This is a genomic window from Vibrio pacinii DSM 19139 (assembly GCF_000711795.1).
Taxonomy (GTDB): Bacteria; Pseudomonadota; Gammaproteobacteria; order Enterobacterales; family Vibrionaceae; genus Vibrio; species Vibrio pacinii.
Genome location: NZ_JONH01000010.1, coordinates 1 through 230686, shown reverse-complemented (window position 1 = coordinate 230686; position 230686 = coordinate 1). Strand labels below are relative to the sequence as shown.

The 230686-nt window shown below is 46.5% G+C and carries 201 protein-coding genes, 2 tRNA genes, 1 other RNA gene and 1 other annotated feature (1 of these 205 cut by a window edge); of the genes, 146 read left to right on the top strand and 58 right to left on the bottom strand.

The genetic code is table 11. The features are described from left to right. Positions 1 to 110, top strand: the 3' end of a protein-coding gene (acpS, locus tag BS19_RS06915) for a holo-ACP synthase (RefSeq protein ID WP_038174243.1). The gene continues 271 nt to the left of window position 1, outside the view; only the last 110 of its 381 coding nucleotides appear in the window; the start codon falls outside the window, past its left edge; it ends in the stop codon at positions 108 to 110. 70 nt (positions 111 to 180) lie between these two features. On the opposite strand, the gene barA is transcribed toward acpS, so the two are convergent. Continuing rightward, positions 181 to 2973 carry a two-component sensor histidine kinase BarA gene (gene barA / locus BS19_RS06910; protein WP_038174241.1) on the bottom strand — a complete coding sequence of 931 codons (2793 nt, stop codon included), beginning with the start codon at positions 2971 to 2973 and terminating at the stop codon, positions 181 to 183. A gap of 177 nt (positions 2974 to 3150) precedes the next feature. On the opposite strand from barA, the gene rlmD reads away from it, so the two are divergent. From rlmD to eno, 5 genes are all read left to right on the top strand, one after another. Further along, positions 3151 to 4470 (top strand): 23S rRNA (uracil(1939)-C(5))-methyltransferase RlmD, encoded by a 1320-nt coding sequence (rlmD, locus tag BS19_RS06905; protein WP_038174239.1) that lies wholly within the window; start codon positions 3151 to 3153, stop codon positions 4468 to 4470. Between the two features lie 73 nt (positions 4471 to 4543). Beyond that, a complete protein-coding gene (gene relA / locus BS19_RS06900; RefSeq protein WP_038174238.1) occupies positions 4544 to 6763 on the top strand; it encodes a GTP diphosphokinase in 2220 nt (739 codons plus the stop codon). 203 nt (positions 6764 to 6966) lie between these two features. Then, entirely contained in the window at positions 6967 to 7764 is a 798-nt protein-coding gene (gene mazG, locus BS19_RS06895; RefSeq protein ID WP_038174237.1) for a nucleoside triphosphate pyrophosphohydrolase, read from the top strand. A gap of 213 nt (positions 7765 to 7977) precedes the next feature. Then, the gene (locus BS19_RS06890; protein ID WP_038174235.1) at positions 7978 to 9618 is read left to right on the top strand and encodes a CTP synthase; all 1641 of its coding nucleotides are present in this window, start codon (positions 7978 to 7980) and stop codon (positions 9616 to 9618) included. Positions 9619 to 9695: 77 nt separating this feature from the next. After that, a complete protein-coding gene (eno, locus tag BS19_RS06885; protein WP_038174234.1) occupies positions 9696 to 10997 on the top strand; it encodes a phosphopyruvate hydratase in 1302 nt (433 codons plus the stop codon). Between the two features lie 392 nt (positions 10998 to 11389). On the opposite strand, the gene BS19_RS06880 is transcribed toward eno, so the two are convergent. Then, a complete protein-coding gene (locus BS19_RS06880) occupies positions 11390 to 12118 on the bottom strand; it encodes a hypothetical protein (protein WP_038174232.1) in 729 nt (242 codons plus the stop codon). Positions 12119 to 12307: 189 nt separating this feature from the next. Continuing rightward, the gene (locus tag BS19_RS06875) at positions 12308 to 13522 is read right to left on the bottom strand and encodes a multifunctional CCA addition/repair protein (RefSeq protein WP_038174231.1); all 1215 of its coding nucleotides are present in this window, start codon (positions 13520 to 13522) and stop codon (positions 12308 to 12310) included. An 88-nt stretch (positions 13523 to 13610) separates the two neighbouring features. Here BS19_RS06875 and BS19_RS06870 point away from each other — a divergent pair, with 88 nt between their 5' ends. Together BS19_RS06870 and BS19_RS06865 are read left to right on the top strand one after the other, a co-directional pair. Next, positions 13611 to 15221 (top strand): ExeA family protein, encoded by a 1611-nt coding sequence (locus tag BS19_RS06870; RefSeq protein ID WP_038174230.1) that lies wholly within the window; start codon positions 13611 to 13613, stop codon positions 15219 to 15221. After that, positions 15214 to 15975 (top strand): general secretion pathway protein GspB, encoded by a 762-nt coding sequence (locus tag BS19_RS06865; protein WP_038174228.1) that lies wholly within the window; start codon positions 15214 to 15216, stop codon positions 15973 to 15975. The genes BS19_RS06870 and BS19_RS06865 overlap by 8 nt, the downstream gene beginning before the upstream one ends. A 57-nt stretch (positions 15976 to 16032) precedes the next feature. On the opposite strand, the gene BS19_RS06860 is transcribed toward BS19_RS06865, so the two are convergent. From BS19_RS06860 to BS19_RS06850, 3 genes are all read right to left on the bottom strand, one after another. Then, positions 16033 to 16644 (bottom strand): TIGR04211 family SH3 domain-containing protein, encoded by a 612-nt coding sequence (locus BS19_RS06860; RefSeq protein WP_038174227.1) that lies wholly within the window; start codon positions 16642 to 16644, stop codon positions 16033 to 16035. Between the two features lie 173 nt (positions 16645 to 16817). Continuing rightward, the gene (locus BS19_RS06855; protein WP_038174226.1) at positions 16818 to 18077 is read right to left on the bottom strand and encodes an inorganic phosphate transporter; all 1260 of its coding nucleotides are present in this window, start codon (positions 18075 to 18077) and stop codon (positions 16818 to 16820) included. 136 nt (positions 18078 to 18213) lie between these two features. After that, positions 18214 to 18894: a TIGR00153 family protein gene (locus BS19_RS06850; RefSeq protein ID WP_038174293.1), complete on the bottom strand. Its 681-nt coding sequence runs from the start codon at positions 18892 to 18894 to the stop codon at positions 18214 to 18216. 206 nt (positions 18895 to 19100) lie between these two features. Between BS19_RS06850 and BS19_RS06845 the strand changes: the two genes are divergently transcribed. Beyond that, complete coding sequence (locus tag BS19_RS06845) at positions 19101 to 20618, top strand: CYTH and CHAD domain-containing protein (protein ID WP_038174225.1); 1518 nt, start codon at positions 19101 to 19103, stop codon at positions 20616 to 20618. A 31-nt stretch (positions 20619 to 20649) separates the two neighbouring features. Here BS19_RS06845 and BS19_RS06840 read toward each other — a convergent pair whose 3' ends face one another. Next, positions 20650 to 21426, bottom strand: a complete 777-nt coding sequence (locus BS19_RS06840) for a potassium channel family protein (protein WP_038174223.1) — start codon at positions 21424 to 21426, stop codon at positions 20650 to 20652. Between the two features lie 110 nt (positions 21427 to 21536). On the opposite strand from BS19_RS06840, the gene BS19_RS06835 reads away from it, so the two are divergent. From BS19_RS06835 to hldE, 3 genes are all read left to right on the top strand, one after another. Continuing rightward, complete coding sequence (locus tag BS19_RS06835) at positions 21537 to 22793, top strand: methyl-accepting chemotaxis protein (protein WP_038174222.1); 1257 nt, start codon at positions 21537 to 21539, stop codon at positions 22791 to 22793. Positions 22794 to 22906: 113 nt separating this feature from the next. Then, entirely contained in the window at positions 22907 to 25747 is a 2841-nt protein-coding gene (gene glnE / locus BS19_RS06830) for a bifunctional [glutamate--ammonia ligase]-adenylyl-L-tyrosine phosphorylase/[glutamate--ammonia-ligase] adenylyltransferase (RefSeq protein WP_038174220.1), read from the top strand. A 52-nt stretch (positions 25748 to 25799) separates the two neighbouring features. Further along, the gene (hldE, locus tag BS19_RS06825; protein ID WP_038174219.1) at positions 25800 to 27230 is read left to right on the top strand and encodes a bifunctional D-glycero-beta-D-manno-heptose-7-phosphate kinase/D-glycero-beta-D-manno-heptose 1-phosphate adenylyltransferase HldE; all 1431 of its coding nucleotides are present in this window, start codon (positions 25800 to 25802) and stop codon (positions 27228 to 27230) included. Between the two features lie 108 nt (positions 27231 to 27338). Here hldE and arcA read toward each other — a convergent pair whose 3' ends face one another. Then, positions 27339 to 28055 carry a two-component system response regulator ArcA gene (gene arcA / locus BS19_RS06820; protein WP_038174218.1) on the bottom strand — a complete coding sequence of 239 codons (717 nt, stop codon included), beginning with the start codon at positions 28053 to 28055 and terminating at the stop codon, positions 27339 to 27341. Between the two features lie 324 nt (positions 28056 to 28379). Here arcA and BS19_RS06815 point away from each other — a divergent pair, with 324 nt between their 5' ends. Next, positions 28380 to 28769 carry a DUF3293 domain-containing protein gene (locus tag BS19_RS06815; RefSeq protein WP_038174216.1) on the top strand — a complete coding sequence of 130 codons (390 nt, stop codon included), beginning with the start codon at positions 28380 to 28382 and terminating at the stop codon, positions 28767 to 28769. A 33-nt stretch (positions 28770 to 28802) separates the two neighbouring features. Further along, positions 28803 to 29288, top strand: coding sequence for a putative 4-hydroxy-4-methyl-2-oxoglutarate aldolase (locus tag BS19_RS06810; protein ID WP_038174215.1), 486 nt, complete (start codon positions 28803 to 28805; stop codon positions 29286 to 29288). Here the strand turns inward: BS19_RS06810 and BS19_RS06805 are convergent. Beyond that, entirely contained in the window at positions 29285 to 29746 is a 462-nt protein-coding gene (locus BS19_RS06805; protein WP_038174214.1) for a hypothetical protein, read from the bottom strand. The genes BS19_RS06810 and BS19_RS06805 overlap by 4 nt on opposite strands. A 282-nt stretch (positions 29747 to 30028) precedes the next feature. Further along, positions 30029 to 30147, top strand: a sequence feature (Thr leader region). A gap of 29 nt (positions 30148 to 30176) precedes the next feature. On the opposite strand from BS19_RS06805, the gene thrA reads away from it, so the two are divergent. Genes thrA through thrC form a run of 3 tightly spaced genes read left to right on the top strand, consistent with a single transcriptional unit; the run spans position 30177 to position 34887 of the window. Then, positions 30177 to 32636 (top strand): bifunctional aspartate kinase/homoserine dehydrogenase I, encoded by a 2460-nt coding sequence (gene thrA, locus BS19_RS06800; protein ID WP_038174212.1) that lies wholly within the window; start codon positions 30177 to 30179, stop codon positions 32634 to 32636. A gap of 14 nt (positions 32637 to 32650) precedes the next feature. Beyond that, positions 32651 to 33607 carry a homoserine kinase gene (thrB, locus tag BS19_RS06795; RefSeq protein WP_038174292.1) on the top strand — a complete coding sequence of 319 codons (957 nt, stop codon included), beginning with the start codon at positions 32651 to 32653 and terminating at the stop codon, positions 33605 to 33607. Beyond that, complete coding sequence (thrC, locus tag BS19_RS06790; RefSeq protein ID WP_038174211.1) at positions 33604 to 34887, top strand: threonine synthase; 1284 nt, start codon at positions 33604 to 33606, stop codon at positions 34885 to 34887. Before thrB ends, thrC begins: the two co-directional genes overlap by 4 nt. Before the next feature lie 53 nt (positions 34888 to 34940). Here thrC and BS19_RS06785 read toward each other — a convergent pair whose 3' ends face one another. From BS19_RS06785 to mtnN, 4 genes are all read right to left on the bottom strand, one after another. Further along, on the bottom strand, positions 34941 to 35561 hold the full coding sequence (locus tag BS19_RS06785; RefSeq protein ID WP_038174210.1) for a TRIC cation channel family protein: 621 nt from the start codon (positions 35559 to 35561) through the stop codon (positions 34941 to 34943). A gap of 73 nt (positions 35562 to 35634) precedes the next feature. After that, positions 35635 to 36456: a vitamin B12 ABC transporter substrate-binding protein BtuF gene (gene btuF / locus BS19_RS06780; RefSeq protein ID WP_051686506.1), complete on the bottom strand. Its 822-nt coding sequence runs from the start codon at positions 36454 to 36456 to the stop codon at positions 35635 to 35637. After that, complete coding sequence (locus tag BS19_RS06775; RefSeq protein WP_038174209.1) at positions 36457 to 37410, bottom strand: cobalamin biosynthesis family protein; 954 nt, start codon at positions 37408 to 37410, stop codon at positions 36457 to 36459. 13 nt (positions 37411 to 37423) lie between these two features. After that, positions 37424 to 38119: a 5'-methylthioadenosine/S-adenosylhomocysteine nucleosidase gene (mtnN, locus tag BS19_RS06770; RefSeq protein ID WP_038174207.1), complete on the bottom strand. Its 696-nt coding sequence runs from the start codon at positions 38117 to 38119 to the stop codon at positions 37424 to 37426. A gap of 278 nt (positions 38120 to 38397) precedes the next feature. On the opposite strand from mtnN, the gene rpsO reads away from it, so the two are divergent. The 5 genes from rpsO to BS19_RS06745 all read left to right on the top strand — a co-directional run bounded on the left by rpsO (position 38398) and on the right by BS19_RS06745 (position 43134). Then, positions 38398 to 38667 (top strand): 30S ribosomal protein S15, encoded by a 270-nt coding sequence (rpsO, locus tag BS19_RS06765; RefSeq protein WP_038174204.1) that lies wholly within the window; start codon positions 38398 to 38400, stop codon positions 38665 to 38667. A gap of 322 nt (positions 38668 to 38989) precedes the next feature. Next, positions 38990 to 41122 carry a polyribonucleotide nucleotidyltransferase gene (pnp, locus tag BS19_RS06760; protein WP_038174203.1) on the top strand — a complete coding sequence of 711 codons (2133 nt, stop codon included), beginning with the start codon at positions 38990 to 38992 and terminating at the stop codon, positions 41120 to 41122. Between the two features lie 129 nt (positions 41123 to 41251). Continuing rightward, positions 41252 to 42169, top strand: a complete 918-nt coding sequence (gene nlpI, locus BS19_RS06755) for a lipoprotein NlpI (RefSeq protein WP_038174201.1) — start codon at positions 41252 to 41254, stop codon at positions 42167 to 42169. Between the two features lie 106 nt (positions 42170 to 42275). Then, positions 42276 to 42689 carry a MarR family winged helix-turn-helix transcriptional regulator gene (locus BS19_RS06750; RefSeq protein ID WP_038174200.1) on the top strand — a complete coding sequence of 138 codons (414 nt, stop codon included), beginning with the start codon at positions 42276 to 42278 and terminating at the stop codon, positions 42687 to 42689. 115 nt (positions 42690 to 42804) lie between these two features. After that, positions 42805 to 43134 carry a DMT family transporter gene (locus BS19_RS06745; RefSeq protein WP_038174198.1) on the top strand — a complete coding sequence of 110 codons (330 nt, stop codon included), beginning with the start codon at positions 42805 to 42807 and terminating at the stop codon, positions 43132 to 43134. A 116-nt stretch (positions 43135 to 43250) separates the two neighbouring features. On the opposite strand, the gene BS19_RS06740 is transcribed toward BS19_RS06745, so the two are convergent. From BS19_RS06740 to BS19_RS06730, 3 genes are all read right to left on the bottom strand, one after another. Then, positions 43251 to 44129 carry a U32 family peptidase gene (locus tag BS19_RS06740; RefSeq protein WP_038174289.1) on the bottom strand — a complete coding sequence of 293 codons (879 nt, stop codon included), beginning with the start codon at positions 44127 to 44129 and terminating at the stop codon, positions 43251 to 43253. A 34-nt stretch (positions 44130 to 44163) separates the two neighbouring features. After that, positions 44164 to 45177: a ubiquinone anaerobic biosynthesis protein UbiU gene (ubiU, locus tag BS19_RS06735; RefSeq protein WP_038174197.1), complete on the bottom strand. Its 1014-nt coding sequence runs from the start codon at positions 45175 to 45177 to the stop codon at positions 44164 to 44166. A gap of 114 nt (positions 45178 to 45291) precedes the next feature. After that, complete coding sequence (locus tag BS19_RS06730; RefSeq protein WP_038174195.1) at positions 45292 to 47331, bottom strand: sensor domain-containing protein; 2040 nt, start codon at positions 47329 to 47331, stop codon at positions 45292 to 45294. A 195-nt stretch (positions 47332 to 47526) separates the two neighbouring features. Between BS19_RS06730 and ubiT the strand changes: the two genes are divergently transcribed. The 10 genes from ubiT to truB all read left to right on the top strand — a co-directional run bounded on the left by ubiT (position 47527) and on the right by truB (position 55695). After that, the gene (gene ubiT, locus BS19_RS06725) at positions 47527 to 48054 is read left to right on the top strand and encodes a ubiquinone anaerobic biosynthesis accessory factor UbiT (protein WP_038174193.1); all 528 of its coding nucleotides are present in this window, start codon (positions 47527 to 47529) and stop codon (positions 48052 to 48054) included. Continuing rightward, complete coding sequence (locus BS19_RS06720; protein WP_038174190.1) at positions 48038 to 48541, top strand: GNAT family N-acetyltransferase; 504 nt, start codon at positions 48038 to 48040, stop codon at positions 48539 to 48541. Before ubiT ends, BS19_RS06720 begins: the two co-directional genes overlap by 17 nt. A 225-nt stretch (positions 48542 to 48766) precedes the next feature. Next, positions 48767 to 49102 carry a preprotein translocase subunit SecG gene (gene secG / locus BS19_RS06715; RefSeq protein ID WP_038174188.1) on the top strand — a complete coding sequence of 112 codons (336 nt, stop codon included), beginning with the start codon at positions 48767 to 48769 and terminating at the stop codon, positions 49100 to 49102. Positions 49103 to 49131: 29 nt separating this feature from the next. Then, a tRNA-Leu gene (locus BS19_RS06710) sits at positions 49132 to 49215 on the top strand. A 56-nt stretch (positions 49216 to 49271) separates the two neighbouring features. Beyond that, a tRNA-Met gene (locus tag BS19_RS06705) sits at positions 49272 to 49348 on the top strand. 207 nt (positions 49349 to 49555) lie between these two features. Beyond that, entirely contained in the window at positions 49556 to 50011 is a 456-nt protein-coding gene (rimP, locus tag BS19_RS06700) for a ribosome maturation factor RimP (RefSeq protein WP_038174187.1), read from the top strand. A 24-nt stretch (positions 50012 to 50035) separates the two neighbouring features. Beyond that, positions 50036 to 51523 (top strand): transcription termination factor NusA, encoded by a 1488-nt coding sequence (gene nusA / locus BS19_RS06695; protein WP_038174186.1) that lies wholly within the window; start codon positions 50036 to 50038, stop codon positions 51521 to 51523. A 21-nt stretch (positions 51524 to 51544) separates the two neighbouring features. Beyond that, positions 51545 to 54229: a translation initiation factor IF-2 gene (infB, locus tag BS19_RS06690; RefSeq protein ID WP_038174185.1), complete on the top strand. Its 2685-nt coding sequence runs from the start codon at positions 51545 to 51547 to the stop codon at positions 54227 to 54229. A gap of 111 nt (positions 54230 to 54340) precedes the next feature. After that, on the top strand, positions 54341 to 54751 hold the full coding sequence (rbfA, locus tag BS19_RS06685; protein ID WP_038174183.1) for a 30S ribosome-binding factor RbfA: 411 nt from the start codon (positions 54341 to 54343) through the stop codon (positions 54749 to 54751). After that, entirely contained in the window at positions 54751 to 55695 is a 945-nt protein-coding gene (gene truB / locus BS19_RS06680) for a tRNA pseudouridine(55) synthase TruB (protein WP_038174182.1), read from the top strand. Before rbfA ends, truB begins: the two co-directional genes overlap by 1 nt. A 49-nt stretch (positions 55696 to 55744) precedes the next feature. On the opposite strand, the gene BS19_RS06675 is transcribed toward truB, so the two are convergent. The 5 genes from BS19_RS06675 to gltB (BS19_RS06655) all read right to left on the bottom strand — a co-directional run bounded on the left by BS19_RS06675 (position 55745) and on the right by gltB (BS19_RS06655) (position 68612). Beyond that, on the bottom strand, positions 55745 to 56173 hold the full coding sequence (locus tag BS19_RS06675) for a DUF1499 domain-containing protein (protein WP_038174181.1): 429 nt from the start codon (positions 56171 to 56173) through the stop codon (positions 55745 to 55747). Positions 56174 to 56269: 96 nt separating this feature from the next. After that, positions 56270 to 57682 carry an FAD-dependent oxidoreductase gene (locus BS19_RS06670; RefSeq protein WP_038174179.1) on the bottom strand — a complete coding sequence of 471 codons (1413 nt, stop codon included), beginning with the start codon at positions 57680 to 57682 and terminating at the stop codon, positions 56270 to 56272. Between the two features lie 21 nt (positions 57683 to 57703). After that, the gene (gltB, locus tag BS19_RS06665; RefSeq protein ID WP_038174178.1) at positions 57704 to 62167 is read right to left on the bottom strand and encodes a glutamate synthase large subunit; all 4464 of its coding nucleotides are present in this window, start codon (positions 62165 to 62167) and stop codon (positions 57704 to 57706) included. 428 nt (positions 62168 to 62595) lie between these two features. Then, positions 62596 to 64065 (bottom strand): glutamate synthase subunit beta, encoded by a 1470-nt coding sequence (locus tag BS19_RS06660; RefSeq protein ID WP_038174177.1) that lies wholly within the window; start codon positions 64063 to 64065, stop codon positions 62596 to 62598. Continuing rightward, on the bottom strand, positions 64065 to 68612 hold the full coding sequence (gene gltB, locus BS19_RS06655) for a glutamate synthase large subunit (protein ID WP_038174176.1): 4548 nt from the start codon (positions 68610 to 68612) through the stop codon (positions 64065 to 64067). Before gltB (BS19_RS06655) ends, BS19_RS06660 begins: the two co-directional genes overlap by 1 nt. A 530-nt stretch (positions 68613 to 69142) precedes the next feature. Here gltB (BS19_RS06655) and mnmL point away from each other — a divergent pair. From mnmL to BS19_RS06630, 4 genes are all read left to right on the top strand, one after another. Next, complete coding sequence (gene mnmL / locus BS19_RS06645) at positions 69143 to 70102, top strand: tRNA modification radical SAM protein MnmL/YtqA (RefSeq protein WP_038174174.1); 960 nt, start codon at positions 69143 to 69145, stop codon at positions 70100 to 70102. Between the two features lie 48 nt (positions 70103 to 70150). After that, entirely contained in the window at positions 70151 to 71899 is a 1749-nt protein-coding gene (locus tag BS19_RS06640) for a GGDEF domain-containing protein (RefSeq protein ID WP_038174173.1), read from the top strand. An 81-nt stretch (positions 71900 to 71980) separates the two neighbouring features. Beyond that, entirely contained in the window at positions 71981 to 74338 is a 2358-nt protein-coding gene (gene arcB, locus BS19_RS06635) for an aerobic respiration two-component sensor histidine kinase ArcB (protein ID WP_038174172.1), read from the top strand. Between the two features lie 9 nt (positions 74339 to 74347). Next, on the top strand, positions 74348 to 74794 hold the full coding sequence (locus tag BS19_RS06630; protein ID WP_038174171.1) for a hypothetical protein: 447 nt from the start codon (positions 74348 to 74350) through the stop codon (positions 74792 to 74794). 76 nt (positions 74795 to 74870) lie between these two features. Here the strand turns inward: BS19_RS06630 and tolC are convergent, their stop codons facing one another. Further along, a complete protein-coding gene (gene tolC / locus BS19_RS06625) occupies positions 74871 to 76211 on the bottom strand; it encodes an outer membrane channel protein TolC (protein WP_038174169.1) in 1341 nt (446 codons plus the stop codon). Between the two features lie 233 nt (positions 76212 to 76444). On the opposite strand from tolC, the gene nudF reads away from it, so the two are divergent. From nudF to parC, 6 genes are all read left to right on the top strand, one after another. Beyond that, complete coding sequence (nudF, locus tag BS19_RS06620; RefSeq protein ID WP_038174168.1) at positions 76445 to 77074, top strand: ADP-ribose diphosphatase; 630 nt, start codon at positions 76445 to 76447, stop codon at positions 77072 to 77074. After that, on the top strand, positions 77062 to 77502 hold the full coding sequence (locus BS19_RS06615) for a DUF1249 family protein (RefSeq protein ID WP_038174167.1): 441 nt from the start codon (positions 77062 to 77064) through the stop codon (positions 77500 to 77502). The genes nudF and BS19_RS06615 overlap by 13 nt, the downstream gene beginning before the upstream one ends. Positions 77503 to 77511: 9 nt before the next feature. After that, complete coding sequence (gene cpdA, locus BS19_RS06610; protein WP_038174166.1) at positions 77512 to 78333, top strand: 3',5'-cyclic-AMP phosphodiesterase; 822 nt, start codon at positions 77512 to 77514, stop codon at positions 78331 to 78333. Between the two features lie 26 nt (positions 78334 to 78359). After that, positions 78360 to 78941, top strand: coding sequence for an esterase YqiA (gene yqiA, locus BS19_RS06605; protein ID WP_038174164.1), 582 nt, complete (start codon positions 78360 to 78362; stop codon positions 78939 to 78941). Between the two features lie 226 nt (positions 78942 to 79167). Further along, on the top strand, positions 79168 to 81048 hold the full coding sequence (parE, locus tag BS19_RS06600) for a DNA topoisomerase IV subunit B (protein ID WP_038174161.1): 1881 nt from the start codon (positions 79168 to 79170) through the stop codon (positions 81046 to 81048). 3 nt (positions 81049 to 81051) lie between these two features. Continuing rightward, positions 81052 to 83325, top strand: a complete 2274-nt coding sequence (parC, locus tag BS19_RS06595) for a DNA topoisomerase IV subunit A (protein ID WP_038174160.1) — start codon at positions 81052 to 81054, stop codon at positions 83323 to 83325. A gap of 52 nt (positions 83326 to 83377) precedes the next feature. Here parC and degS read toward each other — a convergent pair whose 3' ends face one another. From degS to zapG, 3 genes are all read right to left on the bottom strand, one after another. Next, positions 83378 to 84442: an outer membrane-stress sensor serine endopeptidase DegS gene (gene degS / locus BS19_RS06590; RefSeq protein ID WP_038174159.1), complete on the bottom strand. Its 1065-nt coding sequence runs from the start codon at positions 84440 to 84442 to the stop codon at positions 83378 to 83380. 128 nt (positions 84443 to 84570) lie between these two features. Next, positions 84571 to 85938 carry a DegQ family serine endoprotease gene (locus BS19_RS06585; RefSeq protein ID WP_038174157.1) on the bottom strand — a complete coding sequence of 456 codons (1368 nt, stop codon included), beginning with the start codon at positions 85936 to 85938 and terminating at the stop codon, positions 84571 to 84573. A 126-nt stretch (positions 85939 to 86064) separates the two neighbouring features. Beyond that, positions 86065 to 86526 carry a Z-ring associated protein ZapG gene (zapG, locus tag BS19_RS06580; RefSeq protein ID WP_038174155.1) on the bottom strand — a complete coding sequence of 154 codons (462 nt, stop codon included), beginning with the start codon at positions 86524 to 86526 and terminating at the stop codon, positions 86065 to 86067. Between the two features lie 152 nt (positions 86527 to 86678). Between zapG and zapE the strand changes: the two genes are divergently transcribed. From zapE to sspB, 8 genes are all read left to right on the top strand, one after another. Continuing rightward, positions 86679 to 87785, top strand: a complete 1107-nt coding sequence (zapE, locus tag BS19_RS06575) for a cell division protein ZapE (RefSeq protein ID WP_038174154.1) — start codon at positions 86679 to 86681, stop codon at positions 87783 to 87785. A 243-nt stretch (positions 87786 to 88028) separates the two neighbouring features. Next, the gene (gene rplM / locus BS19_RS06570; protein ID WP_038174153.1) at positions 88029 to 88457 is read left to right on the top strand and encodes a 50S ribosomal protein L13; all 429 of its coding nucleotides are present in this window, start codon (positions 88029 to 88031) and stop codon (positions 88455 to 88457) included. 15 nt (positions 88458 to 88472) lie between these two features. Beyond that, complete coding sequence (gene rpsI / locus BS19_RS06565) at positions 88473 to 88865, top strand: 30S ribosomal protein S9 (RefSeq protein ID WP_038174151.1); 393 nt, start codon at positions 88473 to 88475, stop codon at positions 88863 to 88865. A gap of 329 nt (positions 88866 to 89194) precedes the next feature. Next, positions 89195 to 89788, top strand: coding sequence for a ubiquinol-cytochrome c reductase iron-sulfur subunit (petA, locus tag BS19_RS06560; protein WP_038174149.1), 594 nt, complete (start codon positions 89195 to 89197; stop codon positions 89786 to 89788). After that, positions 89788 to 91053 (top strand): cytochrome b, encoded by a 1266-nt coding sequence (locus BS19_RS06555; protein WP_038174148.1) that lies wholly within the window; start codon positions 89788 to 89790, stop codon positions 91051 to 91053. Before petA ends, BS19_RS06555 begins: the two co-directional genes overlap by 1 nt. Beyond that, positions 91050 to 91787, top strand: a complete 738-nt coding sequence (locus BS19_RS06550; RefSeq protein ID WP_038174147.1) for a cytochrome c1 — start codon at positions 91050 to 91052, stop codon at positions 91785 to 91787. The genes BS19_RS06555 and BS19_RS06550 overlap by 4 nt, the downstream gene beginning before the upstream one ends. Before the next feature lie 97 nt (positions 91788 to 91884). Continuing rightward, positions 91885 to 92520 carry a stringent starvation protein SspA gene (gene sspA, locus BS19_RS06545; RefSeq protein ID WP_038174145.1) on the top strand — a complete coding sequence of 212 codons (636 nt, stop codon included), beginning with the start codon at positions 91885 to 91887 and terminating at the stop codon, positions 92518 to 92520. Between the two features lie 11 nt (positions 92521 to 92531). Further along, complete coding sequence (gene sspB, locus BS19_RS06540) at positions 92532 to 93011, top strand: ClpXP protease specificity-enhancing factor (protein WP_038174143.1); 480 nt, start codon at positions 92532 to 92534, stop codon at positions 93009 to 93011. A 46-nt stretch (positions 93012 to 93057) separates the two neighbouring features. Here the strand turns inward: sspB and BS19_RS06535 are convergent, their stop codons facing one another. The 4 genes from BS19_RS06535 to BS19_RS06520 are packed head-to-tail and all read right to left on the bottom strand — an operon-like array spanning position 93058 to position 96394. Beyond that, entirely contained in the window at positions 93058 to 93624 is a 567-nt protein-coding gene (locus tag BS19_RS06535) for a BON domain-containing protein (protein WP_038174142.1), read from the bottom strand. Positions 93625 to 93633: 9 nt separating this feature from the next. Continuing rightward, positions 93634 to 94224 carry a phosphoheptose isomerase gene (locus BS19_RS06530; RefSeq protein WP_038174140.1) on the bottom strand — a complete coding sequence of 197 codons (591 nt, stop codon included), beginning with the start codon at positions 94222 to 94224 and terminating at the stop codon, positions 93634 to 93636. 3 nt (positions 94225 to 94227) lie between these two features. Beyond that, a complete protein-coding gene (locus BS19_RS06525) occupies positions 94228 to 94593 on the bottom strand; it encodes a YraN family protein (RefSeq protein WP_038174138.1) in 366 nt (121 codons plus the stop codon). Further along, positions 94580 to 96394, bottom strand: coding sequence for a penicillin-binding protein activator (locus BS19_RS06520; RefSeq protein ID WP_038174137.1), 1815 nt, complete (start codon positions 96392 to 96394; stop codon positions 94580 to 94582). The genes BS19_RS06525 and BS19_RS06520 overlap by 14 nt, the downstream gene beginning before the upstream one ends. A gap of 63 nt (positions 96395 to 96457) precedes the next feature. Between BS19_RS06520 and rsmI the strand changes: the two genes are divergently transcribed. From rsmI to lpxC, 16 genes are all read left to right on the top strand, one after another. After that, positions 96458 to 97321: a 16S rRNA (cytidine(1402)-2'-O)-methyltransferase gene (gene rsmI, locus BS19_RS06515; protein ID WP_038174136.1), complete on the top strand. Its 864-nt coding sequence runs from the start codon at positions 96458 to 96460 to the stop codon at positions 97319 to 97321. A gap of 105 nt (positions 97322 to 97426) precedes the next feature. Further along, positions 97427 to 97868: RNase P RNA component class A (rnpB, locus tag BS19_RS19615), an RNA gene on the top strand. 187 nt (positions 97869 to 98055) lie between these two features. Next, complete coding sequence (gene rsmH, locus BS19_RS06510; protein ID WP_038174135.1) at positions 98056 to 99006, top strand: 16S rRNA (cytosine(1402)-N(4))-methyltransferase RsmH; 951 nt, start codon at positions 98056 to 98058, stop codon at positions 99004 to 99006. A gap of 5 nt (positions 99007 to 99011) precedes the next feature. After that, positions 99012 to 99329: a cell division protein FtsL gene (gene ftsL, locus BS19_RS06505; RefSeq protein WP_038174130.1), complete on the top strand. Its 318-nt coding sequence runs from the start codon at positions 99012 to 99014 to the stop codon at positions 99327 to 99329. Continuing rightward, positions 99326 to 101050 (top strand): penicillin-binding transpeptidase domain-containing protein, encoded by a 1725-nt coding sequence (locus tag BS19_RS06500; protein WP_038174129.1) that lies wholly within the window; start codon positions 99326 to 99328, stop codon positions 101048 to 101050. The genes ftsL and BS19_RS06500 overlap by 4 nt, the downstream gene beginning before the upstream one ends. A gap of 11 nt (positions 101051 to 101061) precedes the next feature. Then, the gene (gene murE, locus BS19_RS06495) at positions 101062 to 102543 is read left to right on the top strand and encodes a UDP-N-acetylmuramoyl-L-alanyl-D-glutamate--2,6-diaminopimelate ligase (protein ID WP_038174128.1); all 1482 of its coding nucleotides are present in this window, start codon (positions 101062 to 101064) and stop codon (positions 102541 to 102543) included. Further along, positions 102543 to 103904: a UDP-N-acetylmuramoyl-tripeptide--D-alanyl-D-alanine ligase gene (locus BS19_RS06490; RefSeq protein WP_038174127.1), complete on the top strand. Its 1362-nt coding sequence runs from the start codon at positions 102543 to 102545 to the stop codon at positions 103902 to 103904. Before murE ends, BS19_RS06490 begins: the two co-directional genes overlap by 1 nt. Then, positions 103901 to 104983 (top strand): phospho-N-acetylmuramoyl-pentapeptide-transferase, encoded by a 1083-nt coding sequence (gene mraY / locus BS19_RS06485; RefSeq protein ID WP_038174124.1) that lies wholly within the window; start codon positions 103901 to 103903, stop codon positions 104981 to 104983. Before BS19_RS06490 ends, mraY begins: the two co-directional genes overlap by 4 nt. 13 nt (positions 104984 to 104996) lie before the next feature. After that, positions 104997 to 106319, top strand: coding sequence for a UDP-N-acetylmuramoyl-L-alanine--D-glutamate ligase (gene murD / locus BS19_RS06480; protein ID WP_038174123.1), 1323 nt, complete (start codon positions 104997 to 104999; stop codon positions 106317 to 106319). Between the two features lie 15 nt (positions 106320 to 106334). Beyond that, on the top strand, positions 106335 to 107531 hold the full coding sequence (gene ftsW / locus BS19_RS06475) for a cell division protein FtsW (RefSeq protein WP_038174122.1): 1197 nt from the start codon (positions 106335 to 106337) through the stop codon (positions 107529 to 107531). Next, on the top strand, positions 107518 to 108579 hold the full coding sequence (gene murG / locus BS19_RS06470) for an undecaprenyldiphospho-muramoylpentapeptide beta-N-acetylglucosaminyltransferase (RefSeq protein WP_038174120.1): 1062 nt from the start codon (positions 107518 to 107520) through the stop codon (positions 108577 to 108579). Before ftsW ends, murG begins: the two co-directional genes overlap by 14 nt. Before the next feature lie 11 nt (positions 108580 to 108590). Further along, complete coding sequence (gene murC, locus BS19_RS06465; RefSeq protein ID WP_038174119.1) at positions 108591 to 110051, top strand: UDP-N-acetylmuramate--L-alanine ligase; 1461 nt, start codon at positions 108591 to 108593, stop codon at positions 110049 to 110051. Positions 110052 to 110238: 187 nt separating this feature from the next. After that, positions 110239 to 111021 carry a cell division protein FtsQ/DivIB gene (locus tag BS19_RS06460; RefSeq protein WP_038174118.1) on the top strand — a complete coding sequence of 261 codons (783 nt, stop codon included), beginning with the start codon at positions 110239 to 110241 and terminating at the stop codon, positions 111019 to 111021. Then, on the top strand, positions 111014 to 112276 hold the full coding sequence (ftsA, locus tag BS19_RS06455) for a cell division protein FtsA (protein ID WP_038174117.1): 1263 nt from the start codon (positions 111014 to 111016) through the stop codon (positions 112274 to 112276). Before BS19_RS06460 ends, ftsA begins: the two co-directional genes overlap by 8 nt. 30 nt (positions 112277 to 112306) lie before the next feature. Next, positions 112307 to 113536 (top strand): cell division protein FtsZ, encoded by a 1230-nt coding sequence (gene ftsZ, locus BS19_RS06450; RefSeq protein WP_038174116.1) that lies wholly within the window; start codon positions 112307 to 112309, stop codon positions 113534 to 113536. Between the two features lie 97 nt (positions 113537 to 113633). Then, entirely contained in the window at positions 113634 to 114551 is a 918-nt protein-coding gene (lpxC, locus tag BS19_RS06445) for a UDP-3-O-acyl-N-acetylglucosamine deacetylase (RefSeq protein WP_038174115.1), read from the top strand. A gap of 52 nt (positions 114552 to 114603) precedes the next feature. Here lpxC and BS19_RS06440 read toward each other — a convergent pair whose 3' ends face one another. Further along, a complete protein-coding gene (locus tag BS19_RS06440; protein WP_038174114.1) occupies positions 114604 to 115056 on the bottom strand; it encodes a DUF721 domain-containing protein in 453 nt (150 codons plus the stop codon). Between the two features lie 319 nt (positions 115057 to 115375). Between BS19_RS06440 and secA the strand changes: the two genes are divergently transcribed. From secA to BS19_RS06410, 6 genes are all read left to right on the top strand, one after another. Then, a complete protein-coding gene (gene secA / locus BS19_RS06435) occupies positions 115376 to 118099 on the top strand; it encodes a preprotein translocase subunit SecA (protein WP_038174113.1) in 2724 nt (907 codons plus the stop codon). Between the two features lie 62 nt (positions 118100 to 118161). After that, complete coding sequence (gene mutT, locus BS19_RS06430) at positions 118162 to 118560, top strand: 8-oxo-dGTP diphosphatase MutT (RefSeq protein ID WP_038174112.1); 399 nt, start codon at positions 118162 to 118164, stop codon at positions 118558 to 118560. Between the two features lie 93 nt (positions 118561 to 118653). Then, positions 118654 to 119463, top strand: a complete 810-nt coding sequence (gene dapB, locus BS19_RS06425) for a 4-hydroxy-tetrahydrodipicolinate reductase (RefSeq protein WP_038174111.1) — start codon at positions 118654 to 118656, stop codon at positions 119461 to 119463. A 528-nt stretch (positions 119464 to 119991) separates the two neighbouring features. After that, positions 119992 to 121131, top strand: a complete 1140-nt coding sequence (carA, locus tag BS19_RS06420; protein WP_038174110.1) for a glutamine-hydrolyzing carbamoyl-phosphate synthase small subunit — start codon at positions 119992 to 119994, stop codon at positions 121129 to 121131. Positions 121132 to 121147: 16 nt separating this feature from the next. Continuing rightward, entirely contained in the window at positions 121148 to 124378 is a 3231-nt protein-coding gene (gene carB, locus BS19_RS06415; RefSeq protein WP_038174109.1) for a carbamoyl-phosphate synthase large subunit, read from the top strand. A gap of 191 nt (positions 124379 to 124569) precedes the next feature. Next, the gene (locus BS19_RS06410; RefSeq protein WP_038174108.1) at positions 124570 to 125349 is read left to right on the top strand and encodes a TSUP family transporter; all 780 of its coding nucleotides are present in this window, start codon (positions 124570 to 124572) and stop codon (positions 125347 to 125349) included. Here the strand turns inward: BS19_RS06410 and BS19_RS06405 are convergent. After that, entirely contained in the window at positions 125276 to 126145 is an 870-nt protein-coding gene (locus BS19_RS06405) for a LysR family transcriptional regulator (RefSeq protein WP_038174106.1), read from the bottom strand. The two genes, BS19_RS06410 and BS19_RS06405, sit on opposite strands and share 74 nt — an antisense overlap. Before the next feature lie 91 nt (positions 126146 to 126236). Beyond that, positions 126237 to 126614, bottom strand: a complete 378-nt coding sequence (gene grcA, locus BS19_RS06400) for an autonomous glycyl radical cofactor GrcA (RefSeq protein ID WP_038174105.1) — start codon at positions 126612 to 126614, stop codon at positions 126237 to 126239. A gap of 328 nt (positions 126615 to 126942) precedes the next feature. Between grcA and nfo the strand changes: the two genes are divergently transcribed. The 3 genes from nfo to BS19_RS06385 all read left to right on the top strand — a co-directional run bounded on the left by nfo (position 126943) and on the right by BS19_RS06385 (position 129394). Next, positions 126943 to 127818: a deoxyribonuclease IV gene (nfo, locus tag BS19_RS06395; protein WP_038174104.1), complete on the top strand. Its 876-nt coding sequence runs from the start codon at positions 126943 to 126945 to the stop codon at positions 127816 to 127818. A 242-nt stretch (positions 127819 to 128060) separates the two neighbouring features. Further along, on the top strand, positions 128061 to 128741 hold the full coding sequence (gene ung, locus BS19_RS06390; RefSeq protein ID WP_038174103.1) for a uracil-DNA glycosylase: 681 nt from the start codon (positions 128061 to 128063) through the stop codon (positions 128739 to 128741). A 101-nt stretch (positions 128742 to 128842) separates the two neighbouring features. Beyond that, complete coding sequence (locus BS19_RS06385; RefSeq protein ID WP_038174101.1) at positions 128843 to 129394, top strand: hemerythrin domain-containing protein; 552 nt, start codon at positions 128843 to 128845, stop codon at positions 129392 to 129394. A gap of 47 nt (positions 129395 to 129441) precedes the next feature. Here the strand turns inward: BS19_RS06385 and BS19_RS06380 are convergent, their stop codons facing one another. Then, on the bottom strand, positions 129442 to 129624 hold the full coding sequence (locus BS19_RS06380) for a DUF3545 family protein (RefSeq protein WP_038174100.1): 183 nt from the start codon (positions 129622 to 129624) through the stop codon (positions 129442 to 129444). A 705-nt stretch (positions 129625 to 130329) separates the two neighbouring features. Here BS19_RS06380 and BS19_RS06375 point away from each other — a divergent pair. From BS19_RS06375 to deoD, 10 genes are all read left to right on the top strand, one after another. Further along, on the top strand, positions 130330 to 131760 hold the full coding sequence (locus tag BS19_RS06375; protein ID WP_038174098.1) for an alanine/glycine:cation symporter family protein: 1431 nt from the start codon (positions 130330 to 130332) through the stop codon (positions 131758 to 131760). A gap of 223 nt (positions 131761 to 131983) precedes the next feature. Further along, positions 131984 to 132760, top strand: coding sequence for a peroxide stress protein YaaA (gene yaaA / locus BS19_RS06370; protein ID WP_038174097.1), 777 nt, complete (start codon positions 131984 to 131986; stop codon positions 132758 to 132760). A gap of 13 nt (positions 132761 to 132773) precedes the next feature. Continuing rightward, positions 132774 to 132914, top strand: coding sequence for a DUF5363 family protein (locus BS19_RS20375; RefSeq protein WP_169739006.1), 141 nt, complete (start codon positions 132774 to 132776; stop codon positions 132912 to 132914). 5 nt (positions 132915 to 132919) lie between these two features. Continuing rightward, positions 132920 to 133687, top strand: a complete 768-nt coding sequence (locus BS19_RS06365) for a TatD family hydrolase (protein ID WP_038174096.1) — start codon at positions 132920 to 132922, stop codon at positions 133685 to 133687. Positions 133688 to 133891: 204 nt separating this feature from the next. Further along, positions 133892 to 135154, top strand: coding sequence for a NupC/NupG family nucleoside CNT transporter (locus tag BS19_RS06360; protein ID WP_038174095.1), 1263 nt, complete (start codon positions 133892 to 133894; stop codon positions 135152 to 135154). Positions 135155 to 135564: 410 nt separating this feature from the next. Then, entirely contained in the window at positions 135565 to 135735 is a 171-nt protein-coding gene (locus tag BS19_RS06355) for a XapX domain-containing protein (RefSeq protein WP_038174093.1), read from the top strand. A gap of 258 nt (positions 135736 to 135993) precedes the next feature. Continuing rightward, on the top strand, positions 135994 to 136770 hold the full coding sequence (gene deoC / locus BS19_RS06350) for a deoxyribose-phosphate aldolase (RefSeq protein WP_038174091.1): 777 nt from the start codon (positions 135994 to 135996) through the stop codon (positions 136768 to 136770). A gap of 222 nt (positions 136771 to 136992) precedes the next feature. After that, entirely contained in the window at positions 136993 to 138321 is a 1329-nt protein-coding gene (gene deoA / locus BS19_RS06345) for a thymidine phosphorylase (protein ID WP_038174090.1), read from the top strand. Positions 138322 to 138509: 188 nt separating this feature from the next. Continuing rightward, complete coding sequence (locus BS19_RS06340) at positions 138510 to 139730, top strand: phosphopentomutase (RefSeq protein ID WP_038174089.1); 1221 nt, start codon at positions 138510 to 138512, stop codon at positions 139728 to 139730. 69 nt (positions 139731 to 139799) lie between these two features. Further along, positions 139800 to 140519 (top strand): purine-nucleoside phosphorylase, encoded by a 720-nt coding sequence (gene deoD / locus BS19_RS06335; protein WP_038174087.1) that lies wholly within the window; start codon positions 139800 to 139802, stop codon positions 140517 to 140519. Between the two features lie 142 nt (positions 140520 to 140661). Here the strand turns inward: deoD and BS19_RS06330 are convergent, their stop codons facing one another. Next, positions 140662 to 141267, bottom strand: a complete 606-nt coding sequence (locus BS19_RS06330) for a YtjB family periplasmic protein (RefSeq protein ID WP_038174086.1) — start codon at positions 141265 to 141267, stop codon at positions 140662 to 140664. A gap of 105 nt (positions 141268 to 141372) precedes the next feature. Here BS19_RS06330 and serB point away from each other — a divergent pair, with 105 nt between their 5' ends. After that, on the top strand, positions 141373 to 142353 hold the full coding sequence (gene serB, locus BS19_RS06325) for a phosphoserine phosphatase (protein ID WP_038174085.1): 981 nt from the start codon (positions 141373 to 141375) through the stop codon (positions 142351 to 142353). Between the two features lie 37 nt (positions 142354 to 142390). On the opposite strand, the gene BS19_RS06320 is transcribed toward serB, so the two are convergent. Further along, entirely contained in the window at positions 142391 to 144739 is a 2349-nt protein-coding gene (locus tag BS19_RS06320; protein ID WP_038174084.1) for a PilZ domain-containing protein, read from the bottom strand. A 152-nt stretch (positions 144740 to 144891) separates the two neighbouring features. On the opposite strand from BS19_RS06320, the gene radA reads away from it, so the two are divergent. Then, on the top strand, positions 144892 to 146271 hold the full coding sequence (radA, locus tag BS19_RS06315) for a DNA repair protein RadA (RefSeq protein WP_038174082.1): 1380 nt from the start codon (positions 144892 to 144894) through the stop codon (positions 146269 to 146271). Positions 146272 to 146414: 143 nt separating this feature from the next. Here the strand turns inward: radA and csdA are convergent, their stop codons facing one another. The 4 genes from csdA to BS19_RS06295 all read right to left on the bottom strand — a co-directional run bounded on the left by csdA (position 146415) and on the right by BS19_RS06295 (position 149965). Continuing rightward, positions 146415 to 147626: a cysteine desulfurase CsdA gene (gene csdA, locus BS19_RS06310; RefSeq protein ID WP_038174081.1), complete on the bottom strand. Its 1212-nt coding sequence runs from the start codon at positions 147624 to 147626 to the stop codon at positions 146415 to 146417. Beyond that, a complete protein-coding gene (locus BS19_RS06305) occupies positions 147626 to 148225 on the bottom strand; it encodes a DJ-1 family glyoxalase III (RefSeq protein WP_038174079.1) in 600 nt (199 codons plus the stop codon). Before BS19_RS06305 ends, csdA begins: the two co-directional genes overlap by 1 nt. Further along, a complete protein-coding gene (gene panE / locus BS19_RS06300) occupies positions 148222 to 149112 on the bottom strand; it encodes a 2-dehydropantoate 2-reductase (protein ID WP_038174077.1) in 891 nt (296 codons plus the stop codon). The genes BS19_RS06305 and panE overlap by 4 nt, the downstream gene beginning before the upstream one ends. 109 nt (positions 149113 to 149221) lie before the next feature. Next, on the bottom strand, positions 149222 to 149965 hold the full coding sequence (locus BS19_RS06295; RefSeq protein ID WP_038174076.1) for an outer membrane protein OmpK: 744 nt from the start codon (positions 149963 to 149965) through the stop codon (positions 149222 to 149224). 346 nt (positions 149966 to 150311) lie between these two features. On the opposite strand from BS19_RS06295, the gene BS19_RS06290 reads away from it, so the two are divergent. Genes BS19_RS06290 through BS19_RS06280 form a run of 3 tightly spaced genes read left to right on the top strand, consistent with a single transcriptional unit; the run spans position 150312 to position 152195 of the window. Then, positions 150312 to 150893: an LON peptidase substrate-binding domain-containing protein gene (locus tag BS19_RS06290; RefSeq protein ID WP_038174075.1), complete on the top strand. Its 582-nt coding sequence runs from the start codon at positions 150312 to 150314 to the stop codon at positions 150891 to 150893. A 58-nt stretch (positions 150894 to 150951) separates the two neighbouring features. Continuing rightward, the gene (locus BS19_RS06285; protein WP_038174073.1) at positions 150952 to 151536 is read left to right on the top strand and encodes a sigma-70 family RNA polymerase sigma factor; all 585 of its coding nucleotides are present in this window, start codon (positions 150952 to 150954) and stop codon (positions 151534 to 151536) included. Then, positions 151533 to 152195: a ChrR family anti-sigma-E factor gene (locus BS19_RS06280; RefSeq protein WP_038174071.1), complete on the top strand. Its 663-nt coding sequence runs from the start codon at positions 151533 to 151535 to the stop codon at positions 152193 to 152195. The genes BS19_RS06285 and BS19_RS06280 overlap by 4 nt, the downstream gene beginning before the upstream one ends. Positions 152196 to 152265: 70 nt before the next feature. Here the strand turns inward: BS19_RS06280 and BS19_RS06275 are convergent, their stop codons facing one another. From BS19_RS06275 to BS19_RS06260, 4 genes are all read right to left on the bottom strand, one after another. Then, on the bottom strand, positions 152266 to 153645 hold the full coding sequence (locus BS19_RS06275) for an AmpG family muropeptide MFS transporter (protein WP_038174069.1): 1380 nt from the start codon (positions 153643 to 153645) through the stop codon (positions 152266 to 152268). A gap of 73 nt (positions 153646 to 153718) precedes the next feature. Further along, complete coding sequence (locus tag BS19_RS06270) at positions 153719 to 154264, bottom strand: peptidylprolyl isomerase (RefSeq protein ID WP_038174068.1); 546 nt, start codon at positions 154262 to 154264, stop codon at positions 153719 to 153721. Beyond that, complete coding sequence (locus BS19_RS06265; RefSeq protein ID WP_038174067.1) at positions 154264 to 154833, bottom strand: YajG family lipoprotein; 570 nt, start codon at positions 154831 to 154833, stop codon at positions 154264 to 154266. The genes BS19_RS06270 and BS19_RS06265 overlap by 1 nt, the downstream gene beginning before the upstream one ends. A 61-nt stretch (positions 154834 to 154894) precedes the next feature. Beyond that, a complete protein-coding gene (locus tag BS19_RS06260) occupies positions 154895 to 156025 on the bottom strand; it encodes a methyltransferase (RefSeq protein WP_038174066.1) in 1131 nt (376 codons plus the stop codon). Positions 156026 to 156186: 161 nt separating this feature from the next. Here BS19_RS06260 and bolA point away from each other — a divergent pair, with 161 nt between their 5' ends. From bolA to dinB, 11 genes are all read left to right on the top strand, one after another. Next, positions 156187 to 156495, top strand: coding sequence for a transcriptional regulator BolA (gene bolA / locus BS19_RS06255; RefSeq protein ID WP_038174064.1), 309 nt, complete (start codon positions 156187 to 156189; stop codon positions 156493 to 156495). A 430-nt stretch (positions 156496 to 156925) separates the two neighbouring features. After that, positions 156926 to 158266, top strand: a complete 1341-nt coding sequence (locus BS19_RS06250; protein WP_038174062.1) for a Na(+)-translocating NADH-quinone reductase subunit A — start codon at positions 156926 to 156928, stop codon at positions 158264 to 158266. 5 nt (positions 158267 to 158271) lie between these two features. Continuing rightward, positions 158272 to 159516: an NADH:ubiquinone reductase (Na(+)-transporting) subunit B gene (locus BS19_RS06245; protein WP_038174061.1), complete on the top strand. Its 1245-nt coding sequence runs from the start codon at positions 158272 to 158274 to the stop codon at positions 159514 to 159516. After that, entirely contained in the window at positions 159506 to 160291 is a 786-nt protein-coding gene (locus BS19_RS06240; protein ID WP_038174060.1) for a Na(+)-translocating NADH-quinone reductase subunit C, read from the top strand. The genes BS19_RS06245 and BS19_RS06240 overlap by 11 nt, the downstream gene beginning before the upstream one ends. After that, positions 160291 to 160923, top strand: a complete 633-nt coding sequence (locus BS19_RS06235; RefSeq protein ID WP_005380269.1) for an NADH:ubiquinone reductase (Na(+)-transporting) subunit D — start codon at positions 160291 to 160293, stop codon at positions 160921 to 160923. The genes BS19_RS06240 and BS19_RS06235 overlap by 1 nt, the downstream gene beginning before the upstream one ends. 7 nt (positions 160924 to 160930) lie before the next feature. After that, a complete protein-coding gene (nqrE, locus tag BS19_RS06230) occupies positions 160931 to 161527 on the top strand; it encodes an NADH:ubiquinone reductase (Na(+)-transporting) subunit E (RefSeq protein ID WP_014232790.1) in 597 nt (198 codons plus the stop codon). Positions 161528 to 161560: 33 nt separating this feature from the next. Beyond that, positions 161561 to 162784 (top strand): NADH:ubiquinone reductase (Na(+)-transporting) subunit F, encoded by a 1224-nt coding sequence (nqrF, locus tag BS19_RS06225; protein ID WP_038174058.1) that lies wholly within the window; start codon positions 161561 to 161563, stop codon positions 162782 to 162784. A gap of 248 nt (positions 162785 to 163032) precedes the next feature. Further along, the gene (locus tag BS19_RS06220) at positions 163033 to 164034 is read left to right on the top strand and encodes an FAD:protein FMN transferase (protein WP_038174055.1); all 1002 of its coding nucleotides are present in this window, start codon (positions 163033 to 163035) and stop codon (positions 164032 to 164034) included. A gap of 21 nt (positions 164035 to 164055) precedes the next feature. Beyond that, the gene (gene nqrM / locus BS19_RS06215; RefSeq protein WP_038174054.1) at positions 164056 to 164289 is read left to right on the top strand and encodes a (Na+)-NQR maturation NqrM; all 234 of its coding nucleotides are present in this window, start codon (positions 164056 to 164058) and stop codon (positions 164287 to 164289) included. A 159-nt stretch (positions 164290 to 164448) separates the two neighbouring features. Further along, positions 164449 to 164682 (top strand): DUF2789 domain-containing protein, encoded by a 234-nt coding sequence (locus tag BS19_RS06210; RefSeq protein ID WP_038174053.1) that lies wholly within the window; start codon positions 164449 to 164451, stop codon positions 164680 to 164682. Positions 164683 to 164795: 113 nt separating this feature from the next. Beyond that, positions 164796 to 165860, top strand: a complete 1065-nt coding sequence (gene dinB, locus BS19_RS06205; protein ID WP_038174052.1) for a DNA polymerase IV — start codon at positions 164796 to 164798, stop codon at positions 165858 to 165860. Here dinB and BS19_RS06200 read toward each other — a convergent pair. After that, on the bottom strand, positions 165857 to 167797 hold the full coding sequence (locus tag BS19_RS06200; protein WP_038174051.1) for a RecQ family ATP-dependent DNA helicase: 1941 nt from the start codon (positions 167795 to 167797) through the stop codon (positions 165857 to 165859). The genes dinB and BS19_RS06200 overlap by 4 nt on opposite strands. 79 nt (positions 167798 to 167876) lie before the next feature. Here BS19_RS06200 and BS19_RS06195 point away from each other — a divergent pair, with 79 nt between their 5' ends. From BS19_RS06195 to BS19_RS06180, 4 genes are all read left to right on the top strand, one after another. Continuing rightward, entirely contained in the window at positions 167877 to 168353 is a 477-nt protein-coding gene (locus tag BS19_RS06195; protein ID WP_038174050.1) for a GreA/GreB family elongation factor, read from the top strand. 53 nt (positions 168354 to 168406) lie between these two features. Next, complete coding sequence (locus BS19_RS06190) at positions 168407 to 169153, top strand: YggN family protein (RefSeq protein ID WP_038174287.1); 747 nt, start codon at positions 168407 to 168409, stop codon at positions 169151 to 169153. Positions 169154 to 169337: 184 nt separating this feature from the next. Then, complete coding sequence (locus BS19_RS06185; protein ID WP_245609258.1) at positions 169338 to 170804, top strand: sensor domain-containing diguanylate cyclase; 1467 nt, start codon at positions 169338 to 169340, stop codon at positions 170802 to 170804. A gap of 135 nt (positions 170805 to 170939) precedes the next feature. Next, positions 170940 to 172304 (top strand): sodium-dependent transporter, encoded by a 1365-nt coding sequence (locus tag BS19_RS06180; protein ID WP_038174047.1) that lies wholly within the window; start codon positions 170940 to 170942, stop codon positions 172302 to 172304. Between the two features lie 50 nt (positions 172305 to 172354). Here the strand turns inward: BS19_RS06180 and BS19_RS06175 are convergent, their stop codons facing one another. The 4 genes from BS19_RS06175 to BS19_RS06160 all read right to left on the bottom strand — a co-directional run bounded on the left by BS19_RS06175 (position 172355) and on the right by BS19_RS06160 (position 176513). Further along, positions 172355 to 173446, bottom strand: coding sequence for a succinylglutamate desuccinylase/aspartoacylase family protein (locus BS19_RS06175; protein ID WP_038174046.1), 1092 nt, complete (start codon positions 173444 to 173446; stop codon positions 172355 to 172357). Further along, the gene (rimK, locus tag BS19_RS06170) at positions 173406 to 174311 is read right to left on the bottom strand and encodes a 30S ribosomal protein S6--L-glutamate ligase (protein ID WP_038174045.1); all 906 of its coding nucleotides are present in this window, start codon (positions 174309 to 174311) and stop codon (positions 173406 to 173408) included. Before rimK ends, BS19_RS06175 begins: the two co-directional genes overlap by 41 nt. Continuing rightward, the gene (locus tag BS19_RS06165; RefSeq protein ID WP_038174044.1) at positions 174308 to 174751 is read right to left on the bottom strand and encodes an ATP-dependent zinc protease family protein; all 444 of its coding nucleotides are present in this window, start codon (positions 174749 to 174751) and stop codon (positions 174308 to 174310) included. The genes rimK and BS19_RS06165 overlap by 4 nt, the downstream gene beginning before the upstream one ends. Before the next feature lie 289 nt (positions 174752 to 175040). Next, entirely contained in the window at positions 175041 to 176513 is a 1473-nt protein-coding gene (locus tag BS19_RS06160) for an aminoacyl-histidine dipeptidase (protein ID WP_038174043.1), read from the bottom strand. A 464-nt stretch (positions 176514 to 176977) separates the two neighbouring features. Between BS19_RS06160 and vcdP the strand changes: the two genes are divergently transcribed. The 15 genes from vcdP (at position 176978) to pgpA (ending at position 190105) form a co-directional block, all read left to right on the top strand. Then, complete coding sequence (gene vcdP, locus BS19_RS20780) at positions 176978 to 177064, top strand: small protein VcdP (protein ID WP_483855390.1); 87 nt, start codon at positions 176978 to 176980, stop codon at positions 177062 to 177064. 467 nt (positions 177065 to 177531) lie between these two features. Continuing rightward, on the top strand, positions 177532 to 178821 hold the full coding sequence (locus BS19_RS06155) for an NCS2 family permease (protein WP_038174042.1): 1290 nt from the start codon (positions 177532 to 177534) through the stop codon (positions 178819 to 178821). A gap of 228 nt (positions 178822 to 179049) precedes the next feature. Then, complete coding sequence (gpt, locus tag BS19_RS06150) at positions 179050 to 179514, top strand: xanthine phosphoribosyltransferase (RefSeq protein WP_038174041.1); 465 nt, start codon at positions 179050 to 179052, stop codon at positions 179512 to 179514. Positions 179515 to 179613: 99 nt separating this feature from the next. Beyond that, complete coding sequence (gene frsA / locus BS19_RS06145; RefSeq protein ID WP_038174040.1) at positions 179614 to 180861, top strand: esterase FrsA; 1248 nt, start codon at positions 179614 to 179616, stop codon at positions 180859 to 180861. Positions 180862 to 180961: 100 nt separating this feature from the next. Next, on the top strand, positions 180962 to 181351 hold the full coding sequence (gene crl / locus BS19_RS06140) for a sigma factor-binding protein Crl (RefSeq protein ID WP_038174039.1): 390 nt from the start codon (positions 180962 to 180964) through the stop codon (positions 181349 to 181351). 166 nt (positions 181352 to 181517) lie between these two features. After that, complete coding sequence (proB, locus tag BS19_RS06135) at positions 181518 to 182651, top strand: glutamate 5-kinase (protein WP_038174038.1); 1134 nt, start codon at positions 181518 to 181520, stop codon at positions 182649 to 182651. Between the two features lie 12 nt (positions 182652 to 182663). Then, positions 182664 to 183914: a glutamate-5-semialdehyde dehydrogenase gene (locus tag BS19_RS06130; RefSeq protein WP_038174037.1), complete on the top strand. Its 1251-nt coding sequence runs from the start codon at positions 182664 to 182666 to the stop codon at positions 183912 to 183914. Between the two features lie 104 nt (positions 183915 to 184018). Then, complete coding sequence (nrdR, locus tag BS19_RS06125) at positions 184019 to 184468, top strand: transcriptional regulator NrdR (RefSeq protein WP_038174036.1); 450 nt, start codon at positions 184019 to 184021, stop codon at positions 184466 to 184468. A 12-nt stretch (positions 184469 to 184480) separates the two neighbouring features. Beyond that, positions 184481 to 185587: a bifunctional diaminohydroxyphosphoribosylaminopyrimidine deaminase/5-amino-6-(5-phosphoribosylamino)uracil reductase RibD gene (gene ribD, locus BS19_RS06120; RefSeq protein ID WP_038174034.1), complete on the top strand. Its 1107-nt coding sequence runs from the start codon at positions 184481 to 184483 to the stop codon at positions 185585 to 185587. A gap of 2 nt (positions 185588 to 185589) precedes the next feature. Continuing rightward, complete coding sequence (locus BS19_RS06115; protein ID WP_038174033.1) at positions 185590 to 186240, top strand: riboflavin synthase; 651 nt, start codon at positions 185590 to 185592, stop codon at positions 186238 to 186240. A gap of 58 nt (positions 186241 to 186298) precedes the next feature. Then, positions 186299 to 187408: a bifunctional 3,4-dihydroxy-2-butanone-4-phosphate synthase/GTP cyclohydrolase II gene (gene ribBA, locus BS19_RS06110; protein WP_038174032.1), complete on the top strand. Its 1110-nt coding sequence runs from the start codon at positions 186299 to 186301 to the stop codon at positions 187406 to 187408. Between the two features lie 170 nt (positions 187409 to 187578). After that, positions 187579 to 188049 (top strand): 6,7-dimethyl-8-ribityllumazine synthase, encoded by a 471-nt coding sequence (gene ribH, locus BS19_RS06105; protein ID WP_038174031.1) that lies wholly within the window; start codon positions 187579 to 187581, stop codon positions 188047 to 188049. Then, entirely contained in the window at positions 188049 to 188516 is a 468-nt protein-coding gene (nusB, locus tag BS19_RS06100; protein ID WP_038174030.1) for a transcription antitermination factor NusB, read from the top strand. Before ribH ends, nusB begins: the two co-directional genes overlap by 1 nt. Before the next feature lie 107 nt (positions 188517 to 188623). Continuing rightward, positions 188624 to 189595 carry a thiamine-phosphate kinase gene (gene thiL, locus BS19_RS06095; protein WP_038174029.1) on the top strand — a complete coding sequence of 324 codons (972 nt, stop codon included), beginning with the start codon at positions 188624 to 188626 and terminating at the stop codon, positions 189593 to 189595. 6 nt (positions 189596 to 189601) lie between these two features. Continuing rightward, a complete protein-coding gene (pgpA, locus tag BS19_RS06090; protein WP_038174028.1) occupies positions 189602 to 190105 on the top strand; it encodes a phosphatidylglycerophosphatase A in 504 nt (167 codons plus the stop codon). Between the two features lie 77 nt (positions 190106 to 190182). Here the strand turns inward: pgpA and BS19_RS06085 are convergent, their stop codons facing one another. From BS19_RS06085 to map, 3 genes are all read right to left on the bottom strand, one after another. Further along, the gene (locus tag BS19_RS06085; RefSeq protein WP_038174026.1) at positions 190183 to 190566 is read right to left on the bottom strand and encodes a DUF3461 family protein; all 384 of its coding nucleotides are present in this window, start codon (positions 190564 to 190566) and stop codon (positions 190183 to 190185) included. Positions 190567 to 190705: 139 nt separating this feature from the next. Continuing rightward, positions 190706 to 193327 carry a bifunctional uridylyltransferase/uridylyl-removing protein GlnD gene (gene glnD, locus BS19_RS06080; protein ID WP_038174025.1) on the bottom strand — a complete coding sequence of 874 codons (2622 nt, stop codon included), beginning with the start codon at positions 193325 to 193327 and terminating at the stop codon, positions 190706 to 190708. 161 nt (positions 193328 to 193488) lie between these two features. Then, positions 193489 to 194367 carry a type I methionyl aminopeptidase gene (gene map, locus BS19_RS06075; protein WP_038174024.1) on the bottom strand — a complete coding sequence of 293 codons (879 nt, stop codon included), beginning with the start codon at positions 194365 to 194367 and terminating at the stop codon, positions 193489 to 193491. A 351-nt stretch (positions 194368 to 194718) separates the two neighbouring features. On the opposite strand from map, the gene rpsB reads away from it, so the two are divergent. From rpsB to BS19_RS05970, 21 genes are all read left to right on the top strand, one after another. Beyond that, entirely contained in the window at positions 194719 to 195447 is a 729-nt protein-coding gene (gene rpsB / locus BS19_RS06070) for a 30S ribosomal protein S2 (RefSeq protein ID WP_038174022.1), read from the top strand. A gap of 132 nt (positions 195448 to 195579) precedes the next feature. After that, positions 195580 to 196422 (top strand): translation elongation factor Ts, encoded by an 843-nt coding sequence (gene tsf / locus BS19_RS06065; protein ID WP_038174021.1) that lies wholly within the window; start codon positions 195580 to 195582, stop codon positions 196420 to 196422. Between the two features lie 149 nt (positions 196423 to 196571). Continuing rightward, on the top strand, positions 196572 to 197303 hold the full coding sequence (pyrH, locus tag BS19_RS06060; RefSeq protein ID WP_038174020.1) for a UMP kinase: 732 nt from the start codon (positions 196572 to 196574) through the stop codon (positions 197301 to 197303). A gap of 103 nt (positions 197304 to 197406) precedes the next feature. Beyond that, on the top strand, positions 197407 to 197964 hold the full coding sequence (frr, locus tag BS19_RS06055) for a ribosome recycling factor (protein ID WP_038174019.1): 558 nt from the start codon (positions 197407 to 197409) through the stop codon (positions 197962 to 197964). A gap of 97 nt (positions 197965 to 198061) precedes the next feature. Then, positions 198062 to 198817, top strand: a complete 756-nt coding sequence (locus BS19_RS06050) for an undecaprenyl pyrophosphate synthase (protein WP_038174018.1) — start codon at positions 198062 to 198064, stop codon at positions 198815 to 198817. Between the two features lie 11 nt (positions 198818 to 198828). Then, positions 198829 to 199671, top strand: coding sequence for a phosphatidate cytidylyltransferase (locus BS19_RS06045; RefSeq protein ID WP_038174017.1), 843 nt, complete (start codon positions 198829 to 198831; stop codon positions 199669 to 199671). Positions 199672 to 199712: 41 nt separating this feature from the next. Next, complete coding sequence (gene ispC, locus BS19_RS06040; RefSeq protein WP_038174016.1) at positions 199713 to 200921, top strand: 1-deoxy-D-xylulose-5-phosphate reductoisomerase; 1209 nt, start codon at positions 199713 to 199715, stop codon at positions 200919 to 200921. Then, on the top strand, positions 200918 to 202276 hold the full coding sequence (gene rseP, locus BS19_RS06035; RefSeq protein WP_038174015.1) for a sigma E protease regulator RseP: 1359 nt from the start codon (positions 200918 to 200920) through the stop codon (positions 202274 to 202276). Before ispC ends, rseP begins: the two co-directional genes overlap by 4 nt. A 39-nt stretch (positions 202277 to 202315) precedes the next feature. Then, entirely contained in the window at positions 202316 to 204727 is a 2412-nt protein-coding gene (gene bamA / locus BS19_RS06030; protein WP_038174014.1) for an outer membrane protein assembly factor BamA, read from the top strand. Between the two features lie 16 nt (positions 204728 to 204743). After that, the gene (locus BS19_RS06025) at positions 204744 to 205253 is read left to right on the top strand and encodes an OmpH family outer membrane protein (RefSeq protein WP_038174013.1); all 510 of its coding nucleotides are present in this window, start codon (positions 204744 to 204746) and stop codon (positions 205251 to 205253) included. 6 nt (positions 205254 to 205259) lie between these two features. After that, a complete protein-coding gene (lpxD, locus tag BS19_RS06020; RefSeq protein WP_038174012.1) occupies positions 205260 to 206291 on the top strand; it encodes a UDP-3-O-(3-hydroxymyristoyl)glucosamine N-acyltransferase in 1032 nt (343 codons plus the stop codon). Positions 206292 to 206387: 96 nt separating this feature from the next. Next, positions 206388 to 206840: a 3-hydroxyacyl-ACP dehydratase FabZ gene (gene fabZ / locus BS19_RS06015; RefSeq protein WP_100752225.1), complete on the top strand. Its 453-nt coding sequence runs from the start codon at positions 206388 to 206390 to the stop codon at positions 206838 to 206840. A gap of 1 nt (position 206841) precedes the next feature. Beyond that, on the top strand, positions 206842 to 207630 hold the full coding sequence (gene lpxA, locus BS19_RS06010; RefSeq protein ID WP_038174010.1) for an acyl-ACP--UDP-N-acetylglucosamine O-acyltransferase: 789 nt from the start codon (positions 206842 to 206844) through the stop codon (positions 207628 to 207630). A gap of 92 nt (positions 207631 to 207722) precedes the next feature. Continuing rightward, complete coding sequence (lpxB, locus tag BS19_RS06005) at positions 207723 to 208877, top strand: lipid-A-disaccharide synthase (protein WP_038174009.1); 1155 nt, start codon at positions 207723 to 207725, stop codon at positions 208875 to 208877. Beyond that, positions 208870 to 209487 carry a ribonuclease HII gene (rnhB, locus tag BS19_RS06000; RefSeq protein WP_038174008.1) on the top strand — a complete coding sequence of 206 codons (618 nt, stop codon included), beginning with the start codon at positions 208870 to 208872 and terminating at the stop codon, positions 209485 to 209487. The genes lpxB and rnhB overlap by 8 nt, the downstream gene beginning before the upstream one ends. A gap of 104 nt (positions 209488 to 209591) precedes the next feature. Beyond that, positions 209592 to 213071 (top strand): DNA polymerase III subunit alpha, encoded by a 3480-nt coding sequence (gene dnaE / locus BS19_RS05995; protein ID WP_038174007.1) that lies wholly within the window; start codon positions 209592 to 209594, stop codon positions 213069 to 213071. 38 nt (positions 213072 to 213109) lie between these two features. Then, positions 213110 to 214069, top strand: a complete 960-nt coding sequence (gene accA, locus BS19_RS05990; RefSeq protein WP_038174006.1) for an acetyl-CoA carboxylase carboxyl transferase subunit alpha — start codon at positions 213110 to 213112, stop codon at positions 214067 to 214069. Between the two features lie 96 nt (positions 214070 to 214165). Further along, the gene (gene tilS, locus BS19_RS05985; protein ID WP_038174285.1) at positions 214166 to 215485 is read left to right on the top strand and encodes a tRNA lysidine(34) synthetase TilS; all 1320 of its coding nucleotides are present in this window, start codon (positions 214166 to 214168) and stop codon (positions 215483 to 215485) included. A gap of 50 nt (positions 215486 to 215535) precedes the next feature. Then, complete coding sequence (locus BS19_RS05980) at positions 215536 to 215850, top strand: c-type cytochrome (protein ID WP_038174005.1); 315 nt, start codon at positions 215536 to 215538, stop codon at positions 215848 to 215850. Between the two features lie 100 nt (positions 215851 to 215950). Further along, entirely contained in the window at positions 215951 to 216289 is a 339-nt protein-coding gene (gene glnB, locus BS19_RS05975; RefSeq protein WP_038174004.1) for a nitrogen regulatory protein P-II, read from the top strand. A gap of 53 nt (positions 216290 to 216342) precedes the next feature. Then, the gene (locus BS19_RS05970) at positions 216343 to 217203 is read left to right on the top strand and encodes an endonuclease/exonuclease/phosphatase family protein (protein ID WP_038174003.1); all 861 of its coding nucleotides are present in this window, start codon (positions 216343 to 216345) and stop codon (positions 217201 to 217203) included. Here the strand turns inward: BS19_RS05970 and BS19_RS05965 are convergent. The 3 genes from BS19_RS05965 to gloB all read right to left on the bottom strand — a co-directional run bounded on the left by BS19_RS05965 (position 217193) and on the right by gloB (position 220270). Further along, positions 217193 to 217879, bottom strand: coding sequence for a YIP1 family protein (locus tag BS19_RS05965; protein ID WP_038174001.1), 687 nt, complete (start codon positions 217877 to 217879; stop codon positions 217193 to 217195). The genes BS19_RS05970 and BS19_RS05965 overlap by 11 nt on opposite strands. After that, positions 217876 to 219441: a LysM peptidoglycan-binding domain-containing protein gene (locus BS19_RS05960; RefSeq protein ID WP_038174000.1), complete on the bottom strand. Its 1566-nt coding sequence runs from the start codon at positions 219439 to 219441 to the stop codon at positions 217876 to 217878. The genes BS19_RS05965 and BS19_RS05960 overlap by 4 nt, the downstream gene beginning before the upstream one ends. 70 nt (positions 219442 to 219511) lie before the next feature. Beyond that, positions 219512 to 220270: a hydroxyacylglutathione hydrolase gene (gene gloB / locus BS19_RS05955; protein ID WP_038173999.1), complete on the bottom strand. Its 759-nt coding sequence runs from the start codon at positions 220268 to 220270 to the stop codon at positions 219512 to 219514. Positions 220271 to 220308: 38 nt separating this feature from the next. Here gloB and BS19_RS05950 point away from each other — a divergent pair, with 38 nt between their 5' ends. After that, complete coding sequence (locus BS19_RS05950; RefSeq protein WP_038173998.1) at positions 220309 to 221052, top strand: class I SAM-dependent methyltransferase; 744 nt, start codon at positions 220309 to 220311, stop codon at positions 221050 to 221052. On the opposite strand, the gene rnhA is transcribed toward BS19_RS05950, so the two are convergent. Continuing rightward, positions 221049 to 221513 carry a ribonuclease HI gene (gene rnhA, locus BS19_RS05945; RefSeq protein ID WP_038173997.1) on the bottom strand — a complete coding sequence of 155 codons (465 nt, stop codon included), beginning with the start codon at positions 221511 to 221513 and terminating at the stop codon, positions 221049 to 221051. The genes BS19_RS05950 and rnhA overlap by 4 nt on opposite strands. Positions 221514 to 221569: 56 nt before the next feature. Here rnhA and dnaQ point away from each other — a divergent pair, with 56 nt between their 5' ends. Beyond that, entirely contained in the window at positions 221570 to 222307 is a 738-nt protein-coding gene (gene dnaQ / locus BS19_RS05940) for a DNA polymerase III subunit epsilon (RefSeq protein ID WP_038173996.1), read from the top strand. A gap of 8 nt (positions 222308 to 222315) precedes the next feature. Continuing rightward, the gene (locus tag BS19_RS05935; protein ID WP_038173995.1) at positions 222316 to 223566 is read left to right on the top strand and encodes a TIGR03503 family protein; all 1251 of its coding nucleotides are present in this window, start codon (positions 222316 to 222318) and stop codon (positions 223564 to 223566) included. Between the two features lie 63 nt (positions 223567 to 223629). Here BS19_RS05935 and fadE read toward each other — a convergent pair whose 3' ends face one another. Beyond that, positions 223630 to 226083: an acyl-CoA dehydrogenase FadE gene (fadE, locus tag BS19_RS05930; RefSeq protein WP_038173994.1), complete on the bottom strand. Its 2454-nt coding sequence runs from the start codon at positions 226081 to 226083 to the stop codon at positions 223630 to 223632. A gap of 306 nt (positions 226084 to 226389) precedes the next feature. Here fadE and lpcA point away from each other — a divergent pair, with 306 nt between their 5' ends. Continuing rightward, the gene (gene lpcA, locus BS19_RS05925) at positions 226390 to 226968 is read left to right on the top strand and encodes a D-sedoheptulose 7-phosphate isomerase (RefSeq protein ID WP_038173992.1); all 579 of its coding nucleotides are present in this window, start codon (positions 226390 to 226392) and stop codon (positions 226966 to 226968) included. 73 nt (positions 226969 to 227041) lie between these two features. Beyond that, positions 227042 to 227887, top strand: a complete 846-nt coding sequence (locus tag BS19_RS05920) for a class II glutamine amidotransferase (protein ID WP_038173991.1) — start codon at positions 227042 to 227044, stop codon at positions 227885 to 227887. Positions 227888 to 227986: 99 nt separating this feature from the next. Here BS19_RS05920 and BS19_RS05915 read toward each other — a convergent pair whose 3' ends face one another. After that, the gene (locus BS19_RS05915; protein WP_038173990.1) at positions 227987 to 229702 is read right to left on the bottom strand and encodes a proline--tRNA ligase; all 1716 of its coding nucleotides are present in this window, start codon (positions 229700 to 229702) and stop codon (positions 227987 to 227989) included. Positions 229703 to 229795: 93 nt separating this feature from the next. Next, complete coding sequence (tsaA, locus tag BS19_RS05910; RefSeq protein ID WP_038173989.1) at positions 229796 to 230491, bottom strand: tRNA (N6-threonylcarbamoyladenosine(37)-N6)-methyltransferase TrmO; 696 nt, start codon at positions 230489 to 230491, stop codon at positions 229796 to 229798. Positions 230492 to 230686: the final 195 nt, after the last annotated feature.

Genomic DNA, 230686 nt, shown 5'->3' with positions numbered 1-230686 from the left:
TAAGCGGAAAAGCATTAGACATCGCTGAAAAAAAACAGGTGGCGCACATCCACCTGTCTATCTCTGACGAACGACACTACGCGGTCGCGACGGTGATTTTAGAGAGCTAAATATTTTAAATAACGAGTATTTTAGACAACCAGTGTTTTAAACAACCAGTATTTTAAATAAATAAGTCATTTAGCTTTCTAAGTACGGCTTGGCACTGGCAACCACCTTTTCCATCTCATCTTGTAATTCAAATAACTCGGGTTCGACCTCTTCTATTGTTGAGCCCGAGCGCAAAGCTTTTTCAATCGTGGCGCAGATGTTTTTCAAGCGTGGTACACCGCAATAGGAACTGCTGCCATGCAGTTTATGCACGTGGTGGATGAGCTGTTCGACATCAACATGATCATCTTTTAATGCACTCTCGACGATCGTATCAACTTCTGGGATCGAGTCGATCAACATTTGCAGCATATCACGCGCTAGATCTTGTTTGTTTGCCGACTGCTTTAATGCAGCTTGCCAGTCAATAATCATGGTGTTATGCGTGCGTTGTGCATGGTCATTGAGGTCTGATGCCGTTTGATCAAGCGTATGGCTCGATATATCAAGTTTTTCCAGTTCTTCTTGTTTGGTATGCGGGCTCCAATGCATCAGAACCTGCTGCAGCACATGCTCTTCAATCGGTTTCGTTAGGTAATCATCCATGCCTGCCCCTAATAGGCGATCACGCTCGCCACTCATCGCATGAGCGGTCACGGCAATCACAGGGGTAGTGGCGTTGAGCTCGGTTTGCTTGATGGCGTGACAAGCCGTCACCCCATCCATGTGCGGCATTTGGATATCCATTAAAATAATATCAAAGTGTTGTGTTTCAGCTTGGTTGACCGCATCCATGCCGTTGGTACAAGTGATAACCCGTTCCACGCGCTCTTGCAAAAGCGCGCAGATGAGCTTGAGGTTGGCTGGGTTATCATCGACCGCCATCACGGTCAGCGGTAGCGTCTCACTGTATTCCGGAGTTGATTCAAGCAGCGGCATGCTCTCTTGATTGGCGGCCAGAGTTTGCAACAACTTAATGCGCGAGAGAGGTTTAGTAATACAGTGGATCGGGTATTTCTGAATCAGATGATCCGATAGGGCAAGCGCGGTACTTGGCGTGCCGACAACCACATGCGGTGCGCAGCGAAGCGCCTGTTCGACCCAGGCTTCTACACTCGTCAGGTCATTCTCGCGATTGGGGGCTAAGTTCAGCAACACATAGTCATAGTGCTCGGTCTCTTCAGGAAGCGATGAGCGGTAGGTGACAATTAATCCTTCTTGAACCAACGTCTGCTGGATCACCGAGGCGGCTTGCATGTTCGGCTCGACCAACAACAGAGTACGTCGGCGAAGTACTTCCGTCTCAAGCAGTTCGCTCACCGGCATGTCGGTGGTAATTAAGCGTAAGGTGAACCAGAAGGTTGACCCTTGATGCAGGCGACTGGTGAGGCTGATTTCACCGCCCATTTGACTGACCAGTTTCTGAGTAATAACCAAGCCTAATCCGGTTCCGCCATAGCGACGAGAAATGCTCGCATCGGCTTGACTAAAGGCTTGGAAAAGTTGTGATTGTTGGCGCTCAGAGATACCAATGCCGGTGTCTCGCACCATGAACTGCAGTTCAACCGAATCGTCTCGTTGTGAGCGCAGTTCAACGCTAATATCGATGTTACCGCGCTCGGTAAATTTAATTGAGTTGCCGACCAGGTTGGTTAGAACTTGCTGGATTCGGAGTGGATCCCCGACCAAGCCAGGTGGAATTTTAGGGTCGATCTTTAGCGTCAGCTCAAGGCCTTTTTCATGGGCGCTGGTGGCCTGTAGATTGACCACTTCTTCCAATGACGTTTGGAAGTCAAAAGGAATGTTTTCTAGCGCCAGTTTCCCTGCTTCAAGCTTAGAAAAATCCAGAATGTCATTAATGATGTTGAGTAAGTTATTGGCGGATTTCTCTATCGTCTGCAGATAATCAGTTTGGCTATTGGTCAGCGTGGTTTTAAGCAACTGACGAGTAAAACCAATCACGCCATTGAGTGGGGTGCGCAACTCGTGTGACATATTGGCAAGGAACTCAGATTTTACCCGTGCCGCCTCTTGAGCGCGTTTCTTGGCGATATCGAGCTCAACGTTTTGAATCTCTAACTGCTCTAAGGTTTCACGCAAATCTGAAGTGGCCTGATCGATACTGTGCTGCATCTCGACATGGTATTCCGACAAAGATACCGCCATCGAGTTGATGCCATTTTTGAGGGAATCGAGCTCACCATGCATTTTGCCTTCGATACGGACATCAAGGTGACCACGACGAATTCGATCGACCATGTTTTTCATATGTGAAATCGGCCGTGTGACATCATGCATCAGGCGATAGGCAAACACGGCAGATAAGCCAAGGCCGATCAAAAGCACTAAACAAGCGGAAAAAATTTCTTGGTATTGCTGTAAGCGCAGTGAGGATAAATCGAGTTCAATTGCGACATAACCGACAGCAGGGTTGGCGATTTGGCCTTTTATTGTCGCAACCAAACCCGACTCGGCAATCACAGGAGCGCGAAGAATTAGGGTGTTACCTTCCAGTTCTGAGCTCACCAACATAGGAATCGGTTCGTTACGCGGGAAAGTCAGTAGCTCAAAGTTAGGGTGAAAGTTTGAGGTCACGAACAGTTCGTGGTTGTAATCAAACACGGCAATACTGCGAACAAACTTAGAGTTCTTACGATGTGCATAGCTAATGATGCGGCGGACAGATTCGCGACTGTTGTTTTTTAAGCCCTCTTCACTGGCGATGGCTAAAGGTTCAATGATATTCAGCCCTGAATTGACCACCTGAGTCTCAAGGTCGTGGTAGCGATTGAACGAGAAAAAGGCACTCAAAAGTAAACCAATAATCAGGGTTGGAGCTAAAGTGAGAGTAATAACGCGAGCGCGCAAGCCATATCTGGTCATTATTGTCTAAACATCGTGGTGTGGATATGGGAAAATAGTCGCAATAAAAGCTGAGACTGCCGAATGGTTAAGCATAATCAACTCGGTCGGCTCAGACAATGATTCAAATACAAAAGCTAGCACGCAAGCATCTTTTCGAGCAACTGGCTACTAGACCATCAAATACAGGCAATCACCATGGCGCGTTTTTTCCAACCAAAGAAAAAAAATCAACTCAACACTAAGCATCAATCATTTATGGTTGAAAAGCTTGACCATCATGGTGCAGGAATCGCCTACCAAAATAAAAAACCGATCTTTATTGAAGGGGCGCTGCCGGGCGAGCAAGTGTTGGGCCAGTTGAGTGAAAGTAAAAGTAAGTTTGCTCGCGCCAATCTGATCAAAGTACAAAAAGCCAGTGAACAGCGCGTCTCACCAGTCTGTGCTTGTTATCAAGAGTGTGGCGGTTGTAATATGCAACACCTTAGCATTGAGTCGCAACAACAATACAAACAACAAACCTTGAACCAGCTGATGAGCAAGTTTGCAGGGCAAAGTGTTGACCTAGAACCCGCTATATTGGGCCCAGAGCAAGGTTACCGTCGCCGGACTCGAATAAGTCTCAAGTTGAATAAAAAAACGCGCGCTCTTGAGTTTGGTTTTCGTAAAAAGCACAGTAATGAGATTGTCAACGTCACCCATTGTCCGGTACTTGATAGCGAACTCGATAGTTTGGTTGAACCTTTGTATCAACTGCTGCAGACCTTCTCTAATCAAGAAAATTTGGGTCACCTTGAGCTAGTCAAAGGCGATAACACACGTGTGATCGTCTTGCGTCATCTGAAACCATTAGCCAAGCAAGATCTGCAATCGTTGCAGCAGTTTGCCAACCAGCATCAGGCGACGCTCTATTTAATGCCCGGCAGTGAAGAGCTTGAGCATATTACCGGAGCGCGCGCGCATTACTTAGAGGCGGGAGTGACGATACCGTTTGAGCCGAATAATTTCATTCAAGTTAACCAAAGTGTTAACCAAGCGATGGTCAAACAAGCATTGAGTTGGCTCGCGCTAACCGCTCAAGACCGAGTTCTGGATCTGTTCTGTGGCTTGGGTAACTTCAGTTTACCGATCGCCCAGAAAGCGGCCCATGTTGTTGGGGTTGAAGGGGTAGATACGATGGTCGCCAAAGCAAAAGAGAATGCGGCGATGAACGCGATTGATAATACGCAGTTCTATCAGGCGAATTTAGAACAAGGGATCGCTGGTCAGCCCTGGGCGGCAGAAAAATTTGATAAAATACTACTCGATCCAGCTCGAGCAGGAGCCAGTGGGGTCATTGAGCAAATTTCGACACTCGGTGCGAGCAGAATTGTGTATGTTTCTTGCAATCCTGCTACCCTAGCAAGGGATTCACTCAGCTTACTCAGTCAGGGCTACAAGTTACAGAAATTAGGTATGCTCGATATGTTTCCGCATACCAGTCATCTCGAGTCGATGGCACTCTTTGTAAAGGATTAAAACGAACTTTAGCGGCGGTTGAGAGTCTCATCACGCGGCAGTTCGAACACAAAAATATAATGGGACGAAAAGAATGGTTGCGGTAAGAAGCGCACATTTAAACCAAGACGAACAGTTTGAGCTAGACAAGTGGATTGCGAGCCTAGGACAAGAGCCAGGCGTAGCAAAACGTTTGAAAGAAGTCTATTTACGCGGTGAAGCGATTTTAGAGGGTAACGAACAAGGTCCACTGCTGCTTTGGCGTGGCCGAGAAATGATCGAAATTCTTATCACCCTGTCAATGGACAAAGCAACGTTAGTGGCAGCGATGCTATTTCCGCTGGTGGCAAGCGGTGCGTATGAGCGCGAACAGTTTGAAGAGGACTTCGGTAAAGAGACCATTAAGCTGATTGATGGTGTCGAAGAGATGGCTGCGCTTGGTCAGTTGAATATCACTCTCGAAGGGAGCGCGGCTTCCTCCCAGGTCGACAATGTGCGCCGCATGTTGCTGGCGATGGTCGATGATTTTCGTTGCGTGGTGATCAAGCTCGCCGAGCGTATTTGTAATCTGATTGAAGTTAAAAAAGCGCCTGACGAAGTACGCCGAGCCGCGGCAAAAGAGTGTGCCAATATTTATGCGCCGCTTGCTAACCGTTTGGGCATTGGTCAGCTTAAGTGGGAAATTGAAGATTACGCATTTCGTTACCAACAGCCTGAGACCTACAAACAAATCGCTAAGCAGCTTTCAGAGCGCCGTATTGTTCGTGAGCAATACATTAAAAACTTCGTTGATGATTTAACCGCCGAGATGAAAGCTGCAGGTATCAAAGCCGAGGTCAGCGGTCGTCCTAAACACATCTACAGTATTTGGCGCAAAATGCAGAAGAAGGGCTTAGATTTTGATGAGCTATTCGACGTGCGCGCGGTGCGTATCATTGCCGATCAACTGCAAGACTGCTACGCCGCACTGGGCATGGTGCATACCAAATATAGACACTTGCCGAGTGAGTTTGATGATTACGTTGCCAACCCTAAACCCAACGGTTATCAATCGATTCACACTGTGATCTTAGGGCCAGAAGGCAAAACCATCGAGATTCAGATCCGTACTAAAGACATGCACGAAGATTCTGAACTGGGTGTTGCTGCGCACTGGAAATACAAAGAAGGTGGCGCGAGTCGCAGTGGCTACGACGAAAAAATCACCTGGTTGCGTAAACTGCTTGATTGGCAAGAAGAGATGTCCGATTCGGGTGAGATGCTTGATGAGCTTCGCAGCCAAGTGTTTGATGATCGTGTTTATGCCTTTACGCCGCGCGGCGATGTGGTCGATTTACCGATGGGCGCAACGCCACTCGACTTTGCATACCATATCCACTCCGAAGTGGGTCATCGCTGTATTGGAGCTAAGGTAGCAGGGCGCATCGTCCCGTTTACCCACAAGCTGCAGATGGGCGATCAAGTTGAGATCATTACCTCCAAAGAGCCGAACCCTTCGCGAGACTGGTTGAACCCGTCAATGGGCTTTGTCACCTCCGGTCGCGCACGCGCCAAGATCAATGCATGGTTCCGTAAGCAATCGCGCGAGAAAAACCTCGAAGCAGGGCGCGAGATCTTAGAAGCGGAATTGAGCAAAATTGGCGCAACCTTTAAAGATGCTCAGCAATATGCATTGAAGCGCTTTAACGTCAATAGTGCCGACGAGTTGTATGTTGGCATCGGCAGTGGTGATTTGCGTATTAACCAGATCATTAACCACATTAATGCTTTAGTGAATAAGCCAACAGCGGAAGAAGAAGATAAGCAAGCGCTTCAAAAACTGCAAGAAGCTGGCAATAAAGCGCCTACGCACAGTCGCCCGAAGAAAGATGCGGTCGTGGTTGAAGGGGTCGATAACTTAATGACCCACCTTGCTCGTTGCTGTCAGCCGATTCCTGGCGACGAGATTTCAGGTTACATCACTCAAGGTCGAGGTATCTCTGTTCACCGTAGTGATTGTGAACAGCTAGAGGAACTGCGCCATCATGCGCCAGAGCGTATCATTGATACAGTATGGGGCAGTGGTTTTGTCGGATCATACATCTTAACGGTGCGGATTGAAGCGATGGAGCGCAGTGGTCTACTTAAAGACATCACCACGCTGTTTGCCAATGAAAAGATCAAAGTGACCAGCATGAAGAACCGAGTTGATTATCGTCGACAGCTGGCCATCATGGACTTTGGATTGGAAGTCACTAACTTGGAAGTGTTCTCACGAGTGTCTAAGCGTGTCGAGCAGATTAAGGATGTCATGACGGTTAAACGCCTCGGCTAAAATTCTCGTCATACTTGAAGCTGATAGCGTTGTTGCCTGCGCTCACTCGCTCCATCACATAGACGAGCTATGCTCAGGAGTCTCGCTCGCTTGCCGCCTAGCTACAGCTTCAATTATTTAGAGAATTGATCAACGTATAAAAAGGTGAGTGGTTTTGGCCGCTCACCTTTTTCTTTAGATAGAAAGGTTTAAAGGAACAAAAAATGAGTCATCCAATTGAACAGTTAGAACAAATCATGGCGAAGTTGCGTGACCCAGAAAGCGGTTGTCCGTGGGATTTAAAGCAGAGCTTCGATACTATCGTCCCTCACACCATCGAAGAGACCTACGAGGTGGTGGATGCCATTCAAAATCGAGATTGGCCCAACTTAAAAGAAGAACTCGGAGATTTGTTGTTTCAAGTGATCTTCTACAGCCAGTTAGCTAAAGAGCAAGACTTGTTTGATTTTTCGCAGGTTGTTGAGACGGTGAATGAAAAGCTTACTCGTCGTCATCCGCATGTTTTTTCTGATGTTGAGTTTGAAAACGACGAGCAAATCAATGCTAACTGGGAAGCGGAAAAAGCCAAAGAGAAAGCACAAGCAGGCAAAACGCAGCAAAGTATTCTAGACTCTATACCAGTCTCTTTACCGGCACTTTCACGTGCTACAAAGATACAAAAGAAAGTCGCCAAATATGGTTTTGATTGGCCGACGATTGGTCCTGTTGCGGCTAAGGTTCAAGAAGAGATTGAAGAGGTGTTGGACGAAGCATTGCAAGTGACGCCTGATGAAGAAAAAGTCGAACTTGAGGTCGGGGACTTGCTCTTTGCTACGGTCAATTTAGCCCGTCATTTGGGGAAAAACCCAGAAGTTGCGTTGGCTAAGGCTAATCTTAAATTTACCCGACGGTTTGGTGAAATTGAGCATAAAGTCGATCAATCCGGACGACAATTAAACGATTGTACATTGGAGCAATTGGAAGAGTATTGGCAGCAAGTGAAGCAGGATGAGCTAAAGTGAATAGCGTAATTAGCTAAAGCGGCATCTGAGTCAAATGTGACTCAGAACAATATCTCGATGTCCGTTTTCTCTACGCGCAGTTTGATTTGAAGCAAAAAATAAAAAATTGCAGTGTGATAGATTTCACGTTGTGGCGGATAGGGGCTTCTGGTATATTTATATCCCGTCCAGAAGAAATCCATTTTCCCTCATTCAACCAATTTCAGGTTAAACATGACGACAAATTACATTTTTGTTACTGGCGGGGTTGTATCCTCTCTAGGTAAAGGTATTGCAGCAGCATCTCTTGCGGCTATTTTAGAAGCTCGTGGTCTTAAAGTGACTATGATGAAGCTTGACCCTTACATCAACGTTGATCCAGGCACAATGAGCCCAACTCAACATGGTGAAGTGTTCGTTACGGAAGATGGCGCTGAAACTGATCTTGACCTAGGTCACTATGAGCGTTTCATCCGCACCAAGATGACTAAGCGCAACAACTTCACAGCTGGTCGTGTTTACGCTGACGTTCTTCGTAAAGAGCGTCGTGGTGATTATCTAGGCGCTACCATTCAGGTAATTCCTCATATCACTAACGCAATCAAAGATCGTGTTATCGCAGGTTCAGAAGGCCATGACGTTGCTATCGTCGAAGTGGGCGGCACCGTTGGTGATATTGAATCACTGCCATTCATGGAAGCGATTCGCCAACTAGCGGTAGAGCTTGGCCGTGAGCGTGCGATGTTTATGCACCTGACTCTTGTCCCTTACCTGGCCGCAGCAGGCGAAGTAAAAACTAAGCCTACTCAGCACTCAGTAAAAGAACTGCTTTCTATCGGTATTCAGCCTGACATCCTAGTGTGTCGTAGCGACCGTGTGATCCCGGCTAACGAACGTAAGAAAATCGCTCTATTCTGTAATGTTCCAGAAAAAGCGGTTATCTCAATGAAGGACGTAGATTCAATCTACAAGATCCCACAGTTGATTAAGTCTCAAGGGCTTGATGATCTCGTTTGTACCCGTTTTGGTATTACGGCTCCAGAAGCGAACCTGTCTGAATGGGAACAGGTTATCTATGAAGAAGCCAATCCAACGGCTGAAGTGACGATTGGTATGGTTGGTAAGTATATTGAGCTGCCAGATGCCTACAAATCGGTTAACGAAGCACTGAAACACGCAGGTCTGAAAAACCGTTTAAGTGTGAAGATTAAGTATGTGGACTCGCAAGATCTAGAAAGCAAAGGCGTAGAACTGCTTGACGGTTTAGATGCGATTCTTGTTCCTGGTGGTTTTGGTGACCGTGGGGTAGAAGGCAAGATCCTAGCGGCACAATATGCACGTGAAAACAAAGTCCCTTACTTAGGTATCTGTCTAGGTATGCAAGTGGCACTGATCGAATACGCACGTAATGTTGCGGGTATGGAAGGTGCACACTCAACAGAATTTAATAAAGAAACTAAGTACCCAGTGGTTGGTCTAATCACTGAATGGGTTGACGAGACAGGTAACGTTGAAGAACGTACTGAGAAGTCAGACTTGGGTGGTACTATGCGTCTTGGTTCACAGCTATGTCACCTTGAAAAAGGCACCAAAGCACGTGAGCTTTACGGTAGCGCGACAATCCATGAGCGTCATCGCCACCGTTATGAAGTGAACAATAATCTTCGTCCACAGATTGAAAAAGCAGGCTTAAAAGTATCAGGCCTTTCTGCAGACAAGAAATTGGTAGAAGTGATTGAGAATCCAGCTCACCCTTGGTTTGTAGCAGCTCAATTCCACCCAGAGTTCACCTCAACACCTCGCGATGGCCACCCGCTATTTGCAGGTTTCGTTAAAGCGGCTGGTGATTACCAACGCGGCGAATTAGAGAAGTAAGGAATACAGACAGTAGCGTTAGTTGTGCTGCTGCCTTTAATTTTGACATTATATATTCAACGAGAAGGAAACATTCAATGTCTAAGATCGTTAAAGTTCTAGGTCGTGAAATTATTGATTCACGTGGTAACCCAACAGTAGAAGCTGAAGTACACCTAGAAGGCGGTTTCGTAGGTATGGCTGCTGCTCCATCTGGCGCATCAACTGGTTCACGTGAAGCTCTTGAGCTACGTGACGGCGACAAAGCTCGTTTCCTAGGTAAAGGTGTTCTTAAAGCTGTTGAAGCAGTAAACGGCGCTATCGCAGAAGCTCTAGTGGGTAAAGACGCGAAAGATCAAGCTGCAATCGACGCAGTAATGATTGACCTAGACGGTACTGAAAACAAATCTAAGTTCGGCGCTAACGCAATCCTAGCGGTTTCTCTAGCAAACGCTAAAGCAGCAGCTGCTGCTAAAGGCATGCCTTTATACGAGCACATCGCTGAGCTAAACGGTACTGCTGGTCAGTTCTCTATGCCTCTACCAATGATGAACATCATCAACGGTGGTGAGCACGCTGATAACAACGTTGATATCCAAGAGTTCATGATCCAACCAGTTGGTGCTAAGACTCTTAAAGAAGCGCTACGTATCGGTGCTGAAGTATTCCACAACCTAGCTAAAGTTCTTAAAGCTAAAGGCCTAAGCACAGCTGTTGGTGATGAAGGTGGTTTCGCTCCTAACCTAGAATCTAACGCGGCTGCTCTAGCAGCAATCAAAGAAGCGGTAGAAGCAGCTGGTTACGTACTAGGTAAAGACGTTACTCTAGCGATGGACTGTGCAGCATCTGAGTTCTACGACAAAGAAGCTGGCAACTACAACATGAAAGGCGAAGGCAAAATCTTCACTTCTGAAGAGTTTAACTTCTACCTACAAGACCTTGCGAACCAATACCCAATCGTATCTATCGAAGACGGTCTTGACGAGTCAGATTGGGATGGCTTCAAGCACCAAACTGAACTTATGGGCGACAAGCTTCAACTAGTGGGTGACGATCTATTCGTTACTAACACTAAGATCCTTGCTCAAGGCATCGAGAAAGGCGTAGCTAACTCTATCCTTATCAAGTTCAACCAAATCGGTTCACTAACTGAGACTCTAGCTGCAATCAAGATGGCTAAAGACGCTGGCTACACTGCAGTTATCTCTCACCGTTCTGGCGAAACTGAAGATGCAACTATCGCTGATCTAGCGGTAGGTACTGCTGCAGGCCAAATCAAAACGGGTTCTATGAGCCGTTCTGACCGTGTTGCTAAGTACAACCAACTTATCCGTATCGAGGAAGCTCTAGGTGAGCGTGCTCCTTTCCACGGTCTTAAAGAAGTTAAAGGCCAAGCTTAATTCTTAATTGAATAAGTTTAGCTAAATAGCTTATTGAAACCCTCGCTTCGGCGGGGGTTTTTATTTGTAGGGTTTTACTTTAGAACGATGAGCCGTTCTGACCGTGTTGCTGCTATACCTAAAAGAAAGCAACCAACTTATCCGTATCGAGGAAGCTCTAGGTGAGCGCGCTCCTTTCCACGGTCTTAAAGAAGTTAAAGGTCAATAATTCACTTTGAATTATTAGCTTAATGCTTTTAAAAACACCTCGCATCGGCGGGGTGTTTTTGTTTTTGGGATAGAAAAATTTCTAGCTGAGCGCGCCGCTGATATGTGACAAACCAGCGGCCTTTGGAGCGGAAATTGTTTAATATTATGAGCTATTTGGCCATATACAGAGCCGAAATCAACTCTTACGGGGTGGAGATACAACTCGCATAAAGAGGTGTTGATTGTGATAATTCGGACTGAGAGCCATCATTTAAGTGGTAGGTGACGTAGTCTCCCACAACAAGACCTGCATCACTTGTCCAATAAGAGTATGTGATTGGCCAACCCAGTGCGCTATAAAAGTTTCCCACAGCGGCGTAAAGTAAATCGTAAATATCTTCTTCGTAAAGTAGCCAGTTGTTTCGCCCTTCCAACTCGATACTGCTTAAGTAGTCGCACCAGTTATTGGCTTGAGCCCAAGTCATCGCAATAAATTGACCATAACTACTGCCACCGGAAAAATCACTCACCGAAGAATCATAGCTTGGTGGATTATCGATCCCGTTGACGTAATCTAGACTAGGAGAGCTAGTAACATAGACTCCGGATGAGTCGACAATTTTTTGCATTAAGCAATCTTGGTTTAGCTGACACACTTCAACATCGACAGGAGCGCTCTCTACCCCCTCATAAGTGACAATTATCTGAGTAACATCAGAGCTACCAGTATAATAGCCAGACAAAACACCAGCTCCTAAGCTGGTGTCAAAATCAACCAGTCCTGTATTTAAAGAGCGCCACTTCGCTGCTTGGGTGATATCAATAGTAATCTCCTTTCCTTCGGCAGTAATTACTGTTGCTGAAGCACTAAGCTGTAGATCCCCACCATCGGCAACTTTTATGGGGTTAGGCGATACGGCAATGGAAGTCACTCCCGTGGGATTGATAGTGAGCGAATTATGGCCCTCAAAATAGCAGCCAAGAAAAAATAAAGCGGGTAGCAAAACTATAAGACATTTCAAACGTCGATACATGAGGCCACTACAAGTTCCAATGATATTATTATTAATATAAGTGTAGCCTGACTTTACTTACTGATGTATCGCTTTTCGATCATGTGTTTAATTTGTTATTGCGATGGCGCTGATCCGTTGTCGCTCTAATTGTGTTTTTATCTCTGCGCCTTTAAACCCCTCTTTAACGATGTCTTGGACATTAACCGACAGTGCGGCCTGATAGGCACTTTCGAATATCTCTTTCTGCGGGTAGTCGATATCTTCAAAACCCGTACGCCCACGACTATCAGCCATGCAACAAAGTAAAATATTGTCCAAGCGCTCTGGCTTACGCCACACATCAAACTTATTAAGTACTTTGAGTTTGGTTTCAGGGCGCAGCTCTGCCGCGCGATGAATATTTGAGTGTTGCTCACAGACCATCAGGGCTAAATCTCGATATTCGTTAGGCACCCGGACTCGTTCACATAGCGTTTTGATAAGTTTTAAGCCGGTATGACAATGCATTTTGTGACTCGGCCATTCGCTTTTGGGCGTAATTCCTTTACCTAAGTCGTGCACTTGAGCGGCAAAGCGTACCGGAAGAGATTCACTCAATAATGCCGCCTGTTTTGCGACCAACAGAGTATGGATCCCGGTGTCTATTTCTGGGTGCCATTGCTCTGGTTGCGGAACACCAAACAGAGCATTAAGTTCGGGCAGCACCACCTGCAACGCATCACAATCTCGCAATACTGACAAGAAGACCTGCGGATCAGCGGTTGATAATGATTTGTGCCACTCTTGCCAGACTCGCTCAGGTGTGAGGTGTTTCAGCTCACCGGATTGGCTAATTTGACGCATCAAGACCAAGGTTTCTGGCGCAATGGTAAAACCTAAGTGGTGCAGTTTGGCAGCAAAGCGCGCGACACGCAGGACTCGCAAAGGATCTTCGGTAAAGGCATCAGAAACATGGCGCAGAACGCGATCTTTAAGATCTTGTTGGCCATTGAAGGGATCGACAATTTCTCCGTTGGGAGCTTGAGCCATAGCATTAATGGTCAGATCACGCCTGAGCAGATCTTCTTCTAAGGTTACATCGGCAGCAAAGTAGCACTCAAAGCCGGTATAACCACTGCCTGTTTTACGTTCAGTGCGAGCTAAGGCGTGCTCTTGCTTGGTTTGCGGGTGTAGAAATACCGGAAAGTCTTTACCCACCGCAGTATAACCTTGATCGAGCAGCTCTTGTGGGGTCGAACCGACCACCACCCAATCTTTATCATAGACGGCTATATTTAGCAGTTGATCGCGAACTGCGCCGCCAACAAGGTATCTTTGCACCTAGCTCTCCCTTTTACTTATCTGGCCATTGGCTATTTGTGTCAGCAATGGTACTTTCCTTAGCAGTAAATTCCCAGAGACGAGAAGTATGTATCTACAACATTTTGCGCTCACTGAACTGCCTTTTTCGATTGTGCCAAACTCTCGTTTCCTTTATCAAAGTCGGCGTCATCAAGAAGCGATAGTGCAAATTCAAGCCGGTTTGGGTGAAGGCGGCGGTTTTGCCATGCTTACTGGTGAGGTCGGGACAGGGAAAACGACGATTGCTAAGTCAATACTCAATACTCTAGCAGACAACACTCAGGCAGGCTTGATTCTCAACCCGACTTTTTCCAGTATCGAACTGCTTGAAGCCATCTGTGATGAGTTTGGTCTTGATTACCCTCAAGGCGCGTCACTCAAACAACTTAATCAGACGCTGCATCACTTTTTACTGAGTAATCATAGCCAAGGCATTCAAACGTTGTTGGTGATTGACGAGGCGCAACACTTATCTGCCGATGTGTTGGAACAATTGCGTCTATTGACTAACCTTGAAACGGATAGGCAAAAGCTCCTCAAAGTTCTGTTGATTGGCCAGCCGGAGCTGCAGCAAAAACTGCAAATGCCGCAGTTAAGGCAGTTGGCCCAGCGGATAACCGGACGCTATCATTTATTACCGCTCAATCGAGACGAAACACGTGATTATATTAAGTTTCGTTTAACCCTTGCTGGTGGTTCGGCCGAGCTATTTTCATCAGCCGCAATTAAGTATATTGCGCGTCAAACGCAAGGTATACCACGACTGATTAACCTAGTGTGTGACGCTTGCTTGAAGCAGGCATACAGCCTTGGTGAACCAAAACCATCACTGGCTACGGTTCAGCGCGCCACGGACGAGGTGATGGGCTTTCAAACTGGCTCGGTTGCTCCGTTTAACCAACCAGCAAAATCTGGTCTGAGTAGCGCTGTCGCCACGTTAACAGTGGCGGTGACGCTTTCTGTAGCAGCATACGCCTTTGTGCCATCACTTAGCCATGCGTGGATACAAGCCTATCTTAAACAGCACCACCCACAAGTTGAGTCGACAACACAACAGCGTACCGTCTTTGCTGAGCCTGTGAAAACGTTGCTCATGCAAGGGGTGAATCAAGAGCAAGGTCTTGCAGCGTTGTATAAGGTATGGGGCTATCGGGCTTCAGTGCTTGATCAACTGTGTCTCGACAACACAGAGAGCCTGTTTCGTTGTCAGCGAGGGCAGGCATCGCTGGCACAATTAATCGAGCGCAATGTGCCCGTGCTACTCAATCTGACTATCGATGAGCAAAACTATTATGCGGTGCTTTATCAGGTTGAAAATAACTTAGTGACCCTGATGGTCAATGACCAACTGATAACCTTTGAACAACAGTGGTTAGACACTATATGGCAAGGCAATTATCATCAAATCTGGCACAGTTACTGGTTTCAGACGCTTAAACTTGGTATGTCTGGCGAACCGATAATGCGTTTAGATAAGCATCTATCACAAGTGTTAGGAGAGCCCGAATCGGCCAATGATCAATTTGATATTAATTTGAAGCACAAAGTAGAGTTATTCCAGCGCTGGCAAAATTTAAGTGTCGATGGTATTGCGGGTAAAGAGACGTTGCAATTACTTGAGCGCCTTTCTCAGCAGCAAGCACCTAAGCTCGTGGTGCAGGAGGAAAGTAATGTCTAAAGTCATGCAAGCGCTCAAAGAGTCGGAGCGCCTTCATCAAGCGACCCAATCTAATCAATGGCATTATCTGCAAACCAGTGTTAAACCAGGTTCGCACTCAATTGCAAAATACTTTGCCTTGGCACTATTGCCGCCAATCATGATCAGCGCGGTTGTGGTGTGGCAAGACTATCAACTGACTAAGCAACAGTGGCTTGAAAGTAATGTGGCTAAAACCTTAGTGCTTGATGTACCGTTTGACTATCATAGCCAGGTGGCACCGAGCTTTGAACCGCTTAAGGCGACGTATCGCGAGCCTCAAACGGGCACTGTTTCTGTTGTCGACACTAGCATCCGCAACAAGAGTGATGTGTCGAGCCAGAAAGAGAGCATCATTGGTGAAGCCTCGTCAAATCAAGATCCACTGCTTAACGGACTCGACCTATCTGAGCTGTCACCTGAGCTAGCACGGCGTTTTGAGTCGGTGCTCAACCCGTCTGTACGTTCACCAAGTCGGTCAAATTTGCCAGCTGCCTCTAATCTTGCCCAGCAAGCCGAGCGTTGGTACGGAAAACTGCCCGCGATGAACTTCCAAACACATGTCTATTCAAATAATGTCAGCAAGCGTTGGGTCAAAGTCAATGGCATTGAATATAACCAAGGTGATTGGATAAGCGATAGGGTTCAACTCGTGGCGATAGAGCAGCAAGCGACGTTGATTCGTTTCAACAATGAAATGATAGAGGTTCCGGCACTCTATGATTGGCCAGGTTAAGCGTTAGATAAATAAAAAGGTCACTGGAGAGTGACCTTTTTATCAATGCTTATGTGCTTACGACCAACCTGATGGAGAGCGTTTTCTGCGAGGCGTGATATGCGGAAGAATCAAACCCAGTAATAGGCCTATTCCAGCAACGCCACCACCGTACATGAAGTACTTCAGCAGTAAGTCATCTTTTTGCGTATCAAGTTTTGCACGCAGTTTACGCACCTCTTCTTGTGACGCCGAAAGCTGTTGGCTCATTTCACTGTAGCCCTGTTCAAGATCGTTAATTTGACGGGTACGAGTTTCTAAAGAGTCGACCAGTCCAGCTTTTTCTTGATCGGCATTTGAACGTGCATTCGCCAGTTTTCCTTTGACTTCCGCGAGTTCTTTTTCAAGACGTGGTAGGCGCAACGCCATACTTTCTTGATTAGTGACAAAACGACTTTCTACCCAGCCAGTGCGACCTTTTTCATCTTGAACTTGGGTATAGCCAGTGTCTTTATCGATCGACAACAGCTTCACTTTATCGCCAGCATCTACGCTGCCAATAATACGGAATTGGTTGCTCGGGCCAGAGTGCATATAAGTGAAGAGTTTATCAGAGATGTAACGGTTTTGAGCAAATGCAGCAGGAACTGCAAGCATTGATACTAAAACCAAGCAAACCAGTTTTTTCACGGTAAATCCTTTAACAGTCTTTTTGCAGGCTTAATCGCCATTGTCTATGTGTTGCTAACGCCAAATAGTAAGTAGTTTCTGAACTGACTGCAACAAAGAAGGGAGGCTGAGCCTCCCTTTCTGCGGGTTTGAGTCAATAATGACAGTGAGTTAACACATCACTGACGGATTAATTAAGTGAACGCCGCTTGAATCGCATAGAAAAAGACCACGGCAAGTAGTGCACCCGCTGGCAGCGTCACAATCCAAGACGCCACGATGTTACGAACAACACCTAGGTTTAATGCCGCAATACCACGGGCAAAACCAACACCTAAAACAGCGCCCACAAGCGTTTGAGTGGTTGAGATTGGCAGTCCAGTACCGGATGCAAGTACCACAGTACATGCTGTCGCAAGCTGCGCGGCAAAACCACGGCTTGGCGTCAATTCAGTGATACCAGTACCAACGGTTGCCATAACCTTATGGCCTAGCGTTGCCAAACCAACCACAATACCAAAACCACCTAATGGCAGAATCCACCAAGCTATCGTGCTCTTACCGGTAATTTCGCCCATGTGCTCAACAGTTGATACGACGGCAGACAGTGGACCAATCGCGTTCGCTACGTCATTAGAGCCGTGAGCGAAGGCCATTGCACAAGCAGTGATCACCATTAGCACGCTGAAGATACCTTCAACGCCAGCAAAACCGTGGTCATCTTCACGACTGGCAAACTTCTTCTGAATGTAGAAGTAACCGCCAGTCATTACGATGCCAGAAACAATCGCAGCCCACATCCACGCTTCACCATTACTAAGGTGTAGCCCAACGTGCTTAAGCCCTTTTTTAATCGTAACCAGTGCGATCACCATGGTCGTGATGAACATGTACACAGGTACAAAACGTTTGGCATTAAACAGAGGATTCTCTGTGTCAAAGATCAGTCGCTGCGCACTGACAAAGATAACGTAAGCAAAGAAGCCGGAGATAACTGGTGTAATAATCCAGCTACCAACAATACCTTGAACACTATCCCAATCAACCGCTTCAGTACCGACTGACACACAGGCAAAACCGATGATGGCACCGATAATAGAGTGTGTTGTTGATACTGGCCAACCCATGTAAGACGCAAGCAGTAGCCAAGTACCCGCAGCAAGCAGCGCGGACATCATACCGTAGACTAATACGTCTGGTTGGTGAGCAAATAGGGACGTTTCAATAACGCCTTTACGAATAGTGTCGGTGACTTCACCGCCTGCAAGGTATGCCCCCGCAAATTCAAAGATCATTGCAATAATGATCGCTTGTTTTACGGTTAGCGCTTTAGAGCCTACCGATGTCCCCATCGCATTGGCGACATCATTCGCACCAATACCAATAGCCATCAGAAAACCGAAAGCGGCTGCAATTAAAATCAGGACAGTGCCGTAGTTCGCAAGGATATCCATCGTATTACCTAGTTGTTGATAACAAGCGGAGCAAAAATTTAGCACGACAAAACCCCTTCAGCGCGTCAGTATTTAGCGCTTATGAGGGGTGTGTGCCTTTATTTTAGATGCTCTTCGTTATTTGGTTAACTTATCGTTATGAGCGTGACAACATTACTTCAAGGCGCGCACCAACACGTTGCGCCTGATCAGCAATACCGCCCACCCACTCTAGAATTTTGTAAAGGAACATCACATCAATCGGGTTCAGATCGGCTTCAATCGACATTAGCTGTTGACGAAGTTCAATCTGCATGACATCCGTGTCGTCCTCAATCGCATCCAGTTGGTGGATCATTTCAGCCACGAGTGTGACTTCGCGACCTTTAAATCCAGTTTCCAATAACTCATCAAGCTCATTGATAACTTTTTGCGCTTGGTTTGCTGCATCAAGGCAGCGCTTCACATACGCAATGAAGTTTTCTTGAAGAGGTGCAGGGATCATCAATTGACGGCCATAAACACGGCCAGCAATATCTTTTGCTAGGTTGGCGAGTTTGTCTTGCTGCGTTAGTAGTTCTAGCATATCGCTACGATCTACTGGCATAAACAAACCACGAGGAAGTTTGAGACGAATTTCGCGCTTAAGTACGTCGGCTTCTCTCTCTAGATGAGAAATTTGAGCGCGAATTTCAGAGGCTTTCTCCCAGTCACCTTTTGAACTAACTTCAAAAAAGTTGATGAGATGTGAGCAACATTCATTTACGCACACAACGTGGCGCTGCAAAGGTTTAATAGGGGACTTTGCAAATAACCCCATAATTGTATTTACTGGCATGGTCATTCAACCCAATTAATATAACCTAAAAACTAACATACACCATTTCATGGCGAAATGTTGAACGATGGCTATAAAGGCGCGCATGTTAACCCATTAAATCACTCATTAAAACTGTTTTAGATCATCATTAGGGTGATATTTCTTTCTTGCCGAGTAAGAAAATTGGCAATATCCTGTCTCTATCTGCTTTGAAAGGTATAGCTATGGAAACCGAGATAGAACTGAAGTTTTTTGTTTCTCCTGAATTTTCAGAGACTTTGCGCAATAAGATCTCTGAAACCAAAGTACTTCAGCACAGCTGTCGAGCGCTGGGTAACATCTATTTTGATACCCCAGATAACTGGTTACGTCAACACGATATTGGCTTGCGTATTCGTCGTTTTGATGATGTGTACGTCCAGACAGTCAAAACCGCCGGGCGTGTGGTGGCAGGGTTGCACCAACGACCGGAATACAACGCTGAGCACGATCGGAACCAACCGGATTTGACCTTACACCCTAGTGACATCTGGCCAGAGGGTAAGGATGTCGCCACTCTTCAATCGCAACTTACCGCGCTTTTTTCTACCAACTTTACTCGTGAGCAATGGCTGATTGGTATGACTGATGGCAGCCAAGTCGAAGTTGCCTTTGATCAAGGCCAAGTCGAGGCGGGTGGCAGAGAAACCCCTATTTGTGAAGTGGAGCTGGAGCTGAAATCAGGTCAAACCGATGCACTGTTTACTTTAGCTCGTCACTTCTGTGAGCATGGTGGTATGCGCCTAGGCAACCTCAGCAAAGCTGCGAAAGGGTATCGTTTAGCGGTGGAATACCCAGGCGATGAGGTTAAACCTTTGGCGTTGGTGCCAACGAATAAGCACGACACGGTAGAATCTTGCTTTATTAACTCACTTGAGCATGCGCTCTCACATTGGCACTACCACGAACAGATTTATGCAGAGCGTGATTCGATAGAAGCGTTACATGAAATAAAAAATGCCATCAGTTTTATCCGCCAGATTTTAACCGTCTATGGTGGTGTGGTTCCGCGCCGCGCAAGTGCGATTTTACGCCAAGAGCTGAAATGGTTAGAGCAAGAGCTGGAATGGTTGCGAGATTACGACTACCTAGAAGATTTACTTGACGATAAAGGCCACGCATTGCGCAAATTGGATGCGCGCAAGTTTTTGATCGCAGAGCTTAAGTTAGTTCAAGAGCAGCTGCCAGCCCGTGAGCAAATGTTAGAGTTAATTACTGGTGCACGCTACACGGGCTTGTTGCTTGATTTAAGTCGCTGGATTCTGACTCGTGGATGGCAGCCGTTTCTCGACGACAAAGCTCGTGAAAAGATGGCACTTAACATTGAGCACTTTTCGGTGGAGCAACTTGAGCGTACTTGGACTGAATTAATGCAAGCTTTTCCACCGGAGAAGAACTTAACCGGTGACGACTATATCGAGCAGCAGTATCGTTTGATGCGTAACCTTTATACCGGAGTGAGTTTTGCCCGCTTATATAATAGTGAGGATCGCAATAGCTTCCGTTTACCTTGGAGCGACTTACTGCACGGCACTGACGATTTGCTTAAGTTAAAGACCCTAGAACAACTGGTCGATAAACTAGAAGATGAAGATCGTGAGCAACTGCAGCGTTGGTTGATACGTCAGCAAGGCTCTATTTTACATGCAATGGAACAAACGCGTGTTATCTGTATCGAGGCTGAGCCGTATTGGCGCGATTAATTGCCGTTATTACAGTGAATGAAACGAGAGCTTAAGGCTCTCGTTTTTGTTTCTGCGCGGTGTGAGATTCGCGTTCGATTTTATCGAGCCGCTTGAGAATTTCGTTCTGTTTTTCTACCAACTCGATCAATAGTCGTTCTTTATTCTTTGAACGGTCGTCTTGACCTTTAGACGGTGAGGTAATCATCGACGTGATTAAGCCAGAAATCATACCAAACAAGCCGACGCCACAAATGATCAACGCTGATGCCAAGATGCGTCCAGCATCAGTGACCGGATAATGATCGCCATATCCAACGGTTGATATCGTCACCAAAGCCCACCACATGGCATCGCCGCCATTATGAATATTGGCATCGGGAGAACTTCCCTCTAAAAACAACATGGTACTTGAACCAACAGTCATCAAGATAACCAACAATAACAAGATAGAAGCAAGCGTGGTTTCGCGTTTGTTTTCCAATGATTTTTTGAGCGCGTGGCGACTTGAACGGATCACTAAGATCACTCGCAAAATTGAAAATAAGCGTGCATAGCGAAGCGGTTCGATCATCGGCACACTGGCCACAAAGTCTATCCAGTGTCGTTGCATATATTTCACACGATCTGTAGAGCGGATCAAATCTATACAGAGTTGCAAAAGGAATATGCTACAGATAACGAAGTCTAAGCCGATAAATACCTGTCGAGTTTCTGGGCGTAATGGAAAAAACAACAAGCCCGAGATCACAAATAGCGCCATAAATGACAAGATCAGTGACAACAAGCTCATCGGTTTTGTGTCGTCTTTGGTAATATCTCTATTCATACGAGGCTCGAAATAAATTAAGTTCAGTATTATCAATGCAGTCGCACCTTCTGTGCCACTCTAATATAAAGCATTGAAAACTCAAAATATGACAAAGTGGAGAACGGACAATGACCAAGATGGTGTTTAAGCCGTGGGAACGAGTGATTACGGATATTCGACTGGTTCCTAAGATGGTAATGCTGATGGTATTCAGTACCTTACTCATCATCAGCAAACAGTTGTGGGACGCAAGTACCTTTTATGATTCTCTACTTGCCGCCACGCAAAACATTCAGGTAGCTCAGGAGCATTACGACGCTTATCTTGTTCAAGTTGCCTGGCAGACGGGTTTGCTGATCCTCGTTTTTATCACTTTGTTAATGTTTGCCGCGCGTGTGATGCTGCGTCAAACTCAATATCTAAATGAGTCGATTAAATTAATGGCGCAGAAAGACCTTTCGGTGCCAATCGAAATGGCCTGTAAAGATGAGTATGGCGATGTAGCGCGTGAGTTAGAGAAAACTCGTGTGCAACTGCAAGAGATGATTCGACTACAGATAGATGCGTCGCAAGAGCTGTCTGGTTTGACTGAAGTGATGACATTAAGCATGTCAGAAACCAAAGAGTCGGCGAAAGAAGAGTTTGACGAAATTGATCAACTCGCAACAGCAATGAGCGAGATGACCTCTACAGTTCAAACGGTAGCAGACCATGCGCAGAGCGCCTCATCATTGACCGAAAATGCGTCTGGTTCGGCGGTTACAGGTCAACGATTTGTTCAAGACACAGTGAAAAAAATCAGCGAGCTATCGAAAGATATCGCCGCTTCTGCTCATGCGGTGAATCAAGTCGAGGAAAGTGTCGACTCGATAGGTAGTGTCGTCGGTACTATTCAAGGCATCTCCGAGCAAACCAATTTATTAGCGCTTAATGCTGCGATAGAAGCGGCGCGCGCTGGAGAGGCAGGTCGAGGTTTTGCTGTGGTGGCAGATGAGGTGCGTAACCTTGCTCAGCGTACTCAACAAGCAACGGTCGAAATCCAAGAGATGATCTCTAAGTTACAAGCCAGTGCTAGCTCCGCCGTCGACTTGATGGAGAAGAGCGTGGTTGAAGCCGCTGAAGGGGTTGAACTGGTCACTAATGCTGGTGATGAGTTAGATGGCATTGTCGATCAAGTAAACCAAATTAATGATATGAATTTCCAAATTGCGACAGCTGCGGGTCAGCAGAGCAATGTCGCGGAAGAGATGAATCAGAACTTAACTAACGTGCGTGAACTGGTAGAAGCATCGGTGACCGTGGTCTCTGAACTGCTTGAAACCTCTGAAATCATGCAGCAGAATGCGGAAGAGCTCGACAAGAAGATCACATCATTTAAAGTCTAACTTCTCAAGTTATTGTTAAGAAACGCCCACTGGCTACTAGTGGGCGTTTTTTATTGGTATAAATAAGCATATTACCATCCTCTCAGCTGGTATTTCTCGAACAAGGAAGAATCATGCAACTGCCAGAAAGCCTCCTCTCTTATTCTCAATCAGCGCTTGAGTCGTTACATCTATCTGATGCACTTTCACACTGGCCTGAACCACTTCGCCAACAGCTTTGCTATGTTGCAGGGCTCAGCCAGTTTGTGGTTGACGTTTTAACTACCGATGAGCACTTGCAACAGGCATTGCCTGAGATGCTCGCTCAGTCATCACGTTGTCAGGATTATCGTCAGCGCTTAGCCGCTATGCTTAGTGAGTGCAGTGATGAGATGCAAGGCTATCGCGTGTTGCGCCAGTTTCGTAACCGAGAAATGGTTTACATCGCTTGGCGTGACTTTACGGCCTCATGGCGATTAGAGCAGAGCTTAGCGCACCTCTCTGAGCTTGCCGAAGCGATGATTTTCGAAACCTACCAATGGCAATACAAAGCGTGTTGCGAGTTGTGGGGGACGCCAACCAATGAGCACGGTGAAGCGCAGCCAATGCTCGTCATCGGCATGGGCAAACTTGGTGGCGGGGAACTCAATTTCTCGTCCGATATCGACCTGATTTTTACCTACCCAGAAAACGGTGAAACTCAAGGTGCTCGTAAGAGTTTCGCCAATGCACAATTTTTTACTCGCTTAGGTCAACGCATCATTAAAGCGCTCGATCAGCAAACGTTTGATGGCTTTTGTTACCGTGTCGATATGCGTCTGCGCCCGTTTGGCGATAGTGGTCCGCTGGTCATGAGCTTTGCGGCACTGGAAGACTACTACCAAGAGCAAGGGCGTGATTGGGAGCGCTATGCAATGATTAAAGCGCGAGTGATGGGCAGTGAAATGTATCCTCAGTATCAAGAGCTGCGCCAAATGTTGCGTCCCTTTGTCTTTCGTCGTTACATCGATTTTAGCGCGATTCAATCACTGCGTCGGATGAAGTCGATGATCAGCAGTGAAGTGCGCCGACGCGGCCTGAGCAACAACATCAAGCTCGGGGCGGGCGGAATTCGTGAAATCGAGTTTATTGCTCAGGTATTTCAACTTATTCGCGGTGGACGTGAGCCAAACTTACGTCATCGAGGTCTTCTGATTACTCTAACTGCCATCGAAGAGCTGGAACAGTTAACGGCAGAAGAAACCGCCTGTTTACGCCACGCATATAAATACCTTCGTCGTTTAGAGAACCTGCTTCAGGCAATGGCAGACAAACAGACTCAGACCTTACCTGAATGTGAACTGGAACAGCTACAACTGGCTGTCGCGATGGGATACACACAATGGTCACAGTTGATAAGCGATGTGCAGATGCATATGGACAATGTGCATGTGGTGTTTCTCAATTTGATTGGTGATGATGAGGATGAGCAACAAGAGATCGCAGTGCATTTTGTCGAGTTGTGGGACATGGCCGCCAAGCAAGATGTGATTGAGCATATCCTTGAGCAAGATGTTGAGGTTGAAGACCCGCAGCAGATGGCGGCCACCATCATCCAGTTTAAACAGGATCTGGCGAAAAAAACCTTAGGCCCGCGTGGGCGAGAAGTACTCAACCGACTGATGCCGAAGATCTTTGCAGCCTTATATGCTCACCCAGATGCTAAATTCGGCCTGCCGCGCGTGCTGCATTTGTTACATAAAATTGTCACGCGTACCACTTACCTAGAGCTGCTTGATGAGCATCCGGCAGCCTTAGTGCAGTTAGTTCGACTGTGTACTGCCAGTCCGATGATTTCAGAGCAGCTGGGTCGCTATCCTATCTTGCTTGATGAGCTTATCGACCCCCAGCAACTGTACAATCCGATTCCACTCGACAGCTATCGAACCGAACTGCGCGATTTCCTTGCACGCATACCTGAAGATGATATGGAGCAGCAGATGGAAGCGCTGCGCCAATTTAAGCAGATTTGTATTTTACGCATCGCGGCGGCCGATATTGCTGGCGTGATACCGGTAATGAAAGTGAGCGATCACTTAACCTATCTCGCTGAGGCGATTGTGGAGTCGGTTGTTGCACAAGCGTGGCTGCAACTGACCGAGAAATATGGTCAACCGACACATCTTAGCGAGCGTGATGGCAAAGGTTTTGCCGTTATTGGTTATGGCAAAGTCGGCGGTTGGGAGCTAGGGTACAACTCTGATTTGGATATTGTGTTTATGCATGATTGCCCTGTGCATGTGAATACGGACGGCAAGAAAGAGATTGATGGCCGCCAGTTTTACCTGCGGCTTGCTCAGCGTATCATCCATATTTTCTCGACACGTACCGCCTCTGGCATTTTGTATGATGTGGATACTCGTCTGCGGCCTTCTGGTGTGTCAGGGTTATTGGTTAGTCCGAGCGATGCTTTTGATGAGTATCAACGCAATGATGCTTGGACATGGGAGCATCAAGCCTTAGTTCGAGCGCGAATGATCTATGGCGATGCGCCATTACAGCAAGCCTTCGCAAAAACGCGTCACGAAATTTTGACCTTAGAGCGAGATGAGGCCACCTTGATCAAGCAAGTGTCAGACATGAGAGTGAAAATGCGTGACCATCTGGGGGGCAAGAAAGCAGGGCGCTTTATGCTTAAGCAAGACCCCGGTGGTATTACAGATGTTGAGTTCTTGGTGCAGTTTTTAGTACTGCGCTATAGTCACCAAAAGCCCAAGCTAACCCGTTGGAGCGATAATGTGCGTATTATTGAAACCATGATAGCGCAAGGCATTCTTGAACAAGCCAACGCAATGGCATTGACCCACGCTTATACCGAGATGCGCGATCAGATCCATCACCGTAACTTACTTAACTTAGATGCGGACGTGGCCGAGGATAAATTCCTTGCTGAGCGTGAGTTTGTTATCCAACAGTGGCATGAGTGGTTAGAATAACCGCTCAGCTTTATGCTAAACTTCTGCCCGAATTAGAATTTGGAGATCCACAATGAAGCCAATCCTGCCTAACTACAGCGACTCTGGCGTGCTGATTATCGGCGATGTGATGTTAGATCGCTATTGGTATGGCCTGACTGGTCGTATTTCACCAGAAGCCCCAGTACCTGTAGTCAAAGTAGAAAATAATGAAGAGCGTCCTGGTGGTGCGGCGAACGTAGCAATGAATATTGCTTCTCTTGGCGGTAACGCTCATATTGTTGGTTTAACGGGGATTGATGAACCTGCTAAGGTCCTCAACGAGACGCTGTCTGCGCTCAAAGTTGAATGTGACTTTGTGAGTCTGCCTAATTACCCAACCATTACTAAACTGCGTGTTCTTAGCCGTGGTCAACAATTGATCCGGCTTGATTTCGAAGATCAGTTTGAAAATGTTGACGCTGAGCTGATTCTTGAGCGTATGGAGCGTGCCCTGCCGAAGGTGAAATCCGTGGTGTTATCGGATTATGCTAAAGGCGCACTTGAGCACGTGCAACTGTTCATTCAAAAAGCCCGCGCGGCGAATGTGCCAGTATTTGTCGATCCTAAAGGGGCCGATTTCGAACGCTATCGCGGTGCCACTCTTTTAACGCCAAATATGGCTGAATTTGAGCATGTGGTCGGTAAAGTGAAGTCAGACCAAGAGCTAGAAGAAAAAGGCCTTGCTCTGATTGAAGAGTTTGACTTTGAAGCGCTATTGGTTACGCGCAGTGAACACGGCATGACGTTATTGCGCCGTGGTCAAGCACCATTCCACTTGCCAACTCAGGCGCAAGAAGTCTATGACGTGACAGGGGCGGGCGATACGGTTATTTCGGTATTGGCGGCTTCGGTTGCTGCCGGTAAACCACTTGATGAAGCCTGTGCGTTGGCCAATGCTGCTGCGGGCGTTGTGGTTGGTAAGCTAGGCACGTCAACCGTGTCGACCATTGAATTGGCAGAAGCTGTACATGGCAGTCAAGACACAGACTTTGGTGTGATTAGTGAAAGTGCGCTGATGCAAGCGGTGAAAAATGCTCAAGCGAAAGGCGAGAAAGTCGTCATGACCAATGGCTGTTTCGATATTTTGCATGCTGGTCATGTCTCTTACTTGAATCACGCCGCTGAGCTTGGCGATCGCTTAATTGTTGCCGTCAACACCGATGAATCCGTTAAGCGCTTAAAAGGTCCTGGCCGTCCAGTCAATCCAACCGATCGACGCATGGCGGTATTGGCGGGTTTAGGCGCGGTTGATTGGGTCGTACCGTTTAGCGAAGATACGCCGCAACGTTTGATTGGCGAAGTATTACCAGACCTATTGGTTAAAGGTGGTGATTACCAACCGGAAGAGATTGCTGGTGGTAAAGAAGTGATAGCCAATGGTGGCCAAGTCAAAGTACTTAACTTTGAGGATGGCTGCTCAACCACTGAGATCATTGATGCGATTAAAGGCGGTAAAGGTTAACCCTTTATTGTGTTGTAAGTAAAACGCCTGCTTGATAGCAGGCGTTTTTATTTGAGAGCAATAAAAAATGGAGCCATCAGGCTCCATTTTGTCATCGTTCAAGATCAATTAGTCTTCTAGATCGCCACAGAAACGGTAACCTTCACCGTGAATTGTCGCGATAATTTCTGGTGTGCCAGATACCGACTCAAAGTGCTTGCGGATGCGACGAATCGTCACGTCGACAGTACGATCGTGTGGTTTTAGCTCACGTCCGGTCATCTTTTTCAGCAAGTCTGCACGAGTTTGGATCTTGCCTGGGTTTTCACAGAAGTGAAGCAGGGCACGAAACTCTGAACGTGGCAGTTTGTAACCATCGCCGCTTGGACTGACCAATGAACGACTGTTGATATCCAACACCCAGCCATTGAACACGTATTTATCAACGCTACGCTTTTCTTCGCTGACTGCGCTCGCGTTCATTGAACGGTTGAGCAAGTTGCGTGCACGGATAGTCAGTTCACGTGGGTTAAATGGTTTGGTGATGTAGTCATCAGCACCGATTTCTAGACCAAGGATTTTGTCGACTTCGTTGTCGCGACCCGTTAAGAACATAAGCGCCACATTGGCTTGCTCACGCAGCTCACGAGCGAGTAGTAGACCGTTTTTGCCTGGAAGGTTAATGTCCATGATAACTAAGTTCACTTGGTTATCAGACAGCACCTGGTGCATTTCTTCACCGTCACTGGCCTCAAAAACAGCGTATCCCTCTGCTTCAAAAATACTCTTAAGAGTGTTACGAGTTACTTGCTCATCTTCAACAATAAGAATGTGCGGGGTTTGCATTGGCGGTACCTAAATTTGTGAAAAATTTGTGCTAATAGATTAAATTCTAGGCAAAAATATAACATACAGGTAATGTGATGTTGATAATAAACCAAAGATTATAAAATTACACTCTCTTTGATTGCCCGCCATCCTTGGTGCATTTCTCTACCCTTAGAGGTCCATCTTCCTCTGTGCTCTATCAGTCTTTGAGGCGGATTTTATAATTTTAACAGCATGCTAACAACGTAGAAATGTTAATTCCAATCACTTTGTTGATTTATATCAATAGTTAGAATGTAACAAATATTAATAGTATTCAATCGATGTATAACGGGAGACATTATGGCAATAGATGCACATTTTTGGCGTGCCTATCAACAGCCCTACTTCCGCTTTGAGGCTCTGCCAGTTGCAAAACAGTTCGCTATTATCACCGCTTGGAATCCGGGCAGTGAGTGGCAAACACAAGCAGAGAATGATAGCAACAATCACCACTTAGCTGTAGATTTGGTCCATACTGGTTATAGTCGCGTACTAGTGGGAAACCAAAACTTCTCTTGGGCTGAAGAGAGTTTCGCCGCTCCAATTACGCAAGAAAAGGCGATGGAACTAGGGCGAAAGTTTGCTCAAAATGCCATTTATTTTATCGAAGAGGAGCAACTATTCTTGCTCTCATGCATCGATGACATGACGCGGCTGCCATTAGGACATTGGCGTGATCGATGCCGATAGAAGATTTATTATTTGGAAGTTCAAGGAGGAAAAATGAAAGACATAACCCCTGATATTTGTGATAAACACGCAGACAAGGTAACACTGCTCGATCTACCACTACACAGCTTTGGTCGTAAGTTTGCCTTTTATGGTGAAATTGTCACGGTACGTTGTTACCACGATAATTCAAAAGTTCGAGAAATGTTAAGTCAAGATGGTCGCGGTAAAGTCCTAGTCGTCGATGGCCATGGTTCATGCCAAAAAGCATTGCTCGGTGATCAATTAGCGATTCTAGCCATTGATAATCACTGGGAAGGTGTGATTGTAAACGGTGCGGTGCGTGATATCGCTGCTATGTCTGAGATGGAATTAGGCATTAAGGCGCTTGGTGCGTCCCCGTTTAAAACTGAAAAGCGCGATGTGGGCGAAACCAATGTGACGTTAACCATCCATAATCAAATGATCCAACCGGGAGATTACATCTACGCGGATTGGAATGGGGTATTGATGTCGACAGAGTTGCTTGATTGGAATTAAAAACGGAAGCCTAAGCCGACCTCAACACCTTTCTGCCATTCTTGGTAATCAAGGGTGGCATGAAAGTCGAGATTATCGGTCAGTTTCATCCGACTCGATACTTCGGCAGCAAGCGACGACTCTTTACCTGCAACAGTGTTGTCGTCGCTATAAGAGTGTAAGGTACTCTTGACCGATAGTCGTGGAGTAAACTGGTAGCTCACACCACTCAAAAACCCCGTTTCATTGATGTTATTATTACTGTTAAGGCGAGCCCCAACGTAAAGATCGACCTTGTCGAACAGGTTGTACGAATACCCGCCATCTATTTTCCAAGAATCGAAGTCATGTTGATCGCTTTCACTTAACACAAAGAGCTTGTGCGGAGAGCTACTTTGCTGAGCAGGAAGTGGCGGAAGTTTGGCGGCAAATAGCGGGCAGGCGACGAACGCCGCCAATAGGCATAGTGTTGTTCTCATTGACCACTCCTTTGCTCTGTCTGCTCTCCACTGCAAACCTAATTAAAGCATAATTCGCTTGGCTGTGAAGTAACTTTTATATAGCAATTAGTTATTACGATGTATGCTATTGATTTCATTGATCGCACTTATGACGTGGTTAAATCGGTGTTGCGCTTTAGCCATTCGTTGCTCTACCGTGAACAAAAATAGCAACTTTTCGTTGACGCCGAGATAAGAAATAGGGTAAACGTATGGTTAAGCAAACACACGACGTATAGAAAATTATTCTTATGCAGCACCAAAGCCTAGTAATGACCACAACCATTATTATTACCGACATCACAATTGTTGGGGCAGGCTGCTAAACGAAAGAAATTCAAAAAAAGGCCTGTATCCAACGAGATACAGGCCTTTTTTTATGCCGTTTTAAAACATTTTGGAGAAAGGGATGCGAGTTTTAAAGTTTGGAGGTTCATCATTAGCAGATGCTGATCGTTTTTTACGTGCAGCGGATATTATTGCTAATAATGCCCAGCAAGAAGAAGTGGCGGTGGTTTTATCTGCCCCAGGTAAAACCACTAATAAGCTAGTTTCAGTCATAGAAGGTGCGTTGAAAAACGGCCAAGCTGAGCTACAAATCGCCGAGTTAGAAGACGCATTTCGCGATCTTTTCCAAGACATCAAACAAGTCTTACCCAATATTGATGGCGGCGGTTACGATACCCAAGTTAAAACCTCTCTTTCTCAACTAAAACAGTTTGTACATGGGATTAACTTACTCGGAATGTGCCCGGATAACGTTAATGCCCGTATCATCAGTAAAGGTGAGCGTGTTTCGATTCAATTGATGAAAGCGGTACTTGAAGCCAAGGGTCAGCCAGCCAGTCTTATCGACCCTGTTGAGTATCTGTTTGCGCGTGGAGAACCATTAGAAGCAATGGTCGATGTCGATATCTCTACGCAAAATTTCCGTCAAAAGCCTTTACCGCAAGGTCACGTTAATATCATGCCTGGCTTTACTGCCGGTAATGAACAAGGTCAACTGGTTACTCTTGGCCGCAATGGTTCTGACTACTCTGCTGCTGTACTCGCTGCCTGTTTACGTGCCGATTGTTGTGAAATCTGGACTGACGTTGATGGGGTGTATAACTGTGACCCTCGTTTAGTCGCTGATGCGCGTTTACTCAAATCGCTGAGTTATCAAGAAGCGATGGAGCTCTCTTACTTTGGTGCGTCGGTTCTGCACCCTAAAACTATCGCACCGATTGCTCAATTCCATATTCCTTGCCTGATAAAAAACAGTTTTAATCCGCAAGGTGCCGGTACGCTTATTGGTCAGGATACTGGTGAAGATAATCTCGCAATCAAAGGCATTACCACGTTAAGCGATCTGACGATGGTCAACGTGTCTGGCCCAGGCATGAAAGGCATGGTCGGTATGGCGAGTCGAGTGTTTGGCGCGATGTCATCTGCAGATGTTTCGATTGTCTTGATCACTCAATCGTCTTCAGAGTACAGCATCAGTTTCTGTATTGAAGCGCAAGACAGAATAGTGGCAGAACAAGCATTGAGGGATGCCTTTGAACTTGAACTGAAGGATGGCTTGTTAGAGCCTGTTGAATTTATTAATGACGTGGCGATCGTGACACTGGTGGGTGATGGTATGCGCACCTCACGCGGTGTGGCGTCTCAGTTCTTCTCTTCTCTGGCTGAAGTTAACGTAAACATTGTTGCGATTGCACAGGGCTCTTCAGAGCGTGCAATTTCTGCTGTGATTCCAGAAGATAAAATTTCTGAAGCGATCAAAGCGTGTCACGAAAACCTATTTAATTCAAAACACTTCCTTGATGTGTTTGTCGTTGGTGTCGGTGGCGTCGGCGGTGAGCTGGTGGATCAGATTGAGCGCCAGCAAGCAAAATTGGCAGAGAAAGGCATTGTATTGCGTGTCTGTGGCCTCGCCAATAGCAAAGGGTTACTGCTTGATAGTGAAGGGTTGCCGCTTGAGCATTGGCGCGATCGCATGAAAGGTGCGTCTGAAGAGTTCAGCTTAGCGCGTCTTATTTCATTGGTGCAGCGTAATCACATCATCAACCCAGTGTTGGTTGATTGTACGTCGAGTGAAGTGATTGCCAACCAATATACCGATTTTCTTGCGGCGGGTTTCCATGTTGTGACCCCGAACAAAAAAGCCAACACATCGAGCATGGCTTACTACCATCAATTGCGTGATGTTGCGCGTAGCTCACGCCGTAAGTTGATGTACGAAACAACGGTTGGTGCAGGTTTGCCCGTGATTGAAAACCTGCAGAATCTTATCTCTGCTGGTGATGAACTGGAGCGTTTCAGCGGTATTTTATCTGGCTCGCTCTCTTATATCTTCGGTAAGTTAGATGAAGGTATGACACTGAGCCAAGCAACAAACATCGCCAAAGAGAACGGCTTTACTGAACCGGACCCACGTGATGATCTCTCGGGAATGGATGTAGCGCGTAAGCTATTGATTCTCGCCCGTGAAGCGGGGATGAACCTTGAACTGGAAGATGTCATTATCGATCAGGCATTGCCACCAGGTTTTGATGACTCAGGAAGCGTCGAAGAGTTTATGCAGCGTTTACCAGAGGCGGATGCCTACTTCCAACAGCTATCAGCGCAAGCCGCTCAAGAGGGCAAGGTGCTGCGTTATATGGGTGAGATCATTGATGGTCAATGTCGCGTGAGCATGTCGGCAGTCGATGAAAACGATCCTATGTTCAAAATCAAAGATGGTGAAAATGCCTTGGCTTTTTACAGTCGCTACTATCAGCCTATTCCGTTGGTACTGCGCGGTTACGGTGCAGGTACAGAGGTGACAGCGGCAGGGGTGTTCTCTGACGTGATGCGTACACTTGGTTGGAAATTGGGAGTATAACGATGAGTCGTGGTATGGATGTAGTAGTGTACGCACCAGCATCAATTGGTAATGTCAGTGTCGGTTTTGACGTATTAGGCGCTGCGGTTTCGCCACTAGATGGCAGTTTGCTTGGCGATCGAGTCATGATCAAAGCCAGCAGTGAGCCGTTTAGCCTCAAGACAGCCGGACGTTTTGTCTCTAAGCTGCCTGAGAATCCTAAAGAGAATATCGTTTACGACTGCTGGCGTGTTTTTGCTCGTGAATTAGACAAAAAATCTGAGTCGCTGTTGCCGCTGGAAATGACACTTGAAAAGAACATGCCGATTGGTTCGGGGCTAGGGTCAAGCGCTTGTTCGATTGTTGCGGCGCTTGATGCGTTGAACCGTTTTCATGGTCAGCCTTTGAATGACACCGAACTACTGGCGTTAATGGGAGAAATGGAAGGGCAGATCTCTGGCGGCATTCATTATGACAACGTCGCGCCGTGCTATCTCGGTGGCGTACAGTTGATGCTCGAAGAATTGGGTATTATCAGCCAAGAAGTCCCCTGTTTTGATGAGTGGTACTGGGTGATGGCGTATCCTGGCATTAAAGTGTCTACGGCAGAAGCTCGCGAGATCTTACCTTCTCAATACCGTCGCCAAGATATCATTGCCCATGGTCGTCATCTGGCTGGCTTTATTCACGCTTGCCATTCGAATCAACCCGAGTTGGCGGCGAAGATGATCAAAGACGTGATCGCAGAACCGTATCGTGAGAAACTGCTACCGGGGTTTGCTGATGCCCGCAAATACGCTTTGTCAGCCGGCGCTTTAGCAACTGGAATTTCTGGCAGTGGCCCAACGTTATTTAGCATTTGTAAAGATAAAGAGGTCGCTGAGCGTGTTGCTCGCTGGCTCGAACAGAATTACGTACAAAATGAACAAGGATTCGTCCATGTTTGTCGCCTCAACAAACACGGTTCGAACGTAACAGGAAGTGAGCTATGAAGCTGTACAACATAAAAGAAAATGACGAACAAGTTTCCTTTGGCCAAGCCGTGCGCCAAGGACTCGGCCGTAACCAAGGCCTGTTTTTCCCGCAACAATTACCAACGTTTGATGATATTGACGCGCTGCTTGCAGAAGACTTTGTTACGCGCAGTACTAAGATTTTATCGGCGTTGATTGGTGATGAATTACCACCAGAACAAGTCAACGCGATGGTTGATGCGGCGTTTCAGTTCCCGGCACCAATTAAGTCAATCAAAGAGGGGGTTTATGCGCTAGAGCTATTCCATGGCCCAACATTAGCGTTTAAAGACTTCGGTGGCCGCTTTATGGCTCAGTCGCTCGCGGCAGTGTCTGATGGTGGAAAAATCACTATATTGACCGCGACTTCGGGTGATACGGGCGCAGCGGTTGCGCATGCTTTCTACGGTATGCAAGACATCAATGTCGTGATCTTGTATCCGCAAGGTAAAATTAGTCCACTGCAAGAGAAGCTATTTTGTACGCTGGGCAACAATATTCACACTGTGGCGATTGATGGTGATTTTGATGCTTGTCAGGCGCTAGTAAAACAAGCATTTGACGATGCAGAGCTGCGTAAAGAGATCGGTTTAAACTCGGCTAACTCAATTAACATCAGTCGTCTTATGGCGCAGATTTGTTACTACTTCGAGGCGGCTGCTCAATTGAGTAAATCGCAGCGTGAAAACTTAGTCATTTCAGTACCAAGTGGTAACTTCGGTAACTTAACTGCGGGTTTATTGGCTAAAGCGCTCGGGTTACCAATCAAACGCTTTATTGCGGCCACGAACGCCAACGATACCGTGCCTCGTTATCTCGAAACGGGTCAGTGGGATCCTAAACCAACGGTGGCGACCACCTCTAATGCGATGGATGTGAGCCAGCCAAATAACTGGCCACGTATCGAAGAGCTGTGCCGTGTTAAAAAGTGGGGTTTAGAGACCTTAGGTAAAGGCGCGGTAACGGATGCGCAAAGTGCTGAGTCAGTGAAAGATCTGCATCAACAAGGTTACCTATGTGAGCCGCATGGTGCGATTGCGTATCGTGTGCTTGATGAGCAGTTGCAAGCGGGTGAAACTGGCTTGTTCTTATGTACCGCCCACCCGGCGAAATTCAAAGAAGTGGTCGATGAGATTTTAGAGTTAGATATCGAACTTCCGGCGCCATTAGCCAAGCACGCGGTTATGGATCTGCTATCGGAACCGCTAGCCAATGATTTCGACGCCTTAAAACAAGTGCTACTCCGAGTGCAGAAATAGACACTCATGAAGCAAAAAAGGTCGCCTCGGCGACCTTTTTTAATCTTGGTAAATTATCGATTAAGGGCGAAAGTGGGCAGCGATAAATGCCAGCGAATCGCACCTAAGCGAATCAAGAGTGTTGAGCACATCCCAGCTAAGAATGCACTGCCGTTATCGGCGCCCATGGCTAATGCGGTAGTGTGGAACACTCCGCCAATAATACACGCCGTGGCATAAACTTCGCTGCGTAAAATCATCGGCACTTCACGGGCGAGTACATCGCGAATGATGCCGCCGCCGCAGCCGGTGATCACACCCATAATGATGGCGACTAACGCAGACTCTTGGTAAATCATCGACTTTTCGACACCAATACCAACAAAGACCGCCAAGCCAATCGCATCACACACGGGCAAGATCCACCAAGAGAGACGCTTGGGGCGACGAACAATGATCATGGTGAGTAAGCAGGTGATGAGGATGGTCCAGAGGTAGTTGGTATCGGTGATCCAAAACACAGGCGTTGCGCCTAATGCCATATCACGGATGGTACCACCACCAATTGCCGTTACACTGCCTAGTACAACGACACCAAAGGGGTCCATTTTAAGTCGGCCTGCTAACAGCACACCTGAAATGGCGAAGATCGCCGTACCGAATAGATCGATAAAGTAAAGCAGCATGGAGTCCATGTTACTAACATCTCTTACAAAATTGAGGGAACAGAAAATGAAGTCGGATTGTACGAGATCTCAGCGTTTAACGTTAGCCTTTTTGTCTTACTGTTTCGAAGTGCTCACACACTTGTTTGATCGCGTTTAACGTTCTTGGCGTCGGTCGATTAATCCAGTCGGAATTGAGCGACCAGACAAATTGATGTTGTACTGCAGAAAGCTGTTCGCGCCATTTATCCCACATATTTGTGTCTGCAATAACATGTTGAGAAGTAAAGATAACGTCTGGGTTTTGCACGATCACTTGCTCTAACCCCACTTGTGGGTAGGGGGCCTCACTATTGGCGAAGACATTGACACCACCACAAAAGCGAAACACTTCACTTGGCCACTTGTTTTGCGCCACAGTGATAATAGGCTGCTGACTTAATTGATAAAAGTAACGCACTTTAGACTGGGTATCATAACTGGTTTTCAAGATAGCTAATTGCTGCCTGAAGTCAGCTGCGGCGCGTTGGCCTATGCTCGGATCATCGGCGTACTGACTCAATTGCTCAATGCTTGTCGCGATATCTTCGAGAGAATTTGCCTGCGAGTAGTAAATAGTAAGGCCAAATTGCTCCAGTTTTTTTAGTTCACCAATGGGGTTGCCTGTCGGCCAAGCGATGATCAGATCAGGTTGCAGAGCAATAATTCGTTCAATCTTGATGCCCTGATAGTTGGAGACTTTTTCCAGCGTTTGCGCCTCAGGCGGGTAATCACTGTGTGCACTAACGGCAACTAACTTATCGCCAAGGCCAGCTGCGAAGGCAATTTCAGTGGCGTGAGGGGCCAAACTGATCACTCGAGTAACGGGCGCCGCGTTGATAGTGGCAGTAAAAAGGATGCAAAAAACAGCAGTGACGAAACGCATTTATATACCTTGATAAATAATGGCCATGAATAAGCTTTGAATTAAAAGCCAGGTCAACATACGCCAAGCGAGAAGTTTTTGCAGTTGAGCGATATGTAAAGCAGAGGGGGCGATTCTTCCTCCCAGTTTCGCTCGCACCGCTTTTTTACCATCGTAAATAGCCGGGCCACCGAGCGACAGTTCTAATTTAGCGCCGACAGCGACAATGAGCCAAGAGGGGCCAGGTAACGGCCAAGAGCTAGCTTGTTGTTTTAGTAGGCCAAACACATACTGAGCTCGTTGCCCTGTGGCGATCATCAATGCAAACAGACGTAATGGGATAAAGTCCATCACGGCCACGGCTCTGACGGCAGGAAGACCAAACGGATTGAAGCGCTGACGAGAAGGGGACCAGGCCCGAGCCAGTTCGACCATCATTCGATAAATAAACGCGCCAATCGCGCCTGCGATAGCATACCAAAACAGCACTCCAACCACGTTGCGACCATATGACATGATCAGGGTTTCTGCGCCTGCTTTGCCCAAGCCGAGCAGCGACAGTGGTTGAGTATTGCGGTTGATAATCGGGTTGAGAAGTGTTCTGGCTTGCGGTTTATCTTCGCGTGCAAGCGCGGTGATAAATTGCGCGCAAAATTTGTCGGTATTGCGCCAATCAATCGCCAGTAACACAAACGCCAGTTCAAATAACAGTGGTTGCCAAACCAGCGGTTTAAGGGCGATAAGCACCGCTAACATCGGCACGATCATCAGTAACCAAGCAAGCGTGCCTGAAATCAGACTTTGGTTATAGTTGGCGTTGGTATTAACTTTGTCTGCAAGTTGCTCAGCGAATTTGTGCCACAGGATTGCTGGGTGTGCTTCTCGTGGGAAGGGCAAAACTAAATGGCACAACAAAGCGCCCCATAGGACTAGGAGCGCGCCGTTAGAGTAAATTTGAGCAAACAAATCTTCCATGATGTGTCTTCGCTTATTTCAGCAGTTCAACCATTTTAATGACCATTTCCGATGAGCTTTGTGCCGCAAGAGGCAAGAACTCTTCGAAGCTCATTGGTGACTCTTTATCGGCCACATCCGAGATGGCGCGAACCACAACAAAAGGAACCTTGAACTGGTGGCACGTCTGTGCAATAGCGGACGCCTCCATTTCTACGGCGATCACGCTTGGGAAGTGCTGACGAATAAACGCTTGGCGCTCGGCGGTGCAAACGAACGCATCACCAGTACAAATCAGGCCGCGTACCGCGTGTTTGCCTTCCATTTGTGCCAGCGCTTTTTCTGCTACGTCGATCAGTTTTTCATCGGCAAGAAAAGCTGCAGGTTGCTGTGCCATTTGGCCCATTTCGTAGCCAAATGCGGTTACGTCTGCATCGTGGTGACGAACTTCAGTTGAAATAACCACATCGCCCAAGTTTAGCGTCGAATCAAACCCACCGGCTGAACCTGTGTTGATCACGATGTCTGGTTGATATTCATTTAACAACACTGTCGTCCCTACGGCGGCGGCCACTTTACCGATACCGGATTGCAGGAGTACAACGTCGACACCGTTGAGCTTGCCAGAGAAGAAAGTACAGCCAGCCTTATTGACGGTTTCACCGTTCTCGATAGCCTGTTTAAGAATAGAAACTTCTTGTTCCATTGCACCGATGATGCCGATTTTCATAATCAATCCTGTTGTTTCAAATAGCTAGGTTTCAATCGCTTAAGTGTAACAGAAAAGGTCACGATGGGAACGCTGAGCAACGAGAACGCAGAGGTTCGAGACGCTATAAGGGCACGAGCGTCTTACTGTTTTTGTTTCGCTATCTTTTAAACCAGTCAGACCGCTCAAATTATCTATTGCTTAACCTCTTTCCATCTCATATAATCCGCGCTTCGCGTAGTGGCTGAATCAGAGATTGGCTGCTACAAATTTAAACTTACTCTTATTAGGAGAGAATAATGTCTCTGAATGCAGAAACTAAAGCAGCAATCGTTGCAGAATACGCTCAAGGCGAAGGCGACACTGGTTCACCAGAAGTTCAAGTAGCTCTACTTACAGCTTCTATCAACCACTTACAAGGTCACTTCAAAGCGCACAAAGCTGATCACCACAGCCGTCGTGGTCTTCTACGCATGGTTTCTCGCCGTCGTAAGCTTCTTGACTACTTGAAAGGCAAAAACCTTTCTCGTTACCAAGATCTAATCAAGCGTCTAGGCCTACGTCGCTAATTAGCGATTGCATAGCAGTTTGTCGAAAAAGGGGCTTTAGGCCCCTTTTTTGTTGCCCCAAACTTATTTTAGGTGCTAGAGCTTAGCCAAATCGAATTAATCCCGCTATACTACGCCCCGCATGCTGTTGATACCGTATAGAGTAACAAAGCATGAGCAACAAGCTCATCACATTACAGTCAACCACGTCGACCAAAAGGTCGCGACTATTCAAAGGAAATTGTTTTAGTTTCTTTTCACTAGTCGCGATTTGTAATGTATTGAGTATCAACCAATACACTCTGATCTCTGCCAAGCAGGGATTGAGAAACAAGGAATAACAATGTTCGAAAAACCAGTTGTTAAAACGTTCCAGTACGGTAACCACACAGTTACTCTAGAAACTGGCGTTATCGCACGTCAAGCTACAGCCGCCGTTATGGTTACTATGGACGATACAGCAGTATTCGTTTCTGTAGTTGGTAAAAAAGAAGCAGTAGAAGGTCAAGATTTCTTCCCTCTAACTGTTAACTACCAAGAGCGTACTTACGCGGCAGGTAAAATCCCAGGTGGTTTCTTCAAGCGTGAAGGCCGTCCATCTGAAGGTGAAACACTGACTGCTCGTCTTATCGACCGTCCAATTCGCCCACTGTTCCCAGACTCGTTTAAAAACGAAGTTCAGGTTATTGCCACGGTAATGTCTGTAAACCCAGACGTTCAACCTGATATGGTTACAATGATCGGTACTTCAGCAGCGCTTGCTATCTCTGGTATCCCGTTCAACGGTCCTATCGGCGCGGCACGTGTTGGTCACATTGATGGTCAACTTGTACTGAACCCAAGCAACACTGAACTAGCAACGTCTAAGCTTGACTTAGTTGTTTCTGGTACTGAAGGCGCAGTGCTTATGGTTGAATCTGAAGCAGACAACCTAACTGAAGAAGAGATGCTGTCTGCTGTGGTATTTGGTCACGAGCAACAACAAGTTGTGATTAAAGCGATCAACGAATTCGCAGCTGAAGTCGCGACTCCAGCTTGGGAATGGCAAGCACCTGTTGTCAACACTGAGCTAAAAGCTCGCGTTGCTGAACTTGCAGAAGCTCGTCTATCTGAAGCGTACCAAATCACTGAGAAAATGGCTCGTTACGAGCAAGTTGGCGCAATCAAGAACGATGTTGTTGCCGCCCTTCTTGCGCAAGACGAAGAACTAAACGAGCGCGAAATCCGCGGCATGCTTGGTTCTCTAGAGAAAAACGTTGTACGTAGCCGTATCATTGCTGGCAACCCACGTATCGACGGTCGTGAAAAAGACATGGTTCGTGCGCTAGACGTACGTACTGGCGTGCTTCCACGTACTCACGGTTCTTCTCTATTCACTCGTGGTGAAACTCAAGCTATCGTGACGGCGACTCTAGGTACGCAGCGTGATGCGCAAATCATCGATGAGCTAACCGGTGAGCGTAAAGATAACTTCCTACTACACTACAACTTCCCTCCATACTGTGTAGGTGAAACTGGTTTTGTAGGTTCGCCTAAGCGTCGTGAAATCGGCCACGGTAAACTGGCTAAACGTGGTATTGCTGCGGTTATGCCTTCTGCGGAAGAATTCCCATACACAGTGCGTGTTGTATCAGAAATCACAGAATCTAACGGTTCTTCATCAATGGCTTCTGTATGTGGTACTTCGCTAGCGCTTATGGATGCGGGTGTACCAATCAAGTCATCTGTTGCGGGTATCGCAATGGGTCTTGTTAAAGAAGGCGATGACTTTGTTGTTCTTTCTGACATCCTTGGTGACGAAGACCACCTAGGTGACATGGACTTTAAAGTAGCGGGTACTAACGACGGTATCACTGCACTTCAGATGGATATCAAGATCGAAGGTATCACTAAAGAGATCATGCAAATTGCGCTTAACCAAGCTCAAGGCGCACGTAAGCACATCCTATCAGTAATGGATCAAGCTATCTCTGGTGCTCGTGACGATATCTCTGAATTTGCTCCACGTATTCATACGATGAAGATCAGTTCTGAGAAGATCAAAGACGTTATCGGTAAAGGTGGTGCAGTTATCCGAGCTCTAACTGAAGAGACGGGTACAACTATCGAAATCGAAGATGACGGTACGATCAAGATTGCTGCAACCGAAGGTGCTGCGGCGCAAGAAGCGATCCGTCGTATTGAAGAGATCACGGCAGAAGTTGAAGTTGGCCGTATCTACTCTGGTAAAGTTGCCCGTCTTGCTGACTTTGGTGCATTCGTTACTATCCTGCCAGGCAAAGATGGCCTAGTACACATCTCTCAAATCGCTGACAAGCGTGTAGAGAAAGTGTCTGACTACCTAGCTGAAGGTCAAGAAGTTCAAGTGAAAGTACTTGAGATTGACCGTCAGGGTCGCGTTCGTCTAAGCATGAAAGAAGCGGTAGAGAGCACAGAAGCACCAGCGGCAGAAGAAAAGCCAGCTGCAGACGCTTAATCAATGCACATTTAGGTCAGTCAGGCGATTAGCCTAACCTGCCAAAAGCATGTTATAAAGGGAGCATTACGCTCCCTTTTTTTATGCGGATGACACTGAGTGTAAACTCAGTAACAGGAGTATTTATCTGTGAAATGGTTTCAAACCGCAACACTTAGCTTAGCCATGCTCATTACGGCAGGCTGTGCTTCAACGTCAAATAATAGTGCGCAGTGGATGTATCCACCGATGGCGGTTCCTCTTCAAGCAAGTGTGCAACAAGAAGTTCAAATCGCGCGCCTATCACAATTATTGCAACGCCCTGATCTTTCCGAGCCAGTTCGGGCAAAAATGCTCTATGAGCGCGGCAACAATTATGACAATGTTGGTTTACGTGACTTAGCTCGACTGGACTATAACCAGTCGCTGGCGCTAAATCCGGCACAACCCGATTTGTTTAACCTGCTTGGTGTCTACTTTACCCAAGTCGGTGAATTTGATGCGGCGTATGATGCGTTTGACTCTACCTTGGAGTTAGATCCTGAAAACTCTTACGCTGAGCGAAATCGAGCCATTGCTCTTTATTATGGTGATCGTATTGATCTGGCGCTTGAAGGTATTCAAACCCATTATGATCAAGATCCAAGTGATCCCTTCCGTGCCTTATGGCGCTATATCATTCAATCGGAGAAGCAACCCGATATCGCTCGTCAAGAGTTGTTGCAAGACTACCAACAGCGCGATGAGCAGTGGGGATGGGTTTTGGTGGCGATCAGTTTAGGTGAAGTGAGCGAAGAGCAAGCCTTTAAGGCCATATTCAGTGGTACGCGTGATAACACTTTACTTGCCCAACGATTAACCGAAACTTATTTTTATCTTGGTAAGCGCTATCAAACGCAAGGGGATTTTGCCAACGCGATTTCTCTCTATAAGCTGGCAATCTCATTCAATGTCTATGAGTATGTTGAGCACCGCTACGCCTTCCTCGAACTAAGTCGTATTTATAATCAGGTCAAAGCTGAACATATGGCTAAAGCGAAACAGCAAACCGAGTTCAGCGAACAATAGCTTTATATCGGCAATCAAAAAAAACCGCTAGCACAGCGGTTTTTTTGATTGCGGCTACGATAAATTGCGCTAGAATAGTTAGCCTTGCTAACTAAATGGTTTGATAATGAGTCTAGAAAGGAACTTGATTGAGCTTGAGCGTTTTTGTGCTAAAGCGTGGCGGGTTTATGCCCAAGAAGATCCATTGGCACGTTTGAGCTTTAATGAGTATGACTACCTGCGCGTGATAGAGGGTTACCCTCAAGGGATGCGTATTACCGATCTGGCGTTGGAAATGAGGGTGACCAAACCTTCTGCTTCGACTATGGTCGCACGGTTAGAAAAGAAAGGCTTAGTAAAGCGAATTGATTGTGCAGAAGATGCACGTGCCAAGCGAGTAATGCTCACCGAACAAGTGATAAAAGATCTTTCGAAAGAGCAGGGGGTGTACAAGGCTATTTCTGAGCAGCTAAAGCGTAAACTGGATCAACAAGAAGTTCAGCAACTGAAAGCGTTGCTAGATAAAGCGCTCGCAACCTAAATCATCCGATGATTTTTTTGTTTATTTAATTAGCCTTGCTAACTACTAGCGCGGGTATGTCGGTCACCAGAGCTTAAAAAGCAGTCAATAGTAATGAGATAGTTGAGGAAGAGATATGACTTATTTGTACCTAGTAATAGCCATTATTGCTGAAGTCATTGCCACTAGTGCTTTAAAAGCGTCGGAAGGCTTTACCAAGCTGGCTCCGAGCGTTTTGGTTGTCATTGGGTATGGGGTTGCATTCTATTTCTTATCCTTGGTTTTGAAAGTGATCCCAGTAGGAATCGCTTATGCTGTATGGTCGGGGCTCGGCGTTGTTTTGGTTGCGAGTATTGGTGTAATCATGTTTGCTCAAAAATTAGATTTCGCCGCTATCGCTGGTATGGTGCTGATTGTGACAGGCGTTATCGTCATGAATGTTTTCTCGAATAGTGTGAGTCATTAGCGCCACACGGATAAGATGAGATCATCGGAGCGATGGTCAACCTTTCCACAAAGATTGGACACGACTGACAAAAAGGGATGAGGCGGTGTACCTCATCCACTTCATGATCACTAACTTTAGATGTTTTTCATTTCTAAACCAGCAAGTTGATGCCAATAGCCGTTGCACTGACGACTGGCGATCTTTTGTGGCGCTAAGCCTTGTTCATTGGCACGGAACTGATCAACTTGAGCCAGAGTTTCGATGCCTAATGGACTTAAGCGCACCACATCAACCAGTTGATCCATACTCGCTAAGTCATTGACTAGGTTATAGCAGTAACCCGATTGAGTTTGAATGCCGTTGAGATTAAACACCTCTTGCCCTTCTTGACTGCTAACGGAAATCCCAGTTGGATACTTAATACAGCAGGTTTCGCAGTCATCTTTGGCTTTGTTTTCGGCCCGAGCAGTAAAGCAGCGTGCCGAATACGCCAGCGGCAAATAGCCATGGCTAAACACTTCAACTTCAAACTGGTTTTTGATGCCGATGTCATCACATTGGATCAATACGTTACTGAGCCATTCGCGCGACAGTTCAACGGGCATACACCAACGAGTCATGCCCTGTTTGAGAAACAGCTTGAGGGTATGGGCATTGTAAGCATTTACTGCCGGGCCGACCACGAAAGGCACTTTTCGTTCGCTGGCCAACTGAATCGCAGCGACATCGTTCGCTTCAATCGCAAAATCACCATTATCAATGTACTTCTTCATCACATTGACTTCACTTGGCGCTTCGAGCAGTGCCATGGTAGAAAGTACCACTTGTTTGCCAGTGGCACTGAGTTGTTTGGCCATCTCAAACCAATCAGCGGGCTTGATTGCACGGCGTTTCGAGCAGACACTTTCGCCAAGGTAGATAATGTCAGCGCTACTCGACTGCGCTTGATGGTAGAAAGCCTCAACTTGTTGTTTTGGCCAAAAGTAGAGCAGTGGCCCCAATGCATATTTCATACGATTTTCCATACTATTCTCCACAACTGAAGCTCTACTGCCATTTACGATGATAAGCGCCGAGAGTTGTTTGAGTTCCCTCAGAGACATTAGCGAGTGCGGCATCCCATTTCGCTTCAACTTGATAAGCTTCAGGGTTGGCTTGGTAACGATCTATCGCTTCACGCCAAGTGCGTGTGACCTGCTCAACATAGGCAGGGCTGCGTTGGCGGCCTTCGATTTTTACCGACGCAACGTTAGCGGCAAATAGCTCAGGTAACATAGAGAGCGTGTTAAGACTCGTTGGCTCTTCAAGGGCATGATAAGCGTGATTTGGTCCACTAATATCGCTCGTAAAGCGGCCTTTACACAGCGTTGGGTAGCCAGCGTTCTCACCATCACGGTAACGATCAATAAGAATATTGTTCAAACGCGACTCTAAACCTTGTTCGGTTTCTTGCCAGCGAACATATTTGGCCGGAGAGCAAGCGCCGACGGTGTTGGGTGATTCACCCGTCATGTAAGAAGAAAGGTAGCAGCGCCCCTCCGACATAATACATAAACTGCCAAAGGCAAAGACTTCAAGTTCGACATCACTGGTGATATTACGTGACAGTTGTTTGACTTGATGGATAGACAACACACGTGGCAAGACAACGCGTTTAACGTTGAAGTTTTGCTGATAGAAATCGATAGCGGCAACATTGGTTGCAGAAGCTTGCACAGAGAGATGCAGTTCCAACTGTGGGTATTTACGCGCCGCATAATCGAGCATCGCAATATCTGCGACAATTAACGCATCGACGCCACTGCTGGCTGCGCGATCAACCGCATCTGTCCAACGTTCAAAGCCATGCGGATGGGCAAAGGTATTGAGTGCCACGTGAATTTTTTTTTGGTGGTCATGAACATACTGCACTGCTTTCTCAAGCTTTTTACCGGTAAAGTTTAAGCCGGCAAAGTGACGCGCATTGGTATCGTCTTTGAAGCCGATATATACCGCATCTGCGCCACAATCAATGGCAGTTTTCAACGCAGGTAAGTTGCCTGCTGGGCATAGGAGTTCCATTGCTGTTACCAATACAGTCTCTTATAAAGTGCAGAGCATTTTATGAAGATATATGAATGGCAGATTTGATGTGAGGCAGGTTTGAGTGAGTTTGTTGAGCAATTTCTAAAAAGGTTAGCTCTTGTGGCGACGATTTTGCGCAAATAGCTCTTCTACTTCCTGACGTGGTTGAGGGCGATGGAAGTGGAAACCCTGAATGGAGTTACAGTTCAGATTTGAAAGCAGGGTCGCTTGCTGTTGTGTTTCTACCCCTTCTGCGACAACGGTCAAATTAAGCGATTTACCTAAATTGATGATGTTTTCGATGACGGTGATCTGCTTGGGCAGTGTGTCGATGTCTGAGATAAAAGCGCGGTCGATTTTTAGCTCATCAAGTGGGAAGCGAGCTAAATAAGAGAGAGAAGAGTAACCAGTGCCGAAGTCGTCGATAGACAGAGCAAAACCGAGTTTTTTAATCGCATTGAGCATCTGCAGCGTGTGATCGCTATCACTCATAACCGCACTTTCGGTGAGTTCGAAAGTGATGCAGCTAGGGTCAAGCTCGGTGGTGCGTAACAGCTTTTCCATGTAATCGATAAGCTTGGGATTGCCAAATTGCTCAGGAGACAAGTTAATCGCAACGCGGCCGGGCAGAATACCTTGCAGCTTCCAACGCTTAACGGTGGTAAATACATCACGCATTACCACACGGCCAAGGTGTTCAATCAAGCCTGCACGCTCGGCAACAGGAATAAAAGCGCCTGGGCTGATATAGCCTTCAATCGGATGCTTCCAGCGAATCAAGGCTTCAGCACCATTAATGCTGAAATCGCGAGCATTAACCTTAGGTTGATACCACACTTCAAGCCCATTTTGCTGTAGCGCTTTTTGTAGTTCGATTTCTAACCAAAGCCGCATGCGCGCTTCTTTATTCATTTGATCGTTAAATTTAATCAAACGATTTCGGCCGCGATCTTTGGCTTCGTACATGGCGGTATCGGCGTTTTGCAGCAAGATGCGCGCATCATTGCCATCACCAGGATACGCCACGCTACCAATCGAGCAGGCAAGACGTTTACTAAAATGGTGAAGGTCAAAAGGCTGATTAATCAGTGAGATGATCCGCTCAGACAGTATCTCTGCCATGCGGTTATTCTCGGGTTCAGGTAGAATAATACCAAACTCATCGCCTCCTAAATGCCCTAATACCGCTTGTTGCGGTAGAAGACGTTTAAGACGAGAAGAGACCTCTTTAATGACCTTATCACCAATATGGTGGCCCAAGGAGTCATTGATGTTTTTGAAGTTATCAATGTCCAAGTAGAGCATGATGAGCGGGGTTTCATTGTGGATCATCTGCTCAAGACGTTTAGTGAAACCAAAGCGATTATAGAGCCCGGTAAGGGAATCTACATGGGCATCTTCTTGATTGTTGACGCGCAAGGTTTTGGGCGTCGTTTCGGCGTCTTGAATCAGCACCAATTGCGAGTCACTACCGAGGAGCATGGTAGCGTCAGCCATTAACTGAACTTTACGTTCAAAGCCACAACGAGGACTGGTTAAACACACCAATGGCGCTTCGCATAAACTGTTGGTCAGAGACTCAGAAAAAACGGTTTTGGTTTTCTCATCGATAAACAGACGTGACAGGCTTTCACCTAAAACATCTTGTGCAGATTCAAGACCTAACAGTCGCAGGGCCGATGGGTTGACTGAGATGACGCAATCGTCCTCGACCAATAAAATCCCTTCCGGAAGTAACGACGTTAAGGTTGAGAACTTGCCCTCAGCCTCGTCTAACGAGCGGATCAGGATCTGCTTTTCAGAGGTATCGATGGCGTGAAAGATGATGTGCTCGATTTTGCCGTCGATGTCGACAGGCGAAACGTTGAAGTGAAGGCTGGTTTCTAAATTTAAATCACCGAGAGTCATCTCGGCCTCAATAGACTCACCTTTGAACGCTCTTTGATAGTAGGGCTTGAGATTATCGTAAAATTGCTGACCCATAATTTGGGCGTCATTCATACCGACGAGCTCTGTCGCAGTCAGTCCAGCGATATCGCAATAGCGTCCGTTAACCACGGCATAGTTATGCTGGTTGTCCAAAACGGCGAAAAAGAACGGGCTATTGGCCGTTATTTTTGTAAACCAGTGCTGTAATTGTTGCGATAGCATCAAGGGGGTCCGACTCTCCAAAGAGCAAAGCATTTATACAAAAAAATTTGTAGGTGTTGTCAACACTATAACTGTCCTTGCCCCGAGTTTAAAGCGCTAAGGGCGCGTGTCTCTTTTTTGATAAATGACAGGAATCGGCGAGCAAACATGCTTTATGATAAGACATTACAGACATCAAAATAACGGATAACTCGCGTGATTAACAAGATTCGCACTCAACTAGTTCAAAATGCCGCATCAATTTTGCGATCCCCAGTCCACTTATTGCCGCAATTTGTACAAAAAAAAGCCTTGCTTGAAGGGTTGAAGATGGTATTCAAAGAGGCGTTAGAAGAGGGGGACTTTGAATTTTTAGCTGGAAAGTGGTTAAAAGTTGAGATTAGAGATCTGCAATTGAGTTGGTTGATCAGTTATCAAGATGAAAAACTGCTTGTTGCAGACACTCCGGTTGCTGAAGATGTGCTGTTCAGCGCTAATCTTAACGACTTAGTGTTGATTGCTGGGCGCAAAGAAGACCCGGATACACTGTTTTTTCAACGTCGTCTTACTATCGAGGGAGATACAGAGTTGGGGCTAGAGGTGAAGAACCTCATGGACAGTGTCGATTTGGAGTCGCTACCGACAGCGTTACAAAGTGTATTAAATCAACTAGCCGACTTTGTGCAAAAAGGCTTACAATCGCCAGTAACACAAAAAGAGGTTATTAATGCTTATTCGAACTGAAGCCCCCGCAGACATTCTTGGCGTCGATCGTTTATTAAAACATGCTTTTGAAACCAAAGCGGAAGCAAACTTAGTGATGAAGCTAAGGGAGAATGGTCGCCGTACGCTATCATTTGTCGCTTGTAGTGATGAAGGTGATGTGGTCGGCTATGTCATGTTTAGTCCTGTGACATTGAATGGTGAAGACCTCAATTGGCAGGGATTAGCGCCGCTTGCGGTTCATCCAGACTATCGCAATCAAGGCATTGCAGAGCAAATCGTCAAAGAGGGGCTGACCTCTTTACTTGAGTTTGGCTATCCTGCCTGCGTGGTTCTCGGATCCCCTGATTATTATGCGCGTTTTGGCTTTGTTGCCAGTGAAGCGCATCAAATGCACTGTCAATGGGAAGTGCCGCCGGGCGTATTTCAGGTTCTGCCATTAGTGGACGGTGAGTTTACTGGTCGTTCAGGTTGTATTGAGTACAGCCCAGAATTCACCGAGCTGTAAGTAATAGACGCCGAATCCAACGCCAAGCGTGGCTTTTTGTCCTTTTTTTGACCGTTCGGTGCCTAAGAGGTATTTTTTTGCAAAAATCCGCTTGTCACTGCAACTGTGTTTGGTTAGTATTGCTCGGCCTTCGGAAAGGAGGTCGCTAGCCTTGTTCTGAAAGCTTGATGAAAAGTGAGTTTTCGAGCGGCGCTGGCTCAACAATTTGGAACATAGGTGGAAATTATGTTTACAGTTCTACTTGTGATTTACCTGTTGGCAGCGGTTGGTGTAATCGGCCTAGTGCTGATTCAACAAGGTAAAGGCGCAGATATGGGAGCCTCATTCGGTGCAGGCGCATCAAACACAGTGTTTGGCGCAGGCGGCTCAGGTAATTTTCTAACCCGAATGACTGCAGTTTTTGCAACAGCATTTTTCATTATCAGCTTAGTGCTAGGCAATATGTCTACACACAAAACTGAATCTCAGTGGATTGACCCAACGCAAGGTCAAATTATCCAACAAGCTGATGATGTTGCGAGTGAAGTTCCAGCCCCTAAGGGTGACGAAATTCCTCAATAAGCTATTTTCTAGCTGAAATAGAATTAGCTGCCGAGATGGTGAAATTGGTAGACACGCTAGCATGAGGTGCTAGTGCCTTTGGTGTGAGGGTTCGAGTCCCTCTCTCGGCACCATTGATTTACAAACTTGTAAAACATCTTCGAGAGCGTATAATGCTCGACAAGTCGGACGCGGGGTGGAGCAGTTTGGTAGCTCGTCGGGCTCATAACCCGAAGGTCGTCGGTTCAAATCCGGCCCCCGCAACCAATCCTTTTCAGGATTAGGCAAGTTTGCGCAGTATTGCTACTGCGAGTTAAGTGGAAATTTATCACTTAACACATCAGGGTCCAGCAACAAAAAACCCCGACTTTTCGGGGTTTTTTGTTATCTAAATTTCCATATTTGGTGATTTAGAGTTTTGCTTGGAATTTAAATTGGGCTCTGAGCCCTTTTTTTGTTTCTGGAGTGGTTTAAATGACTGGTTTAGAAAGACAACTTACTGAAATGCTTGAAGCTCCTGTAGCGGCATCAGGTTATGAGTTAGTTGGGTTAGAATTTATTCGCGCAGGCGAGCATTCAACGTTACGTATCTTTATCGATCACGAAAACGGTATTAACGTTGATGATTGTGCAGAAGTTAGCCGCCAAGTGAGTGCGGTTATGGATGTCGAAGATCCAATCACGGTGGCTTACAACCTTGAAGTTTCTTCACCAGGTCTAGAAAGACCACTTTTTAAAACAGCACACTATGAGCAATTTATTGGTCACGAGGTAAGTATCGTTTTGAAAATGGCTGTGGCCAATCGTCGTAAGTGGAAAGGTACTATCCACTCAGTCGATGGCGAAACTATTTCTGTTATCGTTGAAGGTAACCAAGAAGAGTTCGCGCTCAGTAATATTTCAAAAGCTAACCTGATCCCTAAATTTTAATTAAAGTCTTAGAGGCTATTTAAAATGAGTAAAGAAATTTTAGCGGTAGTAGAGGCGGTATCGAACGAGAAAGCGGTGCCTCGTGAGCGTATATTTGAAGCCCTTGAAATTGCACTTGCAACTTCTACTAAGAAAAAACACGAGATGGAAATCGATGTCCGTGTTGAAATTGACCGCAAAACCGGTGAGTTTGAAACTTTCCGTCGTTGGTTAGTGGTTGAAGAAGTTGAACATCCAACTAAAGAAATTTCAATCGAAGCTGCGCAGTATGAAGATCCAGAAATGCAGCTTGGTGATTACGTTGAAGATGATATCGAGTCAGTAACGTTTGACCGTATTACCACTCAAACCGCGAAACAAGTGATCGTACAGAAAGTACGTGAAGCAGAGCGCGCGCAAATCGTTGAGCAGTTTATTGACAACGAAGGCGAGCTTGTTACTGGTGTGGTTAAGAAAGTAAATCGTGAAACTGTGGTTCTGGATCTTGGCAACAATGCCGAGGCCGTTATCCTACGTGATGACCAACTTCCACGTGAAAACTTCCGTCCAGGCGACCGTGTTCGTGGTCTACTTTATAAAGTAGCGCCAGATGCGCGTGGCTTCCAGCTGTTTATCACTCGCTCTAAGCCAGAGATGCTAGCTGAACTATTCCGTGTTGAAGTACCAGAAATCGCTGAAGAAATCATCGAAATGAAAGGTGCGGCACGTGATCCAGGTTCTCGCGCGAAAATCGCCGTGAAAACAAACGATAAGCGTATCGACCCTGTCGGCGCATGTGTAGGTATGCGTGGTGCACGTGTACAAGCCGTGTCTGGTGAGCTTGGTGGTGAGCGTATCGATATCGTTCTTTGGAATGATAATCCAGCACAATTTGTTATCAATGCAATGGCGCCTGCCGATGTGGCTTCTATCATCGTTGATGAAGATGCTCACTCAATGGATATCGCGGTTGAAGCAGATAACTTAGCGCAAGCGATTGGTCGTAATGGCCAGAACGTTCGTCTTGCGTCTCAACTTACCGGTTGGGAACTTAACGTAATGACAGTTGAAGACCTGCACAAGAAACACGCAGAAGAGTCTCAAGCTGCAATTGAAAACTTCATGAAGCACCTAGATATTGAAGAAGACTTTGCTCAGCTATTAGTTGAAGAAGGTTTCTCTACTCTAGAAGAAGTGGCTTACGTACCAGTAAGCGAGTTACTTGAAGTTGACGGTCTAGATGAAGATCTCATCGAAGAACTACGTAATCGTGCTAAGAATGCACTAACCACTCTAGCGCTAGCGCAAGAAGAATCTTTCGAAGGCGTAGAGCCTGCTGAAGACCTACTTGGCCTCGAAGGCCTTGAGCGTGAGATGGCATTCAAACTGGCAGCTAAAGGTGTGAGAACACTAGAAGACCTAGCTGATCAGGGTATTGATGATTTAGAAGGTATTGAAGGTCTGACCGAAGAACGTGCGGGTGAGCTAATTATGGCAGCTCGTAACATTTGTTGGTTCGGCGAAGACGCATAATTCAGCAGGGGAGGAAGCGGCATGACACAAATTACTGTTAAGGCACTGAGTGAAGAAATTGGAACGCCAGTGGACCGCTTAATTGAACAACTTGCTGACGCTGGTATGAACAAAGCGAGTGGTGACCAAGTTTCTGATGATGAAAAACAGAAGCTTTTGACTCACCTTAAAAAAGAGCACGGTGACACGTCAGGTGAAACTGAGCCATCTCGTTTGACACTACAGCGTAAGACTCGCAGCACACTAAGCGTAAATGCTGGTGGCGGCAAGAGTAAGGATGTTCAAGTAGAAGTACGCAAAAAGCGCACTTATGTGAAGCGCAGCATCATCGAAGACGACGCGAAACGTGAGGCTGAGGAAGCAGCAAATCGTGAAGCGGAGGAGCTTGCGAAGCGTGAAGCTGAAGAGCAAGCAAAACGCGAAGCTGCAGAGAAAGCACAACGCGAGGCCGAAGAAAAAGTGAAGCGAGAAGCGGATGCAAAACGTGAAGCTGAAGAGAAGGCCAAACGCGTACAAGCTGATAAGGCTAAGAAAGAAATGAATGCAAAAAACGCAGACGTGAATACGCAAGCGAAGAAAGAAGCTGACGAATTGAAGCGTCGTCAGGAAGAAGAAGCGCAACGCAAAGCGGAAGAAGAAGCCGCTAAGCTTGTTGAAGAAGCTCGTAAGCTTGCTGAAGAAAACGAAGCTCGCTGGACAGAAGAAGAGAAGAAGAAGAAAGAGTTAGAAAACTCTGACTATCACATCACGACTTCTACTTATGCCCGTGAAGCAGAAGATGCTGCAGACCGTAAAGAAGAAAGCGGTCGTCGCAAGAAGAAGAAAAAGCCTGCTGATGATCAAAACCGCAGTGGTCGTAACCAACGTGGTGGTCGTGGCCGTAATAATAAAGGCAAATTGGCTAAGCCAACATCGATGCAGCACGGTTTTGATAAGACAGCAACGGTAGCTAAGTCTGACGTTGTCATTGGTGAAACGATCGTTGTTTCTGAACTGGCGAGCAAAATGTCAGTCAAAGGCACTGAAGTCATCAAAGTAATGATGAAGATGGGCGCAATGGCGACCATCAACCAAGTTATTGACCAAGAAACAGCAGCGCTTGTTGCTGAAGAAATGGGTCACAAGGTTGTTCTACGTAAAGAGAACGAACTTGAAGAAGCGGTACTTGCTGATCGTGATAACGATGCTTTGGCTGAAAGTCGCGCACCGGTTGTTACTATCATGGGTCACGTTGACCACGGTAAAACGTCGACGCTTGACTACATCCGTAAAGCACACGTTGCTTCAGGTGAAGCGGGCGGCATTACCCAGCACATTGGTGCATACCACGTTGAAACTGACAACGGCATGATCACTTTCCTTGATACTCCGGGACACGCCGCGTTTACCGCAATGCGTGCACGTGGTGCTCAAGCGACAGATATCGTTGTTCTTGTTGTTGCAGCAGACGATGGCGTAATGCCTCAAACAGTCGAAGCAATCCAGCACGCGAAAGCGGCAGGTGTGCCTCTGATTGTTGCTGTGAACAAGATTGATAAAGAAGGCGCGAACCCAGATAACGTTAAGAATGAGCTAGCTCAATACGACGTTATTCCTGAAGAGTGGGGCGGTGAGAACATGTTTGTTCACATCTCTGCGAAACAGGGTACTAACATTGAAGGCCTTCTAGAAACTATCCTTCTTCAGTCAGAAGTTCTTGAACTTAAGGCTGTAAAAGAAGGCATGGCTTCAGGTGTGGTTGTTGAATCTCGCCTAGATAAAGGTCGTGGTCCAGTGGCAACTGTGCTGGTTCAATCTGGTACGCTGAACAAAGGTGATATCTTACTGTGTGGCCAAGAATATGGTCGTGTTCGTGCAATGCGCGATGAGAACGGTAACGAAATTACGTCAGCGGGTCCTTCGATCCCTGTCGAAATCATCGGTCTGTCTGGTGTGCCATCTTCTGGTGATGAAGCTACCGTTGTCCGTGATGAGCGTAAAGCCCGTGAAGTTGCTAACTACCGTCAAGGTAAGTTCCGCGATGTGAAACTGGCTCGTCAGCAGAAATCTAAGCTAGAGAACATGTTCTCTAACATGACTGCAGGTGAAGTTGCTGAACTGAATGTGGTACTTAAAGCCGACGTTCAAGGTTCTGTTGAAGCAATCGCAGACTCGCTACGTAAACTTTCAACTGACGAAGTGAAAGTGAACATCGTGGGCTCTGGTGTTGGTGGTATTACTGAAACTGATGCGGTACTTGCTGAAGCTTCAAACGCTATCATTCTTGGCTTTAACGTTCGTGCCGATGCATCAGCGCGTCGCGCGATTGAATCTGCTAACGTTGACCTACGTTACTACTCAATCATTTACCAATTGATTGACGAAGTGAAACAAGCAATGGGCGGCATGCTAGCACCAGAATTTAAGCAAGAGATCATTGGTCTTGCTCAAGTTCGTGATGTGTTCAAGTCTCCTAAGCTTGGTGCAATCGCTGGTTGTATGGTTACTGAAGGCGTAATTAAGCGTAGCAACCCTATCCGTGTTCTACGTGATAACGTTGTTATCTACGAAGGTGAACTTGAGTCACTTCGTCGCTTTAAAGATGATGTTCAAGAAGTTAAGAACGGCTACGAATGTGGTATCGGCGTTAAGAACTACAACGATGTTCGCGTAGGCGACCAAATCGAAGTATTTGAAATCGTTGAGATAAAACGTACTCTTGACTAATAGACTAAAATTACTTGCGTTATCTTTTAGATAGGCAGTAATTGGTTGTTGAATACACCATGGGGGGCTGGCTTTGACCATCCCCCCATTCTTTCTAATAAGAGAAAAGATATGTCAAAAGAATTTAGCCGCACGCAGCGTGTGTCGCAGCAGTTGCAAAAAGAACTAGCAATGATCCTTCAGCGTGAAGTCCGTGACTCTCGCCTAGGTATGGTGACAATTTCTGATGTGGAAGTGTCACGCGATCTTGCTTACGCCAAAGTGTTTGTCACTTTCCTTTGTGTCGGTGAGCAGACCCCTGAATCTTGTCTAGAAGCGCTACGTGAACACGAAGTTCACATCCGTATGATGCTAGGTAAGCGTATTCGTTTACGTCTAACGCCGGAAGTTCGCTTCTACTACGACAACACACTGGTTGAAGGTATGCGTATGTCTAACCTTGTTTCAGAAGTGGTCAGTGAAGATAAGCGTAAACAACATGACTCTGGTCGTGAAGACGAATCGACTGGGGAAGACAACTAATGGCTCGTCGTCGTAAAGGTCGTCCAATTAACGGCGTTATCCTTTTGGATAAGCCAACAGGCATTTCATCGAATGATGCTCTGCAAAAAGTAAAACGTATTTACTTTGCAGAGAAAGCGGGTCATACCGGTGCTCTGGATCCTCTCGCGACAGGCATGCTACCAATTTGTCTTGGTGAAGCAACAAAGTTCTCTCAGTTTCTACTCGATTCAGATAAGCGTTATCGTGTGATCGCCAAGCTTGGTGAGCGCACCAATACGTCTGATTCAGATGGTGAAGTGGTTGAGACACGTGCCATCGATGTCGATCAAAATAAGCTCGAAACGTGTATTGAAACATTCCGTGGTGAATCTGATCAGATACCTTCAATGTTTTCGGCATTAAAGTACCAAGGTAAGCCTTTGTACGAGTATGCACGTCAAGGCATTGAAGTACCACGCGAGTCGCGTAAGATCACCGTGTATGAAATCGTTCTGCACCGCTTTGAAGGCGATGAAGTTGAGATGGAAGTACACTGCTCGAAAGGGACATACATTCGCACTATCGTTGATGATTTGGGCGAAATGCTAGGCTGTGGTGCTCACGTGACTATGCTGCGTCGTACTAAGGTGGCTGACTACCCTTACGAGAGAATGGTGACCTTAGAGCAATTAAATGAGCGTCTAGAACAAGCCGAACGTGATGGCATTGCGCCGCGTGAGCTACTCGCCCCATTATTATTGCCGATGGATACTGCGGTTGAGGCTTTACCTGAGGTAAATCTCAATGCAGAGCTGACGGATTTAGTGCAACACGGTCAACCAGTGCAAGTGTTTGGTGCCCCTGAAGGGACGCTACGTATGACATCAGGTGACGAGCGATTATTTATCGGCATTGCTGAGCTAAACGATGATGGCAAAGTTGCCCCGAAGCGTTTAGTGGTATTCCGAGAAGAAACGGAATAATCGACGTGTGATACAAAAAACCGAAGCCATCGCTTCGGTTTTTTTATATCTATTGAATCAGGCCGTTTGTGCTGAGTTTTTCACGTAACTGTTCGGCACGTTTGCGGTTAACACCAAAATCTGAGTAACCGACACGTGACTCTGAGCGAACCACTAGCTTGTCATCGTCGATGCGCAGCTCTAGGTCATCGACAAAACGCATGATTTTAGACGTGCACTCAACTCTTATGTAGTTGTCTTGTTTAGCCGCTGTTTTCGCGCCTGGCAGTTGTAAGGCGATGCGTTCAATCGCGTCGATGTCTGCGTTAGGTGTGAGGACGAAAGCATCGAGAGAAAACGCTTCACGCTCATCTTCAGTCGAGACACAGTTAGGTTTGTTACCACACGGAGTTGAAGTGCGGTCAGTCATGGTAGGAACTCCTTGGCTACAAGCGGTCAAAGTAACGAGAGAGATAACAAGCAAAGCGATGTTTTTCATATCAATACCCTTTAAGAGTGTTGACCTAATTATATGGTTTAAAAACAGAAAAGGATCCAATTAATGGATCCTTTTCTGTTTGTTTTAACGCTGTGATCAAACTTCGAGGTAGTCGAGGATACCTTCTGCAGCTTTACGTCCTTCGTCGATCGCGGTGACCACTAAGTCTGAACCGCGTACGGCATCACCACCAGCAAAAATTTTCGCGTTAGTGGTTTGGTACATGAAGGTTTGATTAACTGGCGCTTGAATACGTCCCCATTGATCAAATTCTACACCGTACGGCTCTAGCCATGGCATCTGGTGGGGCTGAAAGCCAAATGCCATGATGACTGCATCTGCGGCGAGGACGTGCTCACTGCCTTGAACAGGTTCAGGACGGCGGCGTCCTGCTTCATCAGGCTCACCCAATGCGGTCTTGACGACTTTAACGCCCGTAACCTGACCACGAGTGTCAACTTCGATACCTAAGGGCTGTAAGTTAAACATGAACTTAACGCCCTCTTCTTTGGCATTTTTTACTTCGCGACGTGAACCGGGCATATTGGCCTCATCACGACGATAAGCACAAACAACGTTAGCGGCGCCTTGACGGATAGAGGTTCGAACACAGTCCATCGCGGTATCACCACCACCGAGTACCACCACTTTCTTGCCCGTCATGTCGATGAAAGGCTGGTCAGTTTCAAGTTCCATCACTTTATAGGTATTGGAGATCAGAAACGGTAGGGCATCGTAAACGCCGAGCGCTTGTTCGTTGTCGAGTCCAGCCCGCATATTCTTATACGTGCCGACGCCTAAAAATACCGCATCGTAATCGTCGATCAGCTGTTGCATCTCAATATCTTTGCCGACTTCGACGCCGAGGCGAAATTCGACGCCCATCTCAGTAAAGACCTGGCGACGATTCGTCATCACCCCTTTTTCGAGTTTAAACGAAGGGATACCAAACGTGAGCAGACCGCCAATTTCTGGGTAACGATCAAATACCACTGGCTTAACACCATTACGGACCAGAATGTCAGCCGCCGCAAGACCGGCGGGGCCCGCGCCTATGATCGCGACTTTTTTGTCGGTCCATTCGACGTTGGACATATCTGGTTTCCAGCCCATCTCAAATGCTTTATCGGTGATATATTTTTCAATATTACCAATAGTGACAGCGCCAAAATCGTCATTGAGGGTGCAAGAGCCCTCACAGAGGCGATCTTGTGGACAGACTCGGCCACATACCTCAGGCAAGCTGTTGGTTTGGTGCGCAAGGTCGGCAGCTTCGAGGATGCGGCCTTCATTGGCCAATTTCAGCCACTGAGGTATGTAGTTGTGTACCGGACACTTCCACTCACAGTAAGGGTTACCGCAGTCTAGGCAGCGATCCGCTTGTGCGGTGGCTTGCTGATTGGTGAAAGGTTCGTAGATTTCAACAAACTCTATTTTGCGCGTTTTGATCGGCTTTTTCGCAGGGTCAACACGCTGAACATCGATAAATTGGTATACGTTCTGGCTCATGATTTATACATCCTCCATGACTTACTGGGCTTGAACGCGCAGTTCAGCAGCACTACGACTTTGGTGACCGAGTAAGGTATTTAGATCCGCGGCCTGTGGTTTAACCAAATAGAACTTTGGAATCCATTCATCAAAGTTGGCTAAAATCTTTTCAGCGTGTACCGATCCTGTCTCTTCAAGATGCTCTGCGATTAAGCCGCGCAGGTGCTCTTGATGAATATAGAGATCAGACAGTGCTACCGCCTCAACCGACTCTTGGTTGACTCGACCTTGGAAGTCGTCATTTTTATCCAGTACGTAAGCAAAACCACCGGTCATACCTGCGCCAAAATTCACCCCAGTAGCACCCAGTATCGCCACGATACCGCCCGTCATATATTCACAGGCGTTGTCGCCAGCGCCTTCAATGACCGCAATCGTGCCTGAGTTACGTACCGCAAAACGTTCTCCTGCGGTGCCAGCGGCAAACAGTTTTCCGCCTGTTGCCCCATACAGGCAGGTGTTACCAATAATGGTCGCTTCATTACAAATGAAAGCAGTGCCTTGATGAGGTTTAATGGTAATTTTACCACCGGCCATGCCTTTACCAACATAGTCGTTGGCATCACCGGTAAGGTACAGTTCCACACCACCAGCGTTCCATACTCCAAATGACTGACCAGCAGTACCATCAAGGTGAATTCTGATGGGGTCACCGGCCATGCCTTGGTTGCCGTAACGTTTGGCGATTTCACCTGACAGACGAGCGCCTACTGAGCGATCGGTATTGATGATGTTGTAGAATAAATCGATCGATTGCTTGGCTTCGATGGCCGACATCGCTTCATCAACAATTTTTAGATTGAGTTCCGCTTTATCGAAAGGCGCATTGGGCTCTGTCCAGAACATCGGGTGACCTTGCGCTGAGATTGGCGCTTCTAAGATGCCAGATAGATCAAGTTTACTCTGTTTGGCAGTGAGTCCTTCGACCGCTTCTAGCAGGTCAGTACGGCCAATCAGATCGGTGAGCTTTTCGACTCCAAGCTCAGCAAGCAGTTCGCGTACTTCATCGGCAAGGCCAGTGAAGTAGTTCATAACCATTTCAGGCAGACCTTTGAAGTACTCTCTGCGTAGTGTTTCGTCCTGAGTAGCCACGCCAGTCGCGCAGTTATTCAAATGACAGATGCGTAAAAACTTACAGCCCATTGCAACCATAGGCGCAGTGCCAAAACCGAAGCTCTCGGCCCCTAGAATCGCGGCTTTAATGACGTCTAAGCCAGTCTTAAGGCCGCCATCCACTTGCAGACGGATTTTATGGCGTAGTCCATTGGCGACTAACGCTTGTTGTGTCTCGGCTAAACCAAGCTCCCATGGGCTACCGGCGTATTTGACCGAAGTCAACGGGCTCGCTGCGGTACCGCCGTCATAACCAGAAATGGTAATTAAATCGGCATACGCTTTTGCCACGCCTGTTGCGATGGTGCCAACGCCGGGCTCAGAGACTAATTTAACTGAAACAAGCGCATTGGGATTGACCTGTTTCAGATCGAAAATAAGCTGAGCTAAATCTTCAATCGAGTAAATGTCGTGATGAGGTGGCGGCGAAATCAGCGTGACGCCTTGGACGGAGTAACGTAGCTTGGCTATTTCTGCGGTAACTTTATGCCCGGGTAGCTGACCACCTTCACCTGGTTTTGCCCCTTGCGCAACTTTAATTTGCAGTACATCGGCATTGGTTAAATAGTGGGGCGTGACACCAAACCGACCGGATGCAATCTGTTTAATGCGTGAGTTACGTTCAGTGCCAAAGCGCTTAGGATCTTCACCACCTTCACCCGAATTGGAGTAACCACCAAGGCGATTCATCGCCATGGCCAGTGCTTCGTGTGCTTCTGGGCTCAAGGCACCAATAGACATCGCCGCCGAGTCGAAGCGTTTAAACAGGTCAGTGCTTGGTTCGATTTTCTCAAGTGGCAGTGGCTTGTCGGCTTTTTTCAGCGTCATCAAATCCCGTAGCATAGCCACTGGGCGTTGGTTTACTTGTTTGGCAAAGCTCTTATAGTCGGAACTTTGGCCTGATTTTACTGCTTGCTGCAAGGTGCCGACAACATCTGGGTTATAAGCGTGATATTCGCCACCATGAACGTATTTAAGCAGTCCGCCATGCTCGATCGGCTTGCGTTTCGCCCAAGCTTTGCGTGCTAGATTAAACAAGTCTTGCTGGAAGTCTTCAAAGCAAGCGCCTTGAATGCGTGTTGTCACACCTCTAAAGCACAGCTCAACGATATCTCGGCTTAGACCTACAGCTTCAAAAAGTTGTGAACAGCGGTACGAGGCGATGGTCGAAATACCCATCTTCGACATGATCTTATACAGACCTTTATTGATGCCGGTTTGATAATTTTGCATCACTTCGCGATAGCTCTTATCTAAACCACCATCATCAATAACTTTACTGAGTGTTTCATAGGCAAGGTACGGATACACTGCCGTGGCACCAAAACCAAGTAAAACGGCAAATTGGTGCGGGTCACGTACTGAACCGGTTTCAGCAATGATGTTGGCATCACAGCGCAAATTCGCTTCGACCAGTCGTGTTTGTACCGCACCCACCGCCATTGCGGCCGGAATAGGTAACAAGCCCTTGTGTAGATCGCGGTCTGAAAGGACGACTAAGACGGTCCCGTTACGTACCACTTCTTCGGCGCGTTGACACAGTTCGTTGATGGCTTGCTTAAGATCTTTTTGATTAGGATCGTAGTTTATATCCAGCACGGTACTACGATAGTGTTCATCACTAAGTTCCAGCAGCTGCTTCATGTCTGAATAGAGCAAAACCGGAGAGTCAAACGTCACACGGTGCGCGTGACCATCCGTTTCGCAGAAGACATTCATCTCTTGGCCAATACTGCTCGCCAATGACATGACATGTTTTTCACGCAGTGGGTCGATTGGTGGGTTAGTTACCTGAGCAAATTTTTGACGGAAGTAATCGGTGATCAAGCGTTCTTTGGATGAAAGCACAGCCATTGGTGTATCATCACCCATCGAGCCGACGGCTTCTTGCCCCATATCACCGAGCACACGTAAGACTTGATCAACCTCTTCATTGCTCATGGCAAACTGTTTTTGATAAGTCTTGAGCTTGTCATCATCAAAGCTACGTTCACCGACTTGCTCGTCAGACAATTGAGCAAAAGGAGTCAGCTTATGAACGTTATTTTCCATCCACTCCCGATAGGGGTGACGACCCTTAAGATCGTTATCGATCTCACTTGATTGCCACAACTTTCCTCGGCGAGTATCAATGACCAGTAACTCACCTGGACCGACTCGACCTTTCTCGGCGACTTCATCGGGGGCGTAATCCCAGATCCCCACTTCAGAAGCAAGCGTGATGAGCTTATCTTTAGTGATCACGTAGCGAGCCGGACGAAGGCCATTTCGGTCTAGATTACATGCGGCGTAACGACCATCAGAGAGAACGATACCTGCTGGTCCATCCCATGGTTCCATATGCTTAGAGTTGAAGTCATAGAAAGCACGCAGATCGGCATCCATGTCTGGGTGATTTTGCCAAGCGGGCGGAACCAACATGCGCATCGCACGGAAGATATCCATGCCTCCCGCTAAAAACAGATCGAGCATATTGTCTAAGCTTGAAGAGTCTGACCCTGTCTCATTGACGAAGGGCGCCGCACTGTGCAGATCTGGTAATAACGGTGATGAGAATTTATAAGCACGCGCTCGTGCCCACTGACGGTTACCTTGAATGGTATTGATTTCACCGTTGTGAGCTAAGTAGCGAAACGGCTGAGCCAATGGCCAACGAGGCTGGGTGTTGGTCGAGAAGCGCTGGTGGAACAAGCAGATAGCTGACTCCATGCGCAGATCGGCCAAATCGAGATAAAACCTTGGCAAGTCGGCAGGCATACATAACCCTTTGTAGACCATGACCTGAGTCGATAGGCTACAAATATAGAATTCTTCGTCATCAAGGATCTGTTTTTCCATTCGTCGACGCGCAATATAAAGGCGTCGCTCGATATCACGCTCGCGCCAGCCGGCCGGTGCAGAGATAAAGACTTGCTGAATATTCGGCAATGAGTCTGCTGCGATGGGGCCAAGTACTGTGCTATTGATCGGTACTTCTCGCCAACCAGCAATCGTCAAAGTTTCCTTGGCAAGCTCTTGATTAATAATGTCTTTCGCTTGCTGAGCTTTAACAGGGTCTTGGTTGAAGAAAATCATCCCGACAGCGTATTGCTTGCCAAGATTAAAACCATTTTCTTCCGCGATAAGGCGTAAGTAGGTATCGGGCTTTTGTAGTAGTAGACCACAGCCATCACCGGTTTTGCCATCTGCGGCAATGCCGCCACGGTGGGTCATGCGATCGAGTGCTGAAATTGCGGTGCGGACTAGCTTGTGGCTAGGCTCACCTTCCATATGTGCAATCAAGCCAAATCCACAGTTATCTTTTTCAAGACGAGGATCATATAGAGCCATTGCAATTCTCCCTTTGCTTCTCTGTCATCCCGACAGAACTACCAACATTAAAAGGGTTGGTATGTATGACTAACTATTCGTTTTAATTGTTATATATCGAATATATATGCGCTAAATGTCCTTAAAACATTTAACAAAAATGGACTAATTCATTTTCATCGACTTCACAACGTATAGGTTATTATAAAAAAGGTCAAGTTGTTGGTGGAATATCACGCCAATATGCGATTTACCACTAAATACGCTGTAATAGTCTATATTATTCAGTAGGTTAGTTTTTTTGTTGTTACAATTTTGCAACAAAAGAGGTGTTGTAAAAACAAAAAAGACCAGCACAATGTGCTGGTCAAATGGAAAAGTTTGGAAGGAAAAATTGCTAATTTGTTGCGACCTAGTATCGACTAAAATCGATACTAGGCCGTAATCACTTACGCAGAGAGCATCAGTGAGTTTGCTTTTGCTTCTAGGTTTGAACCACCCATCAAGTACTCATCAATGGCAATGGCGCATTCACGCCCTTCATTGATACAACGAACCACCAAAGATTGGCCAGTACGCATATCACCTGCAGCAAAGACCCCTTTTTGATTGGTGGCAAAGCCTTGTGTTTCGACATTGCCACGCTCATCCAACTTAATGTCTAGCTGAGCCAGAACACCCGTTGGCTCTGGGTGTAAAAAGCCCATCGCTAGGAATGCCATATCACATGCAATCACACGTTCAGAGTTCGCCACTTCTTCAAATCCTGGGCGTTGACCTGGCTTTGCGTCTTGCCAAACAATGTCAGCAATGCGCAGGCCGGTGACTTCACCTTTATCGTTGCCGATAAACTCTTTGGTCAGAATGTTCCAATGACGATCACACCCTTCTTCGTGTGACGTGGTGGTTTTCATGATCATTGGATACTGAGGCCAAGGCATATTTGCCGGGCGTTTTTCTGGTGGCACTGGCATGATCTCTACTTGAGTGACACTGGCCGCTTTGTGACGATTGGACGTTCCGACACAGTCAGAGCCAGTATCACCACCACCGATAACCACGACATGTTTACCTTTCGCGTGAATTTCTTCAGTTTTAAGGTCCATGCCGTTGGCGCGGCGGTTGTTTTGGCTAAGGAATTCCATTGCAAAGTGAACGCCTTTGAGATCGCGACCCGGAACGGGAAGATCACGAGCAACCGTCGATCCCCCTGTCAGTAGAACGACATCGAACTCTTGACGTAATTGCTGGGCGTTGATGTCGACACCGACGTGTTGGTTAACTTTAAATTGAACCCCAGCTTCCGCCATTAGGTTAATTTTACGGTCAATCACATCCATACCCAATTTGAAATCTGGGATGCCGAAACGAAGCAAACCACCGACTTTCTCGTCGCGTTCAAACACAGTTACACAGTGACCGGCACTATTAAGCTGTTCTGCCGCGGCCAGACCCGCAGGGCCACTGCCGATAATCGCCACGGTTTTACCACTGCGAGAACGAGGCGACTTCGGTTTCGCGTACCCTTCACGGTACGCAGTTTCGACAATGGTTTTCTCGATGTTACAGATAGTGATCGGATCTTGGTTGATGCCTAATACACAAGCACTTTCACACGGCGCAGGACACACACGACCTGTAAACTCCGGGAAGTTGTTGGTTGAACTGAGAATGTTCCACGCTTCTTCCCAGCTGTCACGATACACGGCGTCGTTAAACTCAGGGATGATGTTACCAATCGGGCAGCCGTTATGACAAAACGGCACACCGCAATCCATACAACGCGACGCTTGGGTATTAATTTTTTCACCAAACTCGTCGTTGAGGACAAACTCTTTATTGTTTTCTATTCGAACACTTGGGTCGATTTTGCTTGGTAGCTCACGACCATGTTCTAAAAATCCAGTAGGCTTACCCATTACACGGCCTCCACTTGTTCCGTTAGTGTTTGCTCAGCTTGCGCTTTACGCTTTTGAAGTACCGCTTTGTAATCACGTGGCATGACTTTCACCAGTGACGCAATGCTTGCTTCAAAATTGTCGAGGAAAGACTGGGCAACTTCACTTCCTGTGAATTCAACATGCTTAGTGAGCATCTGTTGCAATAGCTCACGGTCTTCTGCTTCGATAGGATCTAAGTCGACGAGTTCAGGATTGAGCTTAGTTTCGAAGTCGCCTGCTTTATCCCAAACATAAGCGACACCGCCACTCATACCCGCCGCAAAGTTGCGACCTGTCGAGCCTAAGATCACGGCAACGCCACCAGTCATGTATTCACAACCGTGATCACCGATACCTTCTACCACGACTTTCGCACCAGAGTTACGTACGCAGAAGCGTTCACCAGCCATACCACGAATGTAAGACTCACCCGATGTTGCACCGTAGAAACAGACGTTACCGACAACAATGTTATCTTCTGCGACTATGGTTGATTTCAAGTCTGGGTAAAGCACCAAAGTACCGCCAGACAGCCCTTTACCCCAGTAGTCGTTGGCATCGCCTTCGACTTCAAACTTGACACCTTTCGCCAAGAAAGCACCGAAGGATTGACCTGCTGAGCCATTGAATTTCACCTGCATTGGCTGAGGTAAACCTTGGTCTCGGTAGACTTTAGAAATCTCGTTCGACAGCATCGTGCCCGCAGAGCGGTCGGTGTTGACGATAGGGAACTGTGCATTTACCGCTTTGCCTTGCTCTAACGCTGGGATCGCGGCTTGGATTAGCTTGCGATCCAGAACATCTTCAAGGTTGTGGTTTTGCTTCGTTTGGTTGTAAACCCCATCTTGCTCACGCGCTTGCTCAATGTGCAGTACGGGTGAGAGATCTAGGTTTTGGTATTTCCAATGGCTAACGTCGTCACGCACTTTGAGTTTTTGCGATTGACCGACCATTTCGTCGATAGTACGGAAACCAAGTTCAGCCATGATTTCACGTAAGCCTTCTGCCATGTATTGGAAGAAAGTCACGACATCTTCTACGCGACCATCAAAACGTTCGCGTAGTGTTTTATTTTGCGTTGCGATGCCCACAGGACAAGTATTCTTATGACACTTACGCATCATGATACAACCTTCGACAACGAGAGCAGCCGTTGCCACGCCCCATTCTTCAGCACCAAGTAGTGTTGCTACCGCGAGATCACGAGGCGTTTTCATCTGGCCATCAGACTGAACCACAATACGGTTACGTAGACCGTTTTTCAGCAGTGTTTGATGTGTTTCTGCCAGACCAAGTTCCCAAGGAAGACCAGTATGACGGATAGATGACATAGGAGATGCCCCAGTACCACCATCAAAACCGGCGATAAGTACCACATCGGCTTTGGCTTTGGCAACACCAGAAGCAATCGTCCCTACGCCCGCTTCTGATACGAGCTTAACGTTAACGCGGCCATCGCGATTGGCATTTTTCAAGTCGTAGATAAGCTGAGCCAAATCTTCGATTGAGTAAATATCGTGATGCGGCGGTGGCGAAATCAGACCGACGCCTGGGGTTGAGTGACGCGTTGCGCCAATCCAGTCATCGACTTTATCACCCGGTAGTTGACCCCCTTCACCTGGTTTCGCTCCTTGAGCCATTTTGATCTGTAGCTCATCAGCGTTGGTTAGGTAGTAAGAGGTGACACCGAAGCGACCTGATGCAACCTGCTTGATCGCCGAACGCTCCCAATCGCCGTTTTCTTTGCGCTCAAAACGATTTGGATCTTCACCGCCTTCGCCTGAGTTCGATTTCGCGCCAATGCGGTTCATCGCAACCGCTAAGGTTGAGTGCGCTTCGTGAGAGATCGAGCCGAACGACATCGCACCAGTTGCAAAGCGTTTCAGGATGCTATCGATAGACTCAACCTCTTCAATCGGAATTGAACCAGCTGGGTTTTTAACGAAGTCGAGTTGGCTACGCAGCGTTGCGGCGTCATTGCCTTGATCATCGACTGCTTTAGCGTATTGCTTAAATTGCGAGAAATCTTTATTACGTGTTGACTGTTGTAGTAGCGAGATCGTCTCAGGATTAAACAAGTGCTTTTCACCACGTTGTTTCCACTGATAAACGCCGCCGACATCCAGTACTTGCACCGGAATTTCGCGTGTTGGGAAACCAATGCGGTGACGTACCATCACTTCTTTAGCGATGTCATCAATGGTCAAGCCCTGAATACGAGAAACGGTTCCAGTGAAGTATCGATCGACCACAGGTTTGCTGATCCCAAGTGCTTCAAAGATCTGTGCACCATGGTAAGACTGCAAGGTCGAGATGCCCATTTTGGAGAAGATCTTCAACAGGCCACCGTTGATCGCTTGACGGTAGTTCTCAAACAGATCGCGAGTGCTGGTTTGTGGATCGAGCTTTTTGGTGCGCTGCAATTCAACCATGGTTTCGATAACGAGGTACGGGTTGATGGCATTGGCACCATAGCCGATGAGCGTGGCAAAATGGTGTGTTTCACGAGCATCACCCGTTTCGACCACAATGTCACACTTAGCGCGTAAACCTTTACGGATCAGATGGTGATGCACGGCACCAACCGCCAGCATGGCAGGGATGGCCGCGTGGTTAGAGTTCACCGCACGGTCAGTCAGTAAGATAATCGAATAACCGTCAATGACCGCATCTTCAGCGTACTGACAGATACGTTTAAGTGCGCGCTCTAGTTTGCCTTGGTCTTCACTGGCCTGAAACACGATATCGAGTGTTTTTGCTTGCAGGTGCTCGTTATCAATCGCACGCAGTTTTTCCAGTTCAGAGTTAGACAGAACCGGAGATTCAAGCTCAACTTTTTGACAGTGTTGTGGTGATTCAGTCAACAGGTTCTGATCTTTACCAAGGTAAGTGTTCAGCGACATGACCATACGCTCACGAATCGGATCGATTGGTGGGTTGGTTACCTGAGCAAACAGCTGCTTAAAGTAGTTAGATAGGTGTTGTGACTGGTGCGATAGGATCGCTAATGGCCAGTCTGCGCCCATTGCCGAAAGAGGCTCTTTGCCATCTTTTGCCATTGGCACGATGATTTCATTGACCTCTTCCGAGCTCACACCAAATGCTTGTTGTTTGTGAAGGAGTTTTTCTGGAGAAGGCTGGTTAAACTCATTGCTCGCATCGGGTAGCTTTTTCAAGCTAAGTAGATTCTCTTCAACCCATTTCTGGTAGGGCTGAGCGCTGGCTATGCCATCTTTGACTTCTTCATCAGAGATGATACGACCTTGCTCTAGGTCTGCAACAAAGATACGTCCAGGTTGCAAACGACCACGGAATTCTACGTTTTCTGGTGCAATATCGACAACGCCTGACTCTGACGCCATCACAAGGAAGTCATCTTTAGTCACGGTATAGCGTGATGGACGTAAGCCATTTCGGTCAAGCGTCGCGCCGACTTGAACACCGTCGGTGAAACAGACAGAGGCTGGGCCATCCCATGGTTCCATTACGTTGGCGTGATATTGATAAAACGCGCGGCGAGTGGGATCCATGTTTTTGTTTTCTTGCCATGCTTCAGGAATCATCATCATCAGTGCATGAGGCAAGCTACGTCCAGAAAGAACCAGTAGTTCTAACGCCATATCGAAATTCGATGAGTCTGAAGCGCCTTCTTGACATATCGGCAGTAGCATATCGATTTCGGCTTGAGTAAACAGATCCGATTCGATGATTGCTTCGCGGGCTTTCATCCAGTTCAAGTTGCCGCGGACGGTATTGATTTCACCGTTGTGGGCAATATAACGGAAAGGTTGTGCCAAGCGCCATTTCGGGAAGGTATTGGTTGAGAAACGTGAGTGGACCAAAGCGAGAGCCGTCACCATGGTCGGATTTTGTAAGTCGAGGAAGTATTGAGGAACTTGCTCAGTGGTTAACTGACCTTTGTAAACCAACGTCTTGTATGACATTGAGTTGATGTAGAAGTCGTCACCAATGTTAGATACGCTCTCTAAACACACGCGAACGGTATAGTTACGCAGGACATACAGTTTACGCTCAAGCTCTTGCGGGGTGATACCTGGACCACCAGAGATAAACACATGTTCAAACTGTGGCTCAGTACTGAGCGGGTCGGCACCAATCATTGAGTTATCGGTTGGCAATACACGATAACCAATGACATCCAACTCAAGGCGTGCAGCATTACGCTCTAAAATATCGCGACACTGAGCACGCTGATGTTCATCTTTGGGGAAAAGCACCACACCAACGCCATACTGCTCAAAAGAAGGCAGCTTAATACCAAGCTTGACCGCTTCTTCGAGGAGAAATTCGTGAGGTTTTTGTAGCAAAATGCCGGCACCGTCGCCTGAGCAAGGATCACAACCTTGGCCACCACGGTGTTCCATGCGGGCAAGCATATCAAGAGCTTGCGTAACTACGTCGTGCGATTTACGGTTTTTAAGGTGAGCAACAAAACCGATACCACAAGCGTCATGCTCCAATTCTGGAGTATATAGACCTTGTGAACTTTGCTCTCTATCTAGCATGGATACATCCTTCCAGTTCAAATAGGCGCAATGATGCTAGTCGAAACTAGTTCTACGTCCTGTCCATTATTTTTATGATTCGAAGTCGACCTGGGTTGGCGACTTTGATTCCTTTCCGTATCTCGCTGAAAAATATTGCGAGAAAAACAATCCTTGGTGAAAACCCTTTTTTTATGGTCACAATCTAGTGATTTATATAGGTAGGAGTAGGGTTTCACCGACGTTTCGCCGAATAAATGTGTAATAAAAACCACAAAAGACAGCGAAATCTGTAAATATCCTACAATTTACTTGGCCTGCAATGCAATCAAAACTCGCTGCTGTTGCCCATATTTTTCGCGTTTTAAACGTTAATATGTTTAACTTTTGCTTAACAATTGGCTTTTGACCGATGTTTTCTGCATGTTTATTGACTTTGCTTAACATCTAACTTGTTTGAAATCGTTACATTTCTCCCTTAATTTTTTTCAAAAATGTAATTTAATTACATTAATCTTAATGATATTTATTTCGTTTTGAGCGAGTGTCGCATGCAACTTCATCAACTGGTCAATACCATTGGACAAGATTTACAGCGCCGTTATGGAGAGAAGGTGCATAAGCTCACTTTACATGGCGGCTTCAGTTGCCCAAATCGAGACGGAACCATAGGTAAAGGCGGCTGTACTTTTTGTAACGTTGCTTCTTTTGCTGATGAGCAAGCGCAAATCCACAGCATCGAACAGCAACTCTTCGATCGCGCCGGTGAAATTACCCGAGCGAAAAAATACCTCGCATACTTTCAAGCCTATACCAGTACTTACGCAGAAGTTCAGGTATTGAAGAGCATGTATGAGCAAGCGCTTGAGTGTGCGGATATTGTTGGCTTGTGTGTCGGTACTCGTCCTGATTGTGTGCCAGATGCGGTATTAGAACTGCTGTCGGGGTATGTCGAACAAGGGTATGAGATTTGGCTTGAGCTTGGCTTACAAACAGCCAATAACACGACGCTTAAGCGTATTAATCGTGGCCACGATTTTGAGTGTTACGCAGAGATCACTCAACGTGCACGCGCGTTGGGCATTAAAGTGTGTACCCATCTTATTGTGGGGTTACCGAAAGAGACCCGAGATGACAATGTAGCGACTCTACAACAGGTTTTGGCGGTTGGTACCGACGGCATCAAATTACACGGTTTGCATATTGTCGAAGGCAGCACAATGGCGAAGGCGTGGAAAGCGGGGCGGCTTGAAGCCCCTGAGCTGGATCAATACGTTGCAATCGCCAGTGAATTGATTCGCATGACACCTGCCGATGTGGTTTATCATCGCGTCTCTTCTGCCGCACGTAGGCCAACGCTGCTGGCGCCATTGTGGTGTGAAAATCGTTGGCTGGCGATGACAGAAATTGGCCGAACACTTGATCAAGATGGTCCTCAGGGGTCGCTTCTAAATCAACCATTTATATATACAAAACCAATAATAAAGGCTGATGATTCGGCAATAACCTGATATCTTTTGTACCATTATGTCATGGGCATTATGAATTAGAGTGATCGAATGGAGCCATTTCTAGTTTGGTTGTGGGAGACATCACGAGAATATTGGATTGATGTTGTCATCATTACGCTGTTTTGTTGTGTGATGTTGGCGCTCTATATTCGCATTCAAGCACACATCACTGATCTGATGCTCTCGTCGCCACACGCGGTACTCGTGATCGACGGCCAAAGTGGCCAACTGTTGTTGGCAAATTGCGTGGCGAGCGAGCTGTTGGCCGTTCGTGTGGTCGGTAAACAGTTTATTTTACCGGATTTAGTGACCGCTCCATTTCTCTTGTCAATTATCGCTCCTCTTAAGCTGCACCCTCGCACTTCGCATTTACTCACCTGGCCAATTTCAGATAACAATAATGTCAAATTGGATGTTACTGGGCGCAAAACTTGGTTTTGCCATCGTGTGGTTTGGACGCTGCATTTTTCGGCGCATCAAAGCACGACTGAAGAACTTCAAGCTCAAGTCGCGTCGCTATCGGTGATCAAAAGTGCCTTTGATAATTTGTCTGAACTGATCTTTATTAAAAATCAAACGGGTCAGCTAGTTTCAACCAATCGCGCTTTTAAAAATTTCTGGCAAGGACGTGAAGAAGAGGGAAGTGCAGATATTCACGGCATTATTAAAGGGCGCGCTAGCAATCGCCGCTGGACCATTACTCCAGATGGCCGCAGTTGTCTGTTGGAAAGCTATCAAAGTGTTCTGATTGCTTCGGATGGAGAGTCGATTGGGACGCTCGGCATTAGCCATGATGTGACTGATTGGCACAACATGCAAAAGAACCTGCGTGATGAGATGGAAAAGCGCCGTGACACCGAAGTGGCCTTGGCTCAACGCGATACCATCTTACAAAATATCCTTGAATCGAGCCCAGATTCGATCGGTATCTTTAACGAAAACATGGTTTATCAAGCGTGTAATCAACCTTTCGTTGAAGCGTTGGGGATTGCACACGTCGATGATTTGATTGGTAAACGATTGCAAGATGTCATTGATGATGATGTCTATCAACGCTTATCTGACACCGATAATAAGGTGTTATACGAAGGTAAGTCTTTACGTTACATCGACCGTGTGATGGGAAGTGATGGGGAGTTTATTTGGTACGATGTAGTGAAATCACCGTTTCGCGATCCTGCCTCGGGGACTAATGGCGTGTTAATCATGGCGCGTGATGTTTCCGAGCGTTATCTGGCAGAGCAGAAACTAGAAGAAGCCAATCAAGAATTAGAGCGTTTGAGCTTTATTGATGGCTTAACTCAAATTGCTAATCGCCGCCGCTTTAACGAACAGTTAGAGACCGTATGGTATTTGCACATTCGTGAAAAGCAGCCACTGACGGTGATGCTGTGTGATATCGACTACTTCAAGCATTATAATGATTTGTATGGCCACCAACGTGGTGATGAAGCGTTGATAAAAGTGGCCAAGGCCTTTCAGCAGGTGCTGACTCGTTCAAGCGATTGTGTCGCCCGTTATGGGGGCGAAGAGTTTGCTTTTATTTTGCCCAATACCACCACCGATGGGGCACTTAAAGTTGCTCATCGCATCCATCAAGGAATTGCTGACTTGTCACTTGAACACCAAGCGTCCGATGTGTCGACGCAGGTCACCATTAGTATTGGTTTGATGTCACTTACGCCACAACCTCTTGATAGCCGTGAAATTATCGTGGCGTTGGCCGACAGTGCGCTCTATCAAGCCAAAGCCAATGGCCGCAATCAAACCTGTGTGCATCACACATCAGAGAATTAACCCATTATCGATAAAGGTTTTTTTAGCTGTCGCTGAGGAAAACAGGTAAAATTTTACCACTGTTACCGTGCGGAGCTGTGAATGAAGCCAATTAAAAACCTCGCTCAGTATTATGTCGATCTGCTTGTTAAACTGGGCATTCTACGTTTTTCTATTCTCCTTGCCTTGGCGCTCGTTGCTCTTGCCGTTGTGGTTCAAGTTGGTATTACTTTAGTCCTCAGTGGGCATGTCGATGATATCGATATTGTCCGCTCGGTGTTCTTTGGTTTGTTAATTACCCCTTGGGCGGTGTACTTCCTTTCCGTGGTGGTTGATCAATTAGAAGAGTCTCGCCAACGTCTTTCTAAGTTGGTGTCGAAGCTCAAAGACATGCGCTCGCGTGACCAAGAACTGAATCAAAAGCTGCAGCAAAATATTGCCAAGCTCAATCAAGAGATTGAAGAGCGGATTAAAGCCGAAGAAGCACGTGAGGAAGCGATGAAAGACCTCGAAAATGAGGTATTTCAGCGTGAGAGAACTCAGGTCGAACTGGCTGAGCGAACCGCTTTACTGCGCTCGTTTATTGATGCCTCACCTGATCTTATCTATTACCGTAATGCCGATGGTGTGTTTTCCGGTTGTAACCGGGCAATGGAGGAACTGACCGGCAAGAAAGAGAGCCAGTTAGTCGGCCTGACGCCATGGGATGTGTACAGCAAAGAGGTCGCTCAACAAATTGTTGATACCGATCAGAGAGTGTTTGCTGACAACCAAGCGCTGACCTATGAGCAGTGGCTAGAATACCCTGATGGCAGACGTAACTACTTCGAACTACGCAAAGTGCCCTTTTACAGTAAAGAGGGGCGTCACCTAGGATTGGTGGGTTTTGGCCGAGACATTACCGAACGCAAACGTCACGAAGAGTCATTAGAGAAGGCGAGTCGCGATAAGACCACCTTCATTTCGACCATCAGTCATGAATTGAGAACGCCGCTCAATGGCATTGTCGGCTTGAGTCGTATGCTGCTTGATACGCAGCTAACGGCTGAGCAGCGCAATCATATGCAAACCATCAACGTCAGTGCGATTACCTTAGGTAATATTTTCAACGACATCATCGATATGGATAAGTTTGATCGTCGTAAACTTGAGCTTTACCCTGCGCCGCTTAACTTTGAAGAGTTTATCGCTGAGATGGAAAGTATTTCAGCCTTGATGGCCTCACAGAAAGGGCTTCGCTTTGATTTAGAGCGGCTCAGTGATCTGCCGACGGCGATTGAGGTGGATGCGACCCGCTTGCGCCAAGTGCTGTGGAATCTAGTCAGCAATGCAATGAAGTTTACCAAGGAAGGTGGGGTCGTGATGTCCGTTAGCTCTGAAGTGGACGGAGACTTCGCTAATATTGTCATGGAAGTGGAAGACAGTGGGATTGGCATACCAGACGAAGAACTGGATAAGATATTTGCGATGTATTATCAAGTTAAGTCGGGTAAAGATAACCTGCATGCGGTCGGCACCGGTATCGGGTTGGCGGTTTCTAAACAGTTGATCAAGATGATGGACGGCGATATTACCGTTTCAAGTGAAGAAGGTTTTGGTAGCACATTCACGGTGGCCATTCGTGTGCCTCTGGCGCAGAGTCCTCAGTTACCAACGCTGCAGTCGGCGACCTCGCAAGAGCTCAATATTTTTATGGTAGAAGATATTGAACTCAACATCACCGTTGCTCGCTCATTGCTAGAAAGCATGGGCCACGAAGTTTCGGTGGCAATGACGGGCATGGAAGCGATGGAGATGTTTGACCCAGAAATTTACGATCTGGTGTTTTTAGATATTCAATTGCCCGACATGACAGGTTTTGATGTCGCGGAATACTTTAGGCGCACCTATTCTGATTTACCACCGTTAGTCGCATTGACCGCCAATGTGTTGAAAAACAAACGTGAATACCTCGATAAAGGAATGGATGACGCGATCAGCAAGCCGCTATCGGTGACGGCGATGCAAGAGGTGCTGGCTAAGTTCTCTCCCGCAAAAGCGCAACCGGAAGAGGTGTCTGTTGCCACTGCAAGCGAGCCAGAACTCAGTGAAAGTGAAGAGATATACTCTCGTCTGCTTGATCTCGATATGCTCGAATCGTATATCAGTATCGTTGGGCCTCAGCCGGTACTCGATAGTATCGTGATGTTTGAAGAGATGATGCCGGAATACCTCCAAGTTCTTGATTCAAACATGGTCGCTAAACATCAAGAGGGGATCGTTTCTGAAGCGCATAAAATAAAAGGTGCGGCAGGATCGATTGGCCTTAAGCATATCCAAAGGGTCGCACAAAAAGCGCAATCGCCGGATTTACCTGCGTGGTGGGAAAATATCGACGATTGGGTTGAAGAGATGAAGAATGAGTATGACAATGATATACAAATTCTTAAACAGTGGTTAAGACAAAGGTCAAATGGCTAAGGTGAAACAATGAACAAATTCGCATTTATCAGTCTAGGCGCCGCTCTGCTGGTGGGGTGTAGCACTCAGCCGATGGATTGGCAGCAAGATCAACCTGTGACCATCTCTGAGGCGACCGTGACGCTGAAAAGCACCGTGTGGATTGATATGATGCCGGCGATCGGTGAAGGGCAAGACAATATCTTACATGGTTCACTGTTACTCGACTCTGAACAGGGGCTAACGCCAACGATCAATGTTGAAGTGGTCTCGATTCAACAGGGTGAGCAGGTATGGCTAATCGAAGGTGAAGCCGTCGAATTGCGTACTTATAGCCCCAATCAATGGGAAGTGGCGTTCGAGTGGCAAGTACCGTTAGATCCAGAACAGCCAGTGGATATTGCGTTGCAATTGAGTGACCAGGGCAAAAAGGCTTGGGTGGTCAATAAACAAGTGGCGGTCGACAAGATTTACTAACTTGGAACGATCGTCTCAGACAATAAAAAAGGCTTGCTCTCAATGAGCAAGCCTTTTGTTTTTAAACAAGTTTAAACTAGCTTTTCTTTAAACCAGCGTTGATGTCTAAGACATCTTGCTCGCTTAACGTACCAACAGCTTGGCGCAGTTGCAGTACGCTTAAAATGTAATCGTAACGTGCGTTAGATAAGTTCTTGTTGGCATCGTAAAGGCGACGTGTTGAATCAAGAACGTCAACGATAGTACGTGTACCGACATCGAACCCAGCTTCTGTTGCTTCGAGAGCTGAGCGTGCTGAAACCACCGTCTGTTCATAAGCACGCAGGGCGCCAATCGAAGCGCTGATGTTGTTGTTGAAGGCACGAACATCTTTGACTACGTTGCGGTAAGACGCTTCAAGATCTTGGCTTGCTGCCACATAGTTGAATTCAGCTTGCTTAGTTTGCGAGCTAATATTACCACCGGTGTAAAGCGGTACGCTGAGGTTGACGCCAATATTAAAGTTGTTGGTCGTAGAGTCTGAATTAAAGCCAGTAGAACCAATACCAGTATTAGAGAGATCACCATAACTGTAACCACCATCTAATGTTAAAGAAGGTAGATGGCCTGAACTGGCAAGAGAAATATTGTCTTTTGCAACGTCTTGAGCAATACGTGCAGATAACAAGCTTAAGTTTTTCTGCTGGGCTTCTTCAAGCAGTGCATCAATCGCGGCTTGGGTTTTTGTGGCAGAGAAACGTTGAGTATCAAGTACGTCTAGATCGTCGTGCTGTTGGCCAGTGATTTCACGCAGACCTTCGTAGCTATTGACTAGGCTATTTTGCGCGAGTACTTCATCGGCTAACACAGCGTCGTATTGTGCTTGTGCATCATGCACGTCAGTAATCGCTGATAAGCCCACTTCAAAACGTTGCTTGGTTTGCTCAAGTTGACGGCCAACCGCGGCTTTTTCTGCTTGGACGAACTCTAAATTATCTTGGGCGCGCAGTACGTTAAAGTAAGCGGTTGAAACACGAAGAATAAGCGCTTGCTGGGTTGCCGCGAATGATGCGTCGGCTTGACGAGCGGTTTTCTCGGACACATCGAGTGTGAGCCAGCTTGAACGTTGATATAACTCTTGCGAGAAGTTAATCCCGGCCGTGAGTGCGTTTTGGTCGTTATCACGTGTCGTACCCGAGTCGAGGTCTGTATCGCCACGGGTTAAATTATAGCCAGCAGTTAAATTGATTTGTGGTAACAAAGTTGAGCGGCTAGAGTTCACTGCTTCAAAGGCGGCATCACGCTTCGCAGCGGCGCTTAATAGCGTTGGGTCGTTTTCTTTCGCTTGATTGTAGATTTCCGCTAGTGTGTCAGCTAGAGCAGAGGTACTCATACTGCCTAAGGCTGCACTAATAACGAATGGAAGCAGTTTCTTCATAGATCTTATTCCTAGCAAATTATGAAAAATTTTAATCTTCAAGAGTTTAACTTAAATGGTAGTCATTCGTTCAAAAAAATTGCAAAGTTTTACACTTAACTATCCACTTGAACAGTATGCTCAATTCATCAATTTAAAATATTTTATAAAAATTATATAAAAAGTTGAGCCATATCCTTGGAAGTTAAGCATCTGTCTGAGTAAACTATAAGATTCACTCAGTGAGGTGCCAAATGCAACAGTCTGACGATCAACAACACTCATTTACTGCACAAGATGTCAAAATAATCTCAAAAGAAATACTCTTTCAAGGTTTTTTCTCTATGGTGAAGTATCGCTTCAAGCATAAGTTGTTTGCTGGTGGCTGGAGTGAGGTGATAGAGCGCGAGATGTTTGAGCGTGGCCACGCTGCCGCTTTGTTACCCTATGACCCGGTGACTGACCAAGTGGTGATTATCGAACAAATTCGTGTTGGTGCGCTTGAACATTCGCGCCCTTGGCAGCTTGAAATCGTAGCTGGCATGATTGACCGCCAAGAGAGTGCACAAGAGGTGGTTCGTCGCGAAGCGGTTGAAGAGGCAGGCATCGATATTGGTGTGATTGAAAAAGTTACCTCTTATTATCCCTCTGCGGGTGGCTGCTCTGAATTGTTGGATGTGTACGTTGGTCAGGTAGATGCAACGACAGCGCATGGCGTTCATGGTTTAGACTATGAAGGTGAGGATATCCGTGTACATGTGGTATCACGACAACAAGCTTACCAATGGGTAGTGGAAGGAAAGTTTGAAAACGGCGCCTCGATCATTGCGCTGCAATGGTTAGAGCTAAACCACCAACGGTTGAAAACACAATGGCACAAGTAGCAGAAAAAAAACCGTATCATGTTGATCTTTCAGACCTGATGCGTACATACGAGACCAATTACGCCAAACTGAACGCTTTGTTGCCAAATCAACCAAGCGTGGATGATGTGCGTTGCTACCAAGCCGCGTCCATGACCTATCAAATACAAGTGGTAGAAGTCACAAAGTACACAACTTTGGTTGATATCTGTCAAAGTGATGACGTTCCAGTATTTCCATTGCCAACAATGTCTGTCAGGCTCTATCACGACGCTCGAGTGGCTGAAGTGAGTCGTTGTGAGCACCTGCAACGTGTTAATGCTCGCTATGAATATCCTAACGACAAAATGCTGCAGCAAGATGAGAAAGTACAGCTGAATCGATTTTTAGGTGATTGGCTTTCGTTTTGTTTGCGACAGGGTATCAGTCGCACTCCATTGAATATTTAGGTTTATGTTTTGAAAGTAACGTCAAGTTCATCAGATAGCAGTACGATTAAGCTAGTCCAGATTACTGACACTCACTTGTTTGAGCCAGCGGACGGCACTTTGCTGAGCGTTAAAACCCTCGACAGTTTTAATGCTGTCGTCGCGGCCGTTGCTGCGCAAGAGTTTTCATTTGATGCAATCCTATCAACCGGGGATATTTCGCAAGATCACAGTGCGGGTTCGTATCAACGTTTTGCTGAGGGGATTGCCCCATTAAATAAAACCTGTTTTTGGTTGCCAGGTAACCACGACTTTAAACCGAGCATGCAATCGGTATTGCCTTCTTGCCAAATTGAGCAGATCGAGCATGTGCTGCTCGGTGAGCATTGGCAAATGATCATGTTGGACTCTCAGGTCGTCGGTGTTCCCCATGGTCGGTTAAGTGATCAACAGTTGCAGTTGCTTGAAGACAAATTGGCACAATACCCACAGCGTCATACTTTAGTGCTACTGCATCATCATCCATTATTAGTTGGTAGTCGCTGGTTGGATCAGCATACGCTGAAAGATGCCGAGAATTTCTGGCAAGTAGTTGAAAAATACAACAATGTTAAAGCGGTTATGTGTGGACATGTTCATCAAGATATGAATGTCGTTCATCAAGGTGTACGTGTTATGGCGACACCGTCAACTTGTATTCAATTTAAACCCAATAGCGATGATTTTGCGTTGGATACGCTGTCTCCAGGTTGGCGTGAGCTTGAGCTTTACTGCGATGGGAACTTGAGTACTCAAGTAAAACGTCTTGCGCCAGGGAGCTTCCAACCTGATTTCACTTCTGCAGGTTATTAATAGCGGCAGATTTTAAGGATATTCAAATGAAACCATCACTACTGCTTTATATTCATGGGTTTAACAGCTCTCCGCTATCGCTTAAAGCCAACCTAATGCGCGACTATTGTCATCAACATCGTCCCGAGATAAAAGTAGTGATTCCTCAGTTACCTTGTTTTCCTCAGCAAGCGGCGCAGCACTTACTGGATATTGTCAATCAACATCAGCAGGACTACCGTATCGGTTTAGTCGGTAGCTCTTTGGGGGGCTATATGTCGATGTGGCTTAATGCTCAGTTTGGTTTTAAAGCAGTGTTGGTCAATCCAGCGATCAAGCCTTATGAATTATTGGCCGACTTTCTTGGTGAGCAAGAAAACCCGTACACTCACGAACGCTATACCCTTGAAAATAAACATATCGAAGAGCTCAAAGCGCTCGATACCCCAGTAATTGAACGGCCGAACGATTTTTGGCTATTACAGCAAACAGACGATGAAGTTTTAGACTATCGTCAAGCCGTTGATCACTTGTCAGGCTCGCAACAAACCGTCGAGCAAGGCGGTAACCACAGTTTTGTTGGCTTTGAACGTTACCCTGAGTCAATCATTGAATTCCTCGAGCTTTGATGCTCATTGAGGGAAGAGTCATAAATTTACTTGTTACTTCGATCTCTCTCTTGACATAATTGGGTCTGTTCCAGACTATGTCTCACCAGTACTTGTGTGGATTTAGTGCGATTGGTTATTCGTTAACAGCAATGCTCAAGCACAATCGTCTTGTCGTTTGGCGCAAATGCCCGATGAATCGCCCACCAAGTTTATCTTTTTTTTCTCTATAACGATATTCCGTATTATGACTGAACAATATAATGCAGGAGCCATTGAGGTTCTTAATGGTTTGGAGCCAGTACGTCGCCGACCAGGGATGTATACGGATACAGCACGCCCTAACCACTTAGGTCAGGAAGTCATCGATAACAGTGTCGATGAAGCACTCGCTGGACACGCTTCAAAAGTTCAAGTGATTTTGCATGCCGACCAATCACTCGAAGTGACCGACGATGGTCGTGGCATGCCTGTTGATATTCACCCAGAAGAGAAAGTGTCTGGGGTCGAACTCATCTTATGTAAATTGCATGCAGGTGGTAAGTTCTCAAATAAAAGCTATCAATTCTCCGGTGGTTTACACGGCGTTGGTATCTCGGTGGTAAACGCGCTGTCCAAGCGAGTTGAAGTCACCGTGCGCCGCGATGGTCAAGTGTATGAAATCGCGTTTGAACATGGTGATAAAGTCTCTGATTTAACGGTGACCGGTACTTGTGGCCGCCGCAATAAGGGGACCAGTGTTCATTTCTGGCCAGAGACCAAATATTTTGATTCAGGTAACTTCTCAGTAACGCGCTTAGTCAATAACTTGCGAGCCAAAGCCGTTCTTTGCCCAGGGCTCGAGATTACCTTTAGCGACCGAGTCAATGGTAAAGAGTACCAATGGCTTTACGAAGATGGCCTCAAAGATTACCTAGCTGAAGGCGTGAAAGGGTATACGGTGTTACCTGAGGAGCCTTATACCGGTGAGTTTACCGCAGAAACTGAAGCGGCGAACTGGGCGATAATTTGGCAACCAGAAGGCGGTGATATGATCACCGAGAGCTACGTTAACTTGATCCCTACCGCGCAAGGGGGCACTCACGTTAACGGTTTACGCCAAGGCCTGCTTGATGCGATGCGTGAATTCTGTGAGTTCCGTAATCTACTTCCTCGTGGCGTGAAGCTGACCGGCGATGATGTTTTTGATCGCTGCTCGTATGTCTTGTCCGTGAAAATGCAAGATCCTCAGTTTGCGGGTCAAACCAAAGAGCGTTTGTCTTCTCGTCAAACTGCGGCGTTTGTGTCTGGTGTGGTTAAGGACTCGTTTAGCCTGTGGCTTAATGAGAAACCGCAACTGGCTGAATTGCTGGCAGAAGTGTGTATTGCTAATGCACACCGCCGTATGCGGGCGAGTAAGAAGGTGGTGCGTAAGAAAGTGGCCTCAGGCCCAGCACTGCCAGGTAAGCTCACCGACTGTTCACAACAAGATCTAAGCCGTACTGAAATCTTCTTTGTCGAAGGGGACTCAGCAGGCGGTAGTGCTAAGCAAGCACGTGATCGTGAATTTCAAGCGGTAATGCCGCTGCGCGGTAAGATTCTTAATACTTGGGAAGTGTCATCGGATCAAGTACTGGCTTCGCAAGAAGTGCATGACATATCCGTCGCACTTGGTATTGACCCTGACAACGATGATCTTGGTGGTTTACGTTACGGTAAAATCTGTATTCTTGCCGATGCGGACTCGGATGGATTGCACATCGCCACCTTATTGTGTGCGCTGTTTACCCGTCATTTCCGTGCATTGGTCGAAGCTGGACACATCTATGTCGCGATGCCGCCACTGTATCGTATCGATTGTGGTAAAGAAGTATTTTATGCCCTTGATGACGACGAAAAAGAGGGCGTTTTAGAGCGTTTGTCGAAGAAGAAAGCCAAAATTAATGTGCAGCGATTCAAAGGTCTGGGTGAAATGAACCCACTGCAACTGCGTGAAACTACGATGGATCCCAATACGCGTCGTCTGGTTCAGCTCACTATCGATGATAGTGATGCGACCATCGAGATGATGGATATGTTGTTAGGCAAAAAACGTGCAGATGACCGTCGGGCTTGGCTACAAAATTACGGCGATATGGCAGAGGTTTAACGAATGTCGACAGAAATTACTTATGATGGCGTTGAACAGTTGCCAATGCGCAAGTTCACTGAAGACGCTTATCTCAACTACTCAATGTACGTCATCATGGACCGAGCATTGCCATACATTGGCGATGGCCTTAAACCGGTTCAGCGACGCATAATCTACGCAATGTCGGAGCTGGGTCTTTCAGCATCGGCGAAGTATAAAAAATCGGCACGTACCGTTGGTGATGTGCTCGGTAAATATCATCCGCACGGCGACTCGGCTTGTTATGAAGCGATGGTGCTGATGGCTCAGCCGTTCTCGTACCGTTATCCTTTGGTCGATGGTCAAGGGAACTGGGGTGCACCAGATGACCCTAAATCGTTCGCAGCGATGCGTTATACCGAAGCGAAATTGTCTAAATTCGCAGAGGTTTTGCTGGGTGAACTTGGCCAAGGTACGGTTGAGTGGCAGCCAAACTTTGATGGCACAATGAAAGAGCCACAAATGCTGCCAGCGCGACTGCCGCATATATTGCTTAACGGTGTGACAGGCATTGCTGTTGGTATGGCGACAGACATTCCACCACATAATGTGCGTGAAGTCGCGGATGCCACGATTCATCTGATTGACAACCCTAACGCAGAATTGGCCGATGTGATGACTCACATTCAAGGCCCTGATTACCCGACTGAAGCTGAAATTATTTCACCTAAAGCGGAACTCGAGAAAATTTATCGTACTGGTCGTGGCAGCATCAAAATGCGTGCGGTGTGGCATAAAGAAGGCAGTGACATTGTTATCTCGGCACTGCCACATCAAGTGTCTGGCGCTAAGCTTCTTGAGCAGATCGCCAATCAAATGCGCGCTAAAAAGCTGCCAATGGTTGATGATTTACGTGACGAGTCTGATCACGAAAACCCAACCCGCATTGTGGTAGTGCCTCGTTCAAATCGAATCGACTGTGATCAGTTGATGAACCACCTGTTTGCCTCAACGGATTTAGAGAAGAACTTCCGGGTAAACTTGAACATGATTGGTCTCGACAATCGTCCGCAAGTGAAAGGGCTAGTACAGATTCTTGCGGAGTGGATTGAGTTTCGTCGTTCGACCGTACGTCGCCGCTTGCAATATCGTCTTGATAAAGTCATGGCTCGCTTACACATCTTGGAAGGTTTGCTGGTGGCTTACCTCAACCTTGATGAGGTGATTGAGATCATCCGTACCGAAGATGATCCTAAAGCCGTGCTAATGGCGCGCTTTGGTATTACTGACATTCAAGCAGACGCGGTGCTAGACACCAAGCTTCGTAATCTTGCCAAGCTTGAAGAAATGAAGATTCGTGGTGAGCAAGCAGAGCTTGAAAAAGAGCGTGAGAAACTAGAACAGTTACTGGGCTCTGAGCGCCGTCTGAATACATTGATTAAGAAAGAGATTAAAGCGGACGCTGAAAAGTATGGTGATGACCGCCGTTCACCGATCGTTGAGCGTGCGGAAGCAAAAGCGCTGACCGAGCGCGACTTGGTGCCAAGTGAACCGATCACAGTCGTATTATCTGAAAAAGGCTGGATTCGTCATGCGAAAGGTCATGATGTCGATGCTGAAGGCCTCAACTATAAATCGGGTGATAATTTCCTTGCAGCAGCGCGAGGAAAGAGCAGTCAACAAGCAGTATTCATTGGCAGTGATGGACGTAGCTATTCGTTAGAGTCCCACTCATTACCTTCTGCACGTAGTCAGGGCGAGCCGATTACCGGACGACTGAATATCAATGCCGGTACCAATATCCGTCATGTCGTGATGGGTGAGGAAGAACAGCTATGGTTAGTTGGATCCGATGCTGGTTACGGATTTGTGTGTAAAGGTAGCGACTTATTGTCGAAAAATCGCAGCGGTAAAGCCTTGGTGACCTTGCCACTTAACTCACAAGTATTGACGCCAAAATGTGTTGGTGATCTCGATCATGATGAGATTTTAGCAATTACTAACCAAGGTCGTATGTTGCTCTTCCCGATCAAAGATTTACCACAACTAGGTAAAGGTAAAGGCAATAAGATCATCAATATTCCAGCGGCCAAAGCGAAAGAGCGAGAAGAGTATGTTTCACACCTTATCGCCTTGCCACAAGGCAGCGCTATCACTCTGTATGCAGGAAAACGTAAGTTAGGTCTTAAAGTGGCCGATCTTGACAACTTCCGTGGCGAGCGAGGTCGACGTGGTAGTTTGTTACCGCGTGGTCTGCAGCGAGTGACTCGGATTGAAGTTGAGTCGACGCATACTGAGCCTGATAACCAAGAGTAAATAAACAAAAACCCATGCCACGGCATGGGTTTTTTATTTTTGAGCGAAGTGGTTATTCGCGCGTGTCTTCTTGTATGGTTACGTTGAGTGTTTTCTCTTCGCCTTTGCGTAAGACGAGGACATCAACGCTGGTACCTGGTCTAAGTTCTGTGACCAGATCCATGACACTTTGGCGGCCATTAATTTTCTGCCCATCTATCTTCAAAATAATATCTTGCGCTTCAAAGCCAGCTTCGGCTGCGGGACCATTTGGATCAATACCGAGTACCACAATGCCGCCTAGGTGTTCGTTACCGAGCAAGCGGGAAGTCACTGAGTTGATGTCTTGGCCATCAATGCCAATATAGCCACGGATAACTCGCCCATCAGCAATGATTTTTTGCATGATTTTATTGGCTAGCGAGTAGGGAATCGCAAATGAGATGCCATAAGTTTCAAGCTCAGTAGCTTGTTGGAATGAAGCGGTATTGATACCGACTAATTCACCACGGGTATTGACCAAAGCGCCGCCAGAATTACCTTCATTAATCGCAGCATCGGTTTGAATAAATGCTTGGTGGCCGTCGGCGCTAATTGAAGAGCGCCCGGTGGCAGAAATAATGCCGAAGGTGGTGGTTTGACCTAAGTTGTACGGGTTACCAATCGCCAAAACCACATCGCCGACTTTGGGATTATATTGTGGATTAAGAGGAATCACGGGTAAGTTGTCCCCTTCGACGCTTAAGATGGCAATATCGGTGCGACGATCTTTACCGACCAACTGAGCGGCGGCGACACGGCCATCTTGCAGCGCAACAATAATCTGATCGGCTTGAGCCACAACGTGATAGTTGGTAATGATGTAACCTTTTTCACTCACGATAACGCCAGAGCCGAGTCCTTGCGTTAATAGCTTGGAGCGATCATCCTCAGTGTACTTGCGGCTATAAATATTAACGACGGCAGGCGCTGCTTTACGTACTGCGGTATTAAAAGATATTTGCGCTTGCGGACTCATGTCAGTACTTGGTTCGATGCTGGGAGGGAGCACGGTGGAGCGAAGGGAGGGCATGGTGACTAAAAGCAGGACTGCCGTGGCTAAACCCAAGCCAACAGAGCGCAACATGAATTGCAGCATACTTCCTCATCAATCGTAATAGTAAATAAGTTGGGCAAGAATAGCACTAGATGAGAGAAGAAGAAAAGGACAGCGACGATAGAGTGGCTGTCCTTTACAAGCGATGTCGCGTTTTTACCCGTGTCAGTTTAACGAATGACTAAGTAAATACTGCGATCGCCACGTTGAATATTCAACGCGAGTACACCAGGCTGTTTTTCAAGCGCTTGTCTGAAATCAGCTAGGTTCTTAATTCGCTGCCGATTGACACCGATAATGATGTCGCCTTTTTGCAACTGGTAAGCTTCTGCTTTTGAACCTGGCTCGATCGCGCTGACTTTGACCCCTTGAACTGAGTCACTGGCGTTGGTGTTGGTCAACTCAGCCCCAGATAACCCTTCATGCAGTTTGTCAGCTGTGGTTTTGACATTGGTTTGCTCACCGAGCACAACGTCAAATGACTTCTGTTTACCATCACGAACCACACCTAGCGTGATTGATTTGCCTGCGCCCAATGTGGCGACTTTTGCTCGCAGTTCGCTAAATGAGTTTATTGACTTGCCGTTAATCGACACAATCACGTCACCCGCTTCAAGCCCTGCGTTATCGGCAGCGCTGTCTGGCACCACTTGACTAACAAAAGCACCTTTACTTGATTCATAACCTAACGCGTCAGCCAGTTCAGAAGTTATCTCGCCACCTTGAACACCGAGCATTCCGCGTTTCACTTCACCAAACTCAAGGATTTGGGCTGTGAGGTTATTCATCATATTAGATGGAATCGCAAAACCAATGCCGACGTTGCCGCCATTTGGCCCCAAAATCGCAGTGTTAATACCCACCAATTCGCCGTTCAGGTTAACCAGTGCACCACCAGAGTTACCGCTGTTGATTGCCGCATCGGTCTGGATAAAGTTCTCAAAATTTTCAATGTTGAGGCCACTTCGCCCTAACGCTGAAATAATCCCTGAAGTCACTGTCTGGCCGAGGCCAAATGGGTTACCAATCGCGACAGCAAAATCACCGACACGCAATTTGTCCGAGTCGGCTATTTTTACTTCGGTCAGGTTTTTGGCTTTTTCAAGTTTGAGCAGTGCGACATCAGACATCTGATCGCCACCGACAAGTTCGGCATCGTACTCTCGGCCATCATGCAGTTTGACGCGAATCTTTTCTGCGCCATTAATGACGTGGTAGTTAGTCACTATATGGCCTTTGTCTGCATCAATAATAACGCCAGAGCCTAATCCCCGAAATGGACGTTCTTGCAATTGCTCCGTTGGAAAGTCGGGGCCAAAGAAGAAACGAAATTGTTCGGGAACATGCTGTCTAGAGACTTGAGTGCCTTCTACAGAAATGCTGACCACGGCGGGAGTGACTCTTTCCAGCATAGGTGCCAAGCTTGGCATCTGTTCACCACTCACAGCGAACGGCAGGGCTGCCGTTGCCTGAATGGGAGTGATGATTGAACTTAAGCTAAGTGAAAGAACTGTTAATGCGAGCAAAGGTTTTTTCATCGGATACTCCTAATTTATTAACAACCCATGAATCTAATATTTGTACGAAACATTCGAAATCAAGGGACAGTTATCAAGAGTTATGACTAAAAAACCTTAGTAAAGTTCAGCATAATAAGATTGTTGTTATGACGCTTTAGCGGAAACCACGTCTTGAGAGTCGAGGATCTCTTTTTTCTGATCTTTTAATAGACCAGTCGAACCTGAAGCGTAATCCTTCGGTGCTTCATTCAGTGGTTGAATATCAGCGCTATGATTGATTTCGCCGTTTTCAACGTTGTCTTGCTGCGTGATCTTCTTAATGAATGGGTTATCTTGTTCTGGAATAGCGGGCAACAATTCGGCAGAGGTTTTGGCCATATGCTGATAAAGCTTGGTGTACTCCTTACCAAGTGAATCGAGCATTTCTGCAGTTTGAGCGAAGTGATCGGTTAGATCTTGCTTCTGTTGTTCTAATTCGAATTTAGCACTGTCTAAATCTTTTTGTACGCTTTTCTGTTTTTTGTAACTTGGTGTGGTGAAACGAGAAATAGCGACACCAAGCACCAGACCAACAAGCAAGCCTACTAGGGCGTAGATCCAAGGCATAATTGCTCCTTATCATTGTTATTTAACATGTTTTTTACTGGTTAGTTACACATGTTCATTGGACATGTTACTATGAGAGCGTAAGCCAATAAAGCAAAATGCATGTGCTCTACATAGCAGTTTAACAGTCTTCTTCATCAGGTAACGAAGCGATGACGCCACTAGAAATCTACCAAAAAGATATAAAAGAACACGGTTTTCAAAAAGATGCGGCTCAACTTCAAGCCGTTTCCGCTCTTGATAGACTCTATCATGAGTTTATTGATTACATGGCGACACCCGTCGAAAAAAAAACACGTTGGCGTAACTGGTTTAATCGACCTGAACCGCAACCACATAACATACCTAAAGGGCTTTACTTTTGGGGCGGTGTTGGGCGTGGAAAAACCTATCTGGTTGATACTTTCTTTGAGGCATTACCGACCGAAAAAAAGATGCGAGTTCACTTTCACCGTTTTATGTACCGCGTACACGATGAACTGAATGCATTAGGTGATGTTAACGATCCATTGGAGCTGGTTGCTGATACCTTTAAAGCAGAGACAGAGATCATCTGTTTTGATGAGTTTTTTGTTTCTGACATTACTGACGCGATGATCTTAGGTACCTTGTTTCAAGCGCTATTTAAACGTGGCGTTATTTTGGTGGCGACATCGAATATCCCACCTAAAGATCTGTACCGCAATGGTTTACAGCGAGCACGCTTCCTTCCAGCGATTGAGCTTATTGAGACCAACTGTGAGGTATTGAATGTTGATAGTGGCATTGATTATCGACTACGGACGCTTGAGCAAGCTGAAATTTACCACTCGCCGCTCGATGAGCAGGCAGACAAGAACCTGCGTCATTATTACGAACAATTAGTTGGTGACAATAAACGTGTCGTCGACTCAATAGAGATTAACCATCGTCAGATTGATGTTATTCAGGCATCGGATGGGGTATTACACGCCAGTTTTGAACAACTATGCCAATCGGCACGCAGCCAAAATGACTATATTGAAATTTCACGTATTTACCATACGGTGCTGTTGGCCGATGTTAAGCAGATGGGATCTACGATAGATGATGCCGCCAGACGTTTTATTGCCTTGGTCGATGAGTTTTATGAGCGTCACGTTAAGTTAATCATCTCGGCACAAGTTGAACTGGGTGCACTATATACCGGTGGTCAGCTAGAGTTTGAATTTAAGCGCTGCCAATCTCGATTGATAGAAATGCAAAGTCATGAATACCTCGCGAGAGAGCATTTAGCTTAAGCTAGGAGCTATCTGGCTTGCCGGGCAAAAAAAAATACCTTTTTTGCCGAAAAGAGGTGATTTTTTCAACTGACTTCTCTATAATCCTGCGACCCACCGTTACTGCAGACCTTGATTATCGAAGGTATTTCGACATGACGGGTCGAGAGTGCAACCACTCGAAGGGGTGTTGACTGGACTCTTAGTCAGTGGGAGCGAAAGCTCCTTAAGTGTAAATCTAAATATTAACGGGTTATTATTAGCATGAAAACTTTCGTTGCTAAACCAGAAACTGTAAAACGCGACTGGTATGTTGTAGACGCTGAAGGTAAAACTCTTGGCCGTCTAGCAAGTGAAATTGCATCTCGCCTACGTGGCAAACATAAAGCTGAATACACTCCTCACGTTGACACTGGTGATTACATCATCGTTATCAATGCAGAGAAAGTTACTGTAACTGGTAACAAGGCTAAAGGTAAAATTTACTACCGTCACTCTGAATTTCCAGGCGGCCTAAAATCAATCACTTTTGAAAAGCTGATTGATCGTAAGCCTGAGATGGCGATTGAGCTAGCGGTTAAAGGTATGCTACCACGTGGTCCTCTTGGCCGTGCTATGTACCGTAAGCTGAAAGTTTACGCTGGCGCTGAGCACAACCATGTTGCTCAACAACCACAAGTACTAGACATCTAATTGGGGATTTCGAAAATGGCAGAGAATCAATACTACGGCACTGGCCGTCGCAAAAGCTCAGCTGCGCGTGTTTTTATTAAACCAGGCAGCGGCAACATTGTAGTCAACAAGCGTAGCCTTGATGAGTACTTCGGTCGTCCAACTTCTCGCATGGTTGTTAAACAACCTCTAGAGCTAGTTGAACTAACTGATAAACTAGACCTATACGTTACTGTAAAAGGTGGCGGTATTTCAGGTCAGGCAGGTGCGATCCGTCACGGTATCACACGTGCTCTAATGGAATACGATGAGTCTTTCCGTCCTGCTCTACGTGCAGCTGGTTACGTTACTCGTGACGCTCGTTGCGTTGAACGTAAGAAAGTTGGTCTACGTAAAGCACGTCGTAAACCACAATTCTCTAAGCGTTAATCTTTTTTCGAAAAGATTTACGTTCAATGCTTGCATTGGAATGTGGATACAAAAGCCTGGCTTCTTGCCAGGCTTTTTTGTTTTTCTACTCTAAAAAAGTCCTATCTCCCCCGTACTTACTGATTGTTTTGTCTTAGTTATACTGCTTTTGTGACCTCATAGGCGATTCGCCTCACAAATGTTACAAAAAGGTAGCTTTATCTTGTCAAAAAGTAGGGTTTTATTTATCATTTGCCATCAAATAAATACAACTAAATTCGTATTTTGTTAGCCATGCTCTTTAAGCGGAATAATAACAATCCACAATGAGCAAATGGGAGAATGTTTGGATGAGCAATGCGCCTTTAAATAACGGTCGCAGACGTTTCTTAACTGCAACAACAGCTGTTGTTGGTGGTTTAGGGGCTGCTGCAGTCGCCGTTCCTTTTATTAAATCTTGGAACCCAAGTGAGAAAGCCAAAGCGGCGGGTGCCCCTGTTGAAGTTGATATCGGTAAACTTGAAGAAGGGCAAATGGTACGCGTCGAGTGGCGAGGAAAGCCGGTATGGGTAGTTCGCCGCGCACAATCAGTGGTTGATATGCTCAAAGATCTTGATGGTCAGTTACGTGACCCTTCTTCAGGCGAAGAACAGCAACCGACTTATGCTCAAAATGCTTACCGCTCAATAAAGCCTGAGTACTTTGTCGCGGTTGGTATCTGTACACACCTCGGGTGTTCACCTACTTATTTACCTGACAGTTTTAGCGAGCAAGTTCAGGGTGTGAAATCAGGATTCTTCTGCCCATGTCACGGTTCGAAATTTGACATGGCTGGACGTGTTTTCCAGGGCGTTCCAGCGCCATTAAATCTAGTTGTTCCTAAACATATGTATCTGAGCGATACCAAGATTATTATCGGTGTTGACGAAGAAGGGGAGGCATAATGCAAGCTCTACTTGATTGGGTAGAAAAACGCATACCCGCAATGAATGCGTACAAGAAGCACCTTTCTGAGTACCCGATGCCGAAGAACTTTAACTTCTGGTATCTGTTTGGCTCATTGGCAATGCTTGTTTTGGTCAACCAAATCCTTACGGGTATTTGGTTAACAATGAACTACGTCCCATCCGGTGATGGCGCGTTTGCCTCTGTTGAATACATCATGCGTGATGTCGAATACGGCTGGTTACTGCGTTATATGCACTCAACAGGCGCGTCAGCGTTCTTTGTTGTGGTCTACCTGCACATGTTCCGTGGCTTAATTTACGGCTCATACCAAAAGCCTCGTGAGCTTCTATGGCTGTTCGGTATGCTGATCTTCCTCGTGTTAATGGCAGAAGCTTTCATGGGATACCTACTCCCTTGGGGTCAGATGTCATACTGGGGTGCCCAGGTAATCATCTCGCTATTTGGTGCGATTCCGGTTATCGGTGATGACTTAACACTATGGATTCGTGGTGACTACGTTATCTCAGGTGCGACGCTAAACCGTTTCTTTGCACTGCACGTTATCGCGTTACCTATCGTGCTGTTATTGCTGATTGTTCTGCACGTACTTGCACTGCATGAGGTGGGCTCGAATAACCCTGACGGCATTGAAACTAAACTGCCAAAAGGCTCTATGGGCGATGACTACCAGACGCAGTTTAAATTCCATAAAGACTATACGAAGAAGTACGACATCATCGATTCCGTTCCTTTCCACCCTTACGGGACAGTGAAAGACATGGTTGGTGTGGCTGGATTCTTGTTCCTGTTCTGTTACGTGCTGTTCTTCAACCCAGAGATGGGCGGTTACTTCCTTGAGCCACCTAACTTTGAAGCCGCTAACCCGCTAAAAACACCTGAGCATATTGCGCCAGTATGGTACTTCACGCCGTTCTACGCGATTCTACGTGCGGTTCCAGATAAGCTGCTGGGTGTTATTGCAATGGGCGCATCAATCGTAGTGCTATTCCTTCTGCCGTGGTTAGACCGTTGTAAAGTTCGTTCTTACCGTTACCGCAGTAAGTTCCATTTATTCAATATCATCCAGTTTACGATCAGCTTTATCGCGTTAGGCGTTCTAGGTGCGCTACCTGCAACACCAACTTATACGCTGCTAGCTCAGATCTTTAGCTTAGCTTACTTCATGTTCTTCGTACTGCTGTACTTCTACAGTAAGAACGAAGCGACTAAGCCACTACCAGAAAGGGTGACATTCAAATGAAAAAATGGATTGTAATTTTATTTGCAATGCTGCCTTCATTAGCGATGGCAGCGGGCGCGAAAGTACCACTTGATAAAGCAAACAACGATTTGACCGACCAAGCTTCGCTGCAAAATGGTGCGAAGTTGTTTATGAACTACTGTTTTGCCTGTCACTCAGCGCAATATCAGCGTTATGAGCGTGTCGGGCGTGATATTGGTATTCCTACTGATCTACTCAAAGAGAACCTTATCTTTGATCCTGAAGCTAAGGTAGGCGATCTGATGGAAAATGCTATGAGTGAAGACTCAGCAGCGAAATGGTTTGGTGCTCCACCGCCAGACCTAACGCTTGTGGCTCGCGTGCGAGGTACAGACTGGCTTTACACTTACCTGCGCTCTTTCTATGCAGACCCAAGCCGCCCATTTGGCGTCAACAACATTGTCTTCCCAAGCGTTGGTATGCCTCACGTTCTTGAAGAACTGCAAGGTATCCCTTCACCAGTTTACGAAACGCATATCGTAGATGGTCAGGAAGTGACTAAAGTGGTTGGCGTTGAATCAACTGGCACAGGCGAACTTAACCGTGAAGAGTATGACAACGCCGTGCGCGATCTGGTTAACTTCCTTGAGTACTCAGGTGACCCTGTCAAACTTGAGCGTCATGCTCTAGGTTGGTGGGCGATGGCTTTCCTTGTCATCTTCACTATCGTGGTTGTACTACTGAAGAAAGAGTATTGGCGTGATGTGCACTAATTGTGCTAACATACCGTGCTAATTTCCAATTTTTGAACTTAACAATGGAGGCTTAGCCTCCATTGTTTTTTATTATGTAAGTGTGCTGGAGGGCTCCATGGCTGTAGCTGCCAATAAACGTTCTGTGATGACTCTATTTTCAAGTGCATCTGATATGTATAGCCATCAGGTACGTATCGTTCTAGCAGAAAAGGGTGTAAGTGTTGAAGTTGAGCTTGTCGATGAAGCAAATCTACCGGCTGAGCTGATTGAGCTTAACCCATATAAAACAGTACCAACTTTAGTTGACCGTGAGCTTGCGCTTTACGATTCAAAGATCATCATGGAATACCTAGATGAGCGTTTCCCTCATCCACCATTGATGCCGGTTTATCCTGTGGCGCGCGGTAATAGCCGTCTGATGATTTTCCGCATTGAGAAAAACTGGTACACCCTTGCTGAAAAAGTAGTCAAAGGTAGTGCTGAAGAAGCAGAAGCTGCGCGCAATAAACTGCGTAACGATCTTCTGACTCTTGGTCCTGTTTTCGCTGAGTACGAGTACTTCATGAGTGAAGAGTTCAGCTTGATTGACTGTTACCTAGCTCCGTTACTGTGGCGTTTGCCACAACTGGGTATCGAGCTTGTAGGTCCTGGTTCAAAAGAACTGAAAATTTACATGAACCGCGTCTTCGAACGTGATTCATTCCTCGCTTCGTTGACCGAAGCGGAACGTGAAATGCGTTTGACTCGTTAATTGGCGAGAAGATGGATATCGTAAATATGACACCACGCCGCCCTTATATGCTTCGCGCATTTTATGAGTGGCTGGTCGATAATGATTTAACGCCTCATCTCGTGGTTGACGCGGAAATGTCTGGCGTGCGTGTTCCGGTTGAGTTTGTTCAAGATGGACAAATTATCCTTAATATCGCTCCAAGAGCGGTCGGCAACCTAGAGCTTGGCAACGAAGCGGTGACGTTTAGTGCTCGCTTTAGTGGTCGTCCTCACTCGGTGATTGTTCCTTTGTATGCGGTTCAAGCTATCTATGCGCGTGAAAATGGCGCGGGTACGATGTTTGAACCAGAAGAAGCCTACATGGGTGAGTATCAAGAACCGGGCATTGAAGAGGTAACAGAAGAGCCTCAACCGCTATCTGTTGCAACCGATAATGATGAGCTTGATGCATCATCAGATGAAGAACCGCCAAGACCAAAAGGCCGACCAAGCCTAAGAGTCATTAAATAAAAAAAGCAGCGTTTCCGCTGCTTTTTTTTTGCCTTTCTAAAAGTCACTATTCTTGATAAAACGCGCGAATAACTTGCTTTACACCAGACGTATTACGCGCAATCTCAATGGCTTTATCAGCGTGTTGCTGGGAAACGTATCCGAGTAAGAACACTTCTTTATCTTCGGTGATGACTTTAATTTTGATACGGTTGAGCTCAGAATCCGCCAAGAAAGCTGACTTCACTTTGGTTGTGATCCAACTGTCATGGCTGATCTCACCCACTGATAGCGGTGGTTTAACACGTAATTGGTTGTGAATGGTCGTGATGCCTTTGATGTTACGAGCTTGGCTTTCAAATTCGCGTTTGAGTTGTTCGCTATTGACTTGGCCAAGCAACACGACAGTGCCATTGTATGAACTCGCAGTAATGCGTGCGTTACCGCGGAAAGGGGCTTTGTTACCAATGCCAGCCACTTCAAGCTCAATATTATTGTCGTTCCAAATTTCTTGAGTGGTGCGCGGATCGATAACGATATTGGCGGTGGTTGCGGCGCCTGCCACGATCAATCCGGCACAACCAGAGGTAGTGGCGATAAATAGTGACAGTACTAGTAATTTAAATAACTTCATTATTTACATTTACTCTTCGTGGGCGGGGAATAACACCTGATCGATAAGGTCACATAAACAATGCAAGGTCACCATATGAACTTCATGAATTCGCGCCGTTCTGTGGGATGGAATACGAATCTCAACGTCATGCTCGCCTAATAAGCCAGCCATTTCACCACCATCTTTACCAGTAAGTGCAATGATGGTCATATCACGAGTCACAGCGGCTTCCATCGCCTTGATAATATTTTTGCTGTTGCCGCTGGTTGAAATGGCGAGCAAAATATCGCCAGCTTGACCAAACGCGCGTACCTGCTTCGAAAAAATTTCCTGATAGTGATAATCGTTAGCCACGGCAGTTAAAGTGGTATTATCTGCTGTTAATGCCATACCCGGCAAGCTAGGGCGCTCAGTTTCAAAACGGTTGAGAAGACAAGAGACAAATTGTTGGGCGTTTGAAGAAGAGCCACCATTACCACAGCAAAGGATCTTATTACCATTAAGCAGACTCGAAACCATAGCTTGAGCGGCGTGAGTAATGGCGTCAGGCAAGGCTTCTGCAGCGGCGATCTGAATTTGAATGCTTTCTGTAAAACTGTCTTTAATGCTGTCTAGCATCGATTATCCTTGAGTAATTGCATTTTTTATCCACTCAATTTGTTTGCCCTGTTGGTGAATGGCAATCAAATCAAAGCGAAAATCTGTTGAGTAGACGGATAAGCCCTGTTTGAGTAGCCAAAGATTGGCCGCTTTTATCAGCTTTTGCATCTTATTCCACGTCACGGTTTCAGCCGCGTGGCCATAAGCTTGGCTCTTCCGGTAGCGCACTTCGACAAAGACGATAGTGTGACCATCGCGCATGATCAGATCTATTTCTCCACCTTTGACCGAGAAGTTTCTCTCAATTGGCGACAAGCCGCAACAGATAAGATGCTTTTCTGCTGCGACTTCGTAGTATTCGCCTTGTGCGCGGCTATTGCTTGACACTGTGCTGCGCCCAGCTAATTTCACGCTGTACAATGCAGTTTTGATCGATACTGAGTACGCCAGTATTGCCATCAAGTGTGTAGCCCGACACGATTTTCATTTGTGGTAGGTGTTCCATTAGGCGGTAAGCGTCCATACCAAGCGCTTGCAGACGTCTTTCTGCGTTAGAATCTTTTGGCCATAGCATGTCCATTTGTGCTTGTAACGCTTCATTAGGTTGGATCAATAGTGGAATATCACTGTACATCACGCCCGATAAATCTTCGTATTGCTGACGACCATTATTACTTCGTGAGTTCGAATACAGTTTCGGCGGCAGGGTGTCAGGGTTCACCGCGACTTCAATAAAGGGTTTGATTAAGGTTAACTCGGTAGTTTTAGCAACGATGTAGACGGCGTCGATATCACGGCGACTACGAGGCTGGCTTTCGAGCGCAATATCAAGCAGTGCTTCCATTTGGGCAATGTTCTGTTGGCTGCCTTGCAGGCCGAACACTTGGTTGATATCACGTTGCAATTGGCGTTTATCACCGAAAAGATTAACCGCTACTTGGTTGTCGCTGTATTTGCGCCACTCTTGCTCAAAAGCTTCAACCACCCGTGAACCTAAACGACCCTGAGGCGCCAGAATGAGTGGGTACTGGTAACCTTGCGCGGCAAAATGTTTCGCCGCTTGCGCGACCTCTTGCTCTGGAGAGAGCGCCAGATAACACGTGTTGTTACCCTCTTGAATCTCGTCAGGAATGTTGAGTGCTAGGGTAGGTAATGAATCAACAAAGCTTGCCTGTGCCGCTTGCAATTTTTCGATATTATCTTTCAGCAGTGGGCCAACGACAGAATCAATTTGTTTTTCAATCAAGGTAGCTTCTAACTCTTCGATAGAAACGCTATTGGTATCAATGATGGTGAGTGTGGCGGTTTCATCTCGGTCAGCATCATTCATCATTTCAAGAATGAAACCATCGCGTATAAGCTTCGCTTGTGGGGAAAATTTGCCACTCAGAGGTAACAGCAAAGCCGTATTGACTGGCTTGGTCAGTTCGAGTGCCAAGATGTCTAACAGCGTTTGCGGTGTATAGATCGCTGCGGGATGGTTCGGATGCGCTGTGAGCCACTCTTGAATTGCACGTTTTAACTCTGGCAACTGATTCGAGAGGTTTTTGCTTACTCGTGCCAGATCAAGCCAAGCTAAAAATTGGCGATTGGTCTCTTGCTGAGCGACTTCTTCAAGTTTAAATGCAGAGTATGGATTTAGATTGCGCCAAATCGTATCTGCGGCTTGCTGCTGTTGCTCTTGTTCAAGGTATTGACTAGCCAGTGACGTTTCTCGAGCGACATTTAAACGATCATTTTGCTGAGCAAACAGTGAGGCGCGCAGCTGATGGTAGGCGAGCCACTGCTGGTCGGCTAACTGCCACGAAGGCGCAAAGTTGAGCAGAGATAGCGCTTCTGCGTACTGATTTTCCGCGAACAGCAATTGTGCGCGAGCAAGTTGCCATTCGGCTTGCTGGATGTCGCTAAGCGATTGACGAGCAAGTCGCTTGGAAAGCAGTTGCGCTTGCGTAGTGTCACCCGCTTCAACCGAAGCTTTTAGCGCCATAATCAACCAGTCATTTTGCAGCGAGCCCTGACTGCTGTCAGCGCGCATTAAATAGGTTTGGATCGGTTGATTTGGATCTAAGGTAATATTGACACTTTGTGGCGTCTTGGGTGCAGAAGAACACGCTGCCAGAGTGACAGCAAGTGCTACAGGAGTCAGTAAGCGTGTTACACTGCGACGCTTTTGGTTATTCTTAGCCATGAGTTCTTTATCAAATCCGTATAAAATTGTGTCTATATTAATCGTTGAAGTGATGGTAAACAAATGACAGATAACAAAACCTTACCAAATGAGGTACCGACTCTTTATATCGTTCCAACGCCAATTGGCAATTTGGGTGATATTACTCAGCGAGCAATCGAGGTGCTTTCGAGCGTCGATCTTATTGCCGCTGAAGATACTCGGCATACTGGCAAATTGTTGTCACACTTCAATATTCAAACCAAAACTTATGCTCTCCATGATCATAACGAACAGCAGAAAGCGCAAGTATTAGTCGATAAATTGTTAGCTGGGCACTCTATTGCACTCGTTTCTGATGCCGGCACCCCATTAATTAGTGATCCAGGGTATCATCTTGTCACACAATGTCGTCAGGCTGGAGTTAAAGTTGTGCCGCTGCCAGGAGCATGCGCCGTGATTACTGCGTTAAGTGCATCCGGATTACCTTCTGACCGATTTAGTTTTGAAGGCTTTTTGCCAGCAAAGAGCAAAGGGCGTAAAGATAGATTCCTTGATATCGCCAAAGTGGAACGTACTTGTATTTTTTATGAATCCCCTCATCGCATTTTAGATTCTCTGGATGACATGCTAGAGATTTTAGGCCCTGAGCGAGAAGTGGTGTTGGCGCGTGAGTTGACCAAAACCTTTGAAACCATTCAAGGAATGCCTTTGGGTGACTTGATTGAGTGGGTGAAGTCCGACTCGAATCAGCAAAGAGGAGAGATGGCGCTTCTGATTCACGGTTATCGCACCACAGCAGAGGATACGTTACCCGATGAAGTGACTCGAACTCTAGCGATTTTGACCAAAGAGCTGCCGTTGAAAAAAGCCGCAGCGTTAACGGCCGAGATCTACAATCTCAAGAAAAACGCACTGTATAAATGGGGTTTAGACAACCTGGAGTAGGTCATTAGCGCAATTGTGTTCAAAAAACTGCCACTTGGTTGCTTGATTGGGGCATATTTGTGATCTTGCTAGACACTGTGCTCTGAACTCTATACAATCCGCCCCGGAGTTGACTGGGTAGCCGCTGCTTTGTTGATGTCCTTCGGGAGACTGACGTTGAGGTCCTTTTGGATACTGACGTTGACGTCCTTCGGGAGACTGGCAGAGGGGAGGAAAGTCCGGGCTCCATAGAGCAGGGTGCCAGGTAACGCCTGGGAGGCGCAAGCCTACGACAAGTGCAGCAGAGAGAAAACCGCCGATGGCTGCTACCTTCGGGTAGTGAGGCACAGGTAAGGGTGAAAGGGTGCGGTAAGAGCGCACCGGACGGCTAGCAATAGTTCGTTGCAGGGTAAACTCCACCCGGAGCAAGACCAAATAGGCCTCCACATTGCGTTGCTCGCGTAAGGAGGCGGGTAGGTTGCTTGAGCCAGTGAGCGATTGCTGGCCTAGACGAATGGCTACTACCGCGCAAGCGGAACAGAACCCGGCTTATACGTCGACTCCACCTATTCGAAACCCATCGTAACGTAAACTGTTATGATGGGTTTTTTGCTTTTAATTGACCAAATTAATTTTCTTGCGATTAAACTTAGCGCAAAATCACGTGTTCTCACGCGCTAGTGGTGGCGATAAGCCACTAAATCAGTACACTGGGGAATCTTAATTCGTCAATGCGACCGCCACATGAGATAACTATGACCGAAGCATTCAAACACATATCTGTACTCCTTAATGAATCTATCGATGGTTTAGCCATTAAACCAGACGGTATCTATATTGACGGTACTTTTGGTCGCGGTGGTCATAGCCGAACTATTTTATCGAAACTGGGTGACAATGGTCGCCTATACAGTATCGACCGCGACCCACAAGCGATTGCAGAAGCGCAGACCATTGACGATCCACGCTTTACGATTATTCACGGTCCTTTTTCTGGCATGGCGCAATACGCTGCCGACTATGACCTCGTTGGTAAAGTCGATGGTGTCCTGCTTGATCTTGGCGTTTCTTCGCCGCAACTTGATGATGCTGAACGCGGTTTTAGCTTTATGAAAGATGGCCCACTTGATATGCGCATGGACCCAACCTCTGGCATCCCTGTTTCTCAATGGTTGTTGGAAGCTGACTTGGATGACATTACTTGGGTTATTCGCGAGTTCGGTGAAGATAAACACGCCCGTCGTATTGCCAAAGGAATTGTCGCTTACCGTGATAATGCCGAGAACGAGCCGTTAACTCGCACCAGTCAACTGGCTAAATTGATCTCAGAAGCGGCACCGAAAAGTTTCAAAGAGAAAAAGCACCCAGCGACTCGTGCATTCCAAGCTTTTCGCATCTACATCAACAGTGAGTTGGAAGAGATTGATACGGCTTTAAAAGGCGCGGCGAGTATTCTTGCTCCTCAAGGTCGTTTATCTGTGATCAGTTTCCATTCACTTGAAGATCGCATGGTGAAACGTTTTATTCGTAAAGAGAGCCAAGGCCCGCAAGTGCCTCATGGTATTCCGATGACCGAAGATCAAATTAGAGCGCTGGGCAGTGCTAATTTGAAACCTGTCGGCAAAGCGATTAAGCCTTCAGTCGAAGAGGTTGAAGTTAACACCCGATCTCGCAGCTCTGTGCTTCGTATTGCCGAGAAACTATAACCACCATGAGCAGTGCCACTCCAAATCTCGCTAAATTGATCGCCCTTGATCTCTTGGGGGTTGGTCGAGTGCCATTGATCATGTTGATATTGATTTTTACCAGTGCGATGGGGGTTGTGTTTATCACCCATCACACTCGTCAAGCGATCACGGAAAAAGACCAGGCCCTGGTTGAACGTGAGCGCTTGGATAATGAATGGCGTAATTTATTACTTGAGGAAACCGCACTGGCTGAACACAGCCGCGTGCAAGATATTGCTAAGCGCGACCTCGAAATGAAGCGCCCAGATTCTGAAAAAGAAGTCATCGTTAACTTCCCATGAGCAAGAAAGTCAAAGTTGTAGAGCCTAAAAAACAACCACAACCACCAACGCTGATTCGGTGGCGTTTCTACTTGATATTGGTGTTCGTTTTTGCCGCCTTCGCCGCATTGGCTGGACGTATCGCTTATATCCAAATTTTTGAACCGGATAATCTGATCAAGCAAGGCGATATGCGCTCGGTTCGCGCCAAAACGCTGCACTCCGCTCGTGGGATTATTTCTGATCGTAATGGTGAGCCTTTGGCGGTCAGTGTTCCAGTCGAAGCCGTTTGGGCCGATCCTGTCACTATTTTTAAGCAAGGTGGGCTAGAGGACATTAACCGCTGGTACGCCCTCGCTGATGTACTTGGTTTAAAACGCCAAGACTTAATCGAAAAAATTAAGCGTAATCAAAGTCGTCGTTTCATCTATCTGCAGCGCCAAGTTAGCCCGGCGATGGCGAATTATATCCGTGAGTTAAAACTGGCCGGAGTAGGGCTTAAAGCAGAGTCTCGTCGTTACTATCCTGCTGGTGAGGTAAGTGCCCACTTAGTTGGCGTGACTGGTATTGATGGTCATGGCTTAGAAGGGGTAGAGCGAAGTTACGATAAGTGGCTTACCGGAGAAGCGGGCAAACGCATTATCCGTAAAGACCGCTATGGTCGTGTGGTCGAGAACATCTCCCTTGAGGAGCGTGAAGAAGGCAAACCTCTCGAATTAACCATCGACCAACGGATTCAGGCCATCGCTTATCGAGCGATAAAGCAGGCGGTAGCGGATTATCGTGCTACCTCAGGGTCGGTGGTGATTCTGGATGTTAAAACCGGTGCGGTGTTGGCTATGGTCAATGCTCCCTCATACAACCCTAATAATCGCTCCGACCTACAATCGGCGAAAATGCGTAATCGAGTGATTACTGATGCGTTTGAACCAGGCTCTACGGTCAAACCTTTTGTGGTTTTAGCGGCACTAGAAAATGGTGTAGCTGACGACAGCACGGTGATCGATACTGGTAATGGCATCATGCAGATTGGTGGAAGCCGCGTGCGTGATACCTCAAAGGTTGGTAAAGCGGACTTAACCACGATTCTCAAAAAATCGAGTAACATCGGTGTGGCGAAGTTGGCGCTTGAGATGCCGCTGGAGGCTTTACTTGGTATGTACAGCTCGGTCGGTTTTGGTGAATTGTCGGGGCTGAATCTGGTGGGTGAAACACAAGGTATTTTCCCCAACCGTCGCCGTTGGTCTAAATTTGAAATCGCCACACTCTCATTTGGTTATGGTTTGACCATCACACCACTGCAACTTGCTCATGCATATGCCACTCTCGGTAACTTGGGTGAATACCAACCCGTGCACATTATCGAAAGTAACCAACGTGACCTGTCTAAACAGGTGATTGATCGTGAAAACGCGCGCAAAGTATTGGCAATGCTTGAAACCGTGGCGCAACCGGGCGGGACGGCCACCAAAGCCGCGGTGCCTGGTTATCGCATTGCGGCGAAAACGGGAACGTCTCGTAAAGCGATTGCGGGCGGTTATGGTGATGAGTATTTTGCCTACACCGCAGGCATTGCTCCCGCCAGTGATCCGCGTGTCGCGATGGTGGTTGTCGTTAACGAACCTCAAGGCGATAACTATTACGGTGGTTCAGTCGCCGGGCCAGTTTTTGCCGAAATATTGAAAGGGACGCTGCAAATATTAAATGTGGCCCCTGATGAAAATAGATTTAAACAAGATTAAGTGAGTTTACCATGTCCAAGGAAATGACTTTAGCGGCCTTGCTTGCACCATGGCTGGACATTCGTAGCCATCAAGTGGCCAATACGCCAGTTAAGCAGCTTGAACTCGACAGTCGCAAAGTGACGCCAGGCACCACCTTTGTTGCCATTAAAGGCCATAACCTCGACGGTCGACGTTTTATCCCTGCCGCGATTGAGAGTGGAAGCAATGCAGTGGTTGCTGAGGCGTGTCAAAGTCACCCTCATGGCACTATCGAATATCATGACGCGATTGCTGTTGTGTATGTTGAGCAGTTGTCGGCCCACTTATCTGAATTAGCGGCCAAGCTATACCCGATCACACAGAATCAATTGATTGGTGTGACGGGAACCAATGGTAAAACAACCATTACCCAACTTATCGCGCAATGGCTAGAGTTACTCGACCATAAAGCGGCGGTGATGGGAACGACTGGCAATGGCTTTTTGGCCGATTTACAGCCTGCGGCGAATACCACTGGCAATGCGATTGAAATTCAACACTCTCTTTTCGATTTAGCGCAGCAAGGGGCGCGCTACACTGCGCTGGAAGTCTCTTCGCACGGCTTAGTGCAAGGTCGAGTTAAAGCTCTGCCTTTTGAAGTTGCGGTCTTCACCAATTTAAGCCGTGACCATCTTGACTATCATGGCACGATGCAAGAGTACGCTGAGGCGAAGTTTTTACTGTTTAGTGAGCATAGATGTCGTCACGCGGTGATCAATGTTGATGACGTTGTCGGTGAAAGTTGGCTAACGCGTTTAGATAATGCCATCGCGGTGTCACTCAAGCCTATTGCGCGTCAAGACGGGGTTTGGACCAAGCAGGTAAGTTATTGTGAATCAGGGATTACGCTTGAATTTGATGGTCTATTTGGTCCGGGTAAGCTGAACGTACCACTGATTGGTGAGTTTAACGCTTGTAACCTGCTGTTAGCGATGACGAGCCTACTGGCCTTAGGTATTGATAAACAGCAATTGCTCGCAACGGCCCCTCAGCTTAAGCCAGTTGTTGGGCGCATGGAGCTATTTACTGCCCCAAACCGCGCGAAAGTCGTGGTCGATTATGCCCACACCCCCGATGCATTAGAAAAAGCACTCAAGGCGTTACGCGTTCATTGCCAAGGGCAGTTATGGGCGATCTTTGGCTGTGGCGGCGATCGAGATACGGGCAAGCGCCCTATGATGGCAACCATTGGTGAGCAGTTGGCTGATCATGTTATTTTTACCGATGATAACCCACGCAGTGAATCACCAGTCGCGATTGTCGACGATATGCTGGCAGGAATGCAGCATCCGCAACAAGCGATTGTCGAGCACAACCGTTTTGCTGCGCTCAAGTACGCGCTAGCCAATAGCGAAGCACAAGATATCATCTTGCTTGCAGGTAAGGGCCATGAAGATTATCAAGTAATTGGTCAACAGACCATTCACTATTCAGACCGCGAATCCGCGATGCAACTGTTGGAGCAAAATTGATGATTTCACTAATGTTAAGTCAGATTGCTAGCGCGATTGATGCCGAGCTTATTGGTTCGGATAAGGTCATTGCAGCGGTTTCTACTGACACCCGAGCCATCGAGTCTGGTGCGTTATTTATTGCGTTAGCTGGTGAACGTTTTGATGCGCATCACTTCATTGATCAAGCGATCGAGTCTGGCGCTGGTGCGCTGCTGGTGAGCAAAGTGGTTGAGGCTGACGTGCCGCAGTTATTGGTCAAAGACACCAAGCTAGCGCTCGGTCAATTGGCCTCTTTAGTCCACCAAACGTGTCAAACGCCAACGGTGGGGATCACTGGTAGTGCCGGTAAAACCACGGTTAAAGAGATGGTCGCGAGCATCATGGCGCAACAAGGGCGCGTGCTGTTTACGGCGGGTAACTTTAATAATGAGATTGGTGTACCGTTAACTCTATTGCGTTCAGTGCCAGAAGACGATTTTGCGGTGATTGAAATGGGCGCTAATCATATTGGTGAAATCGCTTATACCACGCGTTTAGTGCAACCCGATGTCGCTTTAGTCAATAATGTTGCTGCCGCCCACTTAGAGGGTTTCGGCTCGATAGATGGTGTCAAGCAAGCCAAAGGCGAGATCTACCAAGGTCTTAAGCCTGGTGGTGTGGCGATTGTCAATCGTGATAGCCATGGCGGTGAATATTGGACTGAGGTTTTGGCCGACAAGCAGGTTAAGACGTTCTCGGTCGTTGATTCCAACGTCGATTACTTTGCTAAACACATTTCCCTCAATGCCAGTGGTGAAGCGCAATTTACTTTGGTTTCGCCTCTCGGTGACGCGGCAATTAAGTTGGGCATTATTGGTCAACATAATGTGGCTAATGCACTGGCGGCAACGGCATTAGCGCTTGAACTGGGTGCGAGTCTGTCTATGGTGCAATCGGGTTTAGCATTACTGAGTAAGGTCAAAGGTCGAGTCGAACTGATTGAGCTTAGCGAGCAAATAAAACTGATCGATGATAGCTATAATGCCAGTGTACCTGCGATGAAAGCGGCGGCTGATCTACTGGCTAGTTTTGGCGGCGTTCGTTGGTTAATTTTGGGTAATATGGCCGAGTTAGGTGACGAAAGTCTTGCACTTCATCGTCAAGTCGGGGAACATGCTGCCCCACTCAAATTTGAATATGTGCTTACTTATGGCGCTGATGCGAAAGCGATCAGCAAAGAGTGCGGCGGGCGTCATTTTGATAGCCACCAAAGCATGATTGATTATATTAAACAGCAGATTGAACAACATCCGCATCAACCGCAGACACTATTAGTCAAAGGGGCGAATAGTGCCGGTATGAGTCAGGTCGCTGCTGCTGTCAAGGAGATGTATCCATGATTATTTGGCTCGCAGAGCTGCTACAGCCATATTTTTCATTCTTCCGCTTGTTCGAATACCTATCGTTTCGCGCCATTGTTAGCGTCTTGACGGCTTTGGGAATATCGTTGTGGATGGGCCCAATCATGATCCGCCGTTTGCAGTTATTGCAAATTGGTCAGGTGGTTCGCAATGAAGGTCCGGAGTCTCACTTCAGTAAACGTGGAACGCCGACGATGGGCGGTATTATGATACTGACGGCGATTATCACCACGGTTCTGCTGTGGACTGATTTAAGCAACCCTTATGTCTGGGCGGTTTTGGCGGTCTTGACCGGTTACGGTGCGGTAGGTTTTGTTGATGATTACCGTAAAGTGGTGCACAAAAATACCGATGGTTTGATTGCACGCTGGAAGTACTTTTGGCAATCCGCTATTGCGTTGGTTGTGGCGTTTGCCCTATACGTGCATGGCCAAGATACTGCGGCGACGCAACTGGTTGTGCCATTCTTTAAAGATATCATGCCGCAACTGGGTCTGATGTATATCGTTCTGACCTATTTCGTGATTGTTGGTACCAGCAATGCCGTTAACTTAACAGATGGTCTTGATGGTTTAGCAATTATGCCAACCGTGTTGGTTTCGGCAGGCTTTGCCGCGATTGCTTGGGCGACAGGCAATGTCAACTTTGCTAATTATCTGCATATTCCCTATATCCCTCAAGCATCAGAGCTGGTGGTAGTGTGTACTGCGATTGTCGGTGCAGGCCTTGGCTTCTTATGGTTTAACACCTATCCAGCACAAGTGTTTATGGGTGATGTTGGCTCTTTAGCGCTAGGCGGCGCGTTAGGCACGATTGCAGTCTTGGTTCGCCAAGAATTTGTATTGGTGATCATGGGCGGCGTGTTTGTGATGGAAACCTTGTCGGTTATCTTGCAAGTGGGGTCGTACAAATTACGTGGTCAACGCATTTTCCGAATGGCGCCGATTCACCATCACTACGAATTAAAAGGTTGGCCAGAGCCGCGCGTCATTGTGCGTTTTTGGATTATCTCTATTGTGCTAGTACTGGTTGGTCTAGCGACATTGAAAGTACGATAAGGAACTCGTCACCATGACCACGGATCGTTGGCAGGGTATTGAGAAGGTTGTGGTTGTAGGGCTCGGTATTACCGGGCTCTCTGTCGTTAAGCATATCGCTTCACTACCAAACAGTAAGCAGATTAAGGTCATCGACACGCGGCCTAAGCCACCAGGAAGTGAAGCGCTGCCTGCAGAGGTAGAGCTGCACAGCGGCAGTTGGCGGTTGGACTGGTTATTGGCAGCGGATCTGGTGGTCACTAACCCAGGTATTGCACTCGCGACACCAGAAATTCAACAGGTTATTGCTGCCGGTATTCCTGTCGTCGGTGATATTGAATTGTTTGCGTGGCAAGTTGATAAACCGGTCATCGCGATTACTGGCTCAAATGGGAAAAGTACCGTCACTGACTGGACAGGACAAGTCGCTAAAGCCGCTGGTCTTAAGGTCGGGGTCGGGGGCAATATTGGTGTTCCTGCGCTAGATCTACTTAACCAATCGGCAGATTTATACGTGTTGGAATTGTCGAGTTTTCAGTTAGAAACCACCTCATCTTTAGCGCCCGTTGCCGCGACTTTTCTTAACCTCAGCGAAGATCATATGGACCGCTATGAGGGGATGGAGGATTATCGTCAGGCGAAATTACGTATTTTTGATCATGCCCAAGCGTGTATCGTCAACGCTGACGATAAGCAGACCTATCCTCAGGGTGACAAAAAACGAGTTGAATTTAGCTTAAGTCACCGCACCCAATATTGTGTCGCCGAGCACCAAGGGTGTGAATACTTGTTTAAGCACGACCAACCTCTGTGTCCGACTCAAGCGCTGTCTCTGGTTGGTCGTCACAATGTTGCCAATGCTTTAGTGGTCATCGCCTTACTCAGTGAAGCGGGCGTGGCGATAGAAAAAGGCCTCACGGCACTTAAATCTTACCAAGGGCTGACACATCGCTGCCAAGTAGTTGCAGATAATCAAGGCGTTAAATGGGTTAACGATTCTAAGGCGACCAATGTGGCAAGTACCTTGGCTGCGTTAGCCGGATTAAATATTGCGGGTAAGCTCTATTTGTTAGTCGGCGGCGTGGGTAAAGGCGCTGACTTCTCTGAACTTGAGCCAGTATTGGCAACGCTGAACCTTCAGCTATGCTGCTTTGGTCAAGATGGTGACCAGTTTATGTCGCTCCACGCAAGTGCCAAGCGTTTTACTACCATGGAAGAAATCATTCAATGGTTAGCGTCTCAAGTGACATCCGGTGATATGGTGTTGTTGTCACCCGCCTGCGCGAGTTTCGATCAATTTGATAATTTTATGGCTCGTGGCGATCTCTTTACCCAACTCGCCAACGCATACGCATAAAAGACCTAGGGAACTATGCAGATTCGAAACGTTTTTGGTAGTATCAAACGCTGGATGACCACCGCATCACCTGAAGTGTTATACGACCGTCAGTTGGTGTGGATTTCTCTTGGCTTGATGTTAACGGGCCTCGTCATGGTTACCTCGGCCTCGTTTCCGATCAGCTCTCGTCTGACCGAACAGCCATTTCACTTCATGTTTCGCCACGCGGTCTTCTTGGTATTGGCGTTGTCAGCCTCAGCGGTGATCCTGCAAATCCCAATGAAGCGTTGGTTAGAGTTCAGTACTTGGTTGCTGCTGCTGTCGATTTTTTTGCTGATCGTGGTGTTAGTGGCTGGTAAATCGGTTAACGGCGCCTCGCGTTGGATCCCTTTAGGCCTATTTAACTTGCAGCCAGCAGAGGTTGCCAAGCTGTCGCTGTTTATCTTTATGTCAGGTTATCTGGTGCGTAAAAGCGAAGAGGTGCGTTCGAGCTTTTTTGGCGGCTTTATCAAACCGATCATTGTTTTTGCCACATTAGCCAGCTTACTTCTGCTTCAACCAGATCTAGGTACCGTGATCGTGATGTTGGTAACCTTGTTTGGTATGTTGTTTATTGCTGGCGCCAAGTTAACCCAATTTTTGGCCTTGATGGTGGTTGGGCTTGTCGCGGTCGCAACCTTAATTTACATCGAGCCGTACCGTATGCGCCGTGTGACATCGTTTATGGATCCTTGGGATGACCCATTTGGCAGTGGTTATCAGTTGACTCAGTCACTGATGGCTTTTGGCCGTGGTGAATGGTTTGGCCAAGGGCTCGGCAATTCAATTCAAAAGCTCGAATATCTCCCAGAAGCACACACTGACTTTGTCTTCGCTGTATTAGCGGAAGAGCTCGGTTATGTTGGTGTGGTCTTGGTATTGATGTTGATATTTAGCCTAGTGACTAAAGCCATTTTCATTGGTCGTAGATCGTTTGAAGGCGGCCAGCTTTTTGGTGGTTACTTGGCCTTTGGTATTGGTATATGGTTTGCCTTTCAATCCTTGGTTAATGTCGGTGCGGCGGCGGGGATGGTCCCAACCAAAGGCCTGACGTTACCTTTGATCAGCTATGGTGGCTCCAGCTTGATAGTAATGTCGATTGCAGTATCGATATTGTTACGTATTGACCATGAATGTCGCTTAGCAAACGCGACAGATAATAAAGAACAACAGACAGATGAAACAGAATAAAAAATTAATGGTGATGGCTGGTGGTACTGGCGGTCACGTGTTCCCAGGGCTTGCGGTTGCGAAACAGCTTCAGTCGCAAGGTTGGGAAATTCGCTGGCTTGGCACCGCTGATCGAATGGAAGCAGACCTAGTTCCCAAACACGGCATTGAGATCGATTTTATCCAAGTAAAAGGTCTACGAGGTCAAGGTATTGGTCGTTTGATTAAAGCACCATTTCAGATTATTAATGCCATTATCCAAGCCAAAGCACATATGAAACGTTGGCAGCCTGATGCCGTATTGGGTATGGGTGGTTATGTCAGTGGCCCTGGCGGCATTGCTGCTTGGTTATTGGGCATCCCAGTCGTGCTGCATGAACAAAATGCGGTCGCGGGGTTAACCAATCAATGGTTATCAAAAATTGCCAAACAGGTTTTTCAAGCTTTTCCGGGGGCATTTCCTGCCGCACAAGTGGTTGGAAATCCAGTGCGTGAGGATGTGGTTGCGATTGAAGCACCAGCGCAACGTTTGGCAGACCGTCAAGGCAACATCCGTATTTTAGTCATGGGTGGCAGTCAGGGGGCGCAAATCCTTAATCACACCTTGCCTGAAGTGATGGCGAAATTGGGTGATGGCTATGAAATTCGTCACCAAGCTGGGAAAAACAATCAGCAGCAGGTGATGCAAGCGTATCAGCGCAATCATGTTGAGCACGCTGAAGTGGTTGAGTTTATCGATGATGTTGCTGGCGCGTATCATTGGGCCGATTTATTGGTGTGTCGTTCTGGGGCACTAACCGTGTCTGAAGTGTCAGCGGCTGGTGTCGGAGCGATCTTTATTCCGTTTATGCACAAAGATAGGCAGCAAGCTCTCAATGCGGATCACCTTGTCGCCTGTGGCGCGGCTAAGATGATCGAGCAGCCACAATTGACCGCTGATAAGCTGGCGAATGAGATTCAAGCGCTTGATCGTGATGCCCTTATCAAGATGGCACAAAAAGCACGTCAGGCAGCACAGTTAGACGCAGATAAAGTAGTGGCACAGGCCATTATCTCGCTGACGAAGTAACGAGAAGAATTATGACAGTTCAACACAAACAAGATTTAGCGCAAATTCGCGCAATAGTGCCTGAAATGCGTCGGGTAAAATGCATCCACTTCATTGGTATTGGTGGCGCGGGTATGAGTGGCATTGCCGAAGTGTTACTCAACGAAGGCTACCAAATTTCTGGTTCGGATATTGCGGAGAACCCGGTCACTCAACGTCTGAGTGAAAAAGGCGCAACCGTCTACATCGGTCATACCGAGCAAAATGTTGCTAAGGCCAGCGTTGTTGTGGTTTCTACCGCGATTAACGAAGAGAATCCTGAGATCATAGCGGCTCGAGCTGCGCGTGTTCCCGTGGTTCGCCGCGCTGAGATGCTGGCAGAGTTGATGCGTTTTCGTCACGGCATCGCCGTCGCGGGGACTCATGGCAAAACCACCACTACTGCTCTAGTGACCCAGATTTATTCTGAAGCTGGACTGGATCCTACTTTCGTCAATGGTGGCTTAGTCAAAAGCGCGGGGACGAATGCCCGTCTCGGATCGAGTCGTATCTTGATTGCTGAAGCGGATGAGAGCGATGCGTCATTCCTCCATTTACAACCTATGGTGAGCATAGTCACGAATATCGAAGCCGATCATATGGACACTTATGGTGGTGATTTCGAAACACTCAAACAAACCTTTATCGACTTTCTCCACAACCTGCCATTTTATGGCCAAGCGATTGTGTGTGTCGATGACCCTGTTATTCGTGAGCTGATCCCAAAAATCAGTCGCCAAGTCATTACTTATGGCTTTTCTGAAGATGCTGATGTTCGTATCGATAATTATCGTCAACAAGGCCAGCAAGGTCAGTTCACTGTGATTCGTCAGGGTAAAGCCGATCTTGAGATTACTTTGAATATCCCAGGTCGCCATAATGCGCTCAATGCCTCTGCGGCGATAGCCGTTGCCACCGAAGATGATATTGATGACGAAGCTATCTTGCGCGCGATGGCGGGCACTCAGGGCACTGGGCGTCGTTTTGACCATCTTGGTGAATTTGATACCGGAAATGGTCATGCCATGCTAGTGGATGATTACGGACACCACCCGACGGAAGTTGATGTGACCATTCAGGCGGCGCGCAATGGTTGGCAAGAGAAACGTTTAGTCATGATCTTTCAACCGCATCGCTACAGTCGAACACGCGATCTCTATGATGATTTTGCTAATGTCCTGGAACAGGTCGATGTACTCATCATGCTGGATGTTTATTCTGCAGGTGAAAAGCCGATTGCAGGAGCCGATGGCCGAGCTCTGTGCCGCACCATTCGTAGTCGTGGTAAGCTTGATCCTATTTTTGTCCCAGATAGCAATGGGTTACCGTCGGTTCTCGCCAATGTTTTACAAGATGGTGACTTAGTATTAACTCAAGGTGCTGGCGATGTTGGTAAGGTGGCAAAACAGTTAGCTGCTTTTGAGTTAAATATCGATAAGATGGTTAAAGCTTAACTGATACATCGATTTTTAACTATTTGTGTCACTTATTGCATTTTAAGTAACGATTTCTCACTTTCAGTGTTTGATACTTTTAATCACGCCAGTATAATCCGAAGGTTAAAGTAAGTGCTTTTGCCTCTATTTATACGAAATGAGATAGGGAAAAAAATAAGCGAGCTAATGGCAAGGACTATGGACTTTGATTAAATATGCTTTTAATGAAGGCCGTCGTTTACCCCCAGCACCACTGGTAAAAGAGCATGCCGTAGGTGGCAGCTTTTTGTTGGTGGTTTTGTTGTTGATAGGCTCTCTTCTCTACTCCACGATTTCTTGGATGTGGGATGACCAGCGGCTTCCCTTGTCTAATATTGTGCTTCAAGGTGAATTACATTATGTCTCGGCACTGGATGTTCAACGCGCATTTGCGCAGTTAGGACATGTGGGCACATTTATGTCGCAAGATGTTAATGTACTTCAACAAGTGGCAGAGTCCATTCCTTGGGTATCGCATGCGTCAATTCGTAAACAGTGGCCAGATACCGTGAAAGTCTTTTTGACTGAGCACCATGCGCAAGCAATCTGGAACGGCAACGCACTACTTAACGACCAAGGTCATATTTTTGATGGTGATATTGGTAAGCTAGACCAAGAACGGGTCAAACTGTATGGTCCGGCTGAAACCAATCAAGAAGTGTTGTCTATTTGGCGCGATATTAGCCCTAAATTTACCGCATTAAACTTAACCATTACTTCTTTGGTTTTAAATGATCGCCGTGCATGGCAAATCATTCTCGATAATGGTATTCGTCTCGAGCTTGGTAAAGAATCATTACAGGAACGCATCGAGAGATTCGTGTTCTTATATAAGAATTTGGGTAGCGACACTCAGCGAGTGAGCTACATCGACCTCAGGTATGACACGGGAGCCGCCATTGGTTGGTTCCCAGATCAAGCGTTGGAACAAGAGAGTACAGATGACTAAGACCGCTGATGACAGCATTATTGTTGGTCTTGATATAGGCACTGCAACCGTATCGGCTCTCGTGGGTGAAGTATTGCCTGATGGTCAAATTAATATAATTGGCGCAGGCAGTAGTCCTTCCCGAGGGATGGATAAAGGCGGTGTTAACGACCTAGAGTCAGTAGTAAAGTCGGTACAGCGAGCGGTGGATCAAGCTGAGCTAATGGCTGAGTGTGATATTACCAATGTATTTATTTCGCTTTCAGGGCGACATATCGCAAGCCGTATCGAAAAAGGGATGGGAACCATTTCTGACGAAGAGGTTTCTCAAGAGGATATGGATCGGGCTATTCATACTGCTAAATCTATCAAGATTGGTGACGAACAGCGCATTCTTCATGTAATTCCCCAAGAATTTACTATCGATTATCAAGAAGGGATTAAAAATCCGCTAGGTTTATCAGGAGTGCGCATGGAAGTTAGCGTGCACTTGATCTCTTGTCACAATGATATGGCAAGAAATATTATTAAAGCGGTAGAACGCTGTGATCTCAAAGTTGAGCATCTGGTTTACTCCGGTTTAGCGGCAAGTAACGCCGTCATTACCGAAGATGAACGTGAGCTAGGCGTTTGTGTCGTCGACATTGGTGCTGGTACGATGGATGTCTCGATTTGGACTGGTGGTGCATTGCGTCACACCGAAGTGTTCTCCTATGCGGGGAACGCAGTAACCAGTGATATCGCTTTTGCTTTCGGCACACCAGTGAGTGACGCCGAAGAGATTAAAGTTAAGTATGGCTGCGCATTAAGCGAGTTAGTCAGCAAAGATGATACGGTTAACGTTCCAAGTGTCGGTGGGCGTCCTTCGCGCAGTTTGCAACGACAAACGTTGTCGGAAGTGATTGAGCCTCGTTATACTGAGCTTATGGGATTAGTTAATCAAACTATCGATACCGTACAAGAAAAACTGCGTGAAGAGGGGATTAAACACCATCTAGCAGCAGGTGTGGTGCTCACTGGTGGAGCGGCACAAATTGAAGGATTGGTAGAGTGTGCGGAGCGTGTCTTCCGCAACCAAGTTAGAGTCGGCAAACCACTAGCGGTGAGCGGCCTAACCGATTACGTTAAAGAGCCGTATCATTCTACGGCAGTTGGTTTACTTCATTACGCGAGAGATGCGCGGATAAATGATGAAACTGAATACAGCGAGCCTGCTCGCAGTTCAGTGACAAGTTTGTTTGATCGCTTGCGTAATTGGATACAAAAAGAGTTTTAACCTGAGCAGCAGGAAAAACGGAGATAACACATGTTTGAACCGATGATGGAAATGTCTGACGATGCGGTAATTAAAGTCGTTGGGGTTGGTGGCGGTGGCGGTAATGCCGTTGAACACATGGTACGTGAATCCATCGAAGGTGTTGAGTTTATTAGTATAAATACTGATGCTCAGGCGCTTCGTAAAACCAGTGTGAATAGCGTTATTCAGATTGGTGGTGATATGACCAAAGGACTTGGTGCAGGTGCAAACCCTCAAGTTGGCCGTGACGCAGCTCTCGAAGATCGCGATCGCATTAAAGAAGAGCTGGCTGGTGCCGATATGGTATTTATCGCAGCAGGTATGGGTGGTGGTACAGGTACAGGTGCAGCCCCGGTGATTGCAGAAGTAGCAAGAGAGTTGAATATCTTGACTGTTGCTGTTGTGACTAAACCATTTAGCTTTGAAGGTAAAAAGCGTTTAGCTTTTGCTGAGCAGGGAATTGAAGAGCTTTCTAAACATGTTGACTCGTTAATTACGATTCCAAACGAAAAGCTACTCAAGGTACTTGGTCGTGGTATTACACTACTTGAAGCCTTTGCGAGCGCGAACGATGTATTAAAGAATGCAGTACAAGGTATTGCAGAACTGATTACTCGTCCGGGTATGATTAACGTCGACTTTGCTGACGTACGCACAGTGATGTCGGAAATGGGTCATGCCATGATGGGTAGCGGTGTTGCTAAAGGTGAAGATCGTGCTGAAGAAGCGGCAGAAATGGCAATTTCTAGCCCGCTACTTGAAGACATCGATCTTGCCGGAGCGCGTGGTGTGCTAGTCAACATCACTGCGGGTCTAGATATGCGACTTGATGAGTTTGAAACTGTCGGTAACACAGTCAAAGCCTTCGCATCAGACAATGCAACCGTTGTTATTGGTACTTCATTAGATCCAGATATGGCTGATGAAATCCGCGTAACTGTGGTTGCGACCGGCATTGGTAACGAGAAGAAACCTGATATTACGCTAGTTGCGGGCGGTAAAGCGAAAGTTGCACCTGTTGCCCAGCCACAAAATCAACCACAAACGACGCCTGCTCAGCAGAACGTCAATAAAGTGGAAGAAAAAACGGCACCAACTTTGCAAGATAAACCTCAGATGAATCCTCAGCCAACGACAACACCATCAGGCTCAGGTGCAGGCCAAAGTGCGGCACCTAAAGCAGATAAAGAGAGCGGATATCTTGATATTCCAGCGTTCTTGCGTCGTCAAGCTGATTAAAATAGCTACAATTTGACACTGTTCAATTTTGTGGTAGCATGCACGGTCAATATCGCTATTGACCGTGATATGTGGCAATTATACTGAGGCAAAGTAGATGATCAGACAACGTACTCTGAAAGAAATAGTGAAAACAACTGGTGTGGGACTCCACTCTGGTCGTAAAGTGACGCTAACTCTTCGCCCAGCTGCCGCTAACACAGGCATTGTATATCGCCGAACTGACCTTAATCCGCCAGTCGATTTTCCTGCGGATCCGGCGTCTGTACGCGACACCATGCTGTGTACTGCACTGGTTAATGACGAAGGCGTACGTATTTCTACGGTTGAGCACTTGAGCGCAGCTTTAGCGGGCATGGGAATCGATAACATTGTTGTTGAAGTCGATGCTCCTGAAATTCCGATTATGGACGGCAGTGCCAGCCCATTCGTATTTTTGCTGCAACAAGCGGGTATCGAAGAACAAAATGCACCAAAGCGTTTCATCCGGATTAAGAAACCAGTGCGTTTTGAAGATGGCGATAAGTGGGCAGAGTTTTTGCCATTCAATGGCTTCCGTATGGATTTCGAAATTGAATTCAGCCATCCTGCAATAGAGTCTGATGAACAGCATCTTCTTTTCGACTTCTCATCACAAGGCTTTGTTAAAGAAATCTCTCGTGCACGTACGTTTGGTTTTATGCGCGATATCGAGTACCTACAGTCACAAAATTTGTGTCTAGGGGGAAGTTTCGATTGTGCCATCGTTTTGGATGAGTATCGTATCCTTAACGAAGAAGGTCTGCGTTTCGAAAACGAATTTGTTACCCACAAAGTATTGGACGCGATCGGCGACCTTTACATGTGTGGTTATCCCATTATCGGTGAATTCCGTGCCTTTAAATCTGGCCACGGTCTAAACAACCAGCTACTGCGTTCAGTATTGGCAGATCAAGAAGCATGGGAATGGGTGACCTTTGAACAAGAAGAGACATCACCAGTCGCATTTGCAGAGCCGAATTTGGTTCTTGCCTAAGTTTCCGTTTTAAATAAAAAAGCCAGACGTTTGTCTGGCTTTTTTATTTGTATTAGTCGCGTTTGGCAAGTTTAGCGAGGCTTTCTAACCGTGCTTTGACCTTTGGTGAGGCGCCGCTTGCTACCATTTCTAGGTATTGAGCTGCGGTTGATGAGATCGGATCGCGTGGCTTTGACTCTGGCTTATTGCGTTTTTTCGTACGATACAGCTCAGGATTAATCTGCACAGAGACGGCAATCAGACGCGCGAAACCTTGCGACCTTAACTGGCTGAGAATACTCAACCGTTCGTAATCGATCTTCATTTTGATCCCAGCGCTAGCGACTTCTAGGATCAATTGATTGTCACGAATATTTGCCGCGCGGCAATGATCTTCCGTGCCTCTTGGTAGGATAGCCCGCAGTGCTTTATTGATCGTTAAGATCTCTTGAGCATGTTGTTGTAACTGCGCAAATCTTGAATCGGCGATAATTTCATCGCCGAGTGTAGGACGGTGATCTCTCATTACGCACCTCAATTAAATTCAACCACCCCATTTTAGTCAATGGTGTGCAGCGAAGATAGAGCAAAGGATGAATAAACTTTATTATATAACGTCAAAAAATAAAGAATGCTTCAAACAAATCATCATGTTATTGGTTGTTAGGATGAAAATTTCATAAACTACCCACCACTATAATGATATAAGCCTTGAAATTTAACGTTCTCATCTCAATATCTGAGTAAAGTGATTTATCTCAGTATTCTTAGTTCAAAACTGTTAGAGACTGAAGGCATTAAAAGTAGATCGGGCCCGATCTGAATTAAAGAGAGATTCATAGCAAATGATAACTAAGCTACTGACAAAGGTAATTGGCAGTCGCAATGACCGAACACTGCGCCGCTTGAAAAAAATTGTCAAAGAGATTAATAATTACGAGCCTACGTTTGAAGCCCTTTCAGATGAAGAGCTAAAAGCTAAGACCATTGAATTCCGCCAACGCTTAGAGCAAGGCGACACCTTAGATAAGCTATTACCTGAAGCATTTGCAACGGTACGTGAAGCGTCGAAGCGTGTGTATGGTATGCGTCATTTCGATGTGCAGCTTATTGGTGGTATGGTTCTGAATGCTGGCCAAATCGCAGAGATGCGTACTGGTGAAGGTAAGACCCTAACGGCAACGTTACCTGCTTACTTAAACGCGCTTAAAGGCGCGGTTCACGTCGTGACTGTCAACGACTACCTAGCGAAGCGTGATGCGGAAACTAACCGAGTACTATTTGAATTCTTAGGTATGACGGTCGGCATTAATGTGCCAAATATGCCGCCGCAAGAAAAGAAACAAGCTTATCAGGCGGACATTCTTTACGGTACCAACAACGAATTTGGTTTTGACTACCTACGTGACAACATGGCTTTCCGCACGGAAGACCGCGTCCAGCGTGAGCGTTTCTTTGCCGTAGTGGATGAGGTCGACTCAATCTTAATCGATGAAGCGCGTACACCACTGATTATTTCAGGACCTGCAGAAGACAGCTCTGAGCTTTACGCCCGTATTAACACTTTGATTCCTCTCCTGCAGCAGCAAGATAAAGAAGATTCAGAAGAGTACCGCGGCGACGGTCACTACACCGTTGATGAGAAATCTAAGCAAGTTCACTTGACCGAAACGGGTCAAGAGTTTGTTGAATATTTGATGGTCAAAAATGGCTTGATGGAAGAGGGAGATACCCTTTATTCACCAACCAACATTAGCCTACTTCACCACGTTAATGCCGCGCTGCGTGCACACGTGTTGTTTGAGAAGAACGTTGATTACATCATCAACGAAGAGGGCGAAGTGGTTATCGTTGACGAACATACCGGTCGTACCATGCCGGGTCGTCGCTGGTCTGAAGGCTTGCATCAAGCGGTGGAAGCAAAAGAAGGCGTTAAGATCCAAAACGAAAACCAAACCTTAGCTTCGATCACTTTCCAGAACTACTTCCGTCTGTATGAAAAACTTTCTGGTATGACAGGTACCGCTGATACAGAAGCCTTCGAGTTCCAGTCGATTTATGGTCTGGAAACCGTGGTTATTCCGACCAACAAGCCGATGATCCGTGACGATATGCCGGATGTCGTTTACCGCACCGAAGCAGAAAAGTTTGCGGCGATCATTGAAGATATCAAACAGCGTGTTGAGAAAGGTCAACCAACCTTAGTTGGTACCGTGTCGATTGAAAAATCAGAGCTACTTTCCAATGCACTTAAGCAAGCTAAGATTAAACACAATGTCCTAAACGCGAAGTTCCACGAACGCGAAGCAGAAATTGTTGCTGAAGCGGGCATGCCTGGCGCGGTCACGATCGCAACCAACATGGCGGGTCGTGGTACGGATATTGTGCTTGGTGGTAGCTGGCAAGCGAAAGTCGACATGCTCGACAATCCGACTCAAGAACAGATCGACGAAATTAAAGCGCAATGGAAAGTTGTTCATGACCAAGTGCTCGAGGCCGGTGGTCTGCATATTATCGGTACTGAGCGTCACGAATCTCGTCGTATCGATAACCAGTTACGTGGTCGTTCTGGCCGACAAGGTGATGCGGGTTCTTCTCGTTTTTACCTATCGATGGAAGACTCACTGCTGCGTATCTTTACTTCGGATCGTATGGCGAGCTTGATCCAAAGTGGTATGGACGAGGGTGAGGCGATTGAATCGAAAATGCTCTCTCGTTCGATTGAGAAAGCGCAACGTAAAGTTGAAGGCCGTAACTTTGATATTCGTAAACAGCTTCTAGAGTACGATGACGTTGCCAACGACCAGCGTAAAGTGGTTTATGAATTGCGTGACGAGTTGATGAGTGCTGATGATATCAGTGAGATGATCGAACACAACCGTCAAGACGTGCTTACTGCTGTGATTGATGAGTACATTGCGCCGCAATCTTTAGAAGATATGTGGGATGTCGAAGGGCTACAAGAGCGTTTGAAGAACGACTTCGATATCGATGCACCGATCAAGCAATGGCTTGAAGAAGATGACAAGCTGTACGAAGAAGCACTGCGTGAGAAAATCCTAGCGACGTCTGTTGAAGTCTACAAACAGAAAGAAGAAGTAGTGGGTGCTCAAGTACTGCGTAACTTCGAAAAATCGGTGATGCTGCAAACGCTCGACTCATTGTGGAAAGAGCATTTGGCCGCCATGGATCATCTTCGTCAAGGTATTCACCTACGTGGTTATGCTCAGAAGAACCCGAAACAAGAGTACAAGCGAGAGTCGTTTGAACTGTTTGAAGGCTTGTTAGAAGCACTGAAAACGGATGTGATTACTATCTTGTCGAAAGTTCGTGTCCAGCAGCAAGAAGAAGTTGAGCGCATGGAAGCTCAACGTCGAGCTCAAGCTGAAGAAGCAGCGCGCCGCGCACAAGCGCAGCACGCTTCGGCTGAAAACCAATTGGCTGATGACGAAGAGTCTCAAGGCGCTCACCAACCTATGGTTCGTGAAGATCGTAAAGTTGGTCGTAATGAGCCTTGCCCGTGTGGTAGCGGCAAAAAATACAAGCAGTGTCACGGTCAAATTAACTAATTAGATCTGTGTCATTAAATATCAAGAGTCGCTTAGGCGGCTCTTTTTTTAAGGAAAAATCGATGAAAAGAGTTCATATCGTCGCGGGTATTATTTTTAATCAAGACAAATCCGAGATCTTTATTACTAAACGACCTGATGATAAGCACAAAGGGGGCTTTTGGGAGTTTCCTGGTGGTAAAGTTGAAGCGGGAGAAACGATTGAACAAGCGATGCGACGCGAGTTAGAAGAAGAGATCGGAATTGTGGTGACTGAGCAAAGTCATTTTGAGCACCTTGAATTTGATTACTCAGATAAGTCGCTAAAATTCGATTTTATCTTGGTGTCACAATTTGACCACCAGCCTTATGGCAAAGAGGGACAACAAGGTCTATGGGTTGAGGTTAAAGCGCTGAAGGACTATGCATTCCCAGAAGCCAACGTACCGATCCTCGAGCGAGTGATAAAAGAGTTTGCTTAACGTCTGGTCACGTCACGTGAATGTTGATAGTTTAGTGATACAAATTGGAATGGCTGCGAAATAGCAGGGATCAAAACAACGGAGAACAATGCAATGGTAAGAATTGCAATTGCAGGTGCGGCAGGTCGTATGGGTCGCAACTTAGTAAAAGCATCATACAATAACGAAAATGCTACCGTGGCCGCTGGCTCTGAGCGTCCAGAATCTTCTTTAGTGGGCGTCGACTTAGGTGAACTATGCGGTGAAGGAAAGTTTGATGTCGTTGTCACCGATGATCTTACCAAAGAGATTGAACAGTTTGATGTGATTATTGATTTCACGGCACCTGTGAGTACCCTTGCGAATCTAGAGCTGTGTCGTCAGCACGGTAAAGCCATTGTAATCGGCACCACTGGGTTTTCTGATCAAGAACGTCAGCACATCGATGCTGTGGCGCAACAAATCCCTGTTGTGATGGCGCCAAACTATTCGGTTGGCGTTAACTTGGTGTTTAAGTTACTCGAAAAAGCGGCGCAAGTGATGGGAGACTATTGTGATGTCGAGATAGTCGAAGCGCACCACAGGTTTAAAGTTGATGCGCCATCAGGCACAGCGATTGGAATGGGTGAGGCGATTGCTGGCGCAATGGGCAATAAACTGAATGATGTGGCGGTTTATTCGCGTGAAGGCATTACGGGTGAACGTAGCAAAGATGAGATAGGTTTTGCCACCATTCGTGCTGGTGACATTATTGGTGAGCACACTGCCATGTTTGCAGATATCGGAGAACGGGTTGAAATTACCCACAAAGCGACAGATCGCATGACATTTGCCAATGGCGCGGTCAAAGCAGCCGTGTGGCTTAACGGTAAACCGGCTGGTTTTTATACCATGACTGACGTTTTGGGCCTAAACGCTCTATAGCGGTTGAGTTTAGTGAGATTTCTTCACGACTAAATGAAATGTCGAATTAGATATTTATGCGCTGGGCTTGCCCGGCGTTTTTTGTATTCTGCCTATTATAGAGGGTGTCGTACTATTAATGAGTGCTTTTGTATGCTGGGTTTTTGTTGTTTATTTTGGGTGTTAAGGTGTGGTTTTCCATTAAGTGCTGCAAAAAAGCAACTTTTATCTTGGTGTGCAACGATTGCGCAAATGAGTTGACAAAAAGTGTGATCTAGAGTTTGCTGTAGAGGGTCGGTTTTTACTAAAAATCATCTTGATGGCCAGTAGGTCGAGTTAAACTTGTGTTTTTAACGCTTTTGATGCCTTTTTGCTCTTAAGTGTGTTAAATGATAAATTTATTTTCGACTCTCTGTTGACACAAGTCAAAGGCATCATTAGAATACCGCCAATTTGTCTCAAATACCTATTTTCGCGTGTTTATTGCGTTAAGGAAGGCAAATTTGCAGTTAAATTTATTATTTTTGCATTTTTATTCTGGAGGTTGTCTTGAGTAAATCAGCACTGTTAGTCCTAGAAGATGGGACAGTGTTCCACGGTGTTTCCATTGGAGCAGATGGGTCATCCGTTGGTGAAGTAGTTTTTAATACCTCGATGACGGGGTACCAAGAAATCCTCACTGATCCTTCCTATTCCCAACAGATCGTCACCCTTACTTATCCCCACATTGGCAATACCGGTACTAATACCGAAGACGAAGAATCCTCTTCCATCCATGCACAAGGCCTTGTGATCCGCGATCTCCCACTTATCGCTTCTAACTTCCGAAATGAACAATCTCTTTCTGATTACCTAAAGTCGCAAAATATTGTCGGCATTGCAGACATCGATACGCGTAAGCTAACTCGTATTCTGCGTGAAAAGGGTGCGCAAAATGGTTGTATCTTGGCGGGCAATAATCTTGATGAAGCCTTAGCATTAGCAAAAGCGAAAGAGTTCCCTGGATTGAAAGGCATGGATCTGGCGAAAGAAGTCACGACCAAAGAAGCGTATCCATGGAAGCAAGGTTCGTGGACCCTGAAGGGTGGTCTGCCACAAGCGCAAGATGATAGCGAACTGCCTTATCACGTCGTTGCTTATGACTTTGGCGCAAAGCGCAACATTCTACGCATGCTCGTTGATCGCGGTTGCCGTTTAACGGTTGTTCCTGCTGAAACTTCGGCTGAAGATGTGCTGGCTCTTAACCCAGATGGCATATTCTTATCAAATGGCCCTGGTGACCCAGAACCATGTACTTACGCGATTGAGGCGACTAAAACTTTCCTTGAGAAAGAGCTGCCAATTTTTGGTATCTGCCTTGGTCACCAAATTCTCGCGTTAGCGTCAGGTGCACAAACGGTGAAAATGAAGTTTGGTCACCATGGTGCGAACCATCCGGTCAAAGATTTAGATCGTAATGTTGTCATGATTACTTCGCAAAACCATGGTTTTGCTGCGGATGAAGCGACGTTACCTGAAAACCTTCGCGCCACACACGTTTCACTATTTGATGGCTCTTTACAAGGTATTCACCGTACTGACAAACCAGCATTTAGTTTCCAAGGTCACCCTGAAGCGAGCCCAGGTCCACACGACGCAGCCCCGCTATTTGACCACTTTATCGAACTAATTAAACAACACAGCGCTTAATTCGGAGTAGTAGATAATGCCAAAACGTACTGACATTCAAAGTATTCTAATTCTTGGTGCTGGTCCGATTGTTATCGGTCAGGCATGTGAGTTTGACTACTCTGGCGCCCAAGCATGTAAAGCGCTTCGTGAGGAAGGCTACCGAGTTATTCTGGTGAACTCTAACCCAGCCACTATTATGACTGACCCTGACATGGCCGATGCGACTTACATCGAGCCAATCCAGTGGGAAGTGGTGCGTAAAATCATCGAAAAAGAGCGTCCTGATGCGGTTCTACCGACCATGGGTGGTCAAACTGCGTTGAACTGTGCTCTTGATTTAGAGAAGCATGGAGTTCTTGCCGAGTTCGGTGTTGAGATGATTGGTGCAACGGCTGACGCGATCGATAAAGCAGAAGACCGTTCACGCTTCGATAAAGCAATGAAATCGATTGGTCTTGAATGTCCAACCGCTGATACTGCGAAAACCATGGAAGAAGCGTACAAAGTTTTAGACATGGTTGGCTTCCCTTGTATCATTCGCCCATCGTTCACCATGGGTGGTACGGGTGGCGGTATCGCGTACAATAAAGAAGAATTTGAAGAAATCTGTCGTCGTGGTTTGGATTTATCACCAACCAACGAACTTCTTATCGATGAATCACTTATCGGTTGGAAAGAGTACGAGATGGAAGTGGTTCGTGACAAAAACGACAACTGCATCATCGTATGTGCGATTGAAAACTTTGACCCAATGGGTATTCACACCGGTGACTCAATTACGGTGGCTCCAGCACAAACGCTGACAGACAAAGAATACCAACTAATGCGTAATGCATCATTGGCAGTACTGCGTGAGATTGGTGTTGAAACGGGTGGTTCAAACGTCCAGTTTGGTATCAACCCGAAAGATGGCCGTATGGTTATCATCGAGATGAACCCACGTGTATCTCGTTCTTCGGCACTTGCTTCTAAAGCAACGGGTTTCCCAATCGCTAAGATTGCCGCGAAACTGGCTGTTGGCTTCACGCTAGATGAGCTAATGAATGACATCACTGGCGGCGCAACGCCAGCATCATTCGAACCAACAATCGACTACGTAGTGACTAAGATTCCTCGTTTTAACTTCGAGAAATTTGCTGGAGCTAACGATCGTCTTACGACACAAATGAAGTCGGTTGGCGAAGTGATGGCGATTGGCCGTAACCAACAAGAGTCGCTACAAAAAGCACTGCGTGGCCTAGAAGTTGGCGCGACCGGTTTTGACGAAATGGTAGACTTAGATGCGCCAGATGCTTTAACAACGATTCGTCATGAATTGAAAGAAGCGGGCGCTGATCGTATTTGGTACATTGCTGATGCATTCCGTGCCGGTATGTCGGTCGATGGTGTCTTCAATCTAACCCAAATCGATCGTTGGTTCCTGGTTCAAATTGAAGACATCGTTAAGCTAGAGCAACAAGTCAAAGCGAACGGTTTTGCAGGTCTTAACAAAGACTCACTGAATCAGCTTAAACGCAAAGGTTTTGCTGATGCGCGCCTATCTAAGATTCTAGGTGTCGCGGAAAGTGAAATCCGTCGTCTACGTGACCAATACGATATTCACCCGGTCTACAAGCGTGTTGATACGTGTGCGGCTGAGTTCTCTTCAGATACTGCTTACATGTACTCATCTTACGATGAAGAGTGTGAAGCGAATCCAACAGACAAAGACAAGATCATGATCTTGGGCGGCGGTCCAAACCGTATCGGCCAAGGCATTGAGTTTGACTACTGTTGTGTCCACGCATCACTCGCGCTTCGTGAAGATGGCTTTGAGACTATCATGGTTAACTGTAACCCTGAGACAGTTTCAACCGATTACGACACTTCTGACCGTCTGTACTTTGAACCAGTAACTCTGGAAGACGTACTAGCAATCGCTCGTGTTGAGAAGCCAAAAGGCGTTATCGTTCAGTACGGTGGTCAAACACCACTGAAACTGGCTCGTGCTCTTGAAGCTGCTGGTGTACCAATTATCGGTACTAGCCCAGACGCCATTGACCGCGCAGAAGACCGTGAACGTTTCCAAGTTGCTGTTGACCGTCTTGGTCTTCTACAGCCACAAAACGCGACTGTAACAACAATGGAGCAAGCGGTTGAGAAATCTCGCGAAATCGGCTTCCCTCTAGTTGTTCGCCCTTCTTACGTCCTTGGTGGTCGTGCGATGGAAATTGTCTACGACGAGCAAGACCTGCGTCGTTACTTTAACGAAGCGGTAAGCGTATCTAACGAATCACCAGTACTACTTGATAGTTTTCTAGATGACGCTGTTGAAGTCGACGTAGATGCGATTTGTGACGGCGAGCGCGTGGTGATCGGCGGTATCATGGAGCATATCGAACAAGCGGGTGTTCACTCTGGTGACTCAGCATGTTCTCTTCCTGCCTACACACTAAGCCAAGAAATCCAAGACGTCATGCGCGAGCAAGTTGAAAAGCTAGCGTTCGAGTTGGGTGTTCGTGGCTTGATGAATACCCAGTTTGCAGTGAAGGACAACGAAGTGTACCTCATCGAGGTTAACCCTCGCGCTGCACGTACGGTTCCATTCGTATCGAAAGCAACTGGCGCACCCATCGCTAAGATTGCGGCGCGTGTCATGGCTGGACAATCGCTAGAGTCTCAAGGCTTTACTAAAGAGATCATCCCACCATACTACTCAGTGAAAGAAGTTGTACTTCCATTCAACAAATTCCCTGGCGTAGACCCACTGTTAGGACCAGAAATGCGCTCTACTGGTGAAGTGATGGGTGTTGGTGCGACGTTCGCTGAAGCATACTCTAAAGCGGAATTGGGTTGTGGCAACATCTACCCAGAAGGTGGTCGTGCACTGCTTTCAGTTCGTGAAGGTGACAAAGAGCGTGTGGTTGACCTAGCATCTAAGCTATCTAAGCTTGGTTACCAGCTAGACGCAACGCACGGCACTGCGGTTATCCTTGGCGAAGCGGGTATTAATCCACGCTTGGTCAACAAGGTACACGAAGGTCGTCCTCATATTCTTGACCGTATCAAGAACAATGAGTACACCTATATTGTCAATACCGCAGCCGGTCGTCAGGCAATCGAAGATTCGAAAATCTTACGTCGTGGTGCATTGGCTGAAAAAGTGAACTATACCACTACGCTAAATGCGGCATTCGCGACCTGTATGGCGCACACTGCAGATGCGAAGACGTCAGTTACTTCAGTTCAAGAGCTACACGCAAGAGTTGCTAAAAACGAAGCATAATAATCAGTAGGCTCCATAGATGAGCCTATATGACAACCTCATTGCCCGCTCATCGAGCGGGCTTTTTTTGTTTGATAAACGGTAGAGTATTGATGAATTAAAGGAATTGGTCTCAATCGAACCTTTCGCTAACGGATAGTGTTCTAGGAGTGATAATTTAAGCTTACTTACAGTTAAGCTTATGAAAATAAATGGAACTTTCACTAGATATTCTCACTCTGCTCTTTTTTGTGGCGTCGGTCGCGGGATTTATAGATGCGATGGCAGGCGGCGGAGGGTTATTGACGCTTCCCGCGCTGCTTGCAGCTGGTGTCCCTCCGACACAAGCGCTGGCCACCAATAAGTTGCAAAGCTCATTTGGTAGCTTTTCGGCCAGTTGGTATTTTGTTCGGCGCGGGATTGTGGATCTAAAGTCGCTGCGTTTAGCGATCATTTGTACTTTTATCGGAGCGGCCGTTGGCGCTGAAACGGTCCAGTATATTGACGCCACCCTACTAACGAGCTTAATACCACTACTCTTGATCGCCATCTCGGCGTACTTTTTATTAATGCCTAAAGCTCAAAGTCTCTCGGGTGAGGCAACATTGTCACAAGCCGTGTTCGCCTTCTCTGTCGGTGGAGGGGTAGGTTTTTACGACGGTTTTTTTGGACCGGGAACAGGCTCTATTTTTACCGTCTGCTTTGTTGCTTTGGGGAACTTTTCATTAGTCGATGCCACTGCACGGACCAAGGTTCTCAATTTCACCTCTAACATCGCTGCGCTGTTGTTTTTTATTCTGGCGGGGCTGCCAATTTGGGAGCTTGGGTTGGTGATGGCGATTGGCGGCTTTATCGGTGCAAGGTTAGGAGCCAAAGTGGTGATCAGTAGAGGGCAAAAGTGGGTGCGCCCTGTGGTGATTACAATGTCGATGTTAATGGCACTGAAGCTACTTTGGGAACAGCATCAGCCATTACTTCTATCACTGCTTTAATCCTAGGGTTACGCAGTGATGCTGAGCGAACACAGATATGAATAGGTCGATAAAGCGGTTTAATCTGTTCAAAGTGATGGCAATGAGCCGCGTCGATTTTTAATGTTTTAACCACAGATAATGGCACTAAAGCGGGCGCAATACCCGAGAGGGCAAGCTGGGCGGCGGCGGAGTAAGAGTCCATCTGCATTACAGGATACATGTTTAATTTGTCTAAGATCGCCAGTTGATAGGTGTTGGCGGAATTATTGAGATCATTGGTAATGATCGCTTGCGGTAAGCAATCCAAGCGACTCGCCCAAACGACATAAAATGGCTCGTCTAGCAGGTGATACGTGATCAGGCCATGATGAGCTGGTAGGTGACCGGCACAAACACCTAAATGTGCCTTGCCTGACTGAACATGTTCAATGATCCTCGGAGTATGGTTGGTGGTAATCGTGATATGAGGATCGCGCTGAACGTGTTGGCCAAAAATCTCGGATAGATAACCTGCGACCAATGTTTCCGAGCAGTCAAGGCTTAGAATGCTATTATCGACTATCGATTGTTGCTCATAGATAAGTCCGCGTAACTCATTGAATGTTGGACCTATACTTTCAATCAGGTTTATCCCATCCTGAGTCAGTTGGACATTGCGCCCATCTGGAAGGATCAGTTTTTTGCCTAATCTCTTTTCAAGATTAGCGATGCGCTTACTGACTGCCGATTGGCTAATATAGAGTAAACTCCCCGTGCGACTCATCGTTTTCGCTTTACTTAACACTAATAAGGTTTCTATGCCTTCCAATAGCATCTTTATTGCTCATGAGGTAATTGACTCGGTTACTTTAGCGGATAAAAAAACGGCGCTCAAGGAGCGCCGTCTTCAATCTTGATGCTGATACTTATAGAGACTCAGTAAAAGTACGAGCGATAACGTCACGTTGTTGCTCTGTCGTCAGTGAGTTAAAACGCACTGCGTAACCTGACACGCGGATGGTTAGCTGTGGGTATTTCTCTGGGTGAGCAACAGCGTCTTCCAGTGTTTCACGTTTAAGCACGTTTACGTTGAGGTGTTGACCACCTTCGATGCGTGGTGCCATTTCGATGGCAACCTCGCGACTTTCGTATTCACCAAGATCGCTCACTGCGATCACTTGGTCAGCTTCAAAGCCAGAGTTGGCTGCAACGCAACGCGCTTCGTTTTTCTCGCTATCAAGTAGCCAGATAGAGTTAAGTAGATCGTCGTTTGCTGCTTTAGTAATTTGAATACCTTGGATCATCACTATCTCCTAGTCCACATTTATGGTTATTTGGTGTTAATTTTCGAATCTTGTTGAGCTACGTAATATATAACGAATATCCTCTATGATAGTATTGATTTAAGTCAAAAAACAACCAAAAACATTAAAAAGTTAAAGGTTATTTTGTTGTTTGAAATCAATAAAACATTAAAAAATAACGTCTTTAGAAATTATTTCATATTATAAAAAATAGTTTAATCGATCATTTGTAGTAAATTTACTACAAATCTAACAGTGAATTTGAAATGAATTGGATAATTCGTTGTAATTAGGTCAGTGAACTGAAAGTCAAAAGTGATTAAATGACATGATGGAAAATTGCACAGGAAATAAATTTATCGGCGCTCATGTTTCTGCGGCTGGTGGCGTTGATCAAGCACCGCTGCGAGCAAAAGAGATTGGCGCGAATGCTTTCGCGCTATTTACTAAGAACCAGCGTCAATGGGTGGCTAAACCACTCGAAGCGGCAGTGATTCTAGCTTTCAAACAGAACTGTGCTAAGCACGGCTTCAGTCGCGAGCAGATCTTGCCGCATGATTCATACTTGATCAATTTAGGGGCGCCTGAACAAGAAAAGCTCGAGAAATCGCGACAGGCATTCATTGATGAGATGCAGCGTTGCCAGCAACTTGGCCTGACGCTATTGAATTTTCATCCTGGGAGTCATTTAAACAAGATTTCCGAAAATGAGTGTTTAGCAAAGATCGCAGAGTCGATTAACCTTGCTCATCAAGCGGTTCCTGAAGTGATTGCTGTAATAGAGAACACGGCAGGACAGGGAACCAACTTAGGCTGGCGCTTTGAACACCTCGCTGAGATCATTGACCAGGTCGAAGACAAGTCTAGAGTTGGGGTCTGCATCGATACTTGCCACACTTTTGCCGCAGGGTATGACTTAAGCAGCGCGACGGCTTGTGAGGCTACTTTTGCCGAATTTGAGCGTGTGGTAGGCATGCGCTATTTAAGAGCGATGCACATTAATGATTCAAAAATAGCCTTGGGGGGCAAAGTCGATAGGCATCACTCGCTCGGTCAAGGTGAGATTGGTTGGGACTGTTTTGAATATATTGCTAAAGATCGTCGTTTTGATTCTATCCCTCTGATTTTAGAAACAATTGACCCTGAAATTTGGCCACAAGAGATCAACAAGCTGCGCCAGTTTCACCTTCAGACGCTGGCGTAATAGCCGTGAAGCGCAAAAGTGGCATCATTTTTTCATGGTAGTGATTGAATCGCACAACATTGAGGATGCCATTATGCCTTTTTCACACTCATACTTCACTGCACGCCCTACGCGTTTACCAACACCAAACCGTCATGTTACAGGGCAGGGGCACTACCGCACGCCACAAAAACACTAACCTCTTTGTTCCTTCTATTTATTCTGCGACAATCACAGCGTATGAACAGTAGAAGGAATAGAGCATGACTTCATCACTATGCTGGCACGACGTTATTGGTGCTGAAAAACAGCAGGACTACTTCCAGAACACGCTCGCGTTTGTTGAAGCAGAGCGCGCTGCAGGCAAGGTTATATACCCACCAAGTCAGGATGTGTTTAACGCGTTTAAGGCCACTGAGTTTCATGACGTTAAAGTAGTTATCATCGGTCAAGATCCGTATCACGGACCGAACCAAGCGCATGGTTTGTGTTTTTCGGTGTTACCCGGTGTAAAAACACCGCCATCATTACTCAATATGTATAAAGAGCTTGCACAAGATATTGCTGGCTTTGACATTCCTCAGCATGGTTACTTACAAAGCTGGGCAGAGCAAGGTGTGTTATTGCTCAATACCGTATTGACGGTTGAGCAGGGTAAAGCTCATTCTCACGCTAAGTCGGGGTGGGAGACTTTTACAGATAAAGTGATTGAAGCAATTAATCACCATCAGTCGGGGGTGGTGTTTTTATTATGGGGAGCACACGCGCAGAAAAAGGGGCGCTTTATCGATCGCTCCCGACATCATGTTCTTGCGGGGCCTCATCCATCACCACTGTCTGCACATCGCGGTTTTTTTGGATGTCGTCACTTCTCTCAAACCAATCAAATTTTGATTCAGCAAGGTAAACCGCCGATTGAGTGGCGCCTGCCGTTAACGCTATAAAGGTTTTATTTGTATTAACTTGTGCGTTTTTCGAACAGTGTCAAAGCGGTAGTGGTTGTTCTCTTATACACTTACAAAAATGAAGTGTAAGGAGAAGCGCTATGATGATAGAAAGGATCCGACGCGAACATGGCTATATGGTCCGCCTACTAGCCCTACTGAGACATAAGCTCAATATGCTCAAAAGTGAGCGCCAAGTTAATTATGGTATTCTGCGTGAGTTAGTTGACTATCTCACCAATCACGCAGAAAAAGTTCATCATCCTAAAGAAGATATCCTGTACCGCTATTATATAGAGCACTATGGTCATCATCATGAGATTGATAACCTCGAGCTTGAACATACGAGCTTGTCTGAGAAAAGCCATGCGTTTTTGGATGTGGTTGATATGGTGCTGCAAGACGCGGTCATCCCTCAGGATATGTTTATTGAACAGCTAGAGTCATTTTTAGACGCGCAGAAAAAGCACCTAGAAACCGAAGAAAAGCACATCTTCCCGTATTTAATTGATAAGTTTACCGTTAAGGATTGGCAAGCAGTCGAGGAGCGTTGGAGTGTGTGCGAGGATGATCCCGTGTTCGGTTCTACCATTGCCGAGCAGTATCAACAGCTGGCAGAACGTGTCCATCAAACCGAGCGTGAGTGCACTTAGCGATGCGTTATTGTTCGATAAAAAAGAGGCGAAAACGCCTCTTTCTTCTAAAACTCGACCTTGTTTAAATCGTTGTAACCAATATCCATGTCCATCAGTTCTTTTTGCAGACGCTGGCGGTCTTTGATTGCCTCTATTTCACGCCACTTTCGCTTCATCGGTTTTGAGCGACTTCCTCTTCCTTTAGGAAAATCCAGTTCAAAAATTTCATCAAAGTTTAAGCCTTCCATAAGCGACCTCTTTTCTATGTCTATCCCTCTTAATGAGGAATTTTTTAAATACCATATAAACAAGAAAGTTAACCTTGATTGATTTCTCATTTGTTACGTTTCAATGAAGTTTTTACTGAGACTGTGCGAGGGATTCACAAAAAACTGACAGAATTCTGGTGGATTTCTGTTCATTTAGCCTTAAGTAAACGATTAAATTGGCTGTGTCGAATTGTTAATGGGGCACTCGTTGGGTGAGTAACTGGGCTAGTGTGCAACTGAGTGTTTATTGTGATAATCGTTTATGTGCTAATACAGAGTACATCCCTTTTACCGTACGACGTTAGCCCTTGGTGGCTAAGGTTTCGTGATCGAATGTAAGAGACTAGGGTGTTATGTTTCGTTTATTGTGAAATGTTGTGAAATTATTATCGGCTCATTTATTTGTTGTTAGTTGCTTGTGTTGTCGTGTGTTAATTGGTGGTGATTATATAGTGAAATATAACAATTGAATGAGTCTGTGTGCATATTGATTTTTCTCGCTCTTCGCTGCATTATCCGCCCGTCGAAAAACGTTGATACGTAAAATGGAAGCATGAGGCGAGTTTTACAGATCTAAACTGCATACACCATTACACCAACATGATATGAACGATTGACACTTGTTGGGCAGTTAGATGGATGGCTAGGAAGCAAAGGTCAGCGATAACTCACTATGAGGATGTTATGACAGATTTAATTAACTTAATGAATGACCTACTTTGGGGGTCGATTCTTGTTTATCTACTCGTCGGTGTTGGAGTTTACTTCACGGTCCGTCTAGGTTTTATCCAATTCCGTCACTTCGGCCATATGTTTTCAGTATTGAAGAACAGTCGTAAAGCAGACAAAGCTGGTATCTCATCTTTCCAAGCACTTTGTACTAGTCTAGCTGCTCGTGTTGGTACTGGTAACATGGCTGGTGTTGCTGTAGCGCTCACCGCTGGTGGACCAGGCGCTATTTTCTGGATGTGGCTAATTGCAATGCTCGGTATGGCAACATCGTTTGCCGAGAGCACATTAGCACAACTCTATAAAACCAAAGATGACGATGGCAACTACCGTGGTGGCCCTGCTTACTACATGGAAAAAGGCCTAGGTATGCGCTGGATGGGCGTACTGTTCTCAGTATTCCTTATTATTGCCTTTGGTCTAGTGTTCAATGCAGTACAAGCGAACTCGATTGCCAACGCGATGCACAATGCATTTGGCTGGGATAATACCTATGTAGGTGTTGTCGTTGTTCTACTTTCTTCTGTGGTTATTTTTGGTGGCATTAAACGCATTGCGCGAGTTGCAGAGCTAATCGTACCTATTATGGCGCTTGCCTATCTGCTGCTGGCGATGTTTATCATGGTCACTAACTTTGAGAAGTTACCTGCAGTATTAACGCTTATCTTTAAGAGTGCCTTTGGCTTGCAAGAAGCCGCAGCTGGTGGTCTGGGCTACGCGATTGCTCAAGCGATGATCAATGGTATCAAACGTGGTCTATTTTCGAATGAAGCGGGTATGGGTTCTGCACCGAATGCGGCGGCATCAGCAACGCCTTACCCGCCACACCCTGCTTCTCAAGGTTACGTACAGATGCTCGGTGTCTTCATGGACACTATGGTTATCTGTTCTTCAACGGTGGCCATTATCTTGATGTCGGGTGAGTATGTACCGCACGGTGAAATCACTGGTATCGAATTGACTCAAGCGGCGTTAAGTTCGCAAGTCGGTGATTGGGGCGGCATCTTCGTTGCCGTGGCGATTTTCTTCTTCGCCTTCACATCGATTATTGCCAACTATTCGTACGCAGAAACCAACCTGATCTTCTTAGAGCACAACCATAAAGCAGGCCTGGGTATCTTCCGTATCATTGTACTAGGCATGGTAATGTTTGGTGCCATGGCATCACTGCCAGTTGTTTGGGCCTTGGCCGATGTTTCCATGGGCCTGATGGCGATTGTCAACTTGGTCGCGATTTTGCTGCTATCAGGTATCGTGATTAAACTGGCAAAAGATTACAACCGTCAGTTGAATGAAGGTAAATTGCCAACCTTTGATTCGAATGACTTCCCAGAGTTGAAGTCTCAGCTCGAAGAAGGTATTTGGGATCAGAGCAAAAAAGACTAATATAACCGTCATACTTGAAGTTGTAGCGTTGTTGCCTGCGTCAATTCACCCTAATCACATAGGGACACTATGCTCATAGGGCTGAATGGACTTGCCGCCTAGCTACAACTCCAATTATTTAGGTTATCAGATTTGCCTATCAAAACGATTTAAAAAGCCATGCAGACATTGCATGGCTTTTTTTGTAACCTATAGCTCAACGTACAATAGATAGAGTAAAGTCATGTTAGTTGTCGTGTCACCAGCGAAAACCTTAGATTATGAATCACCACTCGCAACGCAGAAGTATACCCAACCTGAGTTGCTTGACTATTCAAAACAGTTAATTGAAGTTTGCCGTCAATTAACACCTGCTGACGTTGCCAGTTTGATGAAAGTCAGTGATAAGATTGCTGATCTCAATGTTGGTCGTTTCCAGGAGTGGAGTGATACATTTACACCAGACAATGCACGTCAAGCTATCTTGGCGTTTAAAGGTGACGTTTATACTGGCCTTGACGCCGAGTCTTTGTCTGAAGACGATTTCGCTTATGCTCAGGATCATCTGCGGATGCTATCTGGTCTCTATGGGCTACTTAGGCCACTTGATCTTATGCAGCCATACCGCCTAGAGATGGGAACCAAACTCGCCAACGACAAAGGCAGTAACCTCTACCAGTTTTGGGGCAATGTGATCACCGATAAGCTTAATCAGGCGATTGCCAAGCAAGGTGACAATGTACTGATTAACTTAGCGTCGAATGAGTATTTTAAAGCGGTCAAGCCGAAAGCGCTTGATGCGCAAGTGATTACCCCGGTATTTAAAGATTGCAAGAAAGGGCAATATAAAGTGATCAGCTTCTACGCCAAGAAAGCACGCGGCATGATGGCACGCTATATTATTGACAACAGAATCTCTAGTGTCGCGGACTTAACTCAGTTTGATACGGCGGGGTATTACTTTGCCGAGCAGGAATCAACACCGACTGAATTGGTGTTTAAGCGCGCAGAGCAGTCATAACAAGGGGGCGATAATGATCAACTGGCTTAAACGCTTAATCGCACGATACGACGCTTGGTGTCTGTCAATGGGATTGACGCCGGAGAATAAGCGTAGTTGTGTGCCTTATCGCCGTGACCCAGCTCATCATGACTCTGATAATTCTGAGGCGTAGCCCTAGTGCGCCTTTTTGATACCCACTGCCATTTTGATTTTGCCCCTTTTGCTGATGATATTGCGGCTCATCTCGCACAGGCCCATAGCGTTGGTGTCGAGAGGATTATGCTGCCCTCTATCGGGGCAGAAAATTGGCAGTTAGTGCGCGATTTAGCCAGTCGCCATTGCTCTATTTACTATGCGCTTGGTTTCCACCCCTATTTTTTAACCCCCGATGCCTCGATTAAACAGCTTGAAAAGCAGCTTTCGGAGCGTGATAACAAATGCGTTGCGGTAGGTGAGTGTGGCCTAGACGCTATGATTAACATCGACCCGCAGTGGCAAGAACAACTGTTTATTGCTCAAGTTCGCTTAGCTCAGCAGAGCCAATTGCCTTTGGTTATTCACTGTCGAAAAAGTCAGCCACGATTGTTGCAATTGTTAAAGCAACTTCGTTTCGAACAAGGGGGCGTGGTACACGGTTTTTCTGGTAGCTACCAACAAGCAATGCAGTGGGTTGAACGTGGTTTTTTCATTGGCGTCGGCGGCGTGATTACCTATCCACGTGCGCAGAAAACTCGACACGCGATCGCTTCGCTTCCCTTGCAGTATATCGTTTTAGAGACGGATTCTCCCGACATGCCATTGAATGGTCATCAAGGCAAGCCGAATCATCCCAAAATGATAGCTCAAATATTGACCTGCCTCTCGGAGTTAAAGGAAATGCCTAAGCAAACGGTTGCTGAAAACGTTTGGAAAAATAGCAATCTGGTGTTCGGTATTTGTGAATAATTCCCAAAGAAATTGTTCATTTGATGAATGCAAACACACCTAAATGTGACTTAATTCACGTAACTGAGTGAATGCATGATGAATCTTATCAGAAACTGTGAGGGCGGCATTACTTTATCAATGGACGGATGAGTATAATTGCGGCTTCTTTTGAGCACCATTTTGTTACACGCCAATAAATAACCTATAAGGAAGTCATAAACTATGAGCCTGTTTATGAGCCTAGTCGGCATGGCAGTATTGCTAGGACTTGCATTACTACTGTCTGATAACCGCAAAGCTATCAATCTAAGAACTGTGGGTGGCGCTTTTGCTATCCAATTTATCATCGGTGGTTTCGTTCTTTACGTACCATGGGGTCGCGACCTACTGGCTGGTTTCTCAGCTGGTGTACAGAACGTTATCGATTACGGTAAAGACGGTACTGGTTTCCTATTCGGCAGCCTTGTTAACTTCTCAGTTGACGGTATCGGTTTCATCTTTGCATTCCAAGTACTCCCAACACTAATCTTCTTCTCTGCACTTATCTCTGTACTTTACTACATTGGTGTTATGCAATGGGTTATCAAGATTCTTGGTGGTGGTCTACAAAAAGCACTAGGTACTTCACGTGCCGAGTCTATGTCTGCAGCAGCTAACATTTTTGTTGGTCAAACTGAAGCGCCACTAGTGGTTCGTCCGTTTGTACCTAAAATGACTCAATCTGAGCTATTTGCAGTAATGTGTGGTGGTTTAGCGTCTGTTGCTGGTGGTGTACTAGCAGGTTACGCGTCTATGGGTGTTCCTCTAGAATACCTTGTAGCAGCATCATTCATGGCAGCACCTGGTGGTCTTTTATTCGCTAAAATCATCAAGCCTGAAACTGACACTCCAGATGAAAATCTAGGTAATGACATTGACGGTGGTGACGACAAGCCAGCTAACGTTATCGACGCAGCTGCAGGCGGTGCATCAGTTGGTCTACAACTTGCGCTTAACGTTGGTGCAATGCTATTGGCATTCATCGGCCTAATCGCATTGGTTAACGGTATTCTAGGTGGCGTTGGCGGTTGGTTCGGTATGCCTGAGCTAACACTAGAAATCCTACTAGGTTACCTATTCTCGCCTCTAGCATTCCTAATCGGTGTGCCATGGGAAGAAGCAACAGTTGCTGGTTCATTCATCGGTCAAAAACTGGTTGTGAACGAATTCGTTGCTTACCTGAACTTCGTCCCTTATGTTGGTGAGAACGCTCAAGTAGTTGCAGCGACAGGTGCTGTGATGACTGAGAAGACTCAAGCAATCATTGCCTTCGCTCTATGTGGTTTCGCAAACCTTTCTTCTATCGCGATTCTACTAGGTGGTCTAGGTGGCCTAGCGCCAAACCGTCGTCACGACATCGCTCGTATGGGTGTTAAAGCGGTTTGTGCTGGTACGCTATCTAACCTGATGGCAGCGACAATCGCTGGCTTCTTCCTATCTTTCTAATTAAGTAAGAAAGATTATATAGACGCCACTTTAAAAGCCCCGTAGTCACACACTGTGTGCTACGGGGCTTTTTTGTTTTCAGCGTATTGTGATGACTGCGCTTACTGAGATTTCTCATTCTAGCCACTTAGCGAGCTAAGCTCCCAGAGATTAGAATCCTAGGAGCTTTGCTCCCACACTCACAATTTTGACCATCTGAGAACATGACTTGTCTGTGATTAAGTTAAGTTTTCAACCATTGTCTGTTCTCGGTTCAGACAAGCAAATACATCATGTTTGCGAGAGGCTAGCCCGCGCAAACGTTGAACAGACACTTTTTTGAGATACAAACCGTTTGCGCTCTATGAGCGACTACAGTTCCGCGATAAATATCTATAATGTAGTTAACTATAGATAGTAGGGTAAAACTCATGAATGAAGTTATCCTCGCAACCTTAGCGGGTTTTGTTGTTGGAGTCCTGTTTTCTGCGCTTAAGTTACCCATACCAGCGCCGCCTGTTTTGTCAGGCATTATGGGCATTGTTGGGGTTTACTTAGGTGGTCTAACTTATCAATGGATCATTGAGAAGTTTTTTAGCTAGAGATAATCGATACAAGGAGTATGATTATCGATAGTGGCAACATAAGTTGCTAGGGCTGAGCCCATATACGTTAGACACCGCAATCGCAGATTGTTGTGCCATAGACCAAACTGGTACTGTGCGGTGACAGGGATAGCAATTGGTATATTTTCGCTGTATATGCCGAGTCTTCAAGGAACCAAGTCCGTTCATAAATGACTGCAGTTCTAAAAATGTATTTAGAACCGTCACTTTTTTGAATATTGATCGGAGATAGAAATGAGCGATTTAAAAGCAGCAGCACTACGTGCACTAAAACTTATGGACCTAACTACGCTGAATGATGATGACACTGATGCGAAAGTAATATCACTTTGTCATGACGCTAAATCAGCAGTAGGAAACACAGCTGCAATCTGTATATACCCTCGCTTTATTCCGATTGCGAAGAAAACACTTCGTGAGCAAGGCACACCTGATATTCGTATTGCGACGGTAACTAACTTCCCACACGGTAATGACGATATTGATATCGCAGTGGCTGAAACCAAAGCAGCAGTGGCGTACGGTGCAGATGAAGTCGACGTGGTATTCCCATACCGTGCGCTGATGGCAGGTAACGAGGAAGTGGGTTTCGAGCTTGTTAAGCAATGTAAAGCGGCTTGCGGAGACATTTTGCTTAAAGTGATCATCGAAACCGGTGAGCTCAAAGAAGAAGCGCTGATCAAAAAGGCTTCTGAAATCTGTATCAAAGCGGGTGCCGACTTCATCAAAACCTCCACAGGTAAAGTGCCAGTAAACGCAACTCCAGAATACGCTCGCATGATGCTAGAAGTGATTCGTGACATGGGCGTTGCCGAAAGTGTGGGTTTCAAACCTGCTGGTGGCGTTCGTACGGCTGAAGATGCACAAGCGTATTTGGCAATGGCAGATGAGATCCTAGGTGATAACTGGGTGGATGCTCGTCATTACCGTTTTGGTGCGTCAAGCCTACTAACTAACCTACTTAATACATTAGAAGTGACAGACGAGACTGCTGATCCAGCAGCCTACTAATTTTCTCGTATATTTGACGGCGCAGCGTTGTTGTCTACGTAAGTTCATCCTAATCACATAGAGCCTCTAAGCTCATAGGAATGAACTTACTTGCCGCCTAGCTGCAACGCCAAATATGTAAGAATTGATGAAAATAAAGTCTGTTTGGTGGAGCGGCATTTTGCTGTTCCACATAACCTCTTTACCTTACAACTATCGCTATTCACAGCGTGGGAGGGTCTAATGTACTTACCTCAAGAAATCATTCGTAAAAAACGCGACGGCGAAGTGCTAACCGCGGAAGAAATTAACTTCTTTATTCAAGGTGTGGCAAATAATAGCGTCTCTGAAGGTCAGATTGCAGCGTTTGCTATGGCGATTTTTTTTAATGAAATGACCATGCCTGAACGTATTGCTTTAACGTGTGCAATGCGTGATTCAGGCATGGTGATTGATTGGAGCCACAAGAACTTCGGTGGTCCAATCGTTGATAAACACTCAACTGGTGGTGTCGGCGACGTAACCTCACTGATGCTTGGCCCTATGGTGGCCGCATGTGGTGGTTTTGTACCCATGATTTCGGGTCGTGGTCTTGGTCACACTGGTGGTACACTTGATAAACTTGAGTCTATTCCAGGCTACAACATTACCCCAACTAACGAAGTGTTTGGTGATGTGACTAAAGACGCCGGTGTGGCTATCATCGGTCAAACGGGCGATCTTGCCCCGGCAGATAAGCGTGTTTACGCAACACGTGATATTACCGCGACAGTAGACAACATCTCACTGATTACTGCGTCAATTCTGTCGAAGAAACTAGCGGCAGGTCTTGAGTCGTTGGTGATGGATGTCAAAGTAGGTTCTGGCGCATTTATGCCAACGTACGAGGCGTCTGAAGAACTCGCTAAGTCAATTGTAGCCGTGGCTAATGGTGCGGGAACTAAGACTACTGCAATCTTGACGGATATGAACCAAGTGCTGGCATCTTCTGCTGGCAATGCGGTTGAAGTGCGTGAAGCGGTGCGATTCCTTACTGGTGAATACCGTAACCCACGTTTGCTTGAAGTGACCATGGCGTCATGTGCTGAAATGTTAGTGCTTGGCAAGCTGGCTGATAACACCGAAGACGCGCGTGCAAAATTGATGCAAGTACTGGATAACGGTAAAGCGGCTGAGTGCTTTGGTAAGATGGTTGCAGGGTTAGGTGGTCCGGCAGATTTCGTTGAGAACTACGATAACTATCTTGATAAAGCAGACATCATCAAACCTGTTTATGCGGATGAGTCGGGCGTCGTTTCGGCGATGGATACGCGCGCTATTGGTATGGCCGTCGTCGGAATGGGTGGTGGTCGCCGCGTGGCAACCGATACGATTGATTATGCGGTGGGTTTTGACCACTTTATTCGCCTTGGTGAACAAGCGTCAAGTGATAAGCCTTTGGCGGTTATTCATGCTCGCAATGAAGCGCAGTGGCAAGAAGCTGCGGATGCATTGAAACAAGCGATCACCGTTGGTGGTGAATACACGCCGACGCCAGAGATTTATCGTCAGATTCGCGCTGAAGACATTTAATCCCGTCATACTTGAAGTTGCAGCGTTGTTGACGGCGAAAATTCACCCTAATCACATAGAGCTTCTATGCTCCTAGGGCTGAACTTGCTTGTCGCCTAGCTGTAACTCCAATTATTTAGGGATTAACATAATATTAATAAGATTGGTCGATTGAGCATTTGCTCTCGACCAGTTAAAGGAAGAGAGCAATGAAAAGAGCATTTATTTTAGTATTAGATTCGTTTGGCATTGGTGAAACCGCTGATGCTGATAAGTTTGGTGATGTTGGTGCAGACACTCTCGGTCATATCGCTGATCAGTGTGCTCAAGGCTTAGCTGACAACGCGGATCGTCGCGGTCCGCTGACACTGCCAAACCTGTCTAAATTGGGCTTGGCGATGGCGCACAAAGAGTCAACAGGTCGCTTTGCTCCAGGTCTAGATGCCGACGTTGAGATCATTGGTGCCTATGGTCATGCGGCCGAGTTATCTTCTGGCAAAGACACGCCATCTGGTCACTGGGAAATTGCGGGTGTGCCAGTATTGTTTGATTGGGGTTATTTCACGGATAAACAGAACAGCTTCCCTACAGAGCTGACCGACCGTATTTTAGAGCGTGCAGGTCTGGATGGTTTCCTTGGCAATTGCCATGCATCGGGTACGCAAGTGCTGGATGATTTAGGTGAAGCGCATATGAAGACAGGGCAACCTATTTTCTATACTTCTGCTGACTCGGTATTTCAAATTGCTTGTCACGAAGAGACCTTTGGCCTCGATCGCTTGTTAGAGCTGTGCCAAATTGCGCGTGAAGAGCTTGAAGATTACAATATTGGTCGTGTTATCGCGCGTCCATTTATTGGCCCAGGCAAAGGCCAATTTGAGCGTACTGGCAACCGCCGAGACCTTTCTCTAGAGCCACCATCAGCGACAGTGTTGCAAAAATTGGTCGATGAGAAAGGTGGTCAGGTTCACTCAATCGGTAAAATTTCCGATATCTATGCTGGTTGCGGTATTACGCAAAAAACCAAAGCAACGGGTATTCCTGCACTGTTTGAAGCGACAAAAGAAGCGATCAAAGTCGCGGCTGATAACACCATTGTCTTCACAAACTTTGTCGACTTTGACTCAGCGTACGGCCATCGCCGCGATGTTGCAGGCTACGCAGCAGCACTAGAGTACTTCGATGGTCGAATCAACGAAGTCATCGAAATGATGAAAGAAGACGATATCTTGATCTTGACCGCTGATCATGGCTGTGACCCTACATGGCCAGGTACCGATCATACTCGTGAGCACATTCCCGTTATCGTTTATGGGCCGAAAGTTCCCGCAGGCTCACTGGGTTTACGCGAAAGCTTTGCTGATATTGGTCAAACGTTGGCCAGTTACTTCGGCATATCACCAATGGATTACGGTAAGAATTTTCTGTAATCACTATTCATATTAATAGAGGGCTTGCCCCTCTATTATTTTGTTATCGTTAACTAAGGACATTCAATCATGGCAACTCCACATATCAATGCAGAAATGGGCGCATTCGCTGATGTAGTTCTTATGCCAGGTGACCCACTACGTGCCAAATACATTGCAGAAACTTTCCTAGAAGATGTTGTACAGGTATGTGACGTACGCAATATGTACGGTTTCACGGGCACTTACAAAGGTCGTAAAGTTTCTGTTATGGGCCACGGTATGGGTATTCCATCGTGCTCAATTTACGCCACTGAGCTAATCAAAGACTTCGGGGTTAAGAAAATTATCCGTGTCGGTAGCTGTGGTGCGGTTAGTGAAGATATTAAAGTTCGCGATGTTGTGATTGGCATGGGCGCATGTACTGACTCGAAAGTGAACCGTATTCGCTTTAAAGATCATGATTTTGCGGCAATTGCTGACTACAAAATGGTTCGCGCTGCAGAAGATGCGGCCAAAGCGCGCGGCATTGAAGTAAAAGTGGGTAACTTATTCTCTGCTGAGCTGTTCTACACGCCAGATCCAGAAATGTTTGATGTCATGGACAAGTACGGCATCGTCGGTGTTGAAATGGAAGCGGCTGGTATTTATGGCGTATGTGCCGAATATGGTGCGAAAGCGCTGACTATCTGTACGGTGTCTGATCATATCAAGACGGGTGAGCAAACTACGTCTGATGAGCGTCAAACTACCTTTAACGATATGATGATCATCGCGTTAGACTCAGTTCTTCTTGGTGATGCCGAGTAACATCACTTCGCTCCGAGATCGGTTCGTGATTAGCAAATCGAGTGTTACCAGCAGTCGGGGTGCTTGTTAGAGCTTAATTATCTGGATGAAAAGAAGAGGGTTGACACTTAGTGTCAACCCTTAATCATTGTCTCGCGTCTCACTACATATCTTTCAACAGCAGGTTCTCGCCTTTGCGTTTGTTCGGCTTACGGCGGAAGATTAAGCCAATTAACATTCCCGCGATAAAACTCAGTCCGACCATGGTGTACATATAGCGGTCGCTTTTACGGTAATAATGATCAGAAAACGCCGTCAGCTTGCCCGTTTCAAAAGTTACACGCACAAAACCAATCACATTTTTGTCACGAATGACGGGCTCTATGAGCTGCTGTTTACCGATACGTGCGGTTTGCAGCGGAGTATCTAAACCGAGCATTTCGCGTACCGACTTCGCATTGTCACTTGCGGCCAGTTTTACCCCTTCGGCATCATAGATGGTGGCATCCACGACCAAGTCATCTTGCGCCAATTGATTGGCCAGTTTAAGTAATTGTTCTTGATCTTGTTCGACGATCTTATCGTTAGCAGACAGGGAGGCTTGCGAGATAAGAATATGAGTCAGAGTCTCTAATTGATTAGCTTGGATCTGCTCGTTGCCCTGGCTGATTTTAACGCTGTTAATGGCAATTGTGGCCACCATAGCGATCAACGAGAGTGTGCCCAACACTTTTATGGCGATACGAAATGAAAACAGGGATGAGTCCATTTTTCACCTAATATAGAGTTTAATTATACTTAAGTGCATATTGAGACTTGCGCATCTAAATTGCAATAGGTTAACGTGTTGAGAGATTTTATAGGAATTGTAAACATGGACACGTTGAAGACACTCTCTATACGTAAACACATCCCGCTTATCAACCGCCTGCCAGAAACCCGCTTTGCCACGCAATTTGATAAAGCCAAGGCAGGTTGGGTGGTTTTTGGTGATTATCTCTGCCCGAGTAAATTTGAAGATATCGACTTTTACGTCGGTTGTTACAACCCAGTGGTCGATGTCTGGAAAGTGGGCAAGTATGAAGTAGCGCTTATGGCTGGTGAGTTGACGGATCAGCATGAAGAGATCCTGCAAGCTTTAGGGCTGGATTACTCCACTTTGTATGATGTCCCTGAGCTGTCAAAGCCAGGGCTGATTGTTCTTGATATGGATTCGACCGCGATTCAGATCGAATGCATTGATGAAATCGCCAAATTGGCAGGCGTCGGTGAAGAGGTTGCGGAAGTGACCGAACGAGCCATGCAAGGTGAGCTTGATTTTGAGCAAAGCTTGCGTCAGCGCGTGGCAAAGTTGGCCGGCGCTGACGAGTCGATACTGGAAACGGTTCGTTCAACATTACCCTTGATGCCGGATTTACCCGAGCTGATTGCGACATTGCACCATTTCGGTTGGAAGACAGCCATTGCCTCGGGCGGTTTTACCTACTTCTCAGATCACCTGCAGCAGTTACTGGGTTTAGATCATGCCCAGTCAAACCAACTGGAGATTGTTGACGGTAAATTAACCGGGCAAGTACTAGGTGATGTGGTGAGTGCGCAAACCAAGGCAGACATTCTTGTTCAACTGGCTGAGCAGTACGATATTGAACTACACAATACGGTTGCGGTAGGGGATGGCGCGAATGATTTGGTGATGATGAAGGCCTCAGGCCTAGGCATTGCCTATCATGCTAAACCTAAAGTAGAGCAAGAGGCGCAAAGCGCGGTTAGGTATGTTGGCTTAGGTGGTATCGTGTGTATCCTGTCGGCGCTACTGGTTAAGCAAAAACGCGTCAGCTATCAGCCACAAGCATAAAAACATAATCAAAAGCGAGGTGATTGCCTCGCTTTACTTATTGTGTCAGCTCTAAGCGTATCAACACTTCTTCGGTAATGTCGGTCAGTTCGCCGTAGCCGACAATACTCATCATTTCTTTTTCGAGACTCCGAGCCTGATGCATACTGATCTGCGTGAGTTCATTGAGATCTTTGCGCACTAACGCTGTGATGGGATCAAAGACCGGCGCACCACAAATGCGTATGGCATAAAACTCACCGATGGTCTGGGCTTTTTTAACGAACAGTAAGCGTTGCTTTAACGTTTCAAACTCGTTACTCAGTTTGGTTTCTACTGACTGAATGCGAGAGCCAAACTTTACGGCGGTAAGGTAGAGTTCATGGTATTGAGGTACCGAACCTTGGATACGCTTCATCGGTTGTGCAAGCAGGGTATTGGTACGCCCTTTGTAGATTGGAGCCAGTGAAAAGTTTTTGTCATCGCCCAGTTTGGCTAAAATAGCTAAATAAGGTTTTAGCGGATAATTAACCCCGATGGCTTTGGGGTGCAAACCGCCCATTTTTTTCTCGACATAAAGTGGTGAGCTGACCATTTTGTCGAGTAAGATATCATGCAACCCTTCCAGTAATTCATTACTCGGTAGTAATTCTTTCTTGGCGACTAGCTTTTCTTGGTTGTGATCGATTAACTTGCCGAAGAATGCAATCGTACGCATAACCTGGCTGTCTTCGGTAATCGCGAGCTGCAGCTGTTTACCACTTGGGCTGATGCGAATAACCGTGTAAGGAACTTGGTTAAGTGGCAGTTTTTTATCGTAAAGCTGTAACTCTTTAAAGTTGATGCTACAACTTTCTCCCGCCTTGAGTGGACTAGGGGTACTTAAGGCGAGGCTGATGCCATGTTTCGATATATCAATACTGGTGCCTTCGTAAACCGAGCCATCAGGCGTTGACAGCGCCACCGGGGATTTAAATTGATACCTTGGCTCTTTACGTCGAGATTGAGCATCGAAGTAGATACAAGCTGGGTTGCTCTCTGGGTTACGTGCGTGACGGAAGCGATTAAGCTCACTGCTCGCGAGGCGTGGTTTGTCGGTCAGTAGGTAATCATCTCGACTGGTGTGATCAGCAATCTCTTGCAGTATCCCACAATGGGTCAAACTGTTAGTCTCTAAATCCAACTCGCTTGAGTGTTCGGCGAGCGCGCTACGCTCTTCATCGGACAACTCAAACACCGATAAACGAAAGGCTTTCCAACTCTCTTTTTTGGCCCCAATATGCCAAAACAACTGTCTTTGTTCTCGAGTCGCCTCTGGCATCATCATCGAAAAGAACAGGGTTTTCTCTTTATGTTCATGGGTAAAAGAGTAGATAACATTACTGCTGCCACGTAAGCCTGAAGCGGTGAGCTGTGACATACGTTGTTGATTGAAAAGATTACTCAGGGTTTGCTGGTTTCTTTCATCGTGCCAGTATTGCCAAATAGGAAGATTGTTTTCCGTCATCAAGGTGAGCTTTAACTCATTGCCACTAAAAAACACCGGTAAGTTACAGGTGTGCTTAAGGTAAGTGTGCTCAAAACCTCGTGAGCGGGCTCTAATGACTTTATCTTGATTGTCGTGACGTGCTTTTTGGTTATCACTGTTGAGTACATAAGTGATAACCGACTCTATAATCTTACTGGTATCAAGTTTGAGTAGGCGTAAAAATTTAACCGCATCATTTTCGTAAGATTCATCAATACCGACAATTCGATAAGGAATTGCTTTTTCGATTCCATCAACGTCGACTTTTTTACTTAATTCAACCAGCTTTACGCTGATCTCTTCACCGAGTTTATAGTCAAACGCAGAGGGGACTTTAAACTTTGCGCCAGACGGCGATAGATCAACCGTTACGCCATGAATCACCTGACCTTTGGCTAGTTTTAGCTCAATTTGAGACGACAGCTTGAGGCGGTTTTCACGCCGCTTAAGGTCATAGCCAAGGTTAATGGCCTCAACGTTGATCCCACCTTCAACATTAGGGTTCGCGTCATTACCGATAGGTTTGCCACGCTGCTGCATGACACGGAAGTTGTTGTGGGTGTTACACAGCGCTTCCCACACCCCTTCCGTGTAACCACCGAACTTACGGGTATTTTTATGGTAAGCATTAAAGGCGACATCATCTAGCCAGTGTTTGAGGCCATCGAGCTCATACTCGCGACATTCGCCCTTTACTCGGCCACGTAAGTCGATGGGTTTGGTACATGGCGCCATGACACGGTTAAGTTCCATCTTAACCAATATCTTGACCGAAGGCGGATCGTCCTCAGTCATTTGACCAAGGAGGAATTCAAAATCTTGTGAGTGGTAAGCGGGGATTAGCCGCTCAGCCAGCGAGAGAATTTCTGGTTGCTGCATATTTTTTTGTTAGAGTGTCCCTTACCCAACATATCGACCTTGATATCTAGATCTTTAATGATATGTTACTGCGGGTCAAGTCGACACAGTGGGATAAACACGTCAGTGTGTTGCTTACGTCACAATTAAACTATTTATAGGTCTGAGGATACATGGCAAAAGCGAAACGAGCATACGTCTGTAATGACTGTGGGGCGGATTTTCCCCGTTGGCAAGGACAATGTAATGCCTGTGGTGCATGGAATACCATCAGTGAGGTCCGTTTAGCGGCGTCTCCGACGGTAGCAAGACATGAGCGATTGTCTGGTTATGCCGGAGCAACCAGTGAAACGCAGGTTCAGGTTTTGTCTGACATTGATCTGCAAGAAGTGCCACGTTTTACCAGTGGTTTCAAAGAGTTTGACCGAGTACTTGGTGGCGGGGTCGTCCCCGGTGCGGCTATTTTGATTGGTGGTAGCCCTGGTGCCGGTAAGTCGACATTACTGCTACAAACCATGTGTTACTTAGCGTCGCAAATGCCCACGCTGTATGTCACCGGTGAGGAATCGTTGCAACAAGTCGCGATGCGTGCCTCACGGCTTGGTTTGCCGAAAGATAATCTCAAAATGCTGTCAGAAACCAATGTCGATCGCATTTGTCAAATCGCTGAAAAAGAGCAGCCACGAATTATAGTCATTGACTCGATCCAGGTCATGCATGTTGCGGATGTTCAATCTTCACCCGGTAGTGTTGCTCAGGTCCGTGAGGCGGCGACCGCTTTAACTCGCTATGCCAAACAGAATAATGTGTCGGTGTTTATTGTTGGGCATGTCACGAAAGATGGTTCATTGGCTGGGCCCAAGGTGCTCGAGCATATTATTGACTGCTCGGTGTTGCTTGATGGCGGCACTGATACCCGTTTCCGTACACTGCGGAGCCATAAGAACCGTTTTGGTGCGGTCAATGAGCTGGGTGTTTTTGCCATGACGGAGCAGGGACTAAGAGAGGTCAGTAATCCATCGGCGATCTTTTTGTCACGCGGCGAGGAAGAGACGTCAGGCAGTTCGGTGATGGTCGTTTGGGAAGGTACGCGGCCCTTATTAGTCGAGATTCAAGCCTTGGTTGATTACTCACAATTGGCCAATCCGCGTCGGGTTACAGTCGGGCTCGAGCAAAACCGTTTATCTTTGCTGCTGGCGGTATTACACAAGCACGGTGGCTTGCAAATGGCCGACCAAGATGTGTTTGTCAATGTCGTTGGTGGCGTTAAAGTGACCGAAACCAGTGCCGATTTAGCGTTAGTGATGGCGCTGTTATCGAGCTTTCGTGATAGACCGTTACCTAAAGATGTGGTGGTGTTTGGCGAAGTCGGTCTAGCAGGAGAAATTCGCCCTGTGCCGAGTGGGCAAGAGCGTTTGAAGGAAGCCTTTAAGCATGGCTTCAAAAGAGCGATTGTGCCCTCTGCAAATATGCCCAAAGGCGGTATTGCGGGGATGCAAATTCATGGCGTGAAGAAACTCTCAGAGGCGATTGAAGCGTTTGACGAATTATAGATGACATGAAACTGAGGTGTCATGCTAGAAACGAGGGACGAGTTATCTGGAATCTATACTGTGAGTTAACCACTTAGATTTTGAATCACACTCGTGCCTCGTTGTTCAGAATGACCCGTTTGGCGTTAAGTTTCAGTCGCTTGCTATAACATATCTACGGCTTTCTCTACCGCTGCTACAAGCCTTTCTACATCTTGTTGTGTGTTGTACAAAGCAAAAGAGGCGCGAATGGTGCCCTTAACTCCTAGCGCATCCATCAAAGGGTGTGCGCAGTGGTTGCCAGCACGCACCGCGATACCTTGCTGATCGAGTAAGGTGGCTACATCTTGATGGTGCACACCGTCAACCACAAACGAGACAACCGAAGCATTGGGTTGATAGCCAATGATGCGAACATCCTCTAGTTGAGAGAGCCCTTGATGTGCCTGCTTAACGAGTTGATGGATATATTGCTCAACCTGCTTGTGGTTGAAGGTTTGATACCATTCGATAGCCTTTGCTAATGCAAGGGCGCCAGCCACATTGGGCGTACCTGCTTCAAACTTTCCGGGCAACTGGCTGAAGGTGGTCGCGGCGAAAGAGACGCGCTCCACCATCTTTCCACCACCATGCCAGGGTGGCATGGCCTCTAGTAGCGCGAGTTTGCCATACAAAACTCCAATACCAGCCGGCGCAAACAGTTTGTGGCCAGAGAAAACATAAAAGTCGGCATCCAGTGTTTGTACATTGACAGGTTCATGCACGACGCCTTGAGCGCCATCAATCACGACCACAGCTCCAACAGCATGAGCAAGCTTAATCATCTGCTCTATCGGCTGGCGAGTGCCAGTGACATTGGTGATATGCGCTATGGCGACGATTTTAGTCGCACTACTCAGTTGCTGTTTGAAGGCATCAAGGTCAAGTTGGCAGTCTGGCAGCATCGGTATCTTGACCACTTTTGCCCCTGTTTGCTCGGCGACGATTTGCCACGGGACAATATTGGCATGATGTTCCATCTCACCGACCAATATTTCGTCACCTGGCTTTAATGTATTACGTGCGTAGGTTTGAGCAATCAAATTGATCGCTTCAGTCGCGCCGCGTGTCCAAATCACCTCTTTAGTTGATTGAGCACCAATAAAGTCAGTGACGGTCTGTCGAGCTTGCTCAAATTGACTGGTTGCCTGAGCGGTAAGACTATGGTTACCGCGATGGACATTGGCATTGGCTTGGCTGTAGTAGTGACTGATAGTATCAATCACGCACTGGGGTTTCTGCGTCGTTGCCGCACTGTCTAAATAGACTAAGCGCTGCTCATTAACCTGTTGGTTTAAAGCGGGGAATTGAGCACAAATCTGGCGTATATCAAGCATTACGCTTCACCGAGTTTTGAGTAGTGCAACGTTGGTAGTGTCACCATAGGTTCTGCAACTTGCCAAGCGAGTGCTTTTCCTGACAGGTTTACAATAATTTCTATCGCAAACTCCAATGCTGTGCCTGGCCCTTGGCTAGTTAATAAACGGTGGTTTACATCATAAGTGACACGTTTCACTCGCCAGTTTTTCTTCTCAATATGCGACTCAAAACTAGGGTGGCAAGTCATCAAAGCATCAGGGTAAAGGTTGTGATGAGCCAATACTAAAGCGGGTGTTGCGCAAATTGCCGCGACCAGTTTTCCTTCGTACATTTGTTGGCGGATAATCTCGACCAGCACTGTGCTGTCACGAAAAACTTCGGCTCCTTGAACGCCACCGGGTAAGATCACCGCATCAAATTCATCATCGGCAATATCGACCAGTTTACAATCGGCGGTTAAAGTCACCCCGCGAGAAGCTTTGAAGCTTAATCGACCGTCGAAGTCTGCGCTGGCGACGACCACGTCGTAACCTGCTCTCACCATAATATCGATGATGGTGACGGCTTCCATTTCTTCGCTGCCCGGTGCGATAGGGACCAGTACTTTCTTACTCATTGCTGCTTCCAACTCTGCTCGATCTGTTTAATCTGTTGATATAGGTGTTGATTGACGGGAGTGTTAATGCCATGAACGGCGGCGCGCTCAATCAAATAACCACTAATGAAGTCTATCTCGCTTCGCCGCTGATGGGCAATATCTTGCTGCATCGATGAGTGATTACTTGCCGTCGCTTGAATGACTTCGTTGACTGTTTGTGTCAGTTCTGCTCGCTGACACGGAATGCCTTCTGCATCCAACACTTGGCACACTTCATCGAGCAACGCGGCAAGCTGTGCTTGATAGTGTGGATGGCTTAACTCGCCATTGGTAATTTGCTCAATGGCGGTCAAAGGGTTAATCGCACAGTTGATAGCAAGCTTGGTCCACAACGCCTGTTCGATAGTATTGTTCCATACCACCCGAGGTAACGCGTGATCCATCACGTCAGCTAAAAACTGGCACTGCTTGCCTGTTGAATTGTAACCGCCAATGTGGGTTTGACCTTGACCAGTATGGAGAACGCGTAATGGTTCCGGTTTATAAGCGCCATGAGTGGTGGTCGCAAGTATGAGAGGGTTGGCCGCAAAGCGTTTGGCGGTGGCTTCTGCACTGCCCATGCCATTATGCATCAACATAATTATGGTATCGGCATTGATGTCGTCTTGCAGCGGAGTTAGAGCTTTCTCGACTTGCCACGCTTTGACTGTCACTAAAATGAGATCGGCCTGTTGAACGGATAAAAGGTCGCAATTGAGGAAGGGAATACTGGGCCGGTTATCAAGAGTAATTACAAGCTCACTGGCCTTTGATGTTGACCAGACTGACACCTTATGGCCAGCATGGTGAAAGTGTGTTGCCCAAAGTGCACCGATGGCACCCGGACCAAGAATAACAATATTCACGCTTTACTCACCTAGCAAACTATTTTCAGCAAGGATAATGAGCGCTAACAGGAAAGCAAATAAAAATGGCACCCGAAGGTGCCATTTTGACAATTTATACAATCGAAACTTAGAAGTTGTACTTCACGGTGTAGATAACCGCGTTGTCTGTTTTCGCTTGGCCTAGTTTGTTGTGTGCGTAGCGGTATTGAATACCGAGATCAACGTTAGACTGAGACTTCCACCAGAATGCTAGGGCACCGTTGTAAGATAGGTCATCGGTTTCACCATTGGTTACTAGGTAAGCGTCTTTACGTGCAAATTCAGTTTCGTGCCAGTTGGTGATGCTGAAGTTTTGCTCGCCCAGTTTAAAGTTGTAGCCACCAACCCAACCAGCCATTCCGCCGTTCATGTCAGCAAAGCCAACAGTGTTTGTGTAGTGGAAACCAACCCATGGGTTGAAGAACCAGTTGTCACCAGACAAGTTGTAAGAAAGACCAGCAACTGTGTTGCGTGCGTGGAAACCTTGGTTCTCTGTCGAGTAGGTTTGTGCGTAGAAACGCAGTTCTTTAACACCAGTTTTTACTGCGATAGAGCCTTTAGTCGACATTGCCATAGCGCTGTCGCCACCTGGAGTGCTGTCTTGGAATTCGAAATCAGCAAAACCGTACAGCTCACCCCAAGTGAAGCCAGCGCCACCTTCTAGCTCTAAGAACATGAAGTCATTTTTGTAACCACCGTTGCGATCTTCAGTACCTTGAGACCAGTCAAGGTAGTTCACGCTTACGTCGCCCCAACCGTACAGGTAATCTGCTTGAGCTGGAACTGCAGCTGCTGCTGCGATAATGCCTAGAGCTAAAAGTGATTTACGCATAATGGAAACTCTCTATGTTTGTTAACTTAAATATTGATGAGATATTTACTTAGTAGCGCAATCTCCGTTGCGCTTTGTTGAGGCGAATAATATCGATATTTATCTCAAATTCCATGTGCAACAGTGCTAAAAAAACATAAAACAGGTGATCCATATCTCATTAACAAGTAAAAAAATCAGATGTAGCGGAACTTTCATTTCGTTGCACAAAAAATGACAAAGGTATCGATTACGCAATCGATCGCCCTTTAATTTGGCGTTTGTCTAATAACCAACAGAATCCGTAAATGATCGCTTTGCAGCGAGGTAACGTAATTGTTACCAAGCAGTTTAGGAGTTGTCATTTATGCCTGAAATTATGTTGTTCCCACTTAGTTCGGTCGTTTTGCCTGAAGGGAAAATGCGTCTGCGTATCTTTGAACCAAGGTACAAGCGCCTGATCTCGCAAGCACTCAAATCCGATGGTTGCTTCGGTATCTGTCTGTTTGACCCTGCACAAGCCAAATCAAGCGGCGAATTGTCAGCGGTCGGTACATTAGTGAAAATTACCGACTTCGAATCTTTGGATGATGGGCTGTTGGGTATTTCAGTCACGGGATTAAAAAAGTTTCGAATTCAGCGGGTCAGAGTCGAATACGATGGGCTGAGATTGGCGCGCGTCGAGTCACTTTCTAACTGGGATGTGACTAGCTTGGATTACCAAGCTGAACCTTTGAGTCAGGGGCTAGCCAAAATCTATCAACAATTTCCAGACTTGGGCGAACTTTACCAGCAACGTTTTTTTGATGATGCTAGTTGGGTCACCCAGCGGTGGTTAGAGATTTTACCTATGAGTAATCAAAAGTTTGACTCATTGGTTACTCAGGCCGATTGCAGTGGAGCGATCGAATTTTTAAAACGAACATTGAATAATACTCAGGTTCAGTGATCGGTTAGTGCTCAGCATCGTATACAATGGATAGAGGGCTCCCATTAAGGATATCGAGATGGCCGAAATAGACACCCAAGCTTTTAAAAAAGCAGACTGGGCTTCGTGTATGGAAAAAGTGAAACAGAAAGACAAACAGGCGTTTGCGTTGGTTTTTACTCACTTTTCTCCCCGATTAAAACAGTTCGCTTACCGTCACATGGGCAATGAACAAGTGGCGTTGGAGATAGTCCAAGACGCACTGGCGACAGTGTGGCAAAAGAGTACGTTATTTGACGGCAGTAAAAGTTCGTTATCGACTTGGATCTACACGATTGCGCGAAACCTCTGTTTTGACACTTTGAGAAAGCAGAAGGGCAGAGAAATGCACATCCACTCTGAAGATATTTGGCCAAACGATTATTGTCCGCCAGACATGGTTGAACATTATTCTCCTGAAACAGAGATGCTTAAACAGCAGATCGTTAAATATCTCGATTTGCTGCCTGATGCACAAAGGAAAGTCGTTCAAGCTGTTTACCTAGAAGAGCTCCCTCATCAACAGGTAGCGGACATGTTCGATATTCCGCTCGGCACTGTCAAATCACGTTTGCGTTTGGCCGTGGAAAAGTTACGCAATACCATAGAGGTAGATAAATTATGAGTTTTCATCCACAAGCCGAACTTCTTCAAGCTTATGCGCAAGGTACCCTGGATGACGTGAGTGCCTTTACGGTTGCAACGCATATTGAAGGTTGTCCACAATGCCAGCGAGAAGTAGCGCTGTTTGAAGCAGAGTGTGGCGAGGCCCTTTTTGCAGCTCCAGTGCCTTCTCAAGACAATTTTGATGATATGTTCAATCAAATTGTATCACTGGAACAAAACGATAAGCCGTTTCGTCCGCAAAGACAGCCAACTTATATTGAAGTAAATGGGAAGTCGTTCCGTTTGCCGCTTTCTTTGTCGCGCTTTCGTGACCAAGTGGGAGAGTGGAAAAGTTACGGCGGTAAGGTGTTCAGTGCGTCAGTCGATATTTCAAATGATGCTCGTGTCAGTTTGATGTACATTACTGAAAATGTGTCGATCCCTCAGCACACCCATAAAGGTTTAGAATCAACTTTGGTGCTGCACGGCGGCTTTAGTGACGAAGATGGTCACTACGAAGTGGGTGACTTCCTATTAAAAGACGCATCGATCAAGCATAGCCCAAGCACCAAAGTCGGCGAAGATTGTCTATGCTTAACCGTTCTCACCGAACCGATGATTTTCACCCAAGGCGTTGCCAGAGTGTTTAATCTGTTTGGCAAGGGATTGTACCCTTAATCGCTAGGTCTTATTTAAACCTGCAACGAAGATAGAATAAAGGCTTGGTAATTGACCAAGCCTTTGTTGTTTATCCTTCCGTCTGTGACTCTTTCTCGTCCCTTTTCCTGGCATTATTAAGAATGTCTGCAAAGTAATGGCGCAGTGAGTAGAGCATGATCAAGCTTGGAATAACCATCACCGCTGTGACAATAAAGAAGGTCGACCAATCATTGAGGTAGTCGACTAATTCTCCGGAAAAAGAGGCTAAGGTAGTCCGGCCGAAGTTTCCGAGTGAGGCGAGTAAAGCGTACTGGGTGGCAGAGAAAGCTTGCCCGGTGACGACCGTTAAGAACGAAACAAACGCCACGGTTGAAAACGCCGAGGTGAAGTTGTCCACGGCCAGAGTAGCCAAGAATAAGTATTCATTTGGCCCGACGTTGGCTATCCAAGCGAACATTAAGTTACTTGAAGCCATTGCGATACCACCAATCATTAGGCCGCGAATGATTCCAAATTTCACATTGACCATACTGCCAACTAAGGTAAACAAAATAGTCAGGCCCCAGCCAATCAATTTAGAGTAGTAGCCGATTTGTTCGTTGGAGAAACCGATATCTTTATAGAAAGCGATAGACATTCGCCCTAAGAAGGCTTCGCCAATTTTAAACAAGAACACGAATAACAGCAGTGTTAAAGCAACGCGCACGCCATTTTGTTTAAAGAAGTCTAAAAAGGGTTCGACCACGGTAACCGTTAGCCAAGCAATTGCCTTATTACCTACCACTTGGGTATGACGTTGTTCTGCGGCAGCTTGGAGTGAGTCGCGCTTGGTGACGGGTTCTCCAACTAACAGAGTAAACAGCATCAGCAGAGCGACGATCGCGGCCATGCCGTAATAAACACCATTCCACCCAATCGCATCCGCATTAATAAACGCCAGATAACCTGGCACAGAGTAACCTGTCCACCAACCGATCACGGCCATTGCAGAAGCTTGCGGCAGCTTCGAAGATTCTGACTTAGGGAAAGTGTCGATACGATAAGCGTCAATGGCAATGTCTTGCGTCGCTGATGCGGTGGCGATGCCCAGTGCAAACATCGAGGTCAGCATCAGATTCTCTGCCGGGTTGACTCCGGCAATAAAGAGTGTGCAGACCAGTACCAGTGACTGACAGAGGAAAATCCAGCTTCTACGTTGACCAAGTAAGCGGTGTAAAACAGGGAGCTTGACACGGTCAACTAATGGCGCCCAAAGAAAGTTAATCGCATAAACAGCAAATACACTGCCGAAATAGCCAATCGCCGCGCGAGTTAACCCCGCGTCTTTCAGCCAGCCTGACATATTGGATCCGATCAACACCCACGGAAAACCACTGGAGCAGCCGAGCATAAACACCCACATGAGGCGTCTATCCATGTAACTGCGAATAGTCTCTAGCCAAGACATCGATGTAGAGTCAGAGGACATACTCTATTCCTTGTTTGAAATTGGGGCAGCAAGAAAATTAAGGCTCTAACCACTGTGGGTAGAGCCTTAGCCGTTATTTTAGAAGTGTCGCTTTGGTTATAATGATGGGGGTGACAGGGACGTCACGATAGCGTCCAACGGACTGAGTGGGTTGTTGTCCCATATTTTGAATGACATCAAATCCTTGAGTGACCTTGCCAAAAACCGCATAACCAGGTGGACGTTGATCGTAGTCCAAGAAGCTGTTGTCAGCGAAGTTGATGAAGAACTGTCGAGTTGCTGAATCTGGGTTATTGGTTCTCGCCATGGCAACGGTTGCTGTAGCGTTTTTTAGTCCATTCGCTGCTTCGTTCTTGATTGGCGAATATGTCGGTAGTGACTGCATGTTTTTATCAAAACCACCACCTTGAGCCATAAAGCCAGGAATAACACGATGGAACTGAGAACCGACATAGCTGCCATCTTCAACATATTTAATGAAGTTGGCGACCGTTACAGGTGCTTTCTCTTGGTTAAGTTCAACCGTAAACGAACCAAGATTGGTTTCAAAAGCGACTTTCGGTCCTGCAAACGCAACGCTAGTGACGAGCGCAAGTGAGGCGATGGCCGTTTTCCACATTAGAAACGCTCCTGCATGTAGTTTTGTAGCTCGCGGTCATTGGCAATTTCTTGCATGACTAAGTTAATGACGTCATTGAGCACGGTCTCAATCTCTTCATTAGAGGCACTAAGTGCACCAGTACGCTTTGCTGTGCCAGTGTAAGTCTTGGTCAATTTCCCCTGCGGCGTTTCAGCGGTGATCTCGAGTACGACTTTACCGTCCATCTCGTTTTCCATGACCGTATGCTTAACAGAAACCAGTGCTTCTTGAACCTCAACTTGCAGTGAGTTTTCACTGTTAACTGTGCTGCGGAAACCTTGGGATTGGAATTGTTCCAACAGTGCGTTTTCAATCGAAATTCGAACATTTTGCTTGGAGTGAATCGGCTCGATATTAGAGCGACCACTGTCGACTAGAGCAACATATTGTGCGGAACGAACATCTTTACTTGTTAGGGTAAAGGCCGCATCTTGAACTAAATCGCTATTGCTCAGTACAGCCTTTGGCATAAAGCTAATTTGCTCATGTTGCGGCGCTGAACACGCTGCGAGTAATGCCATTGAAGCGGCTAGAACCAGTTTTCTCATTACAATTTCCTTTCTTTGGTATCTCTGAGAGCTTTCAAATGTTCAGACAGATAATAGTGGACTATTTAGTCGCTTGTAAAATAACAAATTTATTGTTCGACGCAGCAACCTTGATCTTCGACTTACCAAACAGTCTTGCTAACTTTCCATCGTAGCCGAGGTGGCGGTTACCGATAACTAATAATTGCCCACCAGAGGTAAGAATTTGCTTTGCATCACAGAACATCTGCCAAGCGATGTGATCAGTAATGGCTTGCTGCTGGTGGAAGGGTGGATTACAGACAATTAAGTCGATGTCTTGTGCCACCATACCGTCTAAGCAATTATTGGCGATGCAGGTGATATCGCGCTCATCACCAAGGTTTGACTTTAGGTTTTGGCGAGCCGACTCGACCGCCATAAAACTCTCATCAACACAGGTGATTTTGATCTGTGGGTTGAGTTTTCCCAGCTTAACCGACAATACGCCATTGCCACAGCCCAAATCTAACACATGTTGTAAATGAGGGCTTTGCGGCAGGTGCTGGAGCATAAAACGTGCGCCTAAATCTAAGCTCTCTCCCGAGTAGACATTGGGTAAGTTGTTGAGTTCGATATTTTCGTTATCGACTTGCCAACGGGTATCGGCACTGACAGGCGTCGGTTGCTCATGAGTGGCATAGCTAAAGACTAGGCGGTGTTTTTTCCACGCCAATGACGTTTTGGTTTCACCAAGGTGTTTTTCAAACAGTTTAAGGGTAGAACTATGAATTTCCTTGGCTTTATTGACCGCGATAATCGGGACTGACGCTTTCAATCCAGAGTGTAGCTGACTAAGTTGCCACACTAAATGACGATTGTTTTTGGGTAATTGCATCAGTACTAAGTCAGCATCATGAGGGATAGGATCCATGGTCGTTACCAATGTGATCTCTGGGCCATCATTCAGTGCTAAATTTGCTTTGGCTGCTTGATGAGCAATATAAGAGTCGCTCATCATGGTAATGCGGTGTTGGTGACTAAACCAGCAGCTCAGAGCACCGAAGTTGTCATTAAGAATAACAATGTGCTTTGGCGTGTCGAGGTTCATTGCCTCGACGTGATTGATAAGGTACTCATCGCCCGCGTCCCAAGCCTGAAGCGTTTCATTATTTCGCTTGGGGTATCGATGTAGCGAGAGGGTACGCTCGTGGAGCGCTAACTCAGTTTTCATAATACGAACTCAGTTTTCGTTATAATAGTGGGATTCAGGTGATCCGTAATGGCGCGATTGTCGCAAAAGCAACTGCATGTGAAAACTAAAACCTTTAGCTTTGTGCTTATCGAGATTATTATCGAGTTTACTCTATTGTTTATATCTGATGGTGAAGCAAGATGCTGCAAGAAGTAATAGAAAGCAAACTCCAACATAGCTTTGAACCTGCGCATTTGAATGTGGTTAATGAAAGCTACATGCACAATGTGCCCGCGGGGTCTGAAAGCCATTTTAAAGTTGTGGTGGTCAGTGACAATTTTGAAGGGATGCGTTTAATCGCACGTCACCGTCAAATCAATCAGACGCTTGCAGATGAATTGTCGAATCATATCCATGCACTTTCGATTCACGCTTATACGGTAAAAGAGTGGCAAGAGCAGCAGGGCATTGCGCCGGACAGTCCGATGTGTTTGGGTGGATCTAAGTGATCATCGCGTTATAAAGGGCAATATTGCCCTTTATCCTTACTATCAGTAAGTATTAACAAGCTAGAAACAAATTGGCACAGTAATTGTTTTTAAAACAAAATATTTCAGTGTGTGAATGAATGTTTTTTCTGCCCAATTTCGCCAATATCTCGGTTTGTGCGGTGGCTCAAAGTTATGACTATTCCTTAGCCTTTTAAACTCAATTACTTCCAAATATCACGCTTTACTCTGTCATTCATCATGGCATCCAAATCTAAAAAGATGATAGACTATCGCACCTGATAAATCTCGCTGACTTCCTGTAGCGAGGTTTTTAATAGGATGTTGCGATTTTGGTGTTTTAAACATCACCAAAACCGGACACTAGTGTCGTGTCTAAAAGTTACGCAATTAAAGAATCTTTTTCCCGATAAAAGTAGTGCAAGTGCGTATGATTACAATAAAGAAAGGGTTGGATCTGCCAGTGGCAGGAACTCCATCCCAGGTGATTAATGATGGTAAAACCATCAAAAAAGTCGCCTTGCTTGGCGAAGAGTACGTCGGCATGCGTCCAACCATGCATGTCCGCGTAGGCGATGAAGTAAAAAAAGCTCAGATTCTTTTTGAAGACAAGAAGAACCCTGGGGTGAAATTTACTTCACCGGCAGCTGGTAAAGTGATCGAAGTTAACCGTGGCGCTAAGCGTGTCCTTCAATCTGTTGTGATTGAAGTGTCAGGCGAAGAGCAGGTAACGTTTGATAAGTTCGAAGCTGGCCAACTAGCAAGTCTAGACCGTAACACGGTAACGACTCAGCTGGTTGATTCTGGCCTTTGGACCGCTTTACGTACTCGTCCGTTCAGCAAGGTTCCAGCAATCGAGTCTTCTACTAAGGCAATTTTTGTCACTGCGATGGATACCAATCCGTTAGCAGCACAGCCTGAGTTGATCATTAATGAGCAACAAGAAGCGTTTGTCGCTGGTTTGGATGTACTTTCAACTTTGACTGATGGCAAGGTTTACGTTTGTAAATCTGGTACAAGTCTTCCTCGTTCTTCTCAACCTAATGTTGAAGAGCACGTTTTTGATGGCCCTCACCCAGCAGGCCTTGCTGGTACCCACATGCATTTCCTGTATCCAGTGAATATAGAGAATGTGGCGTGGAGCATTAACTACCAAGACGTGATTGCGTTTGGTCAGTTATTCCTAACTGGTGAGCTATACACTGATCGTGTTATCTCTCTGGCAGGCCCTGTTGTGAATAACCCTCGTTTAGTTCGTACGTCACTAGGTGCTAGCCTAGATGACATTACGGACAACGAGCTAATGCCAGGTGAAGTTCGTGTGATTTCCGGTTCGGTACTATCAGGTACTCATGCAACGGGTCCTCACGCATACCTAGGTCGTTACCACGTGCAGATCTCTGTATTACGTGAAGGCCGTGAGAAAGAGCTGTTTGGCTGGGCGATGCCTGGTAAGAACAAGTTCTCTGTCACTCGCTCATTCCTTGGTCATGTCTTCAAAGGTCAGCTGTTTAACATGACAACCACGACCAATGGTAGTGACCGTTCGATGGTTCCAATTGGCAACTACGAGCGCGTAATGCCTTTAGATATGGAGCCAACATTGCTGCTTCGCGATCTATGTGCAGGTGACTCCGACAGTGCGCAAACACTGGGTGCCCTAGAGCTAGATGAAGACGACGTAGCGTTGTGCACCTTTGTTTGTCCAGGTAAATACGAGTACGGTGAACTCCTTCGTGAATGCCTAGATAAAATCGAGAAGGAAGGGTAATTTTCATGGCGCTTAAAAAGTTTCTTGAAGACATCGAGCATCACTTTGAACCTGGTGGCAAACACGAAAAGTGGTTTGCCCTGTACGAAGCAGCAGCAACGCTGTTCTACACGCCAGGTCTAGTGACAAAGAAAAGCTCACACGTTCGTGATAGTGTTGATTTAAAACGCATCATGATCATGGTTTGGTTCGCAGTATTCCCAGCAATGTTCTGGGGTATGTACAACGCGGGTGGCCAAGCTATCGCAGCACTCACCCACATGCATTCAGCTGACCAATTAGCAACGGTTGTTGCAGGTAATTGGCACTACTGGCTGACTGAAATGTTCGGCGGTACGATTGCTGCAGATGCGGGGGTCGGCAGTAAGCTATTACTTGGTGCGACTTACTTCCTGCCAATTTATGCAACGGTATTTATCGTTGGTGGCTTCTGGGAAGTACTGTTCTGTATGGTGCGTAAGCATGAAGTAAACGAAGGTTTCTTCGTTACTTCCATTCTGTTTGCACTGATTGTTCCACCGACTCTTCCTCTATGGCAAGCAGCACTAGGTATTACCTTTGGTGTGGTTGTTGCCAAAGAAATCTTTGGTGGTACTGGTCGTAACTTCCTTAACCCAGCTTTGGCTGGCCGTGCATTCCTATTCTTCGCATACCCAGCGCAAATCTCGGGTGATGTTGTTTGGACTGCAGCAGATGGCTTCTCTGGTGCAACTGCACTTAGTCAATGGGCTCAAGGTGGTAACGGCGCGCTAATGAACATGGTTTCTGGTGCTCCTATTACTTGGATGGACGCATTCATCGGTAATATCCCAGGTTCTATCGGTGAAGTATCAACGCTTGCTCTGATGATTGGCGCTGCGATGATCGTCTACATGAGAATCGCATCATGGCGCATCATTGCTGGTGTAATGATCGGTATGATCGTGACAGCAACGCTGTTCAATGTGGTCGGTTCAGATACCAACCCAATGTTCAACATGCCATGGCATTGGCACCTTGTTCTTGGTGGCTTTGCATTCGGTATGTTCTTTATGGCGACAGACCCTGTATCGGCTTCATTTACCAATAAAGGTAAGTGGTGGTACGGCGCGCTAATCGGCGCAATGTGTGTCTTGATTCGTGTAGTTAACCCAGCCTACCCAGAAGGTATGATGCTGGCGATTCTATTTGCGAACCTGTTTGCACCTCTGTTCGACCACATCGTCATCGAGAAGAACATCAAGCGGAGACTAGCACGCTATGGCAAGTAATAACGACAGCATTAAAAAGACGCTGGGTGTTGTTATCGGATTGAGCCTAGTATGTTCAATCATCGTATCAACAGCAGCAGTCGGTCTACGCGATAAGCAAAAAGCTAACGCGGTACTAGATAAACAATCTAAGATCGTCGAAGTGGCAGGCATTGAAGTGAAAGGTCAAAAAGTACCTGAGCTGTTTGCACAATACATCGAACCTCGACTGGTCGATCTCGAAACGGGTAGCTTTGTTGAAACAGCTGCCAATGGTTCGAGTGCGTCTGAGTTTGATCAGCGCGATGCGGCTAAAAAGGATAACCTTTCTATCGCTCTGCCTGCAGATGAAGACAAGGCTGACATTCGTCGTCGTGCAAACACTGCCGTTGTTTACCTAGTTAAAGATCAAGATGACGTTCAGAAAGTTATCTTACCTGTACATGGTAAAGGGCTTTGGTCAATGATGTACGCGTTTGTCGCGGTTGAAACCGACGGTAATACAGTGTCAGCGATCACTTACTACGAGCAAGGTGAAACACCAGGATTGGGTGGTGAAGTTGAAAACCCATCTTGGCGTGATCAGTTCGTGGGTAAAAAACTGTTTGATGACAACCATAAACCAGCAATCAAAGTGGTTAAAGGTGGTGCTCCAGCAGGCTCTGAACACGGTGTTGACGGCCTTTCAGGTGCGACACTAACTAGTAACGGTGTTCAAAACACATTTGACTTCTGGTTAGGTGACATGGGCTTTGGTCCATTCCTAGCAAAAGTTCGTGACGGAGGTCTGAACTAATGTCTAGTGCACAAAATGTTAAAAAGAGCATTCTAGCGCCAGTATTGGACAACAACCCAATCGCGCTACAAGTTCTTGGTGTATGTTCTGCGTTGGCAGTGACCACCAAACTAGAGACTGCGTTTGTTATGACGCTGGCAGTAACCTTTGTAACTGCTCTGTCTAACTTCTCGGTATCATTAATCCGTAACCACATTCCTAACAGCGTGCGTATCATCGTTCAGATGGCAATTATCGCATCACTAGTAATCGTGGTAGACCAAGTGCTAAAAGCCTACCTATACGATATCTCTAAGCAGCTATCGGTATTCGTCGGCCTAATCATCACTAACTGTATCGTTATGGGCCGCGCTGAAGCTTTCGCGATGAAGTCGGCACCAGTGCCTTCGTTAATTGATGGTATTGGTAACGGTCTTGGTTACGGTTTCGTTCTTATCACTGTTGGTTTCTTCCGTGAACTATTTGGTTCGGGCAAATTATTTGGCCTAGAAGTATTACCTCTAGTGAGCAATGGTGGTTGGTATCAGCCAAACGGCTTGATGCTACTTGCGCCATCTGCATTCTTCCTAATCGGCTTCTTAATCTGGGTAATCCGTATTCTGAAACCAGAACAAGTAGAAGCGAAGGAGTAAGGACGTCATGGAACATTACATTAGTCTGTTAGTTAAATCGATTTTCATCGAAAACATGGCTTTGTCTTTCTTCTTGGGTATGTGTACGTTTCTTGCCGTATCTAAGAAAGTAAAGACCTCTTTTGGTCTAGGTGTTGCAGTTGTGGTTGTTCTAACCATCGCCGTTCCAGTAAACAATTTAGTTTACAACCTAGTACTACGAGAAAATGCTTTAGTTGAAGGTGTCGATCTTAGCTTCCTAAACTTCATCACCTTCATCGGTGTAATCGCAGCACTTGTACAGATTCTAGAGATGGTTCTTGACCGTTTCTTCCCACCTCTGTACAACGCGCTAGGCATCTTCCTTCCGTTGATCACGGTAAACTGTGCAATCTTCGGTGGTGTATCTTTCATGGTACAGCGTGACTACAACTTTGCTGAATCGGTTGTTTACGGTTTCGGCTCAGGTGTGGGCTGGATGTTAGCAATCGTTGCTCTTGCAGGTATCCGTGAGAAGATGAAGTACTCTGACGTACCTCCGGGTCTACGTGGTCTAGGTATTACGTTTATCACGGTAGGTTTAATGGCGTTAGGCTTTATGTCTTTCTCTGGTGTTCAACTGTAAGTCGGGTAAACCGCAACAATAAAGGAATAGTCAATGGACATTATTCTTGGTGTCGTGATGTTTACTCTGATCGTACTGGCGCTAGTACTAGTGATTCTTTTCGCTAAGTCTAAGCTTGTACCAACAGGTGACATTACAATTTCTGTGAACGGTGACCCTGAACTGGCGATCGTTACACAACCAGGTGGTAAACTACTTAGCGCACTTGCTGGCGCGGGTGTATTTGTTTCTTCTGCCTGTGGTGGCGGTGGCTCTTGTGGTCAGTGTCGCGTAAAAATTAAATCAGGTGGTGGTGACATTCTACCGACCGAGCTTGACCATATTACTAAAGGTGAAGCGCGTGAAGGTGAGCGTCTAGCGTGTCAGGTTGCAATGAAAACTGACATGGATATCGAGCTTCCTGAAGAGATCTTTGGCGTTAAAAAGTGGGAATGTACCGTTATCTCTAACGATAACCAAGCGACATTCATCAAAGAGCTTAAGCTACAAATTCCTGATGGCGAAACCGTACCTTTCCGTGCCGGTGGTTACATCCAGATTGAAGCACCTGCTCACCATGTTAAATACGCTGACTTCGATGTACCTGAGGAGTACCGTGGAGATTGGGATAAATTCAATCTTTTCCGTTACGAGTCTAAGGTCAACGAAGAGACGATCCGTGCTTACTCTATGGCGAACTACCCAGAAGAAGAAGGCATTATTATGCTAAACGTGCGTATTGCTACGCCGCCGCCTAATAATCCTGACGTACCACCTGGTATCATGTCTTCATACATCTGGTCGCTGAAAGAAGGCGATAAGTGTACGATTTCTGGTCCATTTGGTGAGTTCTTCGCTAAAGATACAGACAACGAAATGGTCTTTGTTGGTGGTGGTGCTGGTATGGCGCCGATGCGTTCACACATCTTCGACCAACTAAAGCGTCTTAAGTCTCAACGTAAGATGTCTTTCTGGTACGGTGCACGTTCTAAGCGTGAAATGTTCTATGTAGAAGATTTCGACGGCCTACAAGCAGAAAACGACAACTTCGTTTGGCACTGTGCTCTGTCTGATCCAATGCCAGAAGATAACTGGGATGGTTACACCGGTTTCATCCACAACGTATTGTACGAAAACTACCTGAAGGACCATGAAGCGCCTGAAGATTGTGAATACTACATGTGTGGTCCACCGATGATGAATGCTGCCGTTATTGGTATGCTCAAAGATCTTGGTGTAGAAGACGAAAACATCCTACTGGATGACTTCGGCGGCTAAACTTCAGTGTATTTGAAGCTGTAGCGTCGTTGGCTTCATAAACCCAACCTAATTGCATAGAAGATCTATGCTCATAGGCTTGGGTTTATTTGCCGCCTTGCTACAACTCCAACTACTTGAAATTGCATATATAAGATGGCTGACTGCTTATTAGTCAGCCATTGTTTTTTCTAAGAATGGTAATAGTCGATGCGTTCGATACAGACGTATGCGCTATTCCCGTTCCTCAAATTACAGGAGTCTAACAAGTGAAAAAGTGGCTTGTTGCATTTGCTTCTTTATTGGTTCTAGCCGGTTGTGAAAAACCGATTGAACAAATCCACCTAAGCGGCCCAACGATGGGCACGACTTACAACATCAAATATATTACCGCACAGGGACAGCCCTCTGCGGAGCTGCTGCAAGAAGAGATCGATCGTCTTCTCGAACAAGTGAACGATCAGATGTCGACTTATCGTAAAGATTCAGAACTGAGCCTGTTTAATCAAAGTGATGCTTCGGCTGCGTTTGAAGTGTCGCCGCAAACCGCCACCGTCGTGAAAGAAGCGCTGCGTTTAAACGGTCTGACTTTAGGTGCTTTAGATGTGACGGTAGGCCCACTAGTTAACTTGTGGGGCTTTGGACCCGAAGGGCGTCCAGAGATCGTTCCAACTGACGCCGAACTAAGTGAGCGTCGAGCGATAACGGGTATTCATCACCTAACGGTTGAAGGCAACATGTTACGTAAAGACATTCCAAATCTTTACGTCGATCTTTCAACGATCGCCAAAGGCTGGGGTGTTGATGTAGTCGCTGATTACATTCAGTCGCAAGGTATCCTAAACTATATGGTAGAGGTTGGAGGCGAGATGCGCCTCAAAGGCGTCAATCGTGAGGGTGTTGCTTGGCGTATAGCGATTGAAAAGCCTTCGGTTGAAGAACGAGCGATTCAAGAAATTATTGAGCCTGGCGACATGGCCATTGCGACTTCTGGTGACTACCGTAACTATTTCGAGCATGATGGTGTGCGTTATTCTCACATCATTGACCCTAAAACAGGCAAGCCAATTAACAACAAAGTGGTGTCTGTGACCGTTTTGGATAAGTCTTCAATGACAGCGGATGGGCTTGCAACCGGCTTGATGGTGTTGGGTGACGTTCAAGGAATGAAGGTAGCCGAAGAGAACAATATCCCAGTGTTGATGATCGTCAAAACCGACGATGGATATCAAGAGCTTGCGTCGTCGGCGTATCAGCGATACATGAATTAATTAAATCTGAGTGAGCCTATTATGAGTACATTTCTGATTACGTTTGGTGTATTTATGGCAGTGATTGCAGCAATGTCAATCGGCTATATCATCCAGAAAAAAGTAGTAAAAGGCAGTTGTGGCGGCTTAGGTGCCGTTGGCATCGAAAAGGTCTGTAACTGCCCAGAACCTTGTGACGCACGTAAAAAGCGTGAAGCACGCGAAGCTGCGCGAGCAGAAAAGCTCGCAGCTTGGGAAAAAGACAGAATTGCTTAATAGTCTGTTTTTGTTAAGTTGATTTTCTATAACCCGGCAGTGTCCGGGTTATTTTTTAACGGTAGTTTATAAAGGAATCCTGAAACAACACGATGGCTTTAATGATAATGAGTTGAGGTCAGCTATACTCATCATCATAAGTACATTCTTGGAGGTAGCATGGAGTTATATCAACACGATATGTCTCAGTTGTTTAAACAACTTGGACTGGGAAGTTCAGACAAAGAGATTAAGCAGTTTGTTGCGCAAAACCGACAGCGTCGAGATACTGAATTACTGCATGAGGCAAGCTTCTGGAGTAAGTCTCAAGCGGCATTTCTTAAGCAGGCGATAGAAGAAGATGCCGATTGGGCAGAAACTGTCGATCAGTTGGATGTGATGCTGCGAGACTAAAAAGCAAAGTGGCTCGATAGCCAGTTGGTAATTTTTGATGGTTTATATCGGTTTCCAGAGGCCGATATATTACTTATACTGTATTTTTAACCAGTACCCTGGTAATTAAATGCATGTCAGAGCGTATAAATAAAATCATTCACGTTGATATGGACTGCTTTTACGCTGCGGTTGAAATGCGTGATAACCCAAACTACCGCGATCGACCACTGGCTGTCGGTGGACACGAAAAGCAACGTGGGGTACTGAGTACCTGCAACTATCAAGCACGTCAGTATGGAATTCGTAGTGCGATGCCAACCGCTCGGGCGCTGCAACTTTGCCCCCAGTTACTTGTTGTCCCCGGACGTATGCAGGTTTATCAGCAGGTGTCTAAACAGATTCGTGAGATATTTTCACGTTACACTGAGCTGATTGAGCCGCTGTCGCTTGATGAAGCATACCTTGATGTCACCGATGCAACTCAATGCCAAGGGTCAGCAACCTTGATTGCTGAAGCCATTCGACGTGATATATTTAATGAGTTGCAATTGACCGCTTCAGCGGGTGTTGCACCCGTCAAGTTTCTCGCCAAAGTGGCGTCAGATATGAACAAGCCCAATGGCCAGTATGTGATCCCACCAGAGCGTGTTCAGCAAGAGGTCGATAAGCTAGCGTTAGAAAAAATACCCGGTGTAGGTAAAGTCAGTTTAGAGAAGCTTCATCAAGCTGGGTTTTATGTCTGCGCCGATATCAAGCGGAGTGATTACCGTGACCTTTTACTCCAGTTTGGCCGTTTGGGCGCCTCTCTGTGGAACAAAAGTCATGGCATTGATCATCGACCAGTAGTGGTTGAAAGAGAGCGTAAGTCCGTCGGCGTTGAGCGAACATTCAGTCACAACATTTTCACGTACGATCAATGTTGGCAAGTGATCGAGAGTAAGCTTTACCCTGAACTGGAACGACGCTTGAGCAAATCTTCACCCGATAAAGCAATCATTAAGCAGGGAATTAAGGTCAAATTTGCTGACTTCCAACAGACCACGATTGAGCATATCCATCCTTGTCTTGAGTTGGAAGATTTCAAACAGCTACTGCATGATGTATTAAAGCGTCAGCAAGGACGTGAGATTCGATTACTTGGCTTGAGTGTGATGCTCAAGCCAGAAGAACTCGCCAAACAGCTTAGTTTCTTTTAACTAACTTGGTGTTGTTCAAGCCAATCTGTGACCTGAGCAAAAGGTGTTCTTTCAAGTTTGCCAAAGCCGCTCAAACTGCGCGCTTTGAGTTTGCCAAGTATCGGCGTCGCAATGCCACACAAAAATTTAGCTTGTAAAGCTCTAGAAAGCGGCTGCTGAGCCCGTTGCTGTAACTCATTAAGCCAAGCTTGTATTTGCGCGTCAGTCGCATCTGGTGCAACGGATTGAGGCAGGGTGGCGACCTCACCACGACAGACACTGCAATGGCCGCATAGTTTTGGTGCTTGTGTATCACCAAAGTAACTCGCCAACTTAAAACTCAGACACTGGTCAGATTCAAACAGCGCTAATAGGTTGTCGATACGTTCAATATCGCTGCGTTCTTTCTCATCAAACAGAGCCCATAACTGTTGAGTTAACCGCTCGACAGACTGATCACTTGGATTAACTTGATACACTTCAGTCATGAGCTTACTTTCGAGCTCTATCCAACCCTTTTCATTGAAATAATCGAGTGCGGCGATGGCGCGTTGTCTTTCACCAGAAAAATGTTGCCAAAGCGCATCAAAATCGACCTGACACCAGACTTTAGCTTGAGTTGAGCAATCAAAAAGAGCGCGCACAAAATCACTACGTTGAGGATCAAACTGTTCGATAATGAATGATTTATTTTGAATAAACTTAAATCGATAGTCGGCAAAGTAGCTGTACTTGGCGGCAATCAAAGCGAACATTTCCATATAAACCAACAGAGTTTTCAGTGGCAGTTGGCGGATATTGGTTTCGCTTGAAAGACGAGATATCACCACTTCCCATTGGGGGGCATTAGACTGCGCTTGCTCGATGACTGCTGCAATTTCATTGGGTTCTGGTGTGTCGCCATAAACAAAGTTTTGCAACGTGCAGATGCCACTTTTGTTACCGAGCAAGATGCATTGCGAAGGTTGGCCATCACGACCAGCGCGACCAATCTCTTGAGCATAGTTTTCAATAGATTTGGGTAAGTCGTAATGAATGACACGACGAATATCGGCTTTATCCACCCCCATACCAAATGCAATGGTAGCGACGATAGTATCAATGTCGCCACGCATGAACTGCTCTTGGATGCGTTGGCGAATATCAGAATCAAGCCCCGCATGGTAAGCCTGAGCGTTAATTCCCGCTTCGCGTAGCATGTTTGCCAATGACTCGGTACTGTTTTGCAAAGTGACGTAGACGATAGAGGGCTGAGTTGCGCCAGGAGATAAGGCATTCAGTAAAGCCTCATTCTTCTCCTCGTCGCGACAGGGAATAACACTCAAATCTAAATTGGCACGATAAAAACCAGTTGTGACGACATCTTGATCGGCGATGGAGAATTTGTTGCGCATATCATCGATCACGGCATTGGTCGCGGTCGCCGTCAGCAACAAACATTGAGGGATTGCGAATTCTTGTTGATAGTGAGGAAGTTTAAGGTAGTCAGGGCGAAAGTTGTGTCCCCACTCTGAAATACAGTGCGCTTCATCGACCACTAACAATGAAATCGGAATTTGCTTAATAAATTGACGAAATCGCTCATTCTTAAGCCGTTCGACCGAGATCATTAAGATCTTCAATTCACCGTTACGGGCTTGATTCATCACCGATTGGGTTTGTTCTCGAGTTTGGCTCGAATCAATCGAGGCAGCGCATATATTATGGCGTTGAAGAAAAGCCAATTGATCTTTCATCAAGGCCAATAAGGGTGAAATCACTAACGTAAGATGGGGAAGCATCAGTGCAGGTAATTGATAGCAGAGTGATTTCCCAGAACCAGTAGGAAAAATTGCTGCACTTGATCGACCCGCTAAAATGGTTTCAATCGCTTGTTGCTGGCCAGGACGAAGGTGGTCAAAACCAAAGGTGTGCTTAAGCGTGTGTTCGATCTGTTGTGTGATAGATACGTCACCCATAGCTATTTATTCCTACTGTTTTTATTCACTATTGGCAGGTATTCTAAAGACAATTTCTGCGTTGGAATATGATTTTAGTATGAATAAGTTGGAACTGCGTCAGACAATCTTAACCTTGTTACAACAGAAGTTGCATGTTGCTCAGCGTTCTGCCCAACGCGCGTTAGAATCGGCAACGGATGAAGAGACGGTCCCAGAGCATAAATACGATACGTTAGCGCTTGAGGCATCTTATCTCGCCCATGGACAAGCGATGCGAGTCCAAGAGTGCGAGCAGGAGATTGCACTTATCACGCAATTACCACTGTGTGACTCACCACAACAAGTAACATTAGGTTGTGCGGTATTGCTGTTAGATAGTCAAGACCATCGCCGCTGGTTTTTTACCTCGCCTTGTTCGGGTGGGATGAAAGTGTGGTTCGACAATCAAGATGTGAGGTTAGTTACCTTTGAGTCACCACTCGGAAAGGTATTAAAATCGAAACAGATTGGTGATGAAATTCACTATCACATTGCTGGCAGTGATTATTGCTATGAAATTGAAACCATTTTCTGACAATGGCTAATGTGCAGCTGATAAGCTATGGGTTGCAAAAAAAGGGTAGGATGATGAAAAAGAAATTAGTGACGTTACCACTACTATTGGTGTCCAGTCAGGTGTTTGCCGCTCAATGCAACATTGATTTGAAAAATGAAATTCACCTTAATGAACAACGGTTGGAAATCCAGCAGGCTGGAGGAGAAACGGCCGTTGTTGATAGTGATAATACTTTAACTATCCATGGTGAGCGCATTGAGCTTAATAGCGATCAGCAACAAGCGATCGCCCAGTATCGTGACAGTCTCAACGAGTATCTTCCTCGGGCGAAACAGATGGCACAAGAGGGCTTGGCGCTTGCGAATGATATCGTTGACGATGTAGCGCAAAGCTTTGATGCGCCAGAGGCCTTTGAAAGCGTCAAGCAATCTATGCAACAGTTTTATGCTGAGATTGAGTCGCGCTATTACAAAGAAGGCGATCTTATCCTTCCGGCCGATAGCTTTGATACATTAACCGATAGCTGGGCTCAAGATTTCGATAAAGCTAAAGCGTTATTTAACGAAGAGTTTATTAGTAGTGCGTTTGATGCAATGTCTGAAAAGATGAAAGCAGAAGGCGGTTTGAACTTGACTGAAATGGCCAATGCGATGAGTGAGTTGAAGCAACGAATATCCGAGCGCTTGGCGGAGCACGTCCAGCAAGTAGAAGAGCAAAGCGCAGAGTTTTGTGATTCATTGGATCAATTGGCGGATCAAGAGCAGCAACTGCATCAAAAAGTGCCTCAGTTGAAGTATTATCAGATTTTTACAATCTAAGATTACCGCGGCTGAGACCCGCTTGATTGTTGAGTTTTTCGAACTAAAGGGCGCATAACGCGCTCTTTATCTAGACAACTAATTCTTGATTGTGTTTAATTCGTGCTCAATTAGATGGCTACCTTGTTAAATGTATATATCTCACCTCTCCCTAAAACACCTTAGCATTCTAGCCTCACTGTTCATGGCCAGTGTGTTTGTCTGTGGTTACCTGTTATTTCATTACTTTTGGTTACACGATGCCGAGGTCGATAAGGCGCTCGCGCACCAACAAGAAGAAGTGCAACGGGTTAAAACGGTGCTTGATCTAGAAAAGTCTGAACTGGCGAGTGTCTTGATGGATTATGCCGCCTGGGATGACGTCGGTGATTTTATTCGCGACCAAAACGAATCGTTTTTGCAAGATAGCCTTAATGCACACACCTTTGTTTCCAACCAACTCAGTGGGGTGTTTATTTTTGATCCCCAAGTCTCTTTAGTCTGGGGGCAGTTGTACGACTACACAACACGTAAAACTCTCCCATATGATGATATACGTTATAAGTTTGGCCCACTGTTAGTTGACAGTTTACGTGCTCGGACTGATTTCATTACCCCTCATGTCAAGTTTATGGTGATCAACGGTCAACCTGCTTTAGTCGCGACCAGTCGAGTCTGTAATAGTGAAGGGTACAACTGTACCCAAGGTTACATGATGTTCATCAAAACCATAGGCACCGATGTGATTGCTACTTTGCAACAGGCAACTGGCCTTAACGTCGATGTGATCGCGAAACCGAGCAACCTCACCTCAAATCGCGCTTTGCAACCTAATGTCAGCGTATTGGAAAAACTCGATTTTCAGAATAAACCGACGGTTTGTATCATTATTCAACATGCGATAAAACTGCCCCCTTTTATCACCTGGAGTGAGTTTTCTGCGGTACTTGCTTTTGCAGTGTTCATGTTTGTGTTTAATTTGGCGGTGGCGCATTTAATGATTCAACCCTTGAAGCGGGCACGCAAAGCACTTGAGTCTACTCATCAATATGGTGCCTCAGTCGGGGCTGAGCAGCATTTTATCTCGTTTGAGGTCCGTGACTTTGTTATGCGTATCAATGATGTTCTGCGCCAGCTAGAGAGCAATCAGCGTGAACTAGAGTGGCTAGCTGAGCATGATTCCCTGACTTCTGTTGGCAACCGTCGTAGTTTGCACAAGCATTGGCAAAAGCTACTGGAACAGGCGGATCACGGTTATGCTTGCGTGATATTGGTCGATATTGATTACTTTAAACCCTATAACGATCACTATGGTCATATTGAAGGGGATGAGGTGTTGCGCAAGGTGGCGAAGCAACTAAAACAAGCACCCAGTGAATGCGATAAGTTTGTCGCTCGCTTTGGCGGTGAGGAATTCTGTGTGGTGTTGCGTTCTAACAAGCCGATTGACGTATATCATGAAGGTGAGCAACTGCGCCACGCCATAGTGAAAATGCAGTTAGCCCACGAGCATTCGCCCATTAGCGACTACATTACTATCTCGGTTGGTGTTGCTGATATGGGGGACGAAACCCTTGTCGCGCAGCAAGATATTCTGCTAGTGGCCGATAGAGCACTGTATCGAGCGAAATCGCTTGGCCGCAATCGAGTTGAGGTTAGCGATGAGCAGTAGTGTCATAAAATATTTACAAGTCATTTAAGCTAAACTTTAGCCAACTAGGCTGCAGAATTCACTAGGTTTATTGTTATCGACAACATTTTACTTTAATGTACTAGCTAACTAGTTTGTAAGTGCGATTGAAGTAGTATGACACAGAGTGACAATGCTCAAACACGTGAACATTTTGGCTCACGTCTTGGATTTATATTAGCGGCAGCGGGAGCTGCGGTTGGTTTAGGCAATATTTGGGGCTTTCCAACTCAGGCGGCGAGCAATGGTGGTGGGGCATTTTTGCTTGTCTACCTACTGATGATTCTCATTGTCGCCTTTCCAATGCTGGTGGTGGAAATGGCCATCGGTCGTCATGGGCAGGCAAACCCAGTTGATAGTATGCGCTCACTTACCAACAACCCTATTGGCAAAAAATTAGGTGCAGCGGTAGGTTGGGTTGGTCTTAGTGTGCCCAGTGCGGTTCTGGCGTTTTATAGCATTGTCGGTGGCTGGCTAATATGCTTCTTGTTTGGCGCTGTGACTGATGTACTGGGAATGGAAGCGGCCACTGTTTGGTTTAAAGGCTTTAGCGTTGAGCGCAACTTATTCGGTACGGTAATCTTTTATGTGCTCACGATCTTAATTGTTCAAGGTGGGGTTAAACAAGGGATCGAGAAATGGTCGACACGTTTGATGCCAGCTCTGTTTGTATTGTTTGCGCTATTGTTTGTTTACATCATGACGCAGAATGGTGCGATGGAGGGGCTAAAGCATTATTTGATCCCCGACTTTACGAAAGTCATGGATCGTAAGCTAATCTTAGCAGCCATGGGCCAAGGCTTTTTCTCGTTGACGATCGGCGGCTGTTCGATGCTGATCTACGGCTCTTATCTCAGTAAAAAAGAGAATTTGCCAAAAATGGCGATGAATGTCACCTTGGTGGATACCGCGGTGGCCTTTATTGCCGGCTTAGTGGTGATGCCTGCGATGTTTGTGGCAATGCAAAGTGGCGTCGAGATCTATGCGCAAGACGGCTCACTTTTGAGCTCAGATACGTTAGTGTTTACCGTTCTACCTTTGATGTTTGATAGCTTAGGCTTATTAGGGCAGTTGTTTGCGATCGTGTTCTTCTTGTTGTTAACGATTGCCGCATTGACCTCTTCTATCTCGATGTTGGAGTGTCCAGTGGCATTAGTCAGTGAACGCTTTGAGACCAAACGTAGCATCACAAGCTGGGTGCTTGGCGCTATCATTGCCTTGTTTAGCATCGTCATTGTTTATAATTTTTCTGCGCTGTTTGGCTTAGTGGCGATGGTCGCTACTCAGTATTTACAACCGCTCGCGGCGCTACTGTTTTGTCTGTTTGGTGGTTGGGTGTGGAGCCGTCAAGCCAAAGTCAAAGAACTTGAGCAAGGCTGCCCGGAATTTTCTCAGGGCTGGTTTGGCAAGCTATGGCCTGTTTATGTCAAGTTTGTCTGCCCGATGTTAGTGGCAACCGTCATTTGGGCCTCGTTTGGTTAATTAAGCGCCCCAATAACGATTAAGCCCGCGATAAGCGGGCTTAATATGATTTATGACGGGGTATTAATTTGGCCGGTTGTGAGTGGCTCAAGATCGGCATCAGAAACTTCACCGATAAAATCTTCAACTACTTGTTCTACCTCTTGGTCGTCTTGTTCAAAATACGCCAAGTGGAAAATGGCGTCTCCTTCGTTGACCAAGGGGAGTGTCTGTTGCCCGATGACAATCCCGCCCTTACGTGCTTTAAGCTCAATTTCACTGTGTCCTAATGGGGCGCTAATATAGGCCAACACCTGACCGCGTGTTACTTTTTCGCCAAGGGTAACGACGGTACGCAAAATGCCGTTACTTTCGGCACGTAACCAACTGGTTGATTTGGCTATCACCGAAGTGGGCAGACGCTTACGGCTTTTGCGTAACATGCCAATCGCCTGCATAACGCGTTTGACACCTAAATAGCCAGCATTGATACAGATGGGCTCAAAGCGTAATGCTTCGCCTGCTTCATACGTCAGCACTGGTATATTGAGACGTTCAGCTTCGCTCCGTAGTGAGCCCTCTCTTAATGGCGAGTCAATCACCACGGGCGTTGCGAAAGCCTGAGCAATTCGCAGCGTTTCTGGATTACTTAAATCGGCACGAACTTGAGGCAAGTTGGTGCGATGAATCGCTCCCGTATGCAGGTCGATAATGTAATCACACCGTTTAGCAACCTGAGAGAAAAAAGTGTGCGCCATGCGTGAAGCAAGCGATCCTTTGTCACTGCCAGGGAAACAACGATTGAGATCTCGTCTGTCTGGGAGATAGCGAGATTTGTGAATAAAGCCAAATACGTTGACGATTGGCACGGCGATCAAGGTGCCTTTGAGCTTGCTGGGGTCAATGGTGTCGATCATTTGGCGTACGATTTCTACCCCGTTGAGTTCGTCACCATGGATGGCCGCGTTGATCATAAGGACCGGACCCGCTTGGTGACCATTAATGATTTCGACAGGGATAGAGAGCGGTGAGTGCGTATAGAGCCTAGCCGCCTCTAACTCAATGACCTTTCTTTCTCCCGGCGAGACAAACTCGCCGAGAAATTCAAATGCGCTATTTTTCTTAGCCTTTGCCACGAGTTTTGGTCCTTTTGCTTGCCGCATTCTTCTCGATGAACTCAATAATCATTCCCGCGATATTTTTACCAGTAGCAGCCTCGATACCTTCAAGACCAGGAGATGAGTTCACTTCCATGACTAATGGGCCGCGCGCAGAACGCAGTAGATCGACACCTGCGACGTTCAAGCCCATAATTTTGGCTGCCGCTGCCGCAGTGCGACGTTCTTCTGGGGTGATTTTTACCAAAGAGGCGCTACCACCACGGTGCAAGTTTGAGCGGAATTCACCTTCTGCCCCTTGACGTTTCATTGCCGCTATCACCTTGTCGCCAATGACAAAGCAACGAATATCCGCACCGCCAGCTTCCTTGATGTATTCCTGAACCATAATGTTAGCTTTAAGACCCATAAAGGCCTCGACAACACTTTCAGCGGCTTTGCGTGTTTCTGCAAGGACAACACCAATACCTTGAGTACCTTCAAGAAGTTTGATTACCACAGGCGCGCCACCAACCATATCGAGCAGGTCTTTGACGTCATCGGGCTTGCTGGCAAAACCGGTGATCGGCATACCGACCCCTTTTCGTGATAGCAACTGCATTGAACGTAACTTGTCACGTGAGCGTGTAATTGCCACCGACTCATTGACTGGGTAAACGCCCATCATTTCAAACTGGCGTAATACAGCCGTGCCGTAAAAGGTAACGGAAGCCCCGATACGAGGAATGACTGCATCAAAGCCAGATAGCTCTTCACCTTTAAAGTGAATCTCAGGTTTATCTGAGTTGATGTTCATGTAGCATCGTAGTGCGTCGATTACTTTCACTTCATGACCGCGTTCTTTCGCCGCTTCAATCAAGCGCTTGGTTGAGTAGAGCTTGGAGTTGCGTGACAGAATACCAATTTTCATGACTTGTTTTCCTCGAAAGGGATTAAAAATGATTCAACAGGATCGACCATGATGCGGTGATGCATCGAAGTGCGTCCTAACAGCATACGAAAGGCCATATTTTCGCGGTTTGTCAGCGTGATCTCAATTGGCCAACTTTGACCTCCGATCGAAAACATCGATGTGATCACATAACGTGATTCTTCGTGACCACCAGAGTCGCGAACAATACGCTCGTCAATCACTGCAGCCTCACATACCACTTCTACTTCGGTGTCGTGCTGATTTGGGTGGAGCCAAAAGCGTACCCACAAGGCATGGTCTTTATCAAATGTTTCTACCTTGAAAGCATGCAAACATGAAGTTCTGGCCCCAGTATCAATTTTTGCATTAATTTTATGAATGCCAAGTTCTGGCAAGCTAACGGTTTCACGCCAGCCAACGACGATTTTTTCTTTCATCACAGTAACAATTTCAGTTTGGGAAGTTGGAAGAAGTACTAAGAGACTATAGCACTCTTTACAGTAAGCAATTGGAATACACCGCACACTAGTCTTGAAGAGGAGAAGATGGTTTCCCCTGAGAAGCTCCAAGGTCGGCGAATGTATCAGCCTTATTTATCAGTGACTAACGAAAATAAATCACCGTTACGACAAATAAAATTTATCCTTAGAAGGGGCGATAACGATAAAGCCAGCGAGATTCGCTGGCTTTATTGATAAGATTTTCTAAGTCAAAGTTAACGGTGAATTAAGCTTTTTCAGGGATGGCTTCAAGCAGGGCAACCATCTGATCCCAGAAAAGAGACACAGTATCAATTTTTACTTTTTCATCCGGAGAATGAGGAAACTTGATAGTTGGGCCAAACGACACCATATCCATCGTTGGGTAGGGCTCTTTAAATAGGCCACATTCAAGACCAGCATGGATGACCATGATGTTAGGTTTGTGTCCATAGATGCCTTGATACATATCACGAAAAATGGCCATGATTTCCGAGTCTGCATCAGGCTTCCAACCAGGGTATGCGCCCGAGAACTCGATTTGTGCGCCAGCAAGTTCAGCCACTGAAGTCAGCATTCCTTCGACTTGTTGGCGACCAGAGTCAATCAATGAGCGAACAAGGCAAAGTACGTTGATCGTATCCTTGTCTGTAGTGATCACACCAACATTCAAAGACGTTTCTACGACACCTTCGATTTCATCACTCATGCGAATGACGCCGTTAGGGCAGGCATTCATTGCGGCGATAAAGCGTTGCTGATCCGCGATAGAAATCACCTGATCATCGCTCTCAAGCGCTTGGTTGAAAGAGACAATGTCCGTCTCTACCTTGCCAAGCTCCGATTTGAGTAGCGAAGTATAGAACTCAAAGAGTTCTGCCAGCTTAGCTTCGTTTTGTGCAGGGACGGCAACCGTCACAAAGGCTTCTCGTGGGATGGCGTTTCGTAGACTGCCACCTCGGAATTCGATCAAGCGCAGATCGAGCTCTTGAGCATGGCCTGCTAAAAATCGTGCGACTAATTTGTTGGCATTACCGCGACCGGTATGGATATCACAACCTGAGTGGCCGCCTTTCAAACCTTTAAGGATCAGCTGACGAGTCACAAAGCCTGCAGGTAATGGCTCACGTGTGATTGTAAAGGACATTTTCCCATCAATACCACCAGCACAGCCCATGTAGACTTCGCCTTCTTGCTCTGAGTCAGTGTTAAGCAGAATATCACCGTCTAGCCAACCGGCCTCAAGACCAAAAGCGCCAGTCATGCCAGCTTCTTCATCAATGGTCAACAACACTTCGATAGGGCCATGTTTGATCTCTTTCGATGCCAGAACTGCAAGACAAGATGCCATGCCAATGCCGTTATCTGCCCCAAGTGTGGTGCCTTTTGCCGTTACCCATTCACCATCAATATAGGGTTGGATTGGGTCTTTAACGAAGTCATGGTCGGTGTCTTCGTTCTTCTGTGGCACCATATCGATATGGGCTTGAAGTACGACAGCTTTCTTATTTTCCATTCCTGGCGTGGCTGGCTTTTTGATAAACACGTTGCCAGTGGGATCTCGACGAACGTCAAGATTTTGCTCGGTTGCCCAGTTGACGATGTATTGCGCTAACGCTTCTTCATGCTTTGAAGGGTGTGGAATAGAACAGATCTTATCGAAAAACTGCCATAATGAAGCGGGTGATAAGTTGCTAATTTCAGAATGGAATTCAGACACGGATGACTCCTTAAAAATAATAATGCCAGATCATGACGAGGTAATGTTGTCTATAAATAGAACAAAAACCCGCAGATGGCCTATTGATGAGAGAAGAGCAGAATAGCATTCACCGCGAGTTGGGTGTAGTAAAAGCACTGAGTAAATCTCGAGTCATTATCACAGAACCGATAATCACATCATGAGCCAATCCGGTTAATAGGCGTAAGTCGTGTCGAAACGGTCAATGAATAATTGATATTCTTGTAATTAAATTACATAAAAGGTCTGGTTTGAGTCTGTTTATGAACTTTTTGTGATCTTCATCACTTTAATGGTTGTAATAAAATTTCCATGAGGTATATTAGTAACCAACTTCGATAGCGAAGAAAAAATGCTCAAAGGATGAGTCCGATTTGTCGCCTCCAGGGAACCGAGAAATCAATGTATTTAATCTGTTTTAATTGATTTAGAAGGTGATAGTTATGAAAGGTTTACCAAGTGCAGCATTTTGGTTAAACAGCTCTGTTTATACCAGCAGCTTTACTTACCCAACAAGCTTCGGTTACTAACCCATAAGCTTGTCTCGAACAGTTTTGTTCAACCCCTATTATTGGAATTTATTTACAGCGTTTATTTGCTGACATGATTCAACCGCCACTCAAATTGAGTGGCGTTTTTTTATCTCGATATACCCCCCCTCAGTTTACTGCTAGTTTCTCCAAACTGGCTTTATTGTGCGAATAATATTCGTATAAGCACCTATCAGCCTTGATTGAACGAGCGTTAACAGCGCTGAAAGTTTAAAACATAGTGCAAAAAAACATCATTTGAATAGTTACTTCAATTACACCTTTACTTGCTGAAACATAAACAAAAATGAGATTTATATCACGCAGTTATGTGTTTGAAAGGTTCATTTATAAATAGAAATATTGATTAGAGTCATAATTCTATCTGGAATTTACTATTTGATGACTTTATAATTCGTGCCAATCGATTACGCAACCGTTTACTTTTTACCCTTTAGGATTTGATCATGTTCGAAAAACTGTTCAAGCTCAGTGAACACGGCACCAACGTCAAAACTGAGATCATCGCAGGTATTACCACCTTCCTGACGATGGCTTATATCATCTTTGTTAACCCTGCGATGCTGGCAGACACTGGAATGGACAAAGGTTCGGTATTTGTCGCCACCTGTCTTGCTGCAGCGATTGGCTGTTTCATCATGGGATTTGTTGCTAACTACCCAATTGCACTGGCACCTGGTATGGGGCTAAATGCCTTCTTCACCTACGGAGTGGTGCTAGGAATGGGACACACTTGGCAAGTCGCACTGGGTGCGGTGTTTGTCTCAGGCCTGCTCTTTATGGCGTTGAGTGTCTTTAAGGTTCGCGAATGGATCATTAACTCAATCCCGATGTCATTACGTACGGGGATCTCGGCCGGTATTGGTCTTTTCCTTGCGTTTATCGGCTTGCAAAACTCAGGTATTGTGGTGGATAACCCAGCAACATTGGTTGGCCTTGGGCATATTACAGGTCTTCAACCAGCCTTGGCGGCATTGGGCTTTTTCCTTACCATTGGTCTAGTATACCGAGGCGTACGTGGTGGCGTGATGATTGCTATTTTGATCATCACAGCGCTAGGTTTGATGCTGGGTGATGTTCAATGGGGTGGTGTGATGTCGACGCCACCAAGTATTGCTCCAACCTTGATGCAAATGAACATCGCAGATGTGTTTGAAGTGGGTATGATTTCTGTCGTATTTGCTTTCCTATTTGTCGACCTGTTTGATACGGCTGGCACTTTAGTTGGTGTTGCAACAAAAGCAGATTTGATTAAAGAAGACGGCAAATTACCTCGTTTGAGTAAAGCGCTGCTGGCTGACTCTACCGCCACATCTGTCGGAGCTATGTTAGGTACTTCAAGTACGACTTCATATGTAGAATCTACTGCCGGTGTTGCTGCTGGAGGGCGCACAGGCCTGACTGCGGTTGTGGTGGGTGTGCTATTCCTATTGGCACTATTCTTCTCGCCATTGGCAGGAATGATTCCAGCTTATGCTACTGCTGGTGCACTGTTCTACGTCGCCATTTTGATGATGTCAGGCCTAGTGAGTATTGATTGGCGCGACTTAACAGAAGCGGCTCCTGTCGTGGTCACTTGTTTACTGATGCCACTGACTTACTCGATTGCGGAAGGTATTGCGCTTGGCTTTATCTCTTACGCAGCAATCAAACTGCTAAGCGGTAAAGGTCGTCAGGTGTCGATCAGTGTTTGGGTACTCTCGGCAGTATTCATCATTAAATACTTGGTGGCGTAACGCCGCTGTGTAGTGACGCCGAATCTTATTCGCGAGCACTATCGCCATAATCATGTGATGGTTATGGCGATATTTTTTATCCCAAATAAATTCGCCATTGGTATTGTAGAGCGGCTGCGTTAAAATAATCGTTTGCGTAGCTTTTCCCCTCACTTGCTTTAGGCAATCGTCAGTGTGTATTGGCGTTATTTTGGGGTTGCAGACTTTATCAATTATTAGGTTATTACAATGGCTAAGAAATTCATTATCACTTGGGATCAAATGCACGCATTTTGTCGTGAATTGGCAGAGAAACAGATGCCAGCAGAACAATGGAAAGGTATTTGGGCTGTGAGCCGTGGCGGTCTCGTTCCTGGTGCCATTCTTGCGCGTGAACTCGGCATTCGTCATGTCGATACGATTTGTATCTCAAGCTACGATCATGATCATCAGCGTGATATGACGGTAGTGAAAGCACCAGAGGGCGATGGTGAAGGTTTTCTTATCGTTGAAGACCTAGTCGACAGCGGTGACACAGCACGAAAATTGCGCGAAATGTACCCTAAAGCGAAACTGATTGCCGTTTGTGCTAAGCCTGCAGGTATGGAGTTACTCGATGATTATGTTGTCGATATCGCACAAGATACGTGGATTGAGCAGCCGTGGGATATGTCAATTCAGTACGTTGAGCCAATTAATCGCAAACAAAAGTAATTGATTGAGCAACAAAGCAACGATTTCTTGATAAATGACCCTTTATTGGGTCATTTTTTTTATTACTATTTATCAAACCCCATTATTTAGGTCGTATCCATGTCCGAGGAAGTAAGCAAAAATCTCTCTGAAACTCTGTTTGTTAAACATAAGCAGGCGAAAGAGACCTCTGCTTTGACTCAATATATGCCCACTAGTCAGACGTTTTTAGAGCAAAAACAGCAGCAAGATGGCTACCGATGGTATCGCAACTTGCGTCGTATGCAGTGGGCATGGCAGGGGCTTGATCCGATAGAGATTGAATCAGTATTGGCAAAGATTGCTGCCTCAAAACACTCTCGCACCAATGAGCAGTGGCTCGATACAGTGATGGGCTATCACAGTGGAAACTGGACCTATGAATGGACCAAGCTGGGCATGTTACATCAAAAGCGTTCGAATGAATTTAAAGGCGAACAGGCCGCTGATGAAATGTTCAACGCATCACTTTGTTTTAGTATCGCGGGCTATCCACATTTAAAAAATGATAACTTGGCTACTCAAGCGCAAGTATTGGCCAGTAGCGCTTATAGTGAAGCGGCAAAAAAAACCAAGTACACCATTAAACGTCTAGAGATCCCTTACCAGAAAAAACACATTGTGGCGCACCTGCATCTGACCAAAACCGATAAACCTCAACCTGTGGTGATCGTAACGGCGGGGCTAGATAGTTTGCAAACTGACTTGTGGAGTCTGTTTCGCGACCATTTGGCGAAAAAAGATATCGCGATGCTGACCGTCGACATGCCATCAATCGGGCATAATGTTCATTGGAATCTAACGGAAGATACGTCGCGCTTGCACCAGGCTGTGCTAAATGAACTGTATAACATTCCTTGGGTTGACCACCATAAAGTCGGCCTGATTGGCTTTCGTTTTGGCGGCAATGCCATGGTGCGCCTCTCATTTATGGACCCGGACAAAATCAAAGCATGTGTGTCATTAGGTGCACCTATCCATGATGTGTTGTCGTCGCCAGAAAAGCTCAAACAGATGCCCAAAATGTATCTTGATGTCTTAGCATCTCGGTTGGGAAAATCGGTGGTTGATATTCATAGCTTGGCTGGTCAATTGATGGCTTGGTCATTAAAAGTTCAGGGGATTTTATCTAATCGTAAAACTCGTGTGCCGATTCTGGCCATGAGTTTAGAGAATGATCCCATCTCGCCATTTAGTGATAACCAAATGGTCGCGTTGTTTAGTGATTATGGTAAAGCGAAGAAAATCAGTGCAAAAACAATTACACAAGGGTATGAGCAATCCCTCGATTTAGCGATAAAGTGGTTGGAAGATGAGCTAATGAGATGACATTTCTGCTAATTTAGATGACACTTATTTAAACGTACTACCCAAACTATCAGGTCCTGGGTTGCGTATAACAATAAGTCAATGAATATGGAGATTCATTATGTCTGAGCAGATCAAAAGTCCTACCCATTACCGTTTGTTATCAACATTAAGGGCCATTGGTCCTTATTTACGCGAATCACAAAGCCAAGAAGGCGACTACCTTTTCGATTGTTTATCGGTGTGCGTTAATGATAAAAAATCACCCGAACAACGTGAGTTTTGGGGCTGGTGGTTAGAATTAACCGCTAACGAGCAAGGTTTTGAAGCTCGTTACCGTTCTGGCCTGTATGATGTGACGGGAGACTGGAAAGACAAAGCCTTACCCAAAAAAGCACTCGCCGATGTGACTCGTACTCAAGAAGTGTTCCACCAAAAGCTGATAGATACCTTGAAAAAAGAATTTGATATTGCGGTGGTCATGCATGAAGAATCGGTTGAATTCGTCTAGATTTTTCAGCTTATAGTTGTAATTCCCCAAAAAGGCGCTTTTTAGCGCCTTTTCTACTTGTGAATTTGTCAGTTGATTGCTAAAACATCAGGTCTAATCAATCTTTGGCGCCAATGTGTGGCAAATAAGATCGTGACGATTTTTAATTTTTCATAGTAGAAAGGCAATGAATCAAAAAAGCGGAAAAGCACCACAGTTACAGACCGTGGTCGTTAAACTCGGTACGAGTGTTTTAACTGGTGGCACTTTAGCATTAGACCGAGCTCACATGGTTGAGTTGGTTCGCCAGTGTGCAGAACTGAAAAAGCAAGGTCACTCTGTGGTGATGGTTTCGTCTGGCGCAATTGCGGCAGGCCGAGAGCACCTCGACTACCCCGCATTGCCCAACTCTATGGCAAGCAAACAGTTATTGGCGGCCGTTGGCCAAAGCCAGTTGATTCAAGCATGGGAATCCTTGTTTGCGATTTATGGACTCAAAATTGGCCAAATGTTGCTAACGCGTGCTGATCTTGAAGATCGTGAACGTTTCCTTAATGCGCGAGATACCATTAATGCTTTGGTTGGCAACGGCATCATCCCGATCGTCAATGAAAACGATGCGGTGGCAACCAGTGAAATCAAAGTGGGTGACAACGATAACTTATCCGCATTAGTCGGTATTTTGTGTGGTGCAGACAAACTGCTGCTGCTGACCGATCAAAAAGGCTTATTTACCGCCGACCCACGTAAAGACCCTAATGCTGAGCTGATCAAAGAAGTCAAAACCATTGACGACACTCTGCGTAAAATTGCTGGTGGCAGTGGTACTACGCTGGGTACGGGCGGAATGGCGACTAAGTTGCAAGCGGCAGACATCGCACGTCGTGCGGGGATCGAAGTGATTATTGCCGCAGGCAGCGCGCCGAATGTGGTGTTTGATTCTCTTAGCGACAGTCCACAAGGCACTCGTTTTCTACCGTGCGAAGAAGCGCTTGAAAATCGTAAGCGCTGGATTCTTGCGGGGCCAGCGGCATCGGGAGACATCATGATCGACGATGGTGCGGTCAATGCCGTTGTCGCTAAAGGCAGTAGCTTGCTAGCAAAAGGCGTTATTCACGTTGGTGGTCAATTCGCCCGCGGGGATGTGGTGCGAGTCACTAATCGCCACGGCAAGCTGATCGCTCGTGGTATTGCGAGCTATTCAAGTCATGACATGGCCAGAATCGTCGGTAAACACAGTAAAGATATTATTGGAATATTAGGTTATGACTACGGCAATCAAGTGCTGCATCGTGATGATATGGTCGTAATTCAGGAATAAAGGACAATATACATGCAATTGATTTCTATGGGTAAAGCAGCGAAAGAAGCGGCTTTCCAACTAGCAACGGCATCAACGGCGCAAAAGAACCAAGCACTGGCCATTATTGCCGATGAACTTGAAGCTAATGCCGAGACAATTTTGGCGGCTAACGCCAAAGACATTGAGAATGGTCGCAAAGCAGGTTTAACTGATGCCCTGTTAGATCGACTGCTGCTCAATAAATCGCGCTTAACGGGCATTGCCAATGATGTGCGTAATGTTATTAGCCTTAATGACCCGGTGGGCAGTGAGCTTGACAGCAAAGTGCTTGAAAATGGTATGTCTCTTTCACGTCGCCGAGTGCCGCTTGGCGTGGTTGGAGTGATTTATGAAGCGCGGCCAAATGTCACCATTGATATTGCTGCTTTGTGTCTAAAAACCGGTAACGCGAGTATTCTCCGTGGTGGTAAAGAGACCTTTTTCTCCAATATGGAATTGGTCAAAGTGATTCAATCCGCGTTGGCAAAAGCGGAGTTACCTGCCGCGTCGGTGCAATACATTGAAAAGCCAGATCGTGAACTGGTTTCTCAACTGCTTAAGTTGGACGATTATGTTGACATGATCATTCCACGAGGTGGCGCAGGCCTGCACAAAATGTGCAAAGAAAACAGTACTATTCCTGTGATTATTGGTGGGTTTGGTATCAGCCACATCTTTGTCGATGACAGCGCAAATCTAGAGAAATCACTCGATGTGGTAGAAAACGCCAAAGTGCAGCGTCCTTCGGCATGTAACTCGCTAGATACACTGCTAGTGCATGAGAAAGTGGCCGCCGAGTTTTTATCGCTTATCGTTGAGCGTATGAATGATAAAGTTAGCTTCGTGGCTGAACCAAAAGCGCAAGCGCTGATGTCAGCAGCAACACAACTTCGTCAAGCGGGAGACGGTGACTTTGATACCGAATGGCTCGCTTACACTTTAGGCGTCAAGGTGGTTGCGGATGTGAAAGAAGCCATTGACCACATGCGCGTACACAACGCCAGTCACTCAGATGCGATCATGACCGATAGCTTAGAAAATGCCGAGTTATTTATTAACTCAGCGGGTTCTGCCGCGGTGTATGTCAATGCATCAACCCGTTTTACCGACGGTGCTCAGTTTGGCCTCGGCGCTGAAGTTGCGGTATCAACCCAGAAACTGCATGCACGTGGACCAATGGGGCTTGAAGAGCTCACTAGCTACAAATGGGTCGGTAAAGCAAACTACTTGCCGCGTAGTTAACAGATCTGGTTAAACATTGATTGAAAAGGGGGCTATCTAGCCCCTTTTGCTTTTCTTAGCTTTAGTTAATCCGGTAAACTATCCGACATAGTTTTGGAGGTGATATGCATTGTCCTTTTTGTTCTGAAAACGACACCAAAGTGATCGACTCGCGTTTGGTTGCCGACGGCCATCAGGTCCGCCGTCGTCGGCAATGTTTAGCGTGCAGCGAGCGCTTTACGACATTTGAAACCGCGGAATTGGTAATGCCAAGAGTGATTAAATCCAATGGCAACCGAGAGCCTTTCAATGAAGATAAAATGGTTGGTGGTCTGCAGCGAGCGTTAGAGAAACGCCCGGTCAGCGCCGATGCGGTTGATGTGGCGATCAGCATGATCAAATCACAGCTTCGTGCGACGGGTGAACGTGAAGTGTCGAGCGAAATGATAGGTAACTTAGTTATGGATCAACTCAAAGAGCTCGATAAAGTGGCGTACATTCGTTTTGCTTCGGTTTACCGTAGTTTTGAAGATATTCGTGAATTTGGCGAAGAAATCGCAAGACTAGAAGATTAATTGGACAGCGTAATGGCAACCTTTACTGCTACAGATTATCAGATGATGTCGCGGGCTATTGAGCTGGCGAAAGGCGGCATCTACACCACGGCGCCAAACCCTAATGTAGGGTGTGTGATTGCCAAAAATAGTGACATTGTCGGTGAAGGCTGCCACTTTCGTGCGGGTGAACCTCATGCTGAAGTGCATGCATTGCGCATGGCGGCGGATCAATCGATCGGCGCAACGGCGTATGTAACATTAGAACCTTGCTCTCACTATGGACGAACCCCACCTTGTGCCGAAGGGTTGATCAAAGCGCGCGTGGCGAAAGTGGTATGTGCGATGCAAGATCCCAACCCCCAAGTTGCTGGGCGCGGCATTCAAATGTTGCGTGATGCCGGAATTGAGGTTGAAGTTGGGCTACTTGAAGATCAGGCTCGGGCACTGAATCCTGCGTTTATCAAACGTATGCAAACCGAGATGCCGTTTGTACAACTAAAAATGGCGGCAAGTCTTGATGGGCAGACCGCACTAGCCAACGGTCAAAGCCAATGGATAACGGGGGCTGAAGCGCGCAAAGATGTCCAAGCTTTTCGTGCGCGCAGCGGCGCCATTTTATCAACGAGCCAAACGGTCATTGACGATGACGCCTCGCTTAACGTGCGTTGGAGTGAACTGCCCAAATATGTGCAAGCACAATATAATCCTACCGATGTGCGTCAACCTAAGCGTGTGATCTTAGATCGTCAAAATAGACTGACATCCGCGTTAAAACTGTTTCACACTCCAGGTGAGCGCGTGATTGTTGCTCCACAAGGTGACATTTTTGCGCCATTGAATAACGATCAACGTATTGATCTTAACGCTCTGTTTTCCACGCTTGCCACTCAACACAACATCAATCACCTTTGGGTTGAGGCTGGTGCAACTCTGGCAAGTAGCTTAATTACTGCTGATTTAGTCGATGAACTGGTGCTTTACTTGGCACCCAAAATCATGGGCAGTGATGGCCGAGGCTTACTCGGTGCACTTGGTTTAGAGGCGATGGAGCAAGTGATTGATCTCGATATTAAAGATATTCGACAAGTGGGTAAAGATATCCGCATTATCGCCACTATTAGCCAAAAAGAATCGTAACTATGTTTACAGGTATTATTGAAGCTGTTGGTACGCTGGCAGCCATTACGCCAAAAGGCGAAGATATAAGTGTCACGGTTGAGGTCGGTAAGCTGGATATGTCCGACGTAAAACTAGGAGACAGCATTGCCACTAATGGTGTCTGTTTGACCGTGGTTGACTATAGCGACAGCCATTACAGTGCAGATTTGTCGTTAGAAACGTTGCAAAAAACGGGCTTTGCTCACTATCAAGTGGGGGATAGCGTCAACTTAGAAAAAGCCATGTTGCCAACCACTCGATTTGGCGGACATATCGTGTCTGGTCACGTCGATGGTGTGGGTGAAATCGTTGAGCGCAATAGCGTTGGTCGAGCGATAGAATTTTGGGTCGCGATGCCCGCCGAAATCAGTAAATATGTCGCGGAAAAAGGATCAATAACGGTGGACGGTATTAGCCTGACGGTTAATGCACTGCGTAAAAACGCGTTAAAATTGACGATTGTTCCGCACACCGGAGACGAAACAACCATCGCTGATTTTCATGTTGGCCGTAAGGTCAATCTAGAGGTCGATGTGTTGGCGCGTTATATGGAACGCCTACTGACCAGCCAGTCAGAGCAGCCACAATCAAACATCACCATGGAATTCTTACAACAAAATGGATTTGCTTAGGTTAGCGATTATCTAACCGACTCGATTCGCCGCAGACGCCAAGAATAGGAAGACAATTATGCCAATTAGTACGCCACAAGAAATTATTGAAGATATTCGTTTGGGTAAAATGGTTATCTTAATGGATGACGAAGACCGAGAGAACGAAGGCGATTTGATCATGGCTGCCGAGCACGTTACACCGGAAGCGATCAACTTTATGGCGATGCATGGTCGTGGCTTGATCTGTCTGACAATGACTAAAGAGCGTTGTGAGCGCCTTGGTTTGCCGCCAATGGTGCAAGATAACAATGCGCAGTACACCACTAATTTTACCGTTTCAATTGAAGCGGCCGAAGGCGTCACCACCGGGATTTCAGCGGCCGATCGTGCGCGCACTGTTCAGGCGGCTGTCGCCAAAGATGCCAAGGCTGCCGATCTTGTGCAGCCAGGTCACATCTTTCCTTTAGCGGCGCAAGAGGGTGGCGTATTAACCCGTGCTGGTCATACCGAAGCTGGCTGTGATTTGGCGCGTTTGGCGGGTTTTGAACCGGCCGGCGTTATTGTCGAAATTCTTAACGATGATGGCACCATGGCGCGTCGTCCAGATCTCGAAATCTTTGCTGAAAAGCACAGTATTAAGCTCGGTACGATTGCTGATCTTATCGAGTACCGCAATAATACCGAAACCACGATTGAGCGCGTTGCTGAGTGTCATTTACCGACCGAGTTTGGTGACTTCAACTTAGTGACTTATCGCGACATCATCGATAACCAAATTCACTATGCGTTGTGTAAAGGCGAGCTGAGTAAAGAAGCGCCATTGGTACGCGTTCACTTGCAAGATACGTTTACCGATCTACTCCATAGCGATCGCAACGCAGAGCGCAGTTGGACACTGGACAAAGCAATGCAACGTATTGGCAGTGAAGGGGGGGTCTTGGTGATTTTGGGCAATGAAGAGTCAAGCGAACTGTTGATTCACCGCGTGAAAATGTTTGAAGCACAAGATAAAGGTCAAGCGCCGACGTTAGCCAAGAAGCAGGGAACATCACGCCGCGTTGGTGTTGGCTCGCAGATTCTGGCCGATCTTGGTGTCCACGATATGCGCTTACTCTCGTCAGCGAGCAAAAAATATCATGCGTTGGGCGGTTTTGGCCTCAATGTGGTGGAATATGTGAGCGACTGATCGTTTCGGCTTAATCGTATCTGAGGGCAAAGGTCACCATCATTTGCCCTTTCGGTTTTCGCTCTGTTGTTAACACGGTGAGTAATGCTAAATTTCCATTAGATATTGCTCACAGAATTGTGCTAGAATCCGGCGATTCTCACTTGATGAATATAGTTAAAGGAAGGCTTATGAAAGTGATCGAGGGTGGCTTCCCAGCGCCAAACGCAAAAATTGCTATCGTTATTTCTCGTTTCAACAGTTTTATTAACGAAAGTCTATTGTCTGGTGCAATCGATACTTTAAAACGCCATGGTCAAGTTAGCGAAGACAACATTACCGTAGTTCGCTGCCCTGGTGCAGTTGAGTTACCTCTTGTTGCTCAACGTGTCGCGAAAACCGCTAAATACGATGCGATTGTTTCGCTTGGTACGGTAATTCGTGGCGGAACACCACACTTTGACTATGTTTGTAGTGAATGTAATAAAGGTCTTGCACAAGTGTCTCTGGAATACAGCCTTCCAGTTGCGTTCGGTGTACTGACTGTTGATACTATTGATCAAGCTATTGAGCGCGCGGGAACCAAGGCTGGTAATAAAGGTGCAGAGGCTGCACTAAGCGCACTTGAGATGATTAACGTTCTTTCAGAAATCGATTCCTAATGGGGGCCAGTGTGAAACCAGCCGCACGTCGTAATGCACGTCGATTCGCTTTGCAAGCGATCTACTCTTGGCAAATTACTAAAGAAAATGTTGCTACGATTGAAGAGCAATTTTTGTCAGGTGGTAAGTATGATGAAGAAGAACATCATGCTCAAGAACCTGCACTTTCTGCTCCAGACACAGATGTTGCATACTTCCGTGACCTACTAACAGGTGTTGTGCTAAGTCACACAGAGCTAGATTGTAAAATTCGTCCATACACTGCGCGTCCAATGCAAGATTTGGACATGATGGAGCTTGCTCTGTTGCGTCTTGCTATGTATGAAATGACACGTCGCGAAGATGTCCCTTATAAAGTGGTCATCAACGAAGCGATTGAACTTGCTAAAGTCTTCGCTGCAGAAGATAGCCACAAGTTTATCAACGGTGTGCTAGATAAAGCCGCACCGCACGTACGTAAAAAATAATCGTCCAAGATTATAAAAGGTCAGCAATCGCTGACCTTTTTTATGTCTAGTGTATTTTAATACCAACCTCGACAGACAAGTTGGTACAAGTTGTAAATGGTCACGCTATGCCTGGTGAATTTAATCTGATAGAAAAATACTTTGTGGGTCGGCAAAAACAGCGCAAAGATGTCTTGCTTGCCGCCGGTGATGATTGCGCCTTAGTTAAGGTGCCTGACAATCTCTCTGTCGCCATTAGTACCGACACTTTGGTCGCTGGTACCCATTTTCTTAGTGAAGCGAATCCGGCTTGGGTCGCGCACAAAGCCCTATGCTCCAACATCAGTGATCTTGCTGCGATGGGCGCAACGCCAGCTTGGGTATCACTTGCCTTAACAATGCCGACACCCGATGAAACTTGGCTAGCACCATTTTGCGAGGCGTTCTTTGAATTGGCGGACTATTACGGTATTCAGCTGATTGGTGGAGACACCACCAAAGGGCCGCTGAGCGTGACGCTAACCGTACAAGGTTTGGTTGATGCGGACAAAGCGCTGCGTCGAGATGGTGCTCGCGTTGGCGATTGGGTCTATGTCACGGGCAACCTCGGTGACAGTAAAGCAGGGTTAGATGTCATCTTGGACCCCCAACGCCGCAGTACACCGTTTGCCGCAGAGCTTGAACAACGTCATTATTTATCAACCCCAAGAGTATTGGCCGGACAAGCATTGCTTAATCTGGCTAGTTCAGCGATTGATATCTCGGACGGCCTGATTTCCGACATTAAGCATATCGCTAAGCGCTCTGAGGTTGGAGTAAGCCTTGACGTTAGCACACTTCCTGTTTCTAATGAGTTGGTTCAGTTTTTAGGTTGCATGACCAAAGCGCAACAATACGCATTAACCAGCGGGGAAGAGTATGAGCTTTGCTTTACACTCCCAGAGCAGAACAAAGGCTCCATCGAAAGTGCGTTGGCGCACTGTGGCGTCAAGGCGACTTGCATTGGACAAATTCGCCCATCAGGTACTTTTGAACTGCATAATAAAGGTCAAGCGATAGATTGGTCTTTAAGCGGTTATGATCACTTTACTCAGCAGTAGCTCATTATGACAAATCCATTATCACTCATCTCATTAAAAAATCCCTGGCATCTACTCGCGACTGGCTTTGGTAGTGGATTGTCACCGATTATTCCGGGCACGATGGGCACGTTAGCCGCAATCCCTTTCTATTTACTGTTAGTTCAACTGCCGCTCTCTTGGTATCTGGTGGCAGTGGTGGTTGCATCACTGTTCGGCATTAAGATATGTCAGGTTACCTCGGATGATATGGGCGTACACGATCACGGTAGCATCGTGTGGGACGAATTTGCTGGTTTTTGGATTACGATGCTAGTGGTGCCATTATTCAATTTGAATCCGATCGATTGGAAGTGGTTAGTGACGGGATTTGTCTTGTTCCGTTTTTTCGATATGGTGAAACCGTGGCCGATTGGTTGGCTTGATAAGCGCGTCCACGGTGGCCTAGGTATTATGATCGATGATATTGTTGCTGGCGTGATGGCGGGCATAGTGCTTTATTTCGTCGGACAATACGCAGGTTGGCTTTAACCTTTAATGACCAACGTAATCGACGCAAATAAAAAGGGTTGACGCTATTACGTCAACCCTTAATCGTTGTTTCGCTTCTATTTAAGTTTCGCTAAATCTGATTCAATTTCAGCAATTTTGCTCGAGACCACTTTTTCTAAATGACGTAAATCAGAGAGGATTTTCTGTTTGACGTCTGTTTCTGTTGGTTTTTCTGGTTTAGTGAGCTTGTTCAGTTCGTCGATCACTAGGGTAAGATTGCGGTTTATTTCCGTGATCTCTTTGTATTGATGACTGCCGCTATCGACGAGAACATTCTTAATCTGGCGGGGATATTTGAATTTGACGCTTTTCGCAAACAACTCACCTTTTTGTTTGTGAAAATAAATCTTTAACACATCCTTGTGCGCTTCTTGACGAAGGGAATAGCGCTCAATTTGTTTAGGATCGTGAATACCTAAACCTGTGAGGTGTGGATACATAGGCTACCTCTATTGTGTTGTAGTAATATTCTCTGGCCAAACCGGCCAGAGAATGACCAATCAATTATTAATGTAGCAGTCTATGATCGTGGTAGACAGTGCTTTTTCAAGCAAGTTAATAACTTGTGCTCTTGATCGCCTAAGGTGCTAGTTCCGCAACGTTTTTTATCAGTTTTTCGCACAGCTCGAGCTGTTCCTCTTCCGTTAGCTTGCCGCCATTTTGACTGGTGATAATGAACAAATCTTCGGCACGTTCACCAATGGTAGTAATCTTTGCTGCATGCAAGTGGATATTGAGCTGAGCAAAGGTGGCGCCAACCGTTGCCAGTAAACCGGGTGTATCAAGGGCGACGAACTCAAGTAAGGTACGTTTCTTACTCTTAGTCGGCAGGAAGTCGACTTTGGTCTTTACCTTGAAATGTTGCAAATTTCGCGGAATACGGCGCGTTTTAATTTTGGTTGGTCGGCCATCTTCTAATACATGTGTGAGATGTTTGATCACGGCTTTGTGGCGACTTTCATCAATGACTTCACCATGTTGATCGAGCACCATAAAGGTATCGAGTACATAACCGTCTTTGCTAGTCATGACCTGTGCATCGTGAACGTTTAAGTTACGGCGGTCGAGCTCGGCAACCACGGACGCAAACAGCGCGGGTTGATCTTTGCTGTAGACAAACACTTCCGTGCCGCCACGGGTCGCTTTCTTGGAAATGAGTACCAATGGTTGCGCGTGATCTTGATGGCGCAGTAGATTGCTACAGTGCCAGGCGATCTGTTTGTGGGTATGTCGCAAGAAGTAGTCGGCTTTAAAACGTTGCCACAACACCTCAATCTCGCGGGCATTAAAGCCTTCTTTACGCAGTTGGGCTGAAGCCAGTTGCTGGTTATGACGAATGCGATCGCGCACATCGACCGGGTTCTCTAATCCTCGACGCAGTGCCCGCTGGGTTGAATAAAACAACTCGGCGAGCAGGGTGCGCTTCCAACTGTTCCATAGCTCTGGGTTGGTGGCACAAATATCCGCCACGGTTAGGCAGACCAAGTATTCAAGATACTCTTCATCGCGAACTTGTTTGGCAAATTCGGTGATCACTTCAGGATCATAGATATCGCGTCGCTGGGCGGTCACGGACATCAAAAGGTGATGGCGCACTAGCCAAGAGACCAATTTCGCCTCAGGTTTTGATAATCCGTGCTCAAGACAAAAGTCATACGCTTCACTTTCGCCAATGACGGAGTGATCGCCGCCGCGCCCTTTGCCGATATCGTGGAAGATTGCCGCGATGATCAATAACTCTTTTTTCTGTAAGCGCGGGTAGATTTCGCAGCAAATTGGGTGTTTATCGTGATTGCTGGCGTAGCCGAATGTATTGATGTGTTTCAGTAAACGGACACTGTGTTCGTCAACGGTATAAACATGAAATAAGTCGAACTGCATTTGGCCAACAATTTGGCTCCATTGAGGCAAGTAAGCAGCTAATACGCCGAGTTTGTGCATCAAACCAAACGCTTTATGCAGCGCATTTGGGTGACGACAAAGGTCGAGAAACTTCTCCCGCGCTGCTGGAATGGTGTGTAAGAACTTGTTTAAACGTCGTCGAGCGGTGCGCAGTTGGCGCATGGTCGGTGGCGCAACCCCTTCAATACTTGAGTCATTGGCAATGTGCAAAAACATATCCAAGATGGTTTCTGGACGAGCCTGAAACAGTGCTGGCTTACGCGCTTCAATCAGATGACCGCGACGAAGGAAATCATCACTGAGAATTTCAGGCTTCGCTTCCACGCCATTATCTAATATTGCTTGGTCAAACAACTTGAGCAGCATTTTATTGAGCTCAGCCACGCGGCGCAGCGTGCGGTAGAACTCCTTCATCATCATCTCAACGGCGCGGTTGCCTTCGCCGACATAGCCTAGGCTCTCTGCCACTTGCGCTTGATGGGCAAACGTCAGGCGGTTGTCGTAGCGTTTAAGTTCGATATGCAGTGCGAAACGCACCCGCCATAAGAAGTCTTGGCATTCGACCAATTCACGGTATTCGGCATCGGTTAAAAAACCATAATGGCTCATTTCGAATAGAGAGGTCGCACCAAAGTGGCGTCGAGCCACCCAACTTAAGGTATGGATGTCACGCAGACCTCCTGGCGTCGATTTGATGTCGGGCTCAAGGTTATAAGTGGTGTCGTGATAGCGCGCATGACGGTTGCGTTGCTCTTGGACTTTGGCTTTGTAGAACACTTCACTTGGCCAAAAGGATTCGGAATGAATCACCATTTGGAGCTGATGAAAGGTCTCTTCACAACCGCAGAGTAAGCGCGATTCTTGCAAGTTGGTTGCGACGGTTAAATCGTCTCTGCCAATTGCAGCACACTCTTCAACGCTGCGCACTGCATGACCGACTTCAAGTCGCAGATCCCACAATAGGGTGATGAATTCACTGACTTTACTGGCTAATGACTCTGGCAGGCCTTGGCGTGAGACGATTAAAATGTCGATATCCGAAAGAGGGTGCAACTCTCCTCGGCCATAACCACCCACGGCGACCAAACTGAGGTTAGGCTGTGAGGAAAAACCAAAATGTTGCCATAGGCGATTGAGGAGTAAATCGATATATTCAGCGCGTCCGAGCACCAAATCGGTGACGGGATGGTGAGCGAGAAACTCTTGCTTTTGAACGTCAGCAAACTTTTCCAATTGTTGTTTCAGTTCACTAATAACGATTTGTTGATCTGAGAGTGTCAGTGGTGATTGTAAAGGCATACAGCGAATCCATGCAAAATAGTCCTGTTGCGAACTAATCTATCAAAGTGCGTTACCAAGCTAAATAGCTAAACCCATTTTGTGGTTGTTTTACTGTCGTGCACTTGGTCGACCGATAAAAAATATCCCCGCCAGAGCGAGGATATGGAATGTTTAGATGATTAGGCGTTATTCATTAGGCGTGGAATGGTGTCATCGCTGCGTAGTGTCAGTACCTCACAGCCATCACGAGTCACAACGATAGTGTGCTCGTATTGCGCAGATTTTTTACCGTCACCGGTGTAGACCGTCCAGTCATCTTCTGCATCGACCGTAACCCCAAACTTACCCGCGTTGATCATTGGCTCAATGGTGAAACACATGCCTTCTTTCAATACACGGCGATCGCTGTTTTTGTAGTGAACGATTTGCGGTTCTTCATGGAATTCATTGCCAATACCATGGCCACAGAAATCTTTTACAATCGAGAACTTGTTACGTGGGTTCTTTTTGTTGTTCTCTTTGATGTATTTTTCAATCGCACTGCCAATGTCGCCAACGGTTGCCCCAGGTTTGACTTTACGCATTCCTACGTAAAGCGCCTCTTGAGTCACCATGCACAGACGTTTATCTGCAGCTGAAACATCACCGACCAAGAACATCTTAGACGTGTCGCCGTGGTAGCCTTCTGGACGTACGCTTAGGTCGACCCCTTCTTCATTGGGGATAATAACCGTAATGTCGACATTGATGATGTCGCCACTTTTCAATACGGCAGGTTTGAGTTGACCATTACTTCCCACTTCGTCTTGCTGGGCTGGAATGCCGTGACAGACAATATGGTTAATCGACGTACAGATAGATTTAGGAAATCCATGATAATCAAGCGGAGCCGAATAGGCGCCTTTTTCGATCCCGTAATCGTGACAGATTTGGTTTAGCTCATCTGTCGTCACACCCTCTTTGATGTGTGGTTCGATCATTTCTAGGATTTCAGCGGCCAACGCGCCCGCGGTTCGCATACGTTCGATTTCTTCAGCTGTTTTAATCTTGATTGACATTGGCTTTCTCTACTTAGCTCTTTATACCTCTTGGTACGAATGGCCGCATTCTAACAGGAAGAGGACATAATGAGAATTATTCTTCATCGACACCTAGTACGTAAAAGGGGCAAAAGCGTTCAGTTGCGGTTTTTTTTCTAGCCATAGTGGGTCAAAATATGGTATAAAGCGCGCCGGAAATGTGGTCTGTTGTCTCTAGTGAAATTCTATTTTATTGGCGAAGCCGATTACTTCCAACTAACTTATATCTTTAAATCACACACATTCCGTCACATATTCCGGGGTGCTAGGCAGAAGCCTAGTCGGAGTTATGGGGGATGTGGAGGCCTAACCCCAATAGAGGATTTTAAAATGGCAACTGTATCAATGCGCGATATGCTTAAAGCTGGTGTTCACTTCGGTCACCAGACTCGTTACTGGAACCCAAAAATGAAGCCATTCATCTTTGGCGCTCGTAACAAAGTTCATATCATCAACCTAGAAAAAACTGTACCAATGTTCAACGACTCTCTAGCTGAACTAGCTAAAGTAGGCGAGAAGAAAGGTAAGGTTCTATTCGTAGGTACTAAACGCGCTGCATCTGAAGCTGTTAAAGAAGCTGCTATCGCAAGCAACCAGTACTATGTTAACAACCGCTGGTTGGGCGGCATGCTAACAAACTACAAAACAGTTCGTCAGTCAATCAAGCGTCTAAAAGAACTTGAAGCTCAAGCTCAAGACGGTACTTTTGATAAACTAACTAAGAAAGAAGCTCTAATGCGTACTCGCGAAATGGAGAAGCTAGAGAAATCTCTTGGTGGTATCAAAGATATGAGCGGCCTACCAGACGCTCTATTCGTAATCGATGCTGATCACGAACACATTGCGATTAAAGAAGCGAACAACCTAGGTATCCCAGTATACGCTGTGGTAGATACTAACTCTAACCCAGACGGCGTTGACTACATCATCCCAGGTAACGACGACGCGATCCGTGCGGTACAGCTATACCTTAACGCTGCTGCTCAAGCGGTAACTGAAGGTCGTAATAAAGACGTTGCTGTAGCGGCTGAAAAAGACGGTTTCGTAGAAGCTGAATAATAGCTGGCTCCAAGTCACACTTAGTTTATGTGCCATCTAGTTGTCGCATTAACTAAGTTATAGTTATCAACAGGGGCCGACATTATTGGCCCCTGTTTTTTACCAAATTCTGAATCAACTGAGGAATAGAGAATGGCTGTTACTGCTGCTCTAGTTAAAGAACTGCGCGACCGCACTGGCGCAGGCATGATGGAATGTAAGAAAGCGCTAGTTGAAACTAACGGCGACGTTGAACTAGCAATCGAAAACATGCGTAAATCAGGCGCTGCTAAAGCTGCTAAGAAAGCAGGTAACGTTGCTGCTGAAGGCGCAATCATCATCAAAGAAGAGAATGGCGTTGCTGTACTTCTTGAAGTGAACTGTCAAACAGACTTCGTTGCTAAAGACGCAAACTTCACTGCATTCGCAGACAAAGTTGCTGCTGAAGCACTAGCAACTAAAGCGACTTCTGAAGAGCTACAAGCTAAATTCGAAGACGAGCGTGTTGCTCTTGTGACTAAGATTGGTGAAAACATCAACATCCGTCGCGTACAGTACGTTGAAGGCGCAGCGATTGCATCTTACCGTCACGGTGAGAAAATCGGTGTTGTTGTTGCTGGTGAAGGTGATGCTGAAACGCTTAAGCACGTTGCTATGCACGTTGCTGCTTCTCGTCCAGATTACGTAAACCCAGAAGATGTACCAGCTGACGTTGTCGAAAAAGAGAAAGCGGTTCAAGTTGAAATCGCAATGAACGAAGGCAAGCCTGCAGAAATCGCTGAGAAGATGGTTGTTGGCCGCATGAAGAAGTTCACTGGCGAAGTTTCTCTAACAGGTCAAGCGTTCGTTATGGAACCTAAGAAGACTGTTGGTGAAATTCTAAAAGAACGCGGTGCTTCAGTTGTTACATTCGTTCGCCTAGAAGTAGGTGAAGGCATTGAAAAAGCGGAAGGCATGAGTTTCGCTGAAGAAGTAGCAGCAGCTCAAAAAGGTTAATCCTGAGCAAACGCACAAAGTTTAGACCGTAGCCAAGGCTGCGGTCTTTTTATGACTAACGATGAAGTGTCTAGCGGTGATGGATGCAGACTGTAAGAGTCTTTATCCATGACTGTTAATCAACAACTCTCTTTTGGAAGGTAAACTCCATGACTACGAACCCTAAACCAGCATATCAACGTATTCTGTTAAAACTGAGTGGTGAAGCTCTCCAAGGTGAGGAAGGTTTTGGTATCGATCCAGCGGTCCTTGACCGAATGGGCCAAGAAATAAAAGAACTGGTTGAACTGGGTGTTCAGGTCGGTGTTGTTATCGGTGGCGGTAACTTGTTCCGTGGTGCAGGTCTGGCAGAAGCGGGTATGAACCGCGTTGTTGGTGACCACATGGGGATGCTGGCGACAGTAATGAATGGCCTAGCGATGCGCGATACACTGCACCGTGCTTATGTCAATGCGCGAGTAATGTCTGCCATCCCATTAAAAGGTGTGTGTGACGATTACAATTGGGCCGATGCGATTCGTGAACTTCGTCAAGGCCGCGTGGTGATCTTCTCTGCAGGTACTGGTAACCCATTTTTCACGACCGATTCTGCTGCTTGTTTGCGCGGTATCGAAATTGAAGCTGACGTAGTTCTAAAAGCGACAAAAGTAGATGGCGTATTTAGCGCAGACCCTGTAGCAAACCCAGACGCAGAACTGTATGATAAGCTTTCATACGAAACAGTGCTTGAAAAAGAACTGAAAGTAATGGATTTGGCTGCATTTACATTGGCTCGTGACCACAAAATGCCAATTCGTGTATTCAATATGAATAAACCAGGCGCACTACGTCGCGTGGTAATGGGTGAAGCAGAAGGCACGCTAATCAGCGATGCAGAGTAATTCCAATCGCCGCAGCATGGGCTAGATTTTTGCTGCGGTATTGCCTTTTGAAGACTCCAAGTTAGGCTTTCTTCAAGAAAGATTTACACATTAAGGTGATATTGTGATTAACGAAATCAAAAAAGACGCTCAAGAGCGCATGGATAAAAGCGTTGAAGCGCTAAAAAACAACCTTTCTAAAATTCGTACTGGACGTGCGCATCCAAGCCTACTTGCTGGTATCAACGTAGAGTACTACGGTGCAGCGACACCGCTAAACCAAATTGCGAACGTTGTTGCTGAAGATGCACGTACTCTTGCTATCACCGTATTCGATAAAGAGCTGACGCAAAAAGTTGAAAAAGCGATCATGATGTCAGATCTTGGTCTAAACCCAATGTCAGCAGGCACGGTTATTCGCGTACCACTGCCACCACTAACGGAAGAGCGTCGTAAAGACCTAGTTAAAATTGTCCGTGGTGAAGCAGAGGGCGGTCGTGTTGCGATTCGTAACATCCGTCGTGATGCGAACGGTGAACTTAAAGCACTACTAAAAGACAAAGAAATCTCTGAAGATGAGGATCGTAAAGGTCAAGAAGAGATTCAAAAACTAACGGACGCTGCGGTTAAACATGTCGATGACGTTCTCGCTGCGAAAGAAAAAGAGTTGATGGAAGTCTGATTTATCCACAAACTTTTCGCTTTAAAAGCGCTGTGCTCGCAGTACAGCGCTTTTTTATGCTACTCTCTGTCCCCTGCTGATTACCAATCAACGTCTTATGCAAAATTCACAACTCTCCCCTGAATTACTTCCACAACATATTGCAATCATTATGGATGGCAATGGCCGTTGGGCAAAAGCACAAGGTAAACCCCGTGTTTTTGGTCATAAAAATGGTGTTGCTGCGGTGCGCAAAACCATTTCAACTTCAGCGAAGCTGGGTGTTAAAGCGGTGACTCTGTTTGCTTTTAGCAGCGAGAATTGGCGCCGACCAGAAGAAGAAGTTGGGGTGTTGATGGAGCTGTTTATCAGCGTACTATCAACCGAAGTCAAGAAACTGCATAAGAATAACTTACGTCTGCGAGTTATTGGTGAAACGTCACGATTTAGTCAACGCCTACAAAAGAAAATTGCTCAAGCGGAGGCTTTGACCGAAACCAACAGTGGTATGGTCATTAATATCGCGGCGAATTACGGTGGTAAGTGGGATATCATGCAAGCAACAAAAGCTATTTCAGCTAAGGTTGCCGCCGGTGAATTGCAGCCTGATGAGATCACTGAAGATCTGATTAGCCAACACCTGACGATGGCAGATTTACCTGAAGTTGATTTAATGATTCGAACCAGCGGCGAATGTCGCATTAGCAATTTTATGCTTTGGCAAATGGCGTACGCAGAAATGTACTTTACGCCTATCTATTGGCCTGAGTTCGATGAAAACAGCTTAATCGAAGCAGTGACTTGGTTTGTTAATCGAGAGCGACGTTTTGGTTGCACCGGTGAACAAGTTAAGGCATTGATGGAAAGCGAATAAAGGATCAAAGTTTGAAACAACGAATTATAACGGCGCTTATCCTTGCTCCTCTGGTGATTTTAGGAATTTTCAAGCTCTCTTTACCCCTCTTTATCCTTGCCGTTGCGGCGGTAACGTTAATTGGCTTTTGGGAGTGGACACAGTTTGTCAATGCCTCTTCACGTACGATAGCGCTTATACCGGCGGTGGTCGTAGGAGCCGCGAGTCTGTGGTTTGTTCCTTTTGATGCCATCAGTTTAAACCTACTCAGTGACAGTCATTATGCCATCTTAACGCTTGGCTGCGCCTGGTGGTTAGTCGCCAGTGGGCTTGCTATCACTTATCCTAAATCCTCATCGCTTTGGCAACACTCGAATTTACTACGCCACATTTTTGGTCTTCTGACCTTATTGCCTTTTTTCTGGAGTGTTCTTTTGTTGCGCGCTGAAGGCATTGATCTTGAACCTTATCACGGCGCTAAGCTGGTGCTGTATGTGTGCCTGATTGTTTGGGCTGCAGATAGTGGTGCTTATTTTGCTGGAAAGAGCTTGGGTAAACACAAAATGGCGCCTCACGTCAGCCCAAATAAGACCATTGAAGGGTTAATCGGCGGAATTATCACCGCGATTATTGTCGGCTGGGCGACGGCAGAATGGTTTGAAATTCAATTTTCAAGCGTATGGGCTATGGTGCTGATCACCTTAGTCACCGTGGTGATCTCAGTGTTGGGTGATTTGGTTGAAAGCATGTTTAAACGCGTATCAGGCATCAAAGATAGTAGCAATATTATCCCAGGGCATGGTGGTGTGTTGGATCGCATCGACAGTTTAACCGCTGCCTTCCCGGTTTTTGCGTTCTTGTACTTTATCTCTTAAGGTGAGTTTAGGCTTGTCCTGCTCATACATTGGTTCTTGCTATGCGTAAGTTAACGATTCTTGGTGCAACGGGTTCTATCGGAGCTAGCACGCTTAAAGTCATCGAACAGAATCCTGCTACATTCTCTATTTTTGCGCTCGTTGCAGGGCAAAATGTCGACAAAATGCGTGAACTTTGCCAAAAGTGGCAGCCTGAATATGCGGTCATGGCCAGTGATATCGCGGCGCAGCGTCTTAAAGCACAGTTGATTGAGCTTAAAATCAACACCCAGGTGATGTCGGGTGTTGAGGCGATGTGTCAGGTATCATCAATGGATGAGGTAGACACTGTGATGGCGGCGATTGTCGGCGCCGCAGGGCTGTTACCGACTATGGCGGCGGTAAAATCTGGTAAACGGGTGCTATTAGCGAATAAAGAAGCATTAGTTATGTCTGGCCAGCTGTTTATCGATGCAGTGGAACACTATGGCGCTGAGCTATTGCCAGTTGACAGTGAGCACAACGCGATTTTTCAGTGTCTACCGAATGAGATTCAAACCAATTTGGGTCGCTGCTCTTTAACTGAGCATGGTATCTCGCATATTCTCCTCACCGGTTCAGGTGGCCCATTTCGTTATAGCGATATTGAGTCGCTCAGCAGTGTGACACCAGAGCAAGCGATTGCACATCCCAATTGGTCGATGGGGCCTAAAATCTCGGTTGATTCCGCGACCATGATGAACAAAGGTCTTGAGTATATTGAGGCTAAGTGGCTTTTTAATACCGAACGAGAGCAGCTTAAGGTCTTGATTCATCCCCAATCTGTGATTCATTCGATGGTTCAGTATCGAGATGGCTCTGTGCTGGCGCAAATGGGTGAGCCTGATATGGCGACGCCGATCGCGTTAACACTTTCCTATCCGCAACGAGTTGACGCAGGCGTTGCACCTCTCGACTTTACCAAAGTCGGTGAACTGAGCTTTTTAGAGCCAGATTTTCAGCGTTATCCTTGTCTGAAGCTGGCGATAGATGCCTGTTACGAAGGTCAGCATGCCACTACGGCACTCAATGCAGCTAACGAGATAGCGGTCGACGCGTTCTTAAATCGAAGACTGCGTTTTACCGATATCGCATTGGTGAATCAACAAGTGGCGGATAAAGTCTGCGCGACTTACACCCCATCATCATGTCGTGACTTGGAAAGCATACTCGAGCTCGATAGAATGGCGAGAGAACTAGCCAGCAACTTCGTAAGTGAGCGTCAGTTATGAGCGGTATTATTTGGAACTTTGCTTCATTCGTTGTCGCCTTGGGTATTTTGGTCGCGGTGCATGAATTTGGTCATTTTTGGGTCGCCCGTCGTTGTGGTGTCAAAGTTGAGAAATTTTCGATTGGCTTTGGTAAGTCGATTTGGAGCCGAGTCGCAAAAGACGGCACCGAATACAGCTTGTCTGTCATCCCTTTAGGTGGCTATGTCAAAATGCTCGATAGTCGAGTTGATGACGTGGCGGAGCAAGATAAACACACCACCTTCGATGCTAAACCGTTATGGAAGCGTACGTCGATCGTCGCAGCTGGTCCGTTGTTCAACTTCCTATTTGCAATTTTTGCTTATTGGTTAGTTTTTTTGATAGGTGTGCCTGCGGTAAAACCGGTGGTAGGGCAGATCACACCGGCTTCGATAGCGGCTGAATCTGGCCTACAATCTGGAATGGAACTAAAAGCGGTTTCCGGCGTCCAAACTGCGGATTGGGAATCGGTGAATATGGGGCTTATCTCTCACATCGGCGATAGGGAACTGACATTAACAGTGGTTCCGGTTGATGGCATCGGCATTGAAGAAACCATGCGTTTGGACTTAACCAACTGGAACTTTGATCCCGAAAAAGAGTCTGCAATGTCAGCGCTCGGCTTCATGCCTTATACGCCAGAGATCACGGCGAAGCTTACCAACGTGTCACAAGATAGTGCTGGCGCTAAAGCTGGCCTGCAGGTTGGTGACTTACTGGTTAAGCTAGATGGGGTAGACGTAACGTCTTGGCAGCAGGTGGTTGAAAAAATTCAACAAAGCCCGAATACGCCGGTTGACATAACGGTTGAACGAGCAAGCCAAACGCTGTCATTAACGCTGATTCCCGATAGTCGAGATTTATCGGATGGTCGTGTGATCGGTTTTGCAGGAATCGCTCCTGATATCGCAGAATGGCCAGAAAATTATCGCTTCGAATTGCAATATGGTGTAATTGAATCAGTCGGAAAAGCGGTTGAGAAAACGGGTCAGGTGATCAACCTTACCGTCAGTATGTTGAAGAAACTCATTGTTGGGGATGTAGGGCTAAATAACCTGAGTGGTCCTATTTCCATCGCGAAAGGAGCGGGTACAACTGCCGATTATGGCTTAGTTTACTTCTTAGGCTTCTTAGCTCTGATAAGTGTTAACTTAGGGATTATTAACCTTGTACCGTTGCCAATGTTGGACGGTGGGCATCTATTGTTTTTTGCCATTGAGGCTGTAATAAAGCGTCCTGTACCCGAAAAGTTTCAGGAAATGGGCTACCGCGTGGGCGGGGCAATTATCTTCTCACTCATGATTGTGGCAATTTTCAATGACTTTGCTCGCTTGTAACAGAGCAATAGGTTGAAGTAAGGAATAACTAAAACAAATATGGCGATGAAAAATATTCTGTTTGCATCCTTGTTAGCAACAAGTGTCAGCGCAAACGGTGCCGAGAACTTTGTAGTTCAAGATATCCAAGTTGAAGGTTTACAGCGTGTTGCACTGGGTGCAGCGTTGCTGAAAATGCCAGTACGAATTGGTGACTCTGTCGATGGCCAAGATGTTTCAGAGATGATCCGTGCGCTTTACGCAACGGGCAACTTTGAAGATATCAAGGTACTGCGTGACAACGACGTGCTTGTCGTTCAGGTTAAAGAGCGTCCAACCATCGCCAGTATCTCTTTCTCTGGTAACAAAGCTATCAAGGAAGAGCAACTGCAGCAGAACCTAGATGCATCTGGTGTTCGCGTCGGTGAAGCGTTAGATCGTACGACCTTGTCAACCATTGAAAAAGGTCTGGAAGATTTTTACTACAGTGTTGGTAAATACAACGCTGGAGTGAAAGCGGTGGTGACGCCATTGCCGCGTAACCGTTCTGACCTGAAATTCGTGTTCACTGAAGGTGTATCGGCCAAGATTAAACAAATTAACTTTATTGGTAATCAACAGTTTTCCGACAAAGAACTACTCGGCCGTTTTAACTTGAACGTTGATGTCGCGTGGTGGAACTTCTTAGCCGATGATAAATATCAGAAGCAAGTGTTGGCGGGTGATATTGAAGCGCTCAAGTCTTACTACTTGGATCGCGGCTATCTTAAATTCCGTATCGACTCTACTCACGTTGCGATCTCTCCGGATAAAAAAGGGGTGTACATCACTCTGGGATTAGACGAAGGGCTGCCATACACAGTGAAAGAGGTCAAATTCCGCGGTGAGCTGTTAGGTAAAGAAGACGAGTTTGAAGCGCTTGTTCCGTTCGAGGACGGTGAAACTTATAACGGCTCAGCGGTGACCAGTTTAGAAGAGCGTGTTAAGCGTTTGTTGGGCGAAGCAGGCTATGCGTACCCTCAAGTACGCACAATTCCTGAATTTGATGATGAAAACCAATCTGTTTCTTTAATTGTCAATGTCGAAGCGGGTAATCGAATTTATGTGCGTGATATTCGTTTTATCGGCAATAATGCGACTAAAGATGAAGTTTTACGCCGTGAAATGCGTCAAATGGAAGGCAGTTGGCTGAACTCAAAATCGATTCAAACCGGTAAAGATCGTCTTAACCGTTTAGGTTTCTTTGAAACTGTCGATGTGCAGACAGTGCGCGTGCCGGGCAGTGAAGATCAAGTTGATTTGGTTTACAACGTTAAAGAAGCCAACTCTGGTAGCGTCAACTTCGGTGTTGGTTACGGTACCGAATCTGGTATTAGCTTCCAAATCGGCTTGCAGCAAGATAACTTTGTGGGTAGTGGTAATCGCGTCGGTATCAATGCGATGATGAACGACTATCAGAAGAATATCAGCCTAGATTACCGTGATCCGTACTGGAACCTAGATGGTGTCAGTATGGGAGGCAAAATTTTCTACAATGAGTTTGAAGCGTCTGAAGCTGGTATTGTTGACTATACCAACGAAAGTTATGGTGCGAGTTTAACGTGGGGCTTCCCGTTTGATGAGCTTAACCGTTTTGAATTCGGCGTGGGTTATACTCACAACAACATTGGTAATGTTCCGACTTACGATCAAGCACAGCGCTTTGCGCAGAGCATCGGTCAAGAAAACAGTGACATTTTGACCAATGACTTCGATATTAATGTCTCGTGGACGCGTAATAATCTTAACCGAGGTTACTTCCCGACCGCCGGTAACTATCAGCGCGCCTTTGCCAAAGCAACGGTACCAAGTTCTGATGCTCAGTACTTCAAATTGCAGTACGATGTCCGTCAATACATCCCGCTAACAAAGAAACACGAGTTTACCTTGTTGATGCGTGGTCGTTTGGGCTACGGTAACGGTTATGGTCAAACGGATGGCAACGATAACTTGTTCCCATTCTACGAAAACTATTACGCAGGTGGCTTTACGACGTTGCGTGGTTTTGGTTCAAATACAGCGGGCCCGAAAGCTGTGTACAGCACTAATGGTAATCCCGATACTTGTAATAGCGCCAGTTGTGTTTCTGCCACTGATGACTCAGTGGGTGGTAACGCTGTCGCGCTAGCAAGTCTTGAGGTTATCGTGCCAACGCCGTTTGCATCGGAGGAAACTCGAAGCCAGATCCGTACCAGTGTGTTTGTTGATGCCGCTAGCGTATGGGATACAGAATTTGTCTTCGATCCACGGTATGAGAGCGATCCTTATTACTACGATTATTCGGATCCAATGAACTTCCGTGCATCTTACGGTGTCGCACTGCAATGGATGTCGCCAATGGGACCATTGGTATTCTCAGTAGCGAAACCAATAGAAATTTACGAAGGTGATGATGAAGAATTCTTCACTTTCACCATCGGAAGAACCTTCTAATTTAGAGGAAATAACAGTGAATAAAACAATCAAAGCGGCTGGTTTAGGCCTAGTAGTCATGACGTCTTCATTTTTTGCAAACGCAGCAGAAGCGGCGCAAAAAATCGGCTATGTAAATACCGCACAAGTGTTCCAAATGCTTCCTCAACGTGAAGTGGTTTTGCAGAAAATGCAAGAGCAGTTCAAAGACAAAGCGGATGAGCTAAAAGCGATTCAAGCTGAAGCTAAGACTAAAATTGAGAAACTTCAACGTGACGGCGAGCTGCTTGGTCAAGACGAAGTTGAAAAATTACGAATCGAAATTGGTCAACTTGATAGCAAGTACAAGATCAAAGCTCAAGCGTTAGAAAAAGCCTCGGCACGTCGTGAAGCGGAAGAGAAGCAAAAACTATTTAAAGTGATTCAGGATGCAGTGCAAAAAGTGGCTGAAAAAGAAGGCTACGACATCATTGTTGATATTCAAACCATGCAGTACGGTAAACCTGAATTCAATATCTCTGAACAAGTTATTAAACAACTAAAATAGTACATTATGGTTACTCTCTCTTTAGCCGATTTGGCAACAATTACCGGGGGGACGCTTTATGGTGACGGCAATGCAACTGTCACCATGGTAGCGCCGATGGATAAAGCACAACAAGGGCATGTTACCTTCTTGTCTAATCCAAAATATGCGAAACATTTAGCTGAGTGTCAGGCGACACTTGTTATGGTTAAAGAAGCTCAACGTGAGCATGCTAAGGGTAATGTCTTAGTGGTTGAAGACCCGTATGTCGCGTTTGCTAGGGTCGCTCAAGCGCTTGACACCACACCGTCACCTGCCAGTGAAATAGCGGCTTCAGCCGTTGTTGCGGCGGATGTAACATTGGGCAGTAATGTCTCGATTGGTGCAAACGCTGTTATAGAATCGGGTGTTGAGCTGGGTGACAATGCTGTGATTGGTGCTGGCTGCTTTATTGGCAAAAATGCCAAAATTGGTGCCAATACAAAACTGTGGTCAAATGTCAGTATCTATCACGATGTCGAGCTTGGCAGTGATTGCTTACTGCAAGCAAACTCAGTCATTGGCTCCGACGGCTTTGGTTATGCCAATGAAAAAGGGGAGTGGATTAAAATTCCACAGCTCGGTTCGGTTCGAATTGGTAATCGGGTTGAAATCGGGTCTTGTACCACCGTTGACCGCGGCGCCCTAGACGATACGATTATTGAAGATAATGTTATTCTCGATAATCAATTGCAAATCGCGCACAACGTACACATCGGATATGGTACTGCCATCGCTGGTGGTACGATTATTGCCGGCAGTACTAAGATTGGTAAGTACTGTATCATTGGCGGTGGTACGGTCATCAATGGTCACATCGAGATCGCTGATGGCGTGACGATTACCGGAATGGGTATGGTCATGCGTGGTATTGAAGAGAAAGGTATGTACTCTTCGGGCATCCCACTTCAGCCCAATAAAGAGTGGCGCAAAACTGCCGCTCGTGTGCATCGAATTGATGAGATGAATAAGCGTTTGAAAGCGGTTGAAAAACAGCTTGAGAATTCATCCGACGCTTAATGCCTTATCCTCGACTCAAAAGGCTCGCGTATCGCGAGTCTTTTTCATCTATAATGCCCTGACAGATAAAAATTGCATCAACATAGGAATATGACTTTGACTACTGAAAATAAAACGATGAACATCACTGAAATTCAGGAATTGTTGCCTCATCGCTACCCGTTTTTGCTTATTGATCGTGTTATCGACTTTCAAGAAGAGAAATACCTAACGGCGATTAAGAATGTTTCAGTGAATGAACCTCAGTTCACCGGTCATTTCCCTCAACTGCCTGTATTTCCTGGTGTGTTGATCCTTGAAGCCATGGCTCAAGCAACCGGCTTATTGGCATTTAGATCTTTTGGTGCGCCGTCTGGCAACGAACTTTACTACTTTGCAAGTGTTGATAAAGCCAAGTTTCGTAAGCCAGTCGTTCCTGGTGACCAATTGATTATCGAAGTCGAATTTATTAAAGAGCGTCGTGGTATTGCTGCGTTTAATGGCGTAGCAAAAGTCGACGGCGATGTTGTGTGTTCAGCCGAGCTTAAGTGTGCTCGTCGAGAGTTTTAATATGATTGATGAAACGGCTCAAATTCATCCTTCAGCGGTGATTGAAGGTAACGTAACCCTTGCGGCTAACGTGACGGTTGGACCTTTTACTTATATCTCAGGAAACATTGAGATTGGTGAAGGGACAGAAATTATGTCGCATGTTGTGATAAAAGGTCACACAACGATTGGTAAAGACAACCGTATTTTCCCTCATGCTGTAATTGGTGAAGAGAACCAAGATAAGAAATATGGCGGTGAAGAGACAACGGTAGTGATTGGCGATCGCAACGTGATTCGTGAAGCGGTTCAGATTCACCGCGGTACGACTCAAGATAAAGCAACCACAGTCATCGGTAATGACAATCTACTGTGTGTTAATGCGCATATTGCTCATGACGTGATCGTTGGTAACCACACTCACGTTGGTAACAACGCTATTCTAGGCGGTCATGTGACGGTAGAAGATCATGCCGGTGTTATGGCGCTCTCTGCTATTCATCCGTTTTGTAAAGTAGGTGCCTACAGCTACATTGGTGGCTGTTCTGCCGTGGTGAAAGACGTGCCTCCTTATGTGTTAGCGCAGGGGAACCATGCCACACCATTTGGTCTCAACCTCGTTGGCTTGCAACGCAATGGCTTCGAGAAAGCTGAGCTTCGAGCGCTACGCAATGCGTACAAGGAGTTCTACCGTGCAGGTAAGACCCAAGCTGAAGCCAAGCAAGTGCTGGTCGAAATGGCGCAAGAGTGGCCGTCAATTAAGCACTTTATTGATTTTGTGGAAACTTCTGAGCGTGGCGTTATTCGCTAACGCTGATGGCAAAGCAATAACAGAAGATCGCGCCTGACAAGGTTGCGGTCTTTTTTGCGTTTTATAGCAATCCATGAATAGGTGATTGGACAATGGATAAACCATTACGAATTGGTATCGTTGCGGGTGAATTATCGGGCGATACCTTAGGCGAAGGATTTATTAAAGCGCTGAAGGCGCAATATCCTAATGCTGAGTTTGTCGGCATTGGCGGACCAAAAATGATTGCTCAAGGCTGCGAGTCTCTTTTTGATATGGAAGAGCTGGCCGTAATGGGGCTGGTTGAAGTGCTAGGCCGTTTACCGCGATTGCTTAAAGTCAAAGCGCAGTTGGTCAAGTATTTTACTGATAATCCGCCTGATGTATTTGTCGGTATTGATGCACCCGATTTTAACTTGCGACTTGAGCTGAGTCTTAAGCAAGCGGGTATTAAAACCGTCCACTACGTGAGTCCTTCGGTTTGGGCTTGGCGACCTAAACGTATCTTTAAAATCGATGCAGCGACCGATCTCGTGTTGGCCTTTTTGCCATTCGAAAAAGCATTTTACGATAAGTATAACGTCGCTTGTGAATTTATTGGTCACAGTTTAGCGGATGCTATTCCTCTCCACCCAGATCAGCAACAGGCGAGAGAAATGCTCGAACTCGATCCAAACCGACAGTGGTTAGCTGTACTGCCGGGCAGTCGTGGTGGTGAAATGGGGTTAATCGCTGAACCTTTTATTCAAACTTGTCGTCAAATTAAGATTAAGTATCCTGAGATGGGTTTCGTTGTTGCGGCCGTCAATGATAAACGCCGTCAACAGTTTGAACAAATTTGGCAAGCGGTGGCCCCAGAACTCGATTTTGTTATCGTTCAAGATACTGCGCGTAACGTCATTACAGCCTCTGATGCGGTACTTCTTGCCTCTGGGACGGTCGCATTGGAATGTATGTTACTTAAACGGCCAATGGTCGTCGGTTACAAAGTGAATCGACTCACTGGCTGGTTAGTGAAGAAGTTGGCGATTACCGAATATGTGTCATTGCCTAATATTCTCGCCGGTGAAGAGTTGGTGAAAGAATTGATTCTGGAACAGTGTGCCCCTGAATACTTAGTCCCAGCAGTAGAGACAATGTTAAGCAGCAATAATGATGCTTTAATTGAGCGTTTTACTCAAATGCATCAGATGATACGTAAAAATGCTGACGTCCAAGCTGCTAGAGCAGTACTTAAACTGATCGGTAAAGAGTGCAACAATGACTAAACAAACCAAAGAGCTGCCAGCTTTTGAGTACCCGCAAGGATACCTATATATCGCCGGAGTCGATGAAGTCGGCCGCGGCCCACTGGTTGGGGATGTGGTAACGGCGGCAGTTATTCTTGATCCGAATAACCCGATTGTCGGCCTGAATGATTCGAAAAAGCTATCGGAGAAAAAGCGTTTGGCGCTGTTTCCTGAAATTAAGCACAAGGCGCTGGCTTGGTCAGTTGGTCGTTGCTCGCCGGAAGAGATTGATCAGCTTAATATTCTTCAGGCGACTATGGTTGCGATGCAACGAGCGATTGCGGGGCTCAAGATTCAGCCTGATCTGGCGTTGATTGATGGTAATCGTTGTCCTCAATTGCCGATGGACTCGCTAGCGGTGGTGAAAGGCGATTTACGGGTTGCACAAATCAGCGCGGCCTCGATAATCGCGAAAGTGGTGCGCGATCAAGAGATGGAAGCGCTCGATGCCCTTTATCCGCAATTTGGTTTTGCCAAGCATAAAGGTTACCCGACGAAAGCGCACTTTGAAGCGATCGAGCAACATGGTGTGATTGCTCAGCACCGCAAGAGTTTCAAGCCAGTTAAGCGCGCTCTTGGTCTTGAATAAGCTCAGCGGAGAAATAGCCTACCGAATTAGGGTATATCTCCGATCTTATATCACGTAAAATACCCAGACTATCTTTCCGATTAAGCCCTATTTGCGAAACCATAATGTCAGATCCTAAGTTTATCCACCTTCGAGTACATAGTGACTATTCCATGGTTGACGGCTTATCCAAAGTGCCACCACTGGTTAAGAAAGTGGCCGAGTTGGGTATGCCGGCGGTCGCCTTGACCGACTTTACTAACTTGTGTGGTTTGGTCAAATTCTATGGCACGGCGCATGGTTGTGGTGTTAAACCGATCATTGGCGCCGATTTCATGATGCAGTCACCTGAATTTGGCGATGAGCTGACCAAGTTAACTGTACTTGCGGCAGACAATATCGGTTACAAAAATCTCACCCTATTGATTTCCAAAGCTTATTTGCGAGGTCATGTTCAACACAAGCCTGTGATTGATAAAGAGTGGCTGGTGGAGCTATCAGAGGGGGTCATTATTCTTTCTGGTGGCAAAGGTGGTGAGATAGGTCGCGCTCTGCTCAAAGGCAATCAGAAGATTGTTGATGATAACGTCGCGTTCTATAAAACCCATTTTGCCGATCGCTTTTATCTTGAGTTGACTCGTACCGGCCGCGCCGATGAGGAAAACTATCTTCATTTCGCTTTAGAGCTTGCCGAGCAAGCTGAACTGCCTGTGGTTGCCACCAATGACGTGGTGATTTTGGATGAAACACTGTTTGATGCCCATGAGATTCGTGTTGCGATTCATGATGGTTACACCTTAGTCGATCCTCGCCGACCAAAAAATTACAGTCCTCAGCAATATCTGCGCACGGAAGAAGAGATGTGTGAGCTGTTTGCCGACATCCCTGAAGCATTAGAAAATAGTGTCGAAATTGCTAAGCGCTGTAACGTAACAGTTCGCTTAGGTGAGTACTTCTTGCCAGCTTTCCCAACAGAAGGCATGGAAGAGACCGAATACCTAGTCATGAAATCCAAACAGGGGCTGGAAGAGCGTTTAGAGTTTCTGTTCCCTGATCCACAACTGCGTGCTGAGCGTCGCCCCGAGTATGACGAACGTCTAGACATCGAACTCGAAGTAATCAATAACATGGGTTTCCCTGGTTATTTCTTGATCGTTATGGAGTTTATCCAGTGGTCGAAAGATAACGATATTCCTGTTGGTCCGGGGCGTGGTTCTGGTGCTGGTTCACTGGTGGCCTATGCGTTAAAGATCACCGATCTTGACCCACTTGAATACGATCTGCTTTTCGAACGTTTCTTGAACCCAGAACGGGTTTCGATGCCTGACTTTGACGTCGATTTCTGCATGGATAAGCGCGATAAAGTTATTGACCACGTGGCGGAAATGTACGGTCGTGACGCCGTATCTCAGATCATTACTTTCGGCACCATGGCGGCTAAAGCGGTCATTCGAGATGTCGGTCGTGTGCTGGGGCACGGTTTTGGTTTTGTCGACCGCATTTCGAAATTAGTGCCGCCGGATCCAGGTATGACGCTCGAGAAAGCGTTCAACGTCGAGCCAGCGCTGCCTGAGTTGTATAAAAACGACGAAGATGTCAAAGCGCTGATCGACATGTGTCGCATCCTTGAAGGTTGTACCCGAAATGCGGGTAAGCACGCCGGTGGTGTGGTTATCTCTCCGACGACGATTACCGATTTTGCGCCAATCTATGCCGACGCGGAAGGGCATTTTCCTGTCACGCAGTTTGATAAAAATGACGTCGAAACCGCAGGCCTGGTCAAGTTCGACTTCTTAGGTCTTCGAACTCTGACGATCATCGACTGGGCGTTAGGTTTGATCAACCCGCGCCTAGAGAAAGAGGGCAAAGAGCCGATTCGGATAGAGTCGATCCCTTTGGTCGATGAAGCGTCTTTCCGTTTACTACAAAATTCAGAAACGACCGCGGTTTTCCAGCTCGAATCTCGTGGTATGAAAGAGCTGATTAAGCGTCTTCAACCAGACTGCTTTGAAGACATCATCGCATTGGTGGCGCTGTTCCGACCTGGTCCATTGCAATCTGGCATGGTTGATAACTTTATCGATCGTAAGCATGGTCGAGAAGCGGTTTCTTACCCAGATGAACAGTGGCAACACGACTCGCTAAAAGAGATTCTTGAACCAACCTACGGCATTATCCTCTATCAAGAGCAGGTAATGCAGATTGCCCAGGTGCTTTCCGGTTACACCCTTGGTGGCGCAGATATGCTACGTCGTGCCATGGGTAAGAAAAAGCCAGAAGAGATGGCCAAACAGCGAGCGACCTTTGAAGAAGGTGCGATAGCAAACGGCGTTGATGGCGAGTTGGCGATGAAGATCTTCGACTTGGTAGAGAAGTTTGCCGGTTACGGATTTAACAAATCGCACTCGGCCGCTTATGCATTGGTTTCTTATCAAACCTTGTGGCTTAAAACCCATTATCCTGCGGAGTTTATGGCGGCGGTAATGACCGCTGATATGGACAATACAGAGAAGGTGGTTGGCTTAGTCGACGAGTGCTTACGCATGAAGCTCAAAGTGTTGCCGCCAGACATTAACGCTGGCCTATACCGCTTCAATGTCAACGAAGAAGGGGCCATCGTCTACGGTATCGGTGCGATTAAAGGGGTCGGAGAAGGCCCGATTGAAGCGATTTTAGAAGCGCGCAATAAAGGTGGCTATTTTAAAGATCTGTTCGATTTCTGTGCGCGTCTTGACTTGAAAAAAGTTAACAAGCGCGTGATAGAAAAATTGATCTATGCCGGAGCACTTGATAGGTTGGGGCCACACCGCGCGGCAATGATGGCCTCGTTAAATGATGCGGTCAAGGCGGCCAGTCAACATCACCAAGCAGAAGCGTTCGGCCAGACCGACCTATTTGGTGTATTAACCGAAGCGCCCGAAGAAGTTGAGCATAAATACACGAAAGTGGATCCTTGGCCAGAAAAAGTCTGGTTAGAGGGAGAACGTGATACGCTCGGCCTTTATTTAACCGGGCACCCAATAAATGCCTATTTAAAGGAACTGAGTAAGTACACCAGTTGTCGACTAAAAGATGCCACGCCGACTCGTCGCGATCAAAGTGTCACGATTGCAGGCTTGGTGATTGCGGCGCGAGTCATGACCACTAAGCGTGGAACACGTATTGGTTTGATGACGATCGATGACCGAAGTGGCCGAATGGAGGTGATGTTATTCTCCGATGCGCTGGATCGGTACGCAGAATTGTTAGAAAAAGATAAAATCTTGGTTATTTCCGGACAGGTCAGCTTTGATGATTTCAATGGTGGTCTTAAAATGTCGGCGCGCGAGGTTATGGATCTCGGCACCGCTCGTGAAAAATACGCTCGCGGCCTGTCGATATCCATTGAACAATCTCAAATCAATGACCGATTTTTTGAGCGCTTTAGCCAAATCCTAGAGCCTCATCGGGCGGGGAGCGTCCCTGTCCATGTATACTACCAACGCTCAGATGCACGGGCGCGTTTAACGTTAGGTACAGAATGGCGAGTAACGCCAAGCGACGCATTATTAGATGATTTAAAACAACTGCTTGGGAAAGGCCAGGTAGAACTCGAATTTAACTAAGTTTGGCGCGTGGCTGCCAAATAAGAAAGGATCTATAGATGAGCCTGAATTTTTTAGAATTTGAAAAACCAATCGCAGAGCTTGAAGCAAAAATTGAAGCACTTCGTGACGTGTCGCGTCATGGTGGTGACTCTGGTGTCGATCTTGACAAAGAGATTGAACAGTTAGAGAAGAAAAGCCTAGAGCTTAAGAAGAAAACCTTCAGCGATCTTGGTGCTTGGGAAACGGCCCAGCTTGCTCGTCATCCACTGCGTCCTTACACTTTGGACTATCTAGAGCATGCTTTTACTGAATTCGACGAGTTAGCGGGTGACCGCCACTATGCGGATGACAAAGCGATCGTCGGTGGTATGGCGCGTTTAGATGGCCGACCAGTGATGGTTATCGGTCATCAAAAAGGTCGTGAGACCAAAGATAAAGTCAAACGTAACTTTGGTATGCCAAAGCCTGAAGGCTATCGTAAGGCGCTGCGTCTGATGCAAATGGCTGAGCGTTTCAACATGCCTATCATTACTTTCATCGATACTGCAGGTGCTTACCCAGGTGTTGGCGCAGAAGAGCGTGGACAGTCAGAAGCAATTGCAACCAACCTTAAAGCCATGGCCGGTCTGACTGTGCCTGTGATTTGTAACGTTGTTGGTGAAGGCGGTTCGGGTGGCGCTCTGGCAATCGGCGTTGGTGATTATGTCAACATGCTGCAATACTCGACTTACTCCGTTATTTCACCAGAAGGGTGTGCGTCAATCTTGTGGCGTGACTCAGATAAAGCGCCGCAAGCCGCTGAAGCGATGGGCCTGATTGCTCCTCGTCTCAAAGAGCTTGAGCTTATCGATGAAATTATCGAAGAGCCACTAGGCGGTGCGCACCGCAACCATCAGCAGATGGCGAAAAACATGAAAGCAACCTTGGTTCGCCAGTTAGAAGAGCTTGAGCAATTTGACACTGAAGCATTGCTTGAACGTCGTTACCAACGTTTGATGAACTACGGTTACTGCTGATAACGCGATTTTTGTCTTTAAAGGCTGAACTTAGGTTCAGCCTTTTTTATTGCCAGTGATAAACTAATGCTATTCCGTTATACAACCAAAGCCACTATGACACTACAAACCACCTTTAATGCCGCGATTGAACCTCATCTTCAAGCCCATGGCCGTTTGGTCCTTGGACTCAGTGGCGGAATGGACTCACGCGTATTGCTAGAATTGATGGCAAGCTACGCACACAGTCAGTCGATTGACTGTTTGGCAGTCCATGTCGATCATGGTTTAAGCGTGAATGCGAAAACGTGGGCTGAGTGTTGTCGGCAGTGGTGTAGGTCGCTCGGTGTGCCTTTCTTGTTAGAGTCTGTCAGCGTTGAGCGCCAGGGAAAAAGTCTTGAAGAGAGCGCTCGAGAGGCGCGCTACGCGGCATTAGCCAAACACATTCATCACAATGATCTGTTGCTAACAGGGCAGCATGCTGATGATCAATTAGAAACGCTCTTATTGGCTCTCAAGCGTGGTAGTGGACCAAAAGGCTTGGCGGCGATGGCACCTATGATGACGTTTGCTGCTGGTAAGATCGTTCGACCACTGTTGTCGGTTACCCGCGCCGATATTGCCCGTTATGCCAAGCACCAGCAATTAGAGTGGGTAGACGACGAGAGCAATCAAGATACGCGCTTTGACCGCAACTTTATTCGCCATCGTATTATGCCTGAGCTAACTCAGCGCTGGCCGCATATCCAACAAACGGCACTAAGAACGGCCGAACTTTGCTCCGAACAAGAGCAGTTGTTAGACGAACTGTTAGCTGAGCCCTTGCGTAAGGCGCTGCACAGTGATGGCAGTCTGAACGTCGACGCTGTGATGAATGTCAGTGACAAAGTACGTACGCGTTTACTCAGAATGTGGTTAGCGTCGAGCGGGCTAAAAATGCCTTCGCGTGATCAACTGACGCTGATTTGGCAACAAGTCGCTCTTGCCCAACAAGACGCCAATCCTCAGTTGCAGCTTGAACAAGCTCAGGTTCGTCGTTTCCAACAGCGTTTGTACGTGGTGCGCGAATGGCAATCACTTGAGCAGTGGCAGCAATCCATCAGGGTCAATCGGCCGATTCAACTTCCCGATCGCTTAGGGGTATTGAATATGCGTCAAGCTCAAGCGGGCAATTTGTCATTGGCTGCGCTGAATCAGGCTGAACTGCGCGTGGTGTTTAATCCACAAGGACTGAGTGCCCATCCAAGCGAGCGTGGTCATAGCCGCAAGTTAAAAAAATTATTTCAAGAGTATGATGTCCCTAGCTGGTTGAGACGTAGAATCCCTATAATCCTCTGCGGTGAGCGCGTGGTTGCCGTTGGTGATTTGTTCATTGATCGTCACTTTATAGGTCAAGATTGTGAACTAGTCTGGGACAAGTCCGCAGGGTTTGTGTAAAACTATATAAATAAAAACATCCAACTATCATGGAATTATAAGGAAGAGCAATGAAGAACATCGCTATTGGAATGATAATCGGTTTAGGTTTACTCAGTGGCCAAGCTCTGGCTGCTGGCGATATTGAAGCAGGGAAAGCCAAAGCTGCGGTATGTGCAGCGTGTCATGGCGCGGATGGTATGGCGGTTATTCCTGGTTACCCACACCTTAAAGGTCAGAACGAGCAATATCTCGTTTCTTCACTCAATGCTTATAAAGCAAAGCAGCGTAACGGCGGTTTAGCCGCGGTAATGCAAGCGCAAGCTTCGATGCTGAGTGATGCCGATATTGCTAACTTAGCGGCATACTACGCCAGCTTAAAATGAGTCTACTTAGATAATTAGGCCCGAGCCGCAGTGCTCGGGCTTTTTATTAGCAGATGATCATGGGATAATAGCAACATTGACTACAGTTTAAGGGAATAACATGAAAAAAATCGAAGCCATTATTAAGCCGTTTAAATTAGACGATGTCCGTGAAGCCTTAGCTGAAGTTGGGATTACCGGTATGACGGTATCTGAAGTTAAAGGGTTTGGCCGTCAAAAAGGTCATACCGAACTTTACCGTGGTGCAGAGTACATGGTCGACTTTCTGCCTAAAGTAAAACTAGAAATAGTCGTCACAGACGAAGTGGCCGATCAGTGTGTTGATACCATTATTGAAACCGCGCAAACGGGCAAGATAGGCGATGGTAAGATTTTTATCACTGGTGTTGAGCGCATCGTTCGCATCCGTACTGGCGAAGAAGACGAAGACGCCATCTAAACATGTTGATTAAGAAGGGCCGCTAGGCTCTTTTTTACTTTTTGTAGACTGTAATGAAAAAAACTCGATTACTCGTTGTTCCAGTGGTGATTGCTCTGGTCGCCTTTTCTGCTTATCAGGGCATTTTTACCTTGCCTAAGCAGTCCCACATCTCTTCTATCTCTGCGCAGGGTGTCCAGCTTTCGTTGCAATGTTACCACAACGAAAACACCAGCGTGCTAGACAGCCAGGGCCAGCTTAATTTATTGGTCTGGAATATCTACAAGCAGAGCAACTCCAATTGGCAACAAAGCCTCACTCGGTTATCGCAGGATAAACAATTAGTGCTGTTGCAAGAGGCGAGTATGACGCCTGAGTTTGTTAGTTGGATCGAGCGTAATCAGTGGTTTGGTAGCCAAGTCGATGCATTCAAAGCCTTCAAAACCACCGCGGGGGTGTTAAACCTCTCTTATGCGCCACCAAGTCTTGCCTGCGCGTATACTGAATTAGAACCTTGGTTAAGGCTGCCCAAGTCTGCCTTGTATGCAACTTACCCATTATCGAATGGTGAAGAGCTCGCGGTTGTCAATATTCATGCGGTTAACTTTACTTACGGCACGATTGAATATCGACGTCAAATAGAGGAATTAGCCAAAGAACTTGAACAGCACCAAGGGCCGATCATTGTCGCGGGGGATTTTAACAGTTGGAGCCGTGAGCGATTAAGTGTGATGGCGCAAGCGCTGGCAGGGTTAGCGTTGCAAGAGGTGAACTATAACCCAGATCATCGAACTCAGTTTGTCACCGGGTTGCCTCTGGATCATGTTCTCTTTCGTGGTTTAACCCTAGAGACAGCAGAGGCGCCGATTTCCGACGCCTCTGATCATAATCCGATAGTGGTTCACTTTCGGTTAAAAAAGCCGATTAAGCAATGATGATGTACAGCGCCCAAATCAGATAGTAACCGAGCCATGGTAGAGCAGAAATAACCAATGCTTGACCACGTTCAAACTCCGTCCAAGTGCCAACAGCGGCATAGCCAAGAGCGATATACCAAGGGAGCAGTAGCGGGAACGAGCTTGCAAACTGCGACCACGGATTGGTCAGCGGAAGTTTGAGTAAGCCGTTGAGACTATTTAAGTCTGCCGCGTAGACCATCACTTGTCCATGCTTGAGCAGTACGCTGACGTAGCTTGCCAGATCGCCAATGATTGCTGGAAAAGTGATAACCGCGCCAGCGGCAAACCATTTCCAAAAACCGTGCTGATGTTGGCTTGGCTTAGTCGCTAAGTTGAACCAGAAGGCCAACATTAAAATGGTCAGAGTTCGGCCTGCAATATCGCTAATGATTTCACTCGCCATCAGCGTGTTAGCATCAAGTAATTGCAACTGTTGTGGATTGGTAACGGCCAACTGAGCACTCAAGGCTTGTTTGAGCCACTCAAAGTTGACCATGTCAAAGTAGGCGCCCCAAAATAGAAACGGCGACAGAATCAAAAAGATATAAGGCTGCCAACCCCAAGCCCCTCGTTGATACAAGGCTAAGAAACAGGCGCTAGGCGAGCGAAAAATATCCACTAGCATGATTAAAGGGTTACTTGACGGGTTCATACACTTACCTTAGTGACATCAACATACAGCTTGAGCTTTTGACCGGGTTTAAGGTACTTCTGGGCACTCAGATCATTCCACTTCACGATGTCTCTCGATTTAACTTTAAATTTATTAGCGATACCGCTGATGGTGTCACCGCTACGCACGTTATAGAACACAGTGCGAATAATGGCGCCATCAGAGCTGTTTTTCCAAATGACCAGTTTCTGGCCGATGCGCAGTGTATCGCGTGGGCCCATACCGTTCCATTTGGCTAAAGATTGATGTGAAACCTTATTGGCTTTGGCAATCGACCATAAGCTGTCGCCAGAGCGGACCGTATGGGTAAGTTTGTACTTACCGCGTGCCGTTGCTTGGGTTTTTGCTAGGCGGTTGGTTGCGCTCAGCGCATAAGCATTATCACCCTTGGTTGAGGTGGGGATCATCAGGTGTTGGCCAACACGAATAGTGTTGCCACTAAGATTATTGGCGGTGCGAATAACGCCAGTGGTGGTGTTATATTTATTGGCTAACACGCCAAGACTGTCGCCTGATTTAACTTTGTAGCGTACAACCTTCATCCCTTTACCACGATTAGCCGCCGCCGCTTGGTTAAATTTCGCCACGCTCTCGCTTGGTAATAGCAGCTTTTGAGCACCTTCCGGCGCAGTGGCCCATTGGTTGTAGGCAGGGTTTAAACTTTGCAACTGCTTGACCGAAATTCCGGCGTACTCTGCTGCGATGGCTAAGTCGAGCTGCTCTTTCGGGTCAACCAACTCAACCACAGGATGATTGGCGATCGCTGGTATTTCAATACCATACTTGTCTTGATTAGCGACAATGTCTGCTAAAGCAAGCAGCTTAGGCACATAGCCACTGGTCTCTTTAGGTAGGTCAAGTGAGAAGAAGTCAGTCGGTTTACCTAATCGTGTATTTTTTCGAATCGCACTCGACACTCGGCCGCCGCCACTGTTATAGGCGGCAATCGCGTGTGTCCAATCACCATCAAAACGCTTATTTAAATAGGTCAGGTAATCTAGGGCGGCATCGGTTGCGGCCGCGACGTCACGACGGCCGTCATACCAGAAATTTTGTTCTAAACCGTACATCTTTCCGGTGCCAGGCACAAATTGCCATAATCCGGCCGCGCTGCCATGCGAGTATGCAAAAGCGTCAAAAGAGCTCTCGACAACAGGCAACAAGGCTAATTCAAGCGGCAAACCACGTTGTTCAATTTTTTCTGTGATCAGGTAGAGGAAAGGTTGGGCACGTTTAGAGACGGTTTTAAGATGATTAGGATGCTTTAGATACCAAGTTCGATAGTAATCAACACTTTTGTGCTCGGGAACAGGCAGTCGCATCTGCATGGCGATACGTTGCCACACATCTTGCTGTGTTTGCGGGGTCACCTTTGGCATAGGTTTAACCGCAGGTTTGGCCGTTTGAGTACTCGACTCAGACGGCTTGATGGTCGTTGGTTGGTTGGTGTCTGGAGTAACGGCTTCTCCAGTGTCGGTCGGCTGGGTAAGCTGACAACCGGTCAACAGAAGCGCTAATACCCAACTGTGTTTTACTCGCATTTCACAGCCCTTTTTCTTTTTGGCTGCTGATAATACTTGTCACAATCCCACAGTGACAAGCAGCAAATCGTTAAAATTCGTTCTTCCACTCACGTAATGCAGTAAAAATGGCGAGTGAGTCGGTTTGAGAGGTACGGTTTGCTACTGAACGCATAATACTTGGTTGGTCAGTACGCAAAAATGGATTAATGCTTTTTTCACGACCAATGGTGGTAGGCAGTGTGGGTTGATTTTGTGCGCGCAAGCGGTTTACTTGATCGCGATACTGTTGCAGTTGCTGATTATCGGGCTCGACAGCGAGTGCGAAAGCGAGGTTACTGGCGGTGTATTCATGGGCACAAAACACTTGAGTCTCTTGAGGAAGCGCCACTAATTTGCTCAATGAGGTATGCATCTGTTCCATGGTGCCTTCAAACACTCGGCCACAGCCGGCTGAAAAGAGCACATCGCCACAAAACAGTTTACCGTCTCCAACGTAACCAATATGACCTAATGTATGCCCTTCAAGGCCGAGGACGAGGAAAATTTCATCAAACAGCTCGATTTGATCTCCTGCGTCAACCGCATGAGTTAACGTTGGGATCGGCTCGTTGGTAGGGCCAACCACATTGACCTGAGGAAATTGGCGCACTAGCTCAGCCACACCGCCGATATGGTCGTTATGATGGTGGGTGATCAAAATCGCTTCTAGGCTGAGTTGATGTTGCTCTAAATAGGCTAAAACTGGCGCCGCATCACCTGGGTCGACTACAGCACAACGCTGATCGCTATTTTCAATCAGCCAGATGTAATTATCATTAAATGCAGGTATGCTTTTGATATTCAACATGGTGGTGCCTCCAGTTACCAAGAGTGAGCAGGTTATATATGAAACCAGCCCGTAGCAAGAAAAAGCTTGAGCAGCCACATTCATGGTCTCAGCTTAAAAATGGTCAATGGGTGAGTGACTCAATTCAGACCCGCATCGACGAGTGGTGCCCAAAGCTATTTGGTTACCATCTGCTTAAGCTTGGCGGCCTAAGTTGTGAGTTAACCAGCTTCAATTGTAACATTCAACATCAAGTTAATTTAGATATTCACAATCCATTGCACAATGTGATTGCTGATAGCTTTGAACTGCCTTTCTTAGAGAAAAGCTTTGATGCCGTGTTGATGGCGCATCAACTGGATTATTGCCGTGATCCGCATCGGCTATTGCGAGAAGTCGACCGGGTAATGATGGATGATGGCTACTTGGTCATCACCGGGTTTAATCCGTTAAGTTTAACTGGCCTTGCCAGTTTGATGCCGTGGCGAAAAAACAACTTACCTTGGAGTGGGCGGATGTATACGCCTGGCCGGATCAAGGATTGGCTCGGGCTACTCAATTATCAAGTGATTGAATGTGACAGCTATGCTTTATTCCCGATGCAACGCTATCGAACCATGTGGACGTGGTTGGAAAACAGTCTCGGAGAGTGGTCGTCACCGATGGGTAGTTTGTACTTTATTGTTGCACGAAAGCGCACTTACCCACTTAAATTACTTAAGCCACATTGGAAGCTGAAACGAAAATTGACGCCGCTTGGCGTCAATTATAATGTAAAAAATCGTCACCAAAACAGCGATTAGTTGGGGATGTAGCCGGTGTCTTCTTCGGTTGGATTTTCAGCGGCGGTACGTGCAAGCTCATCACACATTTCGTTTTCGCGATGACCAGCATGGCCTTTGACCCAACGCCAGTCGATGTTATGACGTTCTGCCTCGGCATCGAGGGCTTTCCATAAATCGGCATTTTTGACTGGTTTTTTGTCGGCGGTTTTCCAACCGCGTTTTTTCCAGTTATGGATCCACTGAGTGATACCTTGACGAACGTATTGACTATCGGTAGTTAAAATAACGTCACACGGTTCTTTAAGGGTTTTCAGCGCAACGATGGTCGCCAACATTTCCATACGGTTATTGGTCGTCAGGGTATAACCCTTGGCTAAGGTTTTTTCCTTCTGCTTGTAACGTAATACAATCCCGTAACCGCCAGGGCCTGGATTACCTAAGCAAGAACCATCAGTGAAAATTTCCACCTGTTTCGTCATGATTTGATACTATTGGGTTAAGCACATTATTGGCATAGTCTGACACACATATTGTTATGAATACTAGCAGCAATTCAAACCAGCACCGCATCATCGTTCTCGATACTGAAACCACAGGTATGAACCTGGATGGCGGGCCTCATTATCAAGGTCACCGAATTATAGAAATCGGTGCGGTTGAGATCATTAACCGTAAACTGACTGGGCGTCATTTTCACGTTTATATCAAACCTGATCGTCAAATTCAGTCTGAAGCGGTGGAAGTTCACGGTATTACCGATGAGTTCTTGGTCGATAAGCCAGAGTATCGAGAGGTTCACGCTGAGTTCTTAGACTTTATTAAAGGCGCCGAACTGGTCGCACACAATGCGTCCTTTGACGTCGGCTTTATGGATTCTGAGTTTGCGATGCTCGATCCTAGCATCGGGAAAACGGTGGATTACTGCAAGGTAACCGATACCCTTGCGATGGCGAAAAAGATTTTCCCTGGTAAGCGAAATAACCTTGATGTGCTTTGTGATCGTTACGGAATTGATAACTCGCATCGTACTTTGCACGGCGCTTTGCTCGATGCTGAAATTCTAGCGGATGTCTACCTGCTAATGACAGGTGGGCAAACATCGCTGCAGTTTAACGCAGGTAATGCTAATGACAGCGGTGGTGAAGAGATAAAACGTGTCGCGAGCGGACGAAAAGCGCTAAAGGTTTTACGTGCATCCGCCGATGAATTAGAAGCCCATAAGAATAGATTAGATATCGTCGAGAAGAGCGGAAGCTGCCTCTGGCGTCAGTAGGAGAAAGGATGTTGAGGTTCTGGATTACCATAATTGGTCTGTTATTGAGTGCGCTCTGTTACAGCGCCCAAAGCTCCTCAATGTCTCTGCTCGACAATCGCTTTCGAGTCGATCCGTCGATCAAACAGATTACCTTTGTTATCTATCGAGCGCAAAGCTCACAGCCAGTTGTGTTGGTTAGGCCGGATGGCAAGAAGTACTACGCTTGGCGCAGTCCTGATAATGTCCGTTGGTATCAAGAGTCTTCAATGGACATCATCTCGATAGACAATCCAATGCCAGGGCCTTGGCAAGCGATTGGTAAGGTCACGCCTAAAAATAAAATCAAGCTAATATCCCATCTCGAATTATCAAGCGATGTACTGCCTAAGCGGTTGTTCCAAGGCGAGTCACTTAAATTTGAAGCGCGTCTGACGTCAGATGATAAACCTTTAGTATTGAGAGACTTCCTCGACCGGGTCAAACTTAAAGTCACGTTTACTAAGTTTCTTGAGAACGAGGAGACCTTAGTCAAAGAAGCTCGACCTATTCCAGAAGTGATCGGTGAGTTTGCCGATGATGGTCAAGATCTTGATGAAGTCGCTGGCGATGGTATTTTTACCGTGGCTTTGCCAATTGTTAGTGAGCCGGGTAAATATCGTGTGCGTATCACCTCTGGCAATGGCGTATTTTTGCGTGCTCAAGAGCAAGAAGTGCTGGTTTATCCAACGCCAATTATCTCGACTTTTGTTCAGTCACGAGAAGAGGGGGTTACCAATAAGTTGGTTTTCTCCGGTGAGCAGGGAATGATTAAACCTGGCTCTATTGTTGGTCATGTTGAACATATCGCTCCTGATGACAACGCCATTACTGTTCAAGGCTCAGCGCAACAAGAAAGCAGTAAGCTCGAACTTGAAATTCCATATAGCGATAATATTGGTTTGTATTCGTGGACGGGGAAAGTGTTTGCCAGTGAAATGGGCTCAGATAGACCGCTTATTTTCCCGCTGACGGAACACACCTATAGTGTGGTTGAAGAGGTCGATATCGCCGCCACTCGTCGTCTGCAGGAACAAGAGCGTCTCAAGCAGCAGAAATTGATGGAGGAGATGCAACTGATCAAAATGCGCGAAGAAAAACGTACTCGCAGCTATATTATCATCGCAGTGGGCAACTTAATTGCTCTGATCCTTGGCATCCTTATCTGGTTTGTGCGCAGCAAGCTACGGGCAAGCAAACAGGCGATTCCAGAGATGCAGCTAGAGATGCCGAAAAAGTAGACACTCAGAGGTGACTAAGATAAAAAAGGGCTGCAATCGCAGCCCTAATTGTTTTATTCCAGCTTACGCAACTTCAACCATGTTGGGTGCATGCACCGGCATTGGCTTTGCGGCGAGGTCCTCAGGACTAAAGTCATCAACATTAATCACATCCAGACGCTGCTGTTCTGCTTGCTTAAGTAATTCGGCTTGCGCTTTATCTAAGATACCTTTCTCTAGCCCCAGATCAGCGACTTCATCTAAGCGCAAGAATGGACGTCGTTGGCCAGTTTCTTTACATACCTTATCGAACAGTGGTTCCGCTTGCAAAATAACCCCAAGCGCGTGCTCGATTTTACCCGCAGGATTGAATTCACTGGCTTCAAGGTATTGATTGCGGCCGATGCGTGAACGTGTCTCACTTGGTGTTTGCAGGATTTGAGCAACCTTGCTATCGAGTTTGTCACTCGGTGCCGTGCGTATGCGGCCAAACGGCATGATCACCAGACGCAGAGCTTTGCCCAGCAGTTTGTTGGGGAAGTTAGCTAAGAACTCATCAATGGCATGCTCAGCTTGTTGCAAGCTGTCTTGAAGGCCCCAGTGTACCAATGGTAAATCTTCTTGCTGACGACCTTCTGACTCAAAGCGTTTAAGCGTTGCTGAGCTGAGGTAAAGCTGACTTAGGATATCGCCTAAGCGCGCAGACAAGCGCTCTTTGCGTTTCAGTGACCCACCTAAAACTGCCATTGCAATATCCGACAAAAACGCAATATTAGCACTGTAGCGGTTTAGCTGTTGATAGTAGCGCTTAGTGGCATCATTGGTTGGCGCGGCAGATAAGCGGCCATCGGTAATACCTAACCACAAACTACGGACTAAATTACTTAGCGTAAAGCTCACGTGACCGGCGAGCGCGGCATCAAATTTATCTAAAGCGTCAGAACTTTGCGAGTAAGCGGCGTTCATCTCGTCAAGCACATAAGGATGACAACGAATAGCACCTTGGCCAAAGATGATCATCGAGCGGGTGAGGATGTTTGCCCCTTCAACAGTGACAGCAATAGGCGCGCCTTGATAACCTCGGGCGAGGAAGTTTGACGGGCCTAAGCAGATCCCTTTACCGCCGACGATATCCATTGCATCGATGATGCTTTGTTGACCGCGGTGAGTACAGTGGTACTTAACGATGGCCGAGATCACCGATGGCTTTTCACCTAAATCGATACCTGCAACCGTGAGTGCACTGGCGGCATCCATCACATAGGCGTTACCACCTAAGCGTGCTAACGGCTCTTCAACGCCTTCCATGTGGCCAATCGGTTGTTTAAATTGACGACGGATTCGGGCATAAGCGCCAGTCGCCAACGCCGCCGTTTTAATGCCGCCGGTTGAGTTGGATGGCAAGGTAATGCCACGACCTACCGACAGACACTCAACCAACATACGCCAGCCTTGACCAGCCATCTTAGGTCCGCCGATGATGAAATCAAGTGGTACAAAAAGGTCTTCGGCACGCGTTGGGCCATTTTGGAACGGCACGTTAAGCGGGAAGTGACGGTTGCCAATCTCGACTCCTTCAAGGTCCGTTGGAATCAGTGCACAAGTAATCCCAAGGTCAGTATTGTCACCCAGTAGGCCATCTGGGTCACGCAGCTTGAACGCCAGACCAAGTACTGTCGCGACAGGTGCCAGAGTAATGTAGCGTTTATTCCAGGTTAGGCGCATACCAAGCACCTCTTTGCCTTGCCATTCGCCCTTACACACCACACCGAAATCAGGGATTGATCCTGCATCTGAACCTGCTTCTGGGCTAGTGAGAGCAAAACATGGAATTTCTTTGCCTTGAGCTAGGCGAGGTAAGTAGTAATCTTTTTGATCAGTGGTTCCGTAGTGCTGCAATAGCTCACCAGGACCGAGAGAATTCGGTACGCCAACGGTGGATGACAGGACACCCGATACACCGGTCAGTTTTTGCAAGACTAACGATTGTGCGTAAGCAGAAAATTCCAAGCCGCCATATTTCTTCTTGATGATCATGGCAAAGAACTTGTTATCTTTTAGGTATTGCCAAACATGGGGTGGCAGATCGGCCAATTCATGAGTCACTTGATAGTCATTCACCATGGCACACACTTGGTTGACCGGACCATCGAGAAACGCTTGTTCTTCAGCGCTTAACTTAGGATCTTGAATCTGATGGAGTTTTTTCCAGTCAGGTTTGCCTTTGAATAGTTCTGCTTCCCACCAAACCGTGCCGGCATCGAGTGCTTCTTTCTCGGTTTTCGACATCGCTGGCAGCACTTTTTTGAACAACAATAGCGCTTTTTTACTGATCAGCGATTGTCTTATTGATGGCACGGCTAAAACTGCGATGGCGGCGATATAGAGTAACCAGCTTAGTGAACCGACACGGCCAAACACTGAAAGCACCACCATAGTGATGGTCAGTGCAGCAATCGAAGTCAATAGTGAGCTACGGTGGTAGAGGCAGGTGGCGAGCACCACGATAAAGCCAAGTATAGAGAGCAAGATGTCCATATATGTTTTCCTTTTACGACGATTATTGGTTTGTTTTACGTCGATGAGTAGTAAGAGGTCTAACCAGTCAAGTGTAATCAAAATATTAATGAAATGTAAAATGGATAATTGCTTAAAAAGTGATCTAAGTAGAGTGGTTAGTCTAAAAATGCCAACTGGTGCCAGTTTTATGAGCGAAGAGTGACGACAAAAGTGGAATTGTTCTCAACTCACTATCGACAGTGACAAATGTTTGGGTAAACTCTGTTAGTAACGCTTTCTGTATTTATTGCAGAATCATCTATGACAACGATTAGAGATAAACCTATGTACCAGGATTTAATTAAAAGTGAATTGACGGAAGCGGCGGATGTACTGAATAAGTTTTTGAGTGATGACCACAATATCGCTCAGATCGAAGCGGCGGCAAAAATGCTTGCCGATTCCTTTAAGCAAGGCGGCAAAGTGCTTTCTTGTGGTAACGGTGGTTCTCACTGTGATTCGATGCATTTTGCTGAAGAGTTAACTGGACGTTATCGTGAAAATCGACCTGGCTTGCCTGGTATTGCTATCTCTGATCCAAGCCATCTGTCTTGTGTGAGTAACGACTTTGGTTACGAGCACGTATTTTCGCGTTATGTTGAAGCGGTTGGATCGAAAGGCGATGTGTTATTTGGGCTGTCGACGTCAGGTAACTCGGGCAATATTCTAAAAGCGATTGAAGCGGCGCAAGCAAAAGGCATGAAGACCATTGCTTTAACAGGTAAAGATGGTGGCAAAATGGCAGGTCTTGCGGATATCGAAATCCGTGTACCGCACTTTGGTTATGCCGACCGTATTCAAGAGATCCACATTAAGATCATCCATATCATCATTCAGTTAATTGAAAAAGAGATGGAAAAATAAGCACGACAATATTGGTTTAAACAGTATCGGCAACGATGTCGATACTGTGGTTTGCATAGGAGAGTCGTAAACCATGTGTGAATTGCTCGGAATGAGTGCCAATGTACCAACGGATATCTGTTTTAGTTTTACTGGGTTGATGCAGCGAGGGGGTAATACCGGACCGCACCGAGACGGTTGGGGGATTACTTTTTATGAAGGCAAAGGCTTTCGTAATTTTAAAGACCCAAAGCCGAGTTGCGACTCTAAAATTGCTGATTTGGTGCAAAACTATCCGATCAAAAGCCGCGCAGTGCTCAGCCACATTCGGCAAGCCAATCGTGGGGCGGTCAATCTAGAAAATACTCATCCATTTACCCGTGAGTTATGGGGACGTTATTGGACTTTCGCTCATAATGGCCAGCTTAGCGATTATGCTGATTTAGTGACGGGACGTCATCGTCCGGTTGGCCAAACTGACAGTGAATTGGCATTTTGCTGGTTATTGAAACAGATGGAAGATCGTTACCCAGAGCCGCCGCAAGACATGCTCGGCGTGTTTCGTTTTATTGCTCAATGTTGTGACATTCTCAAGCAGAAAGGGGTGTTTAATATGCTTCTTTCCGATGGTGAATATGTGATGACCTTTTGCACCAATCACCTGTATTGGATCACGCGTCGTGCGCCGTTTGGTAAAGCGTCGTTGATTGACGAAGACGTAGAGATTAATTTTCAGGAAGAGACCACACCTAATGACATCGTGTCGGTAATTGCCACGCAACCACTGACCGACAATGAAGCGTGGCACCGAATGAAGCCCGGTGAGTTCGGGATATTCCACTTTGGTGAGATTGTTGATGGCAATGCTGATGAACTGACCGATGTTGCTTTTGCGCCGAAGAAGGTGACCAGTCAGGCTCCGACTCAGCCGCTCGAGTAGAACCGCTTCAGTATCGATCGTTTCTACCTGACCGTTACCCACAAAAAAGGCCGATGTTTATACATCAGCCTTTTTTTGTTTATTGGCGTGCCTAATTAATTAAGCAAGCTGAGCTTTAATATGCTCAACAATATCCGTCATTGGGACGGCAGATTTCTCGCCATTGCGACGGTTCTTGTACTCGAAGTTGCCTTCTTTCATGCTACGGTCGCCGATAATGACAGTGTGTGGTACACCCAGCAGCTCCATATCAGAGAACATCACACCAGGGCGTTCTTTACGATCATCAAATAGGACCTCAATCCCCATGGCCGTCAGTTCGTCGTACAGCTTGCTTGCGGCTTGCTGCACTTCTTCTGATTTGTGCATGTTCATCGGTACAATCGCAACTTGGAATGGTGCCAGTGCGTCAGGCCAGATGATGCCGTATTTGTCGTGGTTCTGCTCGATAGCTGCGGCAACTACACGGGTAATACCAATACCGTAACAACCCATCTCAAGAATGGCGTTCTTACCGTCAGGGCCAAGCACGCCACAGTTCATTTTTTCAGAGTACGTGTTACCTAGCTGGAAAATGTGACCGACTTCGATACCACGCTTAAGTTGAATCGTACCTTGACCACATGGGCTAAGATCACCTTCGACGACGTTACGTAAGTCTTCAATTTGGCTCAGTTCAACATCACGTCCCCAGTTAATACCGAAGTAGTGTTTGTCGTCGATATTGGCACCCGCGCCGAAGTCACTCATTGCTGCCACGGTGCGATCAACGATAAAGGGCAGTTTAAGACCCACTGGGCCAAGAGAGCCAGGACCTGCACCGATAAGCGCACGAATTTCTTGCTCTGAAGCCATTTCAAGTGGCGCTGCAACTTGTTTTAAGTTTTCAGCTTTGACTTCGTTGAGTTCATGATCGCCACGAATAATAAGCGCGATAATTGGTGCTTCAATCTCGTCAGAGGCTTTAACAAACAGTGTCTTAACGGTTTTCTCGATAGGTAGATCGAACTGTTCGACAAGTTCTGCGATGGTTTTCGCATTTGGCGTATCAACCAGCGTCATTGCTTGAGTTGGCTGTGCACGTTCGCCAGCAGGCGCTAGCGCTTCTGCTTTTTCAATGTTCGCGGCATAATCCGACTCTGTTGAGAAGGCAATCAAGTCTTCACCGCTTTCTGCAAGCACGTGAAACTCTTGCGAGCCACTACCGCCAATCGCACCACTGTCGGCCAGTACAGGACGGTAATCTAGGCCCATGCGATCAAATGCTCGGCAGTAGGCATCGTGCATTGCGTCGTAAGATTTTTGCAGACCTGCTTTATCAATGTCGAAGCTGTAGGCATCCATCATCGAGAATTCACGCGAACGCATTACGCCAAAACGTGGGCGGCGTTCATCACGGAACTTAGTCTGAATTTGGTACAGGTTTAGTGGCAACTGTTTGTATGAACTGACTTCATTACGCACTAGGCTAGTGATTACTTCTTCAGCTGTCGGGCTAAGAACAAACGGACGCATATGGCGGTCAGTAAAGCGAAGTAGCTCAGGGCCCATCTTTTCACTGCGGCCTGTCTCTTCCCATAGTTCAAACGGTTGTACAACGGGCATCAAGGTTTCAACAGCATCGGCATTATTGATTTCTTGACGAACGATGTTTTCGACTTTACGCAGCACACGTAGACCGGTAGGCAGCCAAGTATAGAGACCTGAAGCCAGCTTACGGATCATACCTGCACGTAGCATGAGCTGGTGGCTCACTACTTCTGCGTCGTTTGGAGTCTCCTTCAAAGTAGAAAGAAGATATTTACTGGTACGCATTCTATGGTATCCGTTTATTAATGTTTGACAGACATTCCCTTATTGAAAGGGGAATAAAGTTAAGCCGTTTATAATATCAGCCTATTGGCTTTGTCAAAAGCGTTCAATTGCAGTAACCATTACTAAGTTATCGCTTACGCTGAATCTTATGTTCAAATCGAACAAATTTACCGCGTATTGCTTATCATCTGGCTTACCTTTCTTATAGGCAGGACGTGGGTCTTGCGCCAGTACTTGGGCGATGACTTGAGTTTCCATTGCGTGATCGCGCCGTTTTGCCAGTGTCATTTTGGCTTGAGTTGAAAACTCAACCGTTAGCGTCTCGGGCTCTTGTTCGGCATAACCGCCACAGGCATTGCTGATGTTATCGCTGTAGGGAATATAAGGTTTGATATCAATAATCGGCGTACCATCGACAAGATCAACGTTGCCTAAATCGAGATAGATTTGCTCTGCTTGCTGAGTCACTCCGTGCAATGGAATGGCAGACATACCGATGCCATTGGGCCTAAATGTTGCACGGGAAGCAAACACACCAACACGTTCGTTACCCCCAAGACGCGGAGGGCGCACCGTTGGTTTCCATCCTGCTTGCAAATTTTGGTCAAACATAAACAGTAGCCAGATATGGCTAAATTGCTCGATTCCTCGAACTGACTCAAGACAGTTTGCTGCTCCTAGCAAGCGTACCCTTGAGGTCGCCGCAGTGACCAATTTTGGTTGGCGAGGAACTGCGAATTTCTCTTTATATGGGCTTTCAATAATGCCGATAGGTTCGACCGAGTACATGGTGGCTACTTTATGTAAAAAATGGTGGTGGAGAAAATATCATAAAATCACTTTCGTTTCTCTTTGATAATGATTGCTAAATGAAATGTTATAACATAACATTTATTCCCGCGGTGACATCAATACTGAACTGAGTCATTGCATAGAGAAAGTCACTGGGCTTCAAGCACAGTGACGGTGAATCGGTTGGATAAA

Bases quoted from the DNA above. Each gene is read 5' to 3' on its own strand.
- truB (WP_038174182.1), top strand. From the start codon at position 54,751: ATGGCTCGTCGTCGTAAAGGTCGTCCAATTAACGGCGTTATCCTTTTG.
- BS19_RS05965 (WP_038174001.1), bottom strand. From the start codon at position 217,879: ATGAACCCGTCAAGTAACCCTTTAATCATGCTAGTGGATATTTTTCGC.
- nudF (WP_038174168.1), top strand. From the start codon at position 76,445: ATGCAACAGTCTGACGATCAACAACACTCATTTACTGCACAAGATGTC.
- BS19_RS05915 (WP_038173990.1), bottom strand. From the start codon at position 229,702: ATGCGTACCAGTAAATATCTTCTTTCTACTTTGAAGGAGACTCCAAAC.
- BS19_RS06520 (WP_038174137.1), bottom strand. From the start codon at position 96,394: ATGGCTAAGAATAACCAAAAGCGTCGCAGTGTAACACGCTTACTGACT.
- deoD (WP_038174087.1), top strand. From the start codon at position 139,800: ATGGCAACTCCACATATCAATGCAGAAATGGGCGCATTCGCTGATGTA.
- dinB (WP_038174052.1), top strand. From the start codon at position 164,796: ATGTCAGAGCGTATAAATAAAATCATTCACGTTGATATGGACTGCTTT.
- parE (WP_038174161.1), top strand. From the start codon at position 79,168: ATGACTGAACAATATAATGCAGGAGCCATTGAGGTTCTTAATGGTTTG.
- BS19_RS06535 (WP_038174142.1), bottom strand. From the start codon at position 93,624: ATGAAGTTATTTAAATTACTAGTACTGTCACTATTTATCGCCACTACC.
- BS19_RS06555 (WP_038174148.1), top strand. From the start codon at position 89,788: ATGCAAGCTCTACTTGATTGGGTAGAAAAACGCATACCCGCAATGAAT.
- vcdP (WP_483855390.1), top strand. From the start codon at position 176,978: ATGAAAGGTTTACCAAGTGCAGCATTTTGGTTAAACAGCTCTGTTTAT.
- nqrM (WP_038174054.1), top strand. From the start codon at position 164,056: ATGAGTACATTTCTGATTACGTTTGGTGTATTTATGGCAGTGATTGCA.
- BS19_RS06305 (WP_038174079.1), bottom strand. From the start codon at position 148,225: ATGAGTAAGAAAGTACTGGTCCCTATCGCACCGGGCAGCGAAGAAATG.
- ribBA (WP_038174032.1), top strand. From the start codon at position 186,299: ATGCCAATTAGTACGCCACAAGAAATTATTGAAGATATTCGTTTGGGT.
- BS19_RS06240 (WP_038174060.1), top strand. From the start codon at position 159,506: ATGGCAAGTAATAACGACAGCATTAAAAAGACGCTGGGTGTTGTTATC.
- gltB (WP_038174178.1), bottom strand. From the start codon at position 62,167: ATGGCTCTATATGATCCTCGTCTTGAAAAAGATAACTGTGGATTTGGC.
- BS19_RS06805 (WP_038174214.1), bottom strand. From the start codon at position 29,746: ATGAGAACAACACTATGCCTATTGGCGGCGTTCGTCGCCTGCCCGCTA.
- dnaE (WP_038174007.1), top strand. From the start codon at position 209,592: ATGTCAGATCCTAAGTTTATCCACCTTCGAGTACATAGTGACTATTCC.
- BS19_RS06260 (WP_038174066.1), bottom strand. From the start codon at position 156,025: ATGAAAACTGAGTTAGCGCTCCACGAGCGTACCCTCTCGCTACATCGA.
- dnaQ (WP_038173996.1), top strand. From the start codon at position 221,570: ATGAATACTAGCAGCAATTCAAACCAGCACCGCATCATCGTTCTCGAT.
- secA (WP_038174113.1), top strand. From the start codon at position 115,376: ATGATAACTAAGCTACTGACAAAGGTAATTGGCAGTCGCAATGACCGA.
- petA (WP_038174149.1), top strand. From the start codon at position 89,195: ATGAGCAATGCGCCTTTAAATAACGGTCGCAGACGTTTCTTAACTGCA.
- BS19_RS06490 (WP_038174127.1), top strand. From the start codon at position 102,543: ATGATTTCACTAATGTTAAGTCAGATTGCTAGCGCGATTGATGCCGAG.
- infB (WP_038174185.1), top strand. From the start codon at position 51,545: ATGACACAAATTACTGTTAAGGCACTGAGTGAAGAAATTGGAACGCCA.
- BS19_RS06295 (WP_038174076.1), bottom strand. From the start codon at position 149,965: ATGCGTAAATCACTTTTAGCTCTAGGCATTATCGCAGCAGCAGCTGCA.
- rplM (WP_038174153.1), top strand. From the start codon at position 88,029: ATGAAAACTTTCGTTGCTAAACCAGAAACTGTAAAACGCGACTGGTAT.
- lpxB (WP_038174009.1), top strand. From the start codon at position 207,723: ATGGATAAACCATTACGAATTGGTATCGTTGCGGGTGAATTATCGGGC.
- BS19_RS06050 (WP_038174018.1), top strand. From the start codon at position 198,062: ATGCAAAATTCACAACTCTCCCCTGAATTACTTCCACAACATATTGCA.
- BS19_RS06380 (WP_038174100.1), bottom strand. From the start codon at position 129,624: ATGGAAGGCTTAAACTTTGATGAAATTTTTGAACTGGATTTTCCTAAA.
- BS19_RS06155 (WP_038174042.1), top strand. From the start codon at position 177,532: ATGTTCGAAAAACTGTTCAAGCTCAGTGAACACGGCACCAACGTCAAA.
- BS19_RS06385 (WP_038174101.1), top strand. From the start codon at position 128,843: ATGATGATAGAAAGGATCCGACGCGAACATGGCTATATGGTCCGCCTA.
- nusB (WP_038174030.1), top strand. From the start codon at position 188,049: ATGGGGGCCAGTGTGAAACCAGCCGCACGTCGTAATGCACGTCGATTC.
- rpsI (WP_038174151.1), top strand. From the start codon at position 88,473: ATGGCAGAGAATCAATACTACGGCACTGGCCGTCGCAAAAGCTCAGCT.
- ung (WP_038174103.1), top strand. From the start codon at position 128,061: ATGACTTCATCACTATGCTGGCACGACGTTATTGGTGCTGAAAAACAG.
- rbfA (WP_038174183.1), top strand. From the start codon at position 54,341: ATGTCAAAAGAATTTAGCCGCACGCAGCGTGTGTCGCAGCAGTTGCAA.
- rlmD (WP_038174239.1), top strand. From the start codon at position 3,151: ATGGCGCGTTTTTTCCAACCAAAGAAAAAAAATCAACTCAACACTAAG.
- BS19_RS06850 (WP_038174293.1), bottom strand. From the start codon at position 18,894: ATGCCAGTAAATACAATTATGGGGTTATTTGCAAAGTCCCCTATTAAA.
- rimK (WP_038174045.1), bottom strand. From the start codon at position 174,311: ATGAAAATTGGTATTCTGTCACGCAACTCCAAGCTCTACTCAACCAAG.
- lpxD (WP_038174012.1), top strand. From the start codon at position 205,260: ATGGTTACTCTCTCTTTAGCCGATTTGGCAACAATTACCGGGGGGACG.
- arcB (WP_038174172.1), top strand. From the start codon at position 71,981: ATGAAGCCAATTAAAAACCTCGCTCAGTATTATGTCGATCTGCTTGTT.
- crl (WP_038174039.1), top strand. From the start codon at position 180,962: ATGTCTGAGCAGATCAAAAGTCCTACCCATTACCGTTTGTTATCAACA.
- BS19_RS05920 (WP_038173991.1), top strand. From the start codon at position 227,042: ATGTGTGAATTGCTCGGAATGAGTGCCAATGTACCAACGGATATCTGT.
- barA (WP_038174241.1), bottom strand. From the start codon at position 2,973: ATGACCAGATATGGCTTGCGCGCTCGCGTTATTACTCTCACTTTAGCT.
- gltB (WP_038174176.1), bottom strand. From the start codon at position 68,612: ATGCTAGATAGAGAGCAAAGTTCACAAGGTCTATATACTCCAGAATTG.
- BS19_RS06330 (WP_038174086.1), bottom strand. From the start codon at position 141,267: ATGGACTCATCCCTGTTTTCATTTCGTATCGCCATAAAAGTGTTGGGC.
- BS19_RS06275 (WP_038174069.1), bottom strand. From the start codon at position 153,645: ATGTCCTCTGACTCTACATCGATGTCTTGGCTAGAGACTATTCGCAGT.
- mutT (WP_038174112.1), top strand. From the start codon at position 118,162: ATGAAAAGAGTTCATATCGTCGCGGGTATTATTTTTAATCAAGACAAA.
- BS19_RS06085 (WP_038174026.1), bottom strand. From the start codon at position 190,566: ATGTATCCACACCTCACAGGTTTAGGTATTCACGATCCTAAACAAATT.
- lpcA (WP_038173992.1), top strand. From the start codon at position 226,390: ATGTACCAGGATTTAATTAAAAGTGAATTGACGGAAGCGGCGGATGTA.
- parC (WP_038174160.1), top strand. From the start codon at position 81,052: ATGTCGACAGAAATTACTTATGATGGCGTTGAACAGTTGCCAATGCGC.
- bamA (WP_038174014.1), top strand. From the start codon at position 202,316: ATGGCGATGAAAAATATTCTGTTTGCATCCTTGTTAGCAACAAGTGTC.
- arcA (WP_038174218.1), bottom strand. From the start codon at position 28,055: ATGCAAACCCCGCACATTCTTATTGTTGAAGATGAGCAAGTAACTCGT.
- BS19_RS06190 (WP_038174287.1), top strand. From the start codon at position 168,407: ATGAAAAAGAAATTAGTGACGTTACCACTACTATTGGTGTCCAGTCAG.
- BS19_RS06630 (WP_038174171.1), top strand. From the start codon at position 74,348: ATGAACAAATTCGCATTTATCAGTCTAGGCGCCGCTCTGCTGGTGGGG.
- BS19_RS06845 (WP_038174225.1), top strand. From the start codon at position 19,101: ATGGAAACCGAGATAGAACTGAAGTTTTTTGTTTCTCCTGAATTTTCA.
- ribH (WP_038174031.1), top strand. From the start codon at position 187,579: ATGAAAGTGATCGAGGGTGGCTTCCCAGCGCCAAACGCAAAAATTGCT.
- proB (WP_038174038.1), top strand. From the start codon at position 181,518: ATGAATCAAAAAAGCGGAAAAGCACCACAGTTACAGACCGTGGTCGTT.
- BS19_RS06550 (WP_038174147.1), top strand. From the start codon at position 91,050: ATGAAAAAATGGATTGTAATTTTATTTGCAATGCTGCCTTCATTAGCG.
- BS19_RS06210 (WP_038174053.1), top strand. From the start codon at position 164,449: ATGGAGTTATATCAACACGATATGTCTCAGTTGTTTAAACAACTTGGA.
- mazG (WP_038174237.1), top strand. From the start codon at position 6,967: ATGAGTCATCCAATTGAACAGTTAGAACAAATCATGGCGAAGTTGCGT.
- pnp (WP_038174203.1), top strand. From the start codon at position 38,990: ATGTTCGAAAAACCAGTTGTTAAAACGTTCCAGTACGGTAACCACACA.
- BS19_RS06235 (WP_005380269.1), top strand. From the start codon at position 160,291: ATGTCTAGTGCACAAAATGTTAAAAAGAGCATTCTAGCGCCAGTATTG.
- rseP (WP_038174015.1), top strand. From the start codon at position 200,918: ATGAGCGGTATTATTTGGAACTTTGCTTCATTCGTTGTCGCCTTGGGT.
- BS19_RS05935 (WP_038173995.1), top strand. From the start codon at position 222,316: ATGTTGAGGTTCTGGATTACCATAATTGGTCTGTTATTGAGTGCGCTC.
- zapE (WP_038174154.1), top strand. From the start codon at position 86,679: ATGACGCCACTAGAAATCTACCAAAAAGATATAAAAGAACACGGTTTT.
- BS19_RS06410 (WP_038174108.1), top strand. From the start codon at position 124,570: ATGGAACTTTCACTAGATATTCTCACTCTGCTCTTTTTTGTGGCGTCG.
- csdA (WP_038174081.1), bottom strand. From the start codon at position 147,626: ATGCTTGATATACGCCAGATTTGTGCTCAATTCCCCGCTTTAAACCAA.
- nqrE (WP_014232790.1), top strand. From the start codon at position 160,931: ATGGAACATTACATTAGTCTGTTAGTTAAATCGATTTTCATCGAAAAC.
- rnhB (WP_038174008.1), top strand. From the start codon at position 208,870: ATGACTAAACAAACCAAAGAGCTGCCAGCTTTTGAGTACCCGCAAGGA.
- radA (WP_038174082.1), top strand. From the start codon at position 144,892: ATGGCAAAAGCGAAACGAGCATACGTCTGTAATGACTGTGGGGCGGAT.
- BS19_RS06730 (WP_038174195.1), bottom strand. From the start codon at position 47,331: ATGCTATCGCAACAATTACAGCACTGGTTTACAAAAATAACGGCCAAT.
- BS19_RS06740 (WP_038174289.1), bottom strand. From the start codon at position 44,129: ATGAAATATGCATTGGGGCCACTGCTCTACTTTTGGCCAAAACAACAA.
- nfo (WP_038174104.1), top strand. From the start codon at position 126,943: ATGATGGAAAATTGCACAGGAAATAAATTTATCGGCGCTCATGTTTCT.
- hldE (WP_038174219.1), top strand. From the start codon at position 25,800: ATGAAGCCAATCCTGCCTAACTACAGCGACTCTGGCGTGCTGATTATC.
- ribD (WP_038174034.1), top strand. From the start codon at position 184,481: ATGGCAACCTTTACTGCTACAGATTATCAGATGATGTCGCGGGCTATT.
- fadE (WP_038173994.1), bottom strand. From the start codon at position 226,083: ATGGACATCTTGCTCTCTATACTTGGCTTTATCGTGGTGCTCGCCACC.
- BS19_RS06530 (WP_038174140.1), bottom strand. From the start codon at position 94,224: ATGCTAGACAGCATTAAAGACAGTTTTACAGAAAGCATTCAAATTCAG.
- BS19_RS06840 (WP_038174223.1), bottom strand. From the start codon at position 21,426: ATGAATAGAGATATTACCAAAGACGACACAAAACCGATGAGCTTGTTG.
- thiL (WP_038174029.1), top strand. From the start codon at position 188,624: ATGCCTGGTGAATTTAATCTGATAGAAAAATACTTTGTGGGTCGGCAA.
- BS19_RS06185 (WP_245609258.1), top strand. From the start codon at position 169,338: ATGGCCAGTGTGTTTGTCTGTGGTTACCTGTTATTTCATTACTTTTGG.
- yqiA (WP_038174164.1), top strand. From the start codon at position 78,360: ATGAAACCATCACTACTGCTTTATATTCATGGGTTTAACAGCTCTCCG.
- BS19_RS06340 (WP_038174089.1), top strand. From the start codon at position 138,510: ATGAAAAGAGCATTTATTTTAGTATTAGATTCGTTTGGCATTGGTGAA.
- BS19_RS05950 (WP_038173998.1), top strand. From the start codon at position 220,309: ATGAAACCAGCCCGTAGCAAGAAAAAGCTTGAGCAGCCACATTCATGG.
- glnE (WP_038174220.1), top strand. From the start codon at position 22,907: ATGCAACTGCCAGAAAGCCTCCTCTCTTATTCTCAATCAGCGCTTGAG.
- rpsB (WP_038174022.1), top strand. From the start codon at position 194,719: ATGGCAACTGTATCAATGCGCGATATGCTTAAAGCTGGTGTTCACTTC.
- BS19_RS06250 (WP_038174062.1), top strand. From the start codon at position 156,926: ATGATTACAATAAAGAAAGGGTTGGATCTGCCAGTGGCAGGAACTCCA.
- BS19_RS06670 (WP_038174179.1), bottom strand. From the start codon at position 57,682: ATGAGCCAGAACGTATACCAATTTATCGATGTTCAGCGTGTTGACCCT.
- BS19_RS06270 (WP_038174068.1), bottom strand. From the start codon at position 154,264: ATGTGGAAAACGGCCATCGCCTCACTTGCGCTCGTCACTAGCGTTGCG.
- BS19_RS05970 (WP_038174003.1), top strand. From the start codon at position 216,343: ATGAAAAAAACTCGATTACTCGTTGTTCCAGTGGTGATTGCTCTGGTC.
- pyrH (WP_038174020.1), top strand. From the start codon at position 196,572: ATGACTACGAACCCTAAACCAGCATATCAACGTATTCTGTTAAAACTG.
- BS19_RS06835 (WP_038174222.1), top strand. From the start codon at position 21,537: ATGACCAAGATGGTGTTTAAGCCGTGGGAACGAGTGATTACGGATATT.
- tsf (WP_038174021.1), top strand. From the start codon at position 195,580: ATGGCTGTTACTGCTGCTCTAGTTAAAGAACTGCGCGACCGCACTGGC.
- murE (WP_038174128.1), top strand. From the start codon at position 101,062: ATGTCCAAGGAAATGACTTTAGCGGCCTTGCTTGCACCATGGCTGGAC.
- ispC (WP_038174016.1), top strand. From the start codon at position 199,713: ATGCGTAAGTTAACGATTCTTGGTGCAACGGGTTCTATCGGAGCTAGC.
- BS19_RS06195 (WP_038174050.1), top strand. From the start codon at position 167,877: ATGAATAAGTTGGAACTGCGTCAGACAATCTTAACCTTGTTACAACAG.
- BS19_RS06750 (WP_038174200.1), top strand. From the start codon at position 42,276: ATGAGTCTAGAAAGGAACTTGATTGAGCTTGAGCGTTTTTGTGCTAAA.
- gpt (WP_038174041.1), top strand. From the start codon at position 179,050: ATGGCTAAGAAATTCATTATCACTTGGGATCAAATGCACGCATTTTGT.
- ftsZ (WP_038174116.1), top strand. From the start codon at position 112,307: ATGTTTGAACCGATGATGGAAATGTCTGACGATGCGGTAATTAAAGTC.
- accA (WP_038174006.1), top strand. From the start codon at position 213,110: ATGAGCCTGAATTTTTTAGAATTTGAAAAACCAATCGCAGAGCTTGAA.
- BS19_RS06180 (WP_038174047.1), top strand. From the start codon at position 170,940: ATGACACAGAGTGACAATGCTCAAACACGTGAACATTTTGGCTCACGT.
- BS19_RS06405 (WP_038174106.1), bottom strand. From the start codon at position 126,145: ATGCTATTGGAAGGCATAGAAACCTTATTAGTGTTAAGTAAAGCGAAA.
- deoC (WP_038174091.1), top strand. From the start codon at position 135,994: ATGAGCGATTTAAAAGCAGCAGCACTACGTGCACTAAAACTTATGGAC.
- BS19_RS06165 (WP_038174044.1), bottom strand. From the start codon at position 174,751: ATGAAAGAAAAAATCGTCGTTGGCTGGCGTGAAACCGTTAGCTTGCCA.
- rsmH (WP_038174135.1), top strand. From the start codon at position 98,056: ATGACCGAAGCATTCAAACACATATCTGTACTCCTTAATGAATCTATC.
- bolA (WP_038174064.1), top strand. From the start codon at position 156,187: ATGCTGCAAGAAGTAATAGAAAGCAAACTCCAACATAGCTTTGAACCT.
- grcA (WP_038174105.1), bottom strand. From the start codon at position 126,614: ATGATCCAAGGTATTCAAATTACTAAAGCAGCAAACGACGATCTACTT.
- BS19_RS06245 (WP_038174061.1), top strand. From the start codon at position 158,272: ATGGCGCTTAAAAAGTTTCTTGAAGACATCGAGCATCACTTTGAACCT.
- BS19_RS06355 (WP_038174093.1), top strand. From the start codon at position 135,565: ATGAATGAAGTTATCCTCGCAACCTTAGCGGGTTTTGTTGTTGGAGTC.
- murC (WP_038174119.1), top strand. From the start codon at position 108,591: ATGACAGTTCAACACAAACAAGATTTAGCGCAAATTCGCGCAATAGTG.
- frsA (WP_038174040.1), top strand. From the start codon at position 179,614: ATGTCCGAGGAAGTAAGCAAAAATCTCTCTGAAACTCTGTTTGTTAAA.
- BS19_RS06115 (WP_038174033.1), top strand. From the start codon at position 185,590: ATGTTTACAGGTATTATTGAAGCTGTTGGTACGCTGGCAGCCATTACG.
- BS19_RS06440 (WP_038174114.1), bottom strand. From the start codon at position 115,056: ATGAGAGATCACCGTCCTACACTCGGCGATGAAATTATCGCCGATTCA.
- carB (WP_038174109.1), top strand. From the start codon at position 121,148: ATGCCAAAACGTACTGACATTCAAAGTATTCTAATTCTTGGTGCTGGT.
- BS19_RS06130 (WP_038174037.1), top strand. From the start codon at position 182,664: ATGCAATTGATTTCTATGGGTAAAGCAGCGAAAGAAGCGGCTTTCCAA.
- BS19_RS06175 (WP_038174046.1), bottom strand. From the start codon at position 173,446: ATGCGGCAAGCAAAAGGACCAAAACTCGTGGCAAAGGCTAAGAAAAAT.
- nusA (WP_038174186.1), top strand. From the start codon at position 50,036: ATGAGTAAAGAAATTTTAGCGGTAGTAGAGGCGGTATCGAACGAGAAA.
- BS19_RS06855 (WP_038174226.1), bottom strand. From the start codon at position 18,077: ATGGATATCCTTGCGAACTACGGCACTGTCCTGATTTTAATTGCAGCC.
- BS19_RS06810 (WP_038174215.1), top strand. From the start codon at position 28,803: ATGAAAGACATAACCCCTGATATTTGTGATAAACACGCAGACAAGGTA.
- rnhA (WP_038173997.1), bottom strand. From the start codon at position 221,513: ATGACGAAACAGGTGGAAATTTTCACTGATGGTTCTTGCTTAGGTAAT.
- BS19_RS06745 (WP_038174198.1), top strand. From the start codon at position 42,805: ATGACTTATTTGTACCTAGTAATAGCCATTATTGCTGAAGTCATTGCC.
- zapG (WP_038174155.1), bottom strand. From the start codon at position 86,526: ATGCCTTGGATCTACGCCCTAGTAGGCTTGCTTGTTGGTCTGGTGCTT.
- BS19_RS06660 (WP_038174177.1), bottom strand. From the start codon at position 64,065: ATGGGTAAGCCTACTGGATTTTTAGAACATGGTCGTGAGCTACCAAGC.
- BS19_RS06585 (WP_038174157.1), bottom strand. From the start codon at position 85,938: ATGAAAAAACCTTTGCTCGCATTAACAGTTCTTTCACTTAGCTTAAGT.
- BS19_RS06375 (WP_038174098.1), top strand. From the start codon at position 130,330: ATGACAGATTTAATTAACTTAATGAATGACCTACTTTGGGGGTCGATT.
- secG (WP_038174188.1), top strand. From the start codon at position 48,767: ATGTTTACAGTTCTACTTGTGATTTACCTGTTGGCAGCGGTTGGTGTA.
- BS19_RS06640 (WP_038174173.1), top strand. From the start codon at position 70,151: ATGGAGCCATTTCTAGTTTGGTTGTGGGAGACATCACGAGAATATTGG.
- dapB (WP_038174111.1), top strand. From the start codon at position 118,654: ATGGTAAGAATTGCAATTGCAGGTGCGGCAGGTCGTATGGGTCGCAAC.
- rsmI (WP_038174136.1), top strand. From the start codon at position 96,458: ATGACAGATAACAAAACCTTACCAAATGAGGTACCGACTCTTTATATC.
- murD (WP_038174123.1), top strand. From the start codon at position 104,997: ATGACCACGGATCGTTGGCAGGGTATTGAGAAGGTTGTGGTTGTAGGG.
- yaaA (WP_038174097.1), top strand. From the start codon at position 131,984: ATGTTAGTTGTCGTGTCACCAGCGAAAACCTTAGATTATGAATCACCA.
- BS19_RS06200 (WP_038174051.1), bottom strand. From the start codon at position 167,797: ATGGGTGACGTATCTATCACACAACAGATCGAACACACGCTTAAGCAC.
- degS (WP_038174159.1), bottom strand. From the start codon at position 84,442: ATGCTGCAATTCATGTTGCGCTCTGTTGGCTTGGGTTTAGCCACGGCA.
- BS19_RS06785 (WP_038174210.1), bottom strand. From the start codon at position 35,561: ATGGACTCCATGCTGCTTTACTTTATCGATCTATTCGGTACGGCGATC.
- thrC (WP_038174211.1), top strand. From the start codon at position 33,604: ATGAAGCTGTACAACATAAAAGAAAATGACGAACAAGTTTCCTTTGGC.
- BS19_RS06615 (WP_038174167.1), top strand. From the start codon at position 77,062: ATGGCACAAGTAGCAGAAAAAAAACCGTATCATGTTGATCTTTCAGAC.
- lpxC (WP_038174115.1), top strand. From the start codon at position 113,634: ATGATCAGACAACGTACTCTGAAAGAAATAGTGAAAACAACTGGTGTG.
- tolC (WP_038174169.1), bottom strand. From the start codon at position 76,211: ATGAAGAAACTGCTTCCATTCGTTATTAGTGCAGCCTTAGGCAGTATG.
- ubiU (WP_038174197.1), bottom strand. From the start codon at position 45,177: ATGGAACTCCTATGCCCAGCAGGCAACTTACCTGCGTTGAAAACTGCC.
- thrB (WP_038174292.1), top strand. From the start codon at position 32,651: ATGGATGTAGTAGTGTACGCACCAGCATCAATTGGTAATGTCAGTGTC.
- BS19_RS06675 (WP_038174181.1), bottom strand. From the start codon at position 56,173: ATGAAAAACATCGCTTTGCTTGTTATCTCTCTCGTTACTTTGACCGCT.
- mtnN (WP_038174207.1), bottom strand. From the start codon at position 38,119: ATGAAAATCGGCATCATCGGTGCAATGGAACAAGAAGTTTCTATTCTT.
- BS19_RS06280 (WP_038174071.1), top strand. From the start codon at position 151,533: ATGAGTTTTCATCCACAAGCCGAACTTCTTCAAGCTTATGCGCAAGGT.
- sspA (WP_038174145.1), top strand. From the start codon at position 91,885: ATGGCTGTAGCTGCCAATAAACGTTCTGTGATGACTCTATTTTCAAGT.
- BS19_RS06890 (WP_038174235.1), top strand. From the start codon at position 7,978: ATGACGACAAATTACATTTTTGTTACTGGCGGGGTTGTATCCTCTCTA.
- rimP (WP_038174187.1), top strand. From the start codon at position 49,556: ATGACTGGTTTAGAAAGACAACTTACTGAAATGCTTGAAGCTCCTGTA.
- BS19_RS06360 (WP_038174095.1), top strand. From the start codon at position 133,892: ATGAGCCTGTTTATGAGCCTAGTCGGCATGGCAGTATTGCTAGGACTT.
- BS19_RS06775 (WP_038174209.1), bottom strand. From the start codon at position 37,410: ATGGAAGATTTGTTTGCTCAAATTTACTCTAACGGCGCGCTCCTAGTC.
- glnD (WP_038174025.1), bottom strand. From the start codon at position 193,327: ATGCCTTTACAATCACCACTGACACTCTCAGATCAACAAATCGTTATT.
- BS19_RS06815 (WP_038174216.1), top strand. From the start codon at position 28,380: ATGGCAATAGATGCACATTTTTGGCGTGCCTATCAACAGCCCTACTTC.
- deoA (WP_038174090.1), top strand. From the start codon at position 136,993: ATGTACTTACCTCAAGAAATCATTCGTAAAAAACGCGACGGCGAAGTG.
- btuF (WP_051686506.1), bottom strand. From the start codon at position 36,456: ATGCGTTTCGTCACTGCTGTTTTTTGCATCCTTTTTACTGCCACTATC.
- mnmL (WP_038174174.1), top strand. From the start codon at position 69,143: ATGCAACTTCATCAACTGGTCAATACCATTGGACAAGATTTACAGCGC.
- gloB (WP_038173999.1), bottom strand. From the start codon at position 220,270: ATGTTGAATATCAAAAGCATACCTGCATTTAATGATAATTACATCTGG.
- relA (WP_038174238.1), top strand. From the start codon at position 4,544: ATGGTTGCGGTAAGAAGCGCACATTTAAACCAAGACGAACAGTTTGAG.
- mraY (WP_038174124.1), top strand. From the start codon at position 103,901: ATGATTATTTGGCTCGCAGAGCTGCTACAGCCATATTTTTCATTCTTC.
- nqrF (WP_038174058.1), top strand. From the start codon at position 161,561: ATGGACATTATTCTTGGTGTCGTGATGTTTACTCTGATCGTACTGGCG.
- thrA (WP_038174212.1), top strand. From the start codon at position 30,177: ATGCGAGTTTTAAAGTTTGGAGGTTCATCATTAGCAGATGCTGATCGT.
- pgpA (WP_038174028.1), top strand. From the start codon at position 189,602: ATGACAAATCCATTATCACTCATCTCATTAAAAAATCCCTGGCATCTA.
- BS19_RS06720 (WP_038174190.1), top strand. From the start codon at position 48,038: ATGCTTATTCGAACTGAAGCCCCCGCAGACATTCTTGGCGTCGATCGT.
- BS19_RS06265 (WP_038174067.1), bottom strand. From the start codon at position 154,833: ATGAGAAAACTGGTTCTAGCCGCTTCAATGGCATTACTCGCAGCGTGT.
- rpsO (WP_038174204.1), top strand. From the start codon at position 38,398: ATGTCTCTGAATGCAGAAACTAAAGCAGCAATCGTTGCAGAATACGCT.
- BS19_RS20375 (WP_169739006.1), top strand. From the start codon at position 132,774: ATGATCAACTGGCTTAAACGCTTAATCGCACGATACGACGCTTGGTGT.
- BS19_RS06320 (WP_038174084.1), bottom strand. From the start codon at position 144,739: ATGCAGCAACCAGAAATTCTCTCGCTGGCTGAGCGGCTAATCCCCGCT.
- BS19_RS06290 (WP_038174075.1), top strand. From the start codon at position 150,312: ATGCCTGAAATTATGTTGTTCCCACTTAGTTCGGTCGTTTTGCCTGAA.
- ftsW (WP_038174122.1), top strand. From the start codon at position 106,335: ATGCAGATTCGAAACGTTTTTGGTAGTATCAAACGCTGGATGACCACC.
- tilS (WP_038174285.1), top strand. From the start codon at position 214,166: ATGACACTACAAACCACCTTTAATGCCGCGATTGAACCTCATCTTCAA.
- BS19_RS06870 (WP_038174230.1), top strand. From the start codon at position 13,611: ATGTATCTACAACATTTTGCGCTCACTGAACTGCCTTTTTCGATTGTG.
- BS19_RS05960 (WP_038174000.1), bottom strand. From the start codon at position 219,441: ATGCGAGTAAAACACAGTTGGGTATTAGCGCTTCTGTTGACCGGTTGT.
- serB (WP_038174085.1), top strand. From the start codon at position 141,373: ATGGACACGTTGAAGACACTCTCTATACGTAAACACATCCCGCTTATC.
- glnB (WP_038174004.1), top strand. From the start codon at position 215,951: ATGAAAAAAATCGAAGCCATTATTAAGCCGTTTAAATTAGACGATGTC.
- lpxA (WP_038174010.1), top strand. From the start codon at position 206,842: ATGATTGATGAAACGGCTCAAATTCATCCTTCAGCGGTGATTGAAGGT.
- ftsL (WP_038174130.1), top strand. From the start codon at position 99,012: ATGAGCAGTGCCACTCCAAATCTCGCTAAATTGATCGCCCTTGATCTC.
- BS19_RS06285 (WP_038174073.1), top strand. From the start codon at position 150,952: ATGGCCGAAATAGACACCCAAGCTTTTAAAAAAGCAGACTGGGCTTCG.
- map (WP_038174024.1), bottom strand. From the start codon at position 194,367: ATGTCAATCAAGATTAAAACAGCTGAAGAAATCGAACGTATGCGAACC.
- BS19_RS06500 (WP_038174129.1), top strand. From the start codon at position 99,326: ATGAGCAAGAAAGTCAAAGTTGTAGAGCCTAAAAAACAACCACAACCA.
- sspB (WP_038174143.1), top strand. From the start codon at position 92,532: ATGGATATCGTAAATATGACACCACGCCGCCCTTATATGCTTCGCGCA.
- eno (WP_038174234.1), top strand. From the start codon at position 9,696: ATGTCTAAGATCGTTAAAGTTCTAGGTCGTGAAATTATTGATTCACGT.
- ftsA (WP_038174117.1), top strand. From the start codon at position 111,014: ATGACTAAGACCGCTGATGACAGCATTATTGTTGGTCTTGATATAGGC.
- BS19_RS06865 (WP_038174228.1), top strand. From the start codon at position 15,214: ATGTCTAAAGTCATGCAAGCGCTCAAAGAGTCGGAGCGCCTTCATCAA.
- murG (WP_038174120.1), top strand. From the start codon at position 107,518: ATGAAACAGAATAAAAAATTAATGGTGATGGCTGGTGGTACTGGCGGT.
- BS19_RS05980 (WP_038174005.1), top strand. From the start codon at position 215,536: ATGAAGAACATCGCTATTGGAATGATAATCGGTTTAGGTTTACTCAGT.
- tsaA (WP_038173989.1), bottom strand. From the start codon at position 230,491: ATGTACTCGGTCGAACCTATCGGCATTATTGAAAGCCCATATAAAGAG.
- nrdR (WP_038174036.1), top strand. From the start codon at position 184,019: ATGCATTGTCCTTTTTGTTCTGAAAACGACACCAAAGTGATCGACTCG.